Source organism: Variovorax flavidus (assembly GCF_030317145.1).
Lineage (GTDB): Bacteria > Pseudomonadota > Gammaproteobacteria > Burkholderiales > Burkholderiaceae_C > Variovorax > Variovorax flavidus.
This window is the reverse complement of the sequence record NZ_JASZYE010000001.1, coordinates 337,386-560,244: the sequence shown is the minus strand read 5'-3', so window position 1 is coordinate 560,244 and position 222,859 is coordinate 337,386. Positions and strand designations below refer to the sequence as shown.

Here is a 222,859-nt window from a genome sequence, read left to right as displayed (position 1 = left end):
GCCCACGCGAACGACTTCCCGACCGTGGACCGCGTGCTCTACGTGCAGGAATGCATGCGCGCGCACCCTGGTCCGACGTTCGAGATGACCAACAAGTGCTCGTGCGCGCTCGACGCGCTTGCCGGGAGCGTCAAGTACAAGGACTACGTGACGATGACCACGATCACCAAGGCCATGTCCATCGGCGGCGAGCGCGGCGGCGCGATCCGCGACGTGCCGTCGCTGGAGCCGCAGGCCAAGCGCTACCGCGAGCTCCAGGCCAAGGCCGAGAAGGGATGCTTCATCAACGCCGACGCCAGATAGTCAGGCGCGCAGCTGATCCCTGATCGGCAGGTTGCGGATGCGCTTGCCCGTGGCAGCGTAGATCGCGTTGGCCAGCGCCGGCGCGATCGGCGGCACGCCGGGTTCGCCCACGCCGCCCAGCGGTGCGCTGTAGTCGCCCGGTATCAGGTGGACCACGATCGCCTTCGGCGCCGCGTTCATGCGCAGGACTTCGAACTGATGGAAGTTGTCCTGCTGCACCCGGCCGTCCTTGAACGAGATCTCGCCGGACAGCGCATTGCCGAGGCCCATGACGCACGCGCCTTCCATCTGCGAGCGCACCCGCTCCGGATTGACGATGGCGCCGCAGTCGATCGCGATGTCCACGCGCGGGATCGTCAGCTCGCCCTTGGCATCCACCGCCACCTCGATCACGGCGGCGACGTAGGTCGTGAAGCTGTAGTGCGCCGCGATGCCCAGGCCGCGCCCCTTGCCCATCGGACGGCCCCAATTGGCCTCCTTGGCCGCCATCGTGGTGACACGGCGCAGCCGCCCGATGTCCACCGGATAAGCGGACGGGTCTTCGCCGTGGTTCCAGGTGTCGTTGATGTCGCGCGGGTCGATCTTGCGCGGCGGGCCGAGCAGTTCGAGCAGGAAGTCCTTCGGGTCGCGACCGGCCGCATGGGCCATCTCGTCGACGAAGGACTGGATCGCGAAGGCATGCGGAAGGTTCGACACCGCGCGATACCAGCCCACGCGCGTGTGCGCAGCGGCCTCGGGGTTCTCCACCCGCAGGTTCGGAATCGCGAAGGGCACGTTGGTCAGGCCCATGCCGAGTTCGATCGGCGACTCGGTCTTCGGGTCGGCCATGAAGAGCGCCAGCAAGGTCGGCCCGACGCTGCGGTGCAGCCATGCCACCGGCTTGCCCTTGGCATCGAGTCCGGCTTCGAGATGCTCGACCGAGACCGTATGATAGAACGAATGGTGCAGGTCGTCGTCGCGCGTCCAGATCACCTTCACCGGCTTGCCGCCGGTCTCCCGCGCGAGCAGCGCGGCTTCGATCCCGTAGTCGCCCTTGCTCTTGCGGCCGAAGCCGCCACCGAGCAGCGTCACGTTGACCGTTACCTTGTCCGGCGTCAATTCGAGCCGCTTGCTGATGTCGGTGCGTACCGCCTGCGGGCTCTGGAACGGGCCCCACACTTCGCAGCGCCCGTCCCTCACGCGCGCGGTCGCGGTCGGCGGCTCCATCGGCGCCTGCGTCAGGTGGGGCATGTAGTACTGCGCCTTCACCACCTTGGCTGCCGACTTCAGCGCTGCATCGACATCGCCGGCATTGCGGATCACCTTGCCCGGCTTGCCGGCGGCGGCCATCATCTCGGCGCGGTAGCTGTCCGACGAATAGCTGCCGTTCGGGCCGCCGTCCCAGTCGAGCTTGAGCGCCTTGCGGCCGTTCATCGCTGCCCAGGTGCTATTGGCGATCACCGCCACCCCCGGCAGCGGCTGGAAGGCGCTCGGCACCGGCGAGCCCTTGATCTCCACGACCTTCACCACGCCCGGCACCTTCATCGCGTCGGCGGAGTCGAAGCCGCGCAAGGTACCGCCGTAGGTCGGGCTGCGCGCGACGACGGCGTAGAGCATGTCGGGCAGCACCACGTCGATGCCGTAGATGGCCCTGCCGGTCGTCATGTCGAAGCCGTCGATGATCGGGACAGTGCCCTTGCCGATGTAGCGGAACTCGGCCGGCTTCTTCAGCCGCAGATCGGCGCCGGTGGGCACGGGCAAGGCGGCCGCATCGCGCGCAACCGCGCCGAAATCGAGCGCGCGGCCCGTCGGGCGGTGCAGGAGCTGATGGTTCTTCGCGCTCACTTCGGCCGCCGGCACGCCCCAGCGCGCCGCCGCCGCGGCTTCGAGCATCTGGCGCGCGGATGCGCCGCAGCGGCGCATCGGCATGAAGAAGTGCCGCGTGGTGCGCGAGCCGTCGGTGTCCTGGTTGCCGTAGCGCTCTTCGTCACCGGGCGCCTGCACGACACGCACCTTCGACCAGTCCGCCTCCAGCTCGTCGGCGATGATCATCGGCACGCCGGTGCGCACGCCCTGGCCCATCTCGGCGCGATGGCAGGTGATCGTGACGATGCCGTCGTCGGCGATCGAGACGAACACCAGCGGGTTCTCGACCACGCCATTGGGCATCCCGTAGGCGCCGTATTTCTTCGGCGCATCCTGTGCTTCGGCAGGCTCGGGCCAGCCGAGGGCGAGTGCGAAGCCGCCTGCGGCACCGCCGAGCAGGCTGCGACGGGAGAGCTTGCCGACTTGCAGCCGCGGCGTGGCTTGAAGGATGGTGTCCATGTCACGCTCCCTTCATGGTGGCGGCCTGCTTGATCGCGGCCTTGATGCGCGTGTAGGTGCCACATCGGCAGATGTTGCCGGCCATCGCGGACTCGATCTCGGCGTCGGTCGGTCGTCGGCCGTCCTTCAGCAACGCAGCGGCCTGCATGATCTGGCCGGACTGGCAGTAGCCGCACTGCGGCACGCCCTGTTCGCGCCAGGCCACCTGAAGCGGATGCTGGCCGTTGGCGTCCAGCCCCTCGATGGTGGTGACGCGCTTGCCGACCGCCGCGCTCATCGGCGTGCTGCAGGAGCGTACCGGGTTGCCGTCCAGGTGCACGGTGCAGGCGCCGCACAGCGCCATGCCGCAACCGAACTTGGTCCCCGTCATCTGCAGCTCGTCGCGCAGGTACCAGAGCAGGGGCATCGTGGCGTCGCCGTCGAAGTTGCGGGACGCACCGTTCACAGTGAGTGAAGCCATGGCATTGTCTCCATCGTGGTCAGCGCAATCTATTCCTCGCGCCATGCCATGGCAAGCCCTCGTTCAGGGGCTGGCGACCACCCCGCTCAGCCGCCGCGAATTCTCCGGCGCGCGAAACACCAGGGGGTGTTCCACCGCACGCTCCGGCGACAGGCTGCCCGCTCGCTCGACGGCCTCTTGCACCAGGTGGTGGTGCGGACTCTTCACGCAGGCCGGGTCGGCGACGGCCGGGTCGTTGGCCAGCATGTAGGCCTGGCAGCGGCACCCGCCCAGGTCCTGCTCGCGGAATTCGCAGCTCACGCACGGCTCCTTCATCCAGCCGGTGCCGCGGTAGCGGTTGAAGCCTTCGGAGTCGAACCAGATCTCGCGCAGGCCCTGTTCGCGAACGTTCGGAAAGCTCAGGCCCGGCAGCATCTTCGCGGTGTGGCAAGGCAAGGCCGTGCCGTCCGGCGTGACGTTGAGGAAGGTGCTGCCCCAGCCGTTGACGCAGCGCTTGGGGGTGCCTTCGTGGTAGTCGGGCGCGACGAAGAAGATCCGCATGCGCTCGCCCATCCGGGCGCGCCAGGCGTCGGTCGTGCGTTCGGCCTGCTGCAGCTGGGCATGCGTGGGCAGCAGGTGGTCGCGATTCAGGAAGGCCCACGAGTAGTACTGCGTGTTCGCGAGTTCCAGGTACTCCGCGCCCAGTTCGGCTGCCATGCCGATGATGCGGTCGATGTGGTCGATGTTCATGCGGTGGATCACCACGTTCATCACCATCGGCCAGCCCTGGTCCTTGATGATCTTCGCGACCCGGCTCTTGAGCTCGAAGGTCCGGGTGTGCGAGAGGAAGTCGTTCATCTCCTTCGTCGAATCCTGGAAGGAGAGTTGCACGTGGTCGAGCCCGGCGGCTTTCAGTGCCGCGGCGCGGGCCGCCGTCAGGCCGACGCCGGAAGTCAGCAGGTTGGTGTAGTAGCCCAGGCGATGGGCTTCGGCCGTGATCGTCTCCAGGTCGTCGCGCACCAGGGGTTCGCCGCCCGACAGGCCGAGCTGCACGGCGCCCAGTTCGCGCCCTTGCCTCAGCACCCTCATCCACTCCTCGGTCGTGAGTTCCTCTTCCTGCCGCGCAAAATCGACCGGGTTGTAGCAGAACACGCAATGCAGCGGGCAGCGGTAGGTCAGCTCCGCCAGCAGCCACAGCGGAGGCCCGGGGGGAGCGTTCTGCATCAGTCCCATGCCAGCCACCGCTGCTTGCCCGCCATCTCGACGAAGGCCAGCACATCCTTGTCCAGCCCCTGGGTCGAAAACGCCTGCTCCAGTTCGCTGACGATGAGCGCCACGCTGCGCTGGCCGTCGCAACGCTTCATGATTTCGCCGCCGCTCTGGTTCAGCTTCACCATGCCCTCCGGGTAGAGCAGCACGTGGCTGTTCTGTGCAGGCTCCCACTGCAGGCGGAAGCCCGTGCCGACGCGCGGGCGGGTGGCGGCATCCAGCGGCGTCATGGACTCACCCCGTACTTCAGCGCCATCGCATCGCTCATGGCCCACAGGATGTCGAGCTTGAGTTGCAGCACCTCCAGCGCCCGTTCCTGCAAGGGCCGGGTCGTGAAATGCGCGAGCGTGATCGACAGCCCCTGCTCCACGTCGCGCCGCGCCTGGCTCACGCGGCTGCGGAAGTACGCCATCCCCTCCGGCTCGATCCAGGGGTAGTGCTCGGGCCAGTTCGCCAGCCGCTGCTTGTGGATCTCGGGCGCAAAGAGTTCGGTCAGCGACGAGCAGACCGCCTCCTGCCATGGCGCGCGCCGTGCGAAGTTCACGTAGGCATCGACCGCGAAGCGCATGGCCGGGGCCACGTGGCGCAGATCGAGCACTTCCTCGCGCGTGAGGCCCACGGCCGTGGCCAGGCGCAGCCACGCTTCGATGCCGCCTTCGTCGCGCACCCCATTCAGCTCGAAGCCGTCATGGTCGAGGATGCGTTGCACCCAGCCGCGCCGGACCTCCTGGTCGGGGCAGTTGGACATCACGGCCGCATCCTTGATCGGGATCGCGATCTGGTAGTAGAAGCGGTTGGCCACCCACCCGCGCACCTGCTCCGGCGTGGCGCGGCCGCTGTTGAGCATGAGGTTGAACGGATGGTGGATGTGATAGCTGCGCCCGCGCTCGCGCAACTTCGCCTCGAACTCATCCCGCGTCCATGCCTGTGTGGTTGAAGTCATACGTCGATCTGCATGTCGTCCTCGCAGACCTCGATGCCGGCGCGTTTCAGGAGCGCGCGCTCATCGGAGTCCTCGTCGAGGATCGGGTTGGTGTTGTTGACATGAATGAGCATGCGCCGCGTGCGCTGCGGCAGCCTGGCCATCCACTCGATCATTCCGTCCGGACCCGACTGCGGCAGGTGGCCGATGTCGCGGGCCGTCTTGGCACCGAGGCCGAGGCGCGGCATCTCGTCATCGGTCCAGAAGGTGCCGTCGACCAGCACGCAGTCGGCGAGCGCCATGGCGTCGAACACCTCGGGCGTGATCTGCCCGAGCCCGGGCGCGTAGAACACTCGCCTGCCGCTGCGGCCGTCGGAGATCAGCATGCCGATGTTGTCGCCCTCCACCGGCCGATCGCGGTGCGGCGAGTAAGGCGCGGCCTTGCTCGACAGCGGCAAGGCACGAAAGCTGAGGTCGGCGACGCCCGGCACGGCAAAGGAAGTGCCGTCGAGCGCGATGCGATGCCGGTCCACGCCGCAGTAATGCCCCAGGACGCGAAGCACGGGATTTCCCTGACTCAGGTCTTCCTCGACCGGGTCGGTACACCACAAGGGCAACGCGCCCTTGCGCTCGCGCAGCATGAAAAGCCCTGTCGCGTGATCGACCTGGCCATCCATCAGCACCACGCCGGCGATGGCCGTATCGCGCAGCGCGCGCGCCGGTTGCAGCGCCGGCTTGCCGCGGATCTGTTCCAGGATGTCGGGGGATGCGTTGAACAGCACGCCGTCCACGCCGCCGTCAGGCCGCACGAAGATCGACGATTGCGTGCGTGCCTTGGCATGGAGCGTGCCCGCGCGCAGGCCCGCGCAGTTGCGGCAATTGCAGTTCCACTGCGGAAAGCCTCCGCCGGCAGCCGAACCCAGGACGGTGATGCGCATCGGCGGGGATGGACGGTGCCCAACCCGGAGCGGACAAGCCGACACGCCGAAGGCAATGCCTCCGGAGTGCCGGACATGCCGCAACCGGCGTCAGCGGGCTGCCACGTACATCGTGATTTCGAAGCCGAGGCGCACGTCAGTCGCGGTCGGGGTTTCCCATTTCATAAAGGTCTCCTTTGAAATGACACGGACACCGTGTGGTGCCGCGGGAATCGTTTGATCCCGTGACGCATGGTCGCGCCTCGCGCCCGATCCGCACAGCCCGCGGATCATGATTGAAGGCTCATGATTTTCATGAATCGAGGCCCGCACCGGGCTCGACGAGCCGCTACCATGGCCCGCGTCCGTTCCAACCCGGCCATCCATGCCCATGAGCCTCCGGCTGAAGATCAACCTCATCGTCGTCTCGCTGACCTTCTTCTTCGCGGCCACCGTGCTGGCGCTGGAGCTGCGCAGCATGCGCGAGTCCGTGCACGAGGAAGTGATGGCGGCCAACCGCGTCGCCGCGCTGCTGCTGCAGGGCACCGCCTTGCGCTACGCGGCGCAAGGCACGCCGGCGATGCTGGCCTTCCTGCAGAGCATCGGACGCATCCGCTCCAACGACCTCACGCTGTTCGATGCGCAGGGAAACGAGCTCTACCGCTCCCCGCCGCCCACCTACAAGGCCGGCCGCGACGCGCCGGATTGGTTCAGCGCCTTGATCACGCCGGCCCCCTCGGTGCAGTTCATCCAGTTCCCCGATGGCAAGCTGGTCGTGCAGGCCAACGCCTCGCGCGCCGAAGTCGATGCCTGGGACTACGTGGTGACACTGGCCGGCGGCGCGCTGGGCTTCCTGCTCGTGGTCAATGCCATGGTGTTCTGGCTGGTCGGGCGCGCCGTGCGACCCTTCGGCCAGATCGTCCAGGCGCTGAACCGGCTGCAGGCCGGGCAGTTCGACGTGGCGCTGCCACCGCTGGCGGGCACCGAGGCCGCGGCCATCGGCGGGGCCTTCAACCGCATGGTCGGCGAGTTGCAGGGGCACATCGAAACGGAACGCCGGGCGGTGCGCGCCGAGATGCAGCTCTCCGACAGCCGCGAACTCGCGCAGTGGATCGACAAGCACGTCGAGGCCGAACGCCGCATGATCGCGCGCGAACTGCATGACGAACTCGGCCAGTCGGTGACGGCGATGCGCAGCATGGCGCTGTCGATCGCCAGCCGTGTGCACTCCTTCGACCCGCAGGCCGAACAGGCGGCGCGCCTGATCGCCGACGAGTCCTCGCGTTTGTACGACGCGATGCACGGCATCATCCCTCGCTTGACCCCTCTGGTGCTGGACAACTTCGGACTGGCCGAGGCACTGAACGACCTAGCCGAGCGCACGCGGCGCACCCATCCCGAGGTGCAGCTTGCGCTCAAGGTCGAACTGGCCGACGCGGTACCCGGCGCCGACGCCTCGCTCGCCCTGTACCGGGCGGCACAGGAAGGACTCACCAATGCGCTGCGCCACGGCAAGGCCCGTCATCTGCAGCTCAGCCTGCAATGCCGCGCCGGCGAATTGACGCTCGAACTCGTCGACGACGGCAGCGGCATGCCGGCCGACGACCCACCGCGCAGCGGCCACTACGGGCTGCGCTGGCTCGCCGAGCGGGTCGAGGCGCTGGGGGGCACCCTGGAGATCGGGCGCGCATCGCCCCACGGCGTGCGCTTGCAGGTGCGCCTGCCCCTGTCGACCGACAAGGAGGCCGCATGATCCGCGTGCTGCTGGTCGACGATCACGCCTTGGTGCGCGTGGGTTTTCGCATGCTGCTGGCCGACGCGCAGGTCGAAGTGGTGGCGGAGGCCGAGAGCGGCGAACAAGCCTGCATCGACTATCCGCGCGTCAGGCCGGACGTCGTGGTGATGGACATCTCGATGCCCGGCATCGGCGGGCTGGAGGCGGTCCGGCGCCTGCTGGCGCAAGACCCGAAGGCGCGCGTGCTGGCCCTGTCGGCTCACGAGGACACCGCCCACCCGAGGCGCGTGCTGCGCGCCGGAGCGCTCGGCTACCTGACCAAGCGCAGCGCACCTGACGCGCTGATCGCCGCGGTCACCGCGGTGGCGCGTGGCGAGCGCTATGTCGATGCCCGCACGGCACAGGCCCTGGCGCTGACGCAACTCGAAGGCGACACCAGCCCTGCCGATGCGCTGAGCGAGCGCGAGTTCTCGGTCTTCATCCAGCTCGCGCGCGGCCAGACCGTGGCGCAGATCGCCGAAACCCTGAACCTGTCGCCGAGCACGGTGGGCACGCACCTGTACCACGTCAAGCAGAAGCTGGGTGCGAGCAACCAGTCGGAGTTGACGCTCGTCGCGCTACGCTGGGGACTCATTCAAGCCTAAGGATGGGCTCGCCCCCAGGCTCGCGCACTTCGTGTCGCTCTCCACCCCCTTCCGGGGGCAATCCCTGTGGCCCGGCGAAGCCGGTTCCACGGGATTCCTGGCGGCCGCAAGGAGCGTAGCGGCGACGTCAGGCAGGGTACAGGATGGGCCATCCTGCTTGCAGCGCGTGGGCGTGCAGTCGCTCATCGGGGCAGACCACGACAGGGTGCGAGACGGCGCTGAGCAAGGGCAGGTCGCCCATGGCGTCGGAGTAGAACCACGACTGCTCGAACTCGGACAGGCTGCGGCCCGATCCTTGGGGCCGCGAAGCCAGCCAGGCATTGACGCGCGTCACCTTGTGCTGCCGATAGCAGGGCTCGCCATCGATCTCTCCGGTGAACGGGGCGCCGGCCAAGCCATCCACGGTCGCGGGGCGCGTGGCCACCAGGTGGTCGATGCCGAACAGGCGCGCGATCGGCTCGGAGATCAGTTCCGTCGTTGCAGTGACGATGGCGCACAGGTCTCCACTCTCCTGATGGCGCTTGACCAGCGCCAGGCTCCATGCCGGCATGCGGGGCGCCATCTCGGCTTCGAAGTCTTGCTGCCATTGCGCCAGCGTCGCTCGCGAATACTGCAGCAGCGGCCGCATGTTGGAGCGGTGCATGGCATGGATGTCGAGCGTGCCCGCGATGTACTCATGGCAGTAGGCCAGGTAGCGCGGCTCGGCTTCGGCCGGCAGGATGCCACGGCCGATCAGGAATTGCGTCCAGGCCATGCCGCTGTCGAAAGGGATCAGCGTCAGGTCCAGATCGAAGAGCGCGAGCTTGCCGGAGACCATGTCACCCGCCGACCTGTGCGGGCACCGCTTGCAGCAGCCGCGCCGGCAGCGTGCCGCGCAGCGCATTGCACACGACGATGGCCTCGGCACGTTGCAGATCGTTCCAGCCGAGGCTGCGCTCGACGGCGCGCCACTCCGGGTCTTCGAGCAGGCAGCCGCGCATCACGCCGGGCAGTGCGCCATCGGCCAGCGGCGGCGTGGCCCATCGGCCGTCGATCTTCAGGAACACCGAGGTGCGGCCGCCTTCGACCAGGCGGCCGCCGGCGGTGAAGAACAGGCTGTCGAATGCGCCATCGCGCTCGGCCGCGCGCACGGCTTCGTCGTACACCTGCCGCACCGTGGTCTTGTGGGCGGACAGCGGGTTGAAATCGGGCAAACGCTCGTCAGCCACCCGCAGCAAAACCGATTCGTCCGCCAAGGGCGCGAGCGGCGCGTGCTGGAGTTGCAGGCTTCCGTCATGGGACAGCGCCAGCCGCACGCGCCAGCGTTTGTCGGGCGTCAAGGTCCGGGCGAGTGCCGACACGGCGTCCAGGGCTGCGGCGCGATCGAAACGGAAGCCCAGCACGCGGCCGCTGTGCGCCAACCGTGCCAGATGGCGATCGAGATGGCGAAGTACCGGCGGGGCGCCCCGCTCCGCCTGCTCCGCGGTCGCGAGCATCGTCTCGAACAATTCGAACCCCGGGTCCAGGCCGGTCAGGAAGCGCGCCTTCAGATGGCTTTCCCTGAACTCGTCACCCGCCTGGCTGTCGGCCACGATGCCGGCGCCGATGCCCAGGCGCGCCGGCCGCAAGCCCCGCATTTCGTGCCCCAGCGTGAGCGTGCGGATCGCGACCGACAGGCAGAAGTCGCCCACCCGCGCCGCGCCCTGCGGCGCATCCATCCAGCCGATGGCCCCGCAGTAGAGCCCGCGGGGCGTGGTTTCCAAGCCGGAGATCAGCTGCATCGTGTGGTGCTTGGGCGCGCCGGTGATCGACCCGCACGGGAACACGGCACGCAACACGTCCGGAAATCCGATCTCGGGCTTCAGACGGGCCTCCACGGTGGAGGTCATCTGGAACAGCGTGTTGTAGGGTTCGATCGCGAACAGCTGCGCCACCTTCACGCTGCCGATCTGCGCGAGGCGCCCCAGGTCATTGCGCAGCAGGTCGACGATCATCACGTTCTCGGCCCGGTTCTTGACGTCGATCGACAGGAGGCGTGCGGTCTCGCTGTCGCCTTCCGCCCCTTCCGCGCGGGAGGCCGTGCCTTTCATGGGCCGTGAGGTAAGCAGGCCATCGTCATGGCGCACGAACAATTCCGGCGAGCAGGACAGGACATGCGTCACCGCGTCCGCCGATCCGCACCGTGCGGGCAAGGCGATCAGCGCGCCGTAGGACACCGGCTGGCGCCCGCGCAGCCGCCGGTACAGCGCCACGGGCGACCCGTAGGCCTGCCCCTGCAGCCGGAAGGTGTAGTTGACCTGGTAGGTCTCGCCGCCCGCGATGGCCTCGTGGATGCGCGCGATGGCCTCGGTGAACGCCGGCTCGTCCACGCTGGGCGCCAGGTCCATGACGCCCGCCGCAGACACCGGCCCCGGTTCGAGGCCCGCGAGCCAATCGCCCGCCTCGGCGGCCGAGAGTCGCGAAAGCTCACGGAACATCAGCACGCGCAGGGCCGATGCATCGTCGTGGCCGAGCCGCTCGTGGCCGGCCTTCAGGAGCTTGGCGCCCCATTCGTAGTCGATGAGCAGGACCGCATGCAGCCCGTCGCGCAGGTCGGCTTCCACCGGTCCCCACATCGCGTCGAGTCCGGCCGGGTCGGTGCAGTGGTGCTCGCGCACGAATCCCCGGTACAGCCGGCTCGTCGGCCGATCGCGGGTTGCTGCGCAGTCGTCGAGCAACGCGAAACTATGGGCGGCCAAGGTCATCAGGGTGCAGTTCGGTTGCTAACGTGCAATGATAATTTCGCCCCTGCCGTCCACTGCCAGATCTCCCAGGTGCCGTTCGATACGCCGGGTGCGCAGCGTCGCGAAAGGTCCGCCATGTCGTGCCAGATCGCGCGCCAGCAGTTGCCAGAACACGTCCGCCGCAGCCAGCGCCGGAACAAAGGTCGCGGCAACCTCCAACGCCGCAGGCCCGGTGGCAAACACCACGCTGCCGCGCCGCATGCCCCACCCCGCGTGCGCTCCGGCGCGCCCGCCGACCGCGATGGTGCCGGCTACCAGGCGCGAAGCCAGGAAATCGCCGGCATCGCCGTGCACGATCGCGCTGCCGCGCCGCATGCGGTCTCCGAATCGCGCGCCGGCATTGCCCTTCACGACAAAGGTACCGCCGCGCATGCCGTCCATGCTGCCCGGCAAGGTGCTGGCCGCGAAATCGTCCACGTCGCCCTGCACGGTGAAGCTGCCGCCTGCCATCTCGCAGGCGGCCAGCAGGCCGGCGCGGCCGTTGACGATCAGCTCGCCCGCGCTCATGCAGCCGCCGGCGTAGTGCCCGACGTCGCCATCGACGCGGATGCGGCCTCCCGCCAACTGCCAGCCCACGCGATCGAAGCGAGCCAGGTCGCCATCGAAGACGAGTGCATCGTCGTCACGCGCTTCCAGTTCGAAGAATTCGGCGAGCGGCACCCATGCATTGCCGTAGCCCACTGGCCGGCGCTCGACCTCGGCAAGTGAGAGATCCGCCAACGACGCCGGTGTCACGCCACGCAAGTCCACCCGAAGCGCAGGCGATGCCTTGAGCGTCAACCGCCAGCCGCTCATGGTCCGCCCTCCCCCAGCAGCTTGCGCAAATGGAAGTGGAACGGACCGAGCTTGCCGCCATAGTTGCCTGCCGAAATGCGCAGCAGCCCGCACGCCGCACCACAGGCGATGCCGGCCTGCATGCCCACGCGCATCGCCGCGCCGACATCGGCTTCGGTCAGGCCGTCGATCACGATCTCCATCACGCAGCGCGTTTGCGGCGTCAGCTCGCTGTGGGCCACCAGGCCGTAGAGGCTGGGACAGAAAGCCTCGTTGGTGGATGCGTTCAGCGCCGCGTACTTGCTGCCCACCTTCGAGCCGGAGCGCACCACCCCGCCGGGAAAAGGCAGGATCACGTTGGGCAGCGCCTTCATGGCGTTGACGGCGGCTTCGGAGACGGCCAGCGCGCTGTCGGTGTCGCTGCACAGCAGCAGCAGGTTGCCGCCGCCCACGCCCTTGACCACCGCCGTGCTCTCCTGCGCGACGAACTCGCCATCCATCACCGGCACGCGCCAGTAGCGGACGCCATCGATGACCTTGGAGATCTGCCAGCCATCGCCGAAGAAGCGCAGGTTTTGCCCCAGCGCGATCGCCTCCCCCTCTGCGATGCCGGCGTAGACCGCGGTCGTCGGGCAGGTCAGCACGCATTGGCCGACACGCCGCTCGACCTGCCTGGCCAGCTCCTTGCCCGACATGGAAAAGATCAGCACGCTCAGGCCGGGGCGTCCATCAGGCGTCTCGTCGGCGCGGAGTTCGCGTTCGATGCCGGCCTCGCACCCGCAGGCGATCACCGAGGTCGCCAGGCCGGTCGCCGACACCGCGGCGTGGCGCGCCCAGGTGGCGTTGTGCGCTGTGATGAGGATGCGCGTGGCCTTCATCGGGAAGGCTTCGGCGAAGCCATCGTCGATCTGCACGCCGTTCCGGATCAACGGGTCGCTCATTGGCGAACCTCCGTGCCGCGCACTGCGGTGCGATCGCCTTCGGGCGGCCGGGCGGCGTTCATGGCACGGTCCTGAAGCACGCCGCCGGCAAGAGCCGCCCGCCGTTGCAGCAGCTGCACAGTTCGTCGTGGCCGATCGCGATGCGGTCGAAGTTCACCGAGCCGTGTGCCGCGAGATGCTTGCGCAAGGTCTTCTCGATGCCGCGGTCGTACTCGGGTTCGACGAAGTGCGTGCCGCCGGTCGGCACGGCGGTGATGCGGCCTCCGCGCGCGACCACCGCGCCATCCTTGAAGACGAACTCGGGCGTCGAGAACATGGCTTCGCGATCGGCCTGCTCGCGGTACACCGCGATGTCCGCCGCGGCCCCCACGCCCAGGTGGCCCCGGTCGCGAAGGCCCAGCAGCCGTGCGGGCGCGGCGCGCGTCATGATGGCGATCTCCCGCAGGCTCAGTTCGCGCGTGATCGAGCGCAGCGCGCAATGGGCAGACACGTCCGGGTGCAGCTTCGCCAGCTGCTCCTCGCGGAAGCTGCGGTCCATCAGCAGCCGGATCAGGTGCGGGTAGCTGGTGAACGGTCCGCCGTTGGGATGGTCGGTGGTCAGCACCACGCGCCAGGGGTCGGTGACGAGCAGGAAGATCTCCAGGCCGATCACCCACTGCAGGGCGTTCACGTAGCTCTGCTCGCGGTACTTGAACGGGACGACACCGCAGCCGGCCTCGCACTCGATGTCGCTGCCGGCCCATTTGCGCGGGCTGGCTAGGCCGGATTGGGCGTGCTGGCGCATCGTGTCGCCCGAGGCCGTGACGGTCTGGCCGAACATGATCTGCCCGACATCGATGCTGATGTTCGGGTTGGCATTGACGGCTTCGGCGAGCTGCAGCGCCGCCGACGAGAACTTCTTCGGCCCTTCGGTGCCATAGGCGTGGAACTGCACGTGCGTGAGGTGCGCCGGCAGTCCTTCCAGCGCCTGGATGGTCTGGAGCGTCGATTCGATGTTGCCGGCCACGCCCAGGTTGCTGCCGTGGATGTGCAACGGGTGCGGCACGCCGAGCTCGCGCAGGGCCCGCGCCAGCGTGTGCACCACCTGGCGCGGCGTCACCTGCCAGTGGACATGGCGCTCGTCGACATCGAGCTTGCGCTGGTTGAACTTGAAGGCCGAGATGCCCGCCGGATTGACCACCTTGACGCCCATCGCCTTGGTGGCATGAATCGTCCAGCCCATGTAGTCGCGCAGGGTCTCGAAGTTGTGGCCGCCCTCGCCGCCCTTGGAAAGCAGTTCGAGAAACAGTTCGTCGTTGCCGAGCATCACGTAGGCGCCGTGGTCGAGGATCGGCGTGTCGCCCATTTCCATGTGCGCGTGGCGGGCGTTGCTCGCCACCATCGCCGGCTCGAAGGCCGCGGTGTAGCCCATCTCCACATAGCGGTAGCCCGTGGCCAGCGTACCGGGCGCACAACCGCCGCAGGACGCCAGTTCGAGCGGATTGGCCGGGAGCGCCATCGGATTGCCGTTGGCGCGATGCAACTCAGGCATCAGCAGGCGCGCCAGGTTGACCTTGCCGCCGCCGATGTGCGTGTGCATGTCGATGCCGCCCGCCATCACCACGCAGCCGCTGGCGTCGATCTCCTCGTCGACCGGGTCGCGGGCATCGAGCGACGCGATACGGCCGTCCTGCACGCAGACATCCCGCACGGTGTCGGCGGGCTGGGTCGGATCGATGACGCGACCGCCGCGAAGGCGCACGGTGCTCATGGGCTGGCCCTTGCACGCAACGCGGACACGCCCTGCGTGATGCGGCCGAGCACGTCGGCCAGTGCCGGCAAGGTGTCGCGATAGACCGGAACCAGCGGCAGCACCGTGCCGCCGTCAGCGCGAAAGAGATGACCGGCCGATCCGATGCCCGGTGTCGACACCGGAATGAACACGCTCCCTACGTGCGCCGCCGAAGACGCCAGGCCGGGGTGCCCCAGCAGGACGAGCGGCACAGGTGAGACCGGCGGCGCGCACATGGGGTCGAAGCTCGAAATCCACAGCAGGCAATCCACGGCCGCATCGGCCAGGAGGCGCGAGGTGTCGAAGCACAGCGGTTCGTGTTCCAGCCCGGCGGGGCCGGCGCGCGTGCGCAAGGGCAAGCCCGACAGCCAGGTGAAGACCTCGTTGACCGTGCCCGCGCCGTTGCCGCCGCCGAGCCACATCGCGCCCGCGCGCGTGGTGGCGTTGAGCGTGCCGACGATCCGATGGATGGCCTCGACGATCAACCCTCCTTGCGCCGGCAACCGGTCCGTCTGGCCGACGATCACCGCGTAGCGTGCCGCGCGCAGGCGATCGGCCAACGCAGAGAGCGGCAAAGGCACGGCGCGTACGGAGCGCCGGGCCAGCAGCGCCGACAGCAACGCCACCGTCGAGAACAGATCGCCGTGGAGAGGGACCACCTCGGTCGTGACGCCACTGTTTCGGGCCAGCGCTGCCAAGCCGGCCGGGTCGTCCGCCTTGCCCCCGAGCAGCACCACATGCCTCTGCGGCACCAAGCCCTCCTCCGCCAACCCGCAGCGCGCAAAGAACTCGGCGGCTTCGCCGGTGGGCAATTCGTTCAGGCAGACGATGAGGTCGGCGCGGGTGCGCACCTCGGCCAGCGTGGTCGTGAAGCCGCCCCGATCCTGCAGTGATCGCACCGACTGCATCAGCACCGCTCCGCCGGCGGGATCGCAGATCGCGCCCGTTTCGCAGGCCAGGCGGTACACCGCGCGGGCGCCCGCCACGTCGGTGCCCAGGCCACCGAACAGCGGCTGACGGCTCACGGCAAGGATGCGGGCAGCCGCAGCGATCGCCCCGGCCAGATCGGCCGGATGCCCGTCGACCAACGGCGTCGCAGCCGAAGGCGTGGCCGGGAACCGTGCGAGCCCGCTGCGCGCGCTGGCGCACTCGCCATCGGCCAGTTCCAACGATGTGCCGGACGCGCTGGCCCGGACGCTCAGGTCGTCGCAAAGCAACACGCAAAAGGGACAGGTCCAGCGAGCGGGACCGCTTTCCGCCGCCAGCAAGGATTCGGTCATCGCCCTGCTTCACGCAAGCGATGTGCCACTGCCCGCGATGCAAGCGCTCGCGATGCGCAACCGGACAGCGCCCAGAAGCCGGCCAGAAGCCGGCCAGAAGCCGGCCAGAAGTGAAACACTGTGTGGCGCTTCCTGTTGCAGTTCTGGCCCGAACGCACCCCCCGTTTCCCACCACGCCACCCCCCATGAGCCACCACCCCGTCCAATTCCAGAAATACCGCGGAACCGGCTCTGCCGGTCCGCCGGTATTGCCCCCGGCAGGGGGTAGGCGGCTACACGAAGTGAGCAAGCCTGGGGGCGAGCAACCCCTTGGCACGAAACGTGATGCGGGTTAACCCATGATGCGAACCACCTTCGGCCCTGGTCAGCCGCGCACCCGGGGCAGCCCGCCGTCGTGCAACGCGCTGGCCACCAGCCAGGCCCTGGCACCCGCTTCGCCCGCGGCTTCCAGGTCACTCTGGTTACGGATGCCTCCGGCGCCGACGAAGAAGGTCGAAGGCGATTGGCGGCGCACCTCGGCCAAGGTCTCCAGGTCGGGGCCGGCACCTGCGCCGACGCGTTCGAGCGTCATGACGATCACGCGCCCCGGCCAGAGGGCGGGCGCATTCCAGCAGCCCGCGGCGTCCAGGTGCTGGCCGTCGCGGCGGTCCAGCGACAGCACGCCTTCGTCGTTCCCGCCGAAACAGCGCTCGAGTTCTTCGCGCGACGCCAGCGACTCGCTGCCGAAGACCGGAACGACCTGCGAGCCGGCGTCGCCGAGTTCCAGCCTGAGCGCATCGGCCGCGCCTGCGTTTGCAAAGCCGGCGTCGAGCCACAGTTCCAGCCCGGGCATGGCCTGCAGCAGCGTGCGCAAGACCGCCGTCTGGCTGGGGCGCCCGAGCAAGGCATCGAGATCGGCCACGTACAACTGCCGCGTGGCGCAGTGCTCGCAGAGGATCTTCGCCACCGTCACCGGGTCGCTGCCATGGCACAGCCGCGACTCGATGGGCCGGTAGGCCTGGCGGTTGCCGCGCACGGCGCGCACCACCTGGCCCTGCATGAGGTCGATGACGGGAATGAGGTTCATGTCGAGCGAACGAGGGAGGTGACGGGTGGAGCGATGAAGCGGATCTTTGTCTACGAATACCTGAGTGGCGGCGGGGAGACGGCCCCCGGCGAACTGCTGGCGATGGGGCAGTCCATGCGCGATGCCATCATGGCCGACTTGCTTCGCCTTGGAAACCACGAGGTGTCGGTCGCCACCTGTCAGCGGGCGTCGCCGGTGCCGGAGCCTGCGCGGCCGGTCACGCCACGCGACGGCGAGTCGGCGTTCGACTTCGTCGCGCGGCAGGCCGACGCGCACGACCTTGCCTGGGTGGTCGCGCCGGAGACCGATGGCCTGCTGGCACGCCTGCACCAATGCGTCGATCCGGGCCGCTGGCTGGGCTGCGATGGCCCGGCGATCGAGCTGGCGACCCGCAAGCGCATGACTCTCATGACGCTGGCAGAAGCCGGCATCGCCACGCCACTGGCCTTCGATCACGCACCGGAAACCACGCGCTGGGTGGTCAAGCCGGACGACGGCGCCGGGGCCGTCGCGACCCGCCTGCACCACGACCCCGCAGCGGCGGTGGATGACTGGTCGGCACGCTCGCGCGCCGGCAGCCCGATGGCGATCGAGCCCTGGGTCGACGGCATGGCGCTCAGCCTGTCGCTGCTGTGCGGCAGGAAGCGATGCGAGCTGCTGAGCATCAACCGACAGCACCTGGACATCGACGCGCAAGGCCTGCTGTCGTTTCGCGGTGTCGAGGTGAATACGATGCCGCTCGCGGATCCGCGCGCGACAACGTTGGGTGCCCTCGCCGCCCGCGTGCATCAGGTCATCCCGGGTCTGCGCGGCTTCGTCGGCATCGACCTGGTGTGGCACGAACGGCGCGGGCCGGTGGTGATCGAGATCAACCCGCGTGTGACCTGCGCCTATGTCGGCCTGTCGCGCGCGCTGGGCCGCAACCTGGCGTCCGAGGTGATCGCCATGCACGTCGGCGAGCGGGCTTCGAGCCCGAAGGTGGCGCACATTCATGTCTGAGCGCACCGTGATCGGCTGGGACATCGGCGGCGCACACGCCAAGGCCTGCCTTCTGCAAGGCGGCGAAGTTCTCGACGTGGCGCAATGGCCCTGCGCGCTGTGGATGGGCATGGACCGGCTCGACGCCGTGCTGCACGCAGCGCGCCAGCGATGGACTGGGCTGGCCGCGGCGCAGCACGCCGTCACCATGACCGGCGAGATGGTCGACCTGTTCACGGACCGCGAAGACGGCGTGCGGAAGATCGCGGCGGAACTGGCGCGTGCACTGCCTGCATCGGACCCGGCGCGCCCGGGCGACGGCCATGGTGCCGTCCATTTCTTCGCTGGCGATGCCGGCTGGTGCCGCGACGCCGAGGTGCCGGCTCTCTGGAACGCCATCGCGTCTGCCAACTGGCTGGCGACGGCGCGACATGCGGCACAACGCATCGGCACGGGCTTGCTGGTGGACATCGGCAGCACGACGACCGACCTGATCGCATTCAGGAACGGACGCATCCTGACCGGCAGCCGCACCGATGCCCAGCGCCTGGCCAGCGGCGAGCTGGTCTACCACGGTGTCGTGCGCACGCCGCTGTGCGCTGTGGCGCACCGCATCGATTGGCGTGGCGAGCCGCACAACGTGATGAACGAACTGTTTGCGACCAGCGCCGACGTGTATCGCCTGACCGGCGAACTGAACCCCGCCCACGACCTGCACCCGAGCGCCGACAACGCTGCCAAGGACCCAGACGCGACCCGGCAGCGCCTGGCCCGCATGATCGGGCTCGACGGGCGCGACGGCTCACCCGATGACTGGCTGGACTTCGCGCGATCCTGGCGGGCGGTGCAGGTGGCCGTGCTGGGTGGCGAGATGCGCCGCGTGATGGAAGCTCACGGGCTTGCACGCGACGCCGTGATCGTCAGCGCCGGCTGCGGCGACTTCCTGGTTCCCGATGTGGTGGCGAGTGCCAGCGCAGGCGCGCCGGAATCCTGGCCCGCGCGCCGTCACGTCGCGTACGGCCGCGACGTGGCGCGCGCGCACGCGAGCACCGGCCACGCCGCGGTGCAGGACTGGGCGCAGGTGTGCGCGCCATGCGTCGCCGTGGCAACGCTCTTCGATATGGACCCCTCGGTATGTGGATCGTCAAGATCGGCGGCAGCCTGAACGCGAATCCGATGCTGCCAGCATGGCTCGACCTGCTGGCTGAATGCGGGGGCGGACGCGTGATCGTCGTCTGCGGTGGCGGCACGTTCGGCGACGAGGTGCGACGCGCCCAGGCGCAGTGGCGCTTCAGCGACCTCAGCGCGCACAACATGGCGATCCTCGCCATGGCGCAGACCGCCTACCTGATGCACGGCCTGAATCCCGCGCTGCAGCTCACGCGAACCAAGTCCGACATCCAGCGCGTGCTGCACAAGGGACGCACGGCGCTATGGCTGCCCTTCGAACTGCAACGCAGCCGGTCGACCGACCAGACGAACTGGGAGTTCACGTCGGACAGCATCGCGCTCGACCTCGCCCATCGCCTGAATGCGGAGCGCCTGGTGCTGGTCAAGTCCTGCGAGATCGACCCGCGATTGAGCCTGGCTCAACTGCGCGATGCGGGCGTCGTCGACCAGCGATTCGGCGCGCTGTCGGATGGCGCGGACTTTCCGATCGACATCGTCCATTTCAACGAGGTGGGCCGCGTCCGGTCGTTGCTGCTCGGCCACGTCCGCTTCGACAATCAATGATGCGTCGCGCCGGGTTCGGCGGTCGCATGGCCGAGCATCACTGCGACCAGCGTCCGCAGGCGCTGGGGGTCGAGCGCCGCACTCCGGTCGCCCTCGCACACCGCGGTCCGGAAGCCCGCGAACCCGGGCGCGAGCGCGCGCAACAGCGGCTCGTGCGCGGCACGCAACGCGCCTGCCAGGCCGACCATCACCCCGGCTTCGCGCGCCGTGGCGATGAAGCGGCGCAGTTCGGCCATCGGCACGGCATCGAACAGGCTGCCCGCACGCTTGTCGGAGGTGTCGGCCATCACGCCGGCAAAGCCCAGGGCGCATGCGTGTGCGACATCGGCCAGGTCCAGTCCCTTGTCGGCGATGAACACCGGCACGATGGGCCACCCGCTGGCGGCCAGCGCGTCGAGCACCGCCCGTGCCTGCGGCGCACGCTCGATGCCGACCTTGACATAGTCGACGCCGCAAGCGCCAACCGCATCGACACACGCCGCGATGCGATCCGCCTCGTCCATAGCGACATCGCCGATGGTCGCGCTGATGTCCAGGCCGCTGCCGTGGTGGCGCAGTGCGCCCACGATCTCGCGAATGGTGGCGATCGGCAGGCCGCCCAGCGCACCGTGGCCCGGCTCCTTGAGGTCGATGAAGTCGGCTCCCCCGTCTGCAGCCAGCAAGGCTTCCTCGACGCTCCGGACGCTGACAAGCAGTTTCATGACGGTGGTTCCTGAATGACATGGGGGGCGTCGGCGCGGTGGCGTCGCACGGCATCGACCAGCCAACCCCAGGCTTCACGCTCCTCGGGGCCGGCCGTCTTGTCGATGGCGATCTGCAGATAGGCCATCTCGCTGTCGACTTTCTGCGGCGGCAGCATGTGCAGGCGACTCACCAGCACCGCGCCCTCGATCACGGCCGCCTGCGCGCGGTTGAAGCCGGCGAAGCCCGAGTGCACGACCTCGTGCACCCGCATCATGTGCAACACCGGGCGCTGCACGTCGTCGATCCGCTCGGCCAACCTCAATTCGACGTGGCTCAAGGCGCAGTCCAGGCGTACGCCCGCGATCTTCTCGGCCGGCCGCGTCGGCCAGTCGCGGCGGCCGGTCACGCACCCTGCGAAAACGCGGGTATCGGTCACGATGTTGAGCACAGCGCAGGCCGTCGCGTCGATGTTGTCGTAGGTGGTCGAGGGCTTGAACGGCATCAGCACCACCTGCGCACCGCGGTAGCGCACGCCCATCGGCGCGACATGCGGCTTGCCGTCGGGCGCGACCGTGGTGACGACGGTTTCGAAGATGACGTCGTTCATTTGAAGGGCTCTTCGGTCGTCTTGCGTACGGCTCGTGTCGTGCCCGGCGCGCACCACGCGTCGGGGTTCTCGTGCTGGCGTTCGACGGCGCACCCCCAATCCAGGGGCTGGTCCTGCACATAGCGCTTGCCAAGCTTGTGGGCGATCTCGGCGTGCGCCAGTTCCACGCCCATGTAGAAGGCATGCGCCGCGTCGCCTTCGAGGCCGAGTTGCGGCCACAGGTCGAACGCGCCCTGCCCTTTGCGCAGCCCGTCACGGTTGTAGACGTGCAGTCCGGTCGCGGACACCTGCACGCGGAAGTTCGGATCGCGCACCTGCGCGGCGGTGGCCGCGATCTCTTCAGGCGTGTCGAGGAACGGCCGCTTGGCATGCACCGTCATCAGCGCATCGCTCAAGCCCTTGGGCAGCGTGCCGTGATGGCGCGCGGCGTACATGATGCGGCGCGCCCAGTCGGCCTCCTTCACTGCACGGCGGGCATGGTTGCTGACCTGCGTGGTCAAGACCGCCGCCACGTCGAGTTCGGCGCAGATGCCGAACAGCAATGCGTTGATGCCGCTCGTGTCGGCTTCCGTCAGCTCGGTCAGGTTGCCCACGCCCATCATGATCGACACCTCGGGAAATCGCTCGCGCAGCCGGTGGTAGCGCACGATGGAGGCGGTCAGGCCGAACGGGATCGGATCGAGGATCGAATCGGCCAGGAACTCCCTGCCTCGCCGCTGCATGACTTCGACCGCTTCGTGCAACGACGCTTCATCGCTGGGGATGCGGGGAATCAGGACCGGGGTGGATGCCACCTCGTCGGCCACCCACAGGGTGTCCAGCGTCAGGCTGAGCAGATAGTCGGCGCCTGCGCGGCCGCCGCGCAACAGTTCACCGGTGTCGATCGAATCGACGCTGACCCGGAAGCCACCGGCCTTCAGCGCCTGGACGCACTCTTCCAGATGGGCGAACGGGGTCGCCGGCAGACAGCCCAGGTCAATCACGTTGGCGCCGTCGGCGCGCAGGCGCCCGGCGCGCGCGACGACCTCCGGCACGCTCAGGCGAGGCGCGTCGACGATCTCGGCAAAGATCGCGACTTCGTATTCGTCCAGCGTGATGGCCTTGGCGGCACGGTCGAAAAAGCGCGGCAAGTCCTTCACCTCATCGGGCCCGCGCTGCACCGGGATGCCGAAATGCAGCGACAGCGCATCCATGTCGCCGCGGCAGCGCCCCGGCACGACGATGCGGTCGAAGCCGGCCTGCGGAGGCACCCGGCGGCGGATCATGTCGGCCGTCATCAGCCCCGCCACCTGCAGGCCCAGGTCCCGCACTTCCCAGGTGAAGGGCGCGGAATCGATGCTGGCCAGCACCCGCTCCAGACTCGGCTGCGCGAGGTGGCCGGTCAGGAAGAGGATGTGTTCCATGCGAGAGAGACTTCCTTCAATCGGGCGTCGAGCGCGGCTTCGAGCTCGGCGGGCGAAGCGACGACCCGGCAGAAATCGATCTTGCGCAAGCGCTCCACGTTGTCCAGTTCGATGCCCCGGGGTTGCAACGTCACCCAGCCGTGCGGCGACCGGGTCACGACCACCGGCTCGGTGTCGCATGCAAACACGATGCCCGGTATGCCCCGCTTGCCGGCCTGCGCGAACATGTTGGTCGGCAGCGAATCGCTGATGCCGTAGGCGCACTTGGCCACCGTGTTGCTGGTGGCAGGGGCGACGACGACCGTGTGATAGATGTCCTCGTACAGCATGCCCACGGGAACGCCGCTGGCCGTCTTGTCGCGAAAGATCCGGAACCGCAACTTCAGATCGTCGAGATGCAGCCGGTAGATCTCCAGCACTTCTTCGCCGGCGGCCGAGACGAACAGGTCGACTTTCGGCAGACGCGCGGCCAGTGCCAGCGCCTCGTCGAGAAAGTGGCCGGACCCGGTCACGCACCAGGCAAAGCGCGAACGCGGCTCACCGTCGTGGGCCATCGCCTCGTCGCCGGGCGCATCCGCGGCGGCGCTGCGCGCGGCAGCCTCAGGAATCTTGCTCGGGATGGGAGACCTCGATCTGGAGCTTGTGGATCTTGCGGTAGAGGGTGTTCCGGCTGACCTCCAGCGCCTTGGCGACGTTGCTCACGTTCCAGCGGTGCTGTTCCAGCATCTGCAGCAGCAGTTGCCGTTCGTTGGCCTGGATCAGGTTGAGCTTGGCAGAGCCCGGCGCGTTGTCGCCGTGTCCGTCGCGTACCGATCCCGGCGCCGCGGCCGCTGTCGCGGCGGGCGCCGTCGCGTCGATCCGTTCGCCGTTCATGCCCGACGCCGGCTGGAGGTTGACGGCCATCGCGGGCAGATGGACGCGGGTGATCGGCTTGCCGTCGGCCAGCGCCGCCGCGGTGCGCAGCACGTGCCTCAACTGGCGGATGTTGCCGGGCCAGCCGTGCGCCATGAGCAGGCGCTCGGCCTCGGCACTCAGCGATGCATCGGGACCGCCCTCGGTCGCCAGCAACGCACGGATCAGTTCGAGCTTGTCGCTGCGCTCGCGCAGCGGCGGCAACTGCACCTCGATGCCGGCGAGCCGGTAGTACAGGTCTTCGCGGAACTTCCCTTCGCGCACCAATGCCGGCAAGTAGCGATGGCTGGCGCTGATCAGCTGGAAGTCGACCGAATGGCTTTCCTCGGTGCCCAGCGGCGTCACGCGCCGCTCGTCGAGCACGCGCAGGAGGCGCGACTGCAGCTCCAGCGGCATGTCGGCGATCTCGTCGAGGAACAGCGTGCCGCCGTCCGCCTGCAGGACCTTGCCGCGGCGCCCGGAACGCTGCGCGCCGGTGAATGCACCGGCGCAATAGCCGAAGAGCTCGGATTCGATCAGGGCTTCGGGCAGGCTCGCGCAATTGATTGCCACGAAGGGGCCGGTCGAGCGCGGACTGCCGTCGTGCAGCGCGCGCGCGAAGACTTCCTTGCCCGCGCCGGTTTCGCCGCAGACCAGCACCGGCGTGCCACGGGCGATCACCCTCCGGCCGACTTCCAGCTGGGCTTCGAGCCGCGCATCCTCGAAGGTGCAGTCGGCCGTCCCGGCCCGCACGACCAGCGGCCTCGCCTTGGCGCGCGAGACCGGCACCATCGACGCTCCGCCCGATGGCGACACGGCGGCCGACGACGAGACGAGCATTGCATCGGCGGCCGAAGCCGGGCGTCGCGCGACCGCGAAGAATCGCAGCGCGGCATCGGTGCCGTAGGTCACGACCGGATGGAACGACGACGACGCGCTGCGGTGCAGCATGTCGGCGAGCGAGGTCTGGAACAGGTCCTCGATGCGCCGCGAGCGGATCTGGTCCATCGACTGCAGTCCGAGCTGGAACATCGCGCTGCGATTGGCGGCAAGGATGCGGCCGTCGTCGTCGACCGCCAGCTTGCCCTCGTGCAACGTGTAGACGAACTCCGGCCGGCTGTGGAAATGGAGCGGATGCGCGTTGCGGAACTGGCGATCGATCAGGCGGTTCTCGATCATTCGCGCCGTCATGGACAGCAGCACCAGCAGGTGCTGCTGCATCAGGCTGGAACGGCTCGTCACGTCGAGCGCGGCGACGATGCTGCCCGTCGGATCGAACACCGGGACGGCCGAACAGGTGAGTTGCGTGAACTGCGTGTAGAAGTGATCGTCGCGGCACACGGTCACCGGCCCCGCGGCGGCCAGGCAGGTGCCCATGCCGTTGGTGCCGGCTTCGGTTTCGCTCCAGATGCCGCCGGCGCGCAAGCCCAGCGGGCCGACCTCGGCTGCGAACTCGGGGGACGACACCATGTGGAGGATCACGCCGTCGGTGTCGGTCAACAACACCGCGATCTCGCTGTCGGCCAACTGCTGGTAGAGCGTGGTCATCTCATACCGCGCGCACTCGATCACGGCGGCGTGGCGTGCGCGCCGCTCTTCGAGCGGTACGCGCGAGATCACGTTCGGGTCGTGCGGCTTGTCCGGCTCCAGGTGGTACTCGTTGAGGCAGCGGATCCACGAATTCGTGACCACGTCGGTGGTCCGGTCCTGAAGCCCGCCGCGCACGATGTCCAGCACGCGATCCGCGTGAGGATCGGCGGGCCTTGTGCCTTTCCGAAGGGTCAACGCCATCGATGTCTCCGTGTGCGACCGGCCCGCCCGATGCGCGGTGCGCGGATCCGCTGTATGTATGGCCCGCATTTTGCAGCTTGAGCCGCATTGCGCGCAAAAGATACTTTTTGCGACAGCACGCCGCTACACACAAGAGCACTACCCCGTATGCACACGTTGACTTCCGGCCAGCCCTCAGAGAGTTCCACGCCCTGGATCGCCCCTCCCTCGCTGGCGGACGCGCCTGCGCTGGACGTGATCTTCATCGAAGGCTTCGTGGGCCACACGGTCATCGGCATCCACGAGACGGAGCTGCACCGCACGCAGCCCCTGGTGATCGGCGTGCATGCGGGCCTGGCGCGCGCACGCGCCTGCGACACCGATCGCATCGCCGACACCATCGACTACGGCGCGGTGTGCGAGCGCCTGCGCCGCCTGATGGCGGAACACAAGCTGCAGTTGCTGGAGGCTTTCGCCGAAACCATCGCCGACATCGTGATCCGCGAGTTCGGCGCGGCCTGGGTTCGCGTCAAGGTCGCCAAGCCGCGGAAGTTCGACGACGTGACAGCCGTTGGCGTGCAGATAGAGCGCCGCGCGCCACCCGCCAAGGAACACCTCACCCACTCAGGCGCAGTCCTGCACCTGATCGGCTCCGGCATGGTCCCGGGGTAGGCACGCTCCAGCCGCGCACCCCCAGCCCCTTCCAGGAACACCGCGGAACCGGCTTCGCCGGGCCGCCGGGTGTTGCCCCCGGAAGGGGGTTGGCGAAGCGACACGAAGTGCGCGCAGACTGGGGGCGACCTCAGCTATGCGCGGCGAAGGGATGGCTGGCGCTGCCCTTCTTGGCGACGACTTCGGCGGCGGTGGGCGAACCCGATACCGCGCGCTGGATCGATTCCTTGACGGCCTGGTAGTTGTAGTCCTGGATCTTCGTGTCGTCGTCGGCCAGCCAGTGGATGAAGACGCCGCAGCAGATGAACAGGTTGTCGGCCTCATCCTTGGGGATCGTGCCGTCTTCGACGCAGTCCGCCACCGCCATGGCAACGGCCCGCTGGGCCGGCCCGAACATCTGCACGGCCTGCTTGGCTCCCTTGATGGTGACCTTGTTGAAAAGCACGGTCGCGGGCTTTGTCAGCAGGTTGGGCGCCACCACGGCCAGCAGACAGGTGAAGCCGTCCTTCTGGTTGGTGAGAGCATTCGCGAAGGCTGTTTCGGCAGGACTGCCGCGCGGCCCGATGATCAGATCGATGTGAGCGACTTCATTGCCCTCACCGACGAGTGACTCGCCGACCATCATGCGATCAATTTTTGCCATGGTTATTAGTCTCCTGAGTGCGTTCTGGGGCCATAGGGGACACTGGCCTGCCGGCCAGCGCAACGTGTCAGGTATCACGATCCGTGCCACCCGGCCCGGACCATCCGGCGGCGGGCCGCGAGGGACTCGCCAGGCCCGCGATCAGCAAGGTCGCGACCGTCAAATCTGCAGTGGTCCCCGGGTTGATGCCGTCGGCCTTGAGCGAGGCGTCCCAGGCTGCGAAATCAGGATCGGCGTCGAGCCCGCCACGGCAGCGCTCGCGCACCCGCCATCCCTGCGCCGCAGTCATGACAATGTGTGCCACGGCGTCGCCATGAATTCGAACAATGTGTGAATCGGCAACGCTGCTCAGCAGTGCCAGATAGAGCCGCTGGACCGCCGCGACGGTGGCGGCATCCGGCGGGCCTCCGACCCGGGTCGTCTTCAATGAAAACCCGGTTCCGAGCGTTGGCACACCCAGGTCGAACAGCGCACCGTAGCCGTCGCGGTACAGGCCCGCGATGCTGTCCCGGTGCGCCGCGAGCGCCATCGCCGCGCGCAGGTCCATGCTGGGCGCGTGCCGGACGTCCTGGTCCGCTGCCGTGCCCAGTCCGCCCGGGCGAGCCCGGGCGATGGCACGGAAGGCAGCCTGCGCGTCGGACAGGTCGAGCGCGCCCAGCACGGATTCGATGGCGTCCTGCAGCTCCGCCGGCGACGAGGCGTCGGGCCGCAATTCGATTGCGCGCGCGATGGGCGCGCACAGCAGCACGATGCCCAGGTTCGTGTTGCAGCCCGCCACCGCCCATGTCGCCTCCACAGCCGCCTCGATGCGCTCGCCCACCGATGTCCCGCGCTCGAACAGCGGTCCGGCCGCGGCCTCGGCGCTGGCGACGAAGGCATCGGCCGTCATTCCATGCCCGGCCGACGCCCGGCTCACGTTGCCGGGCTTGCGCACCGCCACGTCGAGCTCGCAGGCGCGCAGGAAGCAGGCCCTGGCGCGGTCCGTCGCGCACTGGCGCATTTCTGTGACAGGCATGTTCATGCGCGGCGCGCCAGCTTCGACTGCGTGCCGGCCTGCGAGGCCGCGAGCTTGCGATCGAGCAGGTCGTCGACGATGCAGCGGGCGATATCGAAGCCGGTCACGCGCTGCAAGCCCTGCCAGGCGGCCACGCCGTTGACTTCGATCACCTGGATGCCGTGCCTCGATCCCCACTTCGTGCGCGGTGGCGAAGGCATCAGGTCCACCCCGGCGTAGTCCATGCCCAGTGCCAGCGCCGCGCCCTCGGCCAGACTGGCAAGCTCGGGCGTCAGTTCCGCGGGTTCGCAGCGTGCGCCTTGCGCGACGTTGTGAATCCAGTGGCTGCTCACCCGCCGCATCGCGGTGACGGCCCGTCCTCCGACCACCAGCACCCGCCAGTCGAAGCCGGGCGCCGTCAGCGGCGGAATGAAGCGCTGCAGATAGGCGAGCGACCCGTAGGCGGCCCCGATGTCCGGCAGCCGGTGATGAACGCCATCCACCTGGCCCACCAGCTGCAAACCCTTGCCCTGCGAACCGAACAGCGGCTTGAGCACCAGCGCGTGGCCGGCCGCGCCTTCGCGGATCGCGATGCGCTGCGCGTGCGCGAGTGATTCGGTGGCCCAGGTCGGCGGCGTGGGAACGCGCGCCGCATGCAGCAGCAGGCTGGTCATCGACTTGTCGACGCTGCGTTCGATCGCCCGGGCGTCGTTGTACACGGAGACGCCGAGCTCGCGCAGCGCATGCAGCACGCCGAGCCGCTTCGTGACCTGTTCGAAGGTCCCGCTTGCGATGCCGCGCACCAGTACCGCATCGGGCAGGTCGCGGCCGAAGCCGGGGATGACCAGGCCATGCCAGGCCGCCGTCGTGTCGATGCGGCAATCCGCCAGGTCGACGCAGCGGCCGATGCAGCCGCGCGCACGCAGCGCCGCCTGGAGCCGGCGCGTGTGCCAGCCGGTCTCGTCCGTCATGATGGCCACGGTGAGGCCCCCGAGCCGGGTCATCACGCCTCCTTTTGCCACAAGCCCAGCAGCAGGGGCATGTCCAGGCCGCCGGCGTGCCAGGTGTTGCCGCTGTCGAGGTTGCTGACCCATACCTCGGCGGGCGCGAACAAGGCGCCGTCGATCTTGTAGAAGTCGTATCCGGCCGCCGTGAAGATGTCGGCGAACGAACGGCCGTAGTCGGTCGAGTTGCTCGACGGCAGCCGCTTCGCGAGGTCGCGGGCGGCCGCGTCCTCGCCACGCACGGTGAGGTGCACGCGGCCGCCGTACAGGATCGCATCGTTGGTTCGCCCCATGGCTTCCACGGCGTCGTGGCTCGGCGCCGGCAATGGGGCCGAGCCCGCACCGCCCACGATGTTGCCAAGGGCGAAGCCCAGCTGGTGCGCCTTGTGCAGCGCGACCTCCACCACGCGCGCCACCACCTGCGTGGTGCCGGCGAGGCTGGTCGTCGGCGTGAGGATCAGCGTCAGCCCTTCGCCGCTCAAGTGGCAATCGCGCAGCAGCTTGTCGATGATGACCTGCGGCGGCTCGCGATCGACCTCCAGCACGAGCACCCCCGCGTCCGCGCGGTCGCGGTAGCCGAGTTCATCGAAAAGCGTTTCCTTGGTCGCCAGCGCGCGCGCCGGTCCCGAGCCGAGCGAGAAGAATTTCTTGCCGCCCGTTTCCTCCTTGCTGGCCGCGAGGCTCCAGCCGGCGTACTGGCTGCCCAGGCAGGCCAGCACCGGCTGTGCGCTGTGCACCTCGATCCAGGTGGGCCAGCCGTCTTTTCCGTCGGGACGCAGGTTCACCTGGCCGAGGCCACCCATGCAGATCTCACCCACGAGCAGGCCCGCCGCCACGCTGCCGCCGACGGAGATGCCCGCGTCGACGATGCAGGGACCGGTCCCGTCACGGTGTGCATGCACGCCGAGCGCATCGGCGGTGGCCAGCAGTCGCTCGACGAGCGGCCGCGAGAGGGTGTTCACGCTGAGCGTGGATGCGGCAAGGGGTGCCGCCGCGGCATCGGTCATACGGTGGACTCCAGGGATTGATGCACGGCCAGGCGGCCACGCTGCAGCAACTCGCGCACCTGCAGGGCGTTAGCGCCGCTGGCACTCACGCTGCACAAGGGATCTCCGGCCTCGAAGCCCGAAGCAGCGGTGGGCAGATCGTGGCATCCGGCGCGTGCGGCCAGACGTTGCGCGGCGGGCTCATCGAGCCAGAGCCGGCGCGGGGCGAAGACGACTTCGTTGCCACGAACGGGGTCGTTCGCTGCCTGCGTGGGCCATGGCGCAAGCTTGCCCCGTACACAGGCGCGCACATGCGCTGCCACGATGCCGCGACCGTAAAGCGCCATGCTGGCCGGCGGCCGCGGGTTGACCTCGAGCACGCTGACGGCATCGCCGTCCAGCATGAAGTCCAGGCTGCCGAGGCCGCGCAGGGAAAAGGCTTCCACCAGTGCGCGCAGTGCGGCCTTCACTCGGGCGGCCACGATGTCGGGCAGCGGCACCGGCCCCACGGCACCGCAAAACACGAAGGGCCGCCCCGCCAGGGGACGCACGATCAGTTCGTTGAACCCGAGCACCGAGGCATCGCGTCCATTGGCGACGAATGTCGCCGACATGGGCGTGCCCGAAGCCTCGCGCTGGAAGTAGTGATGGGCGCTCACGGCGTCGGATGGCGCCCTGCCCTGCTGCGATTCCACGCGGCGGATATGCCACCCGCCGCAGCCGTGTGCATCCTTGATCAGCCATCCGGCGGCATCCTCCGGCGTTGTCATCCGGACGGCCGGATGGGCGATCCCTCGCGCGTCGAGGAATCCGAAGAAGCTCCCCGGCTCCCGCACGCGCCGCATGGCGTCGGCCTGCGTTCCGATCAGCGGCAGCAACGCCGCGCCGCTCTCCAGCAGATCCGGCCGCCCCTCGAAGCCGGAGCCGGCGATCCAGCCGGCTACGCGCCGCCGCTGCGAGAGCGACTCCAGCGCCGACAGCAGCCGCGCGCCATCGATGCTCAAGTCCGCTGGATCGCCGATCGAATACCACTCGGAACAGGCTCGCCGTGTGTCCGCGTCGCCGAACAGATCGAGCGCCACGACCTCGAATCCGTCGTCGACGGCCGATTCGGCGAGCACTCGCGCCGAGATGGAAGCGACGGCCAACGCTGTCATGGTCGATGGCCGGATCGATCAGGCTGCCTTTTCGGCAATGAAGGCCCGAGCGGTGGCAAACGCCTCTGGAAAGCTCAGGACCACCGGCGATTCGGCCTCATGCATCTGCACCAGCAGCCTTTGCTGGGTCTGGTACTTGACGTTGCCGATCGCCAATGCGCCGATGCCTACCGCCGCGGTGTCGGGCAGCGGCTTGGCGTTGTCCATCACGGCGACGCCGGCAATGCCCTCCGGCGGCACCGCATTCACGTCGGCCGCGACCTTGAGCCGCGCGGCCGAGGTCAGCACATCGGCCGAGACGGCCTGCACGCCTGCCGGCGCACAGGCGAGCAGCACGTCAGCGTCGGCGACCGATGCGCGCACGGCCGCCGCATCGCCACCGGCCACGCCTCCCAGGCTGACGCCAAAGCGCTTGCCGGTCTCGCGCGCAACCGCTTCGGCCGCGTCGGCACCGCCGCGGCTGGAGAGAAAAACCTGGGCGCCCGCCTGTGCCGCGATCACGCCGGCGATGCGGCCCACCGGCCCCGTGCCGCCGACGACGACGACACGTTGGCCGTCCAGGCCTTTCGCGTGGTGGCGGGCGAGCGCAGCCTCGACGCAAGCCACCATCGCGGCCGCGGTCGTGTAGGCGCCGCTGGGGTCCGCCATCAGCGACACGACGAAGGGCTTGAACATGGATGCCTTCGCCCGGTCGAGCATGTCGGCGGCTTCCACCACGTCGCGCCCGCCGATGAAGATGCCGGTGCGCAGCAGGCCCTTCGGACTGCGCGAAAAGATCGTGTCCTGCGTGAGGCCGGCAATGCCGTCCGCGCCCACCTCGCAGTACGGCACGATGACCTGGTAGCCCGCGTCGGCGGCCATGTTGATGTCGAACGGGCTCATCTGCCGGCCCGGTGTGAACATGTGGAGGATGTAGGGGCGTTCCATGAGAAACCTGTGTTGATCAAGGCGTCGAGATGAGCGGCGACGAGGGGCGACGATCGAGCAGCGTGGCGCCTGCGTTGCGGCCGGATACGACGCGCAGCGCCAGCGATGGCGCGACGACACCTGCGGCCTGCATGGCCTGCATGGCGGCTTCCGCCCGCGCCTGCGAGGGGAAGATCGCGAAGCCGGTCGGCCCCCAGGAGCTCTGGCCGATGGCAGCGAGATGCTCGCCACGGTGCTGCAGAACCCATCCGAGCAGGCAACCCACCGCTTCACTTGCGAAAGCACGGCCCCCTTGGGCGGACGCGAAGTGCTCGCCCAGCACCTGCTGGATTCGCGTGACACCGGCAGCAAAGGGAGCGAAGTCCGCAGCGGCGGCGCCCGGCAGCACGCACATCAGCACCTGATGGCAGATGTCGGCGGCCAGTGCCCGCGGCAATGGCGGCAGGCTGGCGATGCGCTGTCTTTCCTCGTCGCCCGACAAGCCTTTCTGCGCGCTGTCCTGCACGATCAGGACGCGCCAGGCTTCGGGCAGCGGAATGCGCGACAACACTGCCGCAGGTGCGCCGTTCGCGCCCGGGCCGCCATCGACGATCAGGCCCCCGTGGTCGAACCCCGCGATGCCGATGCCCGAGCGCAGCCCGCGCCCCAGCCATTGCGCCAATGTGGCGGTCGGGACGCTCAGGCCGTGCCACAGCGCGAACGCCCGCCCGATCGCCAGCGCCAGTTGCGTTCCTGATCCGAATCCGGCATGCGCGGGCAATACCTGCTCCAGCCTGAGGTGCAGCGGATCGCGCCGGCCGGTGTGGCCTCGCAGCATGCGCAAGCAAGCGGCCGCGCGCTCGATTTCGGCATGGGCTGCAGGTCCGTTCGCAGTGACCCGGTCGACAGGCGACGCGCTGATCTCGACCTCCGTTTCGAAGCCGCCGATCACGAGCCCCACGCTGCCGAAGCTGCGGCCCAGCGAACCGGCAGGGTCAAGAAACCCCAGGTGCAATCGCGCAGGAGCGCGCAGCGCGACCGTCGCCGGGCGGTCGACGAAGCTCGCTTCGGGAAAATTTCGAGGGCGATCCATCGTGCTTCCGGCGTGTTGAAAGGCAGGGGTGGCTCAAGGCTTGCAAAGCAAGGTCTGTTCCGCTGACCTTTTCTCCCGGAGCGTCACGCCCCGGCTCGGCGGGCCTGCGCGGACCTGTATCGAGTTGAGGACACTGTGTCACCACGCGCGTCCGCGCCAGAAAGCTCAGTCGTACTTCAGGTACTTGAAGCGCGGGTCGTCCGGAGTCCCTTCGAGCGACGACCCTTCCACGGCGCCGGGTTGCCACATCACGACTTCCTCGATCTTCCTGGCGAGCTCGAAGTCCTTCTCGGTGATGCCCTTGGCGGCGTGGTTCATCAGTTTCACCGTGACGAAGGCGTAGGACACCGTGAGATCCGGGTGGTGCCAGGCAGCCTCCGCGAGGTGCCCCACGGCATTGACCACCATCAGCGTGCCTTTCCAGCCGCTGGTCTTGAACTTGCGTCGAATCCAGCCGTCCTCGAAATACCACTTCGGCAGCTCTTCGGCGAGCCGCGCGGTGGTCTCTTCAGGCGTGAACACCTCGGATGCAGACTGCTTGCGCCATTTGGTCATGTCGGCCCCTTGCGAAGTGGCGATCATCCAATGCTATGGCGCCGCCGGCCGCTGCGCTCGCCGACCCCGCGGATAGCCGCGAAGCCAAGAGAGGAGTCCCCATGAACCGCAACCCACGATTCACGATCTCCAGCTTGTCCGGCGTGGCCGCGCTGCTGGCCATGGTCTGCGCCATGCATGCCGGCGGGGCGGAGCTGTCGGTGGATCAGGTGAGGGACGCGCTGAAGAATGCCTCGCCGGCCCAGCCCGTCGACCTTGCAGGCAAGGACCTCTCGGACCTCGACCTGAGCAGGCTCGACTTTCGGCGTGCCAACCTGCGGGGCACCAGCTTCTTCGGCAGCAAGCTCGTGCTGTCCGACTTCCGCGGTGCGGTACTGGAAGGCGCGAACCTCAATGGCGCCTGGCTGATGGGCACGGACTTCACGGGAGCCGATCTGAACCGCGCAAGCCTGCTTTCGGTCGTCGTCCTGGGTGGCGAAGTCAAGAAGATGCCAATCTTCAAGGGCGCGAACATGACGGGCGTCCGGATGATCGCGGATCTGCCGGGGGCCGACCTCTCCGGGGCCAACTTCAGCAACGCCGTCGTGGGCGTCAACATCAAGAACCAGGGCATGGGGCAGATGCGCACCGATCTTGCCGGGGCCAACCTGGCGGGCGCCACCTTGGCGGGCGCCGACTTCAACCGGTCCTTGATGGCCTTCAGCAACCTGAAGGGCAGCAATCTCCGGGGTGCCAACTTCTTTCGGGTCAAGCTGGCGGGGGCCGACCTCACGGGCGCTGACGTGACAGCTGCCGACTTCACCGAGGCCGATCTCGATGGGACGGTCTTTCGCGATGTGAAGGGTTTCGCCGAGGCCAAGGGGCTCGATCGCGCCACGAACCTCGACAAGATCGTGCGTTGATCTCAGGACGACGTCCGCGCCTTGAACCACCGCTCGTGGATCTGCTCGTACGTCCCATCCTGATAGACCTCGAGCAATGCCTCGTTGATCCGCTTGCGCAGCGGGCTGCCCAGCGCAACCACGATGCCGTACTTCTCCGGCCGGAACAGGGGGCCCACCACCTGCAGCGAGTGCTTGCCCGATCTGGCGGCCCAGTACTGCAGCGTGGGTGCGTCGAAGACGAGGGCCTGCACCTTGCCATGCATCAGCAACTCGATGCCCGCCGCGGCATCCGCGACTTCGACCACGGGCAGGTGCATGCTCGCAAGGTACTCTGCCGCGACGGTGCCAGGCACGGTCGCGACGGTCTTGCCGGGCAGGTCCCCCGGGCCGGCAATGGTCGATCGCAACCGCTGCACCGTCTGCGATGAGGTGACCGTCGCCGTCAACTGCGTGATCAGCACGATGCCCATCAGCCAGACACAGGCGATCACGATGCGCCTCAGCGCCCCAGGGTCGCTGCGCTCGCCATGCTCGCCGGTGGCGATGATCAGCAGCGTGTTCCACATCTGGTTGCCGATCTCCACGGCATATCCCTTGCGGGAATTCCCGCCGCGCCTGCGCTCGATGAACCACAGGACGTTCGCCCAGATAAACACCAGCACCATCGCCACGCCGAACAGCTTGCCCATGGACTTCCACGGAATGGCGGCCAGCATGGCGAGGATGGGACTCTCCTCCTCGGCGCGGACCATGATCTGCAGGCCCGAATCGAAGTAGGACTGCGAAAAATCCGCGATCCGTTCGCGTTCGGGCGTCATCACGATGGCCGAAATGGCAACGTCCGCGTCGCCGCGCGGCACGCTGTCGAGTTGGTCGGCACGCGAGCCTGCATCCACCCACACGAAGTCGACCCGCATCCGGCGCGCGAGCTCGTTCCACAGGTCGATGCTGAACCCCGTGTACTGATCGCCCTGCTTGAAGACGAAGGGCGCCAGTGGTCCGGTGACCACACGCAAGGGACGCGTTTGCGCTGGAGTGCCATCGGCCGCGCCCACCGGCGAAACGTACGACAGCGCCAGGCACATCGACGCGATGCCCCGCCACGCGAGCGATTTCGTCACCATCGGCGTCCTCCATCCTTTTGGACTTTGGTGCATTCTGGCTGCGAGCGGCAGCATCCACAATCGAAGTTCAACGATCAATTCCTGGAGGCCCCATGGATCTTCAACTGACCGGCAAGCATGTGCTCGTGACCGGTGGCAGCCGAGGCATCGGCCTGGCCTGTGCGCGGGCCTTCCTGCGCGAAGGCGCGCGGGTAAGCCTCGCCGGGCGCACACCGGCTCATCTCGACACCGCCGCGGCACAACTGCTTGCCGAAGGACATTCGGTCGGCGGCTACAGCGCGGACCTGAGCGATGCCCGTGCTGCGCTGCACGTGCTGGACGCCGTGCAGGCCGAGTCCGGCCCGATCGACATCCTCGTCAATTCCGCCGGGGCGGCGCGCCGCACGCCCTTCGACGAACTGCAGCCCCAGAACTGGCACGACGCCATGCAGGCCAAGTTCTTCAGCTACATCAACGTGATGGACCCGCTCATCAAGCGCATGGGTGAACGGGGGTCGGGCGCCATCGTCAACGTCATCGGCATGGGCGGCAAGGTCGCATCGCCGACGCATCTTGCAGGCGGTGCCGCCAACGCCGCGCTGACGCTCGCCACCGCGGGCCTGGCCGCCGCGTACGGCCCACGCGGAGTTCGGGTGAACGCGGTGAACCCCGCGCTGACGCTGACCGACCGCATGGCCGAAGGCATCGCGGCGGATGCGCGCCTGCGGAAGGTGACCGAAGAGGAAGTGTTGCGCGACGCCGAGGCGCGCATGCCGCTGGGCCGCCTGGCCAAGCCGGAAGACATCGCCAATGCGGTCGTCTTCCTCGCTTCGCCGAGCGCCAGCTATATCTCGGGCGCCATCATCTCGATGGACGGCGCAGCCGTGCCGATGGTGGTGTAGGGCCGGACGGCCGGGTCAACTGGCCGGAAACTGCTGCGGCATCGGCTCGGCGGAGCGCGTCGCCGGATCGTCCTTCGCCCTGTCGCGGCCAAGGTCCTCGATCATCTTTTCCCCAACCTCGTCCTTGCCGTCGGAGGGAATCGATTCCTCGAAGCCGATCTCGGGTTCCTCGTTGGTGGCGGGTTGTCTGCTCGGTGAATCTGCGCGCGCTGTATCGGTCATGCTGGGCTCCATGCAAAAGCCGAGACTTGCACCTGGGACCGCCTCCGCAACCCGGGCAAACTCGTCATCGCCTGTCGGCCGGCGCTGACGGTCGGCGGGCACCGTAGAATCTTGCTCCCACACTCACTGCCCGTAGCTCAGTTGGATAGAGCACCTGCCTTCTAAGCAGGTTGTCGGGGGTTCGATCCCCTCCGGGCAGGCCAACACGCATGCCGCTTTCGATGGTAGCGATCACTGCCTCAATGGCGATTCAGCGTCGCAATGGTCCGAAAAACGGCCCAAAGCGCCCGCCAGACAGGCCGCTGCGAGTTGGACCCGAACTAGAAGCCGTCCGCCTGGCCGAGCCACTCGCAGCCCTGAGCCCCACGCGTCATGGCCAAGATGAAGAAAGCGGGCCTGATAGCGGAGCAACCCCGCGAGACGCCGCGAAAAGGAATGGACAAAAAAAGCCGCCAGGCTGTGACGCGCCGGCGGCCTTCGGAAAGCATCAGGACTTTAGAACACGACCTTGTCGCCGATCACGATCGACTTCACCCAGGCCTTCTTGTTGGTTTCCGTTTCCGAGTCGCCCAGGTTGAAGTCCAGCGCGGGCGTGATGCCGCCAGGAACCAGCGTGGTCGGGTTCTGGAAGTTCCAGATGCAGGCCTTCGGGAATGCGCCCAGGAACGCGTCCAGGGCCATCGCCGGGCCGTGCGGCTGCAACTTGTTGAGCACGCCGTTCAGCAGCACCGGGCCGCCCGACACCGGGTAGGTGTTGGCGCCGGTGCGATACCACTTGGCCTCGCGCGGCTTCACCGAGTAACGGAAGTAGCCGTCGGCGGTGGGTTGCGGCTCCATGTCGCGGATCAGCGTGACGAGGTTGATGTAGCTCAAGCCATCGCAGTTCGGGCTCACGGTCGTGGTGACGTACAGGTCATCCTCGATGGTGGTGTCGCCGCGCGCCGAGGTGTTGAGCTTCGCCTCGAAGGCGATGCCCGGGTAGTCGGCCAGCGCGAGCTTGTGCAGGAACGAGATGCCGTAGACGGCCTTGTTGCCGAACACACCGTTGTTCAAGCTGCGGCTGGTGGCCTTTGCCTTGGCGATCGATTCGAGCTGCACCGCGTCGACGACACCGCCCTCGCTGACGACCGTCACGGTGGAGTTGTTGTCGGAGAAGTCCACCGAGCAGGCCGTCAGGGTCAGGCCGGTGCGTGAGCAGTCGGCATCCTTCCACGTCTTGGGTACCGGCGGCGCGGGCGGCTCGACCGGCGCAGGCGGCTCGACCGGTGCAGGTGCGGGTGCCGGTGCAGGCGGCGAGACGCCATCGTCGGGCGCGGGTGGCGGCGGCAGCTCGTCGGGCAGCACGGGAGTCGGCGCGGGCGTCTGGGCAACAGGGGCAGCAGCAGGAGCAGGGGCTGCCGCGATCGGGAAGGCGCCACCGCCTCCACCACCACCGCCGCAGGCCGCGAGCGACAGCAGGAGCGCCGTCGCCAGGAGAGGTTTTGTAGTTTGCATGTTCATCGTTTTGGGAATGCCCGGGGAAAAGCCCGCCGGAGCAAACCGACACGGGCACGCTCGCGCGCGCCAGGATCGGCTAGAGCCGTGAGCCTTCGCCGTTAGCAGTCGGCGAAGTCCAGCTCGTGGATTTCTTCGGAGGGGTGAAAGCTGCGGCGGCGCGCGTTCAGGAACTCGGCGGTGTCCACGGCCTGCTTGCGCGAGGCGAAGGCCTCGACGGCCGGGCTGGTGCTCAGCCGGTTGGAGAGCCGCTCGATGCGGTCAGCATGGGGATAACGCTCCAGGCAGAAGGCGCCAGGGATCGTCGGATGCGGCATCGGTTGCCAATGAGTCGGGGCGGGCAAAAGAAAACTCCAGGGAAATCAAAAAGTAGCAAGGCGGGTTGAGAATGGGCGAAGGGATCGCGCCGGGCAGCGCACGGGCCGGGGCTCAAGCCTCGGGAGGCTTCGTTGCGCTGGCGGTAGCGCGGCTCGGGCCGCGACGTTGAGAGCTTCGGCTTCGTCCTCGTTGGCAAGCGCGTCATGGTTCACGTCCTCACGCGCGAGCAGCTTCGCCAGCTCGCCGTCGGCCTCGGCCAGCTCGCTCAGCTGCCAGTGGAAGCAATGGAGGCTGCGATGAGCGCTGCGATGAGCGCTGCGATGGTGAGGAGTTTCTTCATGATGAGTCTTGTTGCTGCGGGTTGTTCGCACATGTGCCGTGCGTTCGGGAGAGATGTGTACAGCCAGAGTCTCGTTTTGCAGGCGTGCCCAGCCCCCCTGCTCGATGGGGGGGGACGCACTCGCGTCCGTGGAATAAGTCACGTCCAGGACGAATAAGATGTGGTCGCCCCGCTCAGCGATTTTTTGAGCCGTTTTTCCGGCCCGGACATACAAAGGCCCCCTGAAAACGGCTCCTTTGCGAGCAGGCAGACGAACCAGCTCACGAAGGCAGACTCAGCCACGGCAGGGGTGCCGCCGAGACGGAAAGCCAGTGGCAAAGCTGGCCATGGCTGCACCCTTCGGGTCCTGATGAGGCTAGATCGCCTCATAACACCCCGAATGCAGCGCCCGTGGGGGAGACGCGCGACGCGAATTCCCGTAGGGATGTAGGGGTTCCGGGGTTCTTGCCCAAAGAACAAGGGCGGGGACCTTCCGGTGCCCGCCCAGCACCGCGTCAAGCGCACTGGGCGGCCCAGCAGGCTTAGCCATACGAACCGCACGAATGCCCGGAGTGTCTTGCTCTCAGCAAGAACTTGATACACCCACTCATCGTTCGACGCATTGGAGGAATGCAGGCCAGTCGGCCACCTCCTCGCACGAGTGGAGCGAGGCTGTCTCGTACTGGAAGCGGGTCAAGTAGCGCCCTGCGTGAGCGGAGCACATTCGCTGCCAAGCGGCCACTCAACAGGTCACTGATCACCGTACTTGCCCGCGATCACATCACGCAGAATGTGCAGGTGCTCGGCTTTCTTCTGTGGGCTGAAGGAGCGCTCGCCGTAGGACCAATGATCTCCTCCGGGCAGGCCAAATGGCCTCGGACACCGTCCGGCCGCGCTACGGCCCATCAGTTCGTAGTAGTCATCGCCACCATTTGCTTGACCGACTTGAGCGGTTGCCGCACAGCCGAGGTCGGCTGCGTTCCCAATCGAGTCAGGCGAGATATTCGTGAGGTCCCCTGCTGGCCGCAGCCGCCGTCACCAATCAAAGTGATGGCACTGGTAGTGGACTTCGCCACCGTAGCCACGCTGTTCCCCCCAGAGTCCGCTTGAAAGTAGATGGCGCCATCAACCAGGCTAAAGCTCATCGCGTTCGGAACGATACAGAATGACGTGGTGCCAGGCGCGACTTTGCCGGCCGCCGCGAATCCACCGCTCAAGATGACGTAGCTCCCATTGGTTCGGAATTCGACCCGGCCGGAGGCAAATTCACCGGCGTATGTCGAATCGGAACTGAAGTTTTCCACGTTCCACACTCCAACGATTGCCTTTTGTAGATCCACCGCGATTTCCTTGTCGAGTGCTGACTGAAGATCGGTGGATTGGAGATCGTTTGCCACGGTGACCAGCGAAACATTGGACGCTTGAACCTGGACGTTCTCTGGAAGCTGATTGGCCTGCACACGGACAATGCCGGCTTTCGACGAAGCTGTCTGGGCTCCTGCCCGCACGATGACATTCGACGCCTTGAGCGTGCCCCCTGCCCCGCTGGATGACGGGGGCGGGATGAACACGAAGCCGTCGCTGCCGCCGCCGCAGGCAACTGCAATCAGGCCGACAACCACGGATCCGGCGATATTGCCGAGCACAAACGAAGATTTGCTCAACTGCATGATGGCCCTCTTCAAGGTTGCTATTCACCGCCCTGTCATGCATTGTGAAAAGCCAGTTCGCCGCCTTGGGTGACGAGATGCAACCTGGCAAGGCGCAAGAGGCAGGAGCAAAGACAAACGGCACCCGGAGGTGCCGCCTGCGTCAACTCGATCGGCGTCGAGCACCGGTCGAGATCAACGCCTGCTCATGATTTCCCCGCAGCGTCGCGCAGCCGTTCGAAGAGCGTCGAACGAATATCCCTCTTCAGCACCTTGCCGACCTTGGAGCGGGGCAGGTCCGGCCAGACCTCGACCTGCTTGGGAGTCTTCACGCTGCCGATGCGCGCTTTCACAAAAGCCTGGATCTCCTGCGCGGTCTTCTCGATGTCGTTGCCACGACCCGCGCGCAACTGGACGACCGTGCGCCAGTACAAGGCGCGCTGTGTGACGCGCTACGACGAGGTCACCGCCGAAGCGGCTTCATTCGACGAACTGATGGAAGGGTTCACGGCCGGCCTGGCCGAAACCGTCCGCAAGGATGCGAGCATGCATCGGCTGTGGTACGACCTGCGGGCGCAATCCTTGTTCGAGCCGGCGTTCCGGGCCGATGTCGCGGAGATCGACAAGAGCCTCGAGCGGATGATCTGGCGTGTGCTGTCTCGCTTCGCCGATCTCGCCGGTGCGCCGGTGCGCGTTCCGAGCAGCGTCGCGTACGCCATGTTCGACGGCTTGTTCCAGCAGTGCCTGCTGAAGCACCTGGCAGGTGATCGCCGCGCCGTTGCCGTGCTGCGATCGCAGGTTCGGCTGGTGGTCGGCCAGCTGGTCGGGACCGTGGCCGGCGAACCGGCTCGTCGGGCCCGTCGCTCACGGGCGACTCACCCCAGTGAGCGGGCTCGACGCGGCGCAGCCGCAAGCCCCTCGGCCAGCGCCTCCCGATAAGCAGACGGCGCGCTCCCCGTGGTCGCCTTGAAGAAGCGGCTGAAATACCCGACGTCGTCGAATCCGAGTCGTTCCGCCACGTCCGCCACGGTCAGGTCGAAGTGCGCCAGCATCCGCTTGGCCTCCAGCGCGACGCGTGCATGCAGAAGCTCCAGCGCACCAGTGCTGGTCGTCGCGCGGCATACGCGGCTCAGGTGGTCCGCGGTCACACCGAGCGACCCGGCGTAGAAACCCAGCGGCCTGTGCTCCGCGAAATGCAGTTCGACGAGCCCACGGTAGCGCTGCACCAGGGTGTCGCGCGATGCGCGCAGGCGGCCGCTGCCGCTGATCGCTTCCTGATGTCGCAGGAACCACAGCGCCAGCAGGATGACATGCGATTGCAGTGCCTCGGCCCGGCCGGCGCGCTGCGCCATGAACTCGTCGCCCAGCATCGCGAAGCGCTGCGCGCAATCGGCCAGGCCCGCACCCAAAGCCGCTTCATCGAGGATCAGCTTCTGCGACAGCCGCTGCCCGATCGCGGGCGAATGCGCCGACAGCGACGCCAGCGCTTCGCTCGGCACGGTAACTTGCGAGCCTGCGCTGTCGGGCTCGTACACGAAGCTGTGCACCACGCCCGGCGCCACCATCACCGCGGCCGGCGCCTTCAAGGCATGCCGCTCGCCATCGAGGATGCCGACCATCGCGCCTTCGGTCAGCAACTGGAACTGGTGCAGGCCTTCGTGGCGATGTGCCGGAATCGTCCATTGATGCTGGCTGGCGCGCACGCGGATCGCCTCGACGTGCAGGCTGTCTTCGGGGCCGAAGTGGCGGACCTCGCGAAACGGAACGACGAGAAGCGGTGTGGCGGGCATGGCGGATCCATCAGGATGCCGGAAATCTACATGGCCCAGGCTCCTTCGTCCATGGCGCTGCCACGGAGGACTGCCTAAGCTTCACGCACTACAAGACAGGAGACAGACCATGTGGAATCGGCGTGAGGTGCTGCTGCGCGGCGCCGGGCTCTCGGCCCTTGCATCCCTGGGCCTGCCGCGGCAGGCGCTGGCCCAACTCAACGGCAACGCATCCATCGTGTCGGGCTTTCCGGCCGGCGGCATGGGCGACAACGTGGCACGACCGATCGCGGAGAAGCTGCGCGGCCACTATGCGAGCAGCCTGACGGTGGAAAGCCGCACCGGCGCAGGCGGCCGCATCGCGGTGGAATACGTCAAGCGCGCCGCACCGGACGGCCTGACGATCCTGCAGATTCCCAGTTCGCCCATGGTGCTGTACCCCCACACCTACAAGAAGCTCAACTACGACCCATTGGTCGATTTCGCCCCCGTCACATCCACCGTCACCTATGCGTTCTCGTTCACGGCGGGTCCCGGCCTGCCGGCCGAGATCAAGACGGTTGCCGACTACGTGAAGTGGGCCAAGGCCAATCCCAAGCTGGCGACCTATGGCGTGCCGGCAGCGGGCTCGGCGCTTCACTTCGCCGGGATGATGTTGCAGAAGGCGGCCGACATCGAGATGACCAGCGTGGCCTATCGCGGCGGCGCGCCGCTTCTCAACGACGTGATGGGCGGACAGGTGCCCGTGAGCTTCAACGTGGTCGGCGAGGTGATGCCGCACATCCGCTCGGGCAAGCTGCGCTCGCTCGGCGTGACCAGTGCGCAGCGCTCGCCCTTCCTGCCCGAGGTGCCGACGCTCGTCGAGCAGGGCTACAAGGACATCGCGGTGCAGGAATGGCTGGGCTGGTTCTTGCCAGCCAGGACACCCGCGGCCACCGTGCAGCGCCTCAACACACTGGTGCGCGAGGCATTGCAGGCGCCTGATTTCATCGCCGCCCTCGCCACCTACGGGCTGGAGCCGGTGCATCAGTCGCCAGAGGAATTCGCACGCCGCGTCAAGGCGGACTACGAGCGCTGGGGCCCGATCGTGCGTGCCACCGGCTTCACGGCGGAGGACTGATCCCGTGCTTCGATTGACTGGCGCCCAGGCCCTGGTGCGCGTCCTGGCGGCGGAACAGGTTCCGTTCGCCTTCGGCATCGTCGGCGGAAAGCTCGCACCGCTGATGCACGCCCTGTCGCAACAGCAGGCGGTGCGCTTCGTCGGCGTGCGGCATGAAGCGACCGGCCCGATGATGGCCGCGGCGGTGCATGCCGGCTCTGGCCGCATGGCCGTTGCCATCGGCGAGATGGGTCCGGGCGGGCTCAACCTGGCATCAGGCATGGGCGTCGCGCTCAACAACAACCTGCCGCTGCTGGCCATCACGACCAACCAGCACCGCGCCGCGGCCTACCCGCACAGCGGCATGTTCATGGATCTCGACACGCGTGCCGTGCTGGCACCGCTCACCAAATGGAACGCGGTGGTGCATGACCCGCGGCGCATGCCGGAACTGACGCGGCGTGCATTTCGCGAAGCGCTCTCGGGCCGGCCGGGTCCGGTGCATCTCGATGTGCCGCAGGACGTGCTGTCGGCCGCAGCCGAATTCGCGGATGACGAATTCGATCTCGCGCCGTCCCGCTACCGCGCCACGACCATGCCGCGGCCTTCGTCATCGGCGGTCGAGGATGCGGCGCAATTGCTTCGCCAGGCCCGGCGCCCGGTCGTGGTCGCCGGTGGCGGCGTCGTCACCAGCGGCGCGGCGGAACTCGTGCGCGAGATGGCGCGTCGCCTCGGCGCGCCGGTGGTGCCGACGCAGATGGCGCTCGGCGTGATCGCGAGCGACAGCCCGCACTTCATTGGCCATGGCGGGCTGATCGCCGGCGATGCGATACGCGCGGCTTTCGACGGCGCCGACGTCGTGCTCAGCATCGGGTGCCGCTTCTCCTCCTGGATGTGGGACGACCGCGGCCCCTTTGCGCGGCGGCATCACCGCACCATCAACATCAACATCGACCCTTCCGCGCTCGGCCAGCCGGCCTTGCATGAAGTGGCCATGCAGGCCGATGCCAAGCTGGCACTGCAAGACCTGCTCGCGGCGTTGGATGGTCAACCCGCACCCGGCGCCGAGGCCGGATGGCTGGAGCGCATCCGAGCGGTACGCGCCGGCCACGAATCAAGGTTGGCGGCGATGGCGGGCGAGACGACGGAGCCGATGCATCCCGCAGCGCTTGCCAAGGCCATTGCCGATGCCCTGCCCGCCGATGCCCTCGCGGTGTTCGACGGCGGCCACACGACCTTCTGGAGCAACGATTTCACACCGGTCAGCGAGGTGCGCACGCGCCTGCACGAGCCCGGCATGAGCCATCTGGGGTTCGGCCTGCCCTATGCCATGGCCTTGCAGTTGCAGCACCCCACGCGGCCGGTGGTCCACATCACCGGCGACGGCTCCTTCGGCTTCACGCTGAACGAACTCGACACGGCACGCCGCGCCAGGCTGCCCGTGCTCACCATCGTCCACAACAACGCCTCGTGGGGCATCATCCGCTCCGGCCAGAAGGCGCAACTGGACTTCGAGTTCGGCACCGCCCTGGAAGGCACGGACTACGCCGCCATCGCGCGCGGCTTCGGCTGCTTCGGCGAGGCGGTCACTCGATCAGAAGACGTGGCGCCCGCGATGGCGCGTGCGCTCGCGTCGGGCCTGCCGGCCGTGCTGGACTGCCACACCCGATTCGTGCCGCACCCTGCCGGCCCGGCTTTCGGCAGCATGAACCGCTTCGGCTTCGACGCGTTGACGCGGCCGACGCCCGCAACCTGACAATTCCTCCCTACCCCCACACCTATCGCGCACCATGACCTCACTCACACTCGACCAGGCCAACCAGATCATCAGCGCCGCCCTCGCCGCATCGAAGCAGGCCGGCTACCAGCCCATGGGCGTGGTGGTGCTCGACGATGCCGGCCACCTCAAGGCCTTTGCGCGCGAAGACGGCGCCAGCATGTTCCGTTTCGAAGTGGCGCAGGGCAAGGCCTGGGGCGCGGTCGGCATGGGCGTGTCGAGCCGCACGCTCGGCGAGCGCGCGAAGGGCAACCCGAACTTCTTCGTGTCGCTGGCCGCCACCTCGGGAGGACGCTTCCTGCCACAGACCGGCGCCGTGCTGATCAAGGATGCGCAAGGCAAGGTGCTCGGCGCTGTCGGAGCCAGCGGCGGCACCGGGGACGAAGACGAGGCGATCTGCATGGCCGGCGTCAAGGCGGCCGGCTTCGAGCCCGGCTGAACGCCACCGCGAAATTCACTCCGGCAGCAAGCCGATCTCCGCGGCGATCAGCCCGAGGCGGCGGTGCTCCTCGCGCAGGAAGGCATCGAACTGCTGGGGGGACTGCGGCGGCGCCGCAATCGGCCCGATCGCCAGCAGCTTCTCGGCAAAGGCCGGGTTCGCGAGCATGGCGTTGATGCCCGTGTTCATGCGGGTGACGATGGGTGCCGGCGTGCCTGCCGGCGCAACGACCGCCAGCCATCCCACCATGTCCACGCCAGGCAAGGTCTCGGCCAGCGCGGGCACCTGGTCCCAGCCAGCGATGCGCTTCGGCGAGGTGACGGCGAGCATGCGCAGGCGCCCCTGCCGCACCAGTTGCGCGGTCGATGCCACATCGGCCACCAGCGCTTCCGAGTGGCCGCCCATGAGGTCCTGCACGCCGGTGCCGATCGAGCTGTAGGCCACCAGGTTGGCGCCGGCCTTGGCGCGTGCGTTGAACAGGCGCGCGATCATCCCGCCGAAGGTGCGCGGGCCTTCGTTGGCCAGCGACAGCTTGCCCGGCTCCGCCTTGCTGCGTGCGATCAGTTCCTCCACCGACTTGATGGGTGAATCGGCACTCACCAGCAGCGCGAACGGGCTGTTGGCGACGAAGGCCACGGGCACGAAATCCTTCAGCGGGTCGTACGGCAGTGTCTTGAACAGATAGCTGTTGGTCACCAGCGCGGCCGTCGTCGCGAAGTAGAAGGTGTAGCCATCGGGCGCCGACTGCTTGGCCGCCTGCGCGCCGATCACGTTCTGGCCGCCCGGCTTGTTGTCGATCACGAAGGGCTGGCCGATCGACTGCGCAAGCCCGTCGCCCAGCAGTCGCGCGATGTTGTCGGGGCCGGAGCCTGCCGGCTGCGACAGCACCACCTTGATGGGCTTGCCGGGCCAGGGCTCCTGCGCACGCACCCATGCATGGGGTGCCAGTGCAGCCGCCGCGAGCGTCAGTTGAAAGCTTCTTCTGTTCATCACTTTTGTCTCCGTTGTTTTGAATGGGATGAGCGTTCAGCCAAACCGGGCGGCGAGCGCGCCCAGTTGCACGTCGAGTTCCGCGGCGCTGGAAGCCACGCCGTACACATAGCGGTCGGGTCGCACGATGGCGGCGCGGCAGCCGTGGCGGCGGAACCAGCCTGCGGCCACGCCCTCGGTCTCCCGAAGTGCGTCGCCGAGGCGCAGGCAAGTCATGGAAGGCACGCCGCGCGCCAGCGCCGCCGCATCGAGGGCGTCGAAGGCCGGGTCGAGCACCAGCCACCAGCCGCTGCCGGCCAGGGTGTCGAATCGCACGCGCTCCGCGCCCTGCTCGATCCATGGCTGCGGAAAGATCGTGCCGTTGGCGCCATGCGCCAGGGGTGACAACAGTCCGCCCTCGAGCCCCGGCAGCACGTCCTGCCGCGGCATATCGCGCACCACGCCGCCGCATTCGGCCAGCATGCGGGCGTCGCGCTCGCGCGCCCTGGCTTCGTCCCGCTCGCAGATCACGGCGCCGATGCCCTTGATGCGGCTCGTGAGCTGGCGCACGTGCTGCGCGCGCTCGATCCCGTAGCTGTCGAGCAATGCCTCGGCCGCCGCACCGCGCACTTCGCCATGGCACACCGCGGCGAGCTTCCAGGCCAGGTTGGCGACATCGCGCACGCCCTGGCACATGCCCTGGCCCAGGAAGGGCGGCTGCTGGTGTGCCGCATCGCCTGCGACGAACACCCGGCCGCTGCGCCAGCGGTCGGCCACCAGCGCATGAAAGCGGTAGCTCGCCTGCCGCCACAGCATTCCATCCTCCGGCGTCAGCCAGCGGGACAGCAGCTTCCACGTCTCGGCCGGCTCGACGACCTTCTGCGGATCCTCTCCGGGCTTGAGCGAGATCTCCCAGCGCCGGTGATTTCCAGGGCCGATCACCATCGTGCAGGGCCGATCGGGCTCGCAGTACTGCACGCTGGTCGTGGGCAGCTTCGCCAGGCCGCGTTCATTGGCGAGCACATCCACTACAAGCCACGGCTCGTCGAAGGACAGGTCCTCCAGCGCAATGCCCACCTGCTCGCGCACGCTGCTCGACGCACCGTCGCATGCCACGACCCAGCGCGCACGCGTGCTGCCCTCTTCCCCGTCGTCGCGGCGCCACTGCAGCGTGACGCCCTCCCCGTCCTGATCCAGCGACATCACCTGGACCCCGAGCGCGACCGTGGCGTTGGCATGCGCCTGCACCTGCGCGCGCAACGCGGCTTCGACCGGCGGCTGCGTGAACACGTTCGACGGCGTGTAGCCCAGCGGGTACGGCGGTGCGACCATGGTCAGCCGCTTGATCAGCTGGCCGTCCACGCCGAAGTACTCCGAGGGCGTGAAGGGCTCCAGGTGCGGCATGACCGCGTCCATCACGCCGAGTTGCTGGAACACGCGAAGGATCTCGTGGTCCACGGCGATGGCGCGCGGCTTGTCATACACCTCGCGAGAACGGTCGCACACCCACACACGCAGTCCCATGCCCGCGAGCAGTCCCGCCGCCACCGCGCCCGACGGGCCGAAGCCGACCACCGCGACGTCGGAGTCGACGCCACGCTGCAGAGATGAAGCCATGCCTTCAGTCCTCGGCGCGGATCGGGTTCACGAGCGTGCCGATGCGTTCGATCTCGACCTCGAAGGTGTCGCCCGCCTTCATCCACACCGGCGGCGTCCGCGCCTGGCCCACGCCGGCCGGCGTGCCCATCACGATCACGTCGCCGGGCTCCAGCGTGAGCACGTCGCTCAGCAGGGAGATGGTCTCGGCCACGCCCCAGATCATGTCGGTCGTGTTGGCGCTCTGCATCACCTCGCCATTGAGGCGACCCTGGATCTTCAGGCCCGCGGCTGCGGCCGGCAGTTCATCGGACGTGACCAGCACCGGGCCGAAGCCGCCCGTGCCGTCGAAGTTCTTGCCGATGGTCCATTGCGGCGTGCGCTTCTGGTAGTCGCGCACCGACATGTCGTTGAAGCAGGTGTAGCCGAACACGTAGCCCGGTGCGTCCTCCTGCGACACATGGCGCGGCACGCGGCGGCCGATCACCAGCGCCAGCTCGGCCTCGTAGTCGAACTTGCCGGACACCTTCGGCAGGATGCCCGGCGCGCCATGCGCCACCAGCGAGGTCGCACCGCGGAAGAAGAACCACGGGTACTCGGGCTTCTCGCGACCGCCCTCCTTCGCGTGGTCGAAGTAGTTGAGGCCGAGGCAGATGATCTTTCCCGGCTCGGGCACCAGCGGCGCGAACTGCTGGCCGGCCACCGGGATGCGCGGCGCGCTCGATGCGATGGCGGCCTGTGCCGCCGCCGAGAGATCGACGCCTGCCGCCAGCGCAGCGCGCAAGTCCGACGGCACTTGCGGCTGCGCCGCTTGCAGGTCGATGAGGTGGTCGCCATCGACCACGCCGAGGCGCGCGGCCCCGTTGTGCAGGAAAGTGGTGAATTTCATGAATGCTCCGGAGTCGGGATGAAGAAAACCTGTCGCTGCGCTTCCTTGAGGCGCGCCGAGGGCGGTTGCGAGATGCCCCACTGGTCGACGCGGCCCGGCGGCCAGGTCCAGTCGGCCGGACCGCCCGCCACGTAGCTGTCGTCGATCTGCTCGACCTCGGCCGTGTACTCGATCACTTCGCCGAAGGGACCGATGAAGTAGTTGAAAGCGTTGTCGCCGGGTCCGTGCCGGCCAGGGCCCCATTCGATCTCGTGGCCTGCATCCTTCATTCGGCCGCCGCCACGCATCACCGATTCGAGATCGGGCATCACGAAGGCGATGTGGTTGAGCGCATCGTTGTCGGTGTCGCCCAGCGCCACGCTGTGGTGGTCGGCGTTGCAGTTGAGGAAGGCCATGATCCGCGTGCGATCGGCCAGCCGGAATCCCAGCGCCTGCTCGAAGAAGGCTTGCGTGGCGGCCACGTCATGGCTGTTGAGCACCACATGCGCGAGGCGGATCGGCTGGTCTTCGGCCCCGTGCGCATCGGCGTGCAGGGCATCGCCGTGCACCACTTGCAGCAAGCGGCCGTGCGGATCGCGCAGCGTGAGTCCGATGCCGCCGCCGGGCTCCGAAATAGGCGCAGACGCTTCGACGATCCGGCCTCCAGCACGCACAGCCGCCTCGGCCACGGCCTGCAAGGCCTCCGCATTGCGCGCCCGCAAGCTCACATGCCGGATCGCGCACGCCGCGCCGCCGCGGTGCAGCGCCAGCAGGTGATGGTCGGCACCCGTCCCGCGCAGGTAGAGCGCATCGTCAGTGCGCGCCGCGACCTGCAGATGCCAGACGCGCGTATAGAAATCCTCGGCGCGCTCGAGGTCGGGCACGTCGAGCGCGACGCTGCGCAGGCCGCTGATCCAGGGTGAACTCATGGGCGCTCCTTTAATGCTTTTGTCGATGCGAAGGCACGCGCGAGGAAGCGGCGCGCATTGCCGTCGATCAACAGGTCTGCCGCGTCGGCTCCCAGGCCGGCCGCTTCGATCCGCGCCAGCGGCGCATGCTCGTGGAAATTGAACGGGTAGTCGGTGCCGACGATCAACTGCGTGCCGCCAAAAAGCGCCACCAGATGCGCCAACGTGGCCGTGTCGAATACCAGCGTGTCGTAGAACAGGCGGCGGGCCTGCTCGACAGGCGATGCCTGCAGCTGCTCCTTCAGCGCCGGAAACACGCCCCACCCCTGCTGAAGGCGCGGCAGCAGCATCGCGAGCGTGCCGCCGCCGTGGCTGAAGGCGATGCGCAGCTTCGGCCGGCGCATCAACAGATTGCCGGTGATGACCGATGCAGCCGCCAGCCCGACATCGGTCGGATAGGCGAGCACCTGTTGCAGAGGCGCCGGGCCCACCAGGCGGTCCATGCCGGTCGGTTTGAGTGCATGCACGAACACCGCCGCATCCAGCGCCTCGCAAGCCTCGAAGAAGGGATCGAAGCGCGGGTCGCCGATGGGCGTGCCGTTGACGTTGCTGCCGATCTCGACGCCCGCGAATCCCAGTGTCCCGACGGCGTGCCGAAGCTCGGCAATGGCAAGGTCGATGTCCTGCAGCGGCACCGCGCCCATGCCGATCAGCACGCCGCCCGACTCGGCCACCATCACCGCGATCTGCTCGTTGAGGTAGCGCAGAAGCTGTTGTGCATCGGCCGGCTCCATCCAGTACGACAGCAGTTCCGGCATCGGCGAGATGGCCTGGTGCGCCAACCCCATGTCCGGCAGATCGGCCAACCGGCGCGTCACGCTCCAGCACTTTTCCGAGACCGTGCGGTAGTTCTTGCCGGCGATCATCACGTGGCGATGGCACAGACCCCCTGCATCGGGCGCGAGCGCGGTGGAAGGCCACTGCGCCGGCACCTTGCTGCCGAGGTAGGCCGGAAGCTCGGCCGGCACCACGTGCGCATGCACGTCGATACCGCCGCATGCGCAGCGTAGGCGCGGTGTGCCTTCAGCCATGCCCTGCGCCCCGACGGATCTGAATCATGTTGTCTCCTGTCACCCGTCGCGACCACGTCGGCGGGCTGTTGGAGGCGAAGTCTAGGCAGCGCCGCTCCATTGATGAAGTGGATTTGGCGTATACATAGAATCCATGGCATGGATATCAGGCAAGTCGACCTCAACCTGCTGGTGGCGTTCCACGCCATGTCGGAGCACCGCAGCGTCACGCGCGCCGCAGAGGCCGTCGGCCTGAGCCAGCCGGCCATGAGCGCGGCCGTCTCGCGACTTCGGCTGCTGTTCAACGATGCCCTGTTCGTGAAGACCGGCGCCGGCATGCAGCCGACCCCGCGCGCCGCCGAGCTGGACGGTGCGGTGCGGCGCGTCATCGAAACCATCAAGGCCGACATCCTGCCGGCGCCCGGATTCGAGCCGCTGCAGGCCAGCAAGGTGTTCACCCTCGTCACGCCGGATATCGCCGAAGTCCATTTCCTGCCGCGCATCCTGGCTGCCTTCGCCCGGGAGGCGCCGCATTGCGACCTGCGTACGCTCTCGATGCCGCGCCAGACGGCGGCCGAAGCGCTGGAAACCGGTGCGGCCGAACTCGCCATCGGCTACCTGCCGGACCTGCAGAAGGCCGGCTTCTTCCTGCAGAAGCTGTTTCGCAACGACTACGTGTGCATCGTGCGCGGCGACCATCCGGCCATCGGCGAGCGCCTGACCCTCAAGACCTACCTGGCCGCTTCCCACGCGGTGGTGAGCCCCGACGGCCGCGAGCACCTGCTCGACCAGTTCCTGCAGCGCCGGGGGCTGAAGCGGCGAGTGCTGGTGGGGCTATCGCATTTCATGAGCCTGCTGCCCATCATCGAGGCATCGGATCTGGTCGCAACGGTGCCGCGCGATCTGGCGAACATCTGCATGCGCTACGCCAGCATCCGCATCGTCGACCCGCCGTTCAAGGCGCCCGTGGTCGAGGTGCACCAGTTCTGGCACCGGCGTTTTCACCAGGACGCATCCAACATCTGGCTGCGCGGGCTGGTGCAGCGGCTGTTCGTCACCTGATCGGGGGCTGCGCATCTTCCCGCCGCTTCGCTAGACTCCACGCGGTGCGCGCCCTCCGCGCATCACCCCCTTGATCGCAGGAGCGAATGCCCCATGGCAGAGTCCCGGTCCCGGCCACTGTCGATGCACGCGCTGCGCGCCGATGCCGACCCGCGCGAGCCCTTCGCGCGGCTGGTCGACAGCGGCCTGCGCCTGAACGGGGCGCGCAGCGAGAGCGAACTGCACGAATGCCTGCTCCACGAGGCGAGCGATCTCGGCGGTGCGCAACGGGTGCTGCTCGTGCTCGATGCTGGCGACGGACTGCGGATCGCCGGCGCGATGCTGCCGCGTGGCGAGGATGCCGCCACCCTGCTCCGCGCCATCGAACCCTGGCTTGCCGAAGCCCGCCGCACGCGCAGCTCCAGCCTGCGGCACGGGCCCGGCGGCGCCAAGCCCGCTGCGCAACGCTCCTGCCTGATCGCACCGCTGATGACGCGCGACGAGCTGCTCGGCTTCCTCTATGTCGACATCGAAGGCGCCGTCGGCCGGTTCCATGACACCGACCACGACCTGCTGGCCGCATTGGCGAGCCAGGCCGCTGTAGCCTTGTCCAACATCCGCTCCCGCGAAGACGTGGAGCATCGGCTGGCAGAGCGCAGCGCCGAGCTCGCACAGCGCGCCGGTGCGCTCACCCTCATCGACAGCATCCAGGAGGGCATCGCGGCCCGGCTGCCGTTCGATGCCATCATCCACATGGTGGGCGACAAGCTGCGCGAGCTGTTCGACTCCGGCGACGTCAACATCCTGTGGTGGGACGACAAGGCCAACCTCGTACAGGCGCTCTACCGCTACGAGCACAACCTGCCGCTACCCTTGCCGCCGGCACGCCCGGTGAGGTCCGGCGAGGTGCTCGAACAGATCCTGCTCGACCGGCAGGTCCGCGTGGCGAACACGCGCGCGGAGCAGACGAAAGCCGGTCTCAAGCCCTCGCCGGGGACCGATTGGGCGCATTCGATCGCCGCCGTTCCCATCATCGGCAGCGACCGGGTCCTGGGCGCCATCGGGCTGCAGAACCACGAACGCGAATACGCATTCGGGGCGGATGACATCCAACTCCTCGAAACGGTGGCCGCGAGCATGGGCGTCGCCCTGGAGAATGCGCGCCTGTTCGACGAAACGCAGGAAACCCTGGCGCACCAGACCGCCACCGCCGAAGTGCTGCGGGTGATCGGCAGTTCCGTCGCCGATCCCGGCCCGGTGTTCGACAAGATCCTCGAGTGCTGCGAACGGCTGTTCGACGTCAGTTCCTTCGCGCTGATGATGGTCGACGACGACGGTCGGCTCGCGCTCACGCGCTGGATGATGACGGCCGCCGGCCGGGCAACGATCGGCGAGGCCCGCGCCGCCCAGCTCCAGCCCGTGATGCAAGCCAGCTACCCGGCGGCGCCGGGCGACACCTCGGCCGAGCTCGCGTTCCGCAGCGGCGACCTGGTGGAGTTCGCCGACGTCCTGAATGACCCCTTGGCGCCGCCGGTGCTGCGCCGCAATGCGCTGCAGCTTGGACAGAGTTTCGCGAACGTGGCCGCGCCGCTGATGTGGAAAGGCCGCGGCATCGGCCTTTTGAGCATGCAGCGCAGCGAGGTCGGCCCGTTCCGGCGCAGCGAACGGGCGCTGCTCAAGACCTTTGCCGACCAGGCGGTGATCGCGATCCAGAACGCGCGCCTCTTCAACGAGACGCAGGAGGCGCTGCACAAGGTCGAGGAACGCACGGCCGAGCTGACCGAGTCGCTCGACTACCAGACCGCCGTCAGCGACGTGCTGCGCGTCATCAGCGAATCGCCGACCGATGTCACGCCGGTGTTCGAGGCCATCCTGGACTGCGCGACACGGCTGTTCGGCAGCCCGACCTCGGCCATCTTCAGCTACGACGGCCACCTTGTTCACCTGGCCGCGACTCGCAACTGGTCCGAATCGGCGCTGGCATCGGCGCGCGCCATATGGCCGGCTCCTCCCAACCTGCAGCAGCTGACCGGGCGCGTCATCCGGGAGCGAAAGGCGCTCAGCATCCAGGACACGTGGTCGGAGCCGAACTACGACCGCCAACTGGCGAACACCGGGAACTGGCGGCGGATCATTTCTGCGCCGATGCTCAAGGACGGAGAGCCGATCGGCGTGATCTCCACCGCGTGGCCCGAACCCGGCGTGACGCCGCAACGCCAGATCGACCTGCTCAAGCTCTTTGCCGACCAGGCCGTGATCGCGATCGAGAACATGCGGCTCATCAACGAGACCCGCGAGGCGCTGGAGCGCCAGACCGCCACGGCCGAAGTACTGAAGGTCATCAGCGGCTCGCCGACGGACGTGCAGCCGGTTCTCGACACCGTGGCCGAGCGCGCCGGCATCCTGTGCCGCGCCGAGGGCAGCCGGGTGTGGCTCGCGGTCGACGGCAGCCTGCGCGCGATGACGAGCTACGGACCGGCGTACCAGGATGGCGCCATGGGCGTGGAGCTGCCGTTGCGTGCCGGGTCGATCGCGGGCCGCGCGTTCCTGGAGCGCCGTTGCGTGCATGTGGAGGACGTGGTGCCCCTCATGGACACCGAGTACCCGGACGTGCGCGAACTCCAGGCACGGAACGGCTTTCGCACGGTCCTGGCGGTGCCGATGCTTCGCGATGGCCAGTCGATCGGCGTGATCGCCCTGCTGCGCAACCGGGTGCGGCCTTTCGCGCCGGTGGAGATCGGCCTGGTGCAGACCTTTGCCGACCAGGCGGTGATCGCGATCGAGAACGTGCGGCTCATCAACGAAACCCGCGAAGCGCTGGAGCAGCAGACGGCCATTGCCGAGATCCTGCGGGTCATCAGCAGTTCGCCAACCGAGACGCAGCCGGTCTTCGATGCCATCGTGCAGGCTTGCCAGCGCCTGTTCGAAGGCCGCGCAGTCGCGTTCTGCATGCCGCGCGACGGCATGATCGAGACCGTGGCCTTTGCCGACGACGGCACGCGCGGCGAGCGACAGGGCGGCTTCCTGAATCCGTGGCCATTCGATCGCGGCAGCGGCGCCGGCGCCTGCATGATCGACGCGCGCGTCATCAACGTGGCGGACACCCGGACAAGCGTCGAGGAGTTCCCACGCATGAAGGACCTCGCGGTGGCGCTGGGTTATCGCTCGGGCCTCTTCGTCCCGCTGATGAAGGAGCGAAAGGCCATCGGATCGATCGTCGTCCTCCGGGACACCACGGGAGCGTTCAGCGACCAGGAAACCAAGCTCGCACGGACCTTCGCCGACCAGGCCGTGATCGCCATCGAGAACACGCGCCAGTTCAACGAGACACGCGAAGCACTGGAGCAGCAGACCGCGACATCGGAAGTGCTGCAGGTCATCAGCGGCTCCATGGAAGACGCGCAGCCCGTGTTCGAGAAGATCCTGGAAAGCTGCCAGCGCCTGTTCTCCGGTCGCCAGATGGGCATCTCCCTGCTCGGTGCGGACGGGCTGGTGCACCTGGGCGCCCACCGGGGCTCGGCGCGCGAAATACTCGAGCGGTTCTACCCCCGCCCCATCGACCGCTCGTCCACGGGACTGTCCATGGGCGGGCCCGAGGTCCTCCATGTTCCGGACGCGCTCGCCGAACCGGACCTGCCGCCGTTCATGCGAGAGATCGCCAAGGTCATCGGCACCTACGCGATCATGATCGCTCCGCTTCTCTGGGAGGGCCGCTACATCGGCTCGATCCACGTCACGCGGCAGCCGCCCGGCCCGTTCGCCGACAAGGACATCAAGCTGCTGAAGACGTTTGCGGACCAGGCCGTGATCGCGATCCAGAACGCGCGCCTGTTCAACGAGACCCGCGAGGCGCGTGCCGCAGCCGAAGCCGCCAACGACGCGAAGAGTGCGTTCCTGGCAATGATGAGCCACGAGATCCGCACGCCCATGAACGCAGTCATCGGCATGAGCGGCCTGCTGCTGGACACGGCGCTGGACACCGAGCAACAGGACTATGCCGCGACCATCCGAGATTCCGGCGATGCGCTGCTGACCATCATCAACGACATCCTCGACTACTCGAAGATCGAGGCCGGCCGCATGGACATCGAGGAACACCCCTTCGATCTTCGCGACTGCGTAGAGACGGCGCTCGACCTCGTCAGCACGCGCGCGACCGAGAAGGACCTCGACACCGCCTATGTCTTCGAGGGCGACGTGCCGCCCGCCATCAGCGGCGACCTCACGCGGCTGCGACAGGTCCTCCTGAACCTGCTGAGCAATGCGGTCAAGTTCACCGAGACCGGCGAAGTCGTGCTGACCGTGAGCGCGGAGCCCGCCGCTGCCGGCAAGGCCGCCCTGACTTTCGCCGTTCGGGACACCGGCATCGGCCTGTCGGCGGAAGGCATGGGCCGGCTGTTCCAGTCCTTCTCGCAGGCCGACTCCAGCACCACGCGCAAGTACGGCGGCACCGGCCTCGGGCTCGCCATCAGCAAGCGGCTGGCCGAACTGATGGGTGGGACCATGTGGGTCGAGAGCGACGGGCCGGGCAAAGGCTCGACCTTCTTCTTCACCATCGAGGTGCCGATCGCCCAACTGCCGCCGAGCGCACGGCGCGAGTTCATCGGGGTGCAGTCGGAGCTGAAGGCCAAGCGCCTGCTGATCGTCGACGACAACGCCACCAACCGCCGCGTGCTCGCGCTGCAGGCGGCCAAGTGGGGCATGGACCCGCGAGACACCGAATCGCCGGCCGAGGCCGTGCGCCGGCTTGGACAAGGCGAACGCTTCGACCTGGCGATCCTCGACATGCACATGCCGGAGATGGACGGGGTCGCCCTGGCGCGACGCATCCGCGCAAATCACAAGACGCTGCCGCTCGTATTGTTCAGCTCGATGGGCCGGCGCGAAGCCGGCGACACCGGATCGCTGTTCAATGCCTACCTGTCGAAGCCCATTCACCAATCGCAGCTGTTCGACACGCTGGTCAGCCTGCTTGCCCACGACGCGCCCGCAAAGCCGGCCACCGGTGCCGGCGCCAAGCCGCAGATCGACCCCTCCATGGCCGCGCGCCATCCGCTGCGCATCCTGCTGGCCGAGGACAACGCCGTGAACCAGAAGCTCGCGTTGCGCCTGCTGCAGCAGATGGGTTACCGCGCCGACCTGGCTTCCAACGGCATCGAGGCGGTGGAGTCGGTCCAGCGCCAGGCCTACGATGTGGTGCTGATGGACGTGCAGATGCCCGAGCTCGATGGCCTGGATGCGACGCGGCAGATCTGCACGCTGCTGGACGCCCCCTCCAGGCCGCGCATCGTGGCGATGACGGCGAATGCCATGCAAGGCGATCGCGAGATGTGCATGGACGCCGGAATGGACGACTACCTGACCAAGCCGATTCGCGTCGATCGACTGGTCGAGGCACTGAACGCCGTGCCCGCACGAAAGGACCGATGAGATGAGCAATGTGACGGTAGACCTTGCAACGTTTTCGGAGTTGCAGGAAGCCGCAGGCGCCGACTTCGTGAAGGAGCTGGTGCAGACCTTTCTCGAGGAAGCCCCTGCGATGCTGCAGGAGCTTCGCGATGCGCTCGCCGCGGGCGACGCCGACACCTTTCGCCGCGCGGCACATTCGCTGAAATCGAACAGCCTCACGTTCGGCGCCCTCACTCTCGGCGCCATGGCGCGCGAGCAGGAACTCGGCGGCCTCGCGGCGGCCCAACAATCGAACGCGCTCGATGCACTCACGCAGGAATACGACCGCGTCGCCGCCGCCCTCCAGGAGCTGAGCCATGGTTGATCTGCGCCACGCGCCGGCCCGCCTGCTGGTGGCGGACGACAACAAGGTCAATCGCCTGCTGATGACGCGCAGCCTCGAACTCCAGGGCCACAGCGTCCAGTGCGCCGAAAACGGCCGCATCGCGCTGGAGATGCTGCGGCGCGACGCCTTCGACCTGATGCTGCTGGACATGGAAATGCCCGAGATGACCGGCTTCGAGGTGCTGGAGCACCTGACCGCCGACGTCAAGCTGCGCGACCTGCCGGTGATCGTGACGTCTTCGCTCGAAGGCGTGGCCGACATCGCGCGCTGCATCGAACTCGGCGCCGAGGACTACCTGCACAAGCCCGTCAACGCCGTGCTGCTGAAGGCGCGCATCGGCGCGAGCCTCGAGAAGAAGCGCCTACGCGACCAGCAGAAAGAGATGGTGCGCCGCTTCGCCACTTCCGAGGTCGCACAGGACCTGCAGCAATCCGGCTTCGCGCTGGGCGGACGGCGGGTGCAGGCCACGGTGATGTTCTGCGACATCCGCGGCTTCACCTCGCTGGTCGAGTCGCAGCCGCCGGAAGAGACCATCGAGCTGCTGAACACCTACTACACGCTGATGTTCGATGCGATCAACGGCCATGGTGGCGTGGTGAACCAGATGATCGGTGACGGACTGATGGCGATCTTCGGCGCGCCGCTGCCGCTGCCCGACCATGGCGCGGCAGCGGTGCGCGCGGCGCTCGACATGGTGGAGATGATCGAGCTGCTGAACATCGAGCGCACAGCGGCGAACAAGCCTGCGATCCGCATCGGTGTCGGCGTCGCCTCCGGCGAGATGGTGGCGGGCTACACCGGCACGCACCAGCGCGCGACCTACACCTGCATCGGCGACACGGTGAACCTCGCCGCGCGGCTCGAGGAGCACACCAAGCTCGCCAAACGAACGATCCTGATCGATCCCGCGACCCTCGCCGCGCTCGATGGCCGCATCGCGACGGACTCCCTGGGGCCGGCCTCGTTCCGGGGCAAGGCGGCGGCGGTCGAGGTGTACGCCGTCGCGGCGGCCGCCAACGGCTAGCTTCAATCACAAAAGGCGCTGCCTACCAGGACGCTGGCAGCTTCTTCAGGATCACCATCCGCCCGTCGCGCTGCCCGACGTAGCCGCCGGCGGTGAGTTCCTTCATCACCCGGTTCACCATCTCGCGTGAGGAACCGACGCGGTCGGCGATGTCCTTCTGCGTGAGCTTGTGGCGCAGCACTCGCTCATCGCCGACGGGCTCGGACAGCTCGGTCAGCACACGCACCATCCGCCCGTAGACGTCCTGCAGGGCGATGCTGCGAACCTGCTCGGTCAGCCGACGCACCATGCGGATCAGCTTGCGAGTCAGGTGGAAGGCGAAATCGGGGCTTTCCGCGAGAAACTGGCGCAGCTCCGATCCCTGCACCACCCGGCAGGTGCACGCTTCGATGGCCTTGATCGATGCCGAGCGCCTTTCGCCGTCGATGGACAACTCGCCGAAATAGCCGCCGGGGCCGTACTCGGTGAGCACCAGTTCGCGGCCGTCGTCCGAGCTGGCGTAGACCTTCACCCGGCCGCTGAGCACGATGTAGAGCGAATCGGTCGTATCCCCCTCATTGATGAGGATGGCGTGGGCCGGGAATGAGCGTGTGTGCCCGCGCGGCGCAATCGCGTCGAGCAGGGACTGCGGCAGGCGGTCGTCTGGGCCTTCGTCGGCGGAGCTCATCGAACGATTATGAGACGGCGCGGGGCCGGATGTGACCTATGTCACTTGCGCGCTGCGCACTGTTTCCTCGCGAAAACGATGCACCTTGCATAGATTCCGTCCTACAACCAGGGAAGAACTGATCTCACATCTCCGCACCGTCCGAGTCCGCCATGAAGACCCTCCTCAAACGCTGCCCCATGCTGATCGCCCACAGCATCGGCATGCGCCTGATGGAGATCGGACTCGCCCAGGCCCGAGGCGGCGTGGCGCTCCTTGTCTTCGCGGTGGTGCTGCTGGGCATGCTCTCGGGTTGCGCCAGCCTCCCGGACAACCTCCACCGGCCCGCCTCCCAGACGATCACCGACGTGGCCGATACCCGCCTCGCCACCGTGGCGGCGGCATCGATGCCCGCCGGCGCCGACCCGCAGCTCTCCGGCATGCGCCTGCTGCCGGCCGGCGACCAGGCCTTCGAGGCGCGCATCGCCCTGGCCCGCGCCGCCGAGAAGTCGATCGACGCGCAGTACTACCAGATCGCCGACGACGCTTCAGGGCGGCAGTTCCTGCGGGAGCTGAGCGACGCCGCCGCCCGTGGCGTGCGGGTCCGCATCCTGCTGGACGACCTGCACGCCAACGGCGAGGACGCGCTGCTGGCCGGCCTCGCCGCCCAGCCCCAGGTCGAGCTTCGCATGTTCAACCCGCTGCCCGTACGCGACGGAAGCGTCCGCTCGCGCGTTCTGCTCTCGATGCACGAGTTCTCACGCATCAACCGGCGCATGCACAACAAGCTGTTCATCGTGGACAACGCCTTCGCCGTCAGCGGTGGCCGCAACATCGGCGACGAGTACTTCGGCCGCAGCGAACCTGCCAACTTCATCGACATGGACATGCTCTCCACGGGCCCGGTGGTGCCGGAGATGGCCGCAGTGTTTGACGCCTACTGGAACAGCCGGCACGCCTACCCCATCGAGAAACTCGCCGCGCCGGGTGTCGACCCAGCGGTTGCACGGCGCCGTTTCGAGCAGTCCGTGCGCGAAGCCGGTGCAGTGACGATGCCTGTCGCGGCACGCGACTCGCTGGGCCAGGGCAGCGTCGCCACGCAACTCGCCGCCGGCCGCGTGGACCTGCACATGGCGGCAGTGCGTGTGGTGGCCGATGCGCCGCGCAAGGCCGATGCGGACAACGAACTGCTCTCCGACGGCGTGGTCATGAACGGCAACCTGGACCTGCTGCAGTCGGCGCGCTCGGAAGTGCTCCTGGCGTCGCCCTACTTCATCCCCGGCCGCCGCACGATGGAGATCCTCCAGCAAGCGGCCGACAGCGAGGTGAGCGTGTCCGTCATGACCAACTCGCTGGCGACGACGGACGAGCCGCTCGCCCACTACGGTTATGCGCGCCACCGCGTGGCGCTGCTCAAGATGCGCGTTGCGCTCTACGAGCTGATGCCGGACGACGACGAAGATGAACGGACGTCCATCGCCGAAGGCCCCCACGGCTCCCTCGGCCGCCTGCACGCCAAGCTCGCGGTGGTGGACCAGCGCTGGCTTTCGATCGGATCGATGAACATGGACCGCCGCTCGGCGCGCTACAACACGGAGATGAGCCTCATCGTCGACAGCCCGGTGCTGGCCGGCCAGGTCACGACACTCCTGCGCAACGAACGCATGCCGCAGAGCTACCAGGTCCGCTACACGGGTGACCGGCGGCGCCTTCAGTGGGTCGACCAGAACGGCCGGAACCCGGTCGTGCACGCCGGCGAGCCGGACTCGACCTGGGGACGGCGGCTGCGGCTCTCGATGCTCGCGACGCTGGTCGACGAAGATCTTCTTTGACCCGGATTTGCGGCGCCGGCACTTCGATCGTCACCTCGATGGGGCCGGGCACGCCGAACGCCTCCGCCCCGAAGTCGAGCTTGCCGAGGACGTGGCACGCGCCGCTGATCGTCTGGCCGTCATGACGGTAGAAGATCGCCACGTCGGGGCCGGGCGCCCAGCAGATCAGGTCGCCAACCTCGTAGGACCGGGTATGCGTGCCCTGGCCCGAGATGGCGCCGGGGAGCGGGCCGAATTTCTCTCTCTTGAAGAGATCGTGCATCGTGATCGTCAGCGGCAGCATGGAGATGAATTCATGTGCCGTGGCGTTGTCTTCCAGGGTGGCCGGAATCACCCGGCCATTCAGTTTGAGATGAATCTTCATGAGGTCCTCAGGTGCTTGAACGGCCGAGCTGGTTTTCGCGCAAGCGCTTGACGTCGCGCGCGGGAGGCAGGCCGAAGAAGCGGCTGTATTCGCGGTTGAACTGTGACTGGCTCTCGTAGCCGACGCGGTGGCCGGCGGTGGCTGCGTCCACGTGTTCGCTGATCATGATGCGGCGCGACTCCTGCAGGCGCAGTTGCTTCTGGAACTGCAGCGGGCTCATTGCGGTGACGGCCTTGAAATGCTGGTGCAGCGACGACACGCTCATGTGGACTTCGTCCGCCAGGTCTTCGACCCGGAGCGGCTCCTGGAAGCGCTGCGACAGCACGCTGATGGCCTGCGCGATGCGCTGGCTGTGGCTGTCCACCACGGCCATCTGCGCCAGGCGCCAGCCATCGGCCGACCTCAGCAGGCGGTACAGGATCTCGCGCGTGACCAGCGGCGCCAGGGCCGGCACATCTTCGGGCGAGTCCAGCAGCCTGACCAGCCGCAGCACCGGATCCAGCAGCGTGGTGGACAGCTCGCCGGTGAAGATGCCGCGCTGCGACGCCCGCTTCGGCAGCGTCTCGCCGAGCTGCAGCTCCAGTGCGAGCGCCGTGATGTCCTTGACGTCGAAGCTCAGGCGCAGGCCCAGGTACGGCGCCTCCGGCGAAGCGTCGATGATCTGCCCCGACACGGGCAGGTTCTGCGACACCACCAGGTACTGGCTGCTGTCGTAGATATAGACCTCGTCGCCGAGAAGCACCCGCTTGCTGCCTTGCGCCAGCACGCAGAAGGCGGGTTCGTGCATCGCGTGAACGGGATGCTGCATGAGCGAAGCCCGGGCGAGGGTCAGGCGCGGAATCGCCGTCGCGTGGGCACCGTCGATGACGGTGATGCGGTCGATCATCGCGGCCAGTTCGGCCCTCATGACGGTGGTCTGCAGTTGATCGACGGGGCGATCGCTGCGCAGTGCATTGGCGGTGGATGTCAACATGGAGCGAAGCTTAGGCATCTCGACAGCGCTTGTCTCGACTCCCGAGGGTCAGCCGGAGGATCGTGCAAACATCCTCAACGATCCTGCAAGGGCGCGATCCAAACCCGGTCTTTGGCAGCGGCGCTTGGGGACCTCGATAAGATCTTGAGCCCCCTGTCCACCGTCCACGCGATCCGCATCGTTCCCTAGCCAATGAAATACAAATCGTCCGAAGAGTTCATGCACGGCGCCGCTGCGCGCAATCCCGGCCAGCCCGAGTTCCTGCAAGCCATTGCCGAGGTCACGGAAAGCCTGTGGCCGTACATCCAGCGGCATCCCAGGTATGCAGAGCACGGACTGCTGGATCGCCTGATCGAACCGGAGCGGGTCATCATGTTCCGCGTCTCCTGGGTGGATGACCACGGCGAGGTGCAGGTCAACCGCGGCTACCGCATCCAGCACAGCTCGGCCATCGGCCCCTACAAGGGCGGACTGCGCTTCCACCCCTCGGTCAACCTGTCGATCCTGAAGTTCCTCGCCTTCGAGCAGACCTTCAAGAATGCGCTGACGACGCTGCCCATGGGCGGCGGCAAAGGTGGCTCCGACTTCGACCCCAAAGGGCGCAGTCCCGGCGAGGTCATGCGCTTCTGCCAGGCCTTCGTGAGCGAACTGTTCCGCCACGTGGGCGCGGACCGGGACGTCCCGGCCGGCGACATCGGTGTCGGCGGCCGCGAGATCGGATTCATGGCCGGCATGATGAAAAAGCTCGGCAACAACGCCGACTGCGTCTTCACCGGCAAGGGCCTGAGCTACGGCGGTTCGCTGATGCGGCCCGAAGCCACGGGTTACGGCACCGTCTACTTCACCGAAGAGATGCTCAGACAGAAGGGCCAGACGCTCGAAGGGCTGCGGGTCGGCGTCTCGGGTTCAGGCAATGTGGCCCAGTTCGCGGTCGAGAAAGCCATGGCGCTGGGCGCCCGTGTGGTGACGGTGTCCGACTCGAGCGGCACCGTCTACGACGAAGCCGGCTTCACGCAGGACAAGCTGGCCCAACTGATGGAAGTGAAGAACCATCTGTACGGCAGGGTCGACGAGTACGCCCGCCGGGTCGGCGCCGAGTTCCATGCCGGCAAGCGCCCCTGGCACATCCCCGTCGACGTCGCGCTGCCTTGCGCGACGCAGAACGAACTCGACGGCCAGGATGCCGCCACACTGGTCCGCAACGGCGTGCGCTGCGTGGCCGAGGGCGCGAACATGCCCTCCACCATGGACGCGATCCGCACCTTCGAAGGCAGCGGTGTCCTGTTCGCGCCGGGCAAGGCCAGCAACGCCGGCGGCGTGGCGACCTCCGGCCTCGAAATGAGCCAGAACGCCATGCGGATCTCGTGGCCGCGCGAGGAAGTGGACACGCGGCTGCACGGCATCATGCGCAGCATCCACGAGGCCTGCCTCCAGCATGGCCGTCGCGAGGACGGCACGGTCAGCTACGTGAACGGAGCCAACGTCGCAGGGTTCGTGAAAGTGGCCGACGCGATGCTGGCGCAAGGCGTGATCTGACCGCTTGCCTTGGGCCCCGGACCTGGACGATCAGAAACTGACCAGGTCCACGATGCCGTACCCGATGATCGCCAGCAATCCGACAATGCCGAACATCATGAGGGGCGTGCCCCAGCGCGTCTCTCGCGCGGCAAAGCCGACCGTCATGACGCCTGCGGCAATACACGTCGTGATCGCGGCATTCAGGAGCGTGAATTCAGGCATCCGTCGATGCTACCCGGAAGGCCGCGAAAAGAGCATCGCCAAGGCATTCCAGCCGCCACAATGCGAGCTCCGCCGCTGCCGCCCTTGCCGTGCGCATCCTCCTCGTTTCCGACCTGCACTACACCCTGCCCCAGCTCGACTGGGTGGTCCGGGTGGCGCCGTCCTTCGACCTGGTGGTGATCGCCGGCGATCACCTGGACGTGAGCTCGCCGGTGTCGCTCGACGCGCAGTCGGTCGTCCTGCTTCGCTACTTCTCGCTGATGAACCCCGGGATGTCGCTCGTGCTGGCATCGGGCAACCACGACCTGACCGGGTCGGACCGGCACGGTGAGCGGGCGGCACTCTGGCTGCCGGAGAGCCGCCGCAACGGCGTCTTCACCGACGGCGATTCGCTGACGATCGGCGACACCCTGATCACGGTCTGCCCCTGGTGGGACGGACCGGCAGGCCGCACGGCGCTTGAAAGGCAACTCGCCGCGGATGCGCAGCGCCGCCCTGCCCGCTGGGTCTGGATCTATCACTGGCCACCGCTGGGCTCGCCCACCTGCTGGACCGGCAAGCGGCACTACGGCGATGCCGATGTCGCCGGCTGGATCGCCAGCTACCGACCCGAACTGGTGCTGACCGGCCATGTCCACGAGCCGCCGTTCAAGCCGGCGGGTGCCTGGGCCGACCGCATCGGGCCCACCTGGGTGTTCAACGCCGGCAGGCAGATCGGACCGGTGCCCGCTCACATCGTGATCGACCTGGCATCGGACACCGCTTCATGGCGCTCGATGATGGGCGAGGAAGCGCTGGAACTCGGCGCCGAGTGCGCGCCCGCGCGATCGGTCTTCTGAGGGGTCAGTAGTCGGGGTTCGGCTCTCGCGCCGAGCCAGGGCGTGCCGGCGGGCCCTGGCGGTGCGTCAGCTGATCCAGTACTTCCGAGACCATCGCGAGGCCGGGCGAATCGCCGTACTGGTGCTTCAGGTCGACGAGATAGGTCGTGGCGAAATCCAGGCGCTCCGCCAGGCCTGCGGCGATCAATCGTGTGATGGCTGGCTCGCTCGCCAGGAAGGCGCGACCGTCGTCCGCGTAGCGAACGATGCTCGGTGCACTGGCGACCACCGTCGCCGTGTACGCCGAATTGAGCAGCAGCGAGATTTCGCCGATCGCTGCGCCCGGCCGGCTGATCGACGTGATCGCGATGCCGGACTTGCTGATCTGCAGCGCCCCCGACACGAGGATCCACAGACCGTCGCCGGTCTCGCCTTCGCGCAGGAGCGTGTCTCCCGCCGCCAGGGAGATTTCGGGCAGGCCAGCGGTGCGTTGCAGCAGTTCGTCCATGTTGTTCAGGGCCAGAGATGGAGCGGGCGGTCGAGCATGGCCCTGTCCCATCGTCCGAGATCCGCGGCGGCGTCATAGGTCGATTGAAGGAATGCCAGGAGCGCGGCGTCCGGATCCGGATCGAGACGAACGGCCTCGTAGGGCAGGATGAACTCGCGCATCTGCGCGTCGTACCGTGCGGCCGCCGGCAGGACCGCATGGTTCGCATAGCCGGGAGGCTCCGGGTACGCATAGGCATAGAACGAAGCCTCTGCAACGGGACCGCCGCCCGGCCAGAACCCGCAACTGGCGCACTCGTGCGAGTAGGCCTCGACCATGACGTGGTCCGGGCAGTTCGGAACGCCGCCCGGATGCTGCGGCGCGGCCCGGCCGGAAAAGCGTGTGGCCGCCAGGTCGAACGCGCCCCAGAAGAAATGTGCGGGACTCTGCTTGCCGCCGAAGCGACCCCGAAAGCGCTTCAGCACCCGATCGGTCTGCGCGACGATGCGCCACCACCGGTGCGCAGCGTCCGGATCGTAGGACGCGTTGGTCCGGTCTTCGGCGAAGGGAATGGCCGTCTCGACCTCCACCGGCGAAGCCATGAGCTTCGGCTCGACCCCGAGCGCCCTCAGTGACGCCTGGTATTGGGCAAACCAGTCGGCGACGGACATGGGAGCCAGCGCAAAGCCGCGCTCCGCGCCGTCGCTGCATCTCAGCGCCACCGCATGCGAGATGAAATCGAACTCGACGGAGAGTGTCCGGTCGCCGCACGGCATGGCCGAGGTGGTCAGCCCGCGCGGCGTGACATAGAAGGCGACCTGCCACCAGTGGTTCTCCATCGGCGCGAGCGCCAGACGCGTCTTGCCGACGATCTGCGTCCACATGTGCAGCGTGGCATAGGTATCGCGCCACTCGGAGAGCGAGAGCGCGGGCCAAGTCGGAGATGTCTGCGCTGCGTTCATGGCGTGGAGCCTTTCAGGCGTCTATTTCTTGTCCCGGTTCTGCGGCAACTCCTTGACCGCCGCGAGCATCTTCTCGACGTGCTTGTCCGGATCGAGATTCTGGTAATGGGCGGCGACCGTTCCGTTGGGCGCGATCACGTAGGAGATGCGGTTCGCAAAGTCCGGGCGCGTCTGCATCAGTGCGTCGAAAGACTGGCTGATGGACTTCGTGGCGTCGGAAGCGACCGGGAACTTGCCTTGGCAGGCCTGGTTGGAGAACTTGGTCAGCGTGTCGATGTCATCGGTCGACACGCCAATGATCGTGGTGCCCATTGCAGCGAACTTGTCGACTGCCTCGGCGAAAGCGTGCGCTTCGAGCGAACAGCCCACAGTGAAAGCCGCAGGAAAGAAATACAGGACGACCGGCCCCTTGGCCAACGCCGCCGACAGCGAATAGGTGAAAGGCTTGCCGCCGAGCGCAGCGGGTGCACTGAAAGAGGGCGCGGGCTGCCCGATGTCGAGCGCCGCACCGGCAGGCGCAACGACGCCGAATGCAGACGCCATGACCGCCGATGCAACCGCTCTTCTTGCCAATGACTTCATGTCTTCGTTCCCCGTGGGTCGATGAAGCACATGTTATTCCACGCCTTGGCCGATGCCATGGCGCCAGGCGACGTTCCTCAACGCCGAATCAGGAAGCCGCTGAAAGGCGCGATCCATTCGACCTCGCCGGCATCCAATGCGGTGGACGAGCCGGCATCGGCGGCGAAGAGCGTCTTTTCTTCTTCAAGCAGGAAGCACGCGAGAGCGTCTTCCCGACCCAACTGGTGCAGCACGCGCAAGGTGCAGCCTCCGAGGTCGATGCGGTGCCCGTGCGGCAGCGGCTCGCCATGGATCGCCAGGGTCCAGCGCACCGGCCCCGGCGCCGATGCCCGCACCGTGGCCGCATGACACTCATCGCCCTGCCCTGCATCGATCAACACCCACTCGTTGCGATCCCCGCCGACAAAGTAGCTGTTGACCAGCGCCTCTCCGCGCAGCGCCGTCACGCGCAGCACGCGGGGCGACAACTGCATCGCCAGGCCCGAAGCCAGTTCGTATCTGGCGTTCGCCAGGCCGTCCGGGTCGATGCGAGACAACTCGTCATAGGCAGGTTCGCCCGGATTCACCGGCCGGCGGCCGGCCGGCCCGTCGGCGATGCGCGGCATGACGAGGGGAATCTCCCGCAATTCACGTGCGAACTCGATGCACGCCTGCGCGTTCTCGAAAGTCGCGAGTTGCAGAAGAATGCGCCGCTGCACATTCATCAGCTTGAGCCCGCGTGCAGGGTCGACCGCGTCCGCCGGCCGCAACCACATGTGCTCGACCGTTTCGCGCCCGTCCGGTCGGGCGCTCTGCCGCGGCGGGGCCAGCGCCACGAAAAAACGCGTGTCGAAGCGCCGCGGCATGCCCAGCGGCGTGAGCCAGTGGCTGAAGTAGGCGAGCCGCTCGACGGCGAGCCGCCAACCTCGGCCGGTGCACAGATTGCGCAGGGCGTCGCCCCCCTCTTCCACCGCCAGGCGCAGGGCGACGAGTTCCTGGGACGGCATGTCGTCGAGTTCCACCAGGCGGCCATCCGCATCGCCGGCGAAGAGCAGCCCGGCCTCTTCGAAGCATTCGCGAACCGCTGCGACGTAGTAGTCCAGGCCGTTCACGGGAATGCCCAGGCGCAAGGAAGCCGCCGCATCGTCGACGCCGTCGCAAAGCGCATGAAGCGCGCGGTCCTGCGCATCGAGCGTGCCACCGGGAAAGACGCTGGCGCCGCTGTTCTGATCGGCCTCTTTTTCGGCCCGGCGCAGCATCAGCACCTCCAGGCCGGAGGGGCCGTCGCGCAGGACGATCAGCGTGGCGGCCACGCGCACAGGGCGCATGGGTGCGGGCGATGGGGAGGGGATGGACGTTGTCATGAGGCGGCGCATGTTTTACCAGCAAGCGCCTGCGGAACCCGTCGCGGCCACGACGGGGGCGCCTCGTCAATTTTGGGGAGGCGTGCGGATGTCGGCTGTTTCACACTCCGTGTTGTCGACGGAGGTTTCGTGGTCAAGAAGATTCAGCTCAACGAGGAACAGTGGAAGACGCTCGAGGCCTTGCGCGAGGCCCATGCCCGGGGCTGCCCGACCGATTCGATCAAGGTCTCGGAGCGGCTCAGGTCGAACGGGCTGGTCGCGGCGGACCGGCACGGCTACAAGTTCCTGACCGAACAGGGCCTTCAGCGCCTGAGCCAGGGCCGCTGAGCGCAGGCTCTGACGCTACGGCAGTCCCCTTTCAGTCCGCGAGCCGCAACCCTTTCTGGTTGACGCTTTCGACGATCTCCCTCAGAGAATTGCGGCCCAGCCTCGAAAGTGCGAAGAGCTTCCTGGCGGGAACCCGGGTCACATCCCGCACCGTGTGAAGCTGGTTCACGCGCAGGACATTGGTGGTGCGAAGCGACAACTTCAGGACGGCAATATCGGCATCCAGGACCGGGTCGGCGGCAGTTCCGGCGGTGACGGGGTTCGGGCGATGATCCATGGCGTGACTCCTGAAAACGATGGCTGGAACTTGCACAGTTCGTGCCATCGGGCCAGAGTCATGAAACACAGGGATTTCATTGGAGAAGTGGCCGGAATCGCCTGAAATCGAAACAGTGCGATTGCATGCCATTCAGACAACTGCATGTTTTTCATGCAGGGTTTTCCAGACCTTCGGCGCCAGCTGGAAAAGTCGTGAGTTCGCGCCGCGATGGCACGTATCGTGCACCACCATGCCGATGCTTCGTTCCGCAGTCGACACCCTCCGGCAGCAACTCCGGGAGTTGACCAGCCGGGCCCAGACCTTGCGGGTGCTGCTCACCCTCGGAAGCCTGATGGCAATCTGCGGGCTGACGGGACACCCGGAGGCGGTGACGCCGCTGTTCCTCGGCGCCATCGCCAGCGCGCTGGCCGAAACCGACGACAGCGGACGCGGGCGCTTCCGCGCCCAGGCCGTCACGCTAGCGTGCTTTGCGGCGGCGGCGTTTGCCGTGGTCGCCTTGATCCGGACACCCTTCCTGTTCATCGCGGGGCTGGCGCTGGCGGCGTTCTGGCTGACCATGCTGGGCGCGGTCGAAGCGCGCTACAAGGCCATCGGCTATGCCACGCTGATCCTGGCGATGTACACCACGCTCGGCATCGAAAACCAGCCGGCAACCCAGGCCGTCAGGGAGCGCGAGGTCGTGCTCCTGCTGCTCGGCGCCGCCTGGTATGGCGTGTTCTCCGTGGCGTGGAGCGCGGCTTTTCCGGCGCAGCCGGTGCAGGCGCAGCTGGTCAGGCTGTTCTCGGTGCTCGGGCACTACGTGCGCTTCAAGGCTTCGCTCTTCGAGCCGCTGCGCGGCATCGACATCGAGCGCAAGCGGCTGTCGCTCGCGCAACTCAACGCCGAGGTGGTGAGCGAGCTCAATGCCGCCAAGGAAAGCATCTTCCGGCGCATCGGCAAGCGCGCGCCCACCGGCCGTATCGCACGCTATCGCGGCCTCTACCTGATCGCGCAGGACGTGCATGAACGCGCCAGCTCGTCGCACGACGACTACAACGCCCTGGCCGACGCCTTCTTCCACAGCGACCTGCTCTACCGCTGCCAGCGCGTGCTGGATCTGCAAGGCCAGGCCTGCCTTCGTCTGGCGCAATCGATCGCGCGGCGCGAGCCCTTCGCCGTCGACAACGCGACGGTGCAGGCTCTGGCGGACCTGCACAGCGCGATCGGCTACGAGCGCGCGCATGCACGCGATCCGCGACGGCAGGCATTGCTCGCATCCATCGAGGCATTGGCGCGCAACCTGGCGCAGCTCGACGGGCAACTTGCCGGCGCGAGCCAGCCGTCGGCCAAGGCCGGGCGCGACGACATGGGCCTGTTCGATCGCTCACCGCGTTCGTGGCGCGACGCGGCAGATCGCGTCCGGCGCCAGCTGAGCCCCAAATCGGCCCTGTTCCGCCATGCGCTGCGACTGTCCATCGCACTTCTGGCCGGGTGGGGGGTGATGCGGCTGATCCATCCGGTGCAGGGCTACTGGATTCTTCTCACCACCCTCTTCGTCTGCCAGCAGACCTGGGGCGACACCGTTTCGCGGATGGGCCAGCGCATGGCGGGCACGGCGGCCGGCGTCGTGGCCGGCTGGGCATTGCTGAACCTGTTTCCCCAGCCTCTGATCCAGTCGTTGCTGGCTGTCGCCGCCGGCGTGCTTTTCTTCGCGACACGCACAACGCGCTATCTGCTCGCCACCGCCTGCATGACCGTGCTCGTGCTGATGTGCTTCAACCAGGTGGGCGACGGCGGCGTGCTGATCGTGCCGCGCTTGATCGACACCGCCATCGGCAGCGTGATCGCTGGGCTCGCCATGCTGCTGGTGCTGCCGCACTGGCAGGCGCGGCGCTTCAGCGACCTGGCCGCCACGGCAATGCGCAACGATGGCGCCTACCTGCGCGAGATAGCCGGCCAGTACCGCTCGGGCGCGCGCGATGACCTGGCCTACCGGCTGGCCCGCCGCAACGCCCACAACGCCGATGCCGCATTGGCCACGGCGGTGTCGGAGATGTTCCGCGAGCCGGGCTTCGTGCGGCCGCGCGCGGGGGTGGCTCTTCGCTTTCTGATCCAGTCCCACACCATGTTGAGCTATCTCTCGGCCCTGGGTGCGCACCGCACGGCGCTGCGGGATCCAGCGGATGCGCACGCGATGCGCGCAGCGGCGGAGGAAGCCGCAGCGATGCTCGACGCGCTGGCCGATGGTCTGGACAGGGCCGCCTTCCATCCCGCCGAGGCGGACGCCAGGCTTGCCGCGCTCGACGCGCTGACGTCCACGCCCGACGCGGAAGGCGAAGTCGACCCGGCCGTACACCTCGTTCGCACCGAACTCGCGCTGATCGGATTGCAGATCGAGTCCCTTCGCGAATTCGCGCGCAAGTGGCTGCAGCTCGAAGAGGACGCGCCCTCACCCGCGCCACTGATGCTGCCCGAGCCTTTCCCCGATGAAGTCCAGGAAGCAAGTGATCCGCGCGGATAGCTGCGTGTTGCGGTAGTACACCGCGCTGATCGGCTGGAGCACCTCGACCGTGTCGCGCGCCAGCACCTGCACGAGGTCGCCGCGCTCGGTGTCGACACTCGTCATGAAGCCGGCGAGGCAGACGATGCCGACGCCCTGCAAGGCCAGTTGCCGCAACGTCTCGCCGCTCGACGCGGTGAGTGCCGGCGTGATGGGCCACTCGTCCCCGTGCTCGCCACGCAGCGGCCATCGATTGAGCGCCTCCGGCTGTGTGAACCCGAGCAAGGTGTGGCGCGCCAGGCTGGCCACGCTCTTCGGGCGGCCATGCGCCGCGAGATAGGCCGGGCTCGCCAGCACCCGCAGGCGGCTGGTCGCGATCGGACGTGCATGCAGGGTCGAGTCGCGCAGTTCGCCGATGCGGATCGCGATGTCGGTCCGGCGTTCGAGCAGGTCGATGTTGAGATCGTCCGTGTCCAGCTCCAGGCTGATCTGCGGATACGCCTGCCGGAACTCCGCCACCAGCGGCACGATGGCATGGAGCATGAAAGGCGACGCGGCGTTCACGCGCAGTCGCCCCGACGGCTTCTGCCGGCGCGCGGCCATCTGCTCTTCGGCCTCGTCGATCGAGGCCAGGATGGCGCGGGCGTGCGCCAGGAAGGCTCGCCCCTCCTCGGTGAGTTCGAGCCGGCGCGTGGTGCGGCGCAGGAGGGTGGTGTCGAGCTTGCGTTCGAGGCGGCCGAGCGCACGGCTGATACCCGAGACGGTCTGGCCCAGGTGCTCGGCGGCGGCGGTGATCGAACCGCCGTCAACCACGGCGGTGAAGGCCTGCAATTCCTCGACGGTGGTTTTCATGAAGCTCCCGGAGCCGATTGGATTATTGACAGGAAGTCAAATATATTCTGATCAGAACACCGTTTTTCTGCAAAGGCCATGGCCCCACACTCCTTTCCTCACAAGGAGTGCCTTCATGCCCATTGCCCTGCTTGCGCTGACCATCAGCGCATTCGCCATCGGAACGACCGAGTTCGTCATCGTCGGCCTGATTCCCACCATCGCGGCCGACCTGCAGATCGGCCTTCCGTCGGCCGGCCTGCTGGTCAGCCTCTATGCGCTGGGCGTCGCGGTCGGCGCGCCCGTGCTCACCGCCCTCACCGGCCGGCTGCCGCGCAAGGCGCTGCTGCTGGGCCTGATGGCGCTGTTCACGCTCGGCAACCTGCTGGCGTGGAAATCTCCAGGCTACGAATCGCTGATCGCCGCACGCGTCCTGACCGGGCTGGCGCACGGCGTGTTCTTCTCGATCGGCTCGACGATCGCCACCGGACTGGTGCCCAAGGAGAAGGCCGCGAGCGCCATCGCGATCATGTTCACCGGCCTGACGGTGGCGCTGGTCACCGGTGTGCCGCTGGGCACCTTCATCGGCCAGCACTTCGGCTGGCGCGAGACCTTCCTCGCCGTATCGGCCCTGGGACTTGTCGCCTTCATCGGAAGCGCTCTCTTCGTGCCGAAAAACATCCGCCACGCGCCGCCGGCATCGCTGGGGCAGCAGTTCAAGGTGCTGGCCCAGCCGCGCCTCCTGATGGTCTACGCCAAGACGGCCATCGGCTACGGCGGCTCGTTCATCCCGTTCACCTTTCTCGCGCCGATCCTCCAGGAGGTGTCGGGCTTCAGCGCAGGCGCCGTGGGTGGCGTGATGCTCGTATACGGGTTGTCCGTCGCTGCCGGCAATATCTGGGGCGGCAAGCTGGCCGACAGGCTCGGACCGATCCCCGCGCTCAAGATCATCTTCGCGCTGCTGGCCGCGGTGCTGCTCATGTTCAGCTTCACCGCTCCGCACAAGTGGCTCGCACTGGTCACCGTGCTGCTCTGGGGCGCGGTCGCCTTCGGCAACGTGCCCGGCCTGCAGGTGTACGTGGTGCAGCAGGCCGAGCGCTACACGCCTCGTGCGGTCGACGTTGCGTCCGGCCTCAACATCGCGGCCTTCAACCTTGGCATCGCCGGCGCGGCCTGGGCAGGCGGACTGGTGGTCACGCACCTGGGCCTGATCCATACCGGCTGGATCGGCGCGCTGGTGGTGCTGGCAGCCCTCGCACTCACGGCGTGGAGCGGCCGCCTGGACCGCGCCCGCGTCGCCTCGCCTTCCATCGATTTCAATCACCCAAGGACATCCTCATGAGCAGCATTCCTCCATTCGGCCTCGGCACCTTCCGTCTCCAGGGCCAGGCCGTCATCGACTCCGTCAAGAACGCGCTCGATCTCGGCTACCGCCTGGTCGATACCGCCCAGATCTACGGCAACGAAGCCGACGTGGGCCAGGCCATCGCCGAAAGCGGCGTGGCGCGCGATGCGCTGTTCCTCACGACCAAGATCTGGACGGCCAACTACGGCAAGAATCTGCTCATCCCCAGTCTCAAGGACAGCCTCGCCAAGTTGCGCACCGACCATGTGGATCTGACCCTGATCCACTGGCCTTCACCGGGCAATGCCGTGCCGGTCGCCGAATTCATGGGCGCGCTGGCGGAAGCCAAGGCGCAGGGGCTCACGAAGCAGATCGGGGTCTCGAACTTCACGGTCGACCTGATGCGCCAGGCGATCGACGCGGTAGGCGCCGCCGAAATCGCGACCAACCAGATCGAACTGCACCCCTACCTGCAGAACCGCAAGGTCGCCGACTTTGCGCGCGGCCATGGCATCCCGATCACTTCCTACATGACGCTTGGCTATGGATCGGTGTTGAAAGACCCGGTGATCCAGGACATCGCGCAGGCGCATCAGGCCACGCCCGCCCAGGTCACCCTGGCGTGGGCGATGCAACTCGGCTACGCAGTGATCCCGTCATCGACGCGACGGGCGAATCTGGAAAGCAACATGAAAGCGCAGCAACTGCGCCTTTCCGACGAGGAAATGACGCGGATAGCGGCGCTGGAGCGCAACGGCCGGCTCACCAGCCCCGAGGGCCTGGCTCCCGCCTGGGACTGAGGACGCGTTCAGCCGGGGCTGACGACCAGCTGGTTGTCGACGGTGGCAACGCCGTCGACGGCCTTGGCGATGTCCCCGGCGCGCGCCTTGGCTGCTGCGTTCGGTGCCGGCCCGGCGAGCCGCACGGCGCCGTCCTTTGTCCGGACATCGATGCGGGTGGCGTTCAGTTCAGTGTCTTTGGCGAGGGCGGACGACACCGCCAGCGTGACGGCGGCATCGTCAGTGGTCGACACCGCCGCCGTTCCCATGTTCTTCAGGGCGTTCTTGACGGCCGCCGCGTCTTCCTTCACCTCCGGCGAAGTAACGTAGGCCCTGGTCTTGTCTCGCGCCACGTCCGCCAGTTCGGCGGCTTTTCGCGCCGCCGCGACGGCAGCCTGCTCGGTCTTGTCGGCCGCGGAGTCCAACTGCCTGCCTGCAGATTCGCTACCAGCGCGATCGGTGCACGCAGCCAGTGCGAGGACACAGACGGCGCCCGTCAACGCGGATCGGATGCGCAGCGCTTCGAGAGTTCGGTTCGACTTCCTCATTCGTCATCTCCTTTCCCCGAGCACCTTGGCCCCTTGCACCAATTTGGGTAGCCCTGCGGCGCCGCAAACGCTTGTAGGCAAAGGGCGCAGCCCGGGGTCGAGATGCGGCAAACGGGGCGCAAACGGCACCGCCGGGCCGCCGTTCGCATGATGAAAGCAATTGCAATTATGTTGCCGACGGTTACACGCACAAATTGTAAATAGGCAAGAAGTTCGCCAAATAGTCGTCACCGTCTACAACCGATGTAACAGCCGCCTTGAGAACAAATACACATTAAGAAAGGATTTGAAAGAACGCTTGCTGCGTAGGAACCATCCCACGTACAAACCCTCATCTTTTAAAAACTTGAGGTTTTTTGTTTGAAATCAATAGATAAAAGCTCTCTACTGCTTCTTATTGCAGCGGGGACACTGGCGGGTTGTGGGGGTGGAGGCAGCAACGACAGCGGCTTGGGCGCCGCGTCTGGTCTGAATGCGAATGCCGCGACCGTGGCTGACGCGTCCAACTCCGAGGCACAGGCTTCCAACTCGGACGTCAACGGCACCCTGGTCGCGGATTCGGGTGCCGGCGCCGCTTCGGCCACCAAATCGGCTGGCAAGCTCGCCAAGGTGACGCACCTCGCCAACGAGGGTGAAATCTTCACCGTCTCGACCCAAACCATGGTTCGCTTCGGCAGCGGCAGCAACTGGACCAGCCGCTCCGTGCCGCCGAACATGGCGACGATGTGCCACGTGGACGTCTTCGGCAATCCCGGCGTGCCGGCTCCCCGCGTCTGCGAATCGGGAACCGCCGATGCTCCGGCGCCAGCGCCCGCACCGGCTCCCGCGCCTGCACCGGCCCCCGCTCCGGCGCCGGCCCCGGCACCCGCTCCCGCGCCCGCTCCGACGGGCTACGTCCATATCGCAGCCGAAGGTGAAGTCTTCACCGTCAAGGCGCAAACCATGGTGCGCTTCGGCAAGGGCACCAACTGGACCACCCGGTCCGTGCCGGCGAACATGGCGACGATGTGCCACGTGGACGTCTTCGGCAATCCTGGCGTGTCGGCTCCCCGGAACTGCGAGGCGCTCGGCGCTGCCGCGCCGGCTCCGGCACCCGCACCCGCTCCGGCCCCGGCGCCCTCTCCGGCTCCGGCTCCTTCGCCGGCACCGGCTCCGGCCCCCGCTCCCGCCCCGGCACCTGCTCCGGCGCCTGTCGTCGGGGATGTGGTCGACTCCTCCTTCAACGTGGTCGCCACCTCCTACCGCAACATGGCCGCCCAGTTGAGCAAGGACACCGGCATCGAGTACCGCTACGGCCCCAACGCCGCCGCCTACGGCGTCGGCAACAGCGGTCGTCCGACCCTGTTCGCGCGGGATGCCGCGACGAAGCTCGGTTCGCCCGCTCCCGGCTATTCCTTCTACTGGCAGGTCGGCGGTCCGCCGTCGTCCACGTCGGGCAACTACTCGACCAACCAGGCGAACATGCTGTTCGTGGCCGACAACCCGGCGCAGCGCATCGGCGTGGCTGACTTCCAGGTGTCGGGCTACATGTTCAACACCTTCGCCCAGATGCCCCAGCTGAGCTGGACGCGCAACGCCCTTGCCGGCGGCGGCATCGACGGTGCGAACGCCATGAACTACAAGGCCCAGGGCCTGGCCAGCAGCGATCCCATCGCCGTGGGCCGCTGCTCGGGCCGCGCTGGATTCTGCTCGGAGAGCCTGGTGGCCTACCAGAACGGCGTGATCGCCACCATGGGCAGCAACACCGCCGGCAATCCCGCCTCGGTCAAGCTGCCGTCCAACAAGGTGCCGACCGCGATCGCGATGACGAACCAGAGCGAGTTCGCACTGGTCACGGTGTGGGACACGACCGCGCTCAAGGGCCAGGTCGCGGTGATCGCGCTGGCTGGCCTGTGCGACGGCTGCAACCCGTACAGCAACGGGAACCCGCGCCCCTACTACACGTGGTGGCACGAGTGGATGGCGACCTATCCGGGCCTGCCGAACATGGGCAACATCGCCTTCATGAAGATCCTCGGCTACATCGATCTGCCGGGTGTGAATGCACCGACCGAGATTGCCGTCACGACCGGCCTGGACCAGTTCCAGACCATGGTGAGCGGCGACTTCATCGGCCTGAGCAACACGCCGCTGACGAGCAACTGGCGGAACTTCGTCGGCTCGGGCCCGCACGCCACACGCTACGCCAAGGGCGGTATGGCGGTCGTGATCTCCAAGTCGGAGCAGAAGGCCTCGTTCATCGACCTGCGGCCGCTGTTCAACTTCGTCAACGGCGTCTACTTCAGCGCCAACGTGACGCAGACGAGCAACCTGGGCCAAGCGGACAGCCAGTGGCCGTACACCTTCGCCAACACGCCGTCGCAGATGCCGACGGTGGTGAAGACGGTGTCGCTGCCGGCCAAGCCGACCGCGGTGAAGACGACGGTGTTCGGCAACCCGCAACGCGCCTGGATCGCGACGCAGGACGGCACGATGCACATCTACAGCATCGACGGCTTCGCGCCGGGTGGCACGGCCTCGGCCGCTCCGTCGGCGAACGTCATTGCCGAAGTGGGCACGGTGACAGGCATCGGCCGCAACCCGACGTCGCTGGGCACCTCCAAGGGTGAGCCCAACAGCAGCATCGAACCGCTCAACCAGCAAGTCCTGGTGAACTCGCGCGGCGATCGCAAGGTCTCGTGGGTACGCTTTGCGTCCAACGGAAACAGCGGCAGCATCGTGCGCACCCTGCAGGACACGCGCATGATCGACCCGATCGCCGTGGAAGACGCGGACAACTACTCCAACCCGGGTTACCTGACCAGCGTGATCGACTACACGGGCAAGGCCGTGCGCAACTACCGCTACGGACCGGTGATCTTCGGCACCGACGGTGGTTCGTGCCCCAAGCCCAACGGCTGCGCACTCACGCCGACGACATCCGGCGGCACCACGTACAACATCGAGTACGGCGGAGCGATGGACCTGTCGGCTTCCGGCAAGCCCTTCCAGATCACCACGACCAACGTGCCCTGATCCAGTCGCCACCTAGCGCCAACCGAAACGGCCCGCCTCGAGCGGGCCGTTTTTTTGTCGCGTGCAGAATCGCGGCATGAAAAGCAGAAGCCTTCTCGCGGCCGCGCTGATCCTCATCGCGGCCCTTGCGGCCTACTGGTACTGGTCGCCCTTTCTGGCGGTTCGCCAGTTGCAGACGGCCGCCCAGGAAGGCGATGCCGAGGCATTCAACGCGCACGTCGACTATCCCAAGGTACGCGAAAGCCTGAAGGGCCAGTTCTCCGTCCTCGTCACCAAGAAGCTGGGCACCCAGGATTCGAGCAATCCCTTTGCCGCGCTGGGCAGCCTGATCGGATTGGGGCTGGTGAATCAGCTGGTGGACGCGATGGTGCGTCCCGAGACCGTGATGGCGGCCATGAAGAACGGCCACTTGGCCAAGCCCGCCCCCACGCCGACCCCGGCCCGCCAGCCCGAAGGCGGCGCGCCTCCAGCCGGCGAAGCCACCCCGCCATCGAGCGGCCCGGCACCCGAAAAGAAGGCCCGCTGGATCATCGATCGCCAGGGCGCCAACAAGATGATCGCGTACGCCGTGGACCCCGCAAGGCCCGACGAACCCAATTCAGAGCGACTCGGACTGGTGTTCGAGCGCAGCGGATTCGTGGACTGGAAGCTCACCGAGCTCCGGATGCCGGCATCGGCCTTCGACAAGTAGTATCTTCACGGCCGGCACGTCCACGCATGGGCGGGTCAAGCCAAGGAGCACACATGCATCGTCTCCGCGCACTCGCCGCCATCGGCGTCCTTGTCGTTGCATCGGCCCCGGCGCCAGCCCAGACGGCCGCCGACGACTCTTCCTCCCTTTCGTGTGCAGACTTCAATGCCGCAGCCGCACAAGTCACCGCGGGCAAGAACGCCACGGCGGCGCAGAAGCGCACGGCGCTGGACGCCCAGGACTACATCGGCACCGGCATGGTGTGGCTTCATGGCTATCTCACCGGCCGCAACGGACCGCAGGTCGGCAAGCTGACGCGGGAATGGATCACCGAGAACGTTGCGAAGCTGGGCAGGGAATGCGCCGCCGCGGCCGATCCGGCCAACGCACGCCTCGTCGATCTGGTGACCAAGCCATGAACGTCTTCCGGCTGCGAACCCTCCTGCGCTGCGCGATCGTCCTGCTCGCGGTGCTGGGGGCGGGCCACAGCGAAGCCCAGCGCCACGGGCAGCGCCATCGCCATCACAACAACTGGAACAACCACTGGCACAACGACTGGGACAACCGCCGCGACGCACGGCGCGCGGGTGTGGTCGCCGGCGTGGTTGCCGGCGGCGTGGCGGGCTCGGCCGCCAGGAGCCGCGCCGACCAGCGCTACTCGGATTGCCTCTGGGCGACAGGCTACAGCTGGGAATGCGATCGCCGCCGCTTCAATGACGAGATGCGGGCCCGCGAGAGCGCGCGCAGGGCCGGCGTGGTTGCAGGCGTTGCGACGTACGCCATCGTCCGTCGCTGACGTCGAGCGACTTCTAGTACTTGATCGTCACGCCGGCCTTCACACCGGCGTTGTTCTTGCCGTCCGAGAAGGCGCCCGCGGAGTACGAGCGCTTGCCGCCCGTGCTGGCGCCCAGCGAGTAAGTGGGGCGCTCCTTCGAAGTGTCGACGCCGCCGGACAGTCCACTTCCGTCAGGCCGTTCCACGCCGACCGTGGCGCCCTTCGTGTTGACGGCGCTCTCGGTCGGCGACAGGTTGGGATTGATGTACAGGGTTCCCTTCTCGTCGCTGTCGAGGGGCAGCTTCAAATCCTCGGCCGCAACGCCCATGCAGCATGCGGCCGCGCCAATGAAAGCAATGATGGATTTGCTCATGGCCATCGAGCGTAGCGGCGGCGCTCCGTTGCCCGGTGGGCGCTGTCCGTCAAGCGCTGTAGGCGTTTTGCGCACGCTGGATTGGCATTCGGGGAAACGAACCCTAAGATGCGTGCATCCAGCGGCGGCGTCTTGAAAGGATGCACCTCATGGGCGGATCTGCTTCCGACACTCTCTTCGCCGGCTCGATTCCCGAGCTCTACGACACCTGCCTCGTCCCCCTGATCTTCGAGCCCTATGCCGAAGATCTCGCGAAACGCGCCGCGACGCTCCGGCCGTCACGCGTGCTGGAGACAGCGGCAGGCACGGGCGTGGTCACCCGCGCGCTGGCCCGTGCCCTGCCCGCCCCTGTGGAACTGCTGGCGACCGATCTGAACCAGCCCATGCTCGATCGCGCCGCGGCTGTCGGCACTCAACGCCCGGTGACCTGGCAGCAGGCCGATGCCATGCAGCTGCCTTTTGCCGACGCAAGCTTCGATCTCGTGGTCTGCCAGTTCGGCGTGATGTTCTTTCCGGACAAGGTGCATGCGTTTTCCGAAGCCCGGCGTGTGCTCCGCCCCGGTGGCACCCTGCTGTTCAACGTCTGGGATTGCATCGAGGAAAACCAGTTTGCAGATGTCGTCACGCAGGCGCTGGGGGCTCTGTTTCCCGACGATCCGCCCCTTTTCATGGCGCGCACGCCCCACGGCTATTTCGACCGGATCGCGATCTCGCGCGATCTTGCAGGTGCAGGGTTCAACGCCATACCGGGCTTCGAGACGAGAGAGGCGCGAAGCCGCGCGGCGTCGGCCCGCGACCCCGCCATCGCCTATTGCCAGGGAACGCCGCTGCGCAATGAGATCGCGGCTCGTGCCGGCGCGGACCTGACGGCAGCCACATCGGCAGCCGCGGCGGCCATCGCAGACCGGTTCGGCGAAGGGCCGGTCGATGGAAAGATCCAGGCGCACATCGTCACCGTCGTCAACTGACAGCGGGCGCCTCCGCGAGAAGGTGCTCCAGCATGCGCCGTGCATTCAGCGGCAGCGTGTCGACTTCGCGCACGCAAGCCAGCAGGTAGCGCGCAGCCCACGCCTCTGCGAGGGGAATGCGGCGGAGCTGCATCAGCGAAGGTGACCGGTCCGCCGCCGCCTGCGGCACGATGCCGACGCCGATGCCCTGCGCGACCATGCGGCACACGGCTTCGAAGCTGCGCACGCGCACGCGATAGTTGAGCCGCCTTCCGAGCCTCCTGGCGTGCAGTGCGACGTGCTCCTGCAGTGGGCTGCCCTCTGCCAGCCCGACGAAACGGCAATCGACCACCTCAGCCAACGCGACCCTTCGGCGGCGCGCGAGGGCATGGCCGCGGGCAACGATGAACACCAGGTCGTCGCGTCGAAAGACAAAGCTCTGCAGCCCTTCGACGTCGACCGCATCCGAGACGATGCCGATGTCGCACAGCCCTGCGCGGACCGCGTCGACGATGTCCGTGCTGCCCTGCTCCTCGAGTTCCACGGACACGCGCGGATGCTGCGCGAGAAAGGCGCCCAGCGCCTCGGGCAGGTGCTCCGTCATTGCCGAGGTGTTGCACAGCAGCCGGACATGGCCCTGCAGGCCGGCGCCGTATTCGCCCAGTTCACCGCGCAGCCGCTCCATCTGCTGCAGCACGAGCCGCGCATGATGGACCAGCGTGTGCCCGGCCTCGGTCGGTTGCACGCCCTGCCTGGAGCGCAGCAGCAGCGACGTGCCGAGGTCGTCTTCCATGCCGAGCACGCGCTGGCTGGCCGATGCCAGGGTCATGTGCGTCTGCGCGGCGCCGCCGGTGATGGTGCCGGCATCGACGATGTTCACGAACAGACGCAGGTCGGTGAGGTCGAATCGCATGCCGACGACGGTAGCACGCATCCTCAGGCTGGGACTGAGGCAAGGTCCGTGAGTTCCGCATTTCCGGGCGCCGGGCCTTTCGCGACACTGGAGCCATGTCGAATTCGGATCTTGTCGCTTTCACCGGCCAGGGCGCCGCGGTGTGGGCCTTGGTCGCCGCGGTATTCACGCTTGCGGGCACCGTCAAGGGCGTCATCGGCCTGGGGCTTCCCACCCTGTCGATGGCGCTGCTGGCCGTGTGGATGCCGCCTGCCGCCGCAGCGGCCCTGCTGATCGTGCCTTCCCTCGTGACGAACGTCTGGCAATTGCAGCCCTGGGGAACGCTGTCGCGAATCACGCGCCGCCTCGCTGGCATGCAGACCGGCATCGTTGCCGGCACGCTCATGGGTGCGTGGTGCTTCGGCGCGCCGGCTGGCGCTGGGGCGACGATGGCGCTGGGCGTGTCGTTGGTCTGCTATGCGGCCTGGGGGTTGCTGGCGCGTCCCCTGAAGGTTCCTGCCTCGCATGAATGCTGGCTTGGCCCCCTGGCTGGCGTCCTCACCGGCGGCATCACCGCCGTGACCGGCGTCTTCGTGCTGCCCGCCGTGGTGTACCTGCAGTCGCTGGAACTGTCGCGCGACGAACTCATTCAGGCGATGGGTCTTTCATTCACCACCTCCACCGTCGCCCTGGGCCTTGCACTGGCCGGACAGGGCGGCTACTCGGCCCCTCTGCTCGGCGTTTCGCTCGCCATGCTGGTCCCCGCGATCGCAGGCATGGCGCTGGGTCAGTGGGTGCGAATGCGTCTTCCGGTGCCGGTCTTCAAGCGCTGCTTCTTCACGGGCCTGGCGCTGCTGGGCATCTACATGGTGCTGCGCGAGATCCACCGCTGAAGCGAAGGCCAGATCACTGCTCGTTGCGCGGGTCCCGTGCCGGGTTCGCCGCAGTGTCGGCCGATTCGAAGTAGAGCGCCGGGTCCACCGCATTGCCGTTCTTTCGCAATTCGAAATGCAGCTTGACGCGGTTGGCCTCCGTGTCGCCCATGCGAGCGATCACCTGGCCCCGCTTGACGGACTGCCCTTCCTTCACCAGCAGCTGGCTGTTGTGCGCGTAGGCGGTCACATAGGCTGCATCGTGCTTGATCATGATGAGTTGTCCGTAGCCGCGGGGCCCGACGGCCGAGTAGACGACCTTGCCGTCGCGGGCGGCGTGCACGGGGTCGCCCTTCGATCCGGCGAAGTCCACGCCCTTGTTGCCGCGCCCGTCGAAGCGTGCGATGACCGTGCCGCCCGCAGGCCGGAGAAAGTTCCGGTCTGCCTTTGCCACCGCTGCCGGCTGGGGGTCTGCGGGCTTGGCGCGGGAGCCACCCTTCGCAGCCTTCTTTGTTGTCGAAGGCTTGCTGCTCGTCTTCGGTTCAGCTGGCGAGTCCGCCTTCGATGAAGTCGGCGACGACGCCTTGGATGGAGCCGACGACGCCGGGGTCGGCTTGGACGCGCAACCGACCAGCGCAACAGTCAAGGCACAACAGGCGAGGCCGAGCGCCGCGCGACAGAAAGGGGATCGGGAAAAAAGCATGCCCCCGACTGTATGCGGTCGCGCATCCGGTCGGCTTCAAGTCAGCCGGCCATTCGTAAGCTTCGTCACGGTGCCGTCGGCCAGTTCTGACGCGATTCGTCGTGACTCGATGACGAAGCTGCCGGGGAGCGCCTTGCCAGAATCACGCCGGATCTGATGGTCACGACGGCACGCTTGCTGCTTAGCCTACGAATCCGTCACTTGAAGGCTGCAAAGATGGTAGATGACACGCCAGCCGAGATTGCGATCGAGCCGTTGACGATGACCGCGCTTCCGCCAAAGCCGAGCGTGAGCGTGGCCATCATCTGCTTCAACTACGGCCGCTTCCTTCCCGAATGCCTGGACAGCTGCCTCGCGCAGACCGTCCCCGCGGACGAAATCGTCGTCGTGAACGACGGCTCGACGGACAACTCGGCCGAGGTGCTCGACGGCTATGCGGCGCGCTTTCCGGTCATCCGGGCGATCCACCAGGCCAATGGCGGCATCTGTTCTGCGACGAATGCCGCGCTCGCTGCGTGCTCCGGCGATGTGGTGGTTCTGCTCGATGCGGACGACACCATGGTGCCCCAGCGCATCGAGATGGTGCTGGCCGCATTTCGAAGGCTCGTGGACGGGCACCACCCAGGATGGGTCCACCACCTGATGACGCGGTTTTCGGACACGCGCCCCGACCTGGGAATGGCGCCCTACTATCCCGCCGGCAAGGGCCCCGAGGGCTGGCTTGCTGCCGAGGCGCTCCATGCGGCATCGAGCCCGGTGCTTTCGCTGACCTCCGCGCTGGCGTTTCGCAAGGAGGTGCTGGCAGCGATCGGCCCGCTGGACAGCGACCGGCTGATGTACCAGGACTTGCAGCTTTGCACTGCCGCGACCTTCCTCAGTGCGGCCGCATGGATTCCGGAGCCGCTGACGCGCTACCGGGTGCACGGCAGTTCTGCGACGGCGGGATCGATGGTGTCGCTGGATCAGGTCAAGGCTACGCGCAACCGCGCCAGCCGCTTCGATCGCTGGTTGCGCACGCAGCTCGAGAAGATCAGCCCCGGTGCGGCCTCCCTCTGGCGGCCGCTCGACGATCAGGGCGGCTACCTCTGGCTGACCTTTCTCGAGCGCTGGTTGTCCGGCGCGGGAAAGGATCTCCAGTTGCTGCTGAAGGTTCTGAAGCACCCGGACACCCGCAATGCGCCTCGACAGCACCGCGTCTACTACTACGGCAGCGTGGTCCTTCCGCGCGCCTGGTTCGTGTCCTATTCGCGGCTGATCTTCGGCAGCAACCCCATCAAGACCACGTTGAGACGATTGCTGCGACGGGGTTGACCGGGCCCCGCCTTATTCGTACTTCCGCCCCGTCCGCATCAGCTCCGGCGTGCCGATGACTTCGTTGAGGGCGTCGAAGTCCAGCATCTGCGAGCGCCACGGTTGCGTCGTGCGGTGCCGGTGCAGGCTGGCGTAGTAGCCCTGCAGCGTGTGCACCACTGCGCGCGCGGTACCGCCCGGGAAGATGGCGATGCGGAAGCCGTGGGCCTGCAGCGCATCCGCATCCTGGATCGGCGTCTTCCCGCCTTCCACCATATTTGCCAGGAGCGGCACGCGGTGCGCGAAGCGCCGGCACGCCACGTCCATCTGCTCGGGCGAGCGCAGGGCCTCGATAAAGAGCGCGTCCACGCCGCAGTCCACGTAGGCTTCGGCGCGGTCGAGCGCTGCGTCGAGCCCTTCGACCGCGACGGCATCTGTCCGGGCGAGGATCAACGTCTCGCCCGACGCGCGCGCATCCAGCGCAGCCTTGAGCTTGCCGACCATTTCGTGCTCCTGCACTACTGCCTTGCCGTCGAGATGGCCGCAGCGCTTGGGAAAGGTCTGGTCCTCGATCTGCACCATGGCCGCGCCCGCACGTTCGAAGCCGCGCACGGTGCGCTGGGTGTTCAGTGCGTTGCCGAAGCCGGTGTCGGCATCGACGATCACCGGCAGGCTCACGCGCTCGGTGATCCGCGCCAGGGTGTCGGCCACTTCGGTGAAGGTGGTGAGGCCGATGTCCGACCGGCCCAGCCGCGTGTACGCGATCGACGCGCCCGAGAGGTACAACGCCTCGAAGCCGGCCTGCTCCGCGACCAGCGCGCTCAGCGCGTCGTACACCCCCGGCGCCAGCACGATGTCGGTCGACGACAGGCGTGTCTTGAATGTCTCATTCGGCATGGGTTGCTTTCATGGGATGGATCAGCGCGGCGGCTGTGCGCGCGGCGATGTAGCCACCGGCCACCGCGCTCAGCAGGCCGTTGCCCGAGAGATAGCCCCACACGGCGTTGCCCGACACGCCGCCCGCGGCACCGCCGGCTGCGAGCAGGTTGGCAAAAGGTCTGCCGTCCTCGCGCAGAACGCGCATGTCGGACGTCGTGTCGAGCCCGCCCTGGGTGTGGAACAGTGCGCCCGTGACCTTCACCGCAAAGTAAGGGGCATCGAGTCCGCGAGTGAACACGCGACCATCGGGCTGCACAGTCCCGTCGCGCAATCCGTCCAGCGTGCGACGCAGCTCTGCCTCGTCGCAGGCGATGCATGCCGCCAGTTCCGCCACCGTCTCGCACCGGCGCAGCGCACCGGCCGCCTCGGCCTCGCAGAAATCGGGGAAGCCTCGCGCCAGCGCAAGCAGCGGTGTGTCGAACACGTTCCATGCGATGCCGCCCGGCTGCGCCAGCACTTGCACCGCCGCCTCCGAATAGCCCTGTGTCTCGTCGTGAAAACGTCGCCCTGCGCGGTTGATCTGCGCGCCGCCTTCCATCATCACGGCCCACGACATCAACGCCCCCTGCGGCGTGACCCAGGAGCCATGCCCCTGGTAGCCACCGAGATCGCGCAGGCGGGCGCCCAGCGCCTCGCCCCAGAGGATCGCGCTGCCGTCGTTGCCGACGTGTCCGCCGAAAGCAGCCTCTGCCATGTCGGGCAACAGCGCGCGCACCATCGCGGGGTTGCCGCCGAAGCCATTGCAGGCCAGCAGCAGCGCCTCGCACGCCAGCGACTCGCGGCGGCCATCCGGCCGCTGGTAGTCGATGCCGATCACCCGGTCCTCGGCGTCGAGTACCAGCGTGTCGACCACGGCCTGCGTCAGCACCGGGATGCCTGCGGCCTCCACGGCCGCCTGGAGGCTCGCCATCAGGGCGGCGCCCGTCTTCGACGCCAGCGCATGCATGCGATGAACGCTGTGCCCCGGGTACAGAAAGCCGTCGAGAAGAATCCACTCCAGCCCGTGCCGGGCCTGCAGGGCATCGAGTGCGGGGCCGATCGATGCGGCATACGCCGCAGCCAGCGCCGGCGCCGCACGCCCGTGCGCCTTGGTCTGGATGTCGGCGGCGAAGCGCGAAGGGCTGTCGTCGGTCACGCCATGGGCGTGCTGCACGCGCGTGCCCGGCGCGGGAATGAAGCCCGACGACAGCGCGGTCGAGCCGCCCGGCACGGCATCCCGTTCGAGCACCACGCACTCGACGCCGGCATCGGCCAGCATCAAGGCGGCGGTGAGTCCGCACGCACCGCCGCCGACGATCGCCACACCCACGTGCACTTCGGCGTCGACGTGCGATGTACGCCGGATGCCGCGCTGCAATCCGTTCGCCTTGAGGGGAACTGCTTTCGTCGTCATGCCAGCGTCCCGATGAAAGCGGCGCATTCCGTGACCTCGGCCACGTTGCACATGTCAGCCAGCGAGGTCCGGTGCCGCTCCTCGCCAAAGGCTGCACAGCCGTCCGCCAGCACCAGCGTGCGGTAGTCGCGCATGTGCGCATCGCGCACGGTGCTGGCGACGCCGCCGTTGGTGACGATGCCGCACACGGCCACGGTGTCGATGCCCGCGCGTCGCAGCACCCAGTCGAGCTGCGTGTTGAAGAAGGCCGAATACGCGACCTTGCTGACCGTCAGGTCGATCAGGCCTGCAAGTTCATCGACGTTCGCCTGGCCCCAGCTGCCCGGCGCAAAGTCGCCCTTGGCCAGGTAAGGCCGCAGCGCGTGGAGATGCGGCGACACCATCGGCTCGCCCGCTGCGTCCGGCCACAGCGTGAACTGGCTGGCGACGACCATGCCGCCCGCCCTCTTCAATGCGCGCGCCACCGCGGCCACGCGGGCCGGCAGCAGGAGCGCGGGCGGGTTGCTGTCGCCGCCGCGGGCATAGGCGCCGTCGGGATGGAGAAAGTCGTTCTGCAGGTCGATGACAACCAGCGCCGTCCGGGGGCCCACAGTCTTCGCGCCGTCGCTCATGAAAGCCTCACCAGCAGATTGCCGTGGGCGTCGACCACGGCGTGAAATCCCGGTTCCAGCCACACCGTGGTGTCGGCCTGTTCGAGGATGGCCGGACCGTCGATCCGCGCCGCGACCGGAAGATCGAGTCGCGCATGGCGCACGGCCTCGTGCCACTGCCCTTGATGGAACACGCGCTGCGTGCCCAGCGGCTCGATGCTGCCTGTGCCTTCCGGCGCGAGCACGGCCAGGTCGAACTTCGGCCGCACGCCGATGCGTGCATAGCGCAGGTTCATCACGCGGATCGGGATGCCTTCGAGCACGCGCCCGAAGGCGGCCGTGTAGCTCGCCTCGAATGCACCGCGGATGGAGTCGCTCGTCAGCGGTGCGCTGCGTGCATCGGGCAGCAGCACCGGCAAGGTGTGGGTCTGGCCCGCATAGAGCATGTCAAGCGCGACCACCTCGCGCACCTCGTCGAAGCGCACGCCCGAAGAGTCCAGGCGTTGCTGGCAACTGGCGGCCAGCTCGTCGATGCGTCCTTGCAGGTCGCGCACGTCGAGATCGGCCAGCGGCCGGTTGATCGTCTGCACCGCGTCGTGGCGCATGTCGGCGATCACGCAGCCCAGCGCCGAAGTGACGCCCGGATAACGCGGGACGATGCCCGTGGCCACGCCGACCTCGCGCATCATTGCGCACACGTGCAGCGCCCCGCCGCCGCCGAAGGGCATATAGGCGAAGCGGCGCGGATCGTGGCCGCGTTCGATCGACACGAGCCGGATGGCGCCCGCCATGCGCGCATTGGCGACCGTCAGGATGGCCTCGGCCGCGGCGTGCACGTCCAGGCCGAGCGGCCGTGCCACGTGTTCCTCGATGGCCTGGCGCGATTTCCCGGCGTCCAGCGCTGCCAGCAGTCCGCCGCCCAGGGGGCGGTCCGCGGCGATGCGGCCGAGCAGCACGTTCGCATCCGTCACCGTCGGCCGCATGTTGCCGCGTCCGTAGCATGCCGGCCCCGGCACGCTGCCGGCCGATTCAGGCCCCACCTGCAGCATGCCGCTCGCATCCACCGAGGCAATCGAGCCGCCGCCGGCGCCGATGGTCTCGATCTGGATCATCGGCGAGCGGATCACCATGCCGAATTCGATCGCGGTCTGCGCGGCCAACGCGGCCTCGCCATTCGCGACCAGCGACACATCGAAGGAGGTGCCGCCCATGTCGCCGGTGATCGCGTTGGGGAAGCCCGCAGCACGCGCGATGGCCGCGCACGCGATCACGCCCGCCGCCGGGCCCGAGAGCGCCGTGCGCACCGGCAGGTCGCTGGCCGTCTGGCGCGACATGACGCCGCCGTTGCTTTGCACCACCAGCAGTTCGCCGTCAAAGCCCTGTCCGCGCAGATCGGATTCGAGGCGATGGAGATAGCCGCCCACTACCGGCTGCAGCGCCGCATTGAGCGTGGCCGTCGAGCAGCGCTCGAATTCGCGGATCTCGGGCAACACCTCGCTCGCGGAGGTCACGTGCGCGTTGGGCCAGATCTCTCGCACCGCCGCGGCGGCAAGCCGCTCGTTCTGGGCATTGGCGTAGGTGTTGATGAAGAAAACGCACACCGCCTCACAGCCCTCCGCCAGCAGCGAGCGCGCTTCGGCGCGCACCTGGTCGAGGTTCACGGGCGTGTGCAGGGTCCCATCGGCCAGCACGCGCTCGTCCACCTCGCGGCGCAGATCGCGCGGCACGACCGGGACGAAGCTGCCGCGCAGGCCCCAGGTCTGCGGGCGGTCGCGCCGGCGCATCTCCAGCACGTCGCGAAAGCCGCGCGTCGTGATGATGCCGGTGCGCGCCACCTTGCGTTCGAGCAGCGCATTGGTGCCGACCGTGGTGCCGTGCACGATGGTCGCGATCGCCGCGGCCGAGTCCGCCACGCGCGCCACGCCGTTCATGAAGCCGCGCGCTTCCTCGCCGCGCGTCGAGGGAACCTTGACGATGCGCGCCGTGCCGCTCGCTTCATCGAGCACGAAAAGGTCGGTGAAGGTGCCGCCGACGTCGACGCCGACGACGAGTGATTTGCCGATCGGTGTCATGCGGACGCTTTCTTCCTGGGGTCGATGCCGGCCGTCACGTAGCCCATGGCACGGTCTTGTTCGCGCTGTTCGGGATGGCGCTCCGCGGCGTTGCCCCAGCCGCCGCCGCCGGGGGTTTCGAGCCGCACTCTTTCCCCGCGCGCAAGCTGGATGCCGCGCATCTTCGAGACCATCGGCGGTTCATGCCATGCGCCTTCGCTCTCGTAGCGGAAGACGTTGACTGCGCCCGAGCCGCCGCCTGCGATGCCCTTGGGCGGCGAGGTGCCGCGCTCGCCGAAGACGAACACCTCGGCGTCCTTCTCCAGCAGTTCGATCTCGTAGACGGCGCCCAGCCCTCCGCGAAACTGACCATCGCCGCCCGAGTCGGCGCGCAGCGACCATTCGGTGAAGCGCACCGGGTATGCAGCCTCGAGGATCTCGAGCGGCGGGATCGTGGCGGTCGAGATCGGCGCATTGCCATGCGAGAGACCGTCACCCCCCGAATGCCCGCCGTGACCGCCGCCGAAGAAGCTGAACATCACCCAGCGCTGGCCTTCGCGGCCCTTGTCGCTGCGGTGGCCTGCGATCGACAGCGCATTGATGGTGCCGTAGGCCTGCGCGACGGCGCGCGTCGGATCGGCCTTGGCGGCCGCGCTGAAGATCACGTCGATCATTCGAAGGATGGTCTCGGTGTAGCCGCCGACGGGCCGCGGACGCTCGCAACTGATCACAAGCCGGTCGGGAATCTCGAAGTCGACTGCGTCGAGCACGCCGGCGTTGGCAGGCACGTCGGGGAACAGGTGCTTGAGTGCAACGTAGCAGGCCGCGACGGCCGTGGCGCGCGAAATGTTCACCGGGCCGGCGCACTGCGGCGAGGTGCGGGAGAAGTCCAGCAGCAGGCGATCGCCTGCGACGGTCATGTCGAGCGCGATGGTCAGCGGCTCGTTCGTGATGCCGTCGTTGTCGAGCACATCCTCGAAGCTGTAGCGGCCATCGGGCAGCGAGGCGATGTGCGAACGCATCAGCCGAAGCGCCCGGCTGCGGAGTTCGCCCAGGGCCTGGAGCACCAGGTCGTCTCCGTATTCGTCGAGCAGGCCGTTCAACCGCTTCGCACCCAGTTCCAGCGCCGCGAGTTGTCCGTTGAGATCGCCCCACAGGCTGTCCGGAAGGCGCGTGTTGGCCTGAAGGATGGCGAGCACGTCGGGGTCGAGCACGCCGTCGCGCACGATGCGCACCGGCGGGATCTGCACGGCCTCCTGCCAGCATTCGGTCGCGGCGGGGTTGTAGTTGCCGGGCACCGCTCCTCCCACGTCGTGCCAGTGCGCGGCGGACGCCATGTAGCAATAGAGCTTGCCGTTGCGGAAGAAGGGACGCACCAGCTTGAAGTCGTTGGCGTGCGTGCCGCCGTCGTAGGCGTCGTTGCTGATCCAGATGTCGCCGTCGTGCATGCCGCCGCGCGGCCCGGCGGCCTGGACGGTCGCGCGCACCGCAAAGGCCATGGCGCCCACGAACACCGGCAGGCCGGACTTGCCCTGCACCAGCGTATCGCCGCTCGCGGCGTCGTAAAGGCCGTGGCAGGCGTCGTGCGCCTCGGCAATGATGGGATTGAACGCGCTGCGGTAGAGCGTCGCGTCCATCTCGTCGGCCACCTGTTCGAGTCGGCCGCGCAGCACGGCCAACGTGACGGGGTCGATCGCGATCCCGGTCGCGGGAGAAAGGTCAGACATCGGTTGCTTCCTTGCCAGCACGCTGGCGTAACTGATTCATCAGGCCGCCGGCGCGGACCATGTCCATGAGAAAGGCGGGCACCGGCTCGCAAGCCAGGCGCGTGCCATCGGGCGCGATCACCGCGGGGGTGATGCTGTCCATGGCGATGCAATCGCCTTCGCGCAGCGTTTCGGATTCGGCGCAGGTCAGGAGCAGCAGGCCGAGGTTGAACGCATTGCGGAAATACAGCCCGCCAAAGGCCGGCGCGATGACGGCGGCGACGCCCAGCTTCACCAGCACGGCCGCCGCCTGCTCGCGCGAGGAACCGATGCCGAAATTCGGCCCGGCCACGATCACATCGCCGGGACGCACTTCGCGGGCGAATTCGGGCCGCACGGCTTCGAGGCAGTGCTCCGCGATGCGGTCGATGCCGTGCTTCATCGCATGGCCGGGCGCGAGCACGTCGGTATCGATGTCCGGCCCGAGGCGCCAGACGCGGTGCGTGGTCGCGGGTGTCATGCAAGCACCTCGCGCGGGTCGGTCACGATGCCGCGCAATGCCGCCGCGGCCACCGTGTAGGGCGAGCCCAGGTACACCTGTGCGGTGGCCGAACCCATGCGGCCCTTGAAGTTGCGTGCCGTGGTGGAGATGACGGTGATGTCGTCGCCCATCGGATCGCCGTAGCCCGAGCAGGCGCCGCACGCCGTGGGGAAGAGTTCGGCCCCGGCGTCCATCAGCACCTGCAACACGCCCTCCTCGCGCGCCTGATCCTGGTCGCGCAGGCTGGCGGGTGCGACGATCAGGCGCACGCCAGTGGCGACCTTGTGGCCGCGCAGCACTGCGGCGGCCGCACGCAGGTCTTCGAGCTTGGCGCCGGTGCACGCGCCGATATAGGCGACGTCAACGGGCGTGCCCAGGTAGCGGCTCACGCCATGCGTGTTGGCAGGGCTGTGGGGCGCGGCGACGTGGGGCTCCAGCGTGGCCGCATCGAAAACGTGGCGCGTGAAGTCGGCGTCGGCATCGGTGAACCACGGCGCCATGTCGACCTCGGGCGCCCCGGCCTGTGCAAGGAATGCGGCCGTGGTGGCGTCGGGCGCGATCAGCCCGGCCTGCGCACCGAGTTCGGCACTCATGTTCGACAGCGTCATGCGCTCCTGCATGGACAGCGCCATCACGCCCGGGCCGCAGAACTCGACGGCCTGGTAGCGGCCGCCGTTCATGCCGAAGCGGCCGATCATGTGCAGCATCATGTCCTTGGCGGTCACACCGGCAGGCAGCGCGCCATCCCACCACATCCGGATCGTCTCGGGCACGCGCAGCCAGATCTCGCCCGTGACCATCACGCCGAGCATCTCGGTGCTGCCGATGCCGAACATGTAGGCCCCGAACGCACCGCCGGTCGGCGAATGCGAGTCGCCGCCCACGCACAGCATGCCGGGCCGGATGTGGCCGTGTTGCGGCACCACCACGTGGCAGATGCCCTGGCTGTCATAGACGTGCGGCAGCTGCTGGTCGCGCGCCCAGTCGCGGGCGATGCGCACGATGCGGCGCGAGTCGTCGTCGCGTTCGGGCACGTAGTGGTCCATCACGAGCACCACGCGCGAGCGGTCCCAGATCTGCGCGCCCAGTTCCTCCAGCATCGGCTTCAGGCGCCGGGGACCGGAGGAGTCATGGAACATCGCCATGTCGACCTTGCAGGTCACGATCTCGCCGACCGACACGCTGTCGCGCCCGCTTGCACGCGCAATCAGCTTTTGCGCCAGCGTCTGAGCCGGGGTGCGGGCGGGGGCCATCACGTTCATTCCGGCTTGGCGCCCGAGAACTTGACGACCTGCGCCCAGCGCTTGATCTCGCCCTGCACGAAGGCCGAGAACTCCTTCGGCGAGTTGCCGACCGGGATCGCGCCTTCGGCCTCCAGCCGCCGCTGCATCTCGGGCTGCCTGATCGCCGAGCGAGCCGCGTCGCTGATCTGGCGCACCAGTTCCGGCGGCATGCGGGCGGGACCGAACAGGCCGAACCACGCGCTCGATTCGTAGCCCGGCAACACCTCCGCGATGGCCTGCACGTCGGGGAACGCGGGCAGCCGCGTGGCCGTCGTCACGCCCAGCGCCTTCAGCTTGCCGGCCTGGATGTGGGCCTGCACGTTGCCCACTGCAGCGAACATGAGTTGCACCTGGCCTGCGAGCACGTCCTGCACCGCCGGCGCGGTGCCGCGATAGGGAATGTTCACGATGTTGACCCCCGACTGCATCTTGAACGCTTCGCCCGCCATGTGCAGCGACGAGCCCACCGAGCCGATCGCGAAGTTGAGCTCGCCCGGCCTGGCCTTGGCCAGCGCGATCAGTTCGCGAATGTTGTTCGCGGGCACCGAGGGATGCGCGACGAGGATCGACGGCGAGGTCGCCACCGCGGTGAGCGCGGTGAAGTCCTTGACCGGGTCGAAGGGCAGCGACGGGTAGAGCGTCGCGTTGATGGCATGGCTGGTGAAGCTCATCAGCAGCGTGTTGCCATCGGGCGCGGCCTTGGCGACCGCATCGGCGGCGATATTGCCGCCCGCGCCAGGGCGGTTCTCGACGATCACGGTCCTGCCGAGGGCGGGCCCCATGCTGGCTGCGAGCGTGCGCGCGAGCGTGTCGGTGGACCCACCGGCCGGCGCGCCGACCAGGATGCGCACGGGTGCGCTTATCTGCGCGCTGGTCCAGCCCGACAGCGCCGCGGCCACGGACGAAACGAGGATGTCACGGCGTTTCACGATGTCTCCTTCTTCTCAAGGCTCAAGGGCTCAAAGGCCCAGATAGGCGCGGCGCAGTTCGTCGCTGCCGAGCAGGTCCTGCGGCAGGCCGGAGAAGCGCACGCTGCCGTTCTCCAGCACATAGGCCCGATCGGCGATCTCCAGCGACTGGCCGACGTTCTGCTCCACCAGCAGCACCGCGAGCCCACCGTCGCGCAGTTGGCGGATCAGGCTGAACATCTCCTCGACCAGCAGGGGCGACAGGCCCAGCGAAGGCTCGTCGAGGATCAGCAGCACGGGCTCGGCCATCAAGCCGCGTCCGATGGCGAGCATCTGCTGCTCGCCGCCGCTCATGGTGCCCGCGTTCTGGCGGATGCGCTCCTTCAGCCGCGGGAAGATGCCGAACACCTTGTCGAGATTGGTGGCGCGGCGCTCCCGGGCGCGCGTGAAGGAGCCGAGTTCGAGGTTCTCCAGCACGCTGAGGTTCGGAAAAACCTTGCGGCCCTCGGGCACCTGGATCAGGCCGGCCTTGACCACGTCCCGGTAATGCGCGCCGCTCAGGTCCCGGCCGTCGAAGCGCACCGTGCCGCTCCACGCCGGGCACAGGCCGCAGACCATCTTGTTCAAGGTGGACTTGCCGGCGCCGTTGCTGCCCAGCAGCGCGACCATTTCGCCTGCGTTCACCTGCAGGTCGACGCCGCGCAGCACTTCGACCCGCCCATAGCCGCCGCGCAGCGCACGAATATCGAGCAATGCGGTCATGGCGCGACTCCCTGCGCGGCGCCCGCAGCGGCCTTGCGCAACCTTGCGGCCGTGCCGTGGCCGAGATAGGCCTCGACCACCTTGTCGTTGGAAGTGACCTGCGCCGGATTGCCCTCGGCGATCAGCTGTCCCTGTGCCAGCACCCAGACGTGCTCGGCCAGGTGCATCACGGCCTGCATCACGTGCTCGATCATCAGCACGGTCACGCCGCCGTCGGCGATGCCGCGCACCACCGGCATCATCTCGGCGATCTCCTGCGGGTTGAGGCCGGCCAGCACTTCGTCGAGCAACAGCAGACGCGGCTCGGTCGCGAGTGCACGGGCCAGCTCCAGGCGCTTGCGGCCCGCCACCGTGAGGTCGGACGCAGGCTTGTCGAGCTGGGGCGCGAGGCCGACCCGCGCGGCCACCTCTTCCGCGCGTCGCAATGCGGTGCTACGGCCCCGCACGTGCAGGTGCGCGCCGACCGCGATGTTCTCGCGCACCGTCTGCGCCGCGAAGGGCTTGACGATCTGGAAGGTGCGCGTCATGCCCAGCAGCGCATTGCGATGCGGCTCCCGGCCGGTGATGTCCTGGCCGGCGAAGCGCACCGTGCCGGCATCGGGTTTCAGGAAGCCGGACATCAGCGCGAACAGCGTCGTCTTGCCCGCGCCATTGGGGCCGATCAGCGCGCTCAGGCTGCCTTCGTGGACGGCGAGGCTCACGTCCTGCACCGCCTTCAGTCCACCGAAGGAGCGCGAGATGCCGCTCAGCGCGAGGAGTGGCTCAGCCATGCCGCCCTCCCTTCCCCGCCCACAGCTGGCGGACAGACAGGCCCATCCCCGCGATGCCGCGCGGCAGGAAGATCACGATCAGCACCAGCACCACGCCGTAGATCACCATGTTGATGCCGGGCAGTTCGCCGAACAGGTTGCGCGTGAGATCCGACAGCACGTGCAGCGCCGCCGCGCCCAGCAGCGGCCCCCACAGCGTGCCCATGCCGCCGACGATGGCCGCCACCAGCGCCTCGATCGACGTACCCGAACCGTAGGCAATGCCCGGATCGATGTACTGGAACACCTGCACATAGAACGCGCCGGCCGCGCCCATAAAGGCGCCGGAGATGCCGATCGCCGCGAGCTTGACGCGAAAGGGATTCACGCCAACTGCGCGCGCCGCGTCCTCGTTGTCGCGCACCGCCTGCAGGTACGCACCGAAGCGGCCGTTGCGCAGCCACCAGGTCACGAGCAAGGCGGCAGTGACGAAGGCCAGCACGACCCACAGGTACCCGGCGCGCGAAGCGAACTGAAGATTGCCGGCGGATTCACGCAGCGGCACCATGAGCCCGACCCCGCCGCCGGTGAAAGGCACCGACAGCGCGACGATTCGGAACACCTCCGCAAACGCCAGCGTGACCAGTGCGAAGTACGAGCCCTTGAGCCCGTAGCGGAAGGTGAGCGCGCCCACGAACAACCCGACGAGCGCGCTGCCCGCCACCGCCATCGGCAACGCCACCCACGCGTTGATGCCGCCTTGCAATTGCGCGATCGCCTGGATGTACGCACCCGTGCCGAAGAAGAGCGCATGGCCGAAGGAGAACTGCCCGCCGAAGCCGCCGAGGATGTTCCAGGCCTGCGCGATCAGCGTCGCGTAGAGGGCCATCATCACGAAGTTGAGCGCCACACCCGACGCGGTCGCGAGCGGCAGGCATGCCACCAGCACCGCGAAGAGCGCGATGCCGCCCAGCTGCCGAAGCCCGCTGCCGGAAATCCTGCCCGCGCTCATGCCCTGGCTCCGAACATGCCCTCGGGCCGGAACAGCACGACGCCGATGAAGATCGCGAAGATGCCGATCTGCCCCAGCGACTCGCCCAGGTAGAGCCCGCCGAGCGACTCCACCACGCCCACCAGGAAGCCCCCCACCAGCGCGCCCACGAAGCTGCCCATGCCGCCCAGCACCACGATCGTGAAGGCCACCAGCACGAACCCGCCACCCACCTGCGGGTTCACGTAGTACGCCGGCAGCAGGAAGCACGCCGCCGCACCGAGGCAGGCCAGGCCGATGCCGAAGCTCATCGCGTAGACATGGTCGACGTCGATGCCCATGAGCTTGGCGCCCTCCTTCTCCTTCGCCACCGCGCGGATGGCGCGGCCGAGGTCGGTGCGGCCCATGATCCAGAACAGCGCCGCCGACACCACCAATGCGCCTGCGAAGGCGACCAGCTTGGGCACCGCGATCATCGCCGGGCCGATGGCGACCGTGCTCAGCGAGTAGGCGGTGTCGATGTTGCGCGTGTCCGACTTGAAGAAGATCAGTGCGAGGTTCTCCATCACGATCGCGATGCCGAGCGTGGCGAGCAGGATGTTCTCGTCCTTGCCGTGGCCCGCACGGTTGATGACGATGCGCTGCAGTCCGTAGCCGAGGGCGAACATGCCCGGGATCACGATCGGCAGCGCCAGGTAGGGATCGATGCCCCAGCGTTCCTTGAGGAAGTACACCGCGTACAGCGCCAGCATCAGGCTGGCGCCGTGCGCGAAGTTGATGATGTGCAGGACGCCGTAGATCAGCGTGAGCCCCAGCGCGATCAATGCGTAGACCGCGCCGGTCGTCAGGCCGTTGAGCACCGACGGGAAAAGAATGCTGAAGTCGAACATCCTGCGTGCCTGTCCGGCTCAGGCGGCGCGCAGCGGGAAGACGGGTTCCACTTCGCGGAAGTCGCGCGGGATGATCACCTTGATGTCGTTCTTCACGACCTGCGTCATGAGCGGCTGCGCGCCCTCGTTCTGGCCGTTGACGAACTTCGTCGGGCCGTACGGCATGATGTGATTCGAGAAGGTGCTCTTCTCCAGCGCATCGATGATGGCGGCGCGCTCGCTCGACTTGGCGCGCTCGAGCGCATCCGCCAGCAGCGCCATCGCCGTGTAGGTCATGAAGACCTCGTAGCTGAAGAACTGGCCCTTGGCCTCGACCCGCTTGCGCAGCTCCTGCGAGCGCTTGTCCTTCGGGTTGAACCAGTGGTTGCAGTCGATGATGCCGTTGGCCGCGTCCGGAAACTCCTTGACGAACTTGTAGCTCGATGCGGCACCGCCCAACACGGAGAAGATGGCCTTGGGCTGCACCTTCTGCTGCTGCATCGTGCGCACCAGCAGCGCGTATTCGTTGTAGTAGTTGGCCGGGATCACGATGTCCGGGTTGATGGACTTCATGCGCAGCACGATGTTGTTGAAATCGCGCGTGGGGTTCGCGTGCTTCACCACTTCCTTGACATCGAAGCCGTAGCCCGGCAACTCGCGCGACAGCAGTTGCGCCGTGCCGGAGCCGAACAGCGACTCCTCGTGAATGATCATCACCGTCTTGGCCGGGCTGCCCGCGGCCTTGTTGAGCACGAGCAGGTTGGCCATCGCGACTTCTGTCGACTTCTTGTAGCCGGGACCGAAGCGGAAGGTGTTCTTCAGGCCGCGCTCGACGATCTGGTCGGCCACGCCGACGTCGACCACATGCGGCAGGTTGTACTTGGCCGCTGCCTGCGTGGTCGCGAGGCAGATCGCCGAAGCGAAGGCGCCGACGATGGCCGAGACGCCGGCCTCGTTCATCTTCTCGACTTCGGCCGCACCGGCCTGCGGCTGCGACTGTGCATCGCCCAGCAGGGCTTCGAGCTTGGCGCCGCCCATGGACTTGATGCCGCCGGCCTGGTTGATGTCGTCAATCGCCATCTGCGCGCCGAGCCGGCACTGCTGCCCCGAATACGCGAGCGCACCGGTGACCGGATGCAGCACGCCGACCCGCACCGGCTTGGGCTGCGCGCCGCCGACCAGCGGAAAGGCGATCGACGTGCCGATGGCGGCGGTCTGCGACAGGAAGCGGCGGCGATTCTCCATGGGGACTCCTCGGGGGTTGATTGATCAGATGAACTGGGCGGAAAGCTCTTTGTTGACCCACACCTTGGCGTCGATGCCGCCCACGCGGGACAACTGCATCTCGTAGGCATAGCGGTCAGGCCGGTACAGGCCGTGCAGCCATTGCACCGGGCGCTCGTTGGCGTCGTAGACCAGGCGCCGTACGGCCAGCAGCGCCGAGCCGACGGCGACGTCGAGATGCTGTGCCAGCGTGGCATCGGCCAGGCGCGCGGTGATGGTCTGGTGTGCGCGGCCGACCTGCACGCCGGCTTCCTCGAGCAAGACGAGGATGGGCTTGCGCGCCAGTTCGCGGCGGCCGAACTTGCGCGCGACGTCGGCTGGCACGTAGGTGGTGATGTGGGAGAGCGGGCCTTCGCGCGTCGAGCGCACGCGCACGGCTTTCTGCACCGGATCGCCCGGCTGCAGTTGCAGTGCACTGGCGACGCTGGCCGATGCGGTGACGGTCTGCACGTCGATCACCTTGACCGAGGTGCGCAGGCCCATGCTCACAAGGTTTTCGAGCAGGCCGCCGAGATTGGCGCGCTGCAAGCCATGAGCGCCCGGGGCGATCGAGGCGGCCACCGGCGCACCGATGGGGCGTGTGCCGCGACCGGGCTCCCGCGAGATCAGGCCGTCGGCGGCCATCTTCTCGAGCGCGCGCCGTACGGTGACACGGGCCACGCCGAACTCTTCCATCAGCGCGAACTCGCCGGGCAAGCCGTCGGCGAAACGACCTTCAGCCAATTGCTCGCACAGCAGCAGATAGATCTGGTGGTACTTCGGCAGCGGCATCTGGGACATGGGCCCCGATGGTCACGGCGTTCGTTTGTCCCGTCAATAGGACATTTACGGGCGGGCGGTGCGCCCCGGAATGGCGCGGCAGCGCCCCGTTCGGGGGCGCGCTACCTCAAGGGAAAGCGCCGGAGCATGCTGCGCCCGAGCGAGGTGATCTCGGTGACCGTGGCCGGCGGCTGCTCGTAGCCATCGAGAGTCCGCACGGGCCTGGGGATCACGGCCTTGACATGGCCAGCCATGTTCAACACGCGCACAGCGTCAACCTGCGCGCCGCCCGTGACGGCGACGGGCAGCACTTGTGCTGCCAAGCGATGGAGTAGGGTCATAGGCACCTCAGGAGTATGGCTCTCGCTGCCTTACGGCCTGCTTAAACTCGCCCGACCCACTTCGAGCCCGCCCATGAACATCCAGGAAGCCGTTGCCAGCCGCCATTCCATTCGAGCCTTCCTGCCGGCACCGGTCGACGGCGAGACCATCCGCAAGATACTGACGATGGCTGCGCGGGCCCCCTCGGGAGGCAACCTGCAGCCCTGGCACATCGACGTGCTGGCGGGCGACGCCCTTGCCAGGCTGAGGGCGACCATGCGCCAGTGCCTTGCCAACGGTGAGCCGGAACCCGCCGAGTACGACATCTACCCACCCAACCTGCGCGCCCCCTGGCGCGACCGCCGCTTCCAGGTCGGCGAGGCGATGTACGCGCGCCTGGGCATCCCGCGCGAAGACAAGGCCGCGCGCCGCCGCTGGTTCGCGAACAACTACAACTTCTTCGGTGCGCCGATGGCACTGTTCTGCTCGGTCGACCGCACGATGGGGCCGCCGCAGTGGTCGGACCTGGGCATGTATCTGCAGACCGTGATGCTGCTGCTGCGCGCCGAAGGGCTGGACAGTTGCGCGCAGGAGTGCTGGGCGGTGTACCCCGCCACCGTGGCCCAGGCGATCGAGATGCCGCCCGAGCGCATGCTGTTCTGCGGGATGTCGATCGGGTACCGCGATCCGGAGCATCCGGTGAATGCGCTCGTGAGTGATCGCGCGCCGACGGAAGAGTGGCTGAACTTTCGCGGCGCCTGATCAAGACGCTCAGCGCGCTGGCTGCGGATCGCTGAACCGCGGCGCGCGCTTCTCCATGTTGGCGCGCACGGCCTCGGTCTGGTTGGCGCTGCCCATCAGCGCCTTCTGCTCGACCGACTCGGCCAGCAGCAGGTCCGCAGCGCTGTGCCCCATCGCCGCGTTCAGCAGCCGCTTGCCGGCACGGATCGCATCGGGGCTCTTCTGCGCGATCTCGCGCGCCATCTCCAGCGCCTCGGCCAGCGGATCGGTTGCCAGGCGCGTGGCGAAGCCGATCGCGACGGCCTCCTCGCCCGAGAAGATGCGGCCGGTGAAGGTGAGCTCGCGCACCACGTCGTTGCGCGCCAGCTCGCGCATCAGCACCATGCCGGCCATGTCGGGCACCAGGCCCCACTTGATTTCCATCACGGACAGCTTCGTACCGGGGGCGACCAGCCGCACGTCGGCGCCCAGCGCCACCTGCAGTCCGCCGCCGAAGGCGACACCATGGACCGCGGCAATCACCGGCACGGGCACTTCGCGCCACACCATCGCCACCTGCTGCGCGGCATTGGAGATGCCGTGCGTCCGTTCGAGAAGATCCTTGCCGACGGAACCGGAACCGACCACCCCGCCGCCGCTGCCCTGCCCCATGCGCTCGAAGGATTGCATGTCGAGCCCCGCGCAGAAGGCCTTGCCGCGCCCCGCAAGCACCACGGCACGCACGCTGGCGTCGTTGCAAAGCCGGGTGCCGGCATCGATGAGGGCATCGAACATGGCGGGGTCCAGCGCGTTCATCTTGTCGGCGCGTGCGAGGTGAAGTTCGACCACGCCGTCGGCGTGGCGGATCGATTCGATGCGTTCGTTCATTGGGTGTCTCCAGGGCTTTCGGGCAAGTATCGATGCTCGGCGATGATCGCGCTGTCGCACAGCCAACAACCACGATGCCACTCGCCCGCCGCCAATTCCTCCAGTCCGGTGCCGCTGCCGCGGTCGTTGCCTTCCTCGGCGAAGGGTGCGCCCTGCCCCGTGCCGCCGACGGCCGGCTCGGCTTCACCGCGGTGCCGGCCACGCTGCGCGATGCCGTCACGGTGCCGGCCGAATACGAGGCGCAGGTGCTCTACCCCTGGGGTACGCCCACCGGCATCGCGTCGTCCATGCCGGCCTTCGCGCCGGACGCATCGAACAGCGCCGCCGATCAGGCGTTGCAGGCGGGCATGCACCACGACGGGATGCACTTCTTCGCGCTGGAGGGGCGCACCGATCGCGGCCTCCTCGTGATGAACCACGAATACACCGACGAGCGCTTGCTCCACAGCGCCGGCATGACGCCGTGGACCGACGAGAAGACCCGCAAGTCGCTGCATGCGATGGGCGTGTCGGTGATCGAAGTCGAGTTGACAGACGCCGGCTGGCGCCAGGTTCTGCCTTCACGCTACGCGCGCCGCGTGCATGGCGCCACGGCGATGCGCATCGCCGGCCCGGCAGCCGGCACCCCGCTGATGCGCACGGCCGCCAATCCCACAGGCGACCGCGTGTTTGGCACCTTCGCCAATTGCGCGATGGGCGTCACGCCCTGGGGCACCTACCTGACCTGCGAGGAGAACTTCCACGGCTACTTCGGCGGACCCAAGGAGGCCGCGTCCCGCGCCACGCCGGCGCAGCGCCGCTACGGCACGGTGAGCGGATCGCAATGGCTGGACTACTGGCGCTTCGACGAACGCTTCGATCTCTCGAAGCATCCCAACGAAGCCCATCGCTTCGGCTGGGTGGTCGAGATCGATCCCTTCGACCCCGGCTCCACGCCCGTCAAGCGCACCGCGCTCGGCCGCAAGCGCCAGGAGAGCGCCACCTGCACGCAGACCCGGGACGGCCGGCTTGCCGTGTACATGGGCGATGACTCTGCCTTCGAGTACATCTACAAGTTCGTGAGCCGCGACAAGGTCCGTCCTGGCAACGACGCGGCAGCGCGAGCCGCCAATCGCAACCTGCTCGACGAGGGCACGCTGTACGTCGCGCGCTACGACGGCGATGGCCGCGGCCAATGGCTCGAACTCAGGCACGGCAGGGATGGCGTCGACGCGACCAACGGCTTCGCGGACCAGGCCGAGGTATTGATCCACGCGCGTCTGGCGGGCGACATCGTGGGCGGCACGAAGGTGGACCGGCCCGAATGGATCGCGGTGCATCCCGAAAGCGGCGAGGTGTACGTCACGCTCACGCACAACACGCAGCGCGGCGCACCCGGCAAGCCCGCTGCCGATCCGGCCAATCCGCGGGCGAACAACCTCTTCGGCGGAATCCTCCGGTGGCGCGAGGACGGCCGCGACGCTGCCAGCACCACCTTCGCCTGGGACCACTTCGCGCTGGCTGGAGATGCCCAATGGCCCGGCGCAGACACACGCTACCCCAGCGCCGACGCAGACGCCTTCGGCAACCCCGACGGGCTGCACTTCGACGGCGGCGGCCTGCTGTGGATCCAGACCGACATCGCGGGCCCGGCCATCGGCAAGGGTCCGATGGCCGCGCTCGGCAACAACCAGATGCTCTGCGCCGATCCGGCGAGCGGACGAATCAAGCGCTTCCTGGTCGGCCCCAATGGTTGCGAGATCACGGGCTGCACCGTCACGCCGGATCGCCGCAGCCTGTTCGTCAACATCCAGCACCCGGGCGAGACGCGCGAGGACGGCAATGGCACGCCCAACAGCGCGTGGCCTGACGGAAGCGCGGTAGGCAGCGCGCGCCCGAGGTCGGCGACCGTGGTCGTGCGGCGACGCGATGGCGGTATCGTCGGAAGCTGACCAGCCCATCAAGGAGGAAACAACAATGGCCATCCGTATCGTCCGGCTCGGCAGCGACCGCGCACCCGGCGAGGGTCTGCGCATCGGCACCGTGCGCCGTCCGCCGCGCGGCGTGCCCAAGGCCGAGTTCGCCACGCAGAACTGGTACGACGTCTGGTACCCGAACCTCGCACCATCGGTCGAGACGATGAAGGTGGCCCAGGCCGCCCAGGCGTCCGGCGTGCCCGCCCAATGGGCCGCATTCGGCCGCAAATACCGCAGCGAGATGGCCGAGGCCGACGCCAGCCGCAGCCTGGATCTGCTGGCGGCGCTGTCGCATCAGAGCGCGTTGTCGGTCGGCTGCTATTGCGAGGAAGAGTCCCGCTGCCACCGGTCATTCCTGCGCGCGCTGCTGGCGGAACGCGGCGCGGACATCGTCGACTGAGCGCGGCCGGCTCAGCGCATCGCCCGCGCGATCCCCTGCGCGGCGATGCGCAACTTGTCGAGCTGTTGCAATGCATCGGGCAAGGGCATGCGCACCGCGGGCGCCTGCAAGGCGACTGCGCAGCGCACGGGGCTGTGTGACTCGTCGCGGACTGGCACGGCGACGCACACGAGGCCTTCGATGAACTCCTCGGCATCGACCGAATAGCCATCGTGTCGGATGCGCTCGATCTCGGCTTCCAGCGCTTCGCGCGAGCCCAGCGTGTGGGCGGTATGGCGCTCGTACCGGATCCCGTCGAGCAGCCGTTCGCGCTGGGCCCGCGGCAGATGGGCCAGGAACAGCTTGCCGCTCGCCGAGCAATGCAGCGGCACGCGCGAGCCGGGGCCCAATTCCAGGCGCAGCGGGAACGCGGTCTCGACGCGGTCGAGATAGATCACCTCGGCGCCCGACAGCGCCGTGAGATTGCAGGTTTCCCCGACATCCGCCACCAGCTGGCGCAGCACGGCGTGGCGCACCCCGGTCGCGGTGCTTCCGCGCAGCACCGTCTCGGCAAACTGCATGAGCCGCGGGGTGGTCGCATAGCGGCGCCCGTCGCCGCCCCGCGCCAGAAGGCCACCGGCCTCCAGCTGCTGAAGCATGCGATGCACCGATGGCTTGGGCTGGCCACTGCTTCGCACGATGTCGACGAGAGTCTGGGGCTCGGGCGCAGCGACCACGTGCTCCAGCAACTGGAAGAGGCGCAAGCCGGGTGTCAGGGCCGAATCGGCGTCTTCCTGCATGTCTGTAGCGGTATAGTCCATCGGAAATCTCTGAAATCGAGACTAATAAGAGAATATTTTCGAGATTTTGCCGCCTTTTCGCTAAGCTGCACACCCCAAACAAACGAACCCATGACTTTTCGTCTCGACAACCTCGTCATCACCGGCGCCTGCGGCGGCCTCGGCCGCGCCTTGGCTGCCGACGCCCTGGCGCGCGGGGCGAAGGTTGCACTGGTCGGGCTGGACGCCACTGCGCTCGGCAGCCTCGCAGCGTCGGCGCAGGATCGCACCATGGTCTACACGCCGGACGTGAGCAACGCGGCCGCGATGCAATCGATGGCGCAGGACTGGATGTCGCGCCACGGCGTGCCCGACGCCGTGATTGCGAACGCAGGCGTCGCAGGCGGATTCGACACGGCCGAAGCCGCCGACCTGGCGGTGTTCCGCCGCATCCTCGAAATCAACCTGCTCGGCGTCGCCACCACTTTCCAGCCTTTCGTCGCGCCGATGCGCGATCGCGGCCATGGGGCGCTCGCTGGCATCGCCAGCCTGGCCGGCCGCCGCGGACTGCCCGGCAATGGCGCCTACTGCGCGAGCAAGGGCGGCCTGATCCGCTATCTCGAAAGCCTGCGCGCAGAACTGCGCCCGAGCGGTGTGCATGTGTGCACCGTCAGCCCGGGCTACCTGCGCACGCCGCTGACGGCGGGCAACCGTTTCGCCATGCCGGGCCTGATGGCACCGGAAGCCGCAGCGGCTGCCATCCTGCAGGCGCTGTCCCAGGGCCGCGAACAACTCGTGTTGCCGCGCCGCCTCGGCTGGCTGTCGAACGCGCTCGGTCTGCTGCCTGCCGCCTGGCATGACGCCTTGCTGCTCCGGCAACCTCGCAAGCCACGCGCCGGCGAACCCGGCGCCACGCCCATCCCCGGGCTGCCGGCGACGGAGGCCACGGGCCCTGCCGCCGACGCCCCGGCGCCCATACCCGAAGCCGCCGCGCGCTGAGCGGCTGTTCCCCCTGTGAGTCGGAGTCTTCTTTCGTGAGCCAACCTGTGCCCGTCCCCGTGCCTACCCACCAGCAAATCGCCCTGATCGGCGCCGGCCCGTCGGGGCTTGCCGGTGCGCGCAACCTCCAGAAGCTGGGCATCCCGTTCCAGGGCTTCGAGGCCTACGAAGACGTCGGAGGCCTGTGGAACATCGGCAATCCGCGCAGCACGGTGTACCAGTCAGCCCACCTGATCTCGTCCAAGCGAACGACGGAGTTCGCCGAGTTCCCGATGGCCGATGACGTGGCCGACTATCCGAGCCACGCCGAGCTGCGCCGCTATTTCAGCGACTTCGCGGATCATTTCGATCTGCGCCGGCACTTCCGCTTCGGCACGAAAGTGCTGCGCGTGGAGCCCGTGACGGAGACGGCATCGACCCTCTGGCGCGTGAGCGTCGACGCCGGTGGCGGCCGCATCGAGACGGCCGACTACAAGGGCGTGATCATCGCCAACGGCACCCTGTCCGAGCCGAGCATGCCGCGCTTCGAAGGCCGCTTCAACGGCGAGCTGCTGCACACCTCCGCCTACAAGCATGCGAACCTGTTCCAGGACAAGCGCGTGCTCGTCGTCGGCGCCGGCAACAGCGGCTGCGACATCGCGGTCGATGCCGTGCACTACGCGAAGAGCGTCGATATCGCGGTGCGCCGCGGCTACTACTTCGTGCCCAAGTACATCTTCGGCAAGCCGGCCGACACGCTGGGCGGCAAGCGGCCGCTGCCGGCCTGGATCAAGCAGCGGCTCGACGCCAAGGTGCTGCAGTGGTTCACCGGCGACCCGGTGCGCTTCGGCTTCCCCAAGCCGGACTACCGCATGTACGAGTCGCACCCGGTCGTCAATTCGCTGGTGCTGCACCACATCGGCCACGGCGACATCGGCGTGCGCGCCGACATCGCGCGGCTCGACGGCGACACGGTGCACTTCAAGGACGGCACCTCGCGCGACTACGACCTCATCCTGTGCGCGACGGGCTACAAGCTGCACTACCCCTTCATCGACCGCACCTGGCTCAACTGGCAGGGCATGGCACCGAAGCTGTACCTGAACATCTTCGCGCCAGGCTTCGACAACCTCGCCGTGCTCGGCATGATCGAGGCGAGCGGCATCGGCTGGCAGGGCCGCTACGAGCAGGCGGAGTTGGTGGCGCGCTACTTCAAGGCCCAGTCCCAAGGGCGGCCGCAGGCTGCAGCGCTCAAGGAAGCCAAGGCCGGGCCCACGCCCGATCTCTCCGGCGGCTACAAGTACCTGAAGCTGGAGCGCATGGCCTACTACGTCAACAAGGACAGCTACCGCCGCGCCATTCGTGACGCATCCGCAGCGCTCGCCTGAACAACGCAGCCACCGAGAGAACGCCTCATGCTCCCGCTTCCCGTCGACGAGGTGCGCCTCAACTTCAACCCGGCCTCGCTGGTCCTGCTCAATGCGGTGCTCGGCTTCCTGATGTTCGGCATTGCACTGGACACGCGCATCGAGGATTTCAAGCGCGTGATGCGCATGCCCGTGGCGATGGCGGTCGGCATCGCGGCGCAGTTCATCGTGCTGCCCGCCGTCACCTTCGGGCTCACGCTGCTGCTGCAACCGGCGCCGAGCATTGCGCTGGGGATGATCCTCGTCGCGTGCTGCCCGCCCGGCAACGTGTCGAACATCCTCACGCACCGCGCGGGGGGCAACGTGGCGCTGTCGGTGTCGATGACGGCGATCTCGAACCTCATCTCCATCGTCGTGATGCCGCTCAACTTCGCGTTCTGGGGTGGCATCCATCCGACGGCCGCACCGCTGCTCAAGACGATTGCGCTCAATCCGGGCGAGATGGTGATGCACATCGTGGCGATCATCGGCGCGCCCTTCGTCATCGGGCTGGCCTTCTCGCATTACCTGCCGGCGCTCACGATGCGCATCAAGAAGCCGGCGCGGATCCTGAGCTTCGTCTGCCTGATCGGCTTCATCCTGGCGGCGATCGCCGGCAACTGGCGCTACTTCCTCGACTACGTGAGCCTCGTGCTGCTCGCCGTGGTTCTGCATGACGCGCTGGCCTTTGCCACCGGCTACGCCTGCGCGACGGCCACCGGCCTCGCGGAGTACGACCGGCGCGCGGTCAGCTTCGAGGTCGGCATCCGCAATGCGGGCCTCGGTCTCGTGCTGATCTTCAGCTTCTTCGGCGGTCTCGGCGGCATGGCGGTCGTCGCCGGCGTCTGGGGCTTCTGGGACATCGTTGCGGGCCTCGGGCTCGCCGCCTGGTGGGCGCGTCGCCCCCTTTCCTCACCGGCCGCGCGATCGGCCTGAATCATGGATGTTTCCCTGCCCTTCGCGGCGCGCCGGGTGCTCGTCACCGGCGCCGACGGTTTCCTCGGCCGCACGGTGGTGGCGGCTCTGGCGCGGTTGCCCGATCTCGATTGCGTGGTCGCATTGGACGTCCGTGACGTCCCCTCCACGCGACGCGTTCCCGGCGTGACCTATGCCATGCAGGACGTGCGCGCGCCCGAACTGCGCGCCACCCTGGCCGCACACGCCATCGACTCGGTCGTCCACCTCGCTTCCATCGTGACGCCGGGGCCCGGCAGCACGCGCGAGTTCGAGTATTCGGTGGATGTGCTCGGCACGCGCAACGTGCTCGAGGCCTGCGTGGCGGAAGGCGTGCAACACATCGTGGTGTCGTCGAGCGGCGCGGCCTACGGCTACCACGCCGACAATCCGGCGTGGATCGACGAGGGCGACGCGCTGCGCGGCAACCAGGCCTTTGCCTATGCGCATCACAAGCGGCTGGTCGAGGAGATGCTCGCCGACTACCGCGCCTCGCACCCTGCGTTGCGCCAGACCGTGCTGCGCATCGGCACCATCCTCGGCAACCACGTCCACAACCAGATCACGGCGCTCTTCGACAAGCCCCGCATCCTGGCGATCCGCGGCAGCGACAGCCCCTTCGTGTTCATCTGGGACGAGGACGTGACCGGCTGCGTCGTGCACGCGATCACGACCGGCCGCGGCGGCTGCTTCAACGTCGCGGGCGACGGCGCGCTCACGCTGTCGCAGATCGCGGCGATCCTTCGCAAGCCAATGCTCGTGTTGCCGGCATCGCTCCTGAGGTTGGCGCTGGCGATGGGATCGCGCCTCGGCATCAGCAGGTATGGACCTGAGCAACTGGACTTCCTGCGCTATCGCCCGGTGCTGTCCAACGCACGGCTGAAGTCCGAGTTCGGCTACGTGCCACGCAAGACCAGCCTCGAGGCCTTCCTCGCCTTCAAGGCCGCGCGCTGCGGCCGGGCGACCCGGCCCGGCGAGATCCCCGCATGACGGAGGCGACCAGCCTCAGCCGGGCCGACTTCGGCCGCGCCATGGGCGTGGTGCTGATCTGGGGCCTGAACTTCGTCGTGATGAAGCTGGGCCTGCGCGACCTGAGCCCCATGCTGCTCGGTGCCCTGCGCTTCGCCGCGGCCGCCTTGCCGCTGATCCTCTTCGTGCGCCGGCCCGCACTGCCCTGGCGCCTTCTCGCGGCCTACGGGCTCGCGCAGGGCCTGGGGCAGTTCGGGCTGCTTTTCCTCGGATTGCAATGGGGCATGACGGCGGGCATGGCCTCGGTCGTGATGCAGACCCAGGCCTTCTTCACCCTGCTGCTGGCGGCGCCGCTTCTGGGCGAACGCGCACGTCCGAGCCAGTGGCTCGGCCTCTGCGTGGCGCTCGCCGGGTTGGTGGTGATTGCCATGGCGCACGGCGACGGGCCGGGGCAGATGACGCTGATCGGCTTCGTGCTCACGCTGTCGGCGGCCTTCATGTGGGCCTCGTCCAACATCGTGGTGCGATTCGCGGTGCGCGCCGCGCCGGGCTACGACCCCTTCGGCTTCATCGTGTGGAGCAGCCTCTTTCCCATCGTGCCCTTCAGCCTGTTCGCGCTGGCGCTCGATGGCCCCGAGAAGGTGCTGCATCAGCTGGCGGGGCTGGATCTGGGCGCCGTGCTCGCCGTGCTCTTCCTCGCGTGGTTCGCGACGCTGCTTGCCTACACGCTGTGGACCCGCCTGCTGCAGCGCCATCCCGCGGGCCGCGTGGTGCCCTTCTCGCTGCTCGTGCCGGTGGTCGGGCTGGCCGCGGCGGCCGTGTGCTTCGGCGAGCGGCCGAGCCCGGCGCAGTGGGTCGGCACCGCGGCGGTGCTGCTCGGGCTGGTGATCAACCAGGGCCTCGCCGCACGCACGCTGGGGTGGCTGCGGGCGCCGCAGCGCGCCTGAGGCCCTCGCGAGGCGCTAGCGCTGCGCCTTGTCCTTCTGGTTCTGCGCCTCGATGCGTTCTCGCGCCGCCAGCCAGTCCGCGTCGCTCCACTGCCGCAGCTCGTAGAAGTTGCCGCCGGTCGCGAGCGCGCTGCCGCCGTCCATCATGATGCTCTGGCCCGTGAGCCAGTCGCACTGGCCGCGCGCCATCAGGAAGGCGGCCAGGTTCTGCAGCTCGCTCATCATGCCGGTGCGCGCCATCGGGTTGGTCGCCTTGCTGCGCGCGCCAGGTTCCTCGCCGGGGTTCAGGCGCTTGCTCATGCCTTCGGTCGGAATCTCGCCGGGGCCGACCGCGTTGAGACGGATGCCATAGCGCGCCCACTCGACCGCGAGCGACTTCGTCATCACCTCGATGCCCGCCTTGCTCATGGCTGACGGCACCACGTAGGGACTGCCGTTGTCGACCCAGGTCACGATGATGCTCATCACACTGCGGTACGGGTCACCCGCTTTCCACTTGCCTTCCTTGGCCTCGGACACCCAGCGCTTGCCCACCGCCTGCGTGACGTAGAAGCTGCCGTGGAAGACGATGTTGGCCACGGCGTCGAAGGCGCGCGGCGACAGCGCCTCCGTCGGCGAGACGAAGTTGCCCGCTGCGTTGTTGATGAGCCCCGTCAGCCCACCCGACTGCCAGAGGCTTTCGACCATTTCGTCCACCGCCTGCGCATTGCGGATGTCGACGCCGAAGGTGTCGATGCGCCGCCCAGGGAACTGCTTGCGCCACTCGGCGGCGGTGTCCTCGCACACGCTTTGCCGGCGGCCGCAGATCGCGACGTCGGCGCCCAGGCCCAGGAAGCGCTCGGACATCGCGCGGCCGAGGCCGGTGCCGCCGCCCGTCACGAGGATGCGCTGGCCGGCCATGAGATCGGTTTGGAACATGAGGGTCTCCTTTGTCTTCGGTGTGGAACAGGCTCTGCAAGCCGCATCGTAGAGCGCAAGGCTCAAGCCGGTAAGCTCCCGAGGTGACACCGACAAGGAGCCGCCCATGCCGACCCCCTCTTCCGCTACTTCTCCCAACGCCACATTCGCGCCGCTGGCCGGCGTCCGCGTGCTGAGCCTGGCGCTCAATCTGCCCGGCCCCGCCGCGCTGATGCGCTGCCGTACGCTGGGGGCCAAATGCACCAAGCTCGAGCCGCCTTCGGGCGACCCGATGGGCCACTACAACCGGGGCGCCTACGCCGCGCTGCACGAGGGCGTGGAGGTCGAGGTCGCCGACCTCAAGGCCGAGGCCGGGCAGCAGCATCTGCATCAGGCGCTCGAGAAGACCGATGTGCTGCTGACCTCCTTCAGGCCGTCGGCGCTCGCCAAACTGGGCCTGGGCTGGGAGGCGCTGCATGCGCGGCATCCGAAGCTGTCGCAGGTCGCGATCGTCGGTGCACCCGGCGAACGCGCCGAAGAGCCGGGCCACGACCTCACCTATCTCGCCGAAAGCGGCCTCGTCACCGGCACGGCGTTGCCGCCCACGCTGTATGCGGACATGGGCGGCGCGCTGCTCGCGAGCGAAGCGGTATTGACGGCGGCGCTGCGCCATACCGCTGGAAACGCAACGGGCATCTACCTCGAAGTCGCACTCAATGCCGCCGCCGACTGGCTGGCGCTGCCGCGCACCTGGGGCTTGACGACGCCAACGGGGGCGGTCGGGGGCGCTCATGCGGGCTACCGCGTCTATCCCTGCGCCGACGGACGCGTGGCGGTCGCCGCGCTAGAGCCTCACTTCGCGGCCCGACTGTGCGAAGCGGCAGGAGCCGCATCGACGGACATGGCCGCTCCCGAAACCCATGAGGCGATCGCACGCTGGATCGGCACCCGCACGCGCGCCCAGCTCGACGCGATGGCGCGCGAGCGGGACGTCCCGCTCCTCACCCTCGAAACCTGAACACATAATCTCGCATGGCCTCGGCCCAGGTCCTGAACACGTTCTCCGAGATCCTGAAGACAGAGGGTCTTGCGGGAGGCCTCGCATTCCTGAACGAGCCGGTGCCCCACCGCTACACCGCGGTCTACCGATACGCGGGACTCATCCTGAAGAACGTGTACCTCCATGACGCGCTGGGAAAGCGGCGCCCACCGTTCCTCTCGGCGATGCCGCTGAACAAGAGCCTCGCGCAATGGATCCAGCCGGGCACGCCCTTCCGGACGGACGACTCGTCCAAGGACCCGAGACTCGCAGGACACGCCTACGACGGGATCCTGTTCTCCTACCACGGCACCGCGCTCGTCGCGCCGAGCGGTCATTTGTGGGGGGTCCTGTGCCACTTCGATTTCGCGCCGGCTTCGCTTCCGGACCGCGATTTCGAACTCCTGGAAGCGGTAGCGCCGATCGTTGCGTCCTTTGCCGTCGACCCGCACGGCTAGTCGCAGTCGCTAGTCCCAGGATGGAAGGTTCTTCAAGGCATCGTTGGGTCGATCGAGGATGTCGACGCCGGTGATGCCGTTTCCGCCCGGCAAGAGTTCGACGTCGCAGATGATTTCCCAGGTGTGGCTTTCGGTGCGCCGCGCCAGGCAGACCTCCTCGCCTGCGGCCAGGAGGCTGGCGCATTCCGCGATACCGATCCGTTGTACCGTGCCAAGAGCCAACTCCGACGATCCGAACTCCTTTTCGACGACCGTGTGAATGGCCACGAGATCAATCTTGTCGCCGTTGTAGTGAACAGCAGTAATCGCGTGCTGGGCCATACGCTACCTCCATTCTTGGAGCACCTAGTATGGCTGCGGCGCCTGGCAGTGTCAGCCTGCCTACTGAAGACGTGGATACGACAGTCAGCCTCCGCGCGAGGAGGCGTAGAGTTCACCGGAAACGAAAGCCGATCGTGAAAACACTCTTCCTGGTACGGCATGCCAAATCGAGCCGAGACGATCCGTCCTTGCCCGACCGCGAGCGGCCACTGGACGACCGCGGCCGCCACGATGCCCCCACGATGGGCAGGCGCCTCGGCAAGCGTGGGGTGAAGCCCGATCTGCTCATCTCGAGCCCGGCGCTGCGCGCACTGACGACGGCCCAACTCATCGCAGACGAGATCGGCTGCCGGCGCAAGGACATCGTTGTCGATGACCGGCTCTACGCCAGCAATCCCGTCTCCCTCCTGGCGGTCATTGGCGCACTGGAAGACACGCTGGACTGCGTGATGCTCTTCGGCCACAACCCTGAATTCACCGACCTCGCCAACCGGCTGTCGAGCGAGATCGTCGACATGCCCACCTGCGCCATTGCCGAGTTCCGCTTCGACGCCAGCGCATGGTCAGCCGTCGGCAAGCTTGCTCCTGCCGAGGCGAGGCTGGACACGCCGAAGAAGTAGCTCACCTTCGGGCCTCGCGGCTCGAATCGGGGCCGCCGGCACGTCGCTCCTGCATGCGCCCCAACGCCGCCGACAGGATGAGCCACGCAAACACCACCGGCACCGCACACAGCGCGATCGCGCCGAGCTTGAGTCCTACGGCGTGCAGCACGTCGTACACCCAGCCATAGAGCGCGTCGGAGCCCCGGTAGACCACGACATCGATCAGGTTCTTGGCCTTGTATTTCTCCTCGCGCCCGACCACCGTGAAAAACACCTGCCGCGCCGGATTGGCGATCGCGAAGTTCATCCACCGCTGGACGACCTGGAACACGACGATCACCGCCAGGGTCGGCGCCACGGCCAGCGCGAGAAAGCCGACGACATAGACCGCAGGCAGCGCACCCGCCGCCACGCCGGTGCCGAAACGCTGCAGGAAACGGCCCGTGGCAAACACCTGCGTCGCGAGCGTGAGCAGCCCCACTGCCAGATCGATGCTTGCGAAGATCCGCGTTTGCGCGCCGGCGCCTTGCACGGTGGCCGAGACCACGTTCGCCTGCGCGAAGTAGAGCATCGTCGCGCCGAAGGACAGCAGGCTCACCCACGCGGCCACGCCGAGCAGGTACGGCGAGCGCAGCACCCCCCACAAGCCGGCAAAGGCACTGCCGCCCACGCGCGATTCGTCCCGCCGGTGCCCCGGACTCACGCCGGCGCTGCGTTCGAGCCGATGGACGCAGAACACCGCAATCTCCAGGAACACGATGGCCGCGATCAGCAGGTTGTGCGGCCCCAGCGGTACAGAAAGCGCGATGGTGATGGCGGGCCCCAGCAGCGCACCTGCCGTCCCGCCCGCACCGATGAAGCCGAACAGCCGCTTGCCCTGCTCGCTCGTGAAGAGGTCGGCCATGAAGGACCAGAACACTGCCACCGCGAACAGGTTGAAAACGCTGACCCAGACGAAGAAGACGCGCGCCACGATCACCGGCTCGATGCCGAGCGCCAGCAGTACCCAGAACACCGCGAGGTTGACGACGAAGAAGTGATAGACGATAGGGATGAACCTGGCGCGCGGCAGCCGCGCCACGAGCACGCCGTAAAGGGGCTGCGCCACCAGCAATGTCACGAAGGTCGCCGTGAAGAGCCACGGCAGCGCCCGCGTGCCGCCCGCGATGCCCATCTGATCGCGGAGCGGTCGAAGCACGTAGTAGCCCGCCAGGAGCGCGAAGAAATAACCGAAGGACCAGAGCGCCGCCGCCAGTTCCTGCGGCGTAGCGGGAACTGCCCGCCGCAGCCAGCGCTGCGCCGCCGTCATGGCGCGAGCGACAGCTTCTGCCTGAGCTCCGCTGCGCTCACCGACTGGCCGTAGCCCGGCCCGCCGCGCTGGAACCGCCGTGCGTCGGCCAGCTTGCCGACCACCACGGGATCGAAACCTGCATCGCGCACGAGGCCTGCCGCCACCTTGACGGCTTCCGGATCGTCGCCGGCGATGGGGATCGCCAGCCTCGGCTCGGGCCGGTTGGCCTCGCGCGCGAAGATCGTGTACGACATGGTGTTGAACGCCCGCACCAGCCGCGCGCCGGCCAGGTATTTCTGCGAAACGACGCCGATGCCTTCCTGCTCCACCTCATCGGCCACGCTGCCGTCGCGCGAGGCCACGGCGTTGCACGCATCCAGCAGAACCTTGCCCTTGAGCGCACCACCGTAGTCCTTGCCGATCTGCGGCAGCGCACCATAGGGCACGGCGATGAAAAGCGCGTCGCCGAAAGCGATGGCCTGCGCCACCGTGCCGGCGCTGGCGAGCGGACCGAGTCCCGAGACCAGGTCCTTGAGTTCTTCAGGGTGGCGCGACGAGAACATCACCGGATGGCCCGCCTTGACCCACAGCCCGCCGATCGTCCCGCCGATGCGGCCCGCGCCGATGACGCCGATGCGCGTAGCGCCAGCACCCTGTGCCAGCGCCCGATCCGGCTTCAGCGACGCGAAGACGGCCCATGCACCACCCGCCATGAGCAGGCTGCGGCGGGTGCGATCGAGGGATGGATGTTGCGGCATCGAAACCTCCTGCGTTCGGCGAAACGGGCAATCATCTGCCCGCGCCCTTCGCCGCGCAAGCACCCGCCGGCAGCGCTCAGAGCTTGATGCCGGCGCCCTTCACCGTGGGGGCCAGTACGCCCACCTGCTCCTTGACGATGCTCTCGAATCGCGCCGTGCTTTCCGGCTTGGCGACGATGCCCAGCTCGATCAGCTTCTTCTGCACCTCGGGCATGACGAGCACCTCGTTGCACGCGGTATTGAGCTTCGCCACCATGTCCGCCGGCAGCTTGGCCGGGCCGCTGAGGCCGAAGAAGTTCTCCAGCACCAGCTTGGGCTGGCCCACTTCGACGATGGTCGGCACCTCCGGCATCAGCGGCGAGCGCGCGGCGCCCGTCACGGCGAGCGGCACGAGCTGGCCGCTCTTGAAGAAGGGCACGTAGGCCGTGATGACGTCGATGCCGACGGGGATCACGTTGGCGATCAGATCAGTCGTCATCGGCGCGCCGCCACGGTACGGCACGTGCACCAGGTTCGCCCCGGTGACCTTGCGGATCAGCTCACCGTGGATGTGGCCGATCGACCCGGGGCCGCCCGAACCGAAGTCCAGCCGCCCTTCCTTGCGGGCCCGCGCATCCAGTTCGGCATAGGTGGTGATGCCCGAGGGCTTGCTCGCCATGATCACCAGCGGCGCCGACCCGAGAGACGCAATGTGCGTGAAGGCGCTCACCGGGTCATAAGGCTGCTTCTCCAGCGTGAACGGCCCGAGCGCGATCGGCGTGGTGTTGGACAGCATGAAGGTGTAGCCATCCGGCGGGGCCGCGGCGACCAGTGCGCCGCCGATGGTGCCGCCGGCGCCCGGCTTGTTGTCGACCACGACCGCCTGGCCGAGCTTCCTGGTCAGCTGCTCTCCCATCACGCGGGCGAGGATGTCGCTGGACCCGCCTGCCGGAAAGGTCACGATGATCTTGATCGGCTTGTCCGGCCACTGGGCAAACGCCGGCAACGCGAGCGAGGCGGCGCCGGCAGCCAGCAACTGGAGCGCGCCGCGGCGCGTGGGGTGTGTGGTGGTGGTCATGGTGTCCTGCAGCAAAAGGGATGCCCGAACTCTAGGAACGACAACATGGCACGCCAATCGCTAGTCCGCAATCAGCGGCATAGCAAAGCTCTGCCCCGGAGCCCGCCGGCGACTGTCGCCGGTGCGCCGAGGCACCAAAGCTGTGCAGCGACCGCCCATGTCACGCTCCAACGACCCATTCGACACCTATTTGCTGCGCGTGTTCAGCACGCTGATGAGCGAGCGCAGCGTCTCGCGGGCGGCCACGCGGCTGAACCAGTCGCAGCCCGCAGTCAGCACCGCGCTCAAGCGGCTTCGGGACATCTTCGACGACCCGCTGCTCATCAAGGACAAGCAGCGCATGGTGCCGACAGAGCGCGCGCTGCAGCTGGAAGCGTCGGTGCGCACCGTGCTCGGCGAGATCGACGGCCTGCTGTCGCCGGGCGACGTCTTCGACCCGGCGACCACACGGCAGACGTTCCGCATCGGCACGCCCGACTACCTCGCTCCGCCGCTCATGGCCGCCGTCGTCCAGTACATGCGCACGACAGCCCCCGGGGCCCGGATGCTGATGCAGGCGCTGGGCCCGGACTACGACTTCGATGCCGCCCTCGCCGAGGGCGAACTCGACGTGGTGATCGGCAACTGGCCGCAGCCCCCCGAGCACCTGCGCACCACCCTGCTGCTGGAGGACGAGGTCGTCTGCCTGGTCGACCGCGACCATCCGGGCGCCAACGGCCTGATGGTCAACGACTACCTGCAAGGCAACCACGTCGTCCCTCAGCTCTACAGCACGCTGCAGCGCGGCGTGGTCGAAACCCATCTGGCCGCCCAGCGCCTCGCGCGCACCCCGACGGTGACCGTTCCCTACTTCTCGATGGCGCCGCACCTGCTGCCGGGCACCGACCTGATCTTCACGACCAGCCGGCATTTCGCGCAGCACTTCGCGACGATGCTCCCGCTGGCCGTGGTGCAGTCGCCGATCGACTTTCCGCCGATGCGCTTCTACCAGCTCTGGCATGGGCGAAACCAGCAGGCGCCGGGGCACATCTGGTTCCGCTCGCTGCTGTCGGCCGTGATGCGCACGGCGGGGGCCACGCGGCATCTGCGGATGACGGCACCGGCGGCGCAGGAGTTCCGGCAGTTCGCCTGACGCCCAGCGGGCTGCGCCGCGACAGCTGAACCGTGCGTCGCCGAGGGCTTTGAATCACAATGCCGGTCTCTCACGCCCGGCTTTTGCCCCATGCCCGAGGTCCCACTCCGCCCGCTGTTGAAACCCGAGCACGTCGCCATGATCGACAAAGGCGTGTCGACCATCGTCTCGTCGCGCAATGCCGCGCTGAGGCCCAGCCTGATGCGAGCGATGGCCGCGAGCATCACGCCGGACGGCACGGAGGTCACCGTCTTCCTCGCACGCGGCCAGGCGCGCCAGCTGCTCCAGGACATCGCCGCGACCGGCCACCTGGCCGTGGTGTTCAGCGAGCCGCTGAGCCACCGCACCGTGCAGGTGAAGGCGCAACGGGCGGAACTCCGCGCAGCCGGCGAAGGGGATCTGCCGGTCCTGCGCCGCTACCTGGCGTCGATGGAATACGAACTGGGGCTCGTCGGGTGCGACGTGCCCTTCGTGCGGACGATCTTGTCGTTCCGGCTTTCCGAGCTGGTAGCCGTGCGCTTCAACCCCAGCGAGGCCTTCGACCAGACGCCCGGACCCAAGGCCGGCAGCGCGCTGCCCGAGTCCGCACCGGCATGACCCAGGCCTCCCCGCCCCTGTCGCTGCACGCGATCCGTGGCTGCTTCGAAGGCGCGATCCCGGCCATCATGTCCACCTGCGCGGAAGACGGGACGCCCAACGTCGCCTACATCTCGCAGGTCAACTACGTGGACGAACGCCACGTCGCGCTGTCGTTCCAGTTCTTCAACAAGACACGGCAGAACATCCTTGCCAACCCTTACAGCAGCGTCCTGCTGATCGACCCGGCGAGCGCCGCCTACTACCGGCTGCATCTGCGCTACCTGCGCACGGAGACCAGCGGCCCGCTGTTCGAGAGCATGAAGGCGCAATTGGCCGGCATCGCCTCGTACTCGGGCATGGCCGGCGTCTTCCGGCTGCTGGGCTCCGATGTGTACGAAGTGGAGGCCATCGAGAGCGTCGAGGGCGATCGACTGCCGCCGCAGCCTCCCCGCTTCGGCCTGCTGGCCGGCGTAAGGCGCTCGGCCGAGCGCCTTGCCGCCTGTGGCGCGACGGACGAGCTGTTGCAGACCACCCTCGCCGTGCTCAACGATCACCTGGACGTGCACCACGCCATGGTGCTGATGCTGGACACCGCCACGCAGCGCCTCTACACCGTCGCGAGTTGCGGGTATGCGACATCCGGGGTCGGTTCGGAGATCGAAATCGGACACGGCGTGATCGGGGTGGCCGCCCGCGAGCGCACGCCGGTGCGCATCAGCCACATGACCAACGCAGCGAGCTACAGCCACGCCGTGCGCAGCAGCATGCGCGAGACCGAGCCCGGGCTCGTGCTGGACACCGAGATCTGCTTTCCCGGGCTGTCCGAGCCGCACAGCCAATTGGCCGTGCCCATCGTTTCCAGCGGCAGGCTGCTGGGTGCGCTCTTCGTCGAAAGCCCGCAGGACATGCGCTTCGGCTTCGAGGATGAGGATGCGCTCGTCGCCATCGCGGGCCACCTGGGCGCAGCGCTCGAGTTGCTGCGCACCACGGACGAGCCGACGGCGCCTGCAGAGGAGCCGCGTGCGGCCGGTGCGCCATCGGCCACCGGCGCGCCCGTGCCGGTGCGCCACTACCTCGCGAACAACAGCGTCTTCATCGGCGACAGCTACCTGATCAAGGGCGTGGCGGGCGCCATCCTCGGCAAGCTGCTGCGCGAGTACTCGGAACAGGGCCGCAGCGATTTCACCAACCGCGAGCTTCGGCTCGATCCCGCCATCCGGCTGCCGGATCTCTCGGACAACCTGGAGGCGCGGCTGGTACTGCTGCAGCGCCGGCTGGTGGAGAACTGCCCGCACATCCGTCTCGAGAAGACCGGCCGCGGCCGGTTCCACCTGCGCATGGAGCGGCCGGTCGCACTCATCGAAATCGCCGGGTAGCCTCAGCCCTGTACCTTCCCCGGCCCTGCGGGCAGTTGGAGACTCGCGCCGAGCTTGGCCCATTCACGCTCGCTCAGATGCGGGCGCACCACGTCGAGCGCCGCCGCGAAGGCCGGAGCGGGTGCATGGGCTTGCATGTCACCCAGCATCGCAGCGCGCTCCGCAGGATTCATGAAGGGCACCATCCAGCGCACCACGAACATCATCTCGTGCGGCGGGATCGAGGCGACCAGCGCATTGTGGATCTCGATGAGTTCGGCGTCGGTGTAGCGCGCCCAGAGCACCGCGTTGTGCGCCGTCTCCTCGACATGCATGTGCTCGAAGTTGTGCGCGATGAACAGCGAGAGCGCCCGGTACAGCGCAAGCGCCCCAGCGGCACGCGCCTCGGCATCGCATTGAAGCAACGCCGTGGTCTGGTTTGCCAGTGCCGTGATCGCTTCAACGTGTTCCGCGTGCTCGTGCGCGATCTGGCCGCTGGCGCCGGGTGCGCGGGCCTCCATGGCGGTGTGGACGAATTCGTTCTCGTGCTGCAGGTGCGAGCGGCAGAACTCCAGCAGTTCCAGCACGCGTTGCGTGACCTGGGCGAGTTCCAGCGCATCGTCGACGTCCATGCGGCCGAGGGCGAGCAGCCTATCGGCCATGAGCGCGCGCAGCGCCTTGTGGATGCCGGCATACATGTCGATGCGGGGTGCCGCGGCCTCCGCAACCTGGCGCATTTCGCGCTGATCGATGTTCATTGGGGTGTCCTTCCTTGGGGTGCAGCGGAAAGCGCACCGTGCACCTCCTGCTGGGAAGGAAGTCTAGGAATCGGCCCCTTTTCGCGCCGCTAAGAATTGCTTAAGCAATCCTTCACAGAATCTTAAAAATGCGTGCCGGCCGGGCGCGGATGCCCGCCGCGCTACGATATCGGGTCAATTTCTTGGGACGAAATCAATGTTTGGCTTGTTCAAGTCAAAGCAGCCGACGCCGGGACGCGGCTTGTATCTGGTCAATGTGAAGGTGGCACGCGGCTCGAACGGCCGAATGCCGAAATCGCTGGCAGGGGCGTATGTGTCGGCCTATGTGACGGCGAACAACCACGAGTCGGCAACCACGCTCGCAGTGACCCGATTGACGGCACAGGGCTTCGAGTTCCTGGATACGCAAGGCCCCATCACCCGGCTCGATCATCGCCAGTGGTCCGCACACGTCGCGCAATCGTGGCCCGAATTCATCGACGAACTGCCCAAGCAGAACGAGATCGCCGAGGGCTTGCAGGGCGACATGGTCTTCTTCGGCCCGTTCGTGGGCTACGAGCCTCAGCCTCCTGCGCCTCGGTAGCGCCAGAATCTGTAGCCGCCCAGGTCACGCTCGTGCACGTACGCCTTCTGCAGGAATGCCCTGAGCTCTGCAAACTGCTCCGGCTTTCCTTCGCAGTTCGCCTTGGAGAGGCCGCATGAATCGGGCGCCTCGACGATGTACAGCGGCTTGTTGCCCAGGACGTCCGCCTGGTACCTCCCGTACGTGTCCTTGAATCCGGAGAGCGCCGGGTAGTAGTAGGTGATGCTCGTCGCGGACCGCCTCCCGGCAGCAGCCAGCAGCCAGGTTTCCGCACCGTGGACCAGCACGAGGTCGGAGGGCCTGGTATTGCGCTGTAGATAGTCGGCCAGTTCGTTTTCCGGCGAGCCCGGGACGTTGGTGCCGTGCTTCAACGAACCCAGCAAGGCGAACGCCGCGGGCGCCAGCGCGACCACGAAGGCCGGAACCACGAGCACCGCCCACTTCGCGTTCTTCCTCGCGCCGGACAGGAACCCGCCAGGGCCGCCACCCAGGTTCAGCAAGGCGACGAACACCAGCGCGAGTGCCGGCGAAGCGAGCGAAGCGTAGTGCAAGTACCCTCTTCCGGAGGCCATCTGCGACAGCAGTTCGACGCAGAAGACCGTGAACATCAGCCAGTGGAACGAGTTCTTCTTTCCCTTGGGAACCTGCGTGTTCGACAGGAAGACGGCCCCCCCCACCAGCAGGCAGCCGAGGCCCAGAGGCGAAAGGAAGATGGCCTGCGAAAGCGTGTACACGGACACGACCCGTGCCACGAGGCTCGCTCCGCGCGAGTACGCAAAATTGAACGACCAGTACTGCTCCACGAACGCGCCCATCGCGCCTTTCTGGTAGATCCAGAAGAGAACGGGCAGCACGATCACGGCGAATGAAATGCCCATCAGGACGACCGCCCTGAACCGATGCCGCGTGCCGAGGACGATCAGGTAAAGGGCGAGCAGACCAAGGCCCATCCCGTTGTTGAGCCGAGTCAGCATCGCGACCGCCATCGAGATGCCGAGCGAGATGCACAGCCAGTCCAGCAAGCCCTTCTTGTTCGACACCGTCTCGTCGCAGAAGTGGACGAAGGCCAGCGAATAGGTCACCAGGATGAAGGGAATCAACCAGGATTCCGTCAGGTTTCCCAACTCGAAGGTCGCGCAGTAGGTCAAGACGAGCAGGGTCGCGGCCAGCAGGACGGCAAAGGTCGGCAACAGCCTCTTCCAGAGGGACATCGATATCGCCAGCCCGGCGAAGAGAAGCAGCCCTTCGAGAAGGATGATGCCCTTGGCGCTGCCCGTGAGCAGGTACCCCAGCGCGTTGAATATGTAGAGCAGCGGACCCTTGTGATCCCATGAATCAACGTAGGGCATGCCCCCGCTGTTCATGATCATCCCGGTGTAGACGAAGACACCGGAGTCCCGGCCGATGGGCAAGGTGTGCAGCAGCAGCGCGTAGGGCACCAGGACAAGCACCGCAGCGCCCAGGATGGCAGCGATGCTCCAGGTCGCTGCAACGCTCTCCGAACTCTGGAGACGGCTGCTCATGTCGGCTCAGCCGTTCTTCACGGCGAGCGTCAACCGCTCGCCAATGCTCTTGCCCGCCCTGATGGCGTAGTTGGTGCCTCTGTCTTCTGGGTAGATCTGGGCCATCGAGCAAACGTGAAAACCGCTCTTCGGCCCGTCTTCACCCGGGATCAGGCTGCTGTAGTTCTTCTCGACGACCGGCTGCGACCAGCGCGCCCGCCACAAGTGATGCGCCTGGATCCACTTGCGATCCATGGCGGGAAACATGGTCTTGAGGAAAGGCAGCGCGAATTCCAGGAAGTCGTCGGCACCCATCGCATACAGGGGCTCGGTGTGCGGAAGGTACTTCGAGAGATAGACGATGTGCTTGCCGCCGTAGGTTTCGGCCCGCTCGAAATTGGTGTGCTCGATCACGCCCACGAAGGGGAAGCTCGGGTCGTTGACGTTCAGCCAATAGGTCTTCGACAGCGGCCGGTCCAGTTCGAGCACCAGGCACACGTTGCCGATGTACTGGATGCGTTCCAGGCTCTTGATGTAGTCGCCGGACGCCCAGCCGCGCACCATGTCCGCGACCAGCGGCAACGCGGGGGTTGCAATGACGCGGTCCGAGGTGATTTCGCCGCGGGGCGTGGTCGCGACCCAGCGCTCGCCGAGTGGTTCGATCTTCGAGACCGGCGTATTGAGCTCGATGCGGCCGCCCAATTCCCTCACCCGGTTGGCCAGCGCCTCGGCCAGCGCGACGAAGCCTCCCTTGAAATACGCCAGGCGTTCTTCACCGCCCTTGCCCCGGCTACCGCCGCGCAACTTGAGCTTGTTCCAGAACCAGACGGCCGACACCTGCTCGGCGTAGGGACCGAACTTTCCCTTGAGCAGTGGCTGCCAGACCACGCGATAGACGTTTTCACCGCCGAGTTCGCGCAACCAGTCCTGCGCGGTCTTGTTCTCCAGGGCCTTCCAGTCCTTCACCTGGCGGGCGCGCAGTGCCAGGAGGCCCAGACGGATCCGGTCGACAAAGCTCAGAGGCTTGAAGTTCAGCAGGTCCCAGGGCGTCGACAACTTGAAGAAGTTGTTCGCGTAGTAGACGCCGGTGTTGGTCGGATTGACCTCGACGCGCTCGTTCAAGCCGAGTTCATTGATCAAACCCATCACTTCCAGGTCGTTGGTGAACCAGTGGTGATAGAAACGGTCCAGGTTTTCGCCGCCGACCTCGAAGGCCGCGGCCAGCCCGCCGACCTCTGGTTCGGCCTCGAGAATCGTGACGTCGAATCCCTTCTTGACCAACTCATAGGCTGCAGTCAGCCCGGTAAAGCCCGCGCCAACAATCGTCACCTGCGTCGTGTGAGACAAACTCATGAGGAAACTGCTTTCAATTTCTCTTGCTGCTGATGGACCGGAAAGACCAACAAATAGAGGCCACCCACGAGAGTCGGCGGAAGCCAGAGCAGCGCGTGGACGAGCAGCGCATAGGCGGTCGCAACCACCGCATCGTTGCCGAGCGTCGTCATCGCATGCACGGTGAAGAAATCGAAGGTGCCGATGTAGCCCGGGGTGCTGGGGATGAGCGTCGCCAGAGTCCCCACGGGCAATGCCAGCCAGCCCGCGAGCGGCGCTGAAAGTGCAGGCAATGCCAGCGCCGCAAACCAGAAGACGCAGCCCTCGGCCAGCCAGGCCAGCACGGACCAGAGGACCAGCTTGACCATGGTGCCCCCTTGCGCCAGGTGATGCAGCGTGCTCAGGCTCTTGTTGATTTCGTCGAACAGCTTCTGCCCGAAGCCGGGCGCGACGCGGACCACCAGGCGCCCCATGGCGAGCACCAATGGGGTGAAGAAGCGCGGGAACAGGAGGACGAACAGGATGGCAAGCGCTGCAGCGATCAAGGCCACACTGCCGATCCCTGCGAAGTGCCTGGTGTCCAGGCCGAACATCGCGACGGCCACTCCCAGGAGCACCAGCACCATCAGCAGGTCCAGCAGGCGCTCGACGAAGAGCGTCGCGACGACGACACCCGACGTCGTGCCCAGCTTCCTGTTGAATGCGAACGCGCGAAGCGCATCCCCCGCCCTGAAGGGCAGCACATTGTTGGCCGCAAAGCTCGCCAGCAAGGGCCCGGCGCAGCGCCCCCACGTCAAGCCGGGGCTGTCCCGCTCCAGCATCGCGCGCCAGCGTTCGATCCGGCAGGAATAGCCCACCGCAAAAGCCGCGAGAGCGGAGGTCACCCAGATGTAGTTGGCGCCATCGAACGCCCTTCTGATTTCCTCAAGGCTGATCTGGCGAAGAATCAACCAGAGAAACAGCGCCGCGAGGCCGATGCCCAGCAGCAATCGCAATGACTTCTTGACTGTCATCGGCTGACAACCACAGGGCTTCGAGACATGGCCGGGCCGGCCTTCTCGAACCCGAAGTATTCCTGGACCACGTACAGCGGCCTGTTCTTGATTTCGTTGTAGATGCGGCCGACGTATTCGCCGAGGACGCCCACACAGATCAGCTGGACGCCACCCATGAAGAGGACCGCGATCATCAAGGCAGTCCAGCCTTCCACCCATACGTTGGTGAACAGGCGCAGCACGAGTGCGTACACGATACCCAGCAGCGAAATGGTGGCGCAGACCATGCCCAGCGCCACCGACATCTGCAGCGGCTTGGTCGAAAAGGACAGGATGCCATCCGTTGCGAAACGCAGCATCTTGGTCAGCGGGTATTTGCTCTCCCCTGCAAATCGTTCGGCGCGCCGGTATGGCAGCGCGATCTGCTTGAAACCGACCCAGCTCACCATGCCCCGCACGAACCGGTCGCGCTCGGGCATGGCGCGCAGCGTATCCACGACATCCCGGCTCATGAGGCGAAAGTCGCCCGTGTCCAAGGGGATCGCGACGTCCGAGAGCTGGTTGAGCAGGCGGTAGAAGCCTCGTGCCGTCGCCAGCTTGAAGGCGGACTCGCCGGGGCGCTCCGTGCGCGTGCCGTAGACGACGTCATAGCCTTCGCGCCATTTGGCGATCATCTGGTGGACGACTTCGGGCGGGTCCTGGAGGTCGGCATCGATGAGCACGACCGCGTCGCCGTTGGCGGCGTCGATGCCGGCGGTCACCGCGATCTGGTGACCGAAATTGCGTGCGAACCCGACGAGCTTGATCCGGGGGTCTTCCGCCGCGAACTCCTTCAGGCGCTCCCGTGTGCGATCGCGGCTGCCGTCGTCGACGAAGATGAGCTCGACGTCCAGGTCCTGCAAGTCGGCGCAGAAGGCCCTCATGCGCTTCATCGTCTCCCCGATGACCTCTTCCTCGTTGTAGCAGGGGATGACGACGGACAGCAATTGCGTGTCCCTCGGCGAATCGGTCACTGGATCCATCGGGAAGTCCTCAACGCGAAATGAAGCGGAAGACCGGTGGTTGAACTGGCGGCCTCTCCTTGTCCGATCAGCGGTTTCCCGGGCGGCGACCGTGGTCGCCCCGGGAGTCATTCTCACGGCGTCGCAGCTGACTTTTTCCATGGCATCCGCCCCAGAGGGTGTCGTTGGAGAACGCGCAGTACTGTTACCAGACACTACGAATGCCAAACTCTAACACTATGTTCTTACATGTGAAAACAGTTCATGAGGGTCAACCCGAATGGGATATGCCCATGCTGCATGCAAGAGACGGGCCCGCAGCCGCAAACCCGGCAACTGCACTGGCTGTCCAAATGGTGCGCATCCAATGAGATAGGCCGAAGGGTCAGCGTGTCACCGGTCGAAAACGGCGACACGCGACACCTCTCACTCCCACTCGATCGTCGCCGGCGGCTTGCTGCTCACGTCGTAGGTGACGCGGTTGATGCCGCGCACCTCGTTGATGATGCGACCCGATACCTTCTTCAGCAGCGCATAGGGCAGTTCGGCCCAGTCAGCCGTCATGAAGTCGCTGGTCTGCACCGCGCGCAGTGCGACGACGTAGTCGTAGGTGCGGCCGTCGCCCATCACGCCCACGCTCTTGACCGGCAGGAACACGGTGAAGGCCTGGCTCGTGAGGTCGTACCAGCTCTTGCCCGTGGCGGGGTCGATGAAGTTGCGCAGCTCCTCGATGAAGATCGCATCGGCGCGGCGCAGCAGGTCGGCGTAGTCCTTTTTCACCTCGCCGAGGATCCGCACGCCCAGGCCGGGGCCGGGGAAGGGATGGCGATAGACCATCTCGGGCGGCAGGCCGAGCGCGACGCCAAGTTCGCGCACTTCGTCCTTGAACAGGTCGCGCAGCGGCTCCAGCAGCTTTAGGCCCAACTGTTCCGGCAGGCCGCCCACGTTGTGGTGGCTCTTGATGGTGACAGCCTTCTTGCTCTTGGCGCCGCCGGACTCGATCACGTCCGGGTAGATGGTGCCCTGCGCCAGCCACTTGGCGCCCTTGGCACCCGCGCTCGTGAGCTTGGCCGCTTCCTGCTTGAACACGGTGACGAACTCGCCGCCGATGATCTTGCGCTTGGCCTCGGGTTCGCTCACGCCGGCCAGCTTGCCGAGGAAGAGCTCGCTGGCATCGACACGGATCACCTTGGCGTGCAGCTTGCCGACGAACATGTCCATGACCATGTCGCCTTCGTTCAGCCGCAGCAGACCGTGGTCGACGAAGACGCAGGTGAGCTGGTCGCCGATGGCGCGATGGATCAGCGCAGCCGCCACGGACGAATCGACGCCGCCCGAGAGGCCAAGGATCACTTCCTCGTCGCCCACCTGCTTGCGGATCGCCTCGACGGCTTCGGCGATGTGGTCGCGCATGACCCAATCGGGCCGGGCGCCGCAGATGCCGAGCACGAAGCGATCGAGGATCGCCTTGCCCTGCTGCGTGTGCGTCACTTCGGGGTGGAATTGCACGGCGTAGAAGTGCCGTTCTTCGTCGGCCATGCCGGCGATCGGGCAACTCTCGGTCGACGCCATCAGCTTGAAGCCAGGCGGCAGCTCAGTGACCTTGTCGCCGTGGCTCATCCAGACGTTGAGCATGCCGTGCCCGTCGTCGGTGGTGAAGTCGGCGATGTCCTTGAGCAGCTCGGTGTGGCCGCGCGCGCGGACGGCCGCAAAGCCGAACTCGCGCTTGTGGCCGCCTTCGACCTTGCCACCCAGCTGGTGCGCCATGGTCTGCATGCCGTAGCAGATGCCCAGCACGGGCACGCCGAGCTCGAACACCGCCTGCGGCGCCTTGTCGGTCGTGTCTTCGTAGACGCTGGCGTGGCTGCCGGAAAGGATCACGCCCTTCAGGCTGCCGTCCTTGGCATAGTCGCGAATCCACTCGTCGGTGACGTCGCAGGGATGCACCTCGCTGAGCACATGCGCTTCGCGCACGCGTCGTGCGATGAGCTGGGTGACTTGCGAGCCGAAATCGAGAATCAGGATCTTCTGGTGCATATGAAAAATGCGAAATGAGTGCCAAGTCCCCTGCGCGCTCCTTCGGGAAACACCGCGGACCGGCTTCGCCGGCCCGCCGCGCAGCCTGGGGGTGTGCTTATTCAGCGCGGTAGTTGGGCGCTTCCTTGGTGATCTGCACGTCGTGCACGTGGCTCTCACGGATGCCGGCGGTGGTGATCTCGACGAACTCGGCCTTGTTCTTCATGTCCTCGATCGTGGCGCAGCCGCAGTAGCCCATGCTGGCGCGCAAGCCGCCGGACATCTGGTAGACGATCGACACCATCGAACCCTTGTAGGGCACCCGGCCTTCGATGCCCTCGGGCACGAGCTTGTCGGCGTTGGGGTTGCCGGTGGTGGATTCCTGGAAGTAGCGGTCCGCACTGCCCTGCTGCATGGCACCGATGGAGCCCATGCCGCGGTAGCTCTTGTAGCTGCGGCCCTGGAACAGCACGATCTCGCCCGGCGCTTCTTCGGTGCCGGCGAACATGCCGCCCATCATCACGGTGCTTGCGCCGGCGGCGATGGCCTTGGCGATGTCGCCCGAGTAGCGGATGCCGCCATCGGCGATGAGCGGAATGCCCGTGCCCTGAAGCGCCGTCGCGACGTTGTCGACCGCCATGATCTGCGGCACACCCACGCCGGCCACGATGCGGGTCGTGCAGATGGAGCCCGGGCCGATGCCGACCTTGACCGCGTCGGCCCCTGCGTCCGCGAGTGCGCGGGCCGCATCGCCGGTGGCGATATTGCCGCCGATCACGTCGACCTGCGGATAGTTCTTCTTGACCCAGCGCACGCGTTCGATCACCCCGGCGCTGTGGCCGTGGGCGGTGTCGACGACGATGGCGTCGACGCCCGCCTTCACGAGCGCTTCGACGCGCTCTTCGGTGCCCTCGCCCACACCGACCGCCGCGCCGCAACGCAGGCGGCCGCTGGCATCACGCGCGGCGTTCGGGAAGCTGGTCTGCTTGGTGATGTCCTTGACGGTAATCAGGCCCTTGAGCTCCCAGGCCTCGTTGATCACGAGCAGGCGTTCGAGCTTGTGCTTGTTGAGCAGTGCCTTCGCGTCCGCGAGCGTGGTGCCGTCCGGCACGGTGATGAGCTTGTCGCGGCGCGTCATGATTTCGCTCACCGGCACGTCGTAGCGGCTTTCGAAGCGCAGGTCGCGCCCCGTGACGATGCCGACCACCTTGCCCGCGTCGCACACGGGGAAGCCCGAAATGCCGAGCTGGTCGGACAGCGCCATGACCTCGCGCACGGTGTGCGTCGGCGTGATGACGACGGGGTCACGCAGCACACCGGACTCGTAGCGCTTCACCTTGGCGACTTGCGCGGCCTGTTCGGCAGCGGTGAAGTTCTTGTGCACGATGCCGATGCCGCCTTCCTGCGCGATAGCGATCGCGAGGCGCGCTTCGGTCACGGTGTCCATCGCCGCCGAGACGAGCGGCAGGTTCAGCGTGATGTTTCGGGAGAGCCGGGTGGCGAGAGAGGTGTCCTTGGGCAGGACCTGGGAGAACGCTGGCACCAGCAACACGTCGTCGAAGGTGAGCGCTTTGCCGAGAAGGCGCATGGGTGAAGCTCCAAAAGACGGATTGTAACGATGGCTCGGCACCCGATCAGGCGAAGGGACTTGGGCTTTCACACACGCATTCGTGTTCGGACGCTCCGGATTTCCGGCAGAACGTTGGAAAAATGCCAGAAACAAAGTTGCAAAACGTAAGGCGGCGCTAAACTGCCGGCCATGAAATTCGCGCATCTGCTTGTCATCGGGTCGGTCTTCCTGCTTCCGCTGGGCGCGCAAGCCCAGTGGCAGTGGGTCGACAAGGACAACAAGAAGGTGTTCAGCGACCAGGCGCCGCCGCCTGACATTCCCGAGAAGAATATCCTTCGCAAGCCCGGCGGCCCCACCAAGCGATTGAGCTTCAGCACGCCGCCCGCGCCGGCGGAAGCCGCACCGGAAGCCGCGCCCGCCGCTGGCAGCGCCAAGCCGACGGGCGTCGACAAGGAGCTCTCGGAAAAAGCGAAGAAGGCCGAGGAAGCCGAAAAGGCCAAGCAGGCCGCCGAGGCGCAAAAGGTCGCGCAGGCGAAGGCGGAGAACTGCAATCGGGCTCGCCAGGGCAAGGCGACGATGGACAGCGGCATCCGCGTGGCCCGCGTCAATGCGCAGGGCGAGCGCGAAATCATGGACGACAACGCCCGGGCTTCCGAGCAACAACGCCTGCAATCGGTGATCGACGCCGACTGCAAGTAAGGCGAAGCGCCTAGTACCCGGCCTTGCCGCCCTTGCGCCGGCGCGCAAACAACCCCGTTCCGCGAGCGCCCTGCTGCCGGAATCGTTCGCGCCGCGCGACCTTGGGATCGACGGTGAGCGGTCGGCACAGCTCGACCCTGTCGAGGTCTGCAAGCACCTGATCCCATTCGACCGCCCTGCCCCAGACACCTGGGACAAGAGCCTGCCAGTCGAGTTTCGGAAAGCTCGCAGCCAGGCCGCTGGCGATCACCGCGTCACGCGCCGTGGCGCCCTCCGACAGCGACACGACCTGCTCGAACACCTCACGCGGCGCCGGCGAGTACGCCACCGTGACTTGCAGCATCAGGGCGTGCCGTAGATGTGCTCGGCCCGCTTCACGAAAGCCTCGACCAGATTCGAGGCGATCTTGTCGAATACGGGCCCTACCAATGCCTGCAGCGCGAAGTTGCTGAAGCCGTAGCTGAGGTTGAGTTCGACGCGACACGCACGCTCGCCCTGCTCCCCGACGGGCGTGAACTTCCAGGCACCGTCGAGATTGGAAAAGGGCCCATCGACCAGCTTCAGATGCACCTCGCGGCCAGGCACATGGGTATTGCGGGTGGTGAAGCTCTGGTGAAAACCGCTGAAAGCAAGGCCGACCTCGGCGGTCATGCCCAGTTCATCCTGCTCGATGACTTTCGACCGATCACACCACGGCAGAAATTCGGGATACTTCGCGACGTCGGTGACGAGGGCGTACATCTCTTCGGCGCTGTACCAGATCAGAACGGACTTGTGGACTGTTTTCATAGAATCGGCACCGCGTGCGCGACGGATTGTATTGAAGCCATGCAGCCCTCACCTGACACACCATGGCCACAAAAAAACAAGACACCTCCTCCCGGATCGCGGACAACAAGAAAGCCGCCTACAACTACTTCTTCGAGGAGCGCTTCGAAGCGGGCATGGTGCTCGAAGGCTGGGAGGTCAAATCGCTGCGCGAAGGCAAAGTGCAACTGACCGACGGCTACGTCGTGATCCGCGACGGCGAACTGTTCGTGATCGGCTGCCAGATCAACCCCTTGCGCTCGGCGTCGACGCACGTCACCCCCGACTCCGTACGCACCAAGAAGCTGCTGCTGCACAAGGAGCAGATCCGCCGCCTGATCGGCAAGGTCGAGCAGAAAGGCTATACGCTGGTGCCGCTCAATCTCCACTGGAAGGCGGGCAAGGTCAAATGCGAGATCGCACTGGCCAAGGGCAAGGCCGAGCACGACAAGCGCGACACCATCAAGGACCGCGAAGGCAAGCGTGAAGTCGAGCGGGCCATGAAGAGTCGCAGCCGCTGAAGGAAAACATCGATGGCGCTTCAACCCCTCGACGCTGCGCGCGTCAACCCGCTCCAGGGCGGACCGAGCTTTTCGCTGGGCAATCGGGTGTTGCGCGCCGTGTGGAACCTGAGTTGGGCATTGCTCGCATCGTGGACGCCGCCGCAGATGCGCTTCTGGCGCCGCTTTCTCCTCAAGCTGTTCGGCGCGCAACTGGGCGAAAACAGCGATGTGCGCGGCAGCGCGCGGGTCTGGTATCCGCCTCACCTGCATCTCGCCGACCGTGCATTGTTGGCCGAACGGGTCACTTGCTACAACATGGCGCCGATTTCGCTCGGCCGCGCGGCGCTGGTGTCGCAAGGCGCGCATCTCTGCGCCGGCAGCCATGACATCTCGTCGGCCACTTTCCAGCTGACCGCCCAACCGATCGTGATCGGCGCACAGGCGTGGATTGCGGCCGAGGCTTTTGTCGGGCCGGGCGTCGAGGTCGGCGAAGGTGCGGTGCTGGGTGCACGGGCCGTCGCGTTCCGGTCGCTCGATCCATGGACCGTGTATGGCGGCAACCCCGCCAAGCCGCTCAAGCGGCGCGTGCTTCGCGAGAGCCCGGCCGGCGACGGTTGATCTTTTTTTTGGCGCGCATGGAATAAACGCCGGTGCGCCGGCGTTTATGCAGCAGATAACGGATATTGCTGATCTGCTCAGACTCCCCATGGACTCGCGCCTCCTCGTCGACCACATCCCCAGCCTGCGGCGCTATGCCCGTGCGCTGACGGGCGACCGCTGGGCTGCCGACGACCTGGTGCAGGACACACTGGAGCGCGCCTGCAGCAAGTGGCGGCTGTGGATCGTCGGGAGTGATCTCCGGGCCTGGCTCTTCACCGTCATGCACAACGTGTTCGTGAGCCAGGTTCGACGGGCGCCGGCGCCGTTCGGGGCAGCTGTCGACATCGACGACGTCGTGCATGAGCTGCGCAGCGTCGATTCGCATCGCGACCAGGCCATCGACCTGCAACGCTGCCTGCTGCTTCTGCCCGAGGACCAGCGTGCCGTGCTGTTGCTGGTGGCGCTCGAAGACCTCTCCTATGCGCAAGTTGCCAAGGTGCTCCGCATTCCGGCGGGCACCGTGATGTCGCGCCTCTCGCGGGCGCGCGCCCGCCTGCAGGACCTGATGGAAGGGGCGCCTTCGCCCGTTGCGGCCCGCCCCGGCCTGCGTCGCCTCAAGTGAATCGGCTATCGCCATGAACACCCCCACGCTTCCACCTGACGATGACCTGGCCGCATGGGAGGTCCAGCGCGATGCATTGCGGCAACTGCATCGCGAGGTGCTCGACGAGCCCGTTCCGCCGGCCCTGTTGGCCGCAGCGGGCCTTGCTGACAAGCAGCACGCCCGGCAAGCCCGATGGATGCGTTGGGGCGGCATGGCGGCGAGCATCACACTCGCCTTCGGCGCGGGCTGGCTGGCCAACACTCATTGGGCCGCACCAGCGGGCGGCGCGGTGCTGGCCCGCGCGCCGGCCACACGTGAATTCGTTCATGCCGCGTCGGTGGCCCATGCGGTCTACGCGCCCGAGAAGCGGCATCCGGTCGAGGTGGCCGCGGCCGAACAGCAGCATCTCGCGCAATGGCTCTCGAAACGGCTCGACAAGCCGCTCAAGGTACCGGACCTGTCGGCAGAAGGCTACGCGCTGGTCGGCGGTCGTCTGCTACCCGGCGGCGAAGGCGCGCGGGCACAGTTCATGTTCGAGCGGGCCGGCGGCGAGCGCATCACGCTGTACATCGGCAGTCTCGGGCCGGACGCAAACGCGTCACGGTCAGATGAGACGGCCTTCCGCTTCTCGGCGGACGGGCCGGTCCCTAGCTTCTACTGGGTCGATCGCGGCTTTGGCTACGCGCTGTCGGGTGCGCTGTCACGCGACGCGTTGCTCGGCCTCGCGACGGCGGTGTACCGCCAGCTTGAAAAGACAGCGGGATAGACTGTCCCGCTGAGTTCGTTTTTTAACCGAAGGAGAAATCTTCATGAAAATTCTCAGCGCCTCGATCCTTGCCGCCGCCCTCCTCGCAGGATGCGGAAGCATGTCGCCTGCGGCGGACACGCCGACTCGCACGTCCGACGGCGTATTGATCGGCCCATCCGGCATGACGCTCTACACCTTCGACCGCGACGCCGCGGGCAGCGGCAAGTCGGCCTGCAACGGGCCGTGCGCCACCAACTGGCCGCCGCTGAGCGTGGCCGACAACGCCAAGCCGATGGGCGCCTACACCATCATCGTCCGCGACGATGGCAAGAAGCAGTGGGCCTACAAGGGCTCGCCGCTCTATTACTGGTCGAAGGACACCAAGGCCGGAGACAAGACGGGCGACGGGTTCAACGGGGTGTGGAAGGTCGCGCGCCCTTGAGTCATGGAGCCCGCCGCTCGGCGGGCTGAATGAAAAAGGCCGGCTTGCATGCCGGCCTTTTCGTTGCGGAGCCGCAGCCGCTCAGCAACGTCCCTTCTTCGCCTGACCCGGAGGGCAGTGATAGCCGCCGTGGTCATGGTCGTCATACCGGTCGTGATGGTCGCCATGTCCGTGGTGCTTGTCCTTCTTGTGCTTGGAGGCCTTCCAGTTCGGCTCGACCCAGCGCCAGCCGCCATCCGCGCGCACCCAGCGCCCCGGTGCATAGACGTAGTCGGGGCGCGCAGGCTCCCAGTAACCTCGCCGCCAGTCATAGGCGTTGTGCTGCCATTGCCAGTTCCCCGGCACCCAGACATAGCCCGGGCGCTGCGGCGGCATGGCCTCGTAGCGCGGCGGCGGAGGCGCAGCCATGACCACGCCGGGCACGTTGATGTTGATCGACACCTGGGCCGTCGAGCAAAGCGGCGCCGCGAGAAAAGCACAGGCAGCCAACGCAATGGAAAGTCGCATCAATACATCCTCAAAAAATAAACAACGTCCTGCGGGTCGGCCAAGGCATCAGTGATTGCCCTGACGGCCTCCACAGGCTCAGTGGGGACTGGTCAAGGCGCCGTCGGGAGCACGCCTTTCGCGAAGGCCCAGGAGCTCATTGAACACAAGCGCTCCGATGACCACCACGCCGCCGATCAAGACGCTCGACTCCGGCTCCTCGCCCGCTCCGATCCAGGCCAGCGCGATTCCGAAGATCACCTCGAGCAGCGCGAGCAGCGACACTTCAGGCGCCTTCAGGACCCGCGCGCACATCACCGACAGCGCACAGGGAATCGCAAGCTGGAACAACCCGAGGAACGCCAGCAGGCCCAGGTCATGGGCGTTCGCCTGGAACGGCCACGCCAGCGGCAGTGTGACAAGTGTGGAGATCGCGGCGCCGATCAGCACCGCGGGAACGAGGTCGATGTCATGGCCTTTGGCATGGGCATGCTGGACCACGGTCCAGTTGCACGCAGCGGCCAGCGGCACGCACAGGGCGACGAACGTGCCGAGCAATTGCCCCTCGCCGAGTTCGGTGCCGTACATCCAGCCGATGCCCAGCCCGGCTGCGACGATGGCTGCCCAGGTGCGCGGCGGCAGCTTGTGGCCGATGAAGATCCGCGCGGCCAATGCCGTCAGCAACGGACCTGCCGACATCGTCACCAGCACATTGGCGACGCTGGTCAGCGTGAGGGCGACCATGAAGGCGGTGAACATCACGCCCCAGCAAACGCCGGAGACCCACAACTCGTGGCCTCCCCGGCGGATCTTCGCGAACACGGCCCGCCCCTGCCACAGGGGCAGGATCACCAGCAGCGACACCAGCGTGAAGAAGCTGCGCCAGAAAGTCACCTCGAAGCTGCGCGCATGCTCCAGGTGGCGCGTGACGACCCCAGCCGTCGCCCACATGAGGGTCACGACGACCATCAGCCAGACCGCGCGGCCGTGGGTGAGCCCACGGCCCCCCACGTGCTGCATCAGACTGCCGTCTCGCGCGAGGCGCGCTTGCGCTCGTGTTCCTTCAGGAAGCGCTTGCGCAGACGCACGCTCTTCGGCGTGATCTCGACCAGTTCGTCGTCCTCGATGAACTCCACGCCGTACTCCAGCGTGAGCTCGATCGGCGGGGTGATCTTGATCGCGTCTTCCTTGCCGGACACACGGAAGTTGGTCAGCTGCTTGGTGCGCGTGGCATTGACCACCAGGTCGTTGTCGCGGCTGTGGATGCCGACGATCATGCCTTCATACACCGGATCATTCGCACGCACGAACATGCGGCCGCGGTCGTCCAGCTTGCCCAGTGCGTAGGTGAAGATTTCACCGTCGTCCATGGAGATCAGCACGCCGTTCTTGCGGCTGCCGATCTCGCCCTTGTGCGGCTCGTAGCTGTCGAAGATGTTCGAGATCAGACCCGAGCCGCGCGTCAGGTTCAGGAATTCGTTGGTGAAACCGATCAGGCCTCGCGCCGGGATGCGGTACTCGAGGCGCACACGGCCACGGCCGTCCGGTTCCATGTTGACCAGTTCGCCCTTGCGCTCGCCCAGGGCCTGCATCACGCCGCCCTGATGCGCGTCTTCGATGTCGGCAGTCACCAGCTCGATGGGTTCGTGCTTCACACCGTCGATGTCGCGGAACACCACACGGGGCTTCGACACGGCCATCTCGTAGCCTTCGCGGCGCATGTTCTCCAGCAGGATGGTCAAGTGCAGTTCGCCACGGCCCATGACTTCGAAGATGCCTTCTTCGTCCGTTTCCTTCACGCGCAGCGCCACGTTGTGCTGCAGTTCCTTTTGCAGACGATCCCAGATCTGGCGGCTGGTGACGAACTTGCCTTCTCGGCCGGCCAGCGGGCTGGTGTTGACGCAGAAGTTCATCGTCAGGGTCGGCTCGTCGACCTTGAGCATGGGCAGCGCAACCGGGTTCACGGGGTCGGTGATCGTCACGCCGATGCCGACGTCCGCAATGCCGTTGATCAGCACGATCTCGCCCGGGCCGGCTTCGGTCGCCTGCACGCGTTCGAGGCCCTGGAAGGTCAGGACCTGGTTGACCCGGCCCCTGACCGCCTTGCCGTCCGGACCTTCCATCACGACGACGTCCATCATGGGCTTGATGGTGCCGGCGTGGACACGGCCAACGCCGATCCGGCCGACGAAGGTCGAGAAGTCGATGGCGGAAATCTGCAGTTGCAGCGGCGCTTCAGGATCGCCTGCGTGCGCCGGCACGTGCTTCAGGATGGTGTCGAACAGCGCCGACATGTCGGGGCCCCATTGTTCGCCGTGCTCGCCCTCTTCCAGCGACGACCAGCCGTTGATGCCCGAGGCGTAGACCACGGGGAAATCCAGCTGTTCGTCGGTAGCGCCGAGCTTGTCGAACAGGTCGAAAGCGGCATTGACCACGTAGTCGGGGCGCGCGCCCGGCTTGTCGACCTTGTTCACCACCAGGATCGGCTTCAGGCCGAGGGCCAGCGCCTTCTTCGTCACGAAGCGGGTCTGGGGCATCGGGCCTTCCTGGGCGTCGATCAGCAGCACCACGCCGTCCACCATGCTAAGTGCGCGCTCGACCTCACCACCGAAGTCCGCGTGGCCGGGGGTGTCCACGATGTTGATGTGCATGCCCTTCCACGTCACGGCGCAGTTCTTGGCCAGGATCGTGATGCCGCGTTCCTTTTCGATGGCGTTGTTGTCCATCACGGTGTCGACCACTTTCTCGTGCTCGGCAAAGGTGCCGGACTGGCGCAGCAGCTGGTCGACCATGGTGGTCTTGCCATGGTCCACGTGGGCGATGATGGCGATATTGCGGATCTGGTTGGTGCTCATGGTGTCGCTTCGGTCAATAGTGTTTGCTGGATTTCGATGGGGCTCAACAGGCGCCCGGGAATCAGTTCGCCGGCCTTCACGTGGGCCGTGCCGAGGAATGCAGGGGGGTCGTGGCCGAAGACGGACACGGCAGGCGCATCCGGCCACTTGCCGCGCCGGCGCAGGCCGGAGAGGAAACGCCCGGCATCTTCGGCGTCGAGCGTGACGGGCGTGTGATCGGCCACCAGCGCTTCGGCCGGCAGCAGTCGTCCCAGCCGCTCTTCCTCGCTCATGGCTTCGAGTGACTCCAGCGTCACGCACTGCGAAACATCGAAGCCGCCGGTCTCGATCCGGCGCAGCGCGGTGAGATGTGCGCCGCAGCCCAGGGCTTCGCCGATGTCCTCGCCCAGCGTGCGGATGTAGGTGCCCTTGCTCACGGTCGCACGGATGCGAATCTCGTTGGCGGAAGAGGCATCGACGGCCAGCTTGTAGATCACGACATCGCGTGGCGCACGTTCGACTTCGACGCCTTCGCGTGCGTACTCGTACAGCGCCTTGCCGTCCTTCTTCAATGCGCTGTGCATCGGCGGGACCTGGCGGATCGGGCCTGTGAACTGCGCTTCGACGCGCTTCAGATCATCGGCGGTCACGGCAACGGGCCGCTCGGCGATGACTTCGCCTTCGGCATCGCCGGTCGACGTCTTCACCCCGAGGCGCGCAGTGGCCTCATAGGTCTTGTCGGCATCCAGGTGCAACTGGCTGAATTTGGTAGCAGCCCCGAAGCACAGCGGCAGCACGCCGCTCGCGAGGGGGTCGAGCGTGCCGGTATGTCCGGCTTTTTCGGCGCGCAGCAACCACTTGGCCTTCTGCAAGGCCTGGTTGCTGGAGAGACCCAGCGGCTTGTCGAGCAGCAACACCCCATGCACAGGGCGCCGCTGCACCCGTGTGCGTGGCGCGTTCATCTTCAGTCGTCTTTGGAACGGGAAGCGACGGCCTGCGCGATCAGCGCATTCATGTCGGCGGCACGCTCGGTCGTGCGATCGAACTGGAAATGCAGCGTCGGAACCGTGTGGATGTGCAGGCGCTTGAACAGGCCGTTGCGCAGGAAGCCCGCGGCCTGGTTCAGCGCTTCGGTGGTCTCGACCGGATCGCCCACGAGCAGGCTGAAGAAGACCTTCGCATGCGCGTAGTCGGGCGTGACCTCGACCGCCTGGATCGTGACCATGCCCACCCGCGGGTCCTTCAACTCGCGCGCGATCAACTCCGTCAGATCGCGCTGGATCTGATCGGCCACCTTGAAGGCGCGGTTGGGGGTAGCGGCTTTTCTCTTGGGCATGGCCAGGGTCGCTCGGTACGCTTACAGCGTCCGGGCGATCTCCTTGATCTCGAAGAACTCCAGCTGATCACCTTCCTTGATGTCGTTGTAGTTCTTGAGCTTGATACCGCACTCGAAGCCTTCGCGCACTTCGCGGACATCGTCCTTCATGCGCTTGACCGAGTCGATTTCGCCCGTGTAGATCACCACGTTGTCGCGCAGCAGGCGGAAATGCGCGCTGCGGTTGACCGAACCGGAGGTGACCATACAACCCGCGACCGTACCGATCTTGGAGGCCACGAACACGGTGCGGATCTCGGCCGAGCCGATGATCTCTTCGCGCCGCTCGGGAGCCAGCATGCCGGACATGGCGACCTTGATGTCGTCCACCGCGTCGTAGATGATGCTGTAGTAGTGCAGTTGCACACCGTTGCTCTCGGCCAGTTTGCGCGCACCGGCATCGGCACGCACATTGAAGCCGATCACGATGGCCTTCGATGCGATCGCGAGGTTGATGTCGCTCTCGCTGATGCCGCCGACGCCGGCGTACACCATCTGCACCTTGACCTCGTCAGTCGCCAGCTTGAGCAGGGACTGAGCCAGCGCCTCTTGCGAGCCCTGGACGTCGGCCTTGATGATGATCCGCAGCGTCTGCACTTCGCCTGCCGACAGGTCGGTGAACATGTTCTGCAGGTTCGCGGCCTGGGCCTTCGCCAGCTTGGTGTTGCGGAACTTGCCGGCGCGGTAGGTGGCAATCTCGCGCGCACGGCGCTCGTCGCTCATCACCATGAATTCGTCGCCGGCCTGCGGCACCTCGGTCAGGCCCTGGATCTCGACCGGAATCGACGGACCCGCGGACTTGATGGTCTTGCCGTCCTCGTCGATCATGGCGCGCACGCGGCCATAGGTCGAGCCTGCCAGCACCACGTCGCCCGTCTTGAGCGTGCCGGACTGGACCAGCACGGTCGCGACCGGACCACGGCCCTTGTCGAGCTGGGCTTCGATGACCAGACCCTTGGCAGCGGCATCCACCGGCGCCTTGAGCTCGAGCACTTCGGCCTGCAGCAGCACCTGCTCGAGCAGATCGTCGACGCCCTGGCCCGTCTTGGCCGAGACCGGCACGAACGGCACATCGCCGCCGTACTCTTCGGGCACGACTTCCTCGGCGACCAGCTCCTGCTTGACGCGATCGAGGTTGGCATCCGGCTTGTCGACCTTGTTGATCGCGACCACGATCGGCACACCCGCAGCCTTCGCGTGCTTGATGGCTTCCTTGGTCTGCGGCATGACGCCGTCGTCGGCCGCAACCACCAGGATCACGATGTCGGTGGCCTGCGCACCGCGGGCACGCATGGCGGTGAACGCCTCGTGACCCGGGGTGTCGAGGAAGGACACCATGCCGCGTTCGGTCTGGACGTGGTACGCCCCGATGTGCTGCGTGATGCCGCCGGCTTCGCCCGCCGCAACCTTGGCGCGACGGATGTAGTCCAGCAGCGAGGTCTTGCCGTGGTCGACGTGACCCATGACGGTCACGACCGGAGCGCGCGGCAGGGCTTCGGCCTGTTGCGCCGACACGTCCTCGTCGGTGAACGCTTCCGGATCGTCCAGCGCGGCAACCACAGCGTTGTGGCCCATTTCTTCCACGATGATCATCGCGGTGTCCTGGTCCAGCGACTGGTTGATGGTCGCCATCTGGCCGAGCTTCATCAGTTGCTTGATGACTTCCGACGCCTTGACGGCCATCTTGTGCGCAAGTTCCGACACCGTGATGGTTTCAGGCACGTGCACTTCGAGCACGCGCGCCTCCACCGGTGCGGCCTGCACGCGTTCTTCCTGGCCGTTGCGATCGTTGCCGCGACGCCCGCGAGGGCCTCCGCGCCAATTGCCCCGACCGACGCCGCCGCTGGCATCGCCGCGGGTCTTGATTTCCTTCTTCTTGGCCGTGTCGCCCGCCCAGCTCGACGAGAGCTTCGCGGACTTGACTTCCTTGCCTGCGCCAGGCGCAGCAGCCGCGCCAGGGGCGGCGGGCGCACCCGGTCGGGCGGCCGGAGCCGTCGGCTTGTGCAGCGTGCCCTTGACCCCGGCCTTGGCTTCCGGCGCGGGCTTCTCGGGCGCCTTGTGCGGCACCAGCACGCGAGCCGGCGCATTCATCATGGCGCGGATGGCTTCGGCCTCGGCCAGTGCCTTGCGGCGGCGTTCGTCCAGGTCCTTGGCGCGAGCGGCTTCCTCGTCGGCGCGAGCCTTCGATTCGGCGGCGGCCTTGGCCTTGGCGTCGTCCTTGGCCTGCACGGCAGCGGCTTCCGCGGCGGCCTTGCGGTCGGTCACGGCGGGGGCTTCCTCGACGGGTTCAGGCGCGCCTTCCGTCACAGTCGCGGCAGCGGCGGCTTCGGCAGCCTTCTTCTTGGCAGCCTTGGCTTCTTGCTCGGCCTGTTCGGCGCGCTCGGCCTTCTCGCGCTCACGCGCCTCGGCTTCTTCGCGCATGCGGCGCTTTTCGGCCAGCTCTTCTTCCTGGCGACGGATCAGCTCGGCCTGACGGCGCGCTTCTTCCTCGCGGCGGGTGAGTTCGGCTTCGTCGATTTGCGGTGCGGCCGGAGCAGCTGCGACAGGTGCTTCCTGCGGAGCCGGTTCGGCAGCGGCCGGGTGGCCTTCATCACGCTGGATGAAGGTGCGCTTCTTGCGCACCTCGACCTGGATCGTGCGCGCACGGCCGGTGGCATCGGCCTGCTTGATCTCGCTCGTCGACTTCTTCGTCAGCGTGATCTTCTTGCGCTCGGGCTCGACCGTGCCATGGCTGGCCTTCAGGAAGCCGAGCAAGCGCTGCTTGTCGGCCTCCGTGAGCGCGTCGGTCGGTGCCTGCTTGGGCACCCCGGCGCTCTTGAGCTGGTCAAGCAGGATTTCGGGAGTCTTCTTGAGCTCGTTCGCGAACTCGGCGACAGTGGTACTGGACATATTGGTTTCGTGCCTCCATGACCATCACTCTTGGCCGGCGAACCAATGTTCGCGGGCTTTCAAGATGAGGTTCTTGGCGTCATCGGCGCTCTGGCCGGTGATCTCGGTGAGTTCATCGACCGCAAGGTCGGCCAGGTCGTCACGGGTGTGGACACCCGCCTCGGCCAATTTGGGGATGAGGGCCGGGTCGAGCCCGCCGAGGTCGCGCAGATCCTGCGAGACGCTCTCGACGTTTTCTTCACGGGCGATTTCCATGGTCAGCAGCGCATCCTTGGCGCGCGAGCGCAGCTCGTTGATCGTGTCTTCGTCGAAGCTCTCGATCTCGAGCAATTCGGAAATCGGCACATAGGCCACTTCTTCCAGGCTCGTGAAGCCCTCGGAAATCAGGATGTCGGCGATTTCCTCGTCGACATCGAGCTTTTCCATGAAGAGCTTGCGGCTGGCGTCCGTTTCGGTCGCCTGCTTCTGGGCCGATTCGTTGGCGTCCATGATGTTGATCTTCCAGCCGGTCAGATCGGAGGCGAGCCTCACGTTCTGGCCGCCGCGACCGATCGCGATCGCGAGGTTTTCCTCGTCGACCACCACGTCCATGGCGTGCTTTTCCTCATCGACCACGATCGACGAGACATTGGCCGGTGCCAGCGCACCGATCACGAACTGTGCCGGGTCTTCGCTCCACAGCACGATATCCACGCGCTCGCCGGCGAGTTCGTTGGTGACGGCATTGACGCGCGTACCGCGCACGCCGACACAGGTGCCGATGGGGTCGACGCGCTTGTCGTGCGAGAGCACGGCAATCTTGGCGCGCGAGCCGGGGTCGCGGGCGCAGCTCTTGATCTCGAGCAGGCCTTGCTCGATCTCGGGCACTTCCTGGCGGAACAGCTCGATCATGAACTCCGGCGCCGCGCGCGACAGGATGATCGGCGCGCCGCGCAGCGTCAGGTCGACCTCCATGATCATGGCCCGCACGCGGTCGCCGTTGCGCAGGTTTTCCTTGGCGATCATCTCGCTGCGGCGCAGGCGTCCTTCGACACGGCCGGCCTCGACGATGATGTCGCCCTTGTCCAGGCGCTTGACCGTGCCGGTGAAGATCTTCTCGCCGCGCGACATGAAGTCGTTGAGCAGCATCTCGCGCTCCGCGTCGCGGATCTTCTGAAGGATGACCTGCTTGGCCGCCATCGCGCCGATGCGGCCGATCGGCACCGAATCCACCGATTCCTCGATGTACTCGTCGACCTCGATGTCGGGCATTTCTTCCTTGGCTTCGAACAGGAGGATTTCCTGGTCGGGCAGTTGCAGGCCAGCCTCATCGGGCACCACGTGCCAGCGGCGGAAAGTCTCGTAATCGCCGCTGTCGCGGTCGACGGCGACGCGAATGTCCACGTCGCCCTGATAGAGCTTCTTGGTGGCTTGCGCCAGGGCAGACTCGACTGCGCCGAAGACGACGTCACGTTCGACGTTCTTCTCGCGCGAGATCGCATCCACCAACATCAACATTTCGCGATTCATGCCACCACTCTCCTCGTTCAGTCCGACACCACCGTGCCAGGTTTGGGCCTGCGCCCCTTGAAATCCACTATCGGGGCGAGCCGCGCTTCGCGGAGCTCGTCCAAAGCAAAACCCAGCGCCTGCAGGGGTGCAGGCGCGCGCTTCTTGCTGATCTTCTGACCGGGCTTCGGCGCCGGCTCGTCGCTCCAGACGATCTGCCAGCCATGCGAGCCGTCGGCCGCTGCAACACGCTCCAGCGTGCCGCGAAATTTCTTGCGATTGGCCGCCACCTGGCCGCCAGCCGCCGCACCCATCGGGGCCTTGAGCGTGATGTCGATCACCTCGCCGGCAAAACGTTCGAAATCCTGCTCATTGCGCAGCGGCCGGTCAATACCCGGCGACGACACTTCGAGCCGCTTGTAGTCGGCGCCGTCCACTTCCAGCGCGAATTGCAACTGGCGGGTCACCTTCTCGCAATCCTCGACAGTGATGAACGGCTCCGGCGTGCCCGGCGCAACTTCTGAATTGGGGCCTTTCCAGGGCAAATCAATCGTGACGCGCAGCAATCCCCCGGCCGAGCGTTCGATCTCGACCAGGTCGTAGCCGAGCCCGGCCACGGTTTGTTCCACTGTCTGCTGCAATGCCACGTGTATGTTTATGCCCTTGGTGTGCCCGATGCCGCCGCCCGCCTGCGACATCAAGAATGCTTCGACCAATAAAAAACGGGCGGTTGGTACCCGCCCGTTTGGTCGTGAGCCTTGAATTATATGCCAATTGCGTTACGAAAGTGGGGTTTCTACGTGCTTCGGATACCTTTGGTGACGCGTGAACGGTGCCAGACCCCGATAAAAAGCACCGCCCCTATTCCGAGCGCGCCGGCGGCCACCAGCAGGGGAACCGCGAAGGACCCTGTCCGCTGGGCCAACGGCGCGGCAAATAGCGGCCCGAGGATCTGGCCGACGCCATAGGAAGCCGTCGCGTAGCCGATCAGGCCTGCGGCGGCATTGCCCCGGAGCCGCCGCGCATCCCGCATGGCAAAAAGTGTGATCGCCGTAAAGGGCATTCCCAACAGCAGGCTGCCCAGCGCAAACCCGGTGATCGTCGGCCATGCCACCGACAGCACGACGCCCAGCGCCTGCAAGGCGTAGGCCAGGCCCAGTAACAGCCGATTGTCCCAATGGATGGGTGCCCGGGCACCGATCAAGGCGCCCGGAACGATCGCCAGGCCGAACAAGGGCCAGAAAAAATCCGGCCAGGGCGAGCCCGGCAGCGCCTGGCGTGCGATCACGGGAAGAAAGGTCGCCGTGATGATGTAGCCGAAGCCGGCCAGACCATAGAGGGCCACCAGCCAACGCGCGTCACTGCGCGCAGCGGCGGATTCGGCCGCAGTCGGCGCGGCTGCAGGCCCGGCCTGGGGTGCCGCGTGGGCCGCTTCCCCGTCATTAAAGATGCGCCAGACCAGCGCGATCAGAACCAGCGACAGCAGCCCGAATCCGATCCATCCCGCATTCGACCCCCACCGGCCGACCGCGCCGCCCAGAAGCCCGGTGGCCGCAATGCCGATGCCTGGCCCCGTGTAGATCACGCCCGCCAGGGCCGGCGCCCCGGTCTCGGCCAGTCGACGCAGGCCCCACCCGGACGCGAACACGAAAGTCCAGGCGCTCATGACGCCCGCCGCCGTACGAAGTACGCCCCAGACGGTGAAGCCGTGCAACAGCCCCATTCCCAGCAGCAGCGCCGCGGTGGCAATCAACCCGCCGCGCACCATGGCAGCCGCCTTCACCCGGATCGACGCGCAGCTCAGCGCACCTAGAAAGTAACCGAGGTAGTTGAGCGAAGCCAGGACGCCACCCGCCTGCAGGTCGAGCTTGCCCTCGTGCAGCATGATGGGAAGCATCGGCGTGAAGGCGAAGCGCCCGAGACCCATCGCCACCGCCAGCGCTGCCATGCAGGCCAGCGCCGCGCGCCAGGCACCGCGCCTGTCGTAACCGATCAGCGACATTCCGCTCTCTCCGAATTCTTCTAATCTGCCAGCGCTGCGGCTACCAGTTTCTGCGTGTAGGGGTGTTCAGGCGCGTCGAGCACCCGGTCGACGGGGCCCGATTCGAGGATCGCGCCGTCTTTCATGACGATGACCTTGTGCGCCATCGCGCGGATGACCTCGACGTCGTGCGTGATCAGCAGGTAGCTCAGACCACGTTCGCGCTGAAGGCGCTGCAGCAAGCCGAGCACCTGCTTCTGGATTGTCACATCGAGCGCACTGGTCGGCTCGTCGAGCACCAGGAGACCGGGGTCGACGATGAGCGCACGGGCAATCGCCAGACGCTGCCGCTGCCCGCCTGAAAACTCGTGCGGGTAGCGGTCGAGCAACGAAGGGAACTGCGCCTCCGTCAAGCCGACATCGGCCAAGGCTTGGAGCGCTCGCGTGCGGCGGGCAGAAGGATCGAGTTCGGGCGCATGCACCGTCAGGCCTTCGCCGACGATCTGCTCGACCGTCATGCGCGGCGAGAGCGACGAGAACGGGTCCTGAAAGACCACCTGCATCACCCGCCGCAACGCCCGGTCGCTGGCACCGCCCGCAGCCCACTTTCGGCCGCCGACGGCCAGATCGCCCTCGTGTTTCAGCAGGCCCAGCGCCGCGAGGGCCAGCGTGGACTTGCCCGAACCGGACTCGCCCACCACGCCGAGCGTCTCGCCCGGCGCGATGCTGAAATCGGCGCCCTGCACCGCCACGAACTCGCCCTTGCGAAACCATCCTCCAATGCCCGGGCGCGACACCGGATAGATCACCCGCAGCGCCGTGGCTGCGAGAACCGGCGGTGCGTCGGCATCGACCGCGACGGGTGCCACGTCTCGCGTCGGACGGCTGTCGATCAACTTGCGCGTGTAGGGGTGTCGCGGCGCGTCGAACACGGTCGACACGGCGCCGTGCTCCACGATGTAGCCGTTCTCCATCACCGCCACCCGATCCGCGAAGCGGCGCACGAGGTTCAGGTCATGCGTGATGAGCAGCACCGCCATGCCGTACTTGCGTTGCAGGTCGGCCAACAGCTCCAGGATCTGCGCTCGCACGGTGACATCGAGTGCGGTGGTTGGCTCGTCGGCCAGCAGAAGGCGCGGCTTGCAGGCCAGTGCCATCGCGATCATGGCGCGCTGCCGCTGGCCGCCGGACAACTGGTGCGGAAACGCCCGCGCCCTGCGAGCGGGCTCCGGAATACCCGTGTCCGCCAGCAGTTGCACCGCAGCTTCGTGCGCGGCGCGCGCCGACAGTGCCTGGTGCAGTTCGAGCACTTCGGCGATCTGGTCGCCCACGGGGTAGAGCGCATTGAGCGCCGTCATCGGCTCCTGGAAGATCATCGCGATCTCCTTGCCGCGGATGCCACGCAGCCGGACCTCTGACAGAGACAGCAGGTCGCGCACGCCGCCGCCCTCCCCGTCGACAAAGTTCGCGACGCCCGAGATTTCCGCGTTCTGCACGAGGCGCAGCAGGCTCAGCGCCGTGACGGTCTTGCCCGAACCCGATTCGCCGACCAGCGCCAGCTTTTCGCCCTGCGCGATCTGGAAGTCGATGTCGTGCACCACCTCCTTGTCGCCAAAAGCGACGCGCAGGCCTTCGACCTTCAGCAAGGGCGCGCTCATGGCAGCCTCCGGTGCGTCATCGGTCGGCCTTTCGCGGATCGAGCGCGTCGCGCAGGGCATCACCCATGAAGGTCAGCAGCATCAGCGTCAAGACCAGGACGCCGAAGGTGGACAGGGAGATCCACCAGGCATCGATGTTGGCCTTGCCCTGGCTCAGCAGTTCGCCGAGCGACGGCGTTCCGGGCGGCACCCCGAGGCCCAGGAAGTCGAGCGACGTCAGCGCGAGGATCGACGCACTCATGCGAAACGGAAGAAAGGTCACCACCGGCGTCATGCTGTTGGGCAGGATGTGCTTCCACATGATCTGCAGGTTGCCCACGCCGAGCGCCCGTGCGGCACGCACGTAGTCCATCTGGCGGTTGCGAAGGAACTCGGCGCGCACGTAGTCGGAGAGGCCCATCCAGCCGAACAGGCTCAGCAGTATCAGCAGCAACGCGACACTGGGCGCGAAGACGGCGCTGAAGATGATGAGCAGGTAGAGCTCGGGCATCGAACCCCAGATCTCGATGAAGCGCTGGAACGCGAGATCGACTTTCCCCGCGAAATAGCCCTGCACGGCGCCCGCCGCCACCCCGAGCACGGTGCCGATGGCCGTGAGCGCGAGGCCGAACAACACGCTCACCCGGAAGCCATAGATCAACTGCGCCAGAAGGTCACGGCCGCGATCGTCGGTGCCGAGCCAGTTGTCGCGGGTCGGCGCCGCCGGACTTGGCGACTTGGCGAAATAGTTGAGCGTCTTCGGGCCGTACGGGTTGATGGCGTAGATCGCCCAGTTGTCGCCTTGCGTGATGCGCTCGCGGATGAAGGGGTCGAGGTAGTCGGTCGGCGTCTCGAAATCGCCACCGAAGGTCTTCTCCGAATAGTCACGAAGAACCGGGAAATAGATCCTGCCTTCGTAGCGCATCACGAGCGGTCGATCGGTCGAGATCACTTCTGCGAAGAGACTCAGGACGACCATCGCGACGAACAGCACCAGGCTCCAGAAGCCCAGGCGGTTGCGCTTGAAGCGCAGCCAGGCACGGCGCCCAGGGCTGACCGACGCGGGTCGGGCGGTCGGCGCGCTAGTCAAACTTCACCCTCGGATCGACCCATACGTAGCAGAGATCGGAGATGAGCTTGGTCAGCAAGCCGATCAGCGTGAAGAGGTACAGCGTGCCGAGCACCACCGGGTAGTCGCGACGGATCACGCTCTCGTAGCCCAGCAAGCCGAGTCCGTCCAGCGAGAACAGCGTCTCGATGAGCAGCGACCCGGTGAAGAAGGCGCCGATGAAAGCCGCCGGGAGACCGGTGACGATCGGAATCAGCGCATTGCGGAACACGTGCTTCCACAGTACCTGACGCTCGCCCAGCCCCTTGGCGCGCGCTGTCAGGACGTATTGCTTGCGGATCTCCTCCAGGAAGGCGTTCTTGGTCAGCATCGAAGTGACTGCGAAGCTGCCCAGCACCATGGCCGTCACCGGCAGCGTGATGTGCCACAGATAGTCGACGATCCGGGCACCCCAGCTCAGGTCTTCCCAGTTGGCCGAAGTGAGGCCGCGCAACGGAAACCACTGCAGTTGACCACCGAAGACCACCAGCAGGGCCACGCCAAGCACGAACCCCGGAATCGCGTAGCCCACGAGGATCAGCAAGGTGGTGACGAGGTCGAAGCGCGTGCCCGCCCGCACGGCCTTCGCGACGCCCAGGGGCACCGCGACGCCATAGCTGATGAAGAAAGTCCAGAGCCCGAGGCTGATCGACACGGGCAGCTTCTCGAGAATGAGCGTCCATACGTCCTTGTTCTGGAAGAAGCTGCGGCCCAGGTCGAAGCGGGCGAACTGGCCCAGCATCTGAAACAGCCGCTCGTGCGCCGGCTTGTCGAAGCCATAGAGAGCCTTGATTTCCGCGAGCCGCTTGGGGTCGACCCCCTGATCGCCGCGGTAGTTGGAGCCACCCGACTCGACCCCACCACGCACGCCCGCCTTCGCCTCGGCCAGGTACTGCTCCACCGGTCCGCCGGGCACGAACTGGATCACCAGGAACGTCACGAGCAGCACGCCGATCAGGGTCGGGATGAAGAGCAGCAAGCGCTTGAGGACGTAGGACAGCATGGCGATGTTTCTTGTCGGCTACCGCGCCCACCAAGTGGTCATGACCCAGTCTTCACCGGACGCATAGGGCGGCATCGGCGCCTTGTAGGCCAGCCGCCAGGCGTTGTAGGCGATGCGATGCACCATCAAGGTCCATTGCGGAATCAGGTAGTGGCTGTGCATGATCACGCGGTCGAGCGCCCGGCAGGCCGGCAGAAGCTCGGCCTTGGTGTCCGCGCGCACGATGTCCACGACCAGCGCATCGATCGCCGGGCTGCTCACGCCCATGTAGTTGCCGGAACTCTCCGTCGCCGCCGCCTTGCTGCCGAAGATGTCGGCCAGTTGCTGGCCGGGATTGTGCGTGCCCGGGAAGTTGATGGTCGTGATGTCGAACTCGAACTTGTCCAGACGCTGCTGGTACAGCGCGAAATCGACCGAGGCGAACTTCAGCCCGATGCCGAGCTTTTCGAGATTGCGCATCCAGGGCGACACGGTCCGCACACCGCCTTCCTTGCTGTCCAGGTATTCAAGCTCCATCGGACGGCCTTGCGCGTTGCGCAGCGCGCCTTCCCGGTATTCCCAACCGGCTTGCTTGAGCAATTCCTGCGCCCGGCGCAGGTTGTTGCGCAGGGAATGCCCCGCCCCCTCCGTGGTGGGCGGCTCGTACATCGGCCCGAACACCTCGTCGGGGACCTTTCCGCGCCAAGGCTCGAGCAGCTTGAGTTCTTCCGGGGAAGGCTTGCCTTCGGCCGCGCAATCGGTGTTGCCGAACAGATCCCTCACGCGGGGATAGCCACCGTAGAACATCTGGCGACTCATCCAGTCGTAGTCGAATGCCAGGCCCAGGGCCTCCCGGACCCTTCTGTCCTGCAGCAACGGGCGCCGGCTGTTGAGCACGTAGCTCTGGAACCCCGAAGGCAGCCGGTGCGCAAATTCGCGCTTGACCAGTTCGCCGGAGTCGAAGCGCTTGCCCGTCACGCGGCGCGCCCAGTCGCCGGCCGAATAGAAGCTCATCATGTCGAACTCGCCCGCCTTGAAGGCCTCGAGCCGCGCCGTGTTGTCCTTGTAGATCTTGATGGTGATGCGGTCGAAGTTGTTCGTGCCTCGCCGCACCGGCAGATCACGCGCCCAGTAGCCGGGATCGCGCACGTAGGTGATGTCCTTGCCGAAGCGCACGGGGCCGATCTTGTACGGCCCGCTGCCGATCGGGATGTCCATGATGACCTGGTCGAAGGGCTTGGCCTTGCCATTCTCCATGCCCCATCGGCGGCTGAAGACCGGCAGCCCGCCGACGACCAGCGGCAATTCGCGGTTCGGCTTCCTGAACTTGTAGCGAATGGTGCGCGCGTCGACCACTTCGGCGCTTTCGACGTCTTCGAGCATCGTCTTGTACGCCGGGGACACATAGGGACCGATCAGCGTGTCGTAGCTGTGCTTGACGTCGGCCGCCTCGACCTGGCTGCCGTCGTGGAAGCGCGCTTCCGGCCGAAGCCTGAAGGTTGCGCTGAGCCGATCGGGCGACACAACCACGTCTTCGGCCAGAAGACCGTAGCCGGACGCCGTTTCGTCCATGGACCCGGCCAGCAGCGAATCGAACATCAGGCTGCCCAAGTAGGCCGGCGGGGCGCCCTTGATGGTGAAGGGGTTGTACTTGTCGAAGGTGGAGTAACGCTGGTTGCTGACCAGCCGAAGCTCCCCGCCCCTGGGCGCATCGACGTTCACGTAGGCGAAGGCCTTGAAGTCGGGCGGGTACTTGAGGTCATCCCACATGGCATAGCCATGCGCCGCCCAAGCGGGAACCGCGCACACCATCAGCCAGCAGAACGAGAGAACCCGCATGCGAGAATTCTGCCCAAGATTTTCACGAGGTCGACCCATGGGCTTTCTTTCCGGCAAAAAACTTCTGATCACCGGCGTGCTGAGCAACCGCTCCATCGCCTACGGCATCGCCAAGGCGTGCCATGAACAGGGCGCCGAGCTGGCGTTCAGCTACGTGGGCGAGCGCTTCAAGGACCGCATCACCGAATTCGCGGCCGACTTCGGTTCGAAGCTGGTCTTCGATTGCGACGTGGGCGACGATGCGCAGATCGACAAGCTCTTCGCCGACCTGTCGCAGACCTGGCCCAAGTTCGACGGATTCGTCCACAGCATCGGCTTCGCCCCGCGCGAAGCGATCGCCGGCGACTTCCTCGACGGCCTGTCGCGCGACGCGTTCAAGGTGGCGCACGACATCAGCGCCTACAGCTTCCCCGCGATGGCCAAGGCCGCCCTGCCCTACCTCAACGACAAGTCGGCGCTGCTGACGCTGACCTACCTCGGCGCCATGCGGGCCCTGCCCAACTACAACACGATGGGCCTTGCCAAGGCTTCGCTCGAAGCCTCGGTGCGCTATCTCGCAGAATCGCTCGGGCCGAAGGGCATGCGCGTCAACGGCATCAGCGCCGGCCCGATCAAGACGCTGGCGGCCAGCGGCATCAAGGGCTTCGGCAAAATCCTGTCCGCCGTTGCCGAGGTCGCGCCGATCCGCCGCAACATCACGATCGAGGAAGTCGGCAATGTGGCCGCTTTCCTCCTGAGCGACCTCGCCAGCGGCGTGACCGCCGAGATCACCTATGTCGACGGCGGCTTCAGCCACGTCGTCGGCGGCATCGCGGAGCCTGCCGCCTGAGAAGGCCCGTAGCACTTCGGAACTCCATAATTCCGGCATACCTACAAATGCCGGGGAGTTGATCGTGAGTTTTTCTATTCGCGCGCGCCGCGCCGCGCCCGTTGTCCTGTCTCGCCGCGCGCTCGTGCTGGCCGCATTCGGCGCTGCGTTCGCCTTGTCACGTCCCGTCGATGCGGCGGCACGGGGCGGTGCAAAGGCGCCACCACTCATGCTGGCGGAGGTCTATCGCCGTGGCATGCCACTGGATGACTACTGGGTCAGCGAGAAATATGACGGCGTTCGGGGCTACTGGGATGGCAAGAAGCTCTGGACGCGCGGCGGCGAGCCCGTCGCGGCGCCCGCCTGGTTCACGGCCCCGCTCCCCCCGATCCCGATGGACGGGGAATTGTGGGCGGGTCGCGGGCGCTTCGCGCACACGGTATCGACCGTGCGCAGCCAGACACCGGTCGACGCGGCCTGGCGCGAGATCCGCTTCATGGTCTTCGACCTGCCCGCAGCCCGCGGCGACTTCACGGCGCGCCTCTCCACGCTGCGCAAGTTGCTGCCCATCCCTGATGCAACATGGCTCTTCGCCGTGCCGCAGGAACGCGCCACCACGCACGAGGCGCTGCAGGCCCTGCTCGACAAGACGGTCCGCATGGGCGGCGAAGGCCTGATGCTCCATCGCGGCGCCTCGGCCTATCAGCCCGACCGCAGTGCCGCCCTGCTCAAGGTCAAGCCCTTCGAGGATGCCGATGCCCGCGTGGTCGCGCACGTCGGCGGCCGCGGCAAGCACGCCGGCCGCCTGGGCGCGCTGATGGTCGAGATGCCCGACGGCAAGCGCTTCAAGCTCGGTACCGGCTTCAGCGACGCCGAGCGCGAAAATCCGCCCGCGATCGGCACCTGGGTCAGCTACCGGTACAACGGAACGAACCCGTCGGGCTTGCCAAGGTTCGCCCGCTTCCTGCGGGTGCGCGACGCCATCGCGCCCTGAGGAACATCGAAGGCTGCCTTACTTCGGCAGCAGCACCTTGTCGACCACGTGAATCACGCCGTTCGACTGGATCACGTCCGCGGTCGTCACGTTCGCGGTGTTGCCGTGCTCATCCGTGACCATCACCTTGCCACCGCTGGCCTTGGCCGTGAGCGTGCCGCCGGACACAGTCTTCAACGAGGCCATGCCCTTTCCGGCCATGATCTCCTTCGTCAGCGTGGCTGCGTCGAGCTTGCCCGGTACCACGTGATAGGTCAGGACGCTCGTCAGCTTCGCCTTGTTCTCCGGCTTGAGCAGCATGTCGACCGTGCCGTCGGGCAGCGCCGCAAAGGCGTCGTTCGTCGGAGCGAACACGGTGAACGGGCCCGGACCCTTGAGGGTCTCGACCAGCCCGGCGGCTTTCACTGCCGCAACCAGCGTCGTGTGGTCCTTCGAATTGACTGCGTTGTCGATGATGTCCTTGGTCGGAAACATCGGTGCGCCACCGACCGTGACTTGCGCCATGGCCGAGGCCGCGCCGGCTGCCATGACGATGGCGAGCGTGACGGATGCGATGCGATGGGTGCTGCTCTTCATGAAAGGCTCCTGTGGTTGGAACCGCCGCAAAACGCGCGACGGCTGCAACCTATACGGAGCCGCGAGCGATTTGGATTCAATGCGGCGAGGTCGCCAGTCCCCGGTGACATGAGCGCATTTTGTAAGTTGTAGACAATCTACAAGCCCAGCCCTTACCATCGCCGCATGCCCAAGCCGATATCCCCCCACCCAGGCATTGCACAACTTCAGGGCAACTCGCTCGCCAGCCTGGTGCAGGCCGAGATCGAGCGCATGATCCTCGACGGCGAACTCGCCTCGGGCGCCAAGCTCACCGAGGCCGCATTGGCCGACCAGCTCGGCGTCTCCCGCGGTCCAGTGCGCGAAGCTTTCCGCATGCTCGAGGAAGCCGGTCTCGTGAGGACCGAGAAGAACCGCGGCGTTTTCGTGCGCGACGTACCGATCGAGGAAGCACTGGAGATCTTCGAAGTCCGTGCAGTCATGGACCTCTATGTAGGCCGCAAGCTCGCGGAAACTCTCGGCACCGCGCAGATTCGAGAGTTGCGTCAGCTTGCCGACGCGATGGACCAGGCCGCCAAATCCGGCGACGCCGCCGATTTCCATCGCTTCAACCTGCTGTTCCACGACCGCCTGCTCGAACTCGCGGGCAATGCCAAGCTCACCGCGACCTACCGCAAGCTGATCAATGAACTGTCCCTGTTCCGGCGCCAGAACCTCACGACCGAATCAATGACCGTCTTCGCCCGTGAACACCGCCAGATCGTCAAGGCCATTGCGGCGCGCGATGCCGACGCGGCCGGCCAGGCCATGTTCCAGCATGTGATGAATAGCCGCGAGCGGACACAGCGCAACTACGAGAAGCGGCAGCCTGCGCCCGGAACCCCGAAGACCGCCAAGCCAGCCGACAACGCTGCGCTCGCGTCCTGAGCGGCCCGCCCCGTGGCACTGACCGGGCCGATCGTTTTCGCCGTGCTGTGCGGCGCATTCCTGCATGCAGGCTGGAACGCCTTGATCAAGTCCGGGCGCGACAAGGCGCTCGACACCGCGTTGATTCACAGCATGGGCATCTTCGTGGCCGTGCCCCTGATTTTCGTCACCGGGCTGCCGGCGCCTGTCGCGTGGCCCTACATGATCGCCTCGATGGTGATCCATCTCGGCTACTACATCGCCCTGGCCGGCGCCTACAAGCATGGCGACCTCGGACTCACCTACCCGGTCATGCGGGGCTGCGCCCCGCTGCTGGTGGCCATGGGCAGCCTGGCATTCATCGGCGAAGGCATCTCGGCGGCCGCCTGGGCCGGTGTCGCGATCATTTGCGTGGGCGTGGTCACGCTGGGCCTCTCCCGGTCGGCATTGCGAAGCGGAGATGAAGCACAGCGACGCAAGGCGCTTGGCTTCGCACTGGTCAATGCTGCCATCATTGCGCTCTACACCGTGATCGACGGCCTCGGCGTCCGCGCGTCGGGCGATGCGTTTGCCTACGTGGCGGCGCTGTTCCTCTTCGACGGGATTCCCTACCTGCTGCTGGTGCTGTGGCGGCGACCGGGCCAGCGCCGCGCCGCTTTCACGTACATGGCCGGCCGGTGGAAGATCGCCTCGATCGGCACCCTCGCCTCGCTGGGCAGCTACGGCATCGCGTTGTGGGCGATGACGCATGCGCCGGTGGCCGTCGTCGCGGCGCTGCGCGAAACATCGGTGCTATTCGCCGCGCTGATCGGCACACTCTTCCTGCGCGAGGCCTTTGGCTGGCAGCGCGCCGCAGGCACGGTGATCATCGTGGCCGGCGTGATGACCTTGCGCCTGGCCTGATCAGGCCGCGCGCACGCAATCAGCGTAGTAGCGCTTGCGTCCCGTCTCGTCGATACGTCCCACGAGGCCGTGGATGTCGGTCTCGAATCCCGGGCACTCGGTGTTGAACTCGCGCGCGAACTTCAGGTAGTCGACGATCTTCTTGTTGAAGACCTCGCCTGGAATCAGCAGCGGAATGCCGGGCGGGTACGGCGTGATGAGACTGGTCGTGATGCGACCTTCGAGGTGATCGATCTCGACGCGCTCCGTCTTGCGGTGCGCGATATGCGCAAAGGCATCGCTCGGCTTCATCGCCGGCGTGAGGTCGCTCAGGTACATCTCCGTGGTCAGCCGCGCGACGTCGAAGCGCGCGTACAGTTCGTGGATGTGGTGACACAGGTCACGCAGTCCGAGCCGCTCGTACTTGGGATGCGCCTGGCAGAACTCCGGCATGATCCGCCACATCGGCTGGTTGCGCGCGTAGTCGTCCTTGAACTGCTGCAACGCCGTCAACAGCGTGTTCCAGCGGCCCTTCGTGATGCCGATCGTGAACATGATGAAGAAGCTGTAGAGCCCCGTCTTCTCGACGATCACGCCATGCTCGGCCAGGAACTTCGTGACGATACTGGCGGGGATGCCGGTCTTGGCGAACTTGCCGTTCAGGTCCAGGCCCGGCGTGACGATGGTCGACTTGATCGGGTCGAGCATGTTGAAGCCGTCAGCCAGCTTGCCGAAGCCGTGCCACTTCGCCGTGCGCGATTCGCCCTTGATGATCCAGTCGTCCGCGCGGCCGATGCCCTCGTCGACCAGCTTCTCGGGGCCCCAGACCTTGAACCACCATTCTTCCTTGCCGAACTCGGCCTCGACCTTGCGCATCGCGCGGCGGAAGTCGAGTGCTTCAAGGATGCTTTCCTCCACCAGCGCAGTGCCGCCCGGTGGCTCCATCATCGCGGCCGCGACGTCGCAGCTCGCGATGATTGCGTACTGCGGGCTCGTCGACGAGTGCATCAGGTAGGCCTCGTTGAACAGGTCGCGGTCCAGTGCCCGGTTCTGCGAGTCCTGCACCAGCACGTGGCTCGCCTGGCTGATGCCGGCGAGCAGCTTGTGGGTCGACTGCGTGGCGAACACGAGCGATTCCGTCGGACGCACGCGACGCTTGCCCATCGCGTGGTAGGCGCCGTAGAACGGGTGGAAGGCCGCGTGCGGCAACCATGCCTCGTCGAAGTGCAGGGTGTCGACGTAGCCGTCGAGCATGTTCTTGATCGTCTCGGTGTTGTAGATCACACCGTCGTAGGTCGACTGCGTGAGCGTCATCACGCGCGGCTTGACCTTGTTCGCATCCACATGCGAGAGCAGCGGATTGGCCGCGATCTTGGCCTTGATGGCCGCCGGCTCGAATTCGCTCTTCGGGATCGGGCCGATGATGCCGAAATGATTGCGCGTCGGCTTCATGAACACCGGGATCGCGCCCGTCATGATGATCGCGTGCAGGATCGACTTGTGGCAGTTGCGGTCGACCACCACCACGTCGTCCGGCGCTACGGTGTGGTGCCACACCATCTTGTTGCTGGTGCTGGTGCCGTTGGTGACGAAGAAGCAATGGTCGGCATTGAAGATGCGCGCCGCGTTGCGCTCGCTTGCGGCGACCGGGCCGGTGTGGTCCAGCAGCTGGCCCAGTTCCTCGACCGCATTGCACACGTCGGCGCGCAGCATGTTCTCACCGAAGAACTGGTGGAACATCTGGCCGACCGGACTCTTCAGGAAGGCGACCCCGCCCGAGTGGCCGGGGCAATGCCATGAGTACGAACCGTCTTCCGCGTAGTCGATCAGCGCCTTGAAGAACGGCGGCTGCACGCCTTCGAGGTAGCTCTTGGCCTCGCGGATGATGTGGCGCGCCACGAACTCCGGCGTGTCCTCGAACATGTGGATGAAGCCGTGCAGCTCGCGCAGGATGTCGTTCGGGATGTGGCGGGAGGTCTTGGTTTCGCCGTAGATGTAGATCGGCACGTCGGCGTTCTTGCGACGCACTTCGCCGATGAAGTTGCGCAGGCTCAGCACGGCCGGATCGAGGTCGGGGCCGACGGAGAACTCCTCGTCGTCGATCGACAGGATGAAGGCGCTGGCACGGCTCTGCTGCTGCGCGAACTGGCTCAGATCGCCGTAGCTCGTGACGCCCAGCACTTCGAAGCCCTCACTCTCGAAAGCCTGCGCGAGCGCGCGGATACCGAGCCCCGACGTGTTCTCGGAACGAAAGTCCTCGTCGATGATGACGATGGGAAAGCGAAATTTCATGAGCGGGGCTCCCGACTGGCAAATAGGCGCGAAGTGTACGGAATTCAGATGAAGGCCTCAGTCAGCTTTGACACAATCCCTTCAACCTACAACAAAGAGAGGAATCGACATGGCGAGTTCCACCATCTGGTGGTTGATAGCGGGGGCCGCTATCGTGGTCGAGCTGCTGTCCGGAACGGGCACGGTCTACCTGCTGCTGATGAGCGCCGGCTTCGTCGCAGCGGCATTGTCGGCGCACGCGGGCGCCGCGGTCGGCACTCAGCTGATCGTGGCGGCGGTCGTGGGCCTCGGGGCGGTGGTCGGCTGGCATGCGATCCGCCGCAAGCGCCCGCCCGAGCCGCCGACGGGCGCCAATCGCAACGTCAACCTCGATATCGGCGAAAGAGTCCACGTCGACGCCTGGAACGCCGATGGCACCGCCACGGTCCGCTACCGTGGCGCGCAATGGACCGTCGTGGCTCGCGACGGGAGCGCGTTGGCAACGGGCGAGCACAAGGTCGCCGAGGTGATCGGCAGCCGCCTCGTCGTCGAGAAGATCTGAATCAGAAACCACAAGAAGGCAGGAAAGAAACCCATGGAATTCGCAGTCGTCCCCCTCGTCATCCTGGTGATCGCCGTGATCGTCATCACCCAGTCGATCAAGTTCGTGCCGCAGCAGAACGCATGGGTGCGCGAGCGCCTCGGCAAGTACCACGGCACCATGACGCCCGGGCCCAACTTCCTGATCCCCTTCATCGACCGGGTGGCGTACAAGCACAGCCTGAAGGAAATCCCGCTGGACGTGCCGAGCCAGGTCTGCATCACCCGCGACAACACGCAACTGCAGGTGGACGGCATCCTCTACTTCCAGGTAACCGACCCGATGCGGGCGAGCTACGGCTCGTCGAACTACATCGTGGCCGTGACGCAGCTGGCCCAGACCTCTCTTCGCAGCGTGATCGGCAAGCTCGAACTGGACAAGACATTCGAGGAACGCGACATCATCAATTCCCAGATCGTCTCCGCCATCGACGAGGCGGCGCTCAACTGGGGCGTGAAGGTCCTGCGCTACGAGATCAAGGACCTGACGCCGCCGAACGAGATCCTCCACGCGATGCAGCGCCAGATCACGGCCGAACGCGAAAAGCGCGCACTGATCGCCGCTTCGGAAGGCCGTCGCCAGGAACAGATCAACATCGCCACCGGTGAGCGCGAGGCTTTCATCGCACGCTCGGAGGGCGAAAAGCAGGCGCAGATCAACAATGCGCAGGGCGAGGCGGCCGCGATCACCGCAGTGGCCGAAGCGACTGCCGGCGCCATCGAGCGCATCGCCGCCGCGATCCGGCAGCCGGGTGGCGAGCAGGCCGTGCAGCTCAAGGTGGCCGAGCGCGCGGTCGACGCCTACGGCAAGGTCGCGGCCGACGCCACGACCACGCTGATCGTGCCAAGCAACATGAACGAAACGGCAGCCCTCATCGCTTCGGCAATGCGGATGGTGCAGGCCGGCAAGACGTCCGCCTCCGCCTGAACGCTTTCGCGCGAACGCCGGAAAAATCGACCCTCGCCACTGCTACAATCGTGGGCTCGGAGCGGTGGATGAGCGGTTTAAGTCGCACGCCTGGAAAGCGTGTGAGGGTTAATAGCCCTCCGCGGGTTCGAATCCCGCCTGCTCCGCCAGGAAAAACCGATCCAGCAGTTTCCACCTGCACCAGGAACGTCTTGAAAGCCCCGCTTGCCGGGGCTTTTTTGTGGGCGTGACCATCCTGACCGCGCCGTCTTCGTCTGCTTTCTCCTACGCGACGGCGGCGCTCGGGCGCATGGAATTCCAGCCGCAGGCCGCTAGTCTTGGGCCCTTGTATTGGCAGGAATTCGCATGGCCCTCTTCACATTCCTTGTCGAAGACAACAGGACCATTCGAGACAATTTGATCCCGGCGCTGGAGGATCTTGCAGATGCTGCCGTCGTTGGCATAGCCGAGACTGAATCGGACGCGGTCACCTGGTTGAGTGCGCATCCCGACGATTGGCAACTCTTGATCGTGGATCTGTTTCTCAAGGAAGGCTCGGGACTGGGTGTGCTTCGCAGTTGCATGAACCGCCCTGCGTCGAAGCGTGCGGTGGTGCTCAGCAACTACATCAATCCCGATATCCGGGCGCGATGCACGGCGTTGGGCGCGGACGCCGTCTTCGACAAATCGAGGGAGCTCGACGCCTTCTTCGACTTTTGCAACGACAGCAAACGCACCCATTCTCAATCGCGGTGACCAACTACGCGCGACCATGAGAAAAGGGCCCGAAGGCCCTTTCTTGTTTTCGCTGCGAAGCAGCTGCTCAGCGCACCACGGCGATCTGCGTACGTGCACCACCCTTGTAGGTGTACAGCGTCAGCGCACCGTTCTTGATGTCGCCCTTTTCGTCGAACGCGATCGGACCGGTCAGGCCCTTGTATTCGACCTTGCTGACTTCAGGCAGGTACTTTTCAGGATCCGACGAGCCGGCCTTTTCCATCGCGGCGGCCAGCACTTGCACGGCGTCGTAGACGTACGGAGCGTAGATCTGGACTTCAACGCCGTTCTTTTCCTTGAACTTGGCCTTCCAGGCATCCAGCGGAGCCTTGAAGTCGCCGTCCACGCCACCTGCTTCAGCGCACACGACCATGTCTTCGCCGATCGCGTCGCCAGCCAGCTTGGCCAGTTCGCCGGTGCACAGGCCGTCGCCACCCATGAACTTGACGTTCATGCCGAGTTGCTTGACTTGCTTGAGCATCGGGCCGCCGACAGCATCCATGCCGCCGAAGAACAGCACGTCAGGCTTTGCGCCCTTGAGCTTGGTCAGGATGGCATTGAAGTCGGTCGACTTGTCGGTGGTGAATTCGTGACCGACGATGGTGCCGCCGGCAGCCTTGGCGGCCTTCTCGAATTCCTCGGCGACGCCTTGGCCATAAGCCGTACGGTCATCGATCACGGCAATGTTCTTGCCCTTGAGCGTTTCAACTGCGTACTTGCCCAGCGTGCCGCCGAGTTGCGTGTCGTCAGCCACCACGCGGAAAGTGGTCTTGAAGCCCTGGCGGGTGTACTTGGGGTTGGTTGCCGACGGCGAGATCTGCGGAATGCCAGCGTCGCTGTAGAGCTTGGAGGCAGGGATCGTGGTGCCGGAATTCAGGTGACCCACAATGCCGTTGACCTTGCTGTCGACCAGCTTCTGTGCCACTGCTGTGCCTTGCTTCGGATCGGCTGCATCGTCTTCGGCGAGCAGTTCGAACTTGGCAACCTTGTCGCCGATCTTGATGCCCTTGGCATTGAGGTCCTCGATAGCCATGCGTGCGCCGAACTCGTTGTCCTTGCCGAGGTGGGCGATGGCGCCGCTGGTCGGTGCAACGTGACCGATCTTCACGACGAGCGCGTCAGCCGGAGGTGCTGCCGGTGCGGGCGCCGCTGCAGTCGGTGCGGGAGCAGCGGGAGCCGCAGCTTCTTCCTTCTTGCCACAGGCCACAAGCGCGAGAGCAGCCAGTGCGACCGCAGTCCATTTCAATTGCATGGGAAACCTCCAGAACATTGATAAATAGAGTTGAAAACCGGTCTTTCGATCCGGGCGCGAAGACTGAGCAAATTTCGCGCCGAGGATGCGCAGCGCCCTCGCGCATTCGACCCGGCGCGCAGTTTAGCCCAAGGATTGCGGGCCGAAAGCTGGCGTAGACCCTGTGTTTTCGGAAAGCTCGTGGGCCAAAGCCTCGCTCACCAGCGCACGCAAAACCGCCTCGATTTCAGTGCGAAGACCAGGGATCATCCTGTCGAGGTGTTGCTGAACGGCAGCTGACACCGCATCGCTCACGCGCTCCTCGAGCGACAGGTCGACGCGCTGCAGGACGCGGTGCAGCAATTGCTCTTCGAGCCGGAAAGCCTCGGCCTCCGAGAGCTGGGCCAAAGGCGTCAGCGCGACCGCTTGCGAAGGCTCGATCACAGCTGGCGCCGGCGGCTCCGACGGTGCGATTTCGTCTACGGCCGGCGCAGCTTCGGGCGGCAATTCGAGCACCGTCGTCAGCGTGGGCACGAAGCGTGGCGGGGTGCGCTGGGTCATCAGCTTGCACTCCCGCCGTAGGGGTGGGTGCGAATCGCATACCCACGATCCTTGTAGTGCCGCCAGCGCGTGCGGCCCGCGAGCTTGTCGGCGTCGTCGCTGCTGACGATGTCGATCAGCCGCTCGAAACGCTCGAACCTCGCGGGCAATTCGGCCCCGAGGTTCACGAGGATGGGGCGGTCAGGCAGCGAGGCTTCGCCGCTTTCGGCCAGCACCACCGGTGATCGCGCCAGGATGTGAGCGTCATCTTCGATGCGGCAGTGCGGGATGAATTCAGTCGGCGTCAACGTCCACAGCGACTGGTCGATGGCATCCAGCGTCGCGCCGTCGGCAACGACCACCAAGCGCGCGCCATGCGCGGCGACCGCCTTGCGAAGCAGCCGGCAGGCGTAGCTCACCTTGTCCGGCATGTTGTAGTGGCCGTCGATTTCAGTCACGCCGCGGACCGGGCCTTCCTGGCCTTGCGCGCAGGCGACTTGATGTCGCCCTTCCGGCTCTGGCCCAGCAGGTAGTTCAGCAGCAGCCCCACGGGACGGCCGGTGGAGCCCTTGGCCGCTCCGCTCTTCCAGGCGGTGCCTGCGATGTCCAGGTGCGCCCATGGAAAGTCGCTCGTGAAGCGCTGCAGGAACTTGGCGGCTGTGATCGCACCGCCCGCACGTCCGGCGATGTTGGCGACGTCGGCGAAGTTGCTCTTCAGGCCCTCGGCATAGTCGTCGTCCAGCGGCAGGCGCCAGCAGCGGTCCTGCGATTCCTCTCCGGCGGCAGCCAAGGCGCCCGCGAGCACGTCGTCGCTCGAAAACAGCCCGCTGCGCACGCCGCCCAGCGCCACCACGCAAGCACCCGTCAGGGTCGCGATGTCGATCACGGCAGCGGGCGCGAAACGCTTGGCATAGGTGAGCGCATCGCACAGGATCAGGCGCCCTTCCGCATCGGTGTTGAGAACCTCGATGGTCTGGCCGCTCATGCTGGTCACGACGTCTCCCGGCTTGACCGCATGGCCGTCATTCATGTTCTCGCACGAGGGCACCAGGCCGATCACGTTGATCGCAGGCTGGATGTCGCCGAGCGCGCGGAACACGCCCAGCACGCTCGCAGCGCCGCACATGTCGAACTTCATTTCGTCCATCTCGGCAGCGGGCTTGAGCGAAACGCCGCCGGTGTCGAAGGTGATGCCCTTGCCGACCAGCACGACCGGCGCCTGCTCCTTGGGTGCGCCGTGATAGCGCAGCACGATGAAGCGCAGCGGCTCCGCCGACCCTTGCGCAACGGCGGAGAACGCCCCCATGCCGAGCTTGGCGACTTCCTTGGGCCCGAGCACTTCGCACTTGATGTTCGGCAATTCGGCCAGGTTCTTCGCTGCATCGGCCAGCAGCGTGGGCGTGCAATAGTTGCCGGGACGATTGCCCCATTCCTTCGCCAGTTCGATGCCCGCGACGGTTGCCGTGGCTTCATCGAAAGCCTGGCGCAGCGGCCCGGCATCCGCCACGCCGATGCTCAGGTGGCGAATCGTCCGGGACTCGGCCTTGGACTTGGTGGTGGTGTAGACATAGCTGGCATCGGCCGCTGCGATCACCGCACCGCCGACACCGGCCGCGTCCGCGGCCTGCGCGAAGACGACGGCCACGCGCTTGGGGTTCGACCCCTTCGCCGCGTTGACAGCCGCGATCACGGTCGAGCGCACCGACGACGGCTTGCCGTCCCCCACCGACGCCAGCACCACGCGCGGCGCGGTCACGCCGGCCGGACGATAGAGCGCGAGCAGCTTGCCGGCCTTGTCCGGCAAGTCCGCGGACTTCCGTGCGTCGGCAATCAGCGTGGAGAGAGCATCCTTGGAGGTGCTGGAGCCGGACGCCACGAGCACGATGAGCACATCGCATTTTTCGGTGGCGGCCTGGGCGATGGAGAGGGTCTTGAGTTGAAAGTCCATAATCCTTTTTTTCCCTCGACGATGTTATTCCATTCCTCTATACGCAAGGAGCTGTCGCGCAGCTTCGGGGCCACGCTGGTCGTTCTGGTCACCATCGTGATGACGATGATGCTGATCCGCACGCTCGGACTGGCGGCCAAAGGCAGCGTGAATCCCTCCGAGGTCTTCCTCGTGATGACCTACACCGTGCTCGGCTACATGCCGACCATCCTGGGGCTCTGCCTCTTCATCTCGATCGTCGGCACGCTCTCGCGCATGTACCGCGACAGCGAGATGGTGATCTGGTTCTCCGCCGGGCGGGGACTGGCCGAGTTCCTGCGGCCTCTCTATCAGTTCGCGTGGCCGATCCTGCTGCTGATTGCCGTGCTGGCGCTGGTCGGTTGGCCCTGGGCCAACTCGCAGACCCAGGGCATGCGCCAGCGCTACGAGCGCCGCAGCGACATCGAAAGAGTCGCACCGGGCGAGTTCCGCGAGTCGTCCGGACGCCTGCGCGTGTTCTTCATCGACAAGGACGCGCCGGACAGCGCCACCGCCAACAACGTCTTCATCTCCTCGATCGAACGCAACCTGCAGATCATCACGTCCGCTCGCAGCGGCCGGATGGAGGACATCGATGGCGTGCGCTACCTGCTGCTGAGCAACGGTCAGCGCCTGGAGAGGCCGCTCACGCCGGACGGAATCAAGATCAGCGAGTTCGAGACCTACGGCGCCAAGGTCGGCGGCCGCCTGGACAGCTCGCCGGACGCCGCACCCGTGCGCACCCGCACCACGCTGACGCTGCTGCGCGACCCGAACCTCGTCAATCGCGGCGAGTTGGCGTGGCGCGTCGGCATGCTGTTCGCTGCCGTCAACTTCGTCCTGCTGGCGTTGACGCTGTCGAGCGTGAACCCGCGCGTGGGCCGTAGCGGCAACCTGCTCTTTGCGCTGTTCGCCTTCGTCGTCTACTACAACATGCTCAACCTGGGCCAGAACTGGGTGGGCTCGGGCCGCTTCAGCATGGGCGGCTTCATGCTCGCCCTGCACGGCGGCGCGCTCCTCATCGGCGTGCTCTGGCTGGCGAAGCGACATTTCAACTGGAGTCGTCCGTCGCGTCGCTCCCGAACTGCAACGACACCCCACGCGTGAAAACAATCCGTCGCCTGATCTACGTCGAGGTGGTGAAGGCCGTTGCCTTCGTCGCCCTGGGCTTCCTGAGCCTTTTCTTCTTCTTTGACTTCGTCGATGAACTGCAGTCGATCGGCCGCCCCGAAAGCCTCGGCTATGGCGCCGTCCAGGCGCTGATCTACGTGACGCTGCTGATCCCGAGCCACCTCTACGAACTGCTGCCGATCGCGGTGCTGATCGGCACCATCTTCGTGATGGCAAGGCTCGCGCAGAGCTCCGAATACACGATTTTGCGCACCAGCGGTCTCGGCCCGTGGCGCGCACTGCGCACGCTGCTGCTGCTGGGGCTCGGCTTCGTGGTGCTGACCTTTGCCGTCGGCGACTACATCGCGCCGGCTTCGGACCGGACGGCCCAGTTGCTCAAGGCGCGCTTCCAGAACGTCTACTCCTTCGTCGGGAACACGGGGGCATGGCTGAAGGAAAGGCAAGGCGAGAACTCCTACGCAGTCAACGTGGCCACCATGTCGCGCAATGGCTTGCTGAAGGATCCTCGCATCCTCGAGTTCGGACCGAACGGCTTCATCCTGTCGCAAGTGTCGGCAGCCTCCGCCCAAACCGATGGCGGCCACTGGACGCTGGTGGACGTGGAGCGCCAGGAGTACGACACGCGCGGCCCCGGCGAACCCCGCATCGTCACGACCAAGATTCCGATGCTGGAATGGCCGACCTCGCTGACCACCGAAATGGTGTCGGTCGCCCTCCTCCGGCCGGACCGCATGCGCACGCTCGACCTGTTCGACTACATCCGCCACCTCGAGGCCAACGGCCAGACGGCGCAGCGCTATGAGATCGAGTTCTGGCGCAAGGTGTTCTATCCGTTGTCGTGCCTGGTGATGGTCGTGCTGGCCCTGCCCTTTGCCTACCTGCATTTCCGGCAGGCCGGCATCACGACCTATGTGTTTGGGGGCGTGATGATCGGCATCAGCTTCTTCCTGCTGAACAACGTCTTCGGCTACCTGGGCAACCTTGGCAACTGGTGGCCATGGATGACGGCGGCCGCGCCCGGCCTGATCTATTCAGTGATGTCGCTGGCCGCCTTCAGTTGGCTGGTGCTGCGGCGCTAGTTCCATGACGGCGTCGCTGGGCATCGTCCTCTTTGCGCACGGATCGCGCGACGAGCGCTGGCGCGCGCCAGTGGAGGCCGTGGCCCGGCGGGTCGCAGACCTGGATCATTCGGCCAAGGTCGTGTGCGCCTATCTCGAACTGATCGAGCCCGACTTGCGCACAGCCGCCGCCCGGCTCATCGAAAGCGGCGTTGACTCGATCCGGGTCGTGCCGCTCTTCCTCGGCATGGGCAAGCATGTGCGCGAGGACCTGCCCCGTTTGCTCGACGGATTGCGTGCATCGCATCCGGCAGTTGCGTTTTCGCTGACCCGCGCGGTTGGCGAGGAGCCGGAAGTGATCGAGCTGCTGGCACGAAAGGCGTTGGAATCCTGATTTCCTGGTGATTTTCATAGACTCCGAAGGCATAATGAATGCCGAAATAAGACGGAAATTGTTATGAATCTTCACCAGTTCAAGTTTGTACAGGAGGCGGTACGGCGCAACCTGAACCTGACCGAGGCGGCCAAGGCGTTGCATACCTCGCAGCCCGGCGTCTCCAAGGCCATCATCGAACTCGAGGAAGAACTGGGCGTGGAAATCTTCGCCCGGCATGGCAAGCGCCTCAAGCGCGTGACCGAGCCCGGCCAGCACGTGCTCGCCAGCATCGAGTTGATCATGCGCGAGGTCGGCAACCTGAGGCGGATCGGCGAACAGTTCAGCGCCCAGGACAGCGGCACACTTTCGATCGCCACCACCCACACGCAAGCGCGCTACGTCTTGCCGGTGCCTGTGGCCAAGCTGCGCGAGGCCTATCCGAAGGTGAACGTCAGCCTCCATCAAGGCTCGCCCGATCAGGTTGCACGCATGGTCATCGACGAAATCGCGGAGATCGGCATCGCCACCGAATCGCTCGCCGACTACGCCGAACTCGTGACGATGCCCTGCTACGAGTGGCAGCACGTGCTGGTGCTGCCCAAGGGCCACCCGCTCGCGGAGAAGGAGCGCATATCGCTCGAAGACCTGGCGAACGAGCCGATCATCACGTACCACCCTTCCTTCACCGGCCGCACGCGCATCGACCATGCCTTCGCGCAGAAGAAGCTCACGCCGCGGATCGCCCTGGAGGCCATTGACTCCGATGTCATCAAGACTTATGTCCGGCTCGGGCTCGGCGTCGGCATCGTGGCCGAAATGGCGGTGCGCGACGACTCCAACGCAGACTTGGTCGTGCGTCCGATGGGGCACATCTTTGGCGTCAACATCGCGCGCGTGGCGTTCAAGCGCAGCGCCTACTTGCGCAACTTCGTCTTCAAATTCGCCGAGCTGCTTTCGGACCGGCTCGACCGCAACCTGATCGCCAAGGCCTTGAGCGGTCACAACCAGGACTACGAACTGTGAGCACCGTGATCGCCCGTACACCCGACGTACAGACCAAGCTGCCCGCCGTCGGCACGACCATCTTCACCGTGATGTCGGCGCTGGCCACCGAGAAGAACGCGGTGAACCTCGGCCAGGGCTTTCCGGATTTCGGCTGCGACCCAAAGCTGCTGCAGGCCGTGACCGATGCGATGGCGGCCGGCCACAACCAGTACCCGCCGATGCCCGGCATCCTTCCGTTGCGCGAGGCAATCGCCACGAAGATTGCGACGCTGTACGGGCACGGCTACGACGCGCAGAGCGAGATCACCGTCACGGCCGGCGCCACGCAAGCGATCATCACCGCGATCCTTGCCGTGGTGCGTCCAGGCGACGAAGTCATCGTGCTGGAGCCCTGCTACGACAGCTACGTGCCCAACATCGACCTGGCCGGCGGCACCGTGGTGCGTGTGCCGCTGACGCCCGGTACTTTCCGCCCCGACTTCGGCAAGATCGCTGCGGCCATCACGCCGCGCACGCGCGCGATCATCATCAATACGCCGCACAACCCGAGCGCCACGGTGTGGACCGAGGCCGAGATGCGCCAGCTCGAAGAGTTGCTCGCTCCCACCGACGTGCTGGTGATCAGCGACGAGGTCTACGAGCACATGGTCTACACGGGCGCGCGCCACGAAAGCGCCTCGCGCTTCCCCGGCCTGGCTGCACGCAGCTTCATCGTGAGCAGTTTCGGCAAGACCTACCACGTGACAGGCTGGAAAGTCGGCTACGTGGCCGCGCCCGCCGCCCTCACCGCCGAGTTTCGCAAGGTGCATCAGTTCAACGTGTTCACCGTCAACACGCCGATGCAGCATGCGCTCGCGAGCTACATGGCCGATCCGGCGCCTTACCTCGAACTGCCCGCTTTCTACCAGCGCAAGCGCGACCTGTTTGCGGCGGGCCTTGCCAGAACACGGCTCAAGCTCCTGCCGAGCGGCGGCACGTACTTCCAGTGCGTCGACATCAGCGAAGTGAGCGACCTGGGCGAGTCCGACTTCTGCCAATGGCTGACGAGCGAGATCGGCGTCGCGGCCATCCCGCTGTCGGCCTTCTACGGTGACGGATTCGACCAGCGCGTGGTGCGTTTCTGCTTCGCCAAGAAGGACGAAACGCTGCAAACGGCCATCGAGCGGCTGGCGCGGCTCTGACACAAACGGTAGGAGAGTCCTGACCGCCGGAGGGCGCCCCTTCCGGCGATGGATTCGACGCGCAGCACCGACCATGGACTCCTCAAAACATTCCGCCCTAGGAGAAGTCCATGTCTCTCTCGTTGATTCTGCTGATCGTCCTCATCCTGCTGCTGGTGGGCGCGCTGCCGAGCTGGGGCTACAGCCGTGGCTGGGGCTATGGTCCTAGCGGTGGCCTGGGCCTGGTGCTGCTGGTCGTGATCGTGCTGCTTCTCATGGGACGCATATAGTCCCGCGCGCGCTCCCCACCCAATGAGAAAAGCCCGCTTCCGCGGGCTTTTCTTCGTCTGCAAACAGCCCTCTCAGCTTTCGAGTTGCACCCACAGCTTGTCGAGCCGTTTCACGCTGACCGGCTGCGGTGTGCGCAGTTCCTGCGCAAAGAAGCTCACACGCAACTCCTCCAGCAACCAGCGGAATTCGCTCATCCGCTCGTCCGCCGCGCCCTTGCGCTCGGCCAGCAGGCGCCAATAGCGCTGCTCCTGCGGACGAAGCTCTGCCAGCCGCTGCGCGTCGCGCGCCGGGTCGCCGCGAAGCTTGTCGAGCCTCAGGGTGATCGCCTTGAGATAGCGCGCGAAATGCTGCAGCCGTGGCCACGGCGTGTCGGCAATGAAGCGCTTGCACATCAATCGCTGCAACTGCTGCACGGCGTCGGCGGTGGCAGTGGGCTGGACCTTGGTGTCCTTGATCTTGCGCGCTGCCTGCGTGTACTCGGTGAGAATCACGCCGGCCAGCCGCGCGACCTCGTTCGCGATGAGCGTGAGCCGGCCGCGTCCCTCCTCCACACGGCGCTTGAAGCTCGCTTCGTCGGCCGGCAGCGGGTCCTGCAGGAAGGCACGCTCCAACGCCACGTCGATGATCTGCGCGCGAAGCTCTTCGGCGGTGCCGAGCGGCATGTACGCCACGGCCATCTTCTGCAGGTCGGGGATGTTCTTCTCGAGGTACTTGAGGGCATCCTTCAGTTGCAGCGCGAAGAGGCGCCGCAACCCGTTTCTGTGCTTCGCGGCTGCAACGGCAGGCTCGTCGAACACCTCGATAGTGACCGCGTCGCCGCCATCCAGCAGCGCGGGGAAGCCGATCAGCGATTGCGCGCCGCGCCGGACTTCCATCAGTTCGGGAAGTTCGCCGAAGGTCCAGGCCGTGTAGCGTTGGCCCGCAGGTAGTGACGGCGCTGCGGGCTCGTTCCGCGCGGGCCCCGCCGATGGCTGCGCTCCAGAGCCTGCAGGCGCGGTTGCGGCGGGCGTCGCGGACGCCTTGACGTTGAGCCCTGCCAACGCCTGGAATGCTCCCCGCGCCTGCGCGCCCAGTTCCGCTTTCAGGGCACCGAGGTTGCGCCCCATGCCGAGTTGGCGACCGTGTTCGTCCACCACGCGCAGGTTCATGAACAGATGCGGCGGCAGCATGTCGAGCTTGAAGTCAGCCCGCTTCACGTCGAGGCTGGTCTGGTCGCGCACGCGCTTGAGCAATGCATCAGTGAGCGAACCATGACCGAAGACTTCCGGCGCCGCGAGCGTCTCGCTGAGACGCGCAGCCGATTCCGGCAATGGCACCAGTCGGGCGCGCGGCTTCTGCGGCAGGCTCTTGAGCAGGGCTTGCACCTTGTCCTTCAGCATGCCGGTCACCAGCCATTCGCAGCGCTCTTCGCTGACCTGGTTCAGCACGAAGAGCGGGACGGAGACGGTCAGGCCATCCTTCGCGTCACCGGGTTCGTGCAGGTAGGTCGCCGCGCAATCGACGCCGCCCAGGCGCAGGGTCGGCGGGAACGATTGCGTCGTGATGCCGGCCGCCTGGTGCCGCATCAACTCGTCGCGCGTCAGGTACAGCAGCCGCGGCTGTTCCTTCGACTGCTGGCGATACCAATTCTCGAAGGTGATCCCGCTCGCAACATCCGGCGGCAGTTGGGCGTCGTAGAAGGCGTAGATCAGTTCGTCGTCGACCAGCACGTCCTGCCGCCGCGACTTGTGCTCCAGGCCCTCGACCTCGCGCACGAGCTTGCGGTTGGCCGCGAGGAAAGGCAGCTTGCTTTCCCACTGGCCACCGACGAGCGCCTCGCGAATGAAGATCTCGCGGGCAGCGACTGGGTCCACCTTGCTGAAGTCGACGCGTCGCCCGCTATAGACCACGAGGCCGTAGAGCGTCGCGCGTTCCAGCGCCGCCACCTGGGCGCCCTTCTTCTCCCAGTGCGGATCGAGCAACTGCTTCTTGAGCAGGTGTCCGGCGACCTGTTCGAGCCACTGCGGCTCGATGTTCGCGATGCCGCGGCCGAAGAGCCGCGTAGTCTCGACGAGTTCGGCGCAGACGATCCATCGGCCCGGCTTCTTCTTCAGGTGCGCGCCCGGGTGACGGTAGAACTTGATGCCGCGCGCGCCGAGATAGGCCTCGTCGTCCTCGAGTTTCCAGCCGACGTTGCCGAGCAGGCCCGAGAGCATGGAGAGGTGCAATGGCTCGTAGCCCGCGGGCTCGCCGTTGATGCGCCACTTGTGTTCGGTGACAACGGTGAGCAACTGCGAGTGGATGTCGCGCCATTCACGCACGCGACGTACGTTGATGAAGTTCTGGCGCAGCAGCTGTTCGTACTGGCGGTTGCTGAGCTTGTGGGTGTCGCCATGCCCGCCACGCGCGTCCTGAATCCATTTCCAGAGCCGCAGATACCCGCTGAACTCGCTCTTTTCGTCATCGAACTTCGAGTGCGCCTGGTCCGCCTGCTGTTGCGCGTCCATGGGCCGATCCCGGACATCCTGGACTGACAAGGCGCTGGCGATCACCAGCACCTCTTCGAGCGCACCGCGCGTGCGAGCCTCCAGGATCATTCGGCCGACGCGCGGATCGAGCGGCAGCTTGGACAGTTCAGCCCCTGTCGGCGTGAGCTCGTTCGCGTCGTCGACAGCGCCGAGTTCGTTGAGCAGTTGGTAGCCGTCGGCGATCGCTCGCCGCTGCGGCGCCTCGAGAAACGGAAAGCGCTCGACGTCGCCCAGATGCAGCGACTTCATCCGAAGGATCACGCCCGCGAGCGAGGAACGCAGGATTTCCGGGTCGGTGAACCGCGGCCGGCCTTCGAAGTCCTTCTCGTCGTAGAGCCGGATGCAGATCCCGTTGGCCACCCGGCCGCAACGGCCCGCGCGCTGGTTGGCGGCCGCCTGGCTGATCGGCTCGACCAGCAACTGCTCTACCTTGCTGCGGAAGCTGTAGCGCTTGACCCGCGCAGTTCCGGTATCAACCACGTAGCGGATGCCGGGCACGGTCAGCGAGGTTTCGGCGACGTTGGTGGCCAGCACGATGCGGCGGCCGGTGTGGCCGTCGAAGATGCGGTCCTGCTCAGCCTGGGAGAGGCGCGCAAACAGCGGCAGCACCTCGGCGCTGCGCATCAGCGGCTGATGGCTCAGGTGCTTGCGCAGATGATCGGCCGCCTCGCGGATCTCGCGCTCGCCGGGCAGGAAGACCAGGATGTCGCCCGCGTTGTGCGGATCGCGCCAGAGTTCATCCACGCCGTCGGCAATGGCGTCGTTGAGATCGTAGTCGCGCGATTCCTCGAAGGGGCGGTAGCGCTGCTCGACCGGAAAGGTCCGGCCCGACACCATGATCGTCGGCGCCGGCCCCTTCGCCGAAGCGAAATGCTGTGCGAAACGGTCGGCATCGATGGTCGCCGACGTCACGATCACCTTCAGGTCCGGCCGGCGCGGCAGGATCTCGCGCAGGTAGCCCAGCAGGAAGTCGATGTTCAGCGAGCGCTCATGTGCCTCGTCGATGATGAGCGTGTCGTAGGCCTTGAGCAGCGGATCGGTCTGCGTCTCCGCCAGCAGGATGCCGTCGGTCATCAGCTTGACTGACGCATCGCGCGACAGCCGGTCCTGGAACCGCACCTTGTAGCCGACCACGTCGCCCAGCGGCGTCTTCAGTTCCTCGGCGATGCGCTTGGCGACCGATGACGCCGCAATGCGGCGCGGCTGGGTATGGCCGATCAGCCTGCCCTTGCCCGGCGGAGCGTTGAGCTTGCCGCGTCCCAGCGCCAGCGCGATCTTGGGCAGCTGCGTGGTTTTGCCCGAACCCGTCTCGCCACAGACGATCACGACCTGGTTTGCCTCGATGGCGGCCATGATTTCGTCGCGCCGGGCCGACACCGGCAGGGATTCGGGGAACTCGATTCGAAGTGGGGACGAAGACAAGGCTGGCAGTTCGGGGAAAATCGCCAATTATCTTGCGCCCGGCCTTTCCGCCTCCCCTACCCTGCCAATGTCCACCGTCTTCAACTTCACCTTCGTCCCGTGGTTTCGCTCGGTGGCGCCCTACATTCACATGCATCGCGGCAAGACCTTCGTGGTCGCGATGGCCGGCGAGGCCATCGCCGCTGGCAAGCTGCAGAACATCGCCCAGGACCTGGCCCTGATCCAGAGCATGGGCGTCAAGGTGGTGCTGGTGCACGGTTTCCGCCCCCAGGTCAACGAGCAGTTGCGCGCCAAGGGCCACGAGGCGAAGTACTCGCACGGAATGCGCATCACCGACGAGGTGGCGCTGGACTGCGCGCAGGAAGCCGCCGGCCAGTTGCGCTACGAGATCGAGGCCGCCTTCAGCCAGGGGTTGCCGAACACGCCGATGGCCGGCTCCACGATTCGCGTCATCTCGGGCAACTTCATCACCGCACGGCCCGTCGGCGTGGTCGACGGCGTCGACTTCCAGCATTCCGGGCTGGTGCGCAAGGTCGATGCGGCGGGCATCCGCCGCGCGCTGGATTTCGGCGCCATGGTGCTGATGTCGCCCTTCGGCTTCTCGCCCACTGGCGAGGCCTTCAACCTGACGATGGAAGAAGTCGCGACCAGCGTGGCGATCTCGATCCAGGCCGACAAGCTGATCTTCCTGTCCGAGATTCCCGGGATTCCGCTGGACACCAGCCTGCCGGTCAGCGAGGACAACCCGATCGACACCGAGTTGCCGCTCGACACGGCGAAGAAGCTCCTGGCCTCGCTCTCGCCGGCGCAGCGGCCGACGGACACCGCTTTCTACCTCCAGCATTGCGTGAAGGCCTGCGAGGCGGGCGTCGAGCGCAACCACATCCTGCCGTTCAGCGTGGACGGCTCGCTGCTGCTGGAGGTGTACGTGCACGACGGCATCGGCACCATGGTGATCGACGAAAAGCTCGAATCGCTCCGCGAAGCGACGGCGGACGACATCGGCGGCATCCTGCAGCTCATCGAGCCCTTCGAGCGCGACGGTACGCTGGTGAAGCGCAGCCGCACCGAGATCGAGCGCGACGTCGGCCAGTACACGGTGATCGAGCATGATGGCGTGATCTTCGGCTGCGCGGCGCTCTACCCATACCCCGAAGCGAAGACGGCAGAGATGGCGGCGCTGACCGTGTCGCCCCAATCGCAGGCGCAGGGCGACGGCGAACGCATCCTGAAACGCATCGAACAGCGCGCCAAGGCCCAGGGCCTGGAAAGCATCTTCGTGCTGACGACGCGCACCATGCACTGGTTCCTGAAGCGAGGCTTCCAGCAGGTCAACCCGGACTGGCTGCCCGAGGCGCGCAAGCGCAAGTACAACTGGGACCGCAAGAGCCAGGTGCTGGTCAAGAAGCTTTAACGGCGAGCACACATCACCCGAGGAGAACGCGATGTTTCCATGGCTCTGGTTCTGGTCCCCGACGTTGCACTTTCCGTTCAGCGGCAGCGTGGCGCAGCAGATCGAGCCGGATACGAGCTGGTTCTTCGCGGGGATTCCCGCCTGGGCGGGCAACGGCGATCTGGAGAAGAAGGCCTTCGACGTTGCCAGCTACGGGCGCCAGATCGGCTGGATCACGGAAGTGCTGCTGGCCGACAAGCAATACAAGTCGGTTACGCCGGCCCAGGGTGCCGAATCCCTGGGCAAGCTGGAGAAGGCCTACGACAAGATCGAGGCCGCCAAGAAGCAAAGCCGTGCCGAGATCGCGGATGCGGCGGCCTCGGCCCTCGCCAGGCTGCGGGATGCCGACCCCGACGCCTATGACCGCCTGCTGGCCCTCGCGCCCAGGCCCCGATAATCCAGGCCCATGAATCCCCTGCTCGCCAAACTGCAGCCCTACCCCTTCGCGCGGCTCCGCCAACTCTTCGCGGGCGTCGAGCCGAACCCCGAGTTCACCCCCATCAGCCTGGGCATCGGCGAACCCAAGCACCCCACGCCCGCTTTCATCAAGGAAGCGCTGTCCAACAGCCTGGGCGCGCTCGCCGTCTACCCGGCAACGGCCGGCGAACTCAAGCTGCGCGAGTCGTTCACGGGCTGGCTGCAAACTCGCTATGGGCTGGCGCTGGACCCGGCCACTCAGGTTCTGCCGGTCAATGGATCGCGCGAGGCCCTCTTCGCGCTGGCGCAGACGGTGATCGATCCCGGCAAGTCGCCGGCGCCGGTGGTGCTGTCGCCCAATCCCTTCTATCAAATCTATGAAGGCGCGGCCTTCCTGTCCGGTGCCGAGCCTTATTACGTGCCCAGCGTGGCGGCACGCAACTTTGGCGTCGACTGGGATAGCGTCCCCACCGAGGTCTGGGCGCGCACCCAGCTCGTCTTCGTCTGCTCGCCGGGCAATCCGACCGGCGCCGTGATGCCGCTGGACGAGTGGCAGAAGCTCTTTGCGCTGTCGGATCGCCACGGCTTCGTGATCGCGGCCGACGAGTGCTACAGCGAGATCTATTTCCGCGACGAACCGCCGCTGGGCGGGCTCGAGGCCGCAGCCCGGCTCGGCCGCAGCGACTTCCGCAACCTGATCGCCCTGACCTCGCTGTCCAAGCGCAGCAACGTGCCCGGCCTGCGAAGCGGCTTCGTGGCGGGCGACGCGGCCATCATCAAGTCCTTCCTGCTCTATCGCACCTACCACGGCAGCGCCATGAGCGGCACGGTCGCCGCCGCCAGCATCGCGGCATGGAACGACGAGGCCCACGTGGTCGAGAACCGCGCCCAATACCGTGCCAAGTTCGCCGCCGTCACGCCTCTGCTCGAACCCGTGCTCGACGTTCGTCTGCCCGATGCCAGCTTCTACCTCTGGGCGGGTGTGCCGGCATCGTGGAAAGGCGACGACCAGGCCTTCGCCCGTGCGCTCTACGCTCAATACAATGTGACGGTGCTGCCCGGCAGCTACCTCGCCCGCGACGTGGGCGGCGCCAATCCGGGCCGCGGGCGCATCCGAATGGCGCTGGTCGCCGACACGGCCGAATGCACCGAGGCCGCGCAACGCATCGTGAACTTCATCCAGAACTGAGCTTTTCCATGACCCAACAACTCCAGCAGACCATCGACGCCGCGTGGGAAGACCGCGCCAACATCTCCGCCACCAGCGCACCGAAGGAAGTTCGCGATGCCGTCGATCACGTGATCGCCGAGCTCAACAATGGCCATCTGCGCGTCGCCACCCGTGAGGGCGTCGGCCAGTGGACCGTGCACCAGTGGATCAAGAAGGCCGTGCTGCTGTCGTTCCGCCTCAAGGATAACGAACAGATGCAGGCCGGCTCGCTGGGCTTCTACGACAAGGTGCCCACCAAGTTCTCGCACCTGTCGGCGGGCGAACTGAAGGAAGCCGGCGTGCGCATCGTGCCGCCGGCCGTGGCGCGCCGCGGCAGCTACATCGCCAAGGGCGCGATCCTGATGCCCTCCTACGTGAACATCGGCGCCTACGTCGGCGAAGGCACCATGGTCGACACCTGGGCCACGGTGGGCTCCTGCGCGCAGATCGGCGCCAACGTGCACCTCTCGGGCGGCGTCGGCATCGGCGGCGTGCTGGAGCCGCTGCAGGCCGGCCCGACCATCATCGAGGACAACTGCTTCATCGGCGCCCGCTCCGAAGTGGTCGAAGGCGTGGTGATCGAGGAAAACTCGGTGCTGTCGATGGGCGTGTACATCGGCCAGAGCACGCCGATCTACGACCGCACGACGGGCGAAGTCAGCTACGGCCGCGTGCCGTCGGGCTCGGTCGTCATCAGCGGCACGCTGCCCAAGGACAACGGAAAGTACAGCCTGTACGCCGCGATCATCGTAAAGCGTGTCGACGCGCAAACCCGCGCCAAGACCTCGCTGAACGATCTTCTGCGCGATTAAAAGGAAGCCGGCCGCCTGAGGGGGCGGCACGGTGGATGCCCGTTTCATAACCACACTGAGGAGAAATGCCGATGAACACGATGGAGCGAATTCTTCGCCTGATGGCCGAACGCAAGGCTTCCGACATCTATTTATCGGCGAACTGCCCGGCGCTGATTCGCATCAACGGCAATTGCATGCCGATCAACGCCCAGGTGCTCCCGCCCGAAGCCCCCCTCAGCCTGCTGTCCGAAGTCGTGCATGCGGACCGCATCGCCGAGCTGGAGCGCAGCGGCGAGCTCAACATGGCGATCGGCCTCGACGGCGCCGGCAACTTCCGCATCAGCGCCATGCGCCAGCGCGGCAGCTACGCGGTGGTGGTACGGCACATCGCATCGGTCATTCCGTCCTTCGAGGACCTGAACCTGCCCGAGATCCTCAAGACGCTCGTGATGGAGAAGCGCGGGCTCATCCTGATGGTGGGCTCCACCGGTGCCGGCAAGAGCACGACGCTGGCCTCGATGCTCGACTACCGCAACGAGAACGCGACCGGCCACATCCTCACCGTCGAGGAGCCGATCGAATTCACCTTCACCAACAAGAAGTCGATGGTGAACCAGCGCGACGTGGGGAGCGATACCCAATCGCTCCAGATCGCGCTCAAGAACGCGCTGCGCCAGGCGCCCGACGTGATCCAGATCGGCGAAATCCGCGATCGAGAGACGATGACTGCCGCGATTGCCTATGCGCAGTCGGGCCACCTTTGCGTGGCCACGCTGCACGCCAACAACAGCTACCGGGCGCTGAACCGCATCCTGAGCTTCTACCCGGTCGAAGTGCGCGCCACTTTGCTCGGTGACCTCGGCGGCGCCCTGCGCGCGATCGTGGCGCAACGCCTGCTGCGCACCCCCAACGGTGCCCGCGTCCCGGCGCTCGAAGTGCTGCTGAACACCGCACTGGTCGCCGAGCACATCGGCAAGGGTGACTTCTCGGCTGTCAAGGAAGCCATGGAACAGTCCATGGCCGAAGGGTCACAGACCTTCGAGGAAGACATTGCCCGCCTGATCACCGAAAATCTCGTCACCCGCGAGGAAGGCTTGGCGCAGGCCGACTCGCCGACCAACCTGATGTGGCGCCTGCAGAACCGCAAGGCGCCGCAGACCCGCAGCGAAGAACGCTCCCTCCTCGACCAGGTCGAGGAACCCACCTTCACGGACATCACGCTCGACGTGCGTCTGTGATCCATTTGCCCTCTCGATGTCCCGAACGCTCCAGCTTGCCGAACAACTGATCTCCCGCCCCTCGGTCACTCCGGACGACGCGGGGTGCCAGGAGATCCTCGGCGAACGACTCGCGCGGCTCGGATTCCGGCTCGAGACCATCGAAAGCGGCCCGCCCGACTTCCGCGTGACCAATCTCTGGGCCGTCCGGCCCGGCGCCGCCCCGAGCGGCGCAGGCCGGACGATGGCTTTTGCGGGCCACACCGACGTGGTGCCCACGGGACCACTCGAACAGTGGACCAGCCACCCCTTCACCCCGACCCACCGCGACGGCAAGCTCTACGGCCGCGGTGCGTGCGACATGAAGACCTCGCTCGCGGCCTTCGTCGTCGCGATCGAGGAATTCCTGGCCGCCAAGCCGGATCCGCGCCTCACCCTGGCCCTCCTGCTCACCAGCGACGAGGAAGGCCCAGGCGTCGACGGCACGGTCGTGGTCTGCAACACGCTGGCCGCGCGCGGCGAACGGATCGACTACTGCATCGTCGGCGAACCGACGGCCGTCGAGCGCTGCGGCGACATGATCAAGAACGGCCGACGCGGCACCATGAGCGGCAAGCTCACCGTCAAGGGCGTACAGGGCCACATCGCCTATCCACACCTGGCGAAGAACCCGGTGCATTCGCTCGCGCCCGCGCTGGCCGAACTGGTCGCCATCAATGCGGCCGGCGGCTGGGATGTCGGCAACGAGCACTTCCAGCCGACGAGCTGGCAGGTCAGCAACATCCACGCCGGAACCGGTGCGAGCAACGTGATTCCGGGCGCGGCGGTGGTCGATTTCAACTTCCGCTTCTCGACCGAATCGACGCCCGAATCGTTGCAGCAGCGCGTGCATGCCGTGCTCGACGGCCATGGTGTCGACTACACGATGACATGGACCGTCGGCGGGCTGCCCTTCCTCACGAAGCCGGGCGAGCTGGTCGAAGCGGTGCAGCAGTCCATCCGCGACGAGACCGGCATCGAGACCGAACTGTCGACCAGCGGCGGCACCAGCGACGCGCGATTCATCGCGAAGATCTGCACTCAAGTGGTCGAACTGGGCCCCGTGAACGCGAGCATCCACAAGATCGACGAGCACATCGCGGTCGCCGAGATCGAGCCGCTCAAGAACATCTATCGTCGCACACTGGACAGGCTCGAAGCGCTGCTCCTGGTATGAGCACTGTCATTGAACTGATCGAGGCCGGCGCCAAGCAGCTGGCCGACGCGGGCGTTGCCTTTGGCCACGGGACCGACAACGCCTTCGACGAGGCCGTCTGGCTCGTGCTGTGGCGTCTCGGCCTGCCGCTGGACGAACTCGACGAGGTTGCCGATCGCCCGGTGTCGCCCGCGGATGCGACGCGCATCAATGACCTCTTCAGCCAGCGCATCGAGACGCGCCAACCCGCCGCCTACCTGACCAAGGAAGCCTGGCTGCAAGGCGTGCCCTTCTACGTCGACGAACGCACCATCGTTCCGCGCAGCTTCATTGCGGAGCTGCTGGCCGACGGCAGCATCGATCCCTGGCTGGGCGAACACACGCGCCGCGTCCTCGACCTGTGCACCGGCAACGGCAGCCTCGCGGTGCTGGCGGCGATGACCTACCCGGACATCGCGGTCGATGCGGCGGACCTGTCGACCACGGCGCTCGAAGTCGCGGCCATCAACGTGACGCGGCATCAGCTCGACGAACGCATCACGCTGCTCGAATCCGATGGCCTAGCCAACGTGCGCGGCCCGTACGACCTCATCCTTTGCAACCCGCCGTACGTCAACGCGCAGAGCATGACGGCGCTTCCGGCCGAGTACCGCGCCGAGCCGGAACTGGCGCTGGCCGGCGGCGCCGACGGGATGGATTTCATCCGCCGTCTTCTCGCCGAAGCACCCGCCTGCATGAGCGAATCCGCCGTGCTGGTGCTCGAAATCGGCAACGAACGCGCCAACTTCGAGGCCGCGTTCCCGCAGCTCGAAGTGGTGTGGCTCGCCACCAGCGCAGGCGAAGACCAGGTCCTGCTGGTCACCCGCGAATCCCTCTGACGAAATGCCTGCCAACGCGCGGGCAATGAAATGATCACTCTCAAGAACGTCATCCTGCGCCGCAGCGCCAAAGTGCTGCTCGACGGCGCCAGCGTCACCATCAATCCCGGCGAGAAGGTCGGGCTGGTGGGACGCAACGGCGCGGGCAAGTCCACGCTGTTCGCGCTTTTCAACGGAACACTGCACGAAGACGGCGGCGACTTCTCGCTGCCGAAGCAATGGCGCATGGCGCAAGTCGCGCAGAACATGCCCGAGACCGACGAGCCCGCGACCGAATTCGTGGTCGGCGGCGACACGCGCCTCGTCGAACTGCGCGAGGCGCTTGCCCTCGCCGAAGCCGGCCACGAGGCCGACCCTGACGACCACGACATGGGCATGGCGCTCGCGCATGCCTATACCGACCTGGCCGATGCCGGCGAGCACGATGCCGTGCCGCGCGCCCAGTCGCTGATCCTGGGCCTGGGCTTCAAGGCCCACGAGCTCGACCAGCCCGTCAACAGCTTCTCCGGCGGCTGGCGCATGCGGCTGCAACTCGCCCGTGCGCTGATGTGCCCGAGCGACCTGCTGCTGCTCGACGAACCGACCAACCATCTGGATCTGGACGCGCTCGTCTGGCTCGAATCCTGGCTGCAGAAGTACGCGGGCACGATGATCGTGATCAGCCATGACCGCGAGTTCCTTGACGCCGTGACCGACGTGACCTTGCACATCGATCACGCCAAGCTCACGCGCTACGGCGGCAACTACAGCGCCTTCGAGACGCTGCGCGCCCAGCAGATGGAATTGCAGCAGGCGGCTTTCGCCAAGCAGCAGGACAAGATCGCCCACCTGCAGAAATTCATCGACCGGTTCAAGGCCAAGGCCAGCAAGGCCAAGCAGGCGCAGAGCCGGGTCAAGGCGCTGGAACGCATGGAGAAGGTTGCGCCCCTCCTGGCCGAGGCCGACTTCAGCTTCGAGTTCAAGGAGCCCGGCAACATCCCGAACCCGATGCTGTCGATCAGCGATGCAAGCTTCGGCTATCGCATGGAAGACGAGCCGCCCAAGACCATCCTGCGCGGTGTCAACCGGTCGGTGCTGGCCGGCCAGCGCATTGGCATTCTGGGCGCCAACGGCCAAGGCAAGTCGACGCTCGTCAAGACGATTGCGCGCGAAATGGGTGCACTGGCCGGGACCGTCACCGAAGGCAAGGGCCTGAACATCGGCTACTTCGCACAGCAGGAACTCGACGTGCTGCGTCCGCAGGACACCCCGCTCGAACACATGGTCCGCATGGCGCGCGAGCTGGGCTCCGCCGTCAAGGAGCGCACGGGCGAGCAGGATCTGCGCGGCTACCTGGGCAGCTTCAACTTCAGCGGCGACATGGTGAAGCAGCCTGTCGGCACCATGAGTGGCGGCGAGAAAGCGCGCCTGGTGCTGGCCTTGATGGTCTGGCAGCGCCCCAACCTGCTGCTGCTCGACGAACCCACCAACCACCTCGACCTGGCCACGCGCGAGGCACTCGCGGTGGCGCTCAACGAGTTTGAAGGCACGCTGATGCTGGTGAGCCACGACCGCGCGCTGCTGCGCTCCGTGTGCGACGAGTTCTGGCTGGTCGGCCGCGGCGTGGTCGGCGATTTCGACGGCGACCTGGACGACTACCAGCGCTACCTGCTCGACGAGGCAAAGCGCTTGCGCGAGGAAGCCAAGATCGCCACGCGCGATGCGGCCACTGCGGCAGCGGAGGTAGCGGCGCCACCACCACCGGTTGCCAGCGCCCCCGCGCCCCGCACACCGGAGCCCGCCCCATCAGGCAGGAACCAGCGCAAGCAGGATGCCCAGGACCGCCAGCAGCGCAGCGAACAGGCCAAGCCGATCAAGCGGGAACTCGCGCAGATCGATCAGCGCCTGGCTACAGCGGCGAGCGAGAAGGCGTCGCTCGAAGAACGGCTGGCGCAACCGCTGGCCGCTGCGGACATCGCCGACGCAGGCAAGCGCCTGAAGACGCTGAACGACGAAATCGCCCAACTCGAAGAGCGCTGGTTGGCCTTGTCCGACAAGCTCGAATCGCTCGCCGCTTGATAATTCAGCGGCATGCCCTCCGCCCTCGAACTCGCTCAAGGAGATCCGGAACTCATCGCGGCCATTCGACGCAGCCGGCGGCTGCTCGGCCGGAAGGCGCTGATGGCTGCGGCGGTGGGTGCCGTGCCCATCCCGGGCATCGACTGGGCTGCCGACGCGGCATTGCTGGCGCGGGTGATTCCGCAGATCAGCGCCGAGTTCGGACTATCTGTTACACAAGTTGACAGGCTTGCGCCGTCGGAGCGGGAGCGTATACGGAAGGCAGCCGCCACCGTGGGTGCGCTTCTGGTGGGCCGGCTGGTCACACGCGAATTGCTGGTCACTCTGGCGCGCCACGCCGGGGTGAAGATGACGGCCAAGCAGGCCACCAAGTACGTGCCGATCGTCGGCCAAGCCGTCTCCGCCACGCTGAGCTACGCGGCCATGCGTGCGCTGGGTGAACTGCATATCAAGGATTGCGTGCAGGTGGCGCGGACCCTGCGGCACCTGCTCCCGCCGGCATCGGGCAGTGAACCTCGCGTGGAGTTGGCTGCCCGGCGGCCGTCGCGCATCGGCGGCGTGTGGAATCGTCTCAGGCTGCGTTGAAGGACTCGCCCATCCAACATACCCATGATGCGCTGTTGGACTACCACGACACGAGAAGAATGTCCATCGACCAGCCGATGGATAATGCACAAACTCACGTAATCCAGCGAGGCTGGGTGAGCCCCTAGAGATGAAGGTACGGATCAAGCTAAGGTCCATTCCGCACGACAGAATCCGGAGGAGCGGAAGATGAATGAGACAGACCTTGCAGCGTCGGTAGAGCGCCTGATGGCGCGGGTGGACTATTACCTGCACTGCGAGTTGGACGAAGAGTACGACCACGACCGACCGGACACCGCGCGCCGGTTGCTGGAGGCGGCGTTGCGTCAGGAATTGGTTCGCGCAAGTGCCGTTGGCGTCGTTTCCGCCATTGCGGCCTCCCCCCATCCGCTACTCGACGAAGACGAACATTCGGGCCAGGCCCGAAGCGCATAGACAAAAAAAAGGCCGCATCAGCGGCCTTTTTTCTTGCCCGCTCGCCCCTGAACTCCGGCCCCATGGCCCGGGTTTGCACTAACCATTCTGATTACTATAAAAAACTATATTGGTTATCTTCAATAACAGTATTGGCCCCGTGACAGGCCAATTCACCAGGAGACAACCATGGTGCAAATCAAGTTGGCGGCCCTTCGGCCGACCATGCTGCTGATCAGTACGGCGGCGGTCCTCGCAGCGTGCGGCGGGGGCAGCAGCAACTACGTCCTGCCGCCCACCACCGGAGCAACTCCGCCCGTCGCAGGCCCAGGGACCCCGACGCAGGCACAGCCCGGCAAGCTCCTGTCCTGCGACGATCTCGCATCCAAGGCCGCCCTCGCCGGCACCGTCTATACCTCCGTGACGTCCGTGGCAGCCGGCGGCCTGACCGTCGCCGGCATCAGCACCCCGGTGCCTGCACATTGCCTTGTCAAAGGCAAGATGAACGAACGCACCAGCACCGTCGACGGACAGACCTACGCGATCGGCTTCGAGATGCGCTTGCCGGTCGAATGGAACGGCCGCTTCTTCTACCAGGCCAACGGCGGACTCGACGGCAGCGTGGTGACGGCGACGGGCGGTGTCGGCGGTGGCGGGCCTCTCTCGACTGCGCTGCACATGGGTTTCGCGGTGATCAGCTCGGATGCCGGTCACTCGTCGCCGACGCCCAGCTTCGGACTCGACCCGCAAGCCCGGGTCGACTACGGTTACAACGCCGTGGCGCAACTCACGCCGATGGCCAAGAACCTGATCACCAAGGCGTATGGCCGCGGCCCCGATCGTTCCTACCTCGGCGGGTGCTCCAACGGCGGCCGGCACGCCATGGTGGCGGCCTCGCGCTACGCGGACCTGTATGACGGCTTCCTTGCCGGCGACCCGGGTTTCAACCTCCCGAAGGCGGCAGTGGCGCAACTCTACGGTGTGCAGCAATACGCCACTGTCACGACGGGCCTGACCGGCCAGAACAAGCCTGATCTGCAAACCGCATTCACCCAGGCCGAGCTGAACACGGTGGCCCAGGCTGTCGCGGCGCGCTGCGATGCGCTCGATGGCTTGACCGACGGCATCGTCTCTGACGTCCCGAAATGCAAGACGGTATTCAACCTGGCCACGGATGTCCCCTCCTGCTCCGGAGCGCGCGACGGAACCTGCCTGACCAGCGCACAGAAGACTGCACTGTCTAATGTCTTCACCGGCGCCCGGAACAGCGCGAGCACCGCCATCTACAGCTCTTTCCCCTTTGATGCAGGCATCAACGGGGCCAACTGGCGCCAATGGAAATTTGCCAACTCGCAGGTACTGGACACGGGTGCGGTCGGTTTCGTGTTCAGCACGCTGCCCCTAGGCCCGAGCCGGCCTTCCGGCATCGACTTCGCGCTGGCTTTCAGCATGGACAGCGACGCACCGAGCATCTATGCGGCCAGCGGCATCTACGCGGAGTCTTCCATGTCGTTCATGACGCCCCCGAACCCGACGCAGATGAAGACACTGCGCGACCGCGGCAGCAAGCTGCTGGTCTACCACGGCACCAGCGACCCGGTGTTCTCCTCGGATGACACGACCAACTGGTATGAAGGCCTGCGCGCGAACAACGGTGGCGATGCCTCCAGCTTTGCGCGCTACTTCCCCGTACCCGGCATGAACCATTGCGCTGGTGGCCCGGCAACGGATCAGTTCGACATGCTCTCGCCGCTCGTCGCATGGGTCGAGCAAGGCAAGTCTCCGGATTCCGTGAAGGCAACGGCCCGAGGCGCAGGCGCCAATGTGGTCAACGCCGAAATTCCCGCCACCTGGTCTGCCAGCCGCACGCGCCCCCTGTGCCCCTACCCCAAGGTGGCGACCTATACCGGCAGCAATCCCGAAGACGCGGCAAGCTTCAGCTGCAAGTAAGGCGACCCGTCGCGACGCTGAAGCGGGGGCCGTGCGTCACGGCCTCCCCGCGTCGCCGCCGCGCTTCCTGGCGGAGCTGTCGCCCCAAGCCAGCGAGATCAATCCGAAGATCACCAGCCAGACCACGCCCGAAAAGATCGCGCCACCCCAGTGCATGCCGGTGTCGCAGTTCAAGTCCAGGAACTTCGAGAGGGTGGAGCTTCTGTCGATCGCCAAGGTTGCGAATCGTGCGGGCAGGTAGTAGAGAAACTGCAGCCACTCCAAGAGATCGCTCACGGAGACTCGACCATCCCTGTTGGAGTCGACGATGACCTCGAGCCTCTGGCAGTGATCAGCGAATATGACCATCCTTCACTCCCCGTAAGGAAATTCGCTGGATCATCCCACGCAAAGGGAAGCAGATGTCAGGCGGCGGCCATGACCTCCGGCGAACGCTCGGCCGTACGCTCCATGTGAACCCAGTCAACCAGGTCGCTCGTCGGGTGATAGCCGCGCACCGCCTGCTGCAACAACTCGCGGATGGATTGCAGGTCGTTCGCGTCCACGGCCGTGGTCAACGCCTTCAGGATCACGCTCAGGTCAGGCCAGTCCAGAAAGTCCTCGTGCGCCTTCATGATGCGAGGATGCTTCGTCGGCAAGGGGTTGTCGCCAATCAACAGTTCTTCATAGAGCTTCTCCGCCGGCCGCAGGCCCGTGACTTCGATTGCAATGTCGCCTTCGGGATTCGCGGCATCGCGCACGGTCATGCCGGATAGCTCGACCATTCGACGAGCGAGGTCGCTGATCTTCACTGGCGCGCCCATGTCCAGCACGAACACATCGCCGCCGCTGCCCATGGCACCTGCCTGAAGCACCAATTGAGCCGCCTCGGGAATCGTCATGAAGTAGCGTGTGATTTCCAGGTGGGTCAACGTGATCGGCCCTCCGCGCTTGATCTGCTGGCGGAACAGTGGCACCACCGAACCCGACGAGCCCAACACGTTGCCGAACCGGACCATGCTGAATCGGGTCGTGTCGGGTTTGTTCTCGACCTCGCGGGCCAGCGCCTGCAGAACCATCTCGGCCATCCGCTTGCTCGCGCCCATGATGTTCGTCGGACGCACTGCCTTGTCCGTGCTGACTAGCACGAAGTCGCCCACACCCTGCTCTGCTGCCACACGCGCGGTGACCCAGGTACCAATCACGTTGTTCTTCACGCCTTCGGCCGCGTTGTGCTCGACCAGCGGCACGTGCTTGTAGGCGGCGGCATGGTAGAGCGTCGCCGGGCGCCACGCCCGCATGATTTCGCGCATCCGCTTTTCGTCGCGCACGGAGGCGAGCAGCGGCACCACCCGCACGGCCGGTCCGGCATGGTTCGCAAGCTGAGTCAGCAGTTCAGCATGAATGGAATACAGCGCGAACTCGTTGCTCTCCACCAGCAACAGCGTCCCGGGCCGTGTGCGCACAATCTGCCTGCACAGCTCGCTGCCGATCGAGCCGCCTGCTCCGGTGACCAGCACCACCTTGCCGAGCACGTTCTTGCTCAGCAGGAGGTCGTTGGGAGGCACCGCGTCGCGGCCCAGTAGGTCTTCGATGTCGAGTTCGCGCAGGTCACCGGTTTGAACCCGGCCTTGAGCCAGATCGGTCAGGCTGGGCAGCGTGCGCACCGCGACGCGTAGCCGCAGCAGGCGATCCAGGATCTCATTGCGCCGCTTGCGGGACGCAGTCGGCAGCGCGAGAAGAACGGTGCCGACTTCAAACGCACGGATCCGATCCGCCAGTTCGCTCGGACTGAAGACCGGCAGGCCGCCAACCACACCGCCATGCAAGCGGGAATCGTCGTCCAGGAAGCCGACGACCCGCATGTCGGCATTGCGCGAGACCGCCTGCGACAGCTGCTGTCCGGCCGAACCCGCTCCGTAGATCAGCACGTTCGGCAACCCGTTCATGGACATCAGCTTGCGGTAGCTGCCGCCGAGCCAATAGCCGACGAAAGCGCGCAAAGCCCCAACCGCCACCATCAGCAACAAGGGCTGGATCACACCCAGCGTGCGCGGCACTCCGTTGGTCCCGATCAGAGTGAACACCACGCCAAACAACAGAGCGTAGAGGACCGAGGCGTGCCACACGGCGACAAGCGCGCTGCCACCGCCGTAGCGATAGACGGTGCGGTAGAGGCCGAACACCACGAAAAGCGGCAAGGCGATGACCACCGAGCCGACGACCGCCCACCAGGCGGTGTCGGACGGCATCGTCCAGGCCCCCATGCTCAGCGACAGCGCGAGCCAGACGGTGAGCACGCAAAGGCAAACGTCGACCACCAAGGCGAGCAGGCGCTTGGCGAAGCGCGGTAGCGCCAGCATCGGTGCAGAAAGCCGTTCGAGTGAGCGCCAGCCGAAGATCCAGCCGACAAGGCCACCGATTCCCACTCCGGCGGCGTCGGCACCGAGATCACCCCACTCGGCCATGCGAAAGGATGTGAACGCCTGCAGCACCTCGATCAATACCCCATAGGCCAGGAGACCGGCAAGCACCGCAGGGGCGCGGCCAGGGTATGCAGCCAGGCCCACCAACGCGAGCGTTGCGAAGGCCAGCATGTGGTTGATCTTGTCCCCTTGGGGGGAAGGCAACTGCAACGGCGAGACCGGAGTCATCGCAAGTATCAGCACAGCCACGCCGCAGATCCAGAAGCCGGCACGAACGAATCGCTGCCGGGCGCGTCGGGCGATCATCTGCTGCCAGCGGCTATTGCAGGGATGATTTCGACCGATAGCGTCGAGTCGCACGGCCTCCCTGCGGCCGTCCTTTTTGTTGTGGAACGCATGGATTCGAGAATAGGATGAAGGTGCTCATGCGCACTAGAGGCACCGTCCCGCAACGATGAGCGATACGCCCCGACTCGCTGTTGAAAATTCTTATTGCTGCGACAACAGGCCCATCAAGCGCTTGCCATGTCCAGCACTTGCGCGATGGTGTTGCAGGTCTTCTCGACCTCCGCGCGCGTGAGCGTGGGATGAACGAGGAACATGATGCTCGTGTCTCCGAGTTGCCGAGCGACGGTGAGCCGCGCTTTGGGGCGCCAGGGCGTCGAGTCGAAGGCCTTTTCCTGGTAGACCTCCGAGCACGACCCTTGGTAGCACGGGACGCCGCGCGCGCTGATCTCATGGACGATACGGTCACGACTCCAACCTGGAGCCAATCGCTCCGGCCGGACGTACGCGTAGCACTTGTAGTGAGCATGAAGCGTCTGCCCGTCGTCGTCGGGAAAGGCTGGCACGCGTAGCGCGCCATGCCCACGGCAGACCGCCAGGATCGCTTCAGCGTTCTTCGCGCGTGCAGCACGCCAGGCCGCCATGCGCTGCAGCTGGATGCGGCCGATGACCGCCTGCATCTCCAGCATGCGCCAGTTGGTGCCGAAGCTGTCGTGCACCCAACGGAAGCCCGGCGCGTGCTCGCGCTCGTGCACCGCTTCCCAACTCTTGCCATGGTCCTTGAACGACCACATGGCCGACCAGAGCGTGCGGTCGTTGGTCGTGACCATGCCGCCCTCGCCCCCTGTGGTCATGATCTTGTCCTGACAGAAGCTCCATGCGCCCACATGGCCGATCGACCCGACGCTGCGGCCCTTGTAGCGTGCGCCGTGGGCTTGGGCGCAGTCCTCGATCACCTTGAAGCCATGGGTGCCGGCGAGCGACATGATGCCGTCCAATTCGCAAGGCCAGCCGGCGAGGTGAACACAGATGACGGCCTTGGTCCGAGGCGTGAGGACGCGGGCGATCGTGGCGGCCGACAGGTTGCCGCTGTCCTCTTCCACATCGGCAAACACCGGGGTCGCGCCAGCGTTGATCACACACGAAATGCTGGCGATGAAAGTGCGCGGCGTTACCACGACTTCATCACCCGGGCCGATCTCCAAGGCCTTGAGTGCGACATCGAGCGCCAGCGTTCCATTCGCGAGCGCCACGGCGAATTCGGCGTCGGCCCAGGGGGCGAACTCCTTTTCGAAGGCTCTGGTTTCCTGTCCGGTCCAGTAGTTAACTCGGTTGGAAAGGAGGGTTTGCTGGACTGCGGCAGCTTCTTCGGCGGAAAAGCTAGGCCAGGGGGAGAAAGACGTATTCAACATGACAAATCAACCTTTGAAAAATGGCTTTGCGGGGTTGCCGACCACAGTGACGCCGGGTGGCACATCGCGCGTGACCACTGCGCCCATGCCGACCACGGCACCCCGGCCGATGACCAGAGGTTGACCGGGCTTGCCTTGCTTGATGACAGCGCCGCTGCCGATGTATGCGTGGTCCTCCACGACCACATTGCCGTTGCACCTGACACCCGGCGCGAATGTGACGAAGTCGCCGATCACGCAGTCATGCTCGACATGGCTGTAGAGGTTGGCGTGGAAGTGCCGACCGATGCGAATGTTGGACGTGAGGGTGACGAAAGGACTCAGGATCGCGCCCTCGCCCAGCGTGACCTCGTCCATGACCACCACATTCGTGGCAGCGATGGTCCAGGGCTGCACGCCATCGGCGGCGCAACGCGCGGCCAGCATTGCCCGCACGGTGCTGTTGGCGATAGCAAGCACCACGTGACGCGAACTGGCTTCAGCTTGCAGGAACTCCGCATAGGGCACCACGCGCTGACCGTTCACGACCTGCGCCTCGGGCTGGTCGTCCACAAACACCAGTTGGTTCGGCGCGATGCCTTGGCGCTGCAACTGCTTGCGCGCCACGGGCATTACGCTACGGCCACAGCCGCTGACGCCGTAGACGGCGAAGAGCGGAACGGTCATCGCTCTGGCTCCGCCTGTGAACCGGTGAAACGCGGCATGGTTGCCTCGCCCGCGGCGCTGATGCCGTCGCGCGCGAGCACTTTGCGAATCGTGAGCAACAAGATGCGAATGTCGAGCCAGAGCGAGCGATGGTCCACGTACCACACATCGAGCCTGAATTTGTCTTCCCAGCTCAGCGCATTGCGACCATTGACTTGTGCCCAGCCTGTGATACCCGGGCGCACATCGTGGCGACGCGTCTGTTCGGCGGAATACAGCGGCAAGTATTCCATCAGCAACGGACGCGGTCCGACTAGGCTCATGTCACCCTTGAGCACGTTCCACAACTCAGGCAGCTCGTCCAAGCTAGTCGCGCGCATAAAGCGACCAAAGGGCGTAAGGCGGGCGGCATCCGGCAACATCTGACCATCGAGTCCACGTGCGTCGGTCATGGTGCGAAACTTGTTCATCCGAAACGGCCGACCGCTCAGTCCTGGACGTACCTGGCGAAAGAAGATCGGGCTACCGAGCTTTCGACGCACCTGCCACATAAGGAACAAAAGTGGAAAGCCGAAAAGAATCAAGGCGATGAGGGATAGAAGTATGTCAAATACGCGCTTCATGAATCGGCATCGTTTGCGAGATGTTGACCGTGCGAAACGCTGCTATAGCCACGCGGATTTTTGGATTGCCAACGCCACGCGTCGGCCATCATCTCGGACAAGCCGAGTTGGGCCTCCCAGCCCAACTCGGCCGAGGCCTTTGCCGGATCAGCCCAGCATTCGGCAATGTCGCCGCCTCGGCGCGGGGCAATTTGCCACGACACCGATCTTCCGCTGGCCTCTTCGAAAGCACGAATCATCTGAAGCACGCTGTAGCCCCTTCCGGTGCCCAAGTTCCATACATTCAGACCAGGCTTTCTATCGATGACCGCGAGTGCCTTGAGGTGCCCGTTAACCAAATCCTGCACATGAATGTAATCGCGTACACCGGTACCATCGGGCGTGGGATAGTCGTCGCCGAATATTTGCAATTGCTTGAGTTTGCCTATCGCCACTTGACTAATGTAGGGCAGCAAATTATTCGGAATCCCGTTAGGGTCCTCACCAATCAATCCACTCGGATGGGCACCCACCGGATTGAAATACCGCAAGATCGCAATCCTCCAACGCGCGTCCGACTGGGCTAGATCACGCAACAACTCCTCAACCATGAGTTTAGAACGGCCGTAGGGATTGGTCGGCACGCCTGTAGGACTGGCTTCTCTAATAGGCACCTGAGCACCCTCGCCATACACCGTGGCAGATGAGCTAAACACCAAACGAAAAACTGCCGCTTCGCTCATCGCTTCGCACAGTTGCAACGTACCATTTACATTGTTATGGTAATACAGCAACGGCTGCCGCAAACTGTCGTTGACTGCCTTGAGCCCTGCAAAATGAACAACAGCCTCGATGCGATGCGTCGAAAACACATGGCGCAAAAAATCAGATTCTCGAATATCGCCTTCTAAAAATTTTGGCGTGCGGCCTGCAATTTTAGATACTCGCGCGAGGGACTCCTGAGAGCTATTACACAGATTATCGATCACGACAACGTCATGTCCGGCCTGCAGCAAGGCAAGCGTGGCATGCGAACCAATGTAGCCAGCCCCGCCAGTAACGAGAACGCATGAATTCATCGAATAATTCCCCCGTGAGTAATTGAAATTTCCTTGTAAAACTGGACCATACGCTCCCAGTGCTCCCGTTGCTCAAATCGTTGCCGGATACGCTCTCTAGCTTGCCGCCCCATACCCCGAAGCATTACACCGCTCATTTGCATCGCCTCACCCATGGCGGTACGCAATCCGGCCACGTCGCGTGACGGCACCAACCATCCATTTAGCCCCGGTTCAACTACCTCATTGCATCCGTTGATGTTGGTTGCAATAACCGGAAGCTCCATTGCTCCCGCCTGCAAAATAACGTTGGGAAACCCCTCACGATAACTAGGCAATACCAACGTGTCCGATGCCCGTAATGCCGCGCGGATGTCCTCTAAGAATCCTAATGAGTGAATGCGGCCGTGAGAATTTATGATGTCCACTAGATCATCAGCGATAGGCGCCGACTGATCGACACTACCTACCAGCAGTAAGCGCGCCTTAGATGGCAGTGCCTTAAATGAATGGATCAATTCAAACAGCCCCTTATCCTTGTTCAGGCGCCCGACGAAACAAAATACGAAATCTGCTCCTCCAATACCCAAATTCCCTCTTAGGACCTTCGCAGACTGCTCCACGCCCAATTCCATTGGATCAAAGTGCGCGGTATTGACTCCAGCAATATTTCCGTAACCGATGACGGCAAGTGGCTTACGAGTGATACGAAAGCGGCTCAAATCGCTACGAACTCCCTGCCCTTCAGGCACGACGTGGGTCGCGCACGCGCAGATCAAACGATCGATAAAAATCAACAGCCATCGCATCAAACCACGTGCCGTGGGAAAAATAAGGCCCGTGAATGTATGTACCCGCACGGGCACACGGCATATCCACGAGGCAACCATAGCAATTAATCCCGCTTTCGGCGTATAGGAATGAACGACTTGCGGCCTCGTCCGCAAAAGCACTCTAATCATGCTATACAGGGATCTTAAATCTCTAAACGGATCAATTCCGCGCTTCATCGGCACCTCGTGCACATCGACTCCCTCTCCAGTCGAAATACGTGCAACGGCATCGCCGGGACTTGTGGCCAGATCAATCTCGAAGTAGCGAGCGAGATAGCGGGGCTGATTTTTTAGAATAGTTTCTATCGTTTCGGGCACTGTGGTGCATATTAAAATTCGCGACATCAACCACCTCCCTGCCCTTCAGGGCCCTCTTTCCAATAACAGAAAACAATAGAAGCACAAGAACCGGAGTAAACATCCATTTTTGTCGAACGGCGATCCCCAAATTCGCGGTGGTGGTCGCCAGCATAAACCACGAAAAAATACAATACGTCCAAAGAAATACTCGGCCTTCTTCTAAAGTCCTCCCGCGAGACGTCATCAATTTCCATGCGCCCAAAATGGAAAGCAGCAGCAACGCTACATTTTCGAACGACACTAGCATTGAGGCCAATCCATTGGCCTCAAACGGTAATGGCCTAAACAGATAAGTAAACAACTGCACGGGCAGCATCATTTCGGATATGTCTATGCTGCTGCCTCCTTCCAAGTTATAAGACTGCCTCTCCTCAACAAATTCGAGAAAACTTGCCGCTTCTGCCACACCAGAATACTTCAATGCAAATGGGATCAAAAATGCCGCCACAGTGAATATAGAAGTTCCGACAAAAATCCGACGCTTTAATGAGGCCGTTCGGCTAGATATTATGGAAGCAGCCAAAGAAATTATCATAATCCCCGCCACATGCGGGCGAACAAATAGCATAAACAGGCCAGCAATCACCATCGCTCTCGTACGACGGTTCAAATCCAGGGCCGCCCACAAGGCAAGATTTGCCGCCAAAAATGCAACAGAATCTTTTCCTATCCCAGAAGACCAAAAACTTACCGACGGCAAAAAAATTGCAACCGTCGCTGCCCTACGCATTGCAACAGATTTACCTACGACTATGCATTGCATGCTTCCATGAAACGCAATCAACCCAACCGCACCAAGCACGCCAAAAACCAGACAAGCACCTAAAAATGAGAGCCCCAAATATTGACTTAAAAAATACGTAAAATACTGAATTCCTGACGTTCCAAACGCAAATTCAGCATTTGCCACAAGATTCGAATCGAAGTACATCAACGCATCGCCGCCGAACTCGATTACATACATGGAATATATAATCGAAAATATGGAATGCCATAGATAAATAGTGACCGCCCAACCCGCGCGAACCTTGAAAATCCGGGCAAAACGTGCCGCGAGTCCCAAACCAACGATAAAAACGATTGCAGCACCGAAAACGTGCCATGCCGATGATGCGAGCTCCATCTAAGCCGCTACCTGTGCGATGCGCTCACAGCGCATCGCAATTTTAAAAAATCCCATTTGGATCTTTCGTGCAACCTAAGACACCGAAGCGCGACTGGATTCAACATTCTGTTTACGGACGGTGCGACAAGCGCCGCACGGTTTCCTTAATGTTGGATGCGCGCAGTACGCTGTCCCATGAATATTGGTCTACGTCGCCCGCACGAAAATCAAAACCATCTACAGCGGCCTTCGAGGATAAGCCCTCGAAGGAAAGAAATTTTCCGCCGACTCTTCTTTCAAAATGGTCGACCCACTCATATCTGTTGGTGACGACTCCCAGCCCCAACGCGCAGTACTCTATTACTTTAGTGCTGTCTTGCAGATAATAAGGATACTTGTCGATCGTATAATTAATACCGTATCGTGCACTCGCCATGATTTCGTAAGATCGATCAATATCCACGCGACCAAATAGTTCAACATTTCGAGACCACGGCCCTTTGAATTGCAAGGTGTCTTTTTCAGAATTTCCGACCACAGCGACCGTACACCCCATTGATGCAATTTTGAGTATTGCATCATGCACCCCGGCGCGATTTGTCGATCCGGAATACACAAAATCGAATATTTTGCGCGCGTTCAAGTTCTTCTCCACCAGGGCTTTGTGAAATCCCATCCCTCGAACGTCGTGCGATACCGTCGGAGAAAAGAAAAGGTGTTCACGAACCTTCTCATTGAGAAATAAGTAATGATCACCCCGGATATTTAACAGTCTCTTTAGCAGATTTTTTAGCACGGGAAGCCGGCCGGTTGAGAGCGAATGATATTCGGCAATGACCTTCGATCGGGAAGCCTTCCAAAATGGAAACAAGCCACAGAATAGCAAGATCACGTCAGAATTTGGATCCGCCTCTTTTAGAGATTCATAGTCCCTAACAACAAAATCCGAATCGGCCGTTAAAAAATCCCGATACGCAGCCAACTCAGGGTAAAACGCCTGTGCGCCATGGACGATCCCAACCCTAATCATTTTAGAAAACTCCAACGTTTATATTTCTTTTGCGATAGCAAATCCACAAAACGATTTTCACCAAGACGCTTCCGGTGGAGGTCGAAATCGCTGCGCCCATAACACCTAACTGCGGGATCAGCGCGAGGCAAAGGGCAGCCGATAGACTCAACGCAACAATTTGGGTTATCAGCAGGATCTTTCGATCAAATTCGTGTGTTGCAATGGTCATACCAAACCCAAAGAGGTGCCCCACCCCCTGTCCAAGCAATAGCACGAGAAGCACATTTATCCCATCGGCCAGCATTTCTTCCTCAATGCCATATAGGGAAAAATAGACATGTCCGAGCATCTTCGTGCAAAGCAGCAACGCCGCGGAAATTGCGACTAGCAGAATTGAATATCTCCGAGAAATCGAGGCGATAGTTCCTGAATGGCCACATTTAAGAGCTTTGACCAAATCAGGCGTAATCGTTAAAACAACCGATTGACTTACGTAAGAGATGAGATTCACCGCAGCTTGCGCGACCGCGTATAGGCCCAGTTGCTTGCCGTCTACCATCTTTGCCAAGAAAAATCTGTCCGCCTGGGTGGCGAGCAAAATGAGAACGAGTGCCAGCGTTACTGTGCTGCCGTTTTTAAGCAGAAATAGGCCGCATCGCCGTAAATATCCGATAGCATCAACGAAGCCAAATTCGCTAGCGGGAACATTTTTCTTGAGTGCAAATAATGCCAGCGAGATCAATAACGTCGATGAAATCAGATACGCCGACGTTAGATTTCGAACGTCGCCAGAGGCATCAAAAAGGTGAGAAAAAACCAAGATCAGTAGCAACGGAAGAAGATTTCTAGCCAAATCATCCAACGCTGCATTCAAAATCTGCTTTCCTCTCACAGCGAGAGCCGCTGCCTTTGCTCCGAGGATCGAAAATGGGATAAAGGCAAATACTATTGAACTGAGGTGACCAAGCTCCAGATGCGTGGCGAACATCCACAGCAACGGAGCACATAGTAGGCACAATGACGTATTGACCAATAGCACGGCAGCCATCTTCCCATGACTATCATTATCAGAATGATCCATCATGTAAGAAGTGCTTAACCCCCATGAGGCGATTAGCGCACCAATATTACTCAAAGTGAGCGCAACCGCGAACAGCCCAAATGCAGTCACCCCGTATAGACGGGAAATTATTAATGAAAGTGTGAGGGCGAATACAGCCCCGAGTACTTTTAACCCAAGGACTCCAATTATTCGCGAACGGCCGATCACTCGGCCATCCTCACGGTGTATCTACCGGCCATGCTTTTTTCGAAAACCCCCTGCAGCTTGTAGTAATTGTTGTTATGCAGTATGACTTTTTTCCCCATCAGGCAGCTTGCAATTCCCACGTGCAATCTATCCGTGGTTACAACATCGTACAAGTCGATGATTTGCAAGAATCTTTTGGCAGATCTCAACGAATCATCGTATGTCCCAGCACCAAGACTTGCCATGATCGATAAATCATTTACGAGCCTTCGAGGAGCGGAAAGTTTCTTATTTTTTTCATCATCACAGCGGAAAGCGTCTATTTTTTTTGTGAAATTTGACCTTACTTTATGATAGATAAACGCTCCGTCACGGATCATGTTTTTCCAGTTAAAGTTGGACTTTGATACTTGTGATCGCAATATTTGCTGAACGTCAACGTGAAATGCCATATCGTCGTCTACGGATATATCGACGTCCAACCTAAGCGACGAACAGTAATCTGCCGAGTATTTTTCTCGGCAGACTACTATCGACTGAGCCGGCAGTCCCATCATCACGTCATCAACCTGACGAATTGACTGAGGCAGGATAATGATTTGAATTTTCTTTCCTGAAATTCTTCGAAGGAAATTCGGTGTAGCCGTCCACTCCGGGACGAGCGTCCCGCCACCGGCAACGATTACAACGTCTCCATCACGAAGCTCGTCAACCTGGCTTGGTCCGATCGATCTATAGCGCAGGCCTGTCTTTTTTGCCAAGCTATAGAACCCCATGTTTATCAGGGCATCCCCCGCATTTCCGCCGTTGGGGTAATAGTAGATGTTGTTAGCGCACTTGGTTGCCAAGCTAGAAAGCAGGTCTTCTGTTAAATTCATGTTGCTCCCAGAAATCGGTAAATTCGACACGTATGCGCTCTTGTTGGGAGCAGTTCGGATCGCTTGTTTTGAGTGCAGCGTGGTCCTTCCCAAAATCGCCTTCAACCACGTCCTAATACTTGTAATCCATGTAACGATACCGGCTGTACTTGTGCCCAAATCCATACTCATAGCGCCGTTTCATATTGAGTCCGTTGAATATCACCCCGGTAGCCTTTACTCCCGAATTAAGGAGACGCTTGGCAGATTCTTGCAATTCACCTAGGCTCGTAAACTCCGATCGCGCCACGAGAAATAAGGCACCGGCGAGCGGCGCGAGGATCGCAGTGTCTGATGCCGCCAGCACCGGAGGCGTATCGATAATGATCATGTCGTAATGCTGTGCCGTCTCCTGTACCAGATTCGGACTCGCAGGCGCCATTAGCAATTCGGCCGGATTCGGTGGCAATACCCCAGTTGAAAGAAAGTCCACGTTAGGCACCACCTGCCGATGCACGGCGTCGGCGAAATTTATGCTGCCGCTCAGCACTTCGCTCATGCCCTTTTCGCGCGGCAAATCGAAGTATTGATTTAGATGCCCCTTGCGCATATCGGCGTCGATCAACAGCACCTTCTTGTTGACCGCCCCCAGTATTGCCGCCAGATTCACGCTCGTGAATGATTTTCCAATGCCAGGGGTTGGGCCTGTGATCAGGATGATATTGTTGGCTGCGTCCGACATCGCAAACTGCAACGCGGTGCGGAGACTGCGAAGGCTTTCAATTGCTGGATCCTGCGGCGCGGTGATGGCCAGCACGTAATTGCCACCATCGCTTTTGCCCGCTTCCCTTGTTTTCCGTACCTGCGCTTCGGAATGAGGTACGGTCGCGAACACGTGCAGTCCTGTGTGCTCTTCGATATCGGCCGGGCCATTGAGCCCCGGCCTCATGCTGTTGCGCAGGAAAGCCAGAGCCAGTCCAATCAGAAGGCCGACGACTGCCGCCAGCGCTACGACCAACGAGCTTTGGGGCTTCACCGGCTTGTATGGCGCAACCGCCGCATCGACGATGCGCACATTGCCCACCTTGCCCTCCTTTACCAGTCGCAACTGCTGCGCTGCGTTGAGCAGATTGACGTAGAGTTCGCTATTGACCTTGACGTCGCGAGTCAAGCGCAGCAACTCCTGCTCGGTGTCGGGAAGCGCCTTCACCCGTCCGTTCAACTCACCGAGTTCGGCGTTGATAGCGGCAATCTGGGCGTCAAGCGTGCGAATGCTGTGGTGCTCGGCTGTGTAGAGCGCGAGCAGTTCCTTGCGCTTCTGCTGAAGCTCGAGCAGGCTGGTCTGCAGCTTGACGGATTGCTCCAGCACCAGCTTGCCCTCTGTGCCGAGGTCGAAGGTGCTGTTGCGATGGCGAAAACCGCTGAATTTGTTCTCAGCCTCTTCCATCTGCAGCTTCAATTGCGGTAAGAAAGTGCCCAGGAATGTCAGGGACTTCTCGGCCTCTGCAGCTTTGCGCTGCACGTTCTGCCGCACGTAGAGGGAGCCAATTTCGTTGAGCGTGCGTGAGATTTCCCGCGGGGAAGCACCCTCCAGGCTGGCGCGAATCACTCCGGATTGCTTGCCTTCTTCGGCGATGCCGAGTTGCCGCTGCAGTTCCTCCGTCACCTGCAACGTAAGGTTGCGGGTGACTTCAAACTGCGCGCCGGGACGGCCCACCGCCGAAGCAACCAGCAGGCTTCCCGCCACGCCGTTGATGTCGTAGGTCAAGGCTTCGCCGACCTTTCCTTGCGCCAGCACATCTCCGTCGGGTGACGACAGCTCATACCCTTCGTCCAGCAGGCGCACACGGAAAGGTTGCCCTTCCAGGCCCTCCGGCACGGTAAATTTGGCAACCTCCAAGGCTTCGTTGCCACTCACCAAGCCGCCCAGCCCCAGGAAGCCCGGGTTTGAAGGCTCCTTGCCACGCTTGGCGAGCCAACGGCCAACGATCGGCAGGTATCTGGGCGTCACCTCGACATCGAGGGCGAGGTTCTTCACGGCCTGGCCCACCACCAGACGGGATCGCAATATCTGCATTTCCGCCGAAGCGGGCGAGCGGATATCGAACAGGCCGGAAGCCTGCCCGAGCAGATTGCTGACGCCATCGCTCTTGCCGTCCTCTACCTGGATCACGGTATTGGCCCGGTACACAGGGGCACTCAGAAGCGCGTAGGCCGCGCCAGCGACCATCGCCACAGCGGTGACTGACGCAATCAGCCAACGGTGATCGAGCACGACGTCGAGCAGTTCGAGCAGATTGATTTCGTCTCCGGCGACGGATGAGCGCGAGGCTCCGGACGAAATGGAAGAAGAGGAATTCATTCGCGGGACATTGGGGTTGGCGGTTGTTGTTCCGATCGGGGCGGCACTCAAGCAATCTGGCGAATGCGCGCGACCCAGTCGGCAGCGCCGCGGGCGATGTCGGCACAAGCCGTTTCGAAGGCGGCCTTGGGTTGGCGATAGGGGTCGACAATGTCGAACCCACCACGATCGCCCAGTCGGAACAGCTTGCCGCGCACGAGCGGATAACGCTGCTCGAGGTCGGTCTTGTGGCGCTGCTCCATGACCAGGATCAGCTCAGCGGCTTGGCACATCCAACCGGTGATCTGCTGCGCACGGTGCGCCGAAAGATCCAGCCCATGCGCGGCACCCACCTCGACCGACAGCGGATCGGCCGGCGCACCGACCAGCGCGCCGAGGCCTGCGGACCAGACCTTGGCCTGCGGCAGGTCGCGGGCCATGAAAGCCTCGCCAAGAGGGCTTCGGCAAATGTTGCCCACACAGACCACGAGAATGTTCAACATCAGTTGTTGCCGATGCTGTTGCCGACGTTCATGACCTGCGCGCTCGGCAGGATCAGGGTGATGACGCGGTTCCAGCGAACCAGTGCTGCCGGGTCCACGTAGACGACGTCGCGCGACTTGAGCTCGAAGCCTTCGGCCAGCGCATAAGCTGCGGGTGAGCGCGCGTCGAGGTGAAAGATTTCCGGCTCGGCTTCGATGCGCGAGCGCACCACGTAGATCTGCCGAGGCTCACCAGTGGCGGTGCTCACGCCGCCCGCTTCACCCAAGGCTTCGTTGAGCGACAAGCGGCCGTTGCGCAGCGGCAATGCCAAAGGACGCGTGACCTCGCCCATCACATAGACCTTGGCATCCTCCCGGCTGTAGACGCGCACCAGGTCTCCATTGCCCAGCAGGATCTTCGTCGGGTTGATGCCGAGAGCAGTCAACTGCTGCATGTTGACGATGGCTGTGTTGCCGTCGCGCGAGACGGAGACCATCGACCGGTCCGCATCGGCGGCAAATCCACCCGCACGATTGATCGCTTCCGGCAGCGTCATCGGGATGTCGTTCACTGCCTGCAGGCCCGGCGTCCGAACCGAGCCGTCGACATAGACCCTGCCACTACGGTACGACTGGATGCGCACCGTCATCTTCGGATCGTTGAAGTACTTGGAAAGACGAGCACTGAGTTGCTCGCGCGCCTCGTACTCGGTGAGCCCCCCCGCCTTGAAGCTGCCCACATAGGGGAACTGGATCAGGCCGTCAGGGCTGACGTTGTAGCCGTTGCTGACAGGCGAGCCGCTTGTCGCGTCGGTGGTGATGGATCCCGCCGGCGCCAGCGCCAGATCGGGATGGTCCCAGACCACGATGTTGAGGATGTCGCCGGCCCCGATGCGGTAAGCATCGGGCGCGCCGTACAAACGCTTGACGTCATCGCTCACGTCGGTGGCTTTTTCGGCCCGTTGGCGGCGAATCAACTCCGGCGTAATGGACTGCAATGCACCCTGAGGCGCCGGATCGTCGATGGTGTCGCCGGCCACCATCACGGCCCGCTCATCGAAGCTCATGCCGGGCGACATCGCGCACCCCGTCGCCAGGATGAGCATCGTCGCGCCAAAAAGCCGTTGAGCCTGATGGACCAACGGTGCAGGGAACTGAGGAAGAAGTCGAGGGAAATACATATCCGCGAAGACTTTGGACAAACACTGCATAGGCAGAGGGAATCGGCAATGGGCGTTCGACGCGCGAACACACAATCACCACCGACTCGAAAGTCTCGGGTCGAGCAAAAAATCTAGAAAACATGTTGAGCGAAGCCGCTCGCGACAGGAACTCGCCACCGCAGCAAAAAAAGCCCGAGGGATGAAACCCGACACGAAGTCCCGCAATTGAAATGAACGGGCGCTGTCGCCGCTTCTCGGAATTCAGAACCCACCAATTAATTCGGGCGAACTATATCAGCGGCGAATTACAAGGAATCGCACAAGACCGACAAAGAGAAATGATCGCGACTCAAAAAGAATTTTCCATTGATAATTTGGAATATTCTTTTTACGAGCCTAAAGCCCTATTGATGCGATTCCATAAAAGGCATCTTAATTCACAACAAATAGAACTTTTTATTCGCCCAACCATTGACGAACAAAGGACAGTCGCGCCGGTTTGCGCCGCCTGCAAGCGCTGCGATAACGCTGATCGTCCGGCAAGAAAAAAGCCCGCTGTCTTGCGACAGCGGGCTTCTTGCGATTCAACGGTGAATGGTAGGACGTACTGGATTCGAACCAGTGACCAACGGATTAAAAGTCCGCTGCTCTACCAACTGAGCTAACGTCCCATTACCAGATTTCTTTGACCAGATCTTCGCCGGCACAGAATCCGGCAAAGCCCAAGATTATAGCGTGGCTTTTCGTGCAATCCCATCGAGAACCCAGCCTGCAGCACATTGTCCGAAGGTGGCCGTCACGCTCACCACGGACCCATAGCCGTGGCAGTTGAGCGAACCATCGCCTTCCACCGCGCACGAGGCGTCGGGCGGCGCCACGCTCTCGCGACTGAAGACGCAGGTCACGCCGATTTTGCGGCCCTCGCGCGGTGCGCCGTGCTCCTTGCGCAGTCGCTGCCGAAGCTGCGCAAGCAAGGGATCGTGGGTGACCAGCGCAAGGTCGTCAATGTCGACCTTGTGCGCCAAGCGCTTGCCGCCCGCTGCGCCCACCGTGATGAAGCCTGCGCCCGCGTCGCGTGCCCATGCAGCCATGGCCACCTTGGCTCTCACCTGGTCGCATGCATCGATGACCGCAGCAGCGGGGCCGTTCGCTGCTTGTGCCGTGGCAAGCAGTTGGACCCAATTGCCCGGCTCCACGAACTCGTCCAGTGCAAGCACCTTGCAAGCCGGGTTGATCTGTGCGATCCGGTCGCGCATGGCCTCGACCTTGGCTTGGCCCACTGTGGCGTCCAGCGCATGGATCTGGCGGTTGATGTTGGATTCGGCGATGTGATCGAGGTCGACCAGTGTCAGCCGCCCCACTCCGCTGCGTGCCAGCGCCTCGACGGCCCACGAGCCGACGCCGCCGATGCCGGCGACCAGCACATGCGCATCGCGGATGGCAGCAGCGCCCGCTACGCCGTAGAGACGCTCGAGCCCGCCGAAGCGGCGGGCCAGATCGGCGTCGTCCGTAGCGACGGGGGAAACAATGCTCGACAAGATGCAGCCGAGGTTAGCGAAGTCGCGAGAGGCGCTCGCGTCCCGCCTGCGCAGCTTCGGACTGCGGGTAGGCCTTGGTCAGGTCTTCGAGCGTACGGCGCGCCGCGCGCGTGTCCTTCAATTCGATCTGGCAGTTGGCGATGGACAAGACTGCTTCAGGGGCCTTCGCGTGATCGGGAGCCAGCGACAGCATGGACCTGAAGTTGGCGATGGCCTCGTTGTAATTGCGTGTCGCGTATTGCGCATTGCCGAGCCAGAACAGCGCGGACGCGTTGTAGCCGCTTTGCGGATAGCGTTTGACGAACTCGGCGAAGGCCGTCTGCGCCTGTGCGAACTGGCCAGCCCTGAAGATTCCCAGCGCCGCATCGAAGTCGGCCTTCTCGCGAGGATCGGCCGTGAACTCGCGGCCATCGACGGCCACCTTCGAAGGCTCGTTCTTCTTGAGCTTGTCGTCGACTTCCGTCTGACGCTGCTGCATTTCAGTCACGGTTCGCGTGAGCTGTTCGTTCTGCCCGGTCATGCGCGCCAGGTCGCCGCGCATCTGTTCGATCTGGTTTTGCAGATCGAGAAGGCTCCGGCGCAGTTGCGCGTTTTCGTCGTTCTGGCGCTGCTCGCTCTGCAAGCGCATGGCCTCGACGCGCTGGCGCAGGTCGAGGATGGCGCGGCGGGCCTCGTCATCCTCGAACAGCGCAGCCTGCGCGCCCAGTGAGGCGCACAGCAAGGTGACTGCGAGGGCCGCCCCTCGCAAGGAAACACCGCGCATCATCAACGGTAGGTGATTTCAGCGCGGCGGTTTTGCGCCCAGGCGTCTTCGCCCGAGCCTTGGGCCGCGGGCTTCTCCTTGCCGAAGCTCACAGCTTCGATCTGGCTGTCGGAAACACCCAGGAGCACCAGCGAACGACGCACGGCTTCGGAACGCTTCTGGCCCAGCGCGAGGTTGTACTCGCGGCCGCCGCGTTCGTCGGTGTGACCTTCGATAGAGATGCGGCGATTCGGGTTCGCCTTGAGGAAGCGTGCATGGCCGTCGATGAGTTGCTGGAACTCGGGCTTGACGGTGTAGCTGTCGAAATCGAAGTAGATGATTCGCGCCACGCCAACCGGGCCCTGAGCGGTTTGCGCATTCGGGTCGATGCTGACCGGCGCAACGCCGCTGGCCGCCCCACCCGAGCCTTGGCCGGCGTTGCGGTCAACCACCGGCGTGTCGTTGAGCTTCGTGCCCGACGAGCAACCGGCGATCAGCGCCACGATGGCCAACGAATAAATCGTACGTTTCAACATTTTCGAACTCCTCAAGTTAATCATTGCTTTTGAAACGGACCCCAGTCCGGTTCGCGGATGTCTCCGGCCTGTCCCGCCAGGCGTGCTTTTATTTTTCCGTCCAGCGTCGTGGTCATCAGCGCTTCGCGGCCTTGCAGCCGGGTGGCGTAGACGATCAGCTTGCTGTTCGGGGCGAAACTGGGTCGCTCATCGGCGGTCGTGTCGGTAATTGCCTGCACGTTGCCCGTCGCCAGTTCCATCACGTGGAGTTTGAACCCGCCCCCTACGCGCGAGATGTAGGCCAACCACCGGCCATCGCCGCTGATTGCCGGAGAGATGTTGTAGGTGCCGCTGAAAGTCACCCGTGTCGGGTTGCCGCCATTGGCGCCCATCTTGTAGATCTGCGGAGCACCACCGCGATCGCTCACGAAGTAGATCGAACTGCCGTCTGCAGAGTACGTCGGCTCGGTGTCGATGCTGGCGCTCTGCGTGAGGCGTCGCGGTTCACCGCCCGTCGACGGGATCGTGAATAGCTGCGACCCTCCGTCGCGACTGAGCGTGACGGCCAGCGTGCCGCCATCCGGCGCCCAGGCCGGCGCGCTGTTGTTGCCCTTGAAGTTGGCCACCAGGCGCCGCTGTCCGCTCGCCACGTTGTGCACGTACACCACAGGCTTGCGCGATTCGAACGACACGTACGCGAGTTGTGTGCCGGTGGGTGACCACCGAGGGGAAATGATCGGCTCCGGGCTCGCGAGCGCGGCCTGGGCGTTTTCGCCATCGGCATCGGCGACCCACAGGCTGAAGCGCGTGCCGCCCTTGGTGACATAGGCGATGCGGGTCGAGAAGATGCCCTTCTCGCCGGTCAATTTCTCGTAGACATAGTCCGCAATCCGATGCGCTGCGAGCCGGAGGTCGGCCTGGGGCACGGTGTAGCTCTGGCCTCCGAGGTCCTGGCCACGCACCACGTCCCACAAACGGAAGCGCACATCGAAGCGGCCATCGGCCAGCCGGTTGACGCTGCCCACGACCAGCGAGTCGGCAGTGCGCTGGCGCCACAGGCTCAGGTCGGGACGGGAAGTTTCATCGAGCGATTGGCCGGAGGCATCGACGCCGCGGAACTGCCCGCTGCGCTCGAGGTCGGCCTGGACGATCGCGGAAATCTTCTGGGGCGAGCCATCCTCCCCCTTGAACGGGGCAAGCGCGATCGGCAGCTGCGTCACGCCAACGCCCGACACCTCGACCCGAAACTGGGCGAATGAGGGGAGCACTGGGGAGGCGGCGAGGGCCGCAATCAAGGCGCGGCGAGCGAAGAACGATGAAGAAGGGGCTGGGGGAAAGTCTTGCAACGGCTTTTTCATGCAGTTCGGAGAGGGTTCCGAGGATTTAGTTTCTTGTCTCGGACTGAAAAGATCTCACATGGTACACATTGCAATGGTCACGGCGTCACAAAACGTGTATGAATTCGGCCCGGTCCTACAGACAAGCCGCGCCCGTAGAATGCGCCGCCATGCAGCCCTCCCCCGCCGCCGAAGTAGCGCGCCCCCCCTTGACGCGACGACTCGCGCGCCTGATGACCTGGTTTGGTGGCTCACGCCGCTGGTGGGCTCTCGGATTCTTCACCGCTCTCATTGCCGCTCTGACCGAGCCGCTGATGCCTGCGCTCGTCAAGCCGCTGCTCGATCGCGGGTTCACGCGCGGGCAGCTCGCGTTGTGGATCGTGCCGGTGGCGATGATCCTTCTCTTTGCCGTGCGCGGGCTTGCCCAGTTCATTTCGCAATATGCACTTGCGCGCATTGCCAACGAGGGCATGCAGCGGCTTCGGCGGATGTTGTTCCAGAAGCTTCTTGCGGCCGAGCTCGCCCTCTTCTCGCGGCAGTCGGCCAGCACGCTGTCGAACACGGTCGTGTATGAAGTTCAGACCGGCGGCATGCTGCTGGTTCAAGCGCTGCTGGGCCTCTCGCGCGATGGCCTGACGCTGATTGCGCTGCTGTTCTATCTGCTCTACCTGAACTGGAAGCTCACGCTCATCGTCGGCGTGCTGGTGCCGGGCGTCGGCTGGATCATGAAGGTGCTGTCCAAGCGGCTCTATCACCTGACCCGGCTCGGCCAGATCGCCACCGACGAACTCGCCTACGTGGTCGAGGAGAACGTGCTGGCGCACCGCGTGGTGCGGCTGCACAACGCCGAGGCGAGCCAGACCGACCGCTTCGAGCGGCTGAGCCACAGCCTCAACCGGCTTGCGGTGAAGTCGACCATCGCATCGGCCGCGATGACGCCGCTCACGCAACTGCTGGCCGCTGTCGCGTTGTCGGTGGTGGTGGTGATTGCGCTCTGGCAAAGCAACGAACAGGGCCTGACCGTCGGCGGCTTCGTCGCGTACATCGCGGCGATGCTGATGCTGATCGCGCCGATCCGCCGGCTCGCGGACATGGCGAATCCGATCACCCGCGGACTTGCAGCGCTCGAGCGCGGCCTCGAACTCGTCGACAGCGTCGGTTCCGAGCCCCAGGGCCGCTATGAGACACAACGCGCCGAGGGACGCATCGAACTGCGCAAGGCCCGAGTCAACTACCGTGGCGAGGATGAAGCACGCGCGCTCGATGACGTCGATCTGACGATCGAGCCCGGCGAGACGGTGGCCTTCGTCGGCCCGTCCGGGTCGGGCAAGACCACGCTGGTCAACCTGCTGCCGCGCTTCGTGCTGCCCAGTGGGGGCGAAGTGCTGCTGGACGGGCAAGACATCGGCCAATGGCAACTCAAGAGCCTGCGCGCACAGTTCGCGATGGTGAGCCAGGACGTCGTGATGCTCAACGACACCCTGGCCGCCAACGTGGCGCTCGGCGCGGAGATCGACCGCAACCGAGTCAACGAATGCGTCGCGGCCGCCAACCTCACGGTCCATGTCGAGAGCCTGCCGCAGGGCATCGACACTGTGCTCGGCCACAACGCGACCCAGCTCTCGGGCGGCCAGCGCCAGCGCCTCGCGATCGCCCGGGCCTTGTACAAGAATGCACCGATCCTCCTGCTGGACGAGGCCACCTCGGCGCTCGACACCGAATCCGAACGGTCGGTGCAGGAGGCCCTTCAGCGACTGATGCAAGGCCGGACGACGCTGATCGTCGCGCACCGTCTCTCGACGATTCAGCACGCGGACCGCATCGTCGTCATGGACCATGGACGTATCGCCGAACAAGGCAGCCATGCCCAATTGATGGCGTTCGATGGCCTCTACGCGCGCCTGCAAAACCTCGCAGTACGAGGCGCGCAGCCCGGCCAGGACCCCACGCTGTAGCCACTCAACGGTCCAACTGCGTGAGGGCCGCCGCGCCCGGCCGCCCGAAGCGGCCGGCCCGCGCCCGGCAGGGGGAAGGCGCAGCGACACGAAGTGCGCGAAGCCTGGGGGCGAGCTAGAGGAGGACGATGTCGTACTGGCCCTGCCCCATGGCGGGCTCGGCCTGCAGCGAGATCGGCTTGCCGATGAAGTCGCTCAGCCCAGCGAGATGCTGGCTTTCCTCGTCGAGGAACAATTCGATCACCTGAGGCGACGACACGATCCGGAACTCGCGCGGCGTGAACTGCCGCGCCTCGCGGAGGATCTCGCGCAGCACGTCGTAGGCCACGCTGCGCGCCGTTTTCACGATGCCCTGCCCGCCACAAGCCACGCAAGGCTCGCACAGCATGTGCGCCAGCGATTCGCGCGTGCGCTTGCGCGTCATCTCGACCAGTCCCAGCTGCGAGAAGCCGCCGGCCGTCGTCTTGACGCGATCACGCGCGAGTTGCTTGCGAAACTCCGCCAGCACCTGTTCGCGGTGGTCGTCGCGCGCCATGTCGATGAAGTCGACGATGATGATTCCGCCCAGGTTGCGCAGCCGCAATTGGCGCGCAATGGCCTGCGCGGCTTCCAGGTTGGTCTTGAAGATGGTGTCGTCGAAGTTGCGTGCGCCGACGAACCCGCCGGTGTTCACGTCGACCGTGGTCAGCGCTTCGGTCTGGTCGACCACCAGATAGCCGCCCGACTTCAGGTCGACACGGCGGCCCAGCGCCTTGGCGATTTCCTCATCGATCGAATAGAGGTCGAAGATCGGCCGCTCGCCCTTGTAGAGCTGCAGCTTGCCGGCCGCCTGCGGCATGAATTCGAGCCCGAACTTGAGCAGCGAATCGAACTGCTCGCGCGAGTCGATGCGGATGGTCTGCGTGTCCTCGCTGGTCATGTCGCGCAGCACGCGCTGCAGCAGGCTCAAGTCCTGATGCAGAAGCGACATGGGCGGCATGCGCGACGAAAGCTCGCGAATGCGCGACCACATCTTGCGCAGGTAGGCGATGTCCTCTGCCAGCTCGGCGTCGCTCGAATCCTCGCCGTTGGTGCGCAGGATGAAGCCGCCCGTGTTCACGGGCACCACGCCGCCGCTGTCGGCTGCGGCGGCGGCCTCGATCAACACCTGCATGCGCGTGCGCAGCGCATCGCGCAGGTCGGGCGGGATCTTCTGGGACACGCCGACGTGGTTGTCCTGCGGCAGGAAGACGAGCAGCCGGCCCGCGATGCTGATCTGCGTCGACAGCCGCGCGCCCTTGGTGCCGATCGGATCCTTGATCACCTGCACCAGCAGCGATTGCCCCTCGAACACCTGCTTTTCGATCGGCACCATCGCGCCGCCATTGCGATGGTCGCGCTCCGGCGCCGGGGCGCTCGGGCGCGAGCCGGGCGTGAATGGCGCCACGATGTCGGCCACGTGCAGGAAAGCGGTGCGGTCGAGCCCGATGTCGATGAAGGCCGACTGCATCCCCGGCAGCACGCGAGACACCTTGCCGAGATAGATGTTGCCGACCAGCCCACGCTCCAGCGTGCGCTCCACGTGCAACTCCTGCACGGCGCCGTGCTCGACCAGCGCCACTCGGGTCTCCTGCGGGGACCAGTTGATCAGGATGTCTTGCATCTGTTTTCTAGAGCCTGAAGCCGGCTTGGCGCAGCAACTGGGCAGTCTCGAACATCGGGAGGCCCATGATGCCCGAATGCGAGCCGCTGATGTGTTCGATGAACGCTGCCGCCCGCCCCTGGATGGCGTAAGCGCCGGCCTTGCCGAGCGGCTCGCCGCTGGCGACGTAGTGGGCGATGTGCTGCGCCTCGACCGCGGCAAAGCGCACGTGCGAGACATTGAGTGCGGCGTACCGCTGCGGGCCGTTCTGCAGCGCAATGGCGGTCATGACGCGGTGGGTGCGGCCCGAGAGCAGACCGAGCATCCGCTCGGCATCGCGCTCGTCCTCGGGCTTGCCGAGGATCGTGCGCCCGATGGCGACGGTGGTGTCTGCGCAAAGGATGGGTGCTGCGGGCAAGCCCAGCCGCTCGTGCCGTGTCACGGCGGCATCGAGCTTGAGCGCCGTGACCCGCTGCACATACGCCGTCGGCGACTCGCCCGGCAACACGGCTTCCAGCGCCTCCGCATCCTCATCGGGTGCCGCCAGCAGCAATTCGTGACGAACGCCGAGTTGCGCAAGCAACTGGGCACGGCGCGGACTTTGCGACGCCAGGTAGATGAAGTCTGAGCTGCTCATTCGCGGTGATAAGGATGTCCGGCGTTGACCGACCAGGCGCGATACAACTGCTCCACCAGCAGCACCCGCGCCATCGCATGCGGCAGGGTCAGGTCGGAGAGCCGGATGCGCTCGTGAGCCGCCGCCTTGAATGCGGGATCCAGGCCGTCCGGGCCGCCGATCACCAGGGCAACGTCATCGCCCTCGCCTTGCCAGGCTTGCAGCCGAGCGGCCAGGGCCTTGGTGGTGAGCGCGGTGCCCCGCTCGTCAAGCGCGACGATGCGCATGCCCTTCGCGATGGCGGCTTCGATCCGCTCGCGTTCGGCGGCGTAGAGTGTTTCGAGCGTCTTGGAGCCGCGCGGCTCGGTCTTGACGGCGCGGAGTTCGAGCTTGAGTTCGGGCGGGAAGCGCTTGGCGTAGTCGTCCCAGGCGGTCTGCGCCCAGTCAGGCATGCGCTGCCCGACTGCGACCACCAGCAGTTTCATGACCTTGCGGAAGCGGTCTTGCGCGCGACCTTCTTGGCCGCGGGGGCCTTCTTCGCTGCGGCCTTCTTGGCAGGCGCCTTGTTCACGACCATGGTCTTCACCGGCTTGGCTGCGGTCTTCTTGGCCGCGGTCTTCCTGGCGGCTGGCTTCTGCTGCTTGGCGGCCTGCTCGGCCGCACGGATCGCCGTCTTTGCGGCGCTCGAACGGCGCAGGGAGGTGCTGCTCTTCGCAGCGACAGGCGCCTTTTCTTCCGAGGCCTTGGCGATGGTGGGCTTCGTCGCACCCAGCTTGGTGCGCACGGGCTTGTCGCCCCAGATCTCTTCGAGGTGGTAGTACTGGCGGATGGCGGGTTGCATGATGTGCGCCACCGCGGCGCCGCAGTCCACGATGATCCACTCGCCGTTGGCCTCGCCCTCCACCCTCGGCTTGTTGAAGCCCGCCTCCCGCACCGCGTCCCGCACGCTGGCAGCCAGTGCCTTCGTCTGGCGGTTGGACGTGCCCGAGGCGACGATCACGCGCTCGAACAAGGGAGAGAGATGCTCGGTGTCGAAAACCTGTATGTCCTGCGCCTTGACGTCCTCGAGGCCATCGATGATGGCTCTCTGGAGTTTCTGGGTGTCTTTCTTGGCGGCGGCTTCAGTGGTCATCAGGCGGGTCGGTAGAGGTGGTGTTGTTCAATATAGCGTGCAACCGCCGCCGGAACCAGACCGCGAAGGTCTTCGCCACGCGCGGCGCGCGCCCGGATGTCGGTCGCGCTGGTGTCCATTGGCTGAAGTTCGAGCTTTTCGAATCGCGCGCCGGAAGGCACGGATGGCAGGGTCCTGGGATCGAATGGACCTGCAGAGCCCGTGGATGTTGCACGAAATGCTACGGAAATTATAGCGGTCGAGAGAATCTCCTCCCAACGGTGCCAGCGCGGCAGCGACATCGCCTGGTCCGCGCCCATGATCAGCACCAGTTGCACCGCAGGCTGCTCGAGTTGCAGTTCCCGCAGGGTGTCGAGCGTGTAGGTGGGGCCAGGACGCGAAATCTCGCGCGCATCGACCACCGTATTCGCATGTCCTTCGAAGGCCAGCCGCGTCATGGCGAGGCGATCGTCGGCGGCACTCAGGGAACGGTCCTTGTGCCATGCCTGCCCGGTCGGGAAGATGCGCAGCTCGGCCAGATCGAGTTGTGCCAGCGCCGCCTGGGCCAGCGACACGTGGGCGTTGTGCGGCGGATCGAAAGCGCCGCCGAAGACACCCACGCGCGGCTTGTTCAGAGCCATTCGCGCCGCACGATGAAATCGCTGTACAGCGCTGCCTCCGCGCTGCCCGGCTCGGGCTCCTGGCGGTAGGCCCAGCTCGCGAGCGGTGGCATGGACAGCAGGATCGACTCGGTGCGCCCGCCCGACTGAAGGCCGAAATGAGTGCCGCGGTCCCACACCAGGTTGAACTCGACGTAGCGCCCGCGCCGGTAGAGCTGGAACTCGCGCTCGCGTTCACCGTACGGCGTGTCGCGACGGCGCTCCACGATCGGCAGGTACGCCGGCAGGAAAGCATCGCCGACCGAGCGCAGCATGGCAAAGCTTTGCTCGAAGCCGGGTTCGGAGAAGTCGTCGAAGAAAATGCCGCCCACGCCGCGCTGCTCATTGCGGTGCTTGAGAAAGAAATACTCGTCGCACCACTGCTTGAAGCGCGGATATTTGTCGTCGCCGAAGGGCGCGAGCGCGTCGCGGCAACTCTGGTGGAAATGCACCGCGTCTTCCTCGAAGCCGTAGTACGGCGTGAGGTCCATCCCACCGCCGAACCAGCACACAGGCTCGGCGTCCTGCGGCAGCGCCGCCAGCATCCGCACGTTCATGTGAACGGTCGGCACGTAAGGATTGCGTGGATGAAACACCAGCGAAACGCCCATGGCCTCGAAAGGTGCACCCGCGAGTTCAGGCCGGTGTTGGGTCGCCGAGGGAGGCAGCCTGGGTCCACGCACCTGCGAGAAACCGCAGCCGGCACGCTCGAACAGGGTGCCGCCTTCAAGAATGCACGTCAGACCACTGCCCTGCAGAGGCTCGCCCGGCTCCTTGCGCCACGCGTCGCGAACGCACTGGCCGCCGTCGGCCGCCTCGATGGCTTCGACGATGCGCTGCTGCAGGCCTCGGAGGTAGTCGCCAACCTCCTCCGGCCTGGCTCCGGGCAGGGTCTGCATCAACCGTGCGAACCGCGCGCGTGGACGGCGCGGTGCCCGATGTCCTTGCGGTATTGCACACCGTCGAACTGGATGCGCGCCGCGACCGCGTATGCCCGCTGCTGCGCCTGCTTGACGCTGTCGGCCAGCACCGTCACGCAGAGCACGCGTCCGCCGCTGGTCTTGAGTTCGCCGGCGTCGAGCGTCGTGCCTGCGTGGAAGACCACCGCATCGGGCGCTTCCGGCGGGATGCCCGTGATGCGATCGCCCTTGCGCGGGTCGAGCGGATAGCCATGCGCCGCCATCACCACGCCGAGCGCGACACGGCGGTCCCAGTCGAGTTCGACCTGGTCGAGCGTGCCGTCGGTCGCATGCCAGAACACCTCGAACAGGTCGGACTTGAGGCGCAGCATGATCGGCTGCGTCTCGGGGTCGCCCATGCGGCAGTTGAATTCGAGTGTCTTCGGATGACCCGCCGCGTCGATCATGAGACCGGCATAGAGGAAGCCCGTGTACGGAATGCCATCCTTTTCCATGCCGCGGATCGTGGGCAGGATGATTTCGCGCATGGCACGCGCGTGCACCTCGGCCGTGACGACCGGCGCCGGCGAATAAGCGCCCATGCCGCCGGTGTTCGGACCTTCGTCGCCGTCGAGCAGGCGCTTGTGGTCCTGGCTGGTGGCCAGCGCGGTCACGTTCTTGCCGTCGCACAGCACGATGAAGCTGGCTTCCTCGCCCTGGAGGAATTCCTCGATGACGACGCGGGCGCCGCCTTCGTTGTGCGACACGCCGAATTTGTTGTCCAGCAGCATGAAGTCGATCGCCTCATGCGCCTCTGCGAGCGTGGTCGCGACGACGACGCCCTTGCCGGCGGCCAGGCCATCGGCCTTGATCACGATCGGCGCACCCTTGGCATCGACGTACGCGTGCGCAGCCGCCGCATCGGTGAAGGCCTCGTACTCGGCCGTCGGGATGTTGTGGCGCTTCATGAAGGCCTTCGAGAAGGCCTTGGAGCTTTCCAGCTGGGCTGCGGCCTTCGTCGGCCCGAAGATGCGCAGGCCATGCGCGCGGAATTCGTCGACCACGCCGGCCGCCAGCGGCGCCTCGGGGCCGACCACGGCCAGCGCGATCTTTTCCTTCTGGGCCCACGCGCGCAGCGCTGCGGGCTCCGAGATGTCGATGCACTCGTAGCGCGGATCGGAGCGCGTGCCGCCGTTGCCCGGCGCCACGTACACCCTGCCGATCCGATCGGACTGCGCCAGCCGCCACGCCAGTGCGTGCTCGCGGCCGCCTCCCCCAATGACCAGTACCTTCATTCGCAGGCTTTCATGCGCGCTACCGTCATTCGGACAGCGCAGCGTTGTGATAGACATCCTGCACGTCGTCCAGGTCTTCCAGGACGTCGAGCAGCTTTTGCATCCGGGCGGCATCCTCGCCGGCCAGGTCGATGGTGTTTTCGGCCCGCATCGTCACTTCGGCCACGTCAGGCTTGAGGCCCGCCGCTTCCAGCGCGTTCTTGACGGCCTCGAAGTCGGCGACCGCCGTGAGCACCTCGATGGCGCCGTCGTCGTCGGTGAGGACGTCCTCGGCACCGGCGTCCAGCGCCACTTCCATCACCTTGTCTTCGCTGGTGCCCGGCGCGAACACGAATTGCCCGCAATGCTTGAACTGGAAGGCCACCGAACCCTCGGTGCCCATGTTGCCGCCGTGCTTGGAGAACGCATGGCGCACCTCGGCCACGGTGCGCACCCGGTTGTCGGTCATGGTGTCGACGATGATGGCCGCGCCGCCGATGCCGTAGCCCTCGTAGCGGATTTCCTCGTAGTTGACGCCTTCGAGGTTGCCCGTGGCCTTGTCGATGTTGCGCTTGACGGTGTCGGCCGGCAGATTGACCGCCTTGGCCTTTTCGACGGCCAACCGCAGTCGCGGATTGGCGCCGAGGTCGCCGCCGCCCGTGCGCGCGGCCACCATGATTTCACGGATGGCGCGGGTCCAGAGTTTTCCGCGCTTTTCGTCCTGGCGGCCCTTCCGGTGCTGAATATTCGCCCATTTGCTGTGTCCGGCCATGGCTCTATTTCTCGCTGTCTTGTGTTTTCAAAAGCAAGGAGCGAGTTTACTGTCCGGCGCGCACAACGAGCGGGGTCGTCTGACAGGAGCACAAGGGCCTTTTTGGGATAATCCCGCCTTGATGCGCCACGACCGTGCGCCTCGGGCGTCTCCAAGATCAATCCCGCCAATGCGCATGAATATTCCTACAACAGCACCTGAACCCTTCACGCCAGCCGAGGCGTGCCGCGTGCTCGTGATCGGTGGCGACCTCGGCCCGCTCTCGGGCGAAAACATCGTCGAGGCCAAGTGACCGCCCGCGTTCCTCTCGGGGCGCCGCCCCTGCGCGTCGAGCGCCTGTCCTTGCCCGAAAGCCTGGCGATCGCCGCCACCGGCCAGTCGCCCTTCGGCGCGCTGGGTTATGGCACCCCCGACGACCTCTCATGGATGCCGACCGTGAACGCGCGGGTGCTGTCCGAGGCCGGTGCCATGGCGGACGTGTGGCACGCCAGCGAGCACATCGAGTCCGGCACCACCGGCGTCGTGCGCTGGCGCTGCGACGGGCACTGGATGCTCGGCGCCATCGACCTCGACGAGTCGGTCGAGAAACAAGGTCTGGCCGCGCTCGCCCAACGGGCTTACCACGATCTCTTCGCCTCGCTCGAACAGACCGGCTGCGCGCACCTGCTGCGGGTGTGGAACTACCTGCCGCAGATCAACGGCGACGGGGGCGGCCTCGAACGCTACCGCCAGTTCAACCTCGGGCGGCAGGAAGCTTTCGTCGAAGCGGGCCAGGCGGCTTTCGAAGGCGCGCCTGCAGCCTGTGCGCTCGGCATTCACCAAGGAGCGCTGTGCATCCGCTTCCTGGCGGGGCGTGTCGCGCCGTTGCCGATTGAAAACCCGCGGCAGGTTTCGGCCTACCGCTATCCGCCTGCCTACGGTCCTCGCGCGCCGACCTTCTCGCGTGCCGCGCTCGCAGCGCTTGGCGGCGGGGACGTGGCGCTCTTCATCTCGGGCACCGCGAGCATCGTCGGGCACGAGACGGTGCATGTCGGCGAGGTGATTGCGCAGACGCAGGAAACGCTTCGCAACCTCGAGGCAGTCATCGCGGCGGCGAATGAACGCACGACGGCACGCTTCGACGTGGCGAGGCTGGATTGCGTGGTCTACGTGCGCCATGTCGCGGATGCACCGCTCGTGCGCCAGGTGCTCGAAGAGGCGCTGGGTGCCGCGGCCCACACGGTGAGCCACGCCGTCTACCTCGAAGCGGACATCTGCCGGCAGGATCTGCTGGTCGAGATCGAGGCCCACGCCGTCGCCAGCGGCGCATTGCATGCCTGAGAGCGCGAGTGTTCGATGATGAACCGGCCGCCTCATCCGGTGCTCTCCGTGCTCTTCGCACTGCCCCTCTACGCCCTGCTGGTTCTGCTGGGGACGATTTCGCTCGTCTGGAACCTGATCGCGATGCTGCTCTACCCGGTGTTGCCGGTCGAGACGGGGCGCAAGCTGGGCCGCAGCGTCATCGCGCGGGCTTACCGCTTCTTCTGGGCGGCCGCTTCGGCCAGCGGCATGATGCGCATCGACGCCAGTTGCCTGGACGCGCTGCGGGACGAGCGCGGGCTGATCTTCGTCGCCAACCATCCGACGATGCTCGATGCGTTGATGCTGGTGGCACGCCTGCCGCGCAGCGCATGCATCATGAAGGCGGACCTGATGAGGAACATCTTCCTCGGCGCCGGCGCCCGGCTGGCGCGCTACATCCGCAACGACTCGGCCCGCACCATGGTGCGGCTCGCGGTCGATGACCTGAAGAACGGTGGCCAACTGGTCATCTTCCCCGAGGGCACCCGCACCGTGACGCCGCCGCTGAACGCCTTCCGGCCGGGCGTGACGCTGATCGCCAAGCTGTCGCAGGCGCCGATCCAGACGGTTTTCATCGACACCGATTCGCCCTATCTCGCCAAGGGCTGGCCGCTGTGGCGCGTGCCGCCCTTCCCGATCGTCTTCACGCTGAGGCTGGGTCAGCGCTTCGCGCCGACGCAGGACAGTGACGCGCTGCTGCGGCAGATAGAACAATACTTCCGCCAATCCATGGAACAGCGCGCCCCCGACGCGCAGCCCGCATGCCAGACGTCTCGCGCACCCACCTTGTCCTGATCCCCAGCTACAACACGGGCGAACGCCTGTTCTCGACGGTCAGCGCGGCGCGTGCCCAATGGAGTCCTGTGTGGGTGGTGGTCGATGGCAGCACGGACGGAACGGGCGAACGGCTCCAGCAGATGGCGGCATCGGACCCGGGTCTTCGCGTCTGGGTGCTGCCGGAAAACCAGGGCAAGGGAGCGGCCGTGCTGCACGGTCTGCGTGCGGCGCGGGAGGCGGGCTTCACGCACGCGCTGACGATGGATTCCGACGGCCAGCATCCGGCGGACCTGATCCCGGCTTTCATGCAAGCTTCGCAGGCCCGGCCCGAGACCATGGTGCTGGGGCGCCCCGTGTTCGATGCCAGCGCACCGATGTTGCGGGTGCGCGGCCGGCGCGTTTCGAATGGCTGGACCCAACTCGAAACGCTGTTCGCGGGCATCGGCGATTCGCTCTACGGCTTCCGCGTGTATCCAGTGGCCGACCTGATCGCCATCATGGCGCGCCAGCCGTGGATGCGCCGTTTCGACTTCGACACCGAGGCGGTCGTGCGTCTCGCCTGGCGCGGCGTGAAGCCGGTCAACATCGATGCGCCTGTGAAGTACCTCACTGCAGAAGAAGGTGGGGTTTCGCACTTTCGCTATGTGCGGGACAACGCACTGCTGACCTGGATGCATGCACGGTTGATGCTGGAATTCGTGATTCGCTTGCCTGGGCTGGTGGTGCGGAAGCTTCGAAGGGCGCCGCCGTTTCAGCGCTGAACGCTGGTTTTTGTTGGGGCGGGAAGGCGTGCCGCTTGGGCAGAGCGCCCGGTAGGCGGTGCGGGCCGGTCGACCCCGCTACACCGGCCCTTCGGGCTGCCCTACAGTGCTCGCTTCAGGCGGGGTCCGCGCAAACTCGCTTCGCTCAAACACGCGCGGCCCTGATCCGCCTGAAGCTGCGCGCTTCGGCGGCGTAGAGGGGTCGCCCAACCCGCACCGCCTACCGGGCTTTGGGGTGTGCAACGGTTCTGCGCGCCTCCAACGTCCCTGCCTGCGCGCATTCACAACCGTTGATGCGGACAGTTCAACCGCAGCGTCCGCGTCGTCGGGCGGTGTGCCCTGTGCCGGCCGTTGAGGCACCGCCGAGCAGCGCAGCGGTACGCGGATCAGGGCCGCGCGTGTTTGAGCGAAGCGAGTTTGCGCGGACCCCGCGTACCGCGAGCAGCGCAGGGCAGCCGCGAAGCGGCCGGTGACGTCGGCCGGCACAGGGCACACCGCCCGACGACCTCCCCAACGTACGCCGACCAACCGCTGGGCTAGATCATCCCCCCATTGATCGAAATCACCTGCCCAGTGATGTAAGCCGCCTCATCGCTCGCCAGAAAGCCAGCAAGCGCAGCCACCTCTTCCGGCTTCCCGGCACGCTTGACCGGCACCATCTGGTTGATCATCGCTGCGTCGAACACACCATCGGCCATCGGCGAAGCGATGATGCCCGGCGCGATCGCATTGACCGTCACGCCACGTGCCGCCACCTCGAGCGACAACGCCTTGGTTGCACTATTGAGAGCCCCCTTGGCTGCCGCGTAGTTGACCTGCCCGCGATTGCCCGTCAGCGAGGCCACCGACGAGATGTTGAGAATGCGCCCCCAGCGAGTGCGCAGCATCGGCAGCAGCAGCGGTTGGGTCACGCGGAAGAAACCGTTCAGCGAAACGTCGATCACCTTGTGCCACTGCTCCGGCTGCATGCCCGGAAGCACCGCGTCGTCGTGCACGCCGGCGTTGTTCACGATGACCTGCACCGGGCCGCCTTCGAGCATGCGCTCGCAGGCGATGCGCGAAGCTTCGTCGCTGCGCAGGTCGAACACCACGCACTCGGCCTTGCCGCCCGCCGCAGTGATCGTCGCGGCCAGCTGCGCGACCGATTCGGGCCGCGAATTGGCGTGCAGCAGCACCGTGGCGCCATCGCGTGCGAGACGCTGCGCAATCGCTGCGCCCAGTGCGCCGCTGGCCCCGGTGATCAGTGCACGTTTTCCTGTGAGACTCATGAGGATGCTTCCATGGCAAGCGGCGTGTTCAGGACGACCACCGCGCGGCCTTCGGCCAGCGGCCGACCGTGCGCGTCCTTGACCGCGAATTCATAAAGGATCTGGCTGACATCGCCGGAGATCCGCTGCGCGTGCACGTGCAGGACGCCCGCGATATCGTCGATGCGTTCGACCGCCAGACGCACGTTGCGCGCGCTCGCCAGGAAGCCCGCCGAGGGCTCGCTGCCCTCCGCTGCCAGCAACCCACCATGCAACGCCATCGCCTGCGCGGCGTACTCAATCAGGTTCGGCGAGAGCAATCCGCTCGCGGTGCGCAGCGGATTGTCCGCATGCGCATGCGTTTCCGTCGTGCAGTGAATGGCATTCGCATCCCACGACTCCAGCCGCTCCAGCAGGCACATCGTGCCGCTATGGGGAATGCGCCGGGCGATGCCGGCCTGATCGAGCGTCTGTGGCGCGGTCATTCAGTGTCCTTCCAGATCGGCGACCAGCAACACATTGGCGAAGGGTGTGCCTTCGCTCATCGGGATGCTCTGCACCGCGAAACCCAGGCGCTTCAACAGCGCCATCCAATCCTTGAGCGGGCGACCCCAGGTCGGCGACACACGGTGCCCGCGAATGCGCGTCACGGTGCGATCGACCCACTGGCTGATCGCGAAACCGCGCCGGCTGTCGGCATCGCCGATGCGCAAGAGCAACCGACCACCGGGCTGAAGCGCATCGCGCACGCGGCGCAGCACGCCCTCCTGTGCGTTCAGATCGACGTAGTGCAGCACGTCCAGGATCACGACGAGGTCGCTCGGCGGAAGCTCGGCCGTGCACATGTCCGCGCAGACGAAACGCGGCTCGGGCTGCAGATGCCCCACCGACGCCTCGGCCCGCGCAACGTCCTTCGGCATGAGCTCGATGCCCGTGTAGCGGGCCGTCGCCGGGGTGGCCGGCCAATTCAGGGGCCATTCACCGGCCTTTGCCTGCATGGCGCTCATGGCCGACAGAAGACTCACGAACAGGCCCTGCCCGCAGCCGATGTCCACGACCCGACCGTGGCGCTCGCCGATCAGGCCGCGTTCGATGAGTCCGCGAAAAACCGGATCGCGCCCCAACTTGCCGCGCGCGAAATGCCAGGCGAACTTGCCGGCCTTCCTGTACGGCGCGGTCGCGCGCTCATGCAGCCGACGCCACGCGGCGTCCGTCGAGATCTGCGCGCTCATGCCGCCAGGGCTTCCGGCAGGGTCACGGCCCGAAGGCCCTCGGCACGGATGCGCGCCAGCAGCGGCGGCAGCACGTCCAGCACCACCGCGCGTCCGGCAGCCGTGCGCGCGGCATTGCCGTCGTGCAGCAGGAGGATGTCGCCAGCCTGCAGTTCGTCGGTCAGGCGCGCAAGGACGGTGTCTGCATTGCCTTCGCGCGTGTCGAAGCCGCGCCGGGTCCAACTCACCAGCGACAGACCCAGCCGATGCAGCACCGGCGCCAGGAAAGGATTGCGCAGGCCCGCAGGTGCACGGAAGCATGTCGCGCGGTGGCCGGTGATCTCCTGCAGAACCTGCTGCGCGTGAGAGATCTCTGCAGCGAAGCCGCGTGGGCCAAGAAAGGAAAAGTTATGGCGATGCCGCGCCGTGTGGTTCTGGATGCTGTGGCCACGCGCTACGATCTCGCGTGCCAGCGCCGGGTATTCGAGCACGCGCTCGGCGATGCAAAAGAAGGTGGCGCGCTGGCCGTGCGCGTCGAGCAGGTCCAGCACCTGCGGCGTGACTTCCGGGTCCGGGCCATCGTCGATGGTGATCGCGATTTCGCGTCGTGCCACCGCCGCCTGCGGCAGCCGCGTCACGTTGGGGCCCAGCAGACTGCTGCGCGGCGTCAGGCTCGCGGCGGTGATCAGCGCGTGGTTCAGCACGATTCCGCCGATGGCCCAGGGTGCCGCGCCGGGCACGAGCACGGCAGCGCCGCCGGCGAGCAGATGCCAGCCGACGCTGGCGCGAATCATCGGTGGCCAGGGCCACGAAGGAGCGACGGGGACGGGAGCAATGGGCTGCATGGAGGAAGTGAGCGTAACGCGCGGCGAGGTGGATTTTCCCATCAGCGGCGGGTCGGGGCCACGGGCGCCGCGGCGCGCGCGAAAGCGGCCGACAGCAGCAGCGCCAGCAAGGCGCCGGGCGCGACCACGCGGCCGATCGACGACAGCGCCGGGATATTGGAGATGGCGATCAATCCGAACGAGACGACCGTGGTCAGATTCGCCAGCATCAGCGAGGCCAGCGTGTCTTCGTCGGCGCGTCCGGTTTCGCGCAACTGATCGAAGAACAGCGCGTAGTTCGATCCCACGGCGACGATCAGCAGCAGCCCCACCAGGTGCAGGATGCCCAGCGGCACGTGCAGCGCCGCCATGCCGCCGAGCGTGAGCACGACCGCCACCACCAGCGGCTGGCACACGGCAAGCAGCCGGCGGCCGGAACGCAAATAGATCGCAAGCAGCACAACCACTGCGAGCGCACCCACCATGACCTGGACGAAGGCTTCGTGCAGGTAGCGCCTGTAGAGGCTGGAAAGCTCCTGCCCGACATTGACGACCTGCACGTCAGGCAGGCCATCGAGCGCCCCTGCAAGACGTGCCGCGTCGAAGCTGGCCCCGGGATGCAGGGAAATCAGCGTCGACCATCCTCCGGTCTGCCGTTCGAACATCAACGCGCTGACCACGGCGTCGAGTGGGCCGCCCTGCAGATCGGCGCGCTGGATCATCGGCCGCCCCTTGGCGGCTTCCACGCCGGCGATGAAGGGTTCGAGGCGTGCCGCAGGCAGCGGCAGCCCCCGGGTCGCCTGGGCAAGACGTGTGCGCAGCGTCTCCGCATCGGGCAGGCTCGCAAGGCGTGCCGCCTGTGCCGTCTCGCTGGGCAGCACGCGGGTGACGGATTCGAATCCAGCCAGGTCGCCCTTGTCCACCAGCGCGTCGAGTCGCGCGCCTGCGGCTTCGGTGCTGCGCAGCGCCGATTGCAGATCCGCGCCGTGAACCACGATCAGGGTGCCGCCATCGCTGGCACCGATGTCTTCGCGCAGTTCGGCATCGAGTTGCTGCGCGGCCTTGGGCACGGGGCTCATGGCGCCAAGATCGGCGCGCCACAGGTGACCGCCCTGCCACAGGACCAGGGCCAGCGCGGCGACGCCGAGCCCCATCAAAACGTAGCGCAGACGGGGCAGCCCGCGCACCAGGATGCCGGCGACCTGCGCCATTTGCCGCCGCATGCCCATGCCGGTCGCTCCGTCCGGCGCAAGCACGGGAAGCACGTGCCGCGCGACGAGCGCAGCGGCGATCAGGCCGGCGAGCGAGAACACGCCAAGTTGGGCCAGCCCCGGGAAACCCGAGAACACCAGCGCCGCGAAGCCGCAGACCGAGGTCAGCAAACCCAGCCTCACCGTGGGCCAGTGGATGTCGCGCCAACGCTGCCAGCCAGTGCCCGGCACCGCGGCGCCGCGCGCCTGGATCAGGTAGTAGATCGCGTAGTCGACGGTTTCGCCGATCAGCGTGCTGCCGAAGCCCATGGTGAGGCCATGCACCTCGCCGAACACGAGGCTCACCGCCGCGGTGCCTGCCACCACCCCGGTGGCGACCGGCAACAGCGCGAGCACCAGCGCACGCGGCGATGCGAAGGCCAGCAACAGCAGCGCGCCCATGACGATCCCGCCGACAACGGCGAGGTGGATCGCCTCGCTCTTGATCTGGTCGCGGCTCTGCACCGAGAAGACGGGCGCGCCAGTCATCTGCAGTTGCGGCCCGGCGCCGGCCATCCCGTGCGTGGCGGCGTCGAACGCGCCCTGCACCCGCGCGATGGCCTTGGCGATGGCATCGAGGTCGCTGCCGGGCGCGTGCGTCGTCGCGAGGATCAGCGCGCGCGGTGCGGTGCGCGACACCCACACGCCCTCCTCGCTGCGCGGCGAACTCGCCGGGATCAGGCCTTCGGCGATGCGCTGGGTCTCGCCCGTCGGATCACGCTCCAGCAGGGGCTTGAGTGCATGGCCGGCGGGCGTGCCGAGCATCGACAGGCTGTCGACGATCGCGTCACGCAGCCCCTCGGTGGTGAAGTGCTCCGGTGTCACGGCGGGCGACAGCTGGTAGCGGTGGTCGAACACCCAGGTGCCCGTGTCTTTCCACTCGCTGGTGTCGCCGTTCTGGACCTGGTCGAACAGCTTGCTCTCGCGCATCGCGGTCGCCACGGTGCGCGAAACGGAAGCGCGTTGCGCCGCATCCTTGCCGCCTTCGATGCCGATGAATATCGTGCGCGATGCGATGCCGCTCTGCAATTGCTCGATCAGCACGCGCTGCCGCGCATCCGGGCTGGCTGGCAGGAAGGCCGAGAGGTCCGCGCTGAAATGCGTGCGTGCGATCAGCACGACGCCTGCGAGCAGCAGTGCCAGCCAGATTCCCAGCGCCAGCGCGGCGCGGCGGCGGTCGAGTGCGGGAGCCGCGGACGTCACGGCGGGGAACGCGCGGGCGTCCGTGCGGGGCCGGCGGCGCCGCGTTCGGGCGTGATGTCCATCACCGAGCGGTCGCCGCCAATGAACTCCATCTCGATGCCGAGCACCTCGCCGCCGCGGCCGCTCAGGCGCATGCTCCGCACCTGGGCCGCAAGCCGCTCGTCGACCGGCTGCAGGTCGAGCGTCCAGCTGCTGCTGGAGCCCGACAGCGTGCTACGGAAGTAGCGCTGCAAGCCCTGCGAGTTGCCGCTCAGCGTGCCGCGCATGGCTTCGACCATCCCGAGCAGCTCCGGCATGCTGTCCAGCTGCAGCGTGCGGGTACGGCCGCCGCGAGACAAGGTCAACGTGTTGCCTTCCACGCTCATGGATTCAGGGCGCGGCGAAAGCGTGCGCCGCACGAGCTTGTCGGGTGCCGTGAAGCTGAGCACGCCGCTGGCCTCGAGCGGTCCCTCCAGGCCACGGACGAAGCGCTGTTCGGTGAACCGCGCCTCGCCGCTCTTCTGCTGTGCGAGCAGGCCCATCAGCTCGGGCAGGTCGAAAGCCCAGGCGGACGATGCCGAGAGGGCCCAGGCCGCCAGGAGCGCCCTGCACCAGCGGTCAAGCCGAATCTTCGAGCCAGAAATCATGGAAATTGAACCAGTTGTACGGATAGGCGCGACACAGCGCCTCGAGCCGGGCCACGTAGCTTTCGAGCGCGGCACGAATGCGCCGTTCCCGCTCGACCGGGTCGCTCACCCGTTCGCTGAAATCGGCCAGCGGCTCGAACAGCACATCGTAGCGGGCGCCGCCCGCATAGAGCCCCGCCATGAAGAACACCTTGCGGCGCAGCAAGGCCGCCAGCCGGAACGGCCCGTCGTTGAAGAGCGCCGGCTTCCCGAGAAACGAGATCTCGATACTGCTGCCCCGTTGCTGCCCCGCTTCCTCCGGCCCCGCCAGGGTGCGGTCGGCCAGCAAGCCAGCCAGGCCACCCGAATCGAGCCAGTCGCGCAAGTCGAGCATCGAATGCGGACGCCCCAACGCGATGATGTGCGGCCGCAACCCGGGCAGGCTGATGGCATCGAGCACCGCGTTGATCTGCTGCGCGTTGTCCTGGTACATCAGCATGGCGGCGCGCAGGCGTTCGGGCGTGGGGCTCCGATTGGTGGCCGCGCCCACGGCCTCGAAGCTGCCCACGTGCGCGCCGAGCATGAAGGCGCCCCTCCCTGCATCGGTCTCGACCTCCACCGGCTCGTTGCCGTAGACGTGGATGTCGAACAGGTCCATGCGCCCGCGCAGGAAGTAGATGCGGTCCAGCACCGTCGAGGCAAAGGCATGCAGCAGGCGGTAGCCGTCGCGCCATCCGGCTTGCGGCCCGATGACCCGGAACAGGTAGCGCTTGATGTGCCGCCGCGGCGTGGGCGAGAACAGCAGGAAATACAGCGCGATCGGGTGCAGGATCAGGCGCGTCAACGGCCGGCCGCACTGGATGGCGATCCAGCAGATCACGCGCAATGCCAGCATGTTGCTGCGCTCCGGCGCGCGCAGCCACTCGGCCTGCCGCGATTTCACCTCGTCAGCGTCGGGCTGCCGTTCAGCGTTCATGGCTGCGCGCCGGCACCGGGCGTCCAGCGCCCGCTCACGGCGATCACCTCGCCGCAGCGCACTTCGAAGCGCAATCCCCTCGATGCGCCCGTTTCCGGGATGAGGTCGATCCGCAGCGTGCTGCCCGGCCGCACCGGCGCCAGGAACTTGGCGGCCGCCAACGTCGGCTGCGTGCCAATGCGGGCGGCGAGCGCGGGCACGCCGCGCACGGCCTCGAGCACTTCTGACACCAGCAAGGCACCAGGCATCAACGGCTGGCCCGGAAAATGGCCCGCAAATGCAGGGTGGTCCGCAGGCACCTCGCGCGTGAGCTGCACCGGCGTGCTGTCCGAGGCCAGGTGCGCGAGCGCGAATTCGCGCAACGAGCGAGCGGTGAGCTTGCCAGTGCCTTCGCGCGGAAACGCAGCAACATGCACGACGCGCCGCGGCACGAAGACCGCTTCCACCCGTTCGCGCAGCGCCGCAATGATGGCGTGCGCATCGAGCGTCGGCGCCACGACGAAGGCGACCGGGCGCACCACGCCGT

The 222,859-nt window shown here is 66.0% G+C and carries 217 protein-coding genes, 3 tRNA genes and 1 pseudogene (2 of these 221 only partly in view); 82 read left to right on the top strand and 139 right to left on the bottom strand.

Translation table 11 applies throughout. From position 1 onward, the window contains the following. Positions 1-303, top strand: partial view of a hypothetical protein gene (locus QTH90_RS02725; RefSeq protein ID WP_286662993.1) — the 3' portion only. Its footprint begins 66 nt before the window's first position; 303 of the gene's 369 nt are visible here — the last part of the coding sequence; the start codon falls outside the window, past its left edge; its stop codon occupies positions 301-303. On the opposite strand, the gene QTH90_RS02720 is transcribed toward QTH90_RS02725, so the two are convergent. The 7 genes from QTH90_RS02720 to pqqA form a co-directional block, all read right to left on the bottom strand. Then, positions 304-2,607 (bottom strand): xanthine dehydrogenase family protein molybdopterin-binding subunit, encoded by a 2,304-nt coding sequence (locus tag QTH90_RS02720; protein ID WP_286662992.1) that lies wholly within the window; start codon positions 2,605-2,607, stop codon positions 304-306. It abuts the gene before it with no gap. Position 2,608: 1 nt separating this feature from the next. Then, a complete protein-coding gene (locus tag QTH90_RS02715) occupies positions 2,609-3,067 on the bottom strand; it encodes a (2Fe-2S)-binding protein (RefSeq protein WP_286662991.1) in 459 nt (152 codons plus the stop codon). A gap of 63 nt (positions 3,068-3,130) precedes the next feature. Beyond that, a complete protein-coding gene (gene pqqE / locus QTH90_RS02710; RefSeq protein WP_286662990.1) occupies positions 3,131-4,270 on the bottom strand; it encodes a pyrroloquinoline quinone biosynthesis protein PqqE in 1,140 nt (379 codons plus the stop codon). Continuing rightward, positions 4,270-4,545 (bottom strand): pyrroloquinoline quinone biosynthesis peptide chaperone PqqD, encoded by a 276-nt coding sequence (gene pqqD / locus QTH90_RS02705; RefSeq protein ID WP_286662989.1) that lies wholly within the window; start codon positions 4,543-4,545, stop codon positions 4,270-4,272. The genes pqqE and pqqD overlap by 1 nt, the downstream gene beginning before the upstream one ends. Continuing rightward, positions 4,542-5,258 carry a pyrroloquinoline-quinone synthase PqqC gene (gene pqqC / locus QTH90_RS02700; protein WP_286662988.1) on the bottom strand — a complete coding sequence of 239 codons (717 nt, stop codon included), beginning with the start codon at positions 5,256-5,258 and terminating at the stop codon, positions 4,542-4,544. The genes pqqD and pqqC overlap by 4 nt, the downstream gene beginning before the upstream one ends. Then, positions 5,255-6,175 (bottom strand): pyrroloquinoline quinone biosynthesis protein PqqB, encoded by a 921-nt coding sequence (gene pqqB, locus QTH90_RS02695; protein ID WP_286662987.1) that lies wholly within the window; start codon positions 6,173-6,175, stop codon positions 5,255-5,257. Before pqqB ends, pqqC begins: the two co-directional genes overlap by 4 nt. A 90-nt stretch (positions 6,176-6,265) precedes the next feature. Continuing rightward, the gene (pqqA, locus tag QTH90_RS02690; RefSeq protein WP_286567061.1) at positions 6,266-6,340 is read right to left on the bottom strand and encodes a pyrroloquinoline quinone precursor peptide PqqA; all 75 of its coding nucleotides are present in this window, start codon (positions 6,338-6,340) and stop codon (positions 6,266-6,268) included. 199 nt (positions 6,341-6,539) lie between these two features. Between pqqA and QTH90_RS02685 the strand changes: the two genes are divergently transcribed. After that, complete coding sequence (locus QTH90_RS02685) at positions 6,540-7,907, top strand: HAMP domain-containing protein (RefSeq protein WP_286662986.1); 1,368 nt, start codon at positions 6,540-6,542, stop codon at positions 7,905-7,907. Further along, on the top strand, positions 7,904-8,533 hold the full coding sequence (locus QTH90_RS02680; RefSeq protein ID WP_286662985.1) for a response regulator: 630 nt from the start codon (positions 7,904-7,906) through the stop codon (positions 8,531-8,533). The genes QTH90_RS02685 and QTH90_RS02680 overlap by 4 nt, the downstream gene beginning before the upstream one ends. Positions 8,534-8,660: 127 nt before the next feature. Here the strand turns inward: QTH90_RS02680 and QTH90_RS02675 are convergent, their stop codons facing one another. From QTH90_RS02675 to QTH90_RS02645, 7 genes are all read right to left on the bottom strand, one after another. Then, positions 8,661-9,350 (bottom strand): HAD family hydrolase, encoded by a 690-nt coding sequence (locus QTH90_RS02675; RefSeq protein ID WP_286662984.1) that lies wholly within the window; start codon positions 9,348-9,350, stop codon positions 8,661-8,663. Between the two features lies 1 nt (position 9,351). After that, entirely contained in the window at positions 9,352-11,256 is a 1,905-nt protein-coding gene (locus tag QTH90_RS02670; protein WP_286662983.1) for a chorismate-binding protein, read from the bottom strand. An 18-nt stretch (positions 11,257-11,274) separates the two neighbouring features. Beyond that, on the bottom strand, positions 11,275-12,090 hold the full coding sequence (locus tag QTH90_RS02665; RefSeq protein WP_286662982.1) for a formylmethanofuran dehydrogenase subunit C: 816 nt from the start codon (positions 12,088-12,090) through the stop codon (positions 11,275-11,277). Then, positions 12,087-13,010: a formylmethanofuran--tetrahydromethanopterin N-formyltransferase gene (gene fhcD / locus QTH90_RS02660; RefSeq protein ID WP_286662981.1), complete on the bottom strand. Its 924-nt coding sequence runs from the start codon at positions 13,008-13,010 to the stop codon at positions 12,087-12,089. Before fhcD ends, QTH90_RS02665 begins: the two co-directional genes overlap by 4 nt. A gap of 58 nt (positions 13,011-13,068) precedes the next feature. Beyond that, positions 13,069-14,760: a formylmethanofuran dehydrogenase subunit A gene (locus tag QTH90_RS02655; RefSeq protein ID WP_286662980.1), complete on the bottom strand. Its 1,692-nt coding sequence runs from the start codon at positions 14,758-14,760 to the stop codon at positions 13,069-13,071. Beyond that, entirely contained in the window at positions 14,757-16,061 is a 1,305-nt protein-coding gene (locus QTH90_RS02650; protein ID WP_286662979.1) for a molybdopterin-binding domain-containing protein, read from the bottom strand. Before QTH90_RS02650 ends, QTH90_RS02655 begins: the two co-directional genes overlap by 4 nt. 364 nt (positions 16,062-16,425) lie before the next feature. After that, complete coding sequence (locus QTH90_RS02645; RefSeq protein ID WP_286662978.1) at positions 16,426-17,127, bottom strand: HisA/HisF-related TIM barrel protein; 702 nt, start codon at positions 17,125-17,127, stop codon at positions 16,426-16,428. Between the two features lie 33 nt (positions 17,128-17,160). Between QTH90_RS02645 and QTH90_RS02640 the strand changes: the two genes are divergently transcribed. From QTH90_RS02640 to QTH90_RS02630, 3 genes are read left to right on the top strand one after another with little or no spacing between them, the layout of a single operon-like run. Next, positions 17,161-18,126: an ATP-grasp domain-containing protein gene (locus tag QTH90_RS02640; protein ID WP_286662977.1), complete on the top strand. Its 966-nt coding sequence runs from the start codon at positions 17,161-17,163 to the stop codon at positions 18,124-18,126. Then, positions 18,119-19,270, top strand: a complete 1,152-nt coding sequence (locus QTH90_RS02635) for a hydantoinase/oxoprolinase family protein (protein ID WP_286662976.1) — start codon at positions 18,119-18,121, stop codon at positions 19,268-19,270. Before QTH90_RS02640 ends, QTH90_RS02635 begins: the two co-directional genes overlap by 8 nt. After that, positions 19,240-19,839: an amino acid kinase family protein gene (locus QTH90_RS02630; protein ID WP_286662975.1), complete on the top strand. Its 600-nt coding sequence runs from the start codon at positions 19,240-19,242 to the stop codon at positions 19,837-19,839. The genes QTH90_RS02635 and QTH90_RS02630 overlap by 31 nt, the downstream gene beginning before the upstream one ends. Here the strand turns inward: QTH90_RS02630 and QTH90_RS02625 are convergent. From QTH90_RS02625 to QTH90_RS02605, 5 genes are read right to left on the bottom strand one after another with little or no spacing between them, the layout of a single operon-like run. Further along, the gene (locus QTH90_RS02625; protein ID WP_286662974.1) at positions 19,833-20,540 is read right to left on the bottom strand and encodes a (5-formylfuran-3-yl)methyl phosphate synthase; all 708 of its coding nucleotides are present in this window, start codon (positions 20,538-20,540) and stop codon (positions 19,833-19,835) included. The genes QTH90_RS02630 and QTH90_RS02625 overlap by 7 nt on opposite strands. Next, positions 20,537-21,130: a DUF447 domain-containing protein gene (locus tag QTH90_RS02620; protein ID WP_286662973.1), complete on the bottom strand. Its 594-nt coding sequence runs from the start codon at positions 21,128-21,130 to the stop codon at positions 20,537-20,539. The genes QTH90_RS02625 and QTH90_RS02620 overlap by 4 nt, the downstream gene beginning before the upstream one ends. Beyond that, positions 21,127-22,533 carry a DUF6513 domain-containing protein gene (locus QTH90_RS02615; protein WP_286662972.1) on the bottom strand — a complete coding sequence of 469 codons (1,407 nt, stop codon included), beginning with the start codon at positions 22,531-22,533 and terminating at the stop codon, positions 21,127-21,129. The genes QTH90_RS02620 and QTH90_RS02615 overlap by 4 nt, the downstream gene beginning before the upstream one ends. Further along, positions 22,512-23,087 (bottom strand): flavoprotein, encoded by a 576-nt coding sequence (locus QTH90_RS02610; protein ID WP_286662971.1) that lies wholly within the window; start codon positions 23,085-23,087, stop codon positions 22,512-22,514. The genes QTH90_RS02615 and QTH90_RS02610 overlap by 22 nt, the downstream gene beginning before the upstream one ends. A gap of 46 nt (positions 23,088-23,133) precedes the next feature. Further along, positions 23,134-25,215: a sigma-54-dependent Fis family transcriptional regulator gene (locus tag QTH90_RS02605; RefSeq protein WP_286662970.1), complete on the bottom strand. Its 2,082-nt coding sequence runs from the start codon at positions 25,213-25,215 to the stop codon at positions 23,134-23,136. 228 nt (positions 25,216-25,443) lie between these two features. Here QTH90_RS02605 and QTH90_RS02600 point away from each other — a divergent pair, with 228 nt between their 5' ends. Next, positions 25,444-25,866 (top strand): dihydroneopterin aldolase, encoded by a 423-nt coding sequence (locus tag QTH90_RS02600; protein ID WP_444814704.1) that lies wholly within the window; start codon positions 25,444-25,446, stop codon positions 25,864-25,866. Positions 25,867-25,996: 130 nt separating this feature from the next. Here QTH90_RS02600 and fae read toward each other — a convergent pair whose 3' ends face one another. The 8 genes from fae to QTH90_RS02560 all read right to left on the bottom strand — a co-directional run bounded on the left by fae (position 25,997) and on the right by QTH90_RS02560 (position 33,204). Next, positions 25,997-26,509 carry a formaldehyde-activating enzyme gene (gene fae / locus QTH90_RS02595; protein WP_286566131.1) on the bottom strand — a complete coding sequence of 171 codons (513 nt, stop codon included), beginning with the start codon at positions 26,507-26,509 and terminating at the stop codon, positions 25,997-25,999. A 67-nt stretch (positions 26,510-26,576) separates the two neighbouring features. After that, complete coding sequence (locus QTH90_RS02590; RefSeq protein ID WP_286664447.1) at positions 26,577-27,524, bottom strand: triphosphoribosyl-dephospho-CoA synthase; 948 nt, start codon at positions 27,522-27,524, stop codon at positions 26,577-26,579. A gap of 2 nt (positions 27,525-27,526) precedes the next feature. Beyond that, the gene (locus QTH90_RS02585) at positions 27,527-28,507 is read right to left on the bottom strand and encodes an ATP-grasp domain-containing protein (RefSeq protein WP_286662968.1); all 981 of its coding nucleotides are present in this window, start codon (positions 28,505-28,507) and stop codon (positions 27,527-27,529) included. Then, positions 28,507-29,514, bottom strand: a complete 1,008-nt coding sequence (gene mch / locus QTH90_RS02580) for a methenyltetrahydromethanopterin cyclohydrolase (protein ID WP_286662967.1) — start codon at positions 29,512-29,514, stop codon at positions 28,507-28,509. The genes QTH90_RS02585 and mch overlap by 1 nt, the downstream gene beginning before the upstream one ends. Further along, on the bottom strand, positions 29,511-30,650 hold the full coding sequence (locus tag QTH90_RS02575; RefSeq protein ID WP_286662966.1) for an ATP-grasp domain-containing protein: 1,140 nt from the start codon (positions 30,648-30,650) through the stop codon (positions 29,511-29,513). The genes mch and QTH90_RS02575 overlap by 4 nt, the downstream gene beginning before the upstream one ends. 18 nt (positions 30,651-30,668) lie before the next feature. Beyond that, positions 30,669-31,577 (bottom strand): NAD(P)-dependent methylenetetrahydromethanopterin dehydrogenase, encoded by a 909-nt coding sequence (locus QTH90_RS02570; protein WP_286662965.1) that lies wholly within the window; start codon positions 31,575-31,577, stop codon positions 30,669-30,671. 16 nt (positions 31,578-31,593) lie between these two features. Next, positions 31,594-32,649, bottom strand: a complete 1,056-nt coding sequence (locus QTH90_RS02565) for a beta-ribofuranosylaminobenzene 5'-phosphate synthase family protein (RefSeq protein ID WP_286662964.1) — start codon at positions 32,647-32,649, stop codon at positions 31,594-31,596. 165 nt (positions 32,650-32,814) lie between these two features. Then, positions 32,815-33,204 carry a 4a-hydroxytetrahydrobiopterin dehydratase gene (locus QTH90_RS02560; RefSeq protein ID WP_286662963.1) on the bottom strand — a complete coding sequence of 130 codons (390 nt, stop codon included), beginning with the start codon at positions 33,202-33,204 and terminating at the stop codon, positions 32,815-32,817. Positions 33,205-33,305: 101 nt separating this feature from the next. On the opposite strand from QTH90_RS02560, the gene QTH90_RS02555 reads away from it, so the two are divergent. Beyond that, entirely contained in the window at positions 33,306-34,106 is an 801-nt protein-coding gene (locus tag QTH90_RS02555; protein ID WP_286662962.1) for a pentapeptide repeat-containing protein, read from the top strand. A 2-nt stretch (positions 34,107-34,108) separates the two neighbouring features. Here the strand turns inward: QTH90_RS02555 and QTH90_RS02550 are convergent, their stop codons facing one another. Further along, positions 34,109-35,212 (bottom strand): transporter substrate-binding domain-containing protein, encoded by a 1,104-nt coding sequence (locus QTH90_RS02550; protein WP_286662961.1) that lies wholly within the window; start codon positions 35,210-35,212, stop codon positions 34,109-34,111. Between the two features lie 92 nt (positions 35,213-35,304). Between QTH90_RS02550 and QTH90_RS02545 the strand changes: the two genes are divergently transcribed. After that, positions 35,305-36,093, top strand: a complete 789-nt coding sequence (locus tag QTH90_RS02545) for an SDR family oxidoreductase (protein ID WP_286662960.1) — start codon at positions 35,305-35,307, stop codon at positions 36,091-36,093. A gap of 15 nt (positions 36,094-36,108) precedes the next feature. Here the strand turns inward: QTH90_RS02545 and QTH90_RS02540 are convergent, their stop codons facing one another. Further along, on the bottom strand, positions 36,109-36,315 hold the full coding sequence (locus QTH90_RS02540; RefSeq protein WP_286662959.1) for a hypothetical protein: 207 nt from the start codon (positions 36,313-36,315) through the stop codon (positions 36,109-36,111). A gap of 126 nt (positions 36,316-36,441) precedes the next feature. Here QTH90_RS02540 and QTH90_RS02535 point away from each other — a divergent pair. Beyond that, positions 36,442-36,518 (top strand) — tRNA-Arg (locus QTH90_RS02535). A gap of 292 nt (positions 36,519-36,810) precedes the next feature. Here QTH90_RS02535 and QTH90_RS02530 read toward each other — a convergent pair. From QTH90_RS02530 to QTH90_RS02515, 4 genes are all read right to left on the bottom strand, one after another. After that, positions 36,811-37,809, bottom strand: coding sequence for a hypothetical protein (locus tag QTH90_RS02530; RefSeq protein ID WP_286662958.1), 999 nt, complete (start codon positions 37,807-37,809; stop codon positions 36,811-36,813). A gap of 101 nt (positions 37,810-37,910) precedes the next feature. After that, positions 37,911-38,153: a hypothetical protein gene (locus QTH90_RS02525; protein WP_286662957.1), complete on the bottom strand. Its 243-nt coding sequence runs from the start codon at positions 38,151-38,153 to the stop codon at positions 37,911-37,913. A 1,198-nt stretch (positions 38,154-39,351) separates the two neighbouring features. Then, complete coding sequence (locus tag QTH90_RS02520) at positions 39,352-40,116, bottom strand: hypothetical protein (protein ID WP_286662956.1); 765 nt, start codon at positions 40,114-40,116, stop codon at positions 39,352-39,354. Between the two features lie 185 nt (positions 40,117-40,301). Continuing rightward, positions 40,302-40,529, bottom strand: a complete 228-nt coding sequence (locus tag QTH90_RS02515) for an AMP-binding enzyme (protein WP_444814667.1) — start codon at positions 40,527-40,529, stop codon at positions 40,302-40,304. A 10-nt stretch (positions 40,530-40,539) separates the two neighbouring features. On the opposite strand from QTH90_RS02515, the gene QTH90_RS02510 reads away from it, so the two are divergent. After that, positions 40,540-41,034 carry a TetR family transcriptional regulator C-terminal domain-containing protein gene (locus QTH90_RS02510; RefSeq protein ID WP_286662955.1) on the top strand — a complete coding sequence of 165 codons (495 nt, stop codon included), beginning with the start codon at positions 40,540-40,542 and terminating at the stop codon, positions 41,032-41,034. Here QTH90_RS02510 and QTH90_RS02505 read toward each other — a convergent pair. Next, a complete protein-coding gene (locus QTH90_RS02505) occupies positions 40,971-41,885 on the bottom strand; it encodes a helix-turn-helix domain-containing protein (protein WP_286662954.1) in 915 nt (304 codons plus the stop codon). The genes QTH90_RS02510 and QTH90_RS02505 overlap by 64 nt on opposite strands. Before the next feature lie 109 nt (positions 41,886-41,994). Between QTH90_RS02505 and QTH90_RS02500 the strand changes: the two genes are divergently transcribed. From QTH90_RS02500 to QTH90_RS02490, 3 genes are read left to right on the top strand one after another with little or no spacing between them, the layout of a single operon-like run. Next, entirely contained in the window at positions 41,995-42,984 is a 990-nt protein-coding gene (locus QTH90_RS02500; RefSeq protein ID WP_286662953.1) for a Bug family tripartite tricarboxylate transporter substrate binding protein, read from the top strand. 4 nt (positions 42,985-42,988) lie between these two features. Beyond that, positions 42,989-44,719, top strand: coding sequence for a thiamine pyrophosphate-binding protein (locus tag QTH90_RS02495; protein ID WP_286662952.1), 1,731 nt, complete (start codon positions 42,989-42,991; stop codon positions 44,717-44,719). 34 nt (positions 44,720-44,753) lie between these two features. After that, the gene (locus QTH90_RS02490) at positions 44,754-45,179 is read left to right on the top strand and encodes a GlcG/HbpS family heme-binding protein (protein ID WP_286662951.1); all 426 of its coding nucleotides are present in this window, start codon (positions 44,754-44,756) and stop codon (positions 45,177-45,179) included. A gap of 15 nt (positions 45,180-45,194) precedes the next feature. Here QTH90_RS02490 and QTH90_RS02485 read toward each other — a convergent pair whose 3' ends face one another. Genes QTH90_RS02485 through QTH90_RS02465 form a run of 5 tightly spaced genes read right to left on the bottom strand, consistent with a single transcriptional unit; the run spans position 45,195 to position 50,611 of the window. Beyond that, entirely contained in the window at positions 45,195-46,169 is a 975-nt protein-coding gene (locus QTH90_RS02485; RefSeq protein ID WP_286662950.1) for a Bug family tripartite tricarboxylate transporter substrate binding protein, read from the bottom strand. 36 nt (positions 46,170-46,205) lie between these two features. Next, positions 46,206-47,765: a bifunctional 3-(3-hydroxy-phenyl)propionate/3-hydroxycinnamic acid hydroxylase gene (locus QTH90_RS02480; protein ID WP_286662949.1), complete on the bottom strand. Its 1,560-nt coding sequence runs from the start codon at positions 47,763-47,765 to the stop codon at positions 46,206-46,208. Positions 47,766-47,769: 4 nt separating this feature from the next. Then, entirely contained in the window at positions 47,770-48,633 is an 864-nt protein-coding gene (locus tag QTH90_RS02475) for a fumarylacetoacetate hydrolase family protein (RefSeq protein WP_286662948.1), read from the bottom strand. After that, entirely contained in the window at positions 48,630-49,541 is a 912-nt protein-coding gene (locus QTH90_RS02470) for a VOC family protein (protein WP_286662947.1), read from the bottom strand. The genes QTH90_RS02475 and QTH90_RS02470 overlap by 4 nt, the downstream gene beginning before the upstream one ends. Then, the gene (locus tag QTH90_RS02465; RefSeq protein ID WP_286662946.1) at positions 49,538-50,611 is read right to left on the bottom strand and encodes an amidohydrolase family protein; all 1,074 of its coding nucleotides are present in this window, start codon (positions 50,609-50,611) and stop codon (positions 49,538-49,540) included. The genes QTH90_RS02470 and QTH90_RS02465 overlap by 4 nt, the downstream gene beginning before the upstream one ends. A 138-nt stretch (positions 50,612-50,749) precedes the next feature. Here QTH90_RS02465 and QTH90_RS02460 point away from each other — a divergent pair, with 138 nt between their 5' ends. The 4 genes from QTH90_RS02460 to QTH90_RS02445 all read left to right on the top strand — a co-directional run bounded on the left by QTH90_RS02460 (position 50,750) and on the right by QTH90_RS02445 (position 58,449). Continuing rightward, complete coding sequence (locus QTH90_RS02460; RefSeq protein WP_286662945.1) at positions 50,750-51,652, top strand: LysR family transcriptional regulator; 903 nt, start codon at positions 50,750-50,752, stop codon at positions 51,650-51,652. A gap of 93 nt (positions 51,653-51,745) precedes the next feature. Further along, on the top strand, positions 51,746-57,061 hold the full coding sequence (locus tag QTH90_RS02455) for a GAF domain-containing protein (RefSeq protein ID WP_286662944.1): 5,316 nt from the start codon (positions 51,746-51,748) through the stop codon (positions 57,059-57,061). A 1-nt stretch (position 57,062) separates the two neighbouring features. After that, positions 57,063-57,404 (top strand): Hpt domain-containing protein, encoded by a 342-nt coding sequence (locus QTH90_RS02450; protein WP_286662943.1) that lies wholly within the window; start codon positions 57,063-57,065, stop codon positions 57,402-57,404. Beyond that, positions 57,397-58,449 (top strand): adenylate/guanylate cyclase domain-containing protein, encoded by a 1,053-nt coding sequence (locus QTH90_RS02445; protein WP_286662942.1) that lies wholly within the window; start codon positions 57,397-57,399, stop codon positions 58,447-58,449. Before QTH90_RS02450 ends, QTH90_RS02445 begins: the two co-directional genes overlap by 8 nt. A gap of 22 nt (positions 58,450-58,471) precedes the next feature. Here the strand turns inward: QTH90_RS02445 and QTH90_RS02440 are convergent, their stop codons facing one another. Continuing rightward, the gene (locus tag QTH90_RS02440) at positions 58,472-59,116 is read right to left on the bottom strand and encodes a Crp/Fnr family transcriptional regulator (protein ID WP_286662941.1); all 645 of its coding nucleotides are present in this window, start codon (positions 59,114-59,116) and stop codon (positions 58,472-58,474) included. 152 nt (positions 59,117-59,268) lie between these two features. On the opposite strand from QTH90_RS02440, the gene QTH90_RS02435 reads away from it, so the two are divergent. Further along, positions 59,269-60,927 carry a phospholipase D-like domain-containing protein gene (locus QTH90_RS02435; RefSeq protein WP_286662940.1) on the top strand — a complete coding sequence of 553 codons (1,659 nt, stop codon included), beginning with the start codon at positions 59,269-59,271 and terminating at the stop codon, positions 60,925-60,927. Between the two features lie 34 nt (positions 60,928-60,961). Here QTH90_RS02435 and QTH90_RS31510 read toward each other — a convergent pair. Continuing rightward, positions 60,962-61,291, bottom strand: a pseudogene (locus QTH90_RS31510) (cyclophilin-like fold protein); the annotation flags it as partial. 7 nt (positions 61,292-61,298) lie between these two features. Beyond that, positions 61,299-62,264 carry an AraC family transcriptional regulator gene (locus QTH90_RS02430; protein WP_286662939.1) on the bottom strand — a complete coding sequence of 322 codons (966 nt, stop codon included), beginning with the start codon at positions 62,262-62,264 and terminating at the stop codon, positions 61,299-61,301. Between the two features lie 192 nt (positions 62,265-62,456). On the opposite strand from QTH90_RS02430, the gene gdhA reads away from it, so the two are divergent. Further along, entirely contained in the window at positions 62,457-63,800 is a 1,344-nt protein-coding gene (gdhA, locus tag QTH90_RS02425) for an NADP-specific glutamate dehydrogenase (protein WP_286662938.1), read from the top strand. Positions 63,801-63,830: 30 nt separating this feature from the next. On the opposite strand, the gene QTH90_RS02420 is transcribed toward gdhA, so the two are convergent. Next, positions 63,831-64,004, bottom strand: a complete 174-nt coding sequence (locus tag QTH90_RS02420) for a hypothetical protein (protein WP_286662937.1) — start codon at positions 64,002-64,004, stop codon at positions 63,831-63,833. 89 nt (positions 64,005-64,093) lie between these two features. On the opposite strand from QTH90_RS02420, the gene QTH90_RS02415 reads away from it, so the two are divergent. After that, positions 64,094-64,843: a metallophosphoesterase family protein gene (locus QTH90_RS02415; RefSeq protein WP_286662936.1), complete on the top strand. Its 750-nt coding sequence runs from the start codon at positions 64,094-64,096 to the stop codon at positions 64,841-64,843. Positions 64,844-64,847: 4 nt separating this feature from the next. Here the strand turns inward: QTH90_RS02415 and QTH90_RS02410 are convergent, their stop codons facing one another. The 4 genes from QTH90_RS02410 to QTH90_RS02395 form a co-directional block, all read right to left on the bottom strand. Beyond that, complete coding sequence (locus QTH90_RS02410; RefSeq protein ID WP_286662935.1) at positions 64,848-65,330, bottom strand: Crp/Fnr family transcriptional regulator; 483 nt, start codon at positions 65,328-65,330, stop codon at positions 64,848-64,850. A gap of 5 nt (positions 65,331-65,335) precedes the next feature. Next, positions 65,336-66,271, bottom strand: coding sequence for a DUF5996 family protein (locus QTH90_RS02405; RefSeq protein ID WP_286662934.1), 936 nt, complete (start codon positions 66,269-66,271; stop codon positions 65,336-65,338). A gap of 21 nt (positions 66,272-66,292) precedes the next feature. Next, positions 66,293-66,814: a peroxiredoxin gene (locus QTH90_RS02400; protein ID WP_286662933.1), complete on the bottom strand. Its 522-nt coding sequence runs from the start codon at positions 66,812-66,814 to the stop codon at positions 66,293-66,295. Between the two features lie 116 nt (positions 66,815-66,930). Continuing rightward, the gene (locus QTH90_RS02395; RefSeq protein ID WP_286662932.1) at positions 66,931-68,196 is read right to left on the bottom strand and encodes an NUDIX domain-containing protein; all 1,266 of its coding nucleotides are present in this window, start codon (positions 68,194-68,196) and stop codon (positions 66,931-66,933) included. 129 nt (positions 68,197-68,325) lie between these two features. On the opposite strand from QTH90_RS02395, the gene QTH90_RS02390 reads away from it, so the two are divergent. Further along, positions 68,326-68,523: a hypothetical protein gene (locus tag QTH90_RS02390; RefSeq protein ID WP_286662931.1), complete on the top strand. Its 198-nt coding sequence runs from the start codon at positions 68,326-68,328 to the stop codon at positions 68,521-68,523. Positions 68,524-68,554: 31 nt separating this feature from the next. Here QTH90_RS02390 and QTH90_RS02385 read toward each other — a convergent pair whose 3' ends face one another. Next, entirely contained in the window at positions 68,555-68,800 is a 246-nt protein-coding gene (locus QTH90_RS02385; RefSeq protein WP_286662930.1) for a DNA-directed RNA polymerase subunit alpha C-terminal domain-containing protein, read from the bottom strand. Between the two features lie 238 nt (positions 68,801-69,038). On the opposite strand from QTH90_RS02385, the gene yccS reads away from it, so the two are divergent. Continuing rightward, positions 69,039-71,303 (top strand): YccS family putative transporter, encoded by a 2,265-nt coding sequence (yccS, locus tag QTH90_RS02380; protein WP_286662929.1) that lies wholly within the window; start codon positions 69,039-69,041, stop codon positions 71,301-71,303. Here the strand turns inward: yccS and QTH90_RS02375 are convergent. Further along, on the bottom strand, positions 71,232-72,134 hold the full coding sequence (locus tag QTH90_RS02375) for a LysR substrate-binding domain-containing protein (RefSeq protein WP_286662928.1): 903 nt from the start codon (positions 72,132-72,134) through the stop codon (positions 71,232-71,234). The genes yccS and QTH90_RS02375 overlap by 72 nt on opposite strands. 115 nt (positions 72,135-72,249) lie before the next feature. Here QTH90_RS02375 and QTH90_RS02370 point away from each other — a divergent pair, with 115 nt between their 5' ends. Beyond that, entirely contained in the window at positions 72,250-73,455 is a 1,206-nt protein-coding gene (locus tag QTH90_RS02370; RefSeq protein WP_286662927.1) for an MFS transporter, read from the top strand. Continuing rightward, positions 73,452-74,258: a 2,5-didehydrogluconate reductase DkgB gene (dkgB, locus tag QTH90_RS02365; RefSeq protein WP_286662926.1), complete on the top strand. Its 807-nt coding sequence runs from the start codon at positions 73,452-73,454 to the stop codon at positions 74,256-74,258. The genes QTH90_RS02370 and dkgB overlap by 4 nt, the downstream gene beginning before the upstream one ends. A gap of 8 nt (positions 74,259-74,266) precedes the next feature. On the opposite strand, the gene QTH90_RS02360 is transcribed toward dkgB, so the two are convergent. Continuing rightward, complete coding sequence (locus tag QTH90_RS02360; RefSeq protein ID WP_286662925.1) at positions 74,267-74,785, bottom strand: BON domain-containing protein; 519 nt, start codon at positions 74,783-74,785, stop codon at positions 74,267-74,269. 489 nt (positions 74,786-75,274) lie between these two features. On the opposite strand from QTH90_RS02360, the gene QTH90_RS02355 reads away from it, so the two are divergent. The 4 genes from QTH90_RS02355 (at position 75,275) to QTH90_RS02340 (ending at position 79,287) form a co-directional block, all read left to right on the top strand. Next, positions 75,275-77,800: a hypothetical protein gene (locus QTH90_RS02355; RefSeq protein ID WP_286662924.1), complete on the top strand. Its 2,526-nt coding sequence runs from the start codon at positions 75,275-75,277 to the stop codon at positions 77,798-77,800. Between the two features lie 76 nt (positions 77,801-77,876). Further along, the gene (locus QTH90_RS02350; protein ID WP_286662923.1) at positions 77,877-78,491 is read left to right on the top strand and encodes a DUF2939 domain-containing protein; all 615 of its coding nucleotides are present in this window, start codon (positions 77,877-77,879) and stop codon (positions 78,489-78,491) included. Between the two features lie 53 nt (positions 78,492-78,544). Further along, positions 78,545-78,910, top strand: coding sequence for a hypothetical protein (locus QTH90_RS02345; protein ID WP_286662922.1), 366 nt, complete (start codon positions 78,545-78,547; stop codon positions 78,908-78,910). Continuing rightward, positions 78,907-79,287 carry a hypothetical protein gene (locus tag QTH90_RS02340; protein WP_286662921.1) on the top strand — a complete coding sequence of 127 codons (381 nt, stop codon included), beginning with the start codon at positions 78,907-78,909 and terminating at the stop codon, positions 79,285-79,287. The genes QTH90_RS02345 and QTH90_RS02340 overlap by 4 nt, the downstream gene beginning before the upstream one ends. A 13-nt stretch (positions 79,288-79,300) precedes the next feature. Here the strand turns inward: QTH90_RS02340 and QTH90_RS02335 are convergent, their stop codons facing one another. After that, positions 79,301-79,639, bottom strand: coding sequence for a hypothetical protein (locus QTH90_RS02335; protein WP_286662920.1), 339 nt, complete (start codon positions 79,637-79,639; stop codon positions 79,301-79,303). 149 nt (positions 79,640-79,788) lie between these two features. On the opposite strand from QTH90_RS02335, the gene QTH90_RS02330 reads away from it, so the two are divergent. Then, positions 79,789-80,607 (top strand): class I SAM-dependent methyltransferase, encoded by an 819-nt coding sequence (locus QTH90_RS02330; RefSeq protein ID WP_286662919.1) that lies wholly within the window; start codon positions 79,789-79,791, stop codon positions 80,605-80,607. Here the strand turns inward: QTH90_RS02330 and QTH90_RS02325 are convergent. Then, the gene (locus QTH90_RS02325; protein WP_286664446.1) at positions 80,600-81,499 is read right to left on the bottom strand and encodes a LysR family transcriptional regulator; all 900 of its coding nucleotides are present in this window, start codon (positions 81,497-81,499) and stop codon (positions 80,600-80,602) included. The genes QTH90_RS02330 and QTH90_RS02325 overlap by 8 nt on opposite strands. A 95-nt stretch (positions 81,500-81,594) precedes the next feature. Here QTH90_RS02325 and QTH90_RS02320 point away from each other — a divergent pair, with 95 nt between their 5' ends. Continuing rightward, a complete protein-coding gene (locus QTH90_RS02320; RefSeq protein WP_286662918.1) occupies positions 81,595-82,371 on the top strand; it encodes a sulfite exporter TauE/SafE family protein in 777 nt (258 codons plus the stop codon). Positions 82,372-82,384: 13 nt separating this feature from the next. On the opposite strand, the gene QTH90_RS02315 is transcribed toward QTH90_RS02320, so the two are convergent. Further along, on the bottom strand, positions 82,385-82,804 hold the full coding sequence (locus QTH90_RS02315; protein WP_286662917.1) for a M23 family metallopeptidase: 420 nt from the start codon (positions 82,802-82,804) through the stop codon (positions 82,385-82,387). A 465-nt stretch (positions 82,805-83,269) separates the two neighbouring features. On the opposite strand from QTH90_RS02315, the gene QTH90_RS02310 reads away from it, so the two are divergent. Further along, positions 83,270-84,364 (top strand): glycosyltransferase family 2 protein, encoded by a 1,095-nt coding sequence (locus QTH90_RS02310; protein ID WP_286662916.1) that lies wholly within the window; start codon positions 83,270-83,272, stop codon positions 84,362-84,364. A gap of 12 nt (positions 84,365-84,376) precedes the next feature. Here QTH90_RS02310 and QTH90_RS02305 read toward each other — a convergent pair whose 3' ends face one another. The 15 genes from QTH90_RS02305 to QTH90_RS02235 all read right to left on the bottom strand — a co-directional run bounded on the left by QTH90_RS02305 (position 84,377) and on the right by QTH90_RS02235 (position 99,509). Continuing rightward, positions 84,377-85,240 carry an isocitrate lyase/PEP mutase family protein gene (locus QTH90_RS02305; RefSeq protein ID WP_286662915.1) on the bottom strand — a complete coding sequence of 288 codons (864 nt, stop codon included), beginning with the start codon at positions 85,238-85,240 and terminating at the stop codon, positions 84,377-84,379. Beyond that, positions 85,230-86,675: an FAD-dependent oxidoreductase gene (locus QTH90_RS02300; RefSeq protein ID WP_286662914.1), complete on the bottom strand. Its 1,446-nt coding sequence runs from the start codon at positions 86,673-86,675 to the stop codon at positions 85,230-85,232. Before QTH90_RS02300 ends, QTH90_RS02305 begins: the two co-directional genes overlap by 11 nt. Beyond that, positions 86,672-87,286, bottom strand: coding sequence for a cysteine hydrolase family protein (locus tag QTH90_RS02295; RefSeq protein WP_286662913.1), 615 nt, complete (start codon positions 87,284-87,286; stop codon positions 86,672-86,674). Before QTH90_RS02295 ends, QTH90_RS02300 begins: the two co-directional genes overlap by 4 nt. Further along, entirely contained in the window at positions 87,283-89,337 is a 2,055-nt protein-coding gene (locus QTH90_RS02290; protein WP_286662912.1) for a hydantoinase/oxoprolinase family protein, read from the bottom strand. Before QTH90_RS02290 ends, QTH90_RS02295 begins: the two co-directional genes overlap by 4 nt. Continuing rightward, a complete protein-coding gene (locus QTH90_RS02285) occupies positions 89,334-91,043 on the bottom strand; it encodes a hydantoinase B/oxoprolinase family protein (protein WP_286662911.1) in 1,710 nt (569 codons plus the stop codon). The genes QTH90_RS02290 and QTH90_RS02285 overlap by 4 nt, the downstream gene beginning before the upstream one ends. Further along, positions 91,036-91,542: a LeuD/DmdB family oxidoreductase small subunit gene (locus QTH90_RS02280; protein ID WP_286662910.1), complete on the bottom strand. Its 507-nt coding sequence runs from the start codon at positions 91,540-91,542 to the stop codon at positions 91,036-91,038. Before QTH90_RS02280 ends, QTH90_RS02285 begins: the two co-directional genes overlap by 8 nt. Continuing rightward, positions 91,539-92,825 (bottom strand): 3-isopropylmalate dehydratase large subunit, encoded by a 1,287-nt coding sequence (locus QTH90_RS02275; protein WP_286662909.1) that lies wholly within the window; start codon positions 92,823-92,825, stop codon positions 91,539-91,541. Before QTH90_RS02275 ends, QTH90_RS02280 begins: the two co-directional genes overlap by 4 nt. Next, positions 92,822-93,775: a tripartite tricarboxylate transporter substrate binding protein gene (locus QTH90_RS02270; protein WP_286662908.1), complete on the bottom strand. Its 954-nt coding sequence runs from the start codon at positions 93,773-93,775 to the stop codon at positions 92,822-92,824. Before QTH90_RS02270 ends, QTH90_RS02275 begins: the two co-directional genes overlap by 4 nt. Positions 93,776-93,805: 30 nt before the next feature. Next, positions 93,806-94,516: an ABC transporter ATP-binding protein gene (locus QTH90_RS02265; RefSeq protein ID WP_286662907.1), complete on the bottom strand. Its 711-nt coding sequence runs from the start codon at positions 94,514-94,516 to the stop codon at positions 93,806-93,808. Further along, positions 94,513-95,286 carry an ABC transporter ATP-binding protein gene (locus tag QTH90_RS02260; protein ID WP_286662906.1) on the bottom strand — a complete coding sequence of 258 codons (774 nt, stop codon included), beginning with the start codon at positions 95,284-95,286 and terminating at the stop codon, positions 94,513-94,515. Before QTH90_RS02260 ends, QTH90_RS02265 begins: the two co-directional genes overlap by 4 nt. Next, complete coding sequence (locus tag QTH90_RS02255; protein ID WP_286662905.1) at positions 95,279-96,277, bottom strand: branched-chain amino acid ABC transporter permease; 999 nt, start codon at positions 96,275-96,277, stop codon at positions 95,279-95,281. Before QTH90_RS02255 ends, QTH90_RS02260 begins: the two co-directional genes overlap by 8 nt. Beyond that, positions 96,274-97,146 (bottom strand): branched-chain amino acid ABC transporter permease, encoded by an 873-nt coding sequence (locus QTH90_RS02250; RefSeq protein WP_286662904.1) that lies wholly within the window; start codon positions 97,144-97,146, stop codon positions 96,274-96,276. Before QTH90_RS02250 ends, QTH90_RS02255 begins: the two co-directional genes overlap by 4 nt. Before the next feature lie 18 nt (positions 97,147-97,164). Further along, the gene (locus QTH90_RS02245; RefSeq protein ID WP_286662903.1) at positions 97,165-98,370 is read right to left on the bottom strand and encodes an ABC transporter substrate-binding protein; all 1,206 of its coding nucleotides are present in this window, start codon (positions 98,368-98,370) and stop codon (positions 97,165-97,167) included. A 24-nt stretch (positions 98,371-98,394) separates the two neighbouring features. After that, positions 98,395-99,189 (bottom strand): GntR family transcriptional regulator, encoded by a 795-nt coding sequence (locus QTH90_RS02240; protein ID WP_286662902.1) that lies wholly within the window; start codon positions 99,187-99,189, stop codon positions 98,395-98,397. A 101-nt stretch (positions 99,190-99,290) separates the two neighbouring features. Then, entirely contained in the window at positions 99,291-99,509 is a 219-nt protein-coding gene (locus QTH90_RS02235; RefSeq protein WP_286662901.1) for a hypothetical protein, read from the bottom strand. 73 nt (positions 99,510-99,582) lie between these two features. On the opposite strand from QTH90_RS02235, the gene QTH90_RS02230 reads away from it, so the two are divergent. Continuing rightward, positions 99,583-100,251 carry a nitroreductase gene (locus QTH90_RS02230; RefSeq protein WP_286662900.1) on the top strand — a complete coding sequence of 223 codons (669 nt, stop codon included), beginning with the start codon at positions 99,583-99,585 and terminating at the stop codon, positions 100,249-100,251. A 9-nt stretch (positions 100,252-100,260) separates the two neighbouring features. Here the strand turns inward: QTH90_RS02230 and QTH90_RS02225 are convergent, their stop codons facing one another. After that, complete coding sequence (locus QTH90_RS02225; RefSeq protein ID WP_286662899.1) at positions 100,261-101,097, bottom strand: crotonase/enoyl-CoA hydratase family protein; 837 nt, start codon at positions 101,095-101,097, stop codon at positions 100,261-100,263. A gap of 74 nt (positions 101,098-101,171) precedes the next feature. On the opposite strand from QTH90_RS02225, the gene QTH90_RS02220 reads away from it, so the two are divergent. After that, the gene (locus QTH90_RS02220; protein ID WP_286662898.1) at positions 101,172-103,028 is read left to right on the top strand and encodes a PhoX family protein; all 1,857 of its coding nucleotides are present in this window, start codon (positions 101,172-101,174) and stop codon (positions 103,026-103,028) included. 25 nt (positions 103,029-103,053) lie between these two features. Then, complete coding sequence (locus QTH90_RS02215; protein ID WP_286662897.1) at positions 103,054-103,452, top strand: DUF488 domain-containing protein; 399 nt, start codon at positions 103,054-103,056, stop codon at positions 103,450-103,452. 11 nt (positions 103,453-103,463) lie between these two features. On the opposite strand, the gene QTH90_RS02210 is transcribed toward QTH90_RS02215, so the two are convergent. Next, positions 103,464-104,252 carry an IclR family transcriptional regulator gene (locus tag QTH90_RS02210; protein WP_286662896.1) on the bottom strand — a complete coding sequence of 263 codons (789 nt, stop codon included), beginning with the start codon at positions 104,250-104,252 and terminating at the stop codon, positions 103,464-103,466. A 90-nt stretch (positions 104,253-104,342) separates the two neighbouring features. Here QTH90_RS02210 and QTH90_RS02205 point away from each other — a divergent pair, with 90 nt between their 5' ends. Genes QTH90_RS02205 through QTH90_RS02185 form a run of 5 tightly spaced genes read left to right on the top strand, consistent with a single transcriptional unit; the run spans position 104,343 to position 109,464 of the window. Next, on the top strand, positions 104,343-105,209 hold the full coding sequence (locus QTH90_RS02205; protein WP_286662895.1) for an SDR family oxidoreductase: 867 nt from the start codon (positions 104,343-104,345) through the stop codon (positions 105,207-105,209). Between the two features lie 35 nt (positions 105,210-105,244). Continuing rightward, the gene (locus QTH90_RS02200; RefSeq protein ID WP_286662894.1) at positions 105,245-106,576 is read left to right on the top strand and encodes a flavin-containing monooxygenase; all 1,332 of its coding nucleotides are present in this window, start codon (positions 105,245-105,247) and stop codon (positions 106,574-106,576) included. 27 nt (positions 106,577-106,603) lie between these two features. Continuing rightward, positions 106,604-107,530, top strand: a complete 927-nt coding sequence (locus QTH90_RS02195; protein ID WP_286662893.1) for a bile acid:sodium symporter family protein — start codon at positions 106,604-106,606, stop codon at positions 107,528-107,530. Between the two features lie 3 nt (positions 107,531-107,533). Next, complete coding sequence (locus QTH90_RS02190; protein WP_286662892.1) at positions 107,534-108,538, top strand: SDR family oxidoreductase; 1,005 nt, start codon at positions 107,534-107,536, stop codon at positions 108,536-108,538. Then, entirely contained in the window at positions 108,535-109,464 is a 930-nt protein-coding gene (locus QTH90_RS02185; protein WP_286662891.1) for an EamA family transporter, read from the top strand. The genes QTH90_RS02190 and QTH90_RS02185 overlap by 4 nt, the downstream gene beginning before the upstream one ends. A 15-nt stretch (positions 109,465-109,479) precedes the next feature. Here the strand turns inward: QTH90_RS02185 and QTH90_RS02180 are convergent, their stop codons facing one another. Further along, the gene (locus QTH90_RS02180) at positions 109,480-110,382 is read right to left on the bottom strand and encodes an SDR family oxidoreductase (protein ID WP_286662890.1); all 903 of its coding nucleotides are present in this window, start codon (positions 110,380-110,382) and stop codon (positions 109,480-109,482) included. A 106-nt stretch (positions 110,383-110,488) separates the two neighbouring features. Here QTH90_RS02180 and QTH90_RS02175 point away from each other — a divergent pair, with 106 nt between their 5' ends. Beyond that, positions 110,489-111,379 carry a CoA transferase gene (locus QTH90_RS02175; RefSeq protein ID WP_286662889.1) on the top strand — a complete coding sequence of 297 codons (891 nt, stop codon included), beginning with the start codon at positions 110,489-110,491 and terminating at the stop codon, positions 111,377-111,379. Between the two features lie 14 nt (positions 111,380-111,393). After that, the gene (locus tag QTH90_RS02170; protein WP_286662888.1) at positions 111,394-111,858 is read left to right on the top strand and encodes a GAF domain-containing protein; all 465 of its coding nucleotides are present in this window, start codon (positions 111,394-111,396) and stop codon (positions 111,856-111,858) included. 9 nt (positions 111,859-111,867) lie between these two features. On the opposite strand, the gene QTH90_RS02165 is transcribed toward QTH90_RS02170, so the two are convergent. Continuing rightward, positions 111,868-112,179, bottom strand: coding sequence for a hypothetical protein (locus tag QTH90_RS02165; protein ID WP_286662887.1), 312 nt, complete (start codon positions 112,177-112,179; stop codon positions 111,868-111,870). Positions 112,180-112,313: 134 nt separating this feature from the next. On the opposite strand from QTH90_RS02165, the gene QTH90_RS02160 reads away from it, so the two are divergent. Continuing rightward, positions 112,314-112,799 carry a SixA phosphatase family protein gene (locus QTH90_RS02160; RefSeq protein ID WP_286662886.1) on the top strand — a complete coding sequence of 162 codons (486 nt, stop codon included), beginning with the start codon at positions 112,314-112,316 and terminating at the stop codon, positions 112,797-112,799. 1 nt (position 112,800) lies between these two features. On the opposite strand, the gene QTH90_RS02155 is transcribed toward QTH90_RS02160, so the two are convergent. From QTH90_RS02155 to QTH90_RS02145, 3 genes are all read right to left on the bottom strand, one after another. Next, a complete protein-coding gene (locus QTH90_RS02155; protein ID WP_286662885.1) occupies positions 112,801-114,090 on the bottom strand; it encodes an NTP/NDP exchange transporter in 1,290 nt (429 codons plus the stop codon). Further along, on the bottom strand, positions 114,087-114,830 hold the full coding sequence (locus QTH90_RS02150; RefSeq protein ID WP_286662884.1) for an NADPH-dependent F420 reductase: 744 nt from the start codon (positions 114,828-114,830) through the stop codon (positions 114,087-114,089). Before QTH90_RS02150 ends, QTH90_RS02155 begins: the two co-directional genes overlap by 4 nt. Positions 114,831-114,906: 76 nt before the next feature. Further along, a complete protein-coding gene (locus tag QTH90_RS02145; protein WP_286662883.1) occupies positions 114,907-115,887 on the bottom strand; it encodes a Bug family tripartite tricarboxylate transporter substrate binding protein in 981 nt (326 codons plus the stop codon). A gap of 157 nt (positions 115,888-116,044) precedes the next feature. On the opposite strand from QTH90_RS02145, the gene QTH90_RS02140 reads away from it, so the two are divergent. From QTH90_RS02140 to QTH90_RS02130, 3 genes are all read left to right on the top strand, one after another. After that, positions 116,045-117,019, top strand: a complete 975-nt coding sequence (locus QTH90_RS02140) for a LysR family transcriptional regulator (RefSeq protein WP_286662882.1) — start codon at positions 116,045-116,047, stop codon at positions 117,017-117,019. A gap of 138 nt (positions 117,020-117,157) precedes the next feature. After that, positions 117,158-117,616 carry a hypothetical protein gene (locus tag QTH90_RS02135; RefSeq protein WP_286662881.1) on the top strand — a complete coding sequence of 153 codons (459 nt, stop codon included), beginning with the start codon at positions 117,158-117,160 and terminating at the stop codon, positions 117,614-117,616. Then, on the top strand, positions 117,613-118,974 hold the full coding sequence (locus QTH90_RS02130) for a GAF domain-containing protein (protein ID WP_286662880.1): 1,362 nt from the start codon (positions 117,613-117,615) through the stop codon (positions 118,972-118,974). Before QTH90_RS02135 ends, QTH90_RS02130 begins: the two co-directional genes overlap by 4 nt. A 2-nt stretch (positions 118,975-118,976) precedes the next feature. Here QTH90_RS02130 and QTH90_RS02125 read toward each other — a convergent pair whose 3' ends face one another. Next, complete coding sequence (locus QTH90_RS02125; RefSeq protein WP_286662879.1) at positions 118,977-119,711, bottom strand: hemerythrin domain-containing protein; 735 nt, start codon at positions 119,709-119,711, stop codon at positions 118,977-118,979. A 205-nt stretch (positions 119,712-119,916) separates the two neighbouring features. Here QTH90_RS02125 and QTH90_RS02120 point away from each other — a divergent pair, with 205 nt between their 5' ends. Further along, positions 119,917-120,294, top strand: a complete 378-nt coding sequence (locus QTH90_RS02120; RefSeq protein ID WP_286662878.1) for a hypothetical protein — start codon at positions 119,917-119,919, stop codon at positions 120,292-120,294. On the opposite strand, the gene QTH90_RS02115 is transcribed toward QTH90_RS02120, so the two are convergent. The 6 genes from QTH90_RS02115 to guaB all read right to left on the bottom strand — a co-directional run bounded on the left by QTH90_RS02115 (position 120,273) and on the right by guaB (position 128,728). Continuing rightward, positions 120,273-121,817, bottom strand: coding sequence for a hypothetical protein (locus QTH90_RS02115; RefSeq protein ID WP_286662877.1), 1,545 nt, complete (start codon positions 121,815-121,817; stop codon positions 120,273-120,275). The genes QTH90_RS02120 and QTH90_RS02115 overlap by 22 nt on opposite strands. A gap of 6 nt (positions 121,818-121,823) precedes the next feature. Then, complete coding sequence (locus QTH90_RS02110) at positions 121,824-123,149, bottom strand: NAD(P)/FAD-dependent oxidoreductase (RefSeq protein WP_286662876.1); 1,326 nt, start codon at positions 123,147-123,149, stop codon at positions 121,824-121,826. Further along, positions 123,146-124,141 (bottom strand): lysylphosphatidylglycerol synthase transmembrane domain-containing protein, encoded by a 996-nt coding sequence (locus tag QTH90_RS02105; protein WP_286662875.1) that lies wholly within the window; start codon positions 124,139-124,141, stop codon positions 123,146-123,148. Before QTH90_RS02105 ends, QTH90_RS02110 begins: the two co-directional genes overlap by 4 nt. Beyond that, a complete protein-coding gene (locus QTH90_RS02100) occupies positions 124,138-125,145 on the bottom strand; it encodes a glycosyltransferase family 2 protein (RefSeq protein WP_286662874.1) in 1,008 nt (335 codons plus the stop codon). The genes QTH90_RS02105 and QTH90_RS02100 overlap by 4 nt, the downstream gene beginning before the upstream one ends. A 405-nt stretch (positions 125,146-125,550) precedes the next feature. Next, positions 125,551-127,161, bottom strand: a complete 1,611-nt coding sequence (gene guaA / locus QTH90_RS02095; protein ID WP_286662873.1) for a glutamine-hydrolyzing GMP synthase — start codon at positions 127,159-127,161, stop codon at positions 125,551-125,553. 97 nt (positions 127,162-127,258) lie between these two features. Next, entirely contained in the window at positions 127,259-128,728 is a 1,470-nt protein-coding gene (gene guaB / locus QTH90_RS02090) for an IMP dehydrogenase (protein ID WP_286662872.1), read from the bottom strand. A 171-nt stretch (positions 128,729-128,899) separates the two neighbouring features. Between guaB and QTH90_RS02085 the strand changes: the two genes are divergently transcribed. Beyond that, positions 128,900-129,409: a DUF4124 domain-containing protein gene (locus QTH90_RS02085; protein ID WP_286662871.1), complete on the top strand. Its 510-nt coding sequence runs from the start codon at positions 128,900-128,902 to the stop codon at positions 129,407-129,409. Positions 129,410-129,419: 10 nt separating this feature from the next. Here the strand turns inward: QTH90_RS02085 and QTH90_RS02080 are convergent, their stop codons facing one another. Further along, complete coding sequence (locus QTH90_RS02080; RefSeq protein ID WP_286662870.1) at positions 129,420-129,752, bottom strand: RnfH family protein; 333 nt, start codon at positions 129,750-129,752, stop codon at positions 129,420-129,422. Further along, the gene (locus QTH90_RS02075) at positions 129,752-130,198 is read right to left on the bottom strand and encodes a type II toxin-antitoxin system RatA family toxin (protein WP_286662869.1); all 447 of its coding nucleotides are present in this window, start codon (positions 130,196-130,198) and stop codon (positions 129,752-129,754) included. The genes QTH90_RS02080 and QTH90_RS02075 overlap by 1 nt, the downstream gene beginning before the upstream one ends. Before the next feature lie 62 nt (positions 130,199-130,260). Here QTH90_RS02075 and smpB point away from each other — a divergent pair, with 62 nt between their 5' ends. The 5 genes from smpB to QTH90_RS02050 all read left to right on the top strand — a co-directional run bounded on the left by smpB (position 130,261) and on the right by QTH90_RS02050 (position 133,113). Further along, on the top strand, positions 130,261-130,737 hold the full coding sequence (gene smpB, locus QTH90_RS02070) for an SsrA-binding protein SmpB (RefSeq protein ID WP_028250248.1): 477 nt from the start codon (positions 130,261-130,263) through the stop codon (positions 130,735-130,737). A gap of 12 nt (positions 130,738-130,749) precedes the next feature. Then, complete coding sequence (locus tag QTH90_RS02065; protein ID WP_286662868.1) at positions 130,750-131,337, top strand: LbetaH domain-containing protein; 588 nt, start codon at positions 130,750-130,752, stop codon at positions 131,335-131,337. Between the two features lie 88 nt (positions 131,338-131,425). Continuing rightward, positions 131,426-131,941, top strand: a complete 516-nt coding sequence (locus tag QTH90_RS02060; RefSeq protein WP_286662867.1) for an RNA polymerase sigma factor — start codon at positions 131,426-131,428, stop codon at positions 131,939-131,941. 13 nt (positions 131,942-131,954) lie between these two features. After that, the gene (locus QTH90_RS02055) at positions 131,955-132,689 is read left to right on the top strand and encodes an anti-sigma factor family protein (RefSeq protein WP_286662866.1); all 735 of its coding nucleotides are present in this window, start codon (positions 131,955-131,957) and stop codon (positions 132,687-132,689) included. Positions 132,690-132,732: 43 nt separating this feature from the next. Then, the gene (locus tag QTH90_RS02050) at positions 132,733-133,113 is read left to right on the top strand and encodes a COG4315 family predicted lipoprotein (protein WP_286662865.1); all 381 of its coding nucleotides are present in this window, start codon (positions 132,733-132,735) and stop codon (positions 133,111-133,113) included. 81 nt (positions 133,114-133,194) lie between these two features. On the opposite strand, the gene QTH90_RS02045 is transcribed toward QTH90_RS02050, so the two are convergent. The 13 genes from QTH90_RS02045 to QTH90_RS01985 form a co-directional block, all read right to left on the bottom strand. Further along, a complete protein-coding gene (locus QTH90_RS02045) occupies positions 133,195-133,620 on the bottom strand; it encodes a YXWGXW repeat-containing protein (RefSeq protein ID WP_286662864.1) in 426 nt (141 codons plus the stop codon). A 78-nt stretch (positions 133,621-133,698) separates the two neighbouring features. After that, positions 133,699-134,619, bottom strand: coding sequence for a DMT family transporter (locus QTH90_RS02040; protein WP_286662863.1), 921 nt, complete (start codon positions 134,617-134,619; stop codon positions 133,699-133,701). Next, the gene (typA, locus tag QTH90_RS02035; protein WP_286662862.1) at positions 134,619-136,454 is read right to left on the bottom strand and encodes a translational GTPase TypA; all 1,836 of its coding nucleotides are present in this window, start codon (positions 136,452-136,454) and stop codon (positions 134,619-134,621) included. Before typA ends, QTH90_RS02040 begins: the two co-directional genes overlap by 1 nt. Further along, positions 136,451-137,395 carry a tRNA pseudouridine(55) synthase TruB gene (gene truB, locus QTH90_RS02030; RefSeq protein ID WP_286662861.1) on the bottom strand — a complete coding sequence of 315 codons (945 nt, stop codon included), beginning with the start codon at positions 137,393-137,395 and terminating at the stop codon, positions 136,451-136,453. The genes typA and truB overlap by 4 nt, the downstream gene beginning before the upstream one ends. A gap of 2 nt (positions 137,396-137,397) precedes the next feature. After that, positions 137,398-137,769, bottom strand: a complete 372-nt coding sequence (gene rbfA, locus QTH90_RS02025) for a 30S ribosome-binding factor RbfA (protein ID WP_068685509.1) — start codon at positions 137,767-137,769, stop codon at positions 137,398-137,400. A gap of 21 nt (positions 137,770-137,790) precedes the next feature. Further along, positions 137,791-140,697, bottom strand: coding sequence for a translation initiation factor IF-2 (gene infB / locus QTH90_RS02020; protein ID WP_286662860.1), 2,907 nt, complete (start codon positions 140,695-140,697; stop codon positions 137,791-137,793). Positions 140,698-140,721: 24 nt separating this feature from the next. Then, positions 140,722-142,206, bottom strand: coding sequence for a transcription termination factor NusA (nusA, locus tag QTH90_RS02015; protein ID WP_286598805.1), 1,485 nt, complete (start codon positions 142,204-142,206; stop codon positions 140,722-140,724). Positions 142,207-142,223: 17 nt separating this feature from the next. Next, positions 142,224-142,832, bottom strand: a complete 609-nt coding sequence (gene rimP, locus QTH90_RS02010) for a ribosome maturation factor RimP (protein ID WP_286664445.1) — start codon at positions 142,830-142,832, stop codon at positions 142,224-142,226. 149 nt (positions 142,833-142,981) lie between these two features. Further along, on the bottom strand, positions 142,982-144,187 hold the full coding sequence (locus QTH90_RS02005) for a YbfB/YjiJ family MFS transporter (RefSeq protein ID WP_286662859.1): 1,206 nt from the start codon (positions 144,185-144,187) through the stop codon (positions 142,982-142,984). 20 nt (positions 144,188-144,207) lie between these two features. After that, a complete protein-coding gene (locus tag QTH90_RS02000) occupies positions 144,208-145,824 on the bottom strand; it encodes an ABC transporter ATP-binding protein (protein ID WP_286662858.1) in 1,617 nt (538 codons plus the stop codon). A gap of 16 nt (positions 145,825-145,840) precedes the next feature. Beyond that, entirely contained in the window at positions 145,841-146,893 is a 1,053-nt protein-coding gene (locus QTH90_RS01995; protein ID WP_286662857.1) for an ABC transporter permease, read from the bottom strand. After that, the gene (locus QTH90_RS01990) at positions 146,886-147,914 is read right to left on the bottom strand and encodes a microcin C ABC transporter permease YejB (protein ID WP_286662856.1); all 1,029 of its coding nucleotides are present in this window, start codon (positions 147,912-147,914) and stop codon (positions 146,886-146,888) included. The genes QTH90_RS01995 and QTH90_RS01990 overlap by 8 nt, the downstream gene beginning before the upstream one ends. 18 nt (positions 147,915-147,932) lie before the next feature. Beyond that, the gene (locus tag QTH90_RS01985; RefSeq protein WP_286662855.1) at positions 147,933-149,732 is read right to left on the bottom strand and encodes an extracellular solute-binding protein; all 1,800 of its coding nucleotides are present in this window, start codon (positions 149,730-149,732) and stop codon (positions 147,933-147,935) included. Between the two features lie 37 nt (positions 149,733-149,769). Here QTH90_RS01985 and fabI point away from each other — a divergent pair, with 37 nt between their 5' ends. After that, the gene (fabI, locus tag QTH90_RS01980) at positions 149,770-150,561 is read left to right on the top strand and encodes an enoyl-ACP reductase FabI (RefSeq protein ID WP_286662854.1); all 792 of its coding nucleotides are present in this window, start codon (positions 149,770-149,772) and stop codon (positions 150,559-150,561) included. A 64-nt stretch (positions 150,562-150,625) separates the two neighbouring features. After that, positions 150,626-151,534 (top strand): DNA ligase, encoded by a 909-nt coding sequence (locus tag QTH90_RS01975; protein WP_444814666.1) that lies wholly within the window; start codon positions 150,626-150,628, stop codon positions 151,532-151,534. An 18-nt stretch (positions 151,535-151,552) separates the two neighbouring features. On the opposite strand, the gene QTH90_RS01970 is transcribed toward QTH90_RS01975, so the two are convergent. Continuing rightward, positions 151,553-152,110 (bottom strand): fasciclin domain-containing protein, encoded by a 558-nt coding sequence (locus tag QTH90_RS01970; protein WP_286662853.1) that lies wholly within the window; start codon positions 152,108-152,110, stop codon positions 151,553-151,555. A 165-nt stretch (positions 152,111-152,275) separates the two neighbouring features. Here QTH90_RS01970 and QTH90_RS01965 point away from each other — a divergent pair, with 165 nt between their 5' ends. Then, a complete protein-coding gene (locus tag QTH90_RS01965; protein ID WP_286662852.1) occupies positions 152,276-153,016 on the top strand; it encodes a phosphonate utilization associated transcriptional regulator in 741 nt (246 codons plus the stop codon). A gap of 12 nt (positions 153,017-153,028) precedes the next feature. After that, entirely contained in the window at positions 153,029-153,898 is an 870-nt protein-coding gene (locus tag QTH90_RS01960) for an EamA family transporter (RefSeq protein WP_286662851.1), read from the top strand. On the opposite strand, the gene QTH90_RS01955 is transcribed toward QTH90_RS01960, so the two are convergent. Continuing rightward, the gene (locus tag QTH90_RS01955) at positions 153,899-156,169 is read right to left on the bottom strand and encodes an arginine/lysine/ornithine decarboxylase (protein ID WP_286662850.1); all 2,271 of its coding nucleotides are present in this window, start codon (positions 156,167-156,169) and stop codon (positions 153,899-153,901) included. Between the two features lie 109 nt (positions 156,170-156,278). On the opposite strand from QTH90_RS01955, the gene QTH90_RS01950 reads away from it, so the two are divergent. The 4 genes from QTH90_RS01950 to QTH90_RS01935 all read left to right on the top strand — a co-directional run bounded on the left by QTH90_RS01950 (position 156,279) and on the right by QTH90_RS01935 (position 158,411). Then, positions 156,279-156,710 carry an NfeD family protein gene (locus QTH90_RS01950; protein WP_286662849.1) on the top strand — a complete coding sequence of 144 codons (432 nt, stop codon included), beginning with the start codon at positions 156,279-156,281 and terminating at the stop codon, positions 156,708-156,710. Positions 156,711-156,743: 33 nt separating this feature from the next. After that, complete coding sequence (locus tag QTH90_RS01945) at positions 156,744-157,676, top strand: SPFH domain-containing protein (protein WP_286662848.1); 933 nt, start codon at positions 156,744-156,746, stop codon at positions 157,674-157,676. A gap of 58 nt (positions 157,677-157,734) precedes the next feature. After that, a tRNA-Ser gene (locus QTH90_RS01940) sits at positions 157,735-157,825 on the top strand. Between the two features lie 196 nt (positions 157,826-158,021). Next, positions 158,022-158,411, top strand: coding sequence for a response regulator (locus tag QTH90_RS01935; RefSeq protein ID WP_286662847.1), 390 nt, complete (start codon positions 158,022-158,024; stop codon positions 158,409-158,411). A 67-nt stretch (positions 158,412-158,478) separates the two neighbouring features. On the opposite strand, the gene QTH90_RS01930 is transcribed toward QTH90_RS01935, so the two are convergent. From QTH90_RS01930 to QTH90_RS01915, 4 genes are all read right to left on the bottom strand, one after another. Next, positions 158,479-159,684, bottom strand: a complete 1,206-nt coding sequence (locus tag QTH90_RS01930; protein ID WP_286662846.1) for a branched-chain amino acid ABC transporter substrate-binding protein — start codon at positions 159,682-159,684, stop codon at positions 158,479-158,481. Positions 159,685-159,807: 123 nt separating this feature from the next. Then, positions 159,808-160,224, bottom strand: coding sequence for a hypothetical protein (locus QTH90_RS01925; RefSeq protein WP_286662845.1), 417 nt, complete (start codon positions 160,222-160,224; stop codon positions 159,808-159,810). Next, positions 160,224-160,661: a DNA polymerase III subunit chi gene (locus QTH90_RS01920; protein ID WP_286662844.1), complete on the bottom strand. Its 438-nt coding sequence runs from the start codon at positions 160,659-160,661 to the stop codon at positions 160,224-160,226. Before QTH90_RS01920 ends, QTH90_RS01925 begins: the two co-directional genes overlap by 1 nt. Then, a complete protein-coding gene (locus QTH90_RS01915) occupies positions 160,658-162,151 on the bottom strand; it encodes a leucyl aminopeptidase (protein ID WP_286662843.1) in 1,494 nt (497 codons plus the stop codon). The genes QTH90_RS01920 and QTH90_RS01915 overlap by 4 nt, the downstream gene beginning before the upstream one ends. A gap of 21 nt (positions 162,152-162,172) precedes the next feature. Here QTH90_RS01915 and lptF point away from each other — a divergent pair, with 21 nt between their 5' ends. From lptF to QTH90_RS01885, 6 genes are all read left to right on the top strand, one after another. Next, positions 162,173-163,276 carry an LPS export ABC transporter permease LptF gene (gene lptF, locus QTH90_RS01910; RefSeq protein WP_286662842.1) on the top strand — a complete coding sequence of 368 codons (1,104 nt, stop codon included), beginning with the start codon at positions 162,173-162,175 and terminating at the stop codon, positions 163,274-163,276. Then, the gene (gene lptG, locus QTH90_RS01905) at positions 163,273-164,379 is read left to right on the top strand and encodes an LPS export ABC transporter permease LptG (protein ID WP_286662841.1); all 1,107 of its coding nucleotides are present in this window, start codon (positions 163,273-163,275) and stop codon (positions 164,377-164,379) included. Before lptF ends, lptG begins: the two co-directional genes overlap by 4 nt. 4 nt (positions 164,380-164,383) lie before the next feature. Beyond that, positions 164,384-164,752, top strand: a complete 369-nt coding sequence (locus QTH90_RS01900; protein WP_286662840.1) for a sirohydrochlorin chelatase — start codon at positions 164,384-164,386, stop codon at positions 164,750-164,752. 63 nt (positions 164,753-164,815) lie between these two features. Beyond that, positions 164,816-165,757, top strand: a complete 942-nt coding sequence (locus QTH90_RS01895; protein ID WP_286662839.1) for a CysB family HTH-type transcriptional regulator — start codon at positions 164,816-164,818, stop codon at positions 165,755-165,757. Continuing rightward, on the top strand, positions 165,754-166,920 hold the full coding sequence (locus QTH90_RS01890) for a pyridoxal phosphate-dependent aminotransferase (RefSeq protein WP_286662838.1): 1,167 nt from the start codon (positions 165,754-165,756) through the stop codon (positions 166,918-166,920). Before QTH90_RS01895 ends, QTH90_RS01890 begins: the two co-directional genes overlap by 4 nt. Before the next feature lie 110 nt (positions 166,921-167,030). Then, on the top strand, positions 167,031-167,189 hold the full coding sequence (locus QTH90_RS01885) for a DUF3309 family protein (RefSeq protein ID WP_286367752.1): 159 nt from the start codon (positions 167,031-167,033) through the stop codon (positions 167,187-167,189). Positions 167,190-167,261: 72 nt separating this feature from the next. Here QTH90_RS01885 and hrpA read toward each other — a convergent pair whose 3' ends face one another. Continuing rightward, positions 167,262-171,050 (bottom strand): ATP-dependent RNA helicase HrpA, encoded by a 3,789-nt coding sequence (gene hrpA, locus QTH90_RS01880; RefSeq protein WP_444814703.1) that lies wholly within the window; start codon positions 171,048-171,050, stop codon positions 167,262-167,264. 136 nt (positions 171,051-171,186) lie between these two features. Here hrpA and argA point away from each other — a divergent pair, with 136 nt between their 5' ends. From argA to QTH90_RS01825, 11 genes are all read left to right on the top strand, one after another. Further along, entirely contained in the window at positions 171,187-172,533 is a 1,347-nt protein-coding gene (gene argA / locus QTH90_RS01875; RefSeq protein ID WP_286662836.1) for an amino-acid N-acetyltransferase, read from the top strand. Positions 172,534-172,564: 31 nt separating this feature from the next. After that, entirely contained in the window at positions 172,565-172,969 is a 405-nt protein-coding gene (locus QTH90_RS01870; protein WP_286662835.1) for a hypothetical protein, read from the top strand. Positions 172,970-172,978: 9 nt separating this feature from the next. Then, positions 172,979-174,178 carry a succinyldiaminopimelate transaminase gene (dapC, locus tag QTH90_RS01865; RefSeq protein WP_286662834.1) on the top strand — a complete coding sequence of 400 codons (1,200 nt, stop codon included), beginning with the start codon at positions 172,979-172,981 and terminating at the stop codon, positions 174,176-174,178. Positions 174,179-174,186: 8 nt separating this feature from the next. Then, a complete protein-coding gene (dapD, locus tag QTH90_RS01860) occupies positions 174,187-175,011 on the top strand; it encodes a 2,3,4,5-tetrahydropyridine-2,6-dicarboxylate N-succinyltransferase (protein ID WP_286662833.1) in 825 nt (274 codons plus the stop codon). A gap of 71 nt (positions 175,012-175,082) precedes the next feature. Beyond that, positions 175,083-176,231, top strand: coding sequence for a PilT/PilU family type 4a pilus ATPase (locus tag QTH90_RS01855; protein WP_286662832.1), 1,149 nt, complete (start codon positions 175,083-175,085; stop codon positions 176,229-176,231). Positions 176,232-176,247: 16 nt separating this feature from the next. Next, complete coding sequence (gene dapE, locus QTH90_RS01850) at positions 176,248-177,426, top strand: succinyl-diaminopimelate desuccinylase (RefSeq protein ID WP_286662831.1); 1,179 nt, start codon at positions 176,248-176,250, stop codon at positions 177,424-177,426. Next, positions 177,423-178,283, top strand: coding sequence for a 50S ribosomal protein L3 N(5)-glutamine methyltransferase (prmB, locus tag QTH90_RS01845; protein WP_286662830.1), 861 nt, complete (start codon positions 177,423-177,425; stop codon positions 178,281-178,283). Before dapE ends, prmB begins: the two co-directional genes overlap by 4 nt. 30 nt (positions 178,284-178,313) lie before the next feature. Beyond that, positions 178,314-180,341, top strand: a complete 2,028-nt coding sequence (locus tag QTH90_RS01840; RefSeq protein WP_286662829.1) for an ABC-F family ATP-binding cassette domain-containing protein — start codon at positions 178,314-178,316, stop codon at positions 180,339-180,341. A 12-nt stretch (positions 180,342-180,353) separates the two neighbouring features. Beyond that, positions 180,354-180,926, top strand: a complete 573-nt coding sequence (locus tag QTH90_RS01835; RefSeq protein ID WP_286662828.1) for a hypothetical protein — start codon at positions 180,354-180,356, stop codon at positions 180,924-180,926. Between the two features lie 189 nt (positions 180,927-181,115). Next, positions 181,116-181,361 carry a hypothetical protein gene (locus tag QTH90_RS01830; RefSeq protein WP_286662827.1) on the top strand — a complete coding sequence of 82 codons (246 nt, stop codon included), beginning with the start codon at positions 181,116-181,118 and terminating at the stop codon, positions 181,359-181,361. A 168-nt stretch (positions 181,362-181,529) separates the two neighbouring features. Continuing rightward, on the top strand, positions 181,530-183,290 hold the full coding sequence (locus QTH90_RS01825; protein WP_286662826.1) for a tannase/feruloyl esterase family alpha/beta hydrolase: 1,761 nt from the start codon (positions 181,530-181,532) through the stop codon (positions 183,288-183,290). A 36-nt stretch (positions 183,291-183,326) separates the two neighbouring features. Here QTH90_RS01825 and QTH90_RS01820 read toward each other — a convergent pair whose 3' ends face one another. From QTH90_RS01820 to tolB, 19 genes are all read right to left on the bottom strand, one after another. After that, positions 183,327-183,566 carry a hypothetical protein gene (locus tag QTH90_RS01820; RefSeq protein ID WP_286662825.1) on the bottom strand — a complete coding sequence of 80 codons (240 nt, stop codon included), beginning with the start codon at positions 183,564-183,566 and terminating at the stop codon, positions 183,327-183,329. A 128-nt stretch (positions 183,567-183,694) separates the two neighbouring features. Further along, a complete protein-coding gene (locus tag QTH90_RS01815) occupies positions 183,695-185,923 on the bottom strand; it encodes a VanZ family protein (RefSeq protein ID WP_286664443.1) in 2,229 nt (742 codons plus the stop codon). A gap of 284 nt (positions 185,924-186,207) precedes the next feature. Next, entirely contained in the window at positions 186,208-187,392 is a 1,185-nt protein-coding gene (locus QTH90_RS01810) for a DegT/DnrJ/EryC1/StrS family aminotransferase (RefSeq protein WP_286662824.1), read from the bottom strand. Between the two features lie 6 nt (positions 187,393-187,398). Then, positions 187,399-188,058: an acetyltransferase gene (locus QTH90_RS01805; protein ID WP_286662823.1), complete on the bottom strand. Its 660-nt coding sequence runs from the start codon at positions 188,056-188,058 to the stop codon at positions 187,399-187,401. After that, complete coding sequence (locus QTH90_RS01800; RefSeq protein WP_286662822.1) at positions 188,055-188,660, bottom strand: sugar transferase; 606 nt, start codon at positions 188,658-188,660, stop codon at positions 188,055-188,057. Before QTH90_RS01800 ends, QTH90_RS01805 begins: the two co-directional genes overlap by 4 nt. Further along, positions 188,657-189,718 carry a UDP-glucose 4-epimerase GalE gene (galE, locus tag QTH90_RS01795; RefSeq protein WP_286662821.1) on the bottom strand — a complete coding sequence of 354 codons (1,062 nt, stop codon included), beginning with the start codon at positions 189,716-189,718 and terminating at the stop codon, positions 188,657-188,659. The genes QTH90_RS01800 and galE overlap by 4 nt, the downstream gene beginning before the upstream one ends. Further along, positions 189,715-190,875 carry a glycosyltransferase family 4 protein gene (locus QTH90_RS01790; protein WP_286662820.1) on the bottom strand — a complete coding sequence of 387 codons (1,161 nt, stop codon included), beginning with the start codon at positions 190,873-190,875 and terminating at the stop codon, positions 189,715-189,717. The genes galE and QTH90_RS01790 overlap by 4 nt, the downstream gene beginning before the upstream one ends. Next, positions 190,781-192,013 (bottom strand): hypothetical protein, encoded by a 1,233-nt coding sequence (locus QTH90_RS01785; RefSeq protein WP_286662819.1) that lies wholly within the window; start codon positions 192,011-192,013, stop codon positions 190,781-190,783. Before QTH90_RS01785 ends, QTH90_RS01790 begins: the two co-directional genes overlap by 95 nt. 112 nt (positions 192,014-192,125) lie before the next feature. Next, positions 192,126-193,040: a hypothetical protein gene (locus tag QTH90_RS01780; protein ID WP_286662818.1), complete on the bottom strand. Its 915-nt coding sequence runs from the start codon at positions 193,038-193,040 to the stop codon at positions 192,126-192,128. After that, entirely contained in the window at positions 193,027-194,277 is a 1,251-nt protein-coding gene (locus QTH90_RS01775; RefSeq protein WP_286662817.1) for a lipopolysaccharide biosynthesis protein, read from the bottom strand. The genes QTH90_RS01780 and QTH90_RS01775 overlap by 14 nt, the downstream gene beginning before the upstream one ends. Next, positions 194,274-195,134, bottom strand: coding sequence for a polysaccharide pyruvyl transferase family protein (locus tag QTH90_RS01770; RefSeq protein ID WP_286662816.1), 861 nt, complete (start codon positions 195,132-195,134; stop codon positions 194,274-194,276). Before QTH90_RS01770 ends, QTH90_RS01775 begins: the two co-directional genes overlap by 4 nt. Before the next feature lie 112 nt (positions 195,135-195,246). Then, positions 195,247-197,475 (bottom strand): polysaccharide biosynthesis tyrosine autokinase, encoded by a 2,229-nt coding sequence (locus QTH90_RS01765; protein WP_286662815.1) that lies wholly within the window; start codon positions 197,473-197,475, stop codon positions 195,247-195,249. A gap of 47 nt (positions 197,476-197,522) precedes the next feature. After that, a complete protein-coding gene (locus QTH90_RS01760; protein WP_286662814.1) occupies positions 197,523-197,957 on the bottom strand; it encodes a low molecular weight protein-tyrosine-phosphatase in 435 nt (144 codons plus the stop codon). Next, complete coding sequence (locus tag QTH90_RS01755) at positions 197,957-199,042, bottom strand: polysaccharide biosynthesis/export family protein (protein WP_286662813.1); 1,086 nt, start codon at positions 199,040-199,042, stop codon at positions 197,957-197,959. The genes QTH90_RS01760 and QTH90_RS01755 overlap by 1 nt, the downstream gene beginning before the upstream one ends. Before the next feature lie 652 nt (positions 199,043-199,694). Further along, positions 199,695-199,770 (bottom strand) — tRNA-Lys (locus QTH90_RS01750). A 57-nt stretch (positions 199,771-199,827) separates the two neighbouring features. Then, a complete protein-coding gene (locus tag QTH90_RS01745) occupies positions 199,828-200,637 on the bottom strand; it encodes a tRNA threonylcarbamoyladenosine dehydratase (protein WP_286662812.1) in 810 nt (269 codons plus the stop codon). Between the two features lie 13 nt (positions 200,638-200,650). Continuing rightward, on the bottom strand, positions 200,651-201,400 hold the full coding sequence (gene ybgF, locus QTH90_RS01740; RefSeq protein ID WP_286664442.1) for a tol-pal system protein YbgF: 750 nt from the start codon (positions 201,398-201,400) through the stop codon (positions 200,651-200,653). A gap of 2 nt (positions 201,401-201,402) precedes the next feature. Next, entirely contained in the window at positions 201,403-201,915 is a 513-nt protein-coding gene (gene pal / locus QTH90_RS01735; protein WP_286598876.1) for a peptidoglycan-associated lipoprotein Pal, read from the bottom strand. 20 nt (positions 201,916-201,935) lie between these two features. Beyond that, on the bottom strand, positions 201,936-203,252 hold the full coding sequence (gene tolB, locus QTH90_RS01730) for a Tol-Pal system beta propeller repeat protein TolB (RefSeq protein WP_444814665.1): 1,317 nt from the start codon (positions 203,250-203,252) through the stop codon (positions 201,936-201,938). A gap of 149 nt (positions 203,253-203,401) precedes the next feature. Between tolB and msbA the strand changes: the two genes are divergently transcribed. Continuing rightward, a complete protein-coding gene (gene msbA, locus QTH90_RS01725; protein WP_286662810.1) occupies positions 203,402-205,186 on the top strand; it encodes a lipid A export permease/ATP-binding protein MsbA in 1,785 nt (594 codons plus the stop codon). A gap of 115 nt (positions 205,187-205,301) precedes the next feature. Here msbA and rng read toward each other — a convergent pair whose 3' ends face one another. The 8 genes from rng to QTH90_RS01685 are packed head-to-tail and all read right to left on the bottom strand — an operon-like array spanning position 205,302 to position 212,138. Further along, positions 205,302-206,828, bottom strand: coding sequence for a ribonuclease G (gene rng / locus QTH90_RS01720; protein ID WP_286662809.1), 1,527 nt, complete (start codon positions 206,826-206,828; stop codon positions 205,302-205,304). 7 nt (positions 206,829-206,835) lie between these two features. Further along, positions 206,836-207,444, bottom strand: a complete 609-nt coding sequence (locus QTH90_RS01715; protein ID WP_286662808.1) for a Maf family protein — start codon at positions 207,442-207,444, stop codon at positions 206,836-206,838. Then, positions 207,441-207,908, bottom strand: a complete 468-nt coding sequence (gene rlmH, locus QTH90_RS01710; RefSeq protein WP_076997156.1) for a 23S rRNA (pseudouridine(1915)-N(3))-methyltransferase RlmH — start codon at positions 207,906-207,908, stop codon at positions 207,441-207,443. The genes QTH90_RS01715 and rlmH overlap by 4 nt, the downstream gene beginning before the upstream one ends. Continuing rightward, a complete protein-coding gene (gene rsfS, locus QTH90_RS01705; RefSeq protein WP_286662807.1) occupies positions 207,905-208,555 on the bottom strand; it encodes a ribosome silencing factor in 651 nt (216 codons plus the stop codon). Before rsfS ends, rlmH begins: the two co-directional genes overlap by 4 nt. Next, positions 208,555-209,175 carry a nicotinate-nucleotide adenylyltransferase gene (gene nadD, locus QTH90_RS01700; RefSeq protein WP_286662806.1) on the bottom strand — a complete coding sequence of 207 codons (621 nt, stop codon included), beginning with the start codon at positions 209,173-209,175 and terminating at the stop codon, positions 208,555-208,557. The genes rsfS and nadD overlap by 1 nt, the downstream gene beginning before the upstream one ends. Continuing rightward, complete coding sequence (gene hemF / locus QTH90_RS01695; protein WP_286662805.1) at positions 209,166-210,092, bottom strand: oxygen-dependent coproporphyrinogen oxidase; 927 nt, start codon at positions 210,090-210,092, stop codon at positions 209,166-209,168. The genes nadD and hemF overlap by 10 nt, the downstream gene beginning before the upstream one ends. Further along, on the bottom strand, positions 210,092-211,387 hold the full coding sequence (gene purD / locus QTH90_RS01690) for a phosphoribosylamine--glycine ligase (protein ID WP_286662804.1): 1,296 nt from the start codon (positions 211,385-211,387) through the stop codon (positions 210,092-210,094). The genes hemF and purD overlap by 1 nt, the downstream gene beginning before the upstream one ends. Positions 211,388-211,412: 25 nt before the next feature. Next, entirely contained in the window at positions 211,413-212,138 is a 726-nt protein-coding gene (locus tag QTH90_RS01685; RefSeq protein WP_286662803.1) for a YebC/PmpR family DNA-binding transcriptional regulator, read from the bottom strand. Positions 212,139-212,426: 288 nt separating this feature from the next. Here QTH90_RS01685 and QTH90_RS01680 point away from each other — a divergent pair, with 288 nt between their 5' ends. From QTH90_RS01680 to QTH90_RS01670, 3 genes are read left to right on the top strand one after another with little or no spacing between them, the layout of a single operon-like run. Next, complete coding sequence (locus QTH90_RS01680; protein ID WP_286662802.1) at positions 212,427-213,458, top strand: chorismate transformation FkbO/Hyg5 family protein; 1,032 nt, start codon at positions 212,427-212,429, stop codon at positions 213,456-213,458. A gap of 18 nt (positions 213,459-213,476) precedes the next feature. Then, the gene (locus QTH90_RS01675; protein WP_286662801.1) at positions 213,477-214,274 is read left to right on the top strand and encodes a lysophospholipid acyltransferase family protein; all 798 of its coding nucleotides are present in this window, start codon (positions 213,477-213,479) and stop codon (positions 214,272-214,274) included. Further along, the gene (locus QTH90_RS01670; RefSeq protein ID WP_286662800.1) at positions 214,241-215,017 is read left to right on the top strand and encodes a glycosyltransferase family 2 protein; all 777 of its coding nucleotides are present in this window, start codon (positions 214,241-214,243) and stop codon (positions 215,015-215,017) included. Before QTH90_RS01675 ends, QTH90_RS01670 begins: the two co-directional genes overlap by 34 nt. A 536-nt stretch (positions 215,018-215,553) precedes the next feature. Here the strand turns inward: QTH90_RS01670 and fabG are convergent. The 8 genes in view from fabG to QTH90_RS01630 are tightly spaced (at most 41 nt apart) and all read right to left on the bottom strand, a layout consistent with a single transcriptional unit that may run on beyond the window. Then, on the bottom strand, positions 215,554-216,285 hold the full coding sequence (fabG, locus tag QTH90_RS01665) for a 3-oxoacyl-ACP reductase FabG (protein ID WP_286662799.1): 732 nt from the start codon (positions 216,283-216,285) through the stop codon (positions 215,554-215,556). Then, a complete protein-coding gene (locus tag QTH90_RS01660) occupies positions 216,282-216,749 on the bottom strand; it encodes a hotdog family protein (protein ID WP_286662798.1) in 468 nt (155 codons plus the stop codon). The genes fabG and QTH90_RS01660 overlap by 4 nt, the downstream gene beginning before the upstream one ends. After that, positions 216,750-217,496, bottom strand: a complete 747-nt coding sequence (locus tag QTH90_RS01655) for a class I SAM-dependent methyltransferase (protein ID WP_286662797.1) — start codon at positions 217,494-217,496, stop codon at positions 216,750-216,752. It lies immediately after the preceding gene. Then, positions 217,493-218,320: a polysaccharide deacetylase family protein gene (locus QTH90_RS01650; protein ID WP_444814664.1), complete on the bottom strand. Its 828-nt coding sequence runs from the start codon at positions 218,318-218,320 to the stop codon at positions 217,493-217,495. Before QTH90_RS01650 ends, QTH90_RS01655 begins: the two co-directional genes overlap by 4 nt. Before the next feature lie 41 nt (positions 218,321-218,361). Further along, positions 218,362-220,752: an MMPL family transporter gene (locus tag QTH90_RS01645; RefSeq protein ID WP_286662795.1), complete on the bottom strand. Its 2,391-nt coding sequence runs from the start codon at positions 220,750-220,752 to the stop codon at positions 218,362-218,364. Further along, positions 220,749-221,378: a LolA-related protein gene (locus QTH90_RS01640; RefSeq protein ID WP_286662794.1), complete on the bottom strand. Its 630-nt coding sequence runs from the start codon at positions 221,376-221,378 to the stop codon at positions 220,749-220,751. Before QTH90_RS01640 ends, QTH90_RS01645 begins: the two co-directional genes overlap by 4 nt. Next, on the bottom strand, positions 221,350-222,333 hold the full coding sequence (locus QTH90_RS01635; RefSeq protein ID WP_286662793.1) for a lysophospholipid acyltransferase family protein: 984 nt from the start codon (positions 222,331-222,333) through the stop codon (positions 221,350-221,352). The genes QTH90_RS01640 and QTH90_RS01635 overlap by 29 nt, the downstream gene beginning before the upstream one ends. After that, a protein-coding gene (locus QTH90_RS01630) for an AMP-binding protein (protein WP_286662792.1) crosses the window boundary here: on the bottom strand, positions 222,330-222,859 show its 3' portion. 1,174 nt of this gene lie beyond the right edge of the window; 530 of the gene's 1,704 nt are visible here — the last part of the coding sequence; its start codon lies beyond the right edge, outside the window — the gene reads right to left on this strand; it ends in the stop codon at positions 222,330-222,332. Before QTH90_RS01630 ends, QTH90_RS01635 begins: the two co-directional genes overlap by 4 nt.

What these genes read in the sequence shown, in the direction of transcription:
- QTH90_RS02720 (WP_286662992.1), bottom strand. Translation starts at nt 2,607, where the DNA reads ATGGACACCATCCTTCAAGCCACGCCGCGGCTGCAAGTCGGCAAGCTC.
- QTH90_RS02715 (WP_286662991.1), bottom strand. Translation starts at nt 3,067, where the DNA reads ATGGCTTCACTCACTGTGAACGGTGCGTCCCGCAACTTCGACGGCGAC.
- pqqE (WP_286662990.1), bottom strand. Translation starts at nt 4,270, where the DNA reads ATGCAGAACGCTCCCCCCGGGCCTCCGCTGTGGCTGCTGGCGGAGCTG.
- pqqD (WP_286662989.1), bottom strand. Translation starts at nt 4,545, where the DNA reads ATGACGCCGCTGGATGCCGCCACCCGCCCGCGCGTCGGCACGGGCTTC.
- pqqC (WP_286662988.1), bottom strand. Translation starts at nt 5,258, where the DNA reads ATGACTTCAACCACACAGGCATGGACGCGGGATGAGTTCGAGGCGAAG.
- pqqB (WP_286662987.1), bottom strand. Translation starts at nt 6,175, where the DNA reads ATGCGCATCACCGTCCTGGGTTCGGCTGCCGGCGGAGGCTTTCCGCAG.
- QTH90_RS02685 (WP_286662986.1), top strand. Translation starts at nt 6,540, where the DNA reads ATGCCCATGAGCCTCCGGCTGAAGATCAACCTCATCGTCGTCTCGCTG.
- QTH90_RS02680 (WP_286662985.1), top strand. Translation starts at nt 7,904, where the DNA reads ATGATCCGCGTGCTGCTGGTCGACGATCACGCCTTGGTGCGCGTGGGT.
- QTH90_RS02675 (WP_286662984.1), bottom strand. Translation starts at nt 9,350, where the DNA reads ATGGTCTCCGGCAAGCTCGCGCTCTTCGATCTGGACCTGACGCTGATC.
- QTH90_RS02670 (WP_286662983.1), bottom strand. Translation starts at nt 11,256, where the DNA reads ATGACCTTGGCCGCCCATAGTTTCGCGTTGCTCGACGACTGCGCAGCA.
- QTH90_RS02665 (WP_286662982.1), bottom strand. Translation starts at nt 12,090, where the DNA reads ATGAGCGGCTGGCGGTTGACGCTCAAGGCATCGCCTGCGCTTCGGGTG.
- fhcD (WP_286662981.1), bottom strand. Translation starts at nt 13,010, where the DNA reads ATGAGCGACCCGTTGATCCGGAACGGCGTGCAGATCGACGATGGCTTC.
- QTH90_RS02655 (WP_286662980.1), bottom strand. Translation starts at nt 14,760, where the DNA reads ATGAGCACCGTGCGCCTTCGCGGCGGTCGCGTCATCGATCCGACCCAG.
- QTH90_RS02650 (WP_286662979.1), bottom strand. Translation starts at nt 16,061, where the DNA reads ATGACCGAATCCTTGCTGGCGGCGGAAAGCGGTCCCGCTCGCTGGACC.
- QTH90_RS02645 (WP_286662978.1), bottom strand. Translation starts at nt 17,127, where the DNA reads ATGAACCTCATTCCCGTCATCGACCTCATGCAGGGCCAGGTGGTGCGC.
- QTH90_RS02640 (WP_286662977.1), top strand. Translation starts at nt 17,161, where the DNA reads ATGAAGCGGATCTTTGTCTACGAATACCTGAGTGGCGGCGGGGAGACG.
- QTH90_RS02635 (WP_286662976.1), top strand. Translation starts at nt 18,119, where the DNA reads ATGTCTGAGCGCACCGTGATCGGCTGGGACATCGGCGGCGCACACGCC.
- QTH90_RS02630 (WP_286662975.1), top strand. Translation starts at nt 19,240, where the DNA reads ATGTGGATCGTCAAGATCGGCGGCAGCCTGAACGCGAATCCGATGCTG.
- QTH90_RS02625 (WP_286662974.1), bottom strand. Translation starts at nt 20,540, where the DNA reads ATGAAACTGCTTGTCAGCGTCCGGAGCGTCGAGGAAGCCTTGCTGGCT.
- QTH90_RS02620 (WP_286662973.1), bottom strand. Translation starts at nt 21,130, where the DNA reads ATGAACGACGTCATCTTCGAAACCGTCGTCACCACGGTCGCGCCCGAC.
- QTH90_RS02615 (WP_286662972.1), bottom strand. Translation starts at nt 22,533, where the DNA reads ATGGAACACATCCTCTTCCTGACCGGCCACCTCGCGCAGCCGAGTCTG.
- QTH90_RS02610 (WP_286662971.1), bottom strand. Translation starts at nt 23,087, where the DNA reads ATGGCCCACGACGGTGAGCCGCGTTCGCGCTTTGCCTGGTGCGTGACC.
- QTH90_RS02605 (WP_286662970.1), bottom strand. Translation starts at nt 25,215, where the DNA reads ATGGCGTTGACCCTTCGGAAAGGCACAAGGCCCGCCGATCCTCACGCG.
- fae (WP_286566131.1), bottom strand. Translation starts at nt 26,509, where the DNA reads ATGGCAAAAATTGATCGCATGATGGTCGGCGAGTCACTCGTCGGTGAG.
- QTH90_RS02590 (WP_286664447.1), bottom strand. Translation starts at nt 27,524, where the DNA reads ATGCCTGTCACAGAAATGCGCCAGTGCGCGACGGACCGCGCCAGGGCC.
- QTH90_RS02585 (WP_286662968.1), bottom strand. Translation starts at nt 28,507, where the DNA reads ATGACCCGGCTCGGGGGCCTCACCGTGGCCATCATGACGGACGAGACC.
- mch (WP_286662967.1), bottom strand. Translation starts at nt 29,514, where the DNA reads ATGACCGATGCCGCGGCGGCACCCCTTGCCGCATCCACGCTCAGCGTG.
- QTH90_RS02575 (WP_286662966.1), bottom strand. Translation starts at nt 30,650, where the DNA reads ATGACAGCGTTGGCCGTCGCTTCCATCTCGGCGCGAGTGCTCGCCGAA.
- QTH90_RS02570 (WP_286662965.1), bottom strand. Translation starts at nt 31,577, where the DNA reads ATGGAACGCCCCTACATCCTCCACATGTTCACACCGGGCCGGCAGATG.
- QTH90_RS02565 (WP_286662964.1), bottom strand. Translation starts at nt 32,649, where the DNA reads ATGGATCGCCCTCGAAATTTTCCCGAAGCGAGCTTCGTCGACCGCCCG.
- QTH90_RS02560 (WP_286662963.1), bottom strand. Translation starts at nt 33,204, where the DNA reads ATGACCAAATGGCGCAAGCAGTCTGCATCCGAGGTGTTCACGCCTGAA.
- QTH90_RS02555 (WP_286662962.1), top strand. Translation starts at nt 33,306, where the DNA reads ATGAACCGCAACCCACGATTCACGATCTCCAGCTTGTCCGGCGTGGCC.
- QTH90_RS02550 (WP_286662961.1), bottom strand. Translation starts at nt 35,212, where the DNA reads ATGGTGACGAAATCGCTCGCGTGGCGGGGCATCGCGTCGATGTGCCTG.
- QTH90_RS02545 (WP_286662960.1), top strand. Translation starts at nt 35,305, where the DNA reads ATGGATCTTCAACTGACCGGCAAGCATGTGCTCGTGACCGGTGGCAGC.
- QTH90_RS02540 (WP_286662959.1), bottom strand. Translation starts at nt 36,315, where the DNA reads ATGACCGATACAGCGCGCGCAGATTCACCGAGCAGACAACCCGCCACC.
- QTH90_RS02530 (WP_286662958.1), bottom strand. Translation starts at nt 37,809, where the DNA reads ATGCAAACTACAAAACCTCTCCTGGCGACGGCGCTCCTGCTGTCGCTC.
- QTH90_RS02520 (WP_286662956.1), bottom strand. Translation starts at nt 40,116, where the DNA reads ATGCAGTTGAGCAAATCTTCGTTTGTGCTCGGCAATATCGCCGGATCC.
- QTH90_RS02505 (WP_286662954.1), bottom strand. Translation starts at nt 41,885, where the DNA reads ATGCCCGCCACACCGCTTCTCGTCGTTCCGTTTCGCGAGGTCCGCCAC.
- QTH90_RS02500 (WP_286662953.1), top strand. Translation starts at nt 41,995, where the DNA reads ATGTGGAATCGGCGTGAGGTGCTGCTGCGCGGCGCCGGGCTCTCGGCC.
- QTH90_RS02490 (WP_286662951.1), top strand. Translation starts at nt 44,754, where the DNA reads ATGACCTCACTCACACTCGACCAGGCCAACCAGATCATCAGCGCCGCC.
- QTH90_RS02485 (WP_286662950.1), bottom strand. Translation starts at nt 46,169, where the DNA reads ATGAACAGAAGAAGCTTTCAACTGACGCTCGCGGCGGCTGCACTGGCA.
- QTH90_RS02480 (WP_286662949.1), bottom strand. Translation starts at nt 47,765, where the DNA reads ATGGCTTCATCTCTGCAGCGTGGCGTCGACTCCGACGTCGCGGTGGTC.
- QTH90_RS02475 (WP_286662948.1), bottom strand. Translation starts at nt 48,633, where the DNA reads ATGAAATTCACCACTTTCCTGCACAACGGGGCCGCGCGCCTCGGCGTG.
- QTH90_RS02470 (WP_286662947.1), bottom strand. Translation starts at nt 49,541, where the DNA reads ATGAGTTCACCCTGGATCAGCGGCCTGCGCAGCGTCGCGCTCGACGTG.
- QTH90_RS02465 (WP_286662946.1), bottom strand. Translation starts at nt 50,611, where the DNA reads ATGGCTGAAGGCACACCGCGCCTACGCTGCGCATGCGGCGGTATCGAC.
- QTH90_RS02460 (WP_286662945.1), top strand. Translation starts at nt 50,750, where the DNA reads ATGGATATCAGGCAAGTCGACCTCAACCTGCTGGTGGCGTTCCACGCC.
- QTH90_RS02455 (WP_286662944.1), top strand. Translation starts at nt 51,746, where the DNA reads ATGGCAGAGTCCCGGTCCCGGCCACTGTCGATGCACGCGCTGCGCGCC.
- QTH90_RS02450 (WP_286662943.1), top strand. Translation starts at nt 57,063, where the DNA reads ATGAGCAATGTGACGGTAGACCTTGCAACGTTTTCGGAGTTGCAGGAA.
- QTH90_RS02445 (WP_286662942.1), top strand. Translation starts at nt 57,397, where the DNA reads ATGGTTGATCTGCGCCACGCGCCGGCCCGCCTGCTGGTGGCGGACGAC.
- QTH90_RS02440 (WP_286662941.1), bottom strand. Translation starts at nt 59,116, where the DNA reads ATGAGCTCCGCCGACGAAGGCCCAGACGACCGCCTGCCGCAGTCCCTG.
- QTH90_RS02435 (WP_286662940.1), top strand. Translation starts at nt 59,269, where the DNA reads ATGAAGACCCTCCTCAAACGCTGCCCCATGCTGATCGCCCACAGCATC.
- QTH90_RS02430 (WP_286662939.1), bottom strand. Translation starts at nt 62,264, where the DNA reads ATGTTGACATCCACCGCCAATGCACTGCGCAGCGATCGCCCCGTCGAT.
- gdhA (WP_286662938.1), top strand. Translation starts at nt 62,457, where the DNA reads ATGAAATACAAATCGTCCGAAGAGTTCATGCACGGCGCCGCTGCGCGC.
- QTH90_RS02420 (WP_286662937.1), bottom strand. Translation starts at nt 64,004, where the DNA reads ATGCCTGAATTCACGCTCCTGAATGCCGCGATCACGACGTGTATTGCC.
- QTH90_RS02410 (WP_286662935.1), bottom strand. Translation starts at nt 65,330, where the DNA reads ATGGACGAACTGCTGCAACGCACCGCTGGCCTGCCCGAAATCTCCCTG.
- QTH90_RS02405 (WP_286662934.1), bottom strand. Translation starts at nt 66,271, where the DNA reads ATGAACGCAGCGCAGACATCTCCGACTTGGCCCGCGCTCTCGCTCTCC.
- QTH90_RS02400 (WP_286662933.1), bottom strand. Translation starts at nt 66,814, where the DNA reads ATGGCGTCTGCATTCGGCGTCGTTGCGCCTGCCGGTGCGGCGCTCGAC.
- QTH90_RS02395 (WP_286662932.1), bottom strand. Translation starts at nt 68,196, where the DNA reads ATGACAACGTCCATCCCCTCCCCATCGCCCGCACCCATGCGCCCTGTG.
- QTH90_RS02385 (WP_286662930.1), bottom strand. Translation starts at nt 68,800, where the DNA reads ATGGATCATCGCCCGAACCCCGTCACCGCCGGAACTGCCGCCGACCCG.
- yccS (WP_286662929.1), top strand. Translation starts at nt 69,039, where the DNA reads ATGCTTCGTTCCGCAGTCGACACCCTCCGGCAGCAACTCCGGGAGTTG.
- QTH90_RS02375 (WP_286662928.1), bottom strand. Translation starts at nt 72,134, where the DNA reads ATGAAAACCACCGTCGAGGAATTGCAGGCCTTCACCGCCGTGGTTGAC.
- QTH90_RS02370 (WP_286662927.1), top strand. Translation starts at nt 72,250, where the DNA reads ATGCCCATTGCCCTGCTTGCGCTGACCATCAGCGCATTCGCCATCGGA.
- dkgB (WP_286662926.1), top strand. Translation starts at nt 73,452, where the DNA reads ATGAGCAGCATTCCTCCATTCGGCCTCGGCACCTTCCGTCTCCAGGGC.
- QTH90_RS02360 (WP_286662925.1), bottom strand. Translation starts at nt 74,785, where the DNA reads ATGAGGAAGTCGAACCGAACTCTCGAAGCGCTGCGCATCCGATCCGCG.
- QTH90_RS02350 (WP_286662923.1), top strand. Translation starts at nt 77,877, where the DNA reads ATGAAAAGCAGAAGCCTTCTCGCGGCCGCGCTGATCCTCATCGCGGCC.
- QTH90_RS02345 (WP_286662922.1), top strand. Translation starts at nt 78,545, where the DNA reads ATGCATCGTCTCCGCGCACTCGCCGCCATCGGCGTCCTTGTCGTTGCA.
- QTH90_RS02340 (WP_286662921.1), top strand. Translation starts at nt 78,907, where the DNA reads ATGAACGTCTTCCGGCTGCGAACCCTCCTGCGCTGCGCGATCGTCCTG.
- QTH90_RS02335 (WP_286662920.1), bottom strand. Translation starts at nt 79,639, where the DNA reads ATGAGCAAATCCATCATTGCTTTCATTGGCGCGGCCGCATGCTGCATG.
- QTH90_RS02330 (WP_286662919.1), top strand. Translation starts at nt 79,789, where the DNA reads ATGGGCGGATCTGCTTCCGACACTCTCTTCGCCGGCTCGATTCCCGAG.
- QTH90_RS02325 (WP_286664446.1), bottom strand. Translation starts at nt 81,499, where the DNA reads ATGCGATTCGACCTCACCGACCTGCGTCTGTTCGTGAACATCGTCGAT.
- QTH90_RS02320 (WP_286662918.1), top strand. Translation starts at nt 81,595, where the DNA reads ATGTCGAATTCGGATCTTGTCGCTTTCACCGGCCAGGGCGCCGCGGTG.
- QTH90_RS02310 (WP_286662916.1), top strand. Translation starts at nt 83,270, where the DNA reads ATGGTAGATGACACGCCAGCCGAGATTGCGATCGAGCCGTTGACGATG.
- QTH90_RS02305 (WP_286662915.1), bottom strand. Translation starts at nt 85,240, where the DNA reads ATGCCGAATGAGACATTCAAGACACGCCTGTCGTCGACCGACATCGTG.
- QTH90_RS02300 (WP_286662914.1), bottom strand. Translation starts at nt 86,675, where the DNA reads ATGACGACGAAAGCAGTTCCCCTCAAGGCGAACGGATTGCAGCGCGGC.
- QTH90_RS02295 (WP_286662913.1), bottom strand. Translation starts at nt 87,286, where the DNA reads ATGAGCGACGGCGCGAAGACTGTGGGCCCCCGGACGGCGCTGGTTGTC.
- QTH90_RS02290 (WP_286662912.1), bottom strand. Translation starts at nt 89,337, where the DNA reads ATGACACCGATCGGCAAATCACTCGTCGTCGGCGTCGACGTCGGCGGC.
- QTH90_RS02285 (WP_286662911.1), bottom strand. Translation starts at nt 91,043, where the DNA reads ATGTCTGACCTTTCTCCCGCGACCGGGATCGCGATCGACCCCGTCACG.
- QTH90_RS02280 (WP_286662910.1), bottom strand. Translation starts at nt 91,542, where the DNA reads ATGACACCCGCGACCACGCACCGCGTCTGGCGCCTCGGGCCGGACATC.
- QTH90_RS02275 (WP_286662909.1), bottom strand. Translation starts at nt 92,825, where the DNA reads ATGAACGTGATGGCCCCCGCCCGCACCCCGGCTCAGACGCTGGCGCAA.
- QTH90_RS02265 (WP_286662907.1), bottom strand. Translation starts at nt 94,516, where the DNA reads ATGACCGCATTGCTCGATATTCGTGCGCTGCGCGGCGGCTATGGGCGG.
- QTH90_RS02260 (WP_286662906.1), bottom strand. Translation starts at nt 95,286, where the DNA reads ATGGCTGAGCCACTCCTCGCGCTGAGCGGCATCTCGCGCTCCTTCGGT.
- QTH90_RS02255 (WP_286662905.1), bottom strand. Translation starts at nt 96,277, where the DNA reads ATGAGCGCGGGCAGGATTTCCGGCAGCGGGCTTCGGCAGCTGGGCGGC.
- QTH90_RS02250 (WP_286662904.1), bottom strand. Translation starts at nt 97,146, where the DNA reads ATGTTCGACTTCAGCATTCTTTTCCCGTCGGTGCTCAACGGCCTGACG.
- QTH90_RS02245 (WP_286662903.1), bottom strand. Translation starts at nt 98,370, where the DNA reads ATGGAGAATCGCCGCCGCTTCCTGTCGCAGACCGCCGCCATCGGCACG.
- QTH90_RS02240 (WP_286662902.1), bottom strand. Translation starts at nt 99,189, where the DNA reads ATGTCCCAGATGCCGCTGCCGAAGTACCACCAGATCTATCTGCTGCTG.
- QTH90_RS02235 (WP_286662901.1), bottom strand. Translation starts at nt 99,509, where the DNA reads ATGACCCTACTCCATCGCTTGGCAGCACAAGTGCTGCCCGTCGCCGTC.
- QTH90_RS02230 (WP_286662900.1), top strand. Translation starts at nt 99,583, where the DNA reads ATGAACATCCAGGAAGCCGTTGCCAGCCGCCATTCCATTCGAGCCTTC.
- QTH90_RS02225 (WP_286662899.1), bottom strand. Translation starts at nt 101,097, where the DNA reads ATGAACGAACGCATCGAATCGATCCGCCACGCCGACGGCGTGGTCGAA.
- QTH90_RS02220 (WP_286662898.1), top strand. Translation starts at nt 101,172, where the DNA reads ATGCCACTCGCCCGCCGCCAATTCCTCCAGTCCGGTGCCGCTGCCGCG.
- QTH90_RS02215 (WP_286662897.1), top strand. Translation starts at nt 103,054, where the DNA reads ATGGCCATCCGTATCGTCCGGCTCGGCAGCGACCGCGCACCCGGCGAG.
- QTH90_RS02210 (WP_286662896.1), bottom strand. Translation starts at nt 104,252, where the DNA reads ATGGACTATACCGCTACAGACATGCAGGAAGACGCCGATTCGGCCCTG.
- QTH90_RS02205 (WP_286662895.1), top strand. Translation starts at nt 104,343, where the DNA reads ATGACTTTTCGTCTCGACAACCTCGTCATCACCGGCGCCTGCGGCGGC.
- QTH90_RS02195 (WP_286662893.1), top strand. Translation starts at nt 106,604, where the DNA reads ATGCTCCCGCTTCCCGTCGACGAGGTGCGCCTCAACTTCAACCCGGCC.
- QTH90_RS02190 (WP_286662892.1), top strand. Translation starts at nt 107,534, where the DNA reads ATGGATGTTTCCCTGCCCTTCGCGGCGCGCCGGGTGCTCGTCACCGGC.
- QTH90_RS02185 (WP_286662891.1), top strand. Translation starts at nt 108,535, where the DNA reads ATGACGGAGGCGACCAGCCTCAGCCGGGCCGACTTCGGCCGCGCCATG.
- QTH90_RS02180 (WP_286662890.1), bottom strand. Translation starts at nt 110,382, where the DNA reads ATGTTCCAAACCGATCTCATGGCCGGCCAGCGCATCCTCGTGACGGGC.
- QTH90_RS02175 (WP_286662889.1), top strand. Translation starts at nt 110,489, where the DNA reads ATGCCGACCCCCTCTTCCGCTACTTCTCCCAACGCCACATTCGCGCCG.
- QTH90_RS02170 (WP_286662888.1), top strand. Translation starts at nt 111,394, where the DNA reads ATGGCCTCGGCCCAGGTCCTGAACACGTTCTCCGAGATCCTGAAGACA.
- QTH90_RS02165 (WP_286662887.1), bottom strand. Translation starts at nt 112,179, where the DNA reads ATGGCCCAGCACGCGATTACTGCTGTTCACTACAACGGCGACAAGATT.
- QTH90_RS02155 (WP_286662885.1), bottom strand. Translation starts at nt 114,090, where the DNA reads ATGACGGCGGCGCAGCGCTGGCTGCGGCGGGCAGTTCCCGCTACGCCG.
- QTH90_RS02150 (WP_286662884.1), bottom strand. Translation starts at nt 114,830, where the DNA reads ATGCCGCAACATCCATCCCTCGATCGCACCCGCCGCAGCCTGCTCATG.
- QTH90_RS02145 (WP_286662883.1), bottom strand. Translation starts at nt 115,887, where the DNA reads ATGACCACCACCACACACCCCACGCGCCGCGGCGCGCTCCAGTTGCTG.
- QTH90_RS02140 (WP_286662882.1), top strand. Translation starts at nt 116,045, where the DNA reads ATGTCACGCTCCAACGACCCATTCGACACCTATTTGCTGCGCGTGTTC.
- QTH90_RS02135 (WP_286662881.1), top strand. Translation starts at nt 117,158, where the DNA reads ATGATCGACAAAGGCGTGTCGACCATCGTCTCGTCGCGCAATGCCGCG.
- QTH90_RS02130 (WP_286662880.1), top strand. Translation starts at nt 117,613, where the DNA reads ATGACCCAGGCCTCCCCGCCCCTGTCGCTGCACGCGATCCGTGGCTGC.
- QTH90_RS02125 (WP_286662879.1), bottom strand. Translation starts at nt 119,711, where the DNA reads ATGAACATCGATCAGCGCGAAATGCGCCAGGTTGCGGAGGCCGCGGCA.
- QTH90_RS02115 (WP_286662877.1), bottom strand. Translation starts at nt 121,817, where the DNA reads ATGAGCAGCCGTCTCCAGAGTTCGGAGAGCGTTGCAGCGACCTGGAGC.
- QTH90_RS02110 (WP_286662876.1), bottom strand. Translation starts at nt 123,149, where the DNA reads ATGAGTTTGTCTCACACGACGCAGGTGACGATTGTTGGCGCGGGCTTT.
- QTH90_RS02105 (WP_286662875.1), bottom strand. Translation starts at nt 124,141, where the DNA reads ATGACAGTCAAGAAGTCATTGCGATTGCTGCTGGGCATCGGCCTCGCG.
- QTH90_RS02100 (WP_286662874.1), bottom strand. Translation starts at nt 125,145, where the DNA reads ATGGATCCAGTGACCGATTCGCCGAGGGACACGCAATTGCTGTCCGTC.
- guaA (WP_286662873.1), bottom strand. Translation starts at nt 127,161, where the DNA reads ATGCACCAGAAGATCCTGATTCTCGATTTCGGCTCGCAAGTCACCCAG.
- guaB (WP_286662872.1), bottom strand. Translation starts at nt 128,728, where the DNA reads ATGCGCCTTCTCGGCAAAGCGCTCACCTTCGACGACGTGTTGCTGGTG.
- QTH90_RS02085 (WP_286662871.1), top strand. Translation starts at nt 128,900, where the DNA reads ATGAAATTCGCGCATCTGCTTGTCATCGGGTCGGTCTTCCTGCTTCCG.
- QTH90_RS02080 (WP_286662870.1), bottom strand. Translation starts at nt 129,752, where the DNA reads ATGCTGCAAGTCACGGTGGCGTACTCGCCGGCGCCGCGTGAGGTGTTC.
- QTH90_RS02075 (WP_286662869.1), bottom strand. Translation starts at nt 130,198, where the DNA reads ATGAAAACAGTCCACAAGTCCGTTCTGATCTGGTACAGCGCCGAAGAG.
- smpB (WP_028250248.1), top strand. Translation starts at nt 130,261, where the DNA reads ATGGCCACAAAAAAACAAGACACCTCCTCCCGGATCGCGGACAACAAG.
- QTH90_RS02065 (WP_286662868.1), top strand. Translation starts at nt 130,750, where the DNA reads ATGGCGCTTCAACCCCTCGACGCTGCGCGCGTCAACCCGCTCCAGGGC.
- QTH90_RS02060 (WP_286662867.1), top strand. Translation starts at nt 131,426, where the DNA reads ATGGACTCGCGCCTCCTCGTCGACCACATCCCCAGCCTGCGGCGCTAT.
- QTH90_RS02055 (WP_286662866.1), top strand. Translation starts at nt 131,955, where the DNA reads ATGAACACCCCCACGCTTCCACCTGACGATGACCTGGCCGCATGGGAG.
- QTH90_RS02050 (WP_286662865.1), top strand. Translation starts at nt 132,733, where the DNA reads ATGAAAATTCTCAGCGCCTCGATCCTTGCCGCCGCCCTCCTCGCAGGA.
- QTH90_RS02045 (WP_286662864.1), bottom strand. Translation starts at nt 133,620, where the DNA reads ATGCGACTTTCCATTGCGTTGGCTGCCTGTGCTTTTCTCGCGGCGCCG.
- QTH90_RS02040 (WP_286662863.1), bottom strand. Translation starts at nt 134,619, where the DNA reads ATGCAGCACGTGGGGGGCCGTGGGCTCACCCACGGCCGCGCGGTCTGG.
- typA (WP_286662862.1), bottom strand. Translation starts at nt 136,454, where the DNA reads ATGAGCACCAACCAGATCCGCAATATCGCCATCATCGCCCACGTGGAC.
- truB (WP_286662861.1), bottom strand. Translation starts at nt 137,395, where the DNA reads ATGAACGCGCCACGCACACGGGTGCAGCGGCGCCCTGTGCATGGGGTG.
- rbfA (WP_068685509.1), bottom strand. Translation starts at nt 137,769, where the DNA reads ATGCCCAAGAGAAAAGCCGCTACCCCCAACCGCGCCTTCAAGGTGGCC.
- infB (WP_286662860.1), bottom strand. Translation starts at nt 140,697, where the DNA reads ATGTCCAGTACCACTGTCGCCGAGTTCGCGAACGAGCTCAAGAAGACT.
- nusA (WP_286598805.1), bottom strand. Translation starts at nt 142,206, where the DNA reads ATGAATCGCGAAATGTTGATGTTGGTGGATGCGATCTCGCGCGAGAAG.
- QTH90_RS02005 (WP_286662859.1), bottom strand. Translation starts at nt 144,187, where the DNA reads ATGTCGCTGATCGGTTACGACAGGCGCGGTGCCTGGCGCGCGGCGCTG.
- QTH90_RS02000 (WP_286662858.1), bottom strand. Translation starts at nt 145,824, where the DNA reads ATGAGCGCGCCCTTGCTGAAGGTCGAAGGCCTGCGCGTCGCTTTTGGC.
- QTH90_RS01990 (WP_286662856.1), bottom strand. Translation starts at nt 147,914, where the DNA reads ATGCTGTCCTACGTCCTCAAGCGCTTGCTGCTCTTCATCCCGACCCTG.
- QTH90_RS01985 (WP_286662855.1), bottom strand. Translation starts at nt 149,732, where the DNA reads ATGCGGGTTCTCTCGTTCTGCTGGCTGATGGTGTGCGCGGTTCCCGCT.
- fabI (WP_286662854.1), top strand. Translation starts at nt 149,770, where the DNA reads ATGGGCTTTCTTTCCGGCAAAAAACTTCTGATCACCGGCGTGCTGAGC.
- QTH90_RS01970 (WP_286662853.1), bottom strand. Translation starts at nt 152,110, where the DNA reads ATGAAGAGCAGCACCCATCGCATCGCATCCGTCACGCTCGCCATCGTC.
- QTH90_RS01965 (WP_286662852.1), top strand. Translation starts at nt 152,276, where the DNA reads ATGCCCAAGCCGATATCCCCCCACCCAGGCATTGCACAACTTCAGGGC.
- QTH90_RS01955 (WP_286662850.1), bottom strand. Translation starts at nt 156,169, where the DNA reads ATGAAATTTCGCTTTCCCATCGTCATCATCGACGAGGACTTTCGTTCC.
- QTH90_RS01950 (WP_286662849.1), top strand. Translation starts at nt 156,279, where the DNA reads ATGGCGAGTTCCACCATCTGGTGGTTGATAGCGGGGGCCGCTATCGTG.
- QTH90_RS01945 (WP_286662848.1), top strand. Translation starts at nt 156,744, where the DNA reads ATGGAATTCGCAGTCGTCCCCCTCGTCATCCTGGTGATCGCCGTGATC.
- QTH90_RS01935 (WP_286662847.1), top strand. Translation starts at nt 158,022, where the DNA reads ATGGCCCTCTTCACATTCCTTGTCGAAGACAACAGGACCATTCGAGAC.
- QTH90_RS01930 (WP_286662846.1), bottom strand. Translation starts at nt 159,684, where the DNA reads ATGCAATTGAAATGGACTGCGGTCGCACTGGCTGCTCTCGCGCTTGTG.
- QTH90_RS01925 (WP_286662845.1), bottom strand. Translation starts at nt 160,224, where the DNA reads ATGACCCAGCGCACCCCGCCACGCTTCGTGCCCACGCTGACGACGGTG.
- QTH90_RS01915 (WP_286662843.1), bottom strand. Translation starts at nt 162,151, where the DNA reads ATGGACTTTCAACTCAAGACCCTCTCCATCGCCCAGGCCGCCACCGAA.
- lptF (WP_286662842.1), top strand. Translation starts at nt 162,173, where the DNA reads ATGTTATTCCATTCCTCTATACGCAAGGAGCTGTCGCGCAGCTTCGGG.
- QTH90_RS01900 (WP_286662840.1), top strand. Translation starts at nt 164,384, where the DNA reads ATGACGGCGTCGCTGGGCATCGTCCTCTTTGCGCACGGATCGCGCGAC.
- QTH90_RS01895 (WP_286662839.1), top strand. Translation starts at nt 164,816, where the DNA reads ATGAATCTTCACCAGTTCAAGTTTGTACAGGAGGCGGTACGGCGCAAC.
- QTH90_RS01885 (WP_286367752.1), top strand. Translation starts at nt 167,031, where the DNA reads ATGTCTCTCTCGTTGATTCTGCTGATCGTCCTCATCCTGCTGCTGGTG.
- hrpA (WP_444814703.1), bottom strand. Translation starts at nt 171,050, where the DNA reads ATGGCCGCCATCGAGGCAAACCAGGTCGTGATCGTCTGTGGCGAGACG.
- argA (WP_286662836.1), top strand. Translation starts at nt 171,187, where the DNA reads ATGTCCACCGTCTTCAACTTCACCTTCGTCCCGTGGTTTCGCTCGGTG.
- QTH90_RS01870 (WP_286662835.1), top strand. Translation starts at nt 172,565, where the DNA reads ATGTTTCCATGGCTCTGGTTCTGGTCCCCGACGTTGCACTTTCCGTTC.
- dapC (WP_286662834.1), top strand. Translation starts at nt 172,979, where the DNA reads ATGAATCCCCTGCTCGCCAAACTGCAGCCCTACCCCTTCGCGCGGCTC.
- dapD (WP_286662833.1), top strand. Translation starts at nt 174,187, where the DNA reads ATGACCCAACAACTCCAGCAGACCATCGACGCCGCGTGGGAAGACCGC.
- QTH90_RS01855 (WP_286662832.1), top strand. Translation starts at nt 175,083, where the DNA reads ATGAACACGATGGAGCGAATTCTTCGCCTGATGGCCGAACGCAAGGCT.
- dapE (WP_286662831.1), top strand. Translation starts at nt 176,248, where the DNA reads ATGTCCCGAACGCTCCAGCTTGCCGAACAACTGATCTCCCGCCCCTCG.
- prmB (WP_286662830.1), top strand. Translation starts at nt 177,423, where the DNA reads ATGAGCACTGTCATTGAACTGATCGAGGCCGGCGCCAAGCAGCTGGCC.
- QTH90_RS01840 (WP_286662829.1), top strand. Translation starts at nt 178,314, where the DNA reads ATGATCACTCTCAAGAACGTCATCCTGCGCCGCAGCGCCAAAGTGCTG.
- QTH90_RS01835 (WP_286662828.1), top strand. Translation starts at nt 180,354, where the DNA reads ATGCCCTCCGCCCTCGAACTCGCTCAAGGAGATCCGGAACTCATCGCG.
- QTH90_RS01830 (WP_286662827.1), top strand. Translation starts at nt 181,116, where the DNA reads ATGAATGAGACAGACCTTGCAGCGTCGGTAGAGCGCCTGATGGCGCGG.
- QTH90_RS01825 (WP_286662826.1), top strand. Translation starts at nt 181,530, where the DNA reads ATGGTGCAAATCAAGTTGGCGGCCCTTCGGCCGACCATGCTGCTGATC.
- QTH90_RS01815 (WP_286664443.1), bottom strand. Translation starts at nt 185,923, where the DNA reads ATGACTCCGGTCTCGCCGTTGCAGTTGCCTTCCCCCCAAGGGGACAAG.
- QTH90_RS01810 (WP_286662824.1), bottom strand. Translation starts at nt 187,392, where the DNA reads ATGTTGAATACGTCTTTCTCCCCCTGGCCTAGCTTTTCCGCCGAAGAA.
- QTH90_RS01805 (WP_286662823.1), bottom strand. Translation starts at nt 188,058, where the DNA reads ATGACCGTTCCGCTCTTCGCCGTCTACGGCGTCAGCGGCTGTGGCCGT.
- QTH90_RS01800 (WP_286662822.1), bottom strand. Translation starts at nt 188,660, where the DNA reads ATGAAGCGCGTATTTGACATACTTCTATCCCTCATCGCCTTGATTCTT.
- galE (WP_286662821.1), bottom strand. Translation starts at nt 189,718, where the DNA reads ATGAATTCATGCGTTCTCGTTACTGGCGGGGCTGGCTACATTGGTTCG.
- QTH90_RS01790 (WP_286662820.1), bottom strand. Translation starts at nt 190,875, where the DNA reads ATGTCGCGAATTTTAATATGCACCACAGTGCCCGAAACGATAGAAACT.
- QTH90_RS01785 (WP_286662819.1), bottom strand. Translation starts at nt 192,013, where the DNA reads ATGGAGCTCGCATCATCGGCATGGCACGTTTTCGGTGCTGCAATCGTT.
- QTH90_RS01770 (WP_286662816.1), bottom strand. Translation starts at nt 195,134, where the DNA reads ATGAATTTAACAGAAGACCTGCTTTCTAGCTTGGCAACCAAGTGCGCT.
- QTH90_RS01765 (WP_286662815.1), bottom strand. Translation starts at nt 197,475, where the DNA reads ATGAATTCCTCTTCTTCCATTTCGTCCGGAGCCTCGCGCTCATCCGTC.
- QTH90_RS01760 (WP_286662814.1), bottom strand. Translation starts at nt 197,957, where the DNA reads ATGTTGAACATTCTCGTGGTCTGTGTGGGCAACATTTGCCGAAGCCCT.
- QTH90_RS01755 (WP_286662813.1), bottom strand. Translation starts at nt 199,042, where the DNA reads ATGCTCATCCTGGCGACGGGGTGCGCGATGTCGCCCGGCATGAGCTTC.
- ybgF (WP_286664442.1), bottom strand. Translation starts at nt 201,400, where the DNA reads ATGCGCGGTGTTTCCTTGCGAGGGGCGGCCCTCGCAGTCACCTTGCTG.
- pal (WP_286598876.1), bottom strand. Translation starts at nt 201,915, where the DNA reads ATGTTGAAACGTACGATTTATTCGTTGGCCATCGTGGCGCTGATCGCC.
- tolB (WP_444814665.1), bottom strand. Translation starts at nt 203,252, where the DNA reads ATGAAAAAGCCGTTGCAAGACTTTCCCCCAGCCCCTTCTTCATCGTTC.
- msbA (WP_286662810.1), top strand. Translation starts at nt 203,402, where the DNA reads ATGCAGCCCTCCCCCGCCGCCGAAGTAGCGCGCCCCCCCTTGACGCGA.
- rng (WP_286662809.1), bottom strand. Translation starts at nt 206,828, where the DNA reads ATGCAAGACATCCTGATCAACTGGTCCCCGCAGGAGACCCGAGTGGCG.
- QTH90_RS01715 (WP_286662808.1), bottom strand. Translation starts at nt 207,444, where the DNA reads ATGAGCAGCTCAGACTTCATCTACCTGGCGTCGCAAAGTCCGCGCCGT.
- rlmH (WP_076997156.1), bottom strand. Translation starts at nt 207,908, where the DNA reads ATGAAACTGCTGGTGGTCGCAGTCGGGCAGCGCATGCCTGACTGGGCG.
- rsfS (WP_286662807.1), bottom strand. Translation starts at nt 208,555, where the DNA reads ATGACCACTGAAGCCGCCGCCAAGAAAGACACCCAGAAACTCCAGAGA.
- nadD (WP_286662806.1), bottom strand. Translation starts at nt 209,175, where the DNA reads ATGGCTCTGAACAAGCCGCGCGTGGGTGTCTTCGGCGGCGCTTTCGAT.
- hemF (WP_286662805.1), bottom strand. Translation starts at nt 210,092, where the DNA reads ATGCAGACCCTGCCCGGAGCCAGGCCGGAGGAGGTTGGCGACTACCTC.
- purD (WP_286662804.1), bottom strand. Translation starts at nt 211,387, where the DNA reads ATGAAGGTACTGGTCATTGGGGGAGGCGGCCGCGAGCACGCACTGGCG.
- QTH90_RS01685 (WP_286662803.1), bottom strand. Translation starts at nt 212,138, where the DNA reads ATGGCCGGACACAGCAAATGGGCGAATATTCAGCACCGGAAGGGCCGC.
- QTH90_RS01675 (WP_286662801.1), top strand. Translation starts at nt 213,477, where the DNA reads ATGAACCGGCCGCCTCATCCGGTGCTCTCCGTGCTCTTCGCACTGCCC.
- QTH90_RS01670 (WP_286662800.1), top strand. Translation starts at nt 214,241, where the DNA reads ATGCCAGACGTCTCGCGCACCCACCTTGTCCTGATCCCCAGCTACAAC.
- fabG (WP_286662799.1), bottom strand. Translation starts at nt 216,285, where the DNA reads ATGAGTCTCACAGGAAAACGTGCACTGATCACCGGGGCCAGCGGCGCA.
- QTH90_RS01660 (WP_286662798.1), bottom strand. Translation starts at nt 216,749, where the DNA reads ATGACCGCGCCACAGACGCTCGATCAGGCCGGCATCGCCCGGCGCATT.
- QTH90_RS01655 (WP_286662797.1), bottom strand. Translation starts at nt 217,496, where the DNA reads ATGAGCGCGCAGATCTCGACGGACGCCGCGTGGCGTCGGCTGCATGAG.
- QTH90_RS01650 (WP_444814664.1), bottom strand. Translation starts at nt 218,320, where the DNA reads ATGCAGCCCATTGCTCCCGTCCCCGTCGCTCCTTCGTGGCCCTGGCCA.
- QTH90_RS01640 (WP_286662794.1), bottom strand. Translation starts at nt 221,378, where the DNA reads ATGATTTCTGGCTCGAAGATTCGGCTTGACCGCTGGTGCAGGGCGCTC.
- QTH90_RS01635 (WP_286662793.1), bottom strand. Translation starts at nt 222,333, where the DNA reads ATGAACGCTGAACGGCAGCCCGACGCTGACGAGGTGAAATCGCGGCAG.